The following is a 229318-nucleotide window of genomic DNA, read 5'->3' as shown; positions in this document are numbered from 1 at the left end:
GTCAGAGCTTTCAGGGTCTCCCGCGGCCTGGAAGACTTGGTGGTCTCGGCCCTTGGGGCGGGTGCTTGACCATGTGCTTTACCGCACCACGGTGCTGGGCCGGCAGAATATCCCGTCGAAAGGCCCGGTGATCTTCGCCGCGAATCACCTGAGCTACCTGGACGGTCCGGTGATGGTCGGTGCCAGTCCGCGCTATATGCACGTTATGGTGCGCCACGATATGTTCAGGGGTTTCCTGGGCTGGGTCTTGCATGCTTCCGGGCAGATCCCGGTCGACCGTTCGGGAGACCGGGCGGCCTTGCAAGCCGCGAAGGGAGTGCTGGAGCGCGGTGAGTGCGTCGGCATCCTGCCGGAAGGCACCCGGGGTAGCGGAGACGCCGCCTCGATGAACAGCGGAGTGGCCTGGCTGGCTCTCAATTCAGGGGCAGTGGTGGTGCCGGTGGCAGTGCTGGGCACCAGGATTACCGGTGAGCACAAGGACAAGATCCCGCCGCTGCGGCGTCGCTTTCACGTTTCCTTCGGTGAGGCCCTGAAGATCGAACGGCAGCCCGGGATGTCCGGGCGTGCTTCAATGGATGCGGCAGTGGAACAGATTCGCGAGGCGCTTTCGAGCCATATTGCTGAAGCTGTGAAGATTTCCGGGCAGGAATTGCCTGACGACCCGACCCCGCCTAGAACAGAGCAGAGTGGAAATGACTGAAGATTTCGAGGACTTTGAGCCCAAGGGTGAAGACCAGGTGCTGGAGAAAATCTCCGCGCTGGACGACGCCGAGGCTGAGCTGCGCGCCGAATCGCTGCGTGCTGGACTGTCCGACTACGAGCTAGATGAGGACGACGCCGCCCTGCTGGCTGGCCTCGATGGTGACTATCTCGATGACGACGAGGGCGGGCTGGACCCGGTGCTCGCCATTGTCGGTCGGCCCAACGTCGGCAAATCCACCCTGGTCAACCGCATTCTGGGCCGTCGTGAAGCGGTAGTGGAAGACACCCCCGGGGTGACCCGAGACCGCGTGATGTACCCGGCGGAATGGAACGGACGTTCCTTCACCCTGGTGGATACCGGTGGCTGGGAGTTCGACGCTAAGGGAATCCACCAGCGGGTGGCTGAGCAAGCCGAAATGGCCGTCGAACTTGCGGATGCCGTGCTTTTCGTGGTGGATGCCACGGTCGGCGTCACCGCGATGGACGAATCCATGATGAAGATGCTGCGGCGCACCAAGAAGCCGATCATCCTGGTCGGCAATAAGGCTGACGATCAGCGCACGGATTCCGACGTCGCCAGTCTGTGGGGGCTCGGCCTGGGCGAGCCCTGGGCGGTCTCCGCCCAGCACGGCCGCGGCGTCGCCGATCTGCTGGACCGAATCATGGAAGTACTGCCGGAGTTCTCCGAGGTGGAGACCACCGACCGCCGCGGCGGTCCGCGCCGAGTCGCACTGATCGGCCGACCGAACGTCGGAAAGTCCTCGCTGCTCAATAAGCTGGCCGGTTCGGAGCGCGTCGTGGTTGACCCGCTGGCCGGAACGACGCGTGATCCGGTCGACGAATTCATCGAGCTCGGCGGACGCACCTGGCGCTTTGTGGATACCGCTGGCATCCGGCGTCGTCAGCATATGGCGCAGGGCGCGGATTTCTACGCCTCGCTGCGCACCCAATCCGCCCTGGAGAAAGCCGAGGTGGCCGTGGTGCTGCTCGCGGTGGACGAGGTGCTCTCCGAGCAGGATGTGCGGATTTTGCAGCTCGCGATTGAGTCAGGCCGGGCGCTGGTGCTGGCCTTCAATAAATGGGATCTGCTGGACGACGAACGTCGCCGCTACCTGGAACGCGAGATCGAACAGGATCTGGCGCATGTCGAATGGGCGCCGCGGGTGAATATCTCGGCTAAGACCGGCTGGCACAAGGATCGTTTGGTGCCGGCACTGGACACTGCGCTGGAATCCTGGGACAAGCGGATCCCCACCGGGCGGCTCAATGCCTTCCTGGGCGAACTGGTAGCGGCGCACCCGCACCCGCTGCGCGGCGGTAAGCAGCCGAGGATCCTGTTCGGCACTCAAGCCTCTTCCCGTCCGCCTAAATTCGTCTTGTTCACCACCGGCTTCCTGGATCCGGGCTACCGGCGTTTCATCACGCGGCGCTTGCGGGAGACCTTCGGCTTCGAGGGCAGCCCGATCGAGGTTGCTATGCGGGTGCGGGAGAAGCGTAAGCGGACTCGCTAGTTCTCTTGTGGCCAGGGCCATGGATATCTCGGTACGAGTGAAGGCCGGTAGCCGCAAGGGTTCGCTCATGGAGCCGCTGGACGGTGATCCAGCGGCGTCCTGGGTGGTCTTTGTGCCGGAACGAGCCGTTGACGGTGCCGCGAATCGTGGAGTGGAACGGGTGATCGCCGAGTACTTCGGGGTCGCTGCTTCGAAAGTGACCATTCTGCGTGGGCACAGCGCCAAACTGAAGCGGGTCCGGGTGGACGACGCCGGATCGGTATGAGTTTCTTAGCCAATCGCTAGGATTTTCACGTTTTCTGCTCCTATTCTGAGGTCATGGAAGAAAACCCCGTGGTTCCAGAAGCCGTCGAGGAAGCCCCGAAGAAGTTCGGAGCATTGCCCGAGCGAGTGAGTCCCGATCAGTATGTTCAAGTGGTGGACGTCGAGCAGGTCAATTTCGCGCAGCCCGCCCAGGATGATTGGCTGAAGAACAGCGCTGGTTAGGGTTTCTTTAGCTTGCTCTGCGGTGTGCCGGGCAAAGCATTTGTTTCTTTGCCCCGCACACCGAGCTTTGAATGCTCAGGCTTGATGCGCCGTCCTTCTCTACTCTTTGACCATCTTGCCGACCACGTTGATGGTCAGAGTGCGGGGTGAAACCCGGCCGAAGAAGGCTAATAGCTTATTGCCGAAGCCATCCACCGCGGTGTGCTTGTTCTTCGTGAGGCCCTTGAGTGCGGTCTCCACGACATGGGCCGGGGTGCGCATCTTGCCCACCGAGAAATCGTGCCCGCCAGCGGCATCGAAGAAATTGGTTTTGGTCGGTCCGGGGCAGACCGCCAGAGCGGTGACGCCGGTGCCTTGCAGTTCACCCCAGATGGACTGGGTAAAAGAAAGCACGAAGGCCTTGGTGGCGGAGTAGACGGCCAGGTAGGGGGAAGGCTGGAAGGAGGCGACCGAGGCGAGGTTGATCACGAAGCCCTCTTTGCGTTCCACCATGCCGGGCAAGTACGTGCGGGTGAGATCGACCAGAGCGCCGCAGTTGAGCTGCACTTCCTGGTTGACCTTATCGGCGTCCTGTTCATACAGCGGTCCGTAGGTGCCAAAGCCTGCGTTATTCACCAGTCCGTCAATGGCCGGTACCTGCTCGTAGAGCTTTGCGGCGGCACCGGGGGCGGCGAGATCCAGGCCGATCACCTGGGTTTCAGTGCCGTGCTTCTCCTTGAACTTGCTGGCCAGGGCGTTGAGCACGTCCTCGCGACGGGCGACCAGCACGAGCTTGGCGCCGAGGCTGGCAAACTTTTCTGCAAAGGATTCGCCGATGCCGGAGGACGCTCCGGTGATCAAGATGGTTTTGCCGTAGTAGTTCATGACTTCCTTCAGTGGGGTTGATATCGATTCGAGGCGCTCCTAAAGCGGGCCTCGAATGCCGCCGCTTCTGGTGTCTGGGCGTCATTGCCTGCCTACCTGTTTACCGTATAGCAAATTCCTGGGTAGAAGCTGGTGTCAGAGCTGGCTGGAAGCGATGTGCGGGGTGCCTCCTGCGGCGTCCTGCGGTGCCCGCGGAGAGTTGTCTGCGGGCACCGGGACCAGCTACTTAGTTACTTGGACATCATCCGGCTGACGGCCGACATCACGAGCTTGCGCGGTGCGATCCGGCCGAAGAAGGCCGTGGCGCCATTCATGGCGCCGTCCACCACGGTATGCGCGTTTTTGTCGAGACCCTTGAAAGTTGTCTTGATGACGTCGTCCACGCTGCGCATGGTGCCAACCGCCGCTCCTTCGCCCGCGACTTCGAAGAAGTTCGTCGAGGTCGCACCGGGGCAGACGGCCAGGGCGCGGACCCCGGTGCCCTGGAGTTCGGCCCAGAGCGCTTGAGTGAAAGAGAGCACGAAGGCTTTGGTTGCGCCGTAGACGGCCAGTTTCGGAATCGGCTGGAAGGCGGCGGTGGAGGCGATGTTGATCACCAGGCCGTCCTTCTTGGCCAGCATGCCGGGCAGGTATTTCTGAGTCAGGTCTACCAGGGCTCCGCAGTTGAGCTGGATCTCCTGATTGACTTTGTCCTGATCCAGATCCTGCACTAGACCGTGCGTGCCGAAACCCGCATTGTTGACCAGGCCGTCGACGGCGGGGATCTGCTTGAGCAGTTCGGCCGCCGCGCCGGGAACGGAGAGGTCGAGGCTGATCACACGGGCTTCGGTGCCATGCTTTTGCTTCAGGGTAGCGGCTAGGGCGTTCATGGTGTCCTCGCTGCGGGCGACCAGCACCAGCTTGGCGCCGAGGCTAGCGAACTTCTCGGCGAAGGCTTGGCCGATGCCGGAGGAAGCGCCAGTGATCAGAATGGTTTTGCCGGAGTAGTTCATCAGTGGTCCTTTGTGGTTTGTTCGAGATCGCTTTAGCTGGATCGCTCTCGGGCGAGCGGATCCTGCTCTGATATACACCGTATATCAATTCCTATACATGGTAAAGTTGGCTCGTGAATAAACCTGCTTTAAGTCGAGAATCCGTGCTGAAGATTGCGTTGTCCCTCGCCGAGGCCGAGGGCCTGGGGGCGGTGACGATTCGCCGGTTAGCGGGCGAATTTGGGGTCACTCCGATGGCGATGTACTGGCATTTCGCCAATAAGGAGGAGCTGCTGGCCGCCATGGGGCAGGCGGTGATCGCCGAGCTTGAGCTGCCGGCGGATGATTCCATGGGCGGGCAGCTGACCGCGCTGATTGCGGTGCTACGCAGGCATCCGGCGGTGGCTTCACTGGTGCCGGCTCAGTTGTTCACTGAGCAGAAGGGGTTGGAACTGACCGAGCGAGCGCTAGTGCTGCTGACCCGATTGGGGTTCCCGGTACGGGAGGCGGCGAATATTGCGCGGACCGCGATGGACCTGTGCGTCATGCTGGTGGTGGGGGAGCCGGGGCGTGAGATCGGCATGGATGACTGCGCTCGTGAAGAGCACCTGGCCGGGAAGCTGGAGGCCATCCGAGCCTTGCCCGCGGAACAATATCCGGGCATTATCGCGGCCGCTGAACCATTGACGCAGGTGGCGGACGCCGAGGAGTTCTACCACGGTTCGATCGAGTTGTTCGTGGCCGGAGTAGAGGCTCGGGCGAAGGCCTTCTCGCCCAGTTAGAGTCCCGGGCGGCTGTACTGTATGATTTTCAAGTTGGCTTTCGCCGGGTTTACTCGGCAGAAAACCGATGTTCGGGCTGTAGCGCAGCTTGGTAGCGCACCTGACTGGGGGTCAGGGGGTCGCAGGTTCAAATCCTGTCAGCCCGACCGAAAACCTTGATATATCAAGGAAAATAAGGTCGTTGAGTCAATCAGTTTGACCACGAAAATAGCGATGTGACCGCTAATGTGACCGCTAGATTTGGGAACTTCTTCGTGCTCTATTGTTGTGATTCGGCAGACTCGTCCAGCAAGTCTGCAAGCAACGCGAGCTTCTGCGCGACGTCGATGAAGTTCTGAATAACATCTGCCATTAGCTATCGAGTGAAACTCAGCCGACCTCGGGCTCGTCGTCGCCCCATACCGGCACTTCGCCGTCGAAAGTGATGACTTCCGCGTCCTCGTCCATGATGAGCGGCGTGAATCCTCCGAGGGCAGCAGGCGACAGGCATGTCACGCAACCGGGGAGTCCGTAATGCACCGTCTCCAGCAGGGTGTCCCGGTTGTGGCCTGTATGCCAGTCGCCGGTGACCGGATCTGGACCTGGAATCACCCCGCAATACGGCAAAAGGTCGCCGGAATTGACGTATAGGTGATGCACGACATCGCGGGCGGTAGCTGGGGATGAGGGCGAAGAAGGCTGATTTGCTGGCATCTCATTATCGTGTCACTTTCGTGAGTTTTGCACTCGAATCCGAATCGAATAGCCATTGCCACGATTCAAGGTAGCGTATCGACAGAAAAATTGCAGCTGTGTTTGAATGGACGTAGAAACACATAAAATGCACGCCAAACAGCAGGTCAAATCCTAGGGAGATACAGATCATGACCACCACGACCAAGCGAGGCGGAACGCCCGCCCTGGCCATAGGTGCTATCGCTCTGATGCTCACAATGGCTGGCTGCAGTGGGACTCCGAGCGGCAATGGCGAGTACATCGGCGCGACCAGTGGCCCCCTCGGTGTCGTAAAGATCGACGGCGACACGGTGACCTTCACATCCATCGAATGCCCCGGAAAATCCAATTACTCCTCAGACACCAGTGTTGGCCAGCTGAACAAGGACCGCACACGGATCACCTGGACACAGTCCGGCAAATATCACGGCAGCGACGAGATCACCATCAACGATGACTCGGTCAAGGTGGGAGATCGCGACTTCGTCCCTCGAAACGGATCGCAGGGTAAGACGATGTATGACGAGGGCATGAAGACTTGCGGAAGCTGACGATACAGCACTGCACCAACGAAGAACCCCCGGTGGATCTCCATCGGGGGTTCTTCTGAAGCCGCTATCGGACTCAGCGCTTGCTGTCATCCTTCACGGACGAGACAGATCGACGTTGCTCACGCTGCGCCCTTGTCATTTCTTTGCCCTTGACCTGCTGTACCACCGTCGGTTTGCTGGTCGACACCCTGTCAGGAACCGTGAGCAGATTCTGCTGCGGCTTCGCGGGAATAGGTTTCCCCTGTCGAGGGGTCTGACTCTGTCGAATACCGGTGTTGCGAGCTTGGAGCGAACGCTGGGGAGAGGGAGTCAGAGCCTTCTGCCCAACGGTACTCGACCGCGGGTCAGTCAGCTGGCTCTTCTGGTCGTTGGTCTGGCCTACGGTCAGCACACGGCCTTCACGACGGCTGTCCCGATTCTGCTGACCATTCGGCTGATCGGTACTAACCCTGCCGCCGGTGGTCTTGCCACCGGTCCCGACGCTACCAATGCCGAGCTGTGTGAGACCACCCTGTTGCCTTACCCGCTGAGCGACCTGGCGATCGTCCAGAGAACGAGAGCCTTGCCCCGCGCGGTCCGAGGCGTTGATCGTCGAGCCCTGGTCGGCTGTGCTTCCACGACCGTCGCCGCTGGCAGGACCAGCATCAGGACCGACTGGTGCGGAGCCGTCAGCACCATCCACGCCGTCGGCACCACCGGAGCCTGAGCCCCCGGGGAGGGCCTTCGCCTTGCCATTTGCTCCCGGGCCGCCCGGAAGACCAGGACCCCCAGGGCCGCCGTTGAGGCCACCGGCGTTCCCGCCGTCGTCGGGATTGCCGCTGGTCGTACCGGCCTCCAGCTCACCCTTCTGCTGACCACCTTCGATCGACGACCTGCCGTTCGTGCCACCGACGTTCGTCGACTGCACACCAGTTTTAGACGACTGATCGCCAGCCTTGCCCATGTTGTTCATGGACGAAGACCCCTTACTGCCGCCCAAGCGGCTCGCCATTGCACTGCCTGCACCTGCACCCAGACCGCTGGCCATTGCAGGCATAAGCCCGCTGCTGGCCTTCGGCGGTGTATTTGTCTCGAGGAACCGGTCCACGAGCTTGGTCGCGGCCTCATCCATCGCCTTCAGTGCCGAGCCACGCACCCGCATCAGCGTGATCGTGACGCCCAAGATAAGCAAGATCGACACGAGGGTCATGACAACGACCAGCACTGGACCCAGTGTTGAGCTCGCAAGCACGTTGACGAAATTGCCGTTCGACGGCTTCAGCAGGTTTGCGATCGGACTTTCGATGAGCTGCGGCAGCGAGATCAGCAACTTTGAGGCGAACTGGTATAGGAAGACTGTCACCAGCACCTCGAGAATCATCGCTGTCGCGTAGATGATGACCTTGGCGATGCTCGCGATCGAACCTAGGGTCGCAAACGGCACTGCAACGATGGTACTGAAGCCACGCTTTAGCGACGCGGTGAGCATGCCCAGGCCATAGGTAATACCGAGCAGGGCCATACACAACAGCAGCACGAAGGCGTTGGCCCAGTACATGAACGCCGACGCGCCGGTGCCGACCTGAGCTACCGAGGAATGGAACGTCCGAGTGAAACCGGAGGCCGACTTATTCGCCGAGTAGACCGTCATGGAATCCGCGTTGAACTCCGTGTTCTGATAGTTATACGCCGCCATCGGAGCCAGGTTGCAATCAAGTGGATACTTGGTCCCGTCTTTCACGACCCGGAAATCACACTGCGTCGTGCCACTCGATGAGAACGACACTCCCTTGGTTCCATCGGCTGCTGACGAGGTCAGACCCGCATGGTTCGTCGAGAACAGCGGGTGCTGCTCAGGGTTGACACCCGACTGGCCTGCAGCCTCTTCACCGAATCCGGAAGCATCCTCGTACTTGCTCTTAGTGAAGAGCTGCTGCTTGTATGTCTGAGCCATCGTCGAGTTTGCTTGGATCTCACCCTGGATCTTCGACTCAAAGTCTGACGCATTCACTGTCTGATGGCTCATGTACCGCCAGAGCATGTCGATCACCATGCCGGCACCGGATGCATCAGATTGCTGGACCTTGTCGCCGTTGATGTTCGATGTGTTCGCCCAGACCGATGAGGCGTTGCTGTTCTTGTCCACCGCCGCAACACTGAGATTTGCCAGCTCACCGGAGTGGACCTGCTTGTTGATCGCTAGGGCTGTATTCCTGACTGAAAACGTCGAGATGGGCAGCGAGTGGCCGGTGCTCGGGTCCCAGGTGATCGAAGCGTTGTCCGGCACGTGGAGCCGGTCCTTGTTCATCCACCCTTCGAAGTCAACGTACGTCGAAGCGACGACCTGCGTGGGTCCGCTGTTCTGCGTGCCGAGGTCCTCGCTGAACTGACTCAGGATCGAGGTGTACATGCCACCAAAAAGGGGAAGTCCGAAGGCCAGGAAGAGCACACGCACCACAATCTTCTTGAACGCCGAGCCACGGTCCATCTTTTTGAAGAAGACCAAGCCGATCAACAGGAACCCAATGAACAAGGGAACAAGCACGCCCCAGGACATCGAGACCAGCGCGCCGTACCATTCGGCAATGAAACCCTCTAGCCCCGAAAGCCCCGATGGCGCAGCGTGCACCGTCTCCTGACCGTTCACATTCGAGGTGACCATGCCGTCGGCGAAGTTTTTGTACGCCGGCGACACTGCCGCCAGTCCCTTGTGGAACCACAGGAACGGATTCATGAACTGTAGGATCTGGATGAACCCCCAAAACAACAGACCCACACCGATCGCCAGGATGTACACCAGCCACATTAGCGCGCCACCCACACCTCGGATGATCGGGTCGAAGCCCGCGGCCGAGTACATTTTGTCCAGACCGAGGTCAGCGTTTGCCGCACCGAACTGTGCATAGCTCTTCATGCCCTGATACCCGTCGGGGAACACGTCAAGCTTGACGGTGTGGGATGCGCCGGTCACGGTCGAGAAAAGCCAGTTGACCCAGTTCCCGTCGTCGGCGTACCCCATCATCGAGCCCGCCTCGGCTGGGTTCTGGTAGATGCCTGCCCACTTGCTGTCGGGGGCCGGGTTGCTGCTCTTCGGTGACAACCGATCTGCAAAGTAGACGTTAGCGTTCGAACTAAGCTTGTAAAGAGAGTAGTCTTCCTTCTCTTGGTCATCGGCGGCATGCGCCGTCGAGGTGACCATGAGGAACATCAGCGGCACGAGAAGCGCCAGCAGCAGCGTGCCAGTTAGCGTGCGCACCCAGGTCGGCTGCGCGATCATACCCACCGGGATCATCGCCAGTCCCGTCTTCTGCGTCATCGAGCACTCCCGTCGTTTCGTTGCTTGGTCCTCGTCATCTGCGACCCGTTGCTGAACCTGTCCGCTGTCGAGAGCGTCTTCTTCTCGATTGCCTTGTGCTTGTGAACCGGTAGCATGCCCCTCTTCGCTTCTGCTTGCTTGCGGTCCTCATTGCTACCGCCACCGCCAGTCGTATTCGCACCTGGGACCGGCTTCTCAGTCATCACTGTGCTCAGCCGCTTGCTCTCCTCAAGCTGCTGCGCCTTGCGTCGCATATCCCGGCGCTGCTTCTCGCGGTTGGGGTTGATGCCTAGGGCAAGGTCCAAGTGGAAAACGACGTTGGAGTGCCCGCGGCGCAGGTACGAGAGGTTTTCACCCTTGCGCGTGATTAGCTTGGCCAGATCTTTAGGTATCTCCTGATGCAGCAGCTTCTGGTAGTCCTCCACTGTCTTGTCGCGCATCGTGCCGAAGATCGTGAAGTCCGCGGCGTCGAACTTGTTGAACGCCGCGTCCTCGAGCATCTTGTCTGTGTCGTTGTAACTGAACACGACCCGGCCACCACGGTGGAACAGGTGCTCAAACTGGCTCTGGATGTACTCCTTGACCTGTTCATCGATGTGCTCGGCACCGTGGATGATCACTGTGTCGCCATGTTGGAGCTTTCCGATTGCGAAGCCCACAATATTCACCAGCTGAGCCATCGCCACACCCTTGCCTCGGCGCATGAGCCGCGAGAAGTCGTAGACGACGCGCTTGGCGTCACGAATGCCATCGACGGCCTCAGCTGTGAAGTTGTTAAAGAGGTCGCCATTGGTGTTAAGCAGATTACGAGCAACACCGGTCAGCACCGTTAGTGCATCCAGCGTGGACTGATTATTCTTTGAAGAGTTCTCGCGCTCCTTCAGGGCTGTGTCCAGGTAGGACATGAACATCTGCAGACGCGGCACCTGGTCGTGGGGGATACCCACGACTCTCAGGCGGGACCGGTTCTCCTTCGCATTGCGCACCCACATCCGCTGGTCGACGTAGAACTGCTCCGCGATCGTCTCGAGGTTGTCGCGGATGATCGAATTCATCGCCGCATCCCGCGCCTGGTAGAGTTGCTCGAACATGAGCGTGAGCTTCTTCATCTGCGACGAGAAGATCGACAGCTCATCATCTTCGTCGCCGAACATCTCGAACATGTTTACGTCGCCGCTGTTGAGATCGACGTGAGCTGTGAGGTCATCGAACTTCGGTCCAAGCTTGTCGAGGTTCGCACCGTCGAGAACCAAATGCACGACCGATCCATTGGCGAGCAAACACGACTGCGAGAGCTTCGAGCCCCACATATTCGCAACCCGCTCCCGCCCCAGGTAATCCGAGACTGCATTGTCGGCGACGACCACATGGTGGCTATACCCGTTGGTGTCCATGAGCACGGCACTGTTGTTCACGTCGCCGATCATGAAGCCCACGTATTCGCCCGAGTAATCGTTGAGACCGTTGGTCACCAGCGAGTAGGAACCGGCCAGCTCGGTCGAAGTGAAGTGGAACCCGGACCCACGTTTCTTGTCGTTCTTCTTGAATAGACCCGAGAGCTCCTGACGCTGCTCGCCAACGTATGGTGCAACCTTGATCGTTCCGAAGCGATCGATGTAGAGCCGTGAGATCCGCTCGATCGTCTCCTCCAGTGTGATCAGATCCGGAGCCTTGAGCAGTAGCCGATTCTGCACCGAGAGGTACGCCCCGCCATCCTGCAGCTCACCTATCACTGTCTCCATGTCACCAGCGACCTTCTTGGCCTTGCGACGCGAGGATGTCGTGCCGCTCTCGGCCTGCTCGCCTCTCTCCAGCTTGTCCAGATTCTCGGACTGTCTGGTGTACTGGTCGATCCACTTCTGGTCCCGTCGGACTATCTGCTCGAGCACAACTGCCGTCACGCGATCATCGAGTCCATCCGGGATCCGGCCGATGCCCCAGAACGCCGCGAAGCCATCCTGAGCCGCAGAGTCGTGAAAGAACGAAAGTACGCAGCCGACCGAGGAGTCAACCTCGAAGTAGTCCGAGCGGAAGGCATACCGCTCCTTCGGTTTCAGAACCAGAAGGTGTGGATAACTCTCGAACTTGCCCTCGAGCTTCTTCATCTCCTGGTGGCGCTGCCACCAATTCTGCTTCAGCTCTGGCTGCTCGTCGTCGGCTGATCCGTTTGCGGTATTGTCCATGCCTTCCAGGGGCGTAACCTCCGCCTCAGAGATCTGGCTTTGGCTGTTACCCGCCAAACTCGTGCTCTCATCGAGCACCACATGTTCCGACACTGGCTTACTGAGCCCTGGGCGGTGTCGGATCCTCGTCATCAGTGCCATCTGCATCTCCGGCTCGTCGTCTTCATGAATCTGTCGGTTTTCTTGGGCTCTCCGGCATGCCTGAGGGATGATGTTCCTGTGCTGCCCTCGGCTCATGTTGCATCTATGCCCTGGTAGAAAATCCGCAGCATCTGGTAACTCTCATCGCGGTCGAGTACTGTGGCCTCCTTGATCATCAGCGAGGACTGCTCGACCTCGGCCTGCAGGATCAGGCGCGCTTGACGCAGTGCCTCGGAGCTATTGCCCTTGAGCAACACGTACTGATGGATGGAGCTGAAGTTCCCGCCGACATGCTCGGTGAGGATGTCGTGCTGCTCGTTCTGCAGCTCCAGCAGATCCGGATCACGGATCTCGAGCGCCTGGTTGCGGTGCTCCAGGTTCGCGAGCTGGTGATAGATGCGCTGCGGCTCCTTAGTCGTGATGAAGGCGTACTCGCAAGTCGTCTGCACCTTGCGCCAGAACGAGTCGACGCGATCCAGGATCGCGATGCGGTCCTCATCGAAAAGCAAGTAACTCGCCGAGCCAACAACCAGATAGATCTGTCCAACGCCACCATCGGCATAATGGATCTCTCCGTCCTTGGTCACATCGTCAATGCCGACGATCGAGTAGAAATCGCTCGGGTCCGCGTTGCGACGAGTCACCACGTGCCTGGCCCGCTTCGGCGCATACGCCAGAAAGGCAGGCACCGTCCTAAAGCGCAGCTCGCGGGTCCTCGTTAGGCCACCAAGGTAGAACACGGTGATGAAACCCCAGATCACGAACAGGGCGATGAGCCCAGGGTTTGCATCTTTGATAAATGTCATCAGTGCCGCCCAGACCACGACCAGCAGGCCGCCGAGGAGGAAGACCAGCTGCTTCAGCGGTGTCGCCGGAATCTGCCAGCCGAAGATCTGGAACGAGATCTCGTGGTCGAGGTAGCCGCGATTGAGTGGCGTTGTGATGCGATACGAACTTTTCGCCATTGGGATCGTCCTTACTTCTTGGTCCTGTCGCGTGCTCCTATGTGAATGATCTGAAAGACGAGTCAATCACGACTCTAGCTTATCTTATATATACCATTGGAAACACCTATCAAATGGTGTCTTGAATGACTCCCCCATTCCTGGATCGCTCCAGGCATTGCGAGTTCTCGTCGGCAGTGCGACTCTTGCTACTCCGGCACATCCACCAGCTAAGGTGTGTCGCCTGTTGGATCAAGCACCACGAGGCTCCTTGGTGTCCGTTCGCGATTGAGAATTTCCTGTCGGATCGAGAGTGAAACGATTTCGCCATCACTTAGTCGTTCCAGGGTGGCTCGCTCCGAAACCAGCAGCGTCTCTTTCGTCGGGTCCGGGACGGAAAGTACGCGTGCGGTGTGCTCTTGCTGAGCCAGGCGGGCGTATGTCGAATCCTTCGGGTCCCAACCGAAGCCGTCACCGAGCATTGCGATCAACCCTGGCGTAGCCAGGGCTTCATGAGCCAGAATCATGTCGGGGCTAATCGGCAACGTGACTAATCCCTTTGCCTGCTCGTCGGTGGGGAGCTCGGCTGCCCACCAGCTTTATCCCGGCGTGCGCACGCCACTATCACTGTTCGCGGCTCCGGCGGGCCAGCCGACCACATGCGTCGTACCGTCATCGCCATCGCCAGCCGAAACGGCGGTTGCTCCGGAACGGAGAAGAAGTCCGATGTGGGAGAAGATGCACACGACACCATGCCCCCGCCAGATGATCCTGAAGTCGCCGAGCTGAACCGGCGAGGTGCGGCACTTAGCGGCCAAGAGTGTCGCCGTGCGGCGCAGACATGCTGCATCGCCATGGATGTCACCGATTAGACCGACGCACCCTCCTAGTGTAGGAGGTATGTTCGAAGTGTGCGGTCGTGTCATAGCGGTTGCAGTGGATGTCTTTGCCCTGAGTCGCACCCTTTCACTTGATAATCGAACAGAAATCAGATCATCGTCTACGCGCTATTGGAATGCGATTCTTAAATGTAATACGAATGGCATTTGAATGCGACAAGGCCCGGACGCAGAGCACATCGCTCCACGAACGGGCCTCGCCAGGGCACCATCAGCCGAATGATGGCACGAGCTTCTTCGCCCCTTTCTCTTCCTTCCAGGTGAGCTTCGCATCGAATGTCTTGCCGGTCTTTTTTGACAGAAAGCCCTTCCCTTCGATCGTCTTGCCGTCGGCAAGATCCTTGCGCTGCGCATCGGTAAACTTCACGCCGCACCAGGACATCGGTGGCTCGTCGCCGCTCGTGCCAAAGTCAGGGACGATCTTCTGCGTCTTGGTGTCCCAGCGCACCTTGCAGCTGAAGTTGTTGCCCGTCTTGCTACTGACAAAGTCGCCAGCCTCAATTGACTGACCTGCCATGAGCACCTGAATCTCGGTCTGCGTGAAGACATGCTTACACCACTCCTTCGGCGGCAGAACAGCACCGCTCGTGTCCCGGCGACCGAAGCCGAGCTTCTGGAAACCCATGAATTTCTTACCCTTGTAGGTGCCCTCGCCCAGCTTGCCGAAGACGTCGTAGGTCTTGCCCTGCTGGCTTGTTGCCTGGAAGTCGATCATCTCGCCGGACAGCAGCTTCTCGACCTCCTCGTCGCTGAAATGATATCCACCCCATTCACGGGCGAAAGCCACCTCCCGGGTGCCCCAAGTACCCTTCGCGCGTTCCTTCTGGGCAAGGACCTCCTCCTTCAAACGCAACGTGGAGCGCATGGAGACCGCGTTCTTGGTCATCGTGGTGATGTCCTCGCGCACCCAGTCGGCGACGATAGCAAGCCGCTCCTGGGCGGTAGCGGTACCCGCGGCGATATCCTTCATGTCCACGTAGACCTTCTCCGTCAGTGCAAGATCGCCGATGTGTGTGCCAGGCAGCAGCAGCCAGCTCATCTCGCCTGCCCCGGCCAGAATGAGCTTGCGTCCCTTCTCGATGAGCAGCGGGTACTTCGTGTTCGTACTCGTTACCTCCGAGTAAGTCGAGGTGCGGGTCGCACCGGTGCCCACATCGCGCTTCTCGAGCTCCTTCATGAGCCACTTCATGCTCGGGTGCTCGGGCCGCTTGTTCGCACCTTCAAAGATGAACGGCTCGGCGTTCTGACCCAGACCCCTGGTCGACTCGCTGGCATCGCCATCGTTCGTGCTGTCTTTATCGGTGGGATCGTCGCCGGCGTTGGGGTCGAAGACGACTTTCCACCCGACGCTCTGCGGCACGTTCGCGATGCCGACGAACTCGGGGTAGCGCTGGACATGACCCTTCTGCTGCTCATAGACATAGTCCTCAGCAATCATCGCCAGATAGTTCTTACCCAACGTCTCGTAGATCAATCGCCCGGTCGTACCGAACCGCTGCTCAACCTCGGCCAGCGAGACCGGCACCTTCGGTCCGGGGCGGTTCGCGCCGTGTGCCCCTTGCGATTTCACATGTGTCTTGCGCGGCGTACGGTGCGTGAGCTGCGCCGCATCAACACCGACCACTGCGGCGATCTTGTCGACCAGCGGCGCAAGCTCGTTGAACTGCTCCGGAGTGATGGTCTTATCCTCGGTGCGTGGGTAGCTCACGACCTGGGCCTCGTACATCTTTTGGTACGTCTCCAGGACGAACTTCGCCTTCACGCCCTTGCCAACGAGCATCGAGGACAACGCTGCCAGATCCAGCAGCTTTGGGGGAGCGGTCTGCTTCATCGTCTTGCTGTCGAGGACGACGGCGGAGGCCACATATTGTTGGGGTACCTGACTTTTCTGGTCGAACCGCGGCTCCTCTGGGCTCGTGTACATCACATCGTTCTCGTCGCGGAACCGGTTCTGGAAGAAAGGCTTCTTGACGTAGGCGTTGTAAGCCTTCAGTTGGTCGCCGACCAGCTGCGTCATTGCGGATTTCAATCGGCCCTGCCGCAGCACAGTGTCCTTGCCGGACGAGCGCGCCATATTGGTCGCAGCCCGGCTCCACTGCATCGACAGAAAGTCGAACTGTGCGCGGTACATTGCCTTACGGTAGTTACTCTCGTCCTGCATCGACTTCACAGGCCGGCGCGAAGTGAACGCCTTCTGGATCGAGGCCGCGGCCTCGTCCATGAACTCCATGCGTGAGAAGCGCTTGCCATGGAAACTGAGCTCGTCGATCGCTTCCCAGAAAAGCAGATCACCCTCACCGGAGGGATCTAAATCCGTGGCGATGACGATTTCATCACCGCGCTGCAGCGCGGCCCGCAGGTTTTTGATCACGTCGCCGACGTTCTGCTGAGGCGCACGCTTCCATGTCAGGTCCTCCAGATCCCAGGGGAGGTTCCCGAGGTCCCACTTCTGATACTTATCCGCAAGCGACGGATCTACCATCTTGTCTGGAGCCATGAACTCGTAGAGGTGGCCCCGCAGATTCGTGATTTCGTAATCGACGCCCTGGTACTGGCCAATCTGGCCTCCCAGTGCCGCCGCCATGGCCCGTGCTGCACTCGGCTTCTCTGCAACGATGGTCGCGACCATCATGCACTCCTTTCAATTGACGACTCATACATGAGTACAAGTCTATCTGAAAAGCATTTAGAATGATCTATCAGAATGGTTTTGGAGGAAGTTTTGGCGTTTAGATGACAATAGCTTCAGTGCTTTGGTATGCCTCCATTACCGGTCTCGAAAGCTCACCTTGGACCTCCCCACCTTCGATCAAGGGTGACACCCGTGACTATGACACGCCGGCGAACGCGGCGATGATGGGACCGAAATGGCTGGAGCCCTCCGCGATCCAGGTTCAGGAACTTGCTGCAGCGAACTGGTTCGACAGTTCCGGCTCTGTCAACATCCGTCTCGCCGATGCCCTGAAGGTGGCTGTCCGTAGCAAGCACCGTGCTCGTTTCTGATCCGCAGAGCTGGCTACAACAAAACTATGACCCCGGGAAGCGGAGTCTCCCGGGGTCATCCGCCTACACGCGATGCACGTCCCACCAAACGGTTGGAATGCGCGGCCGGTGGAAGGTCTCAACTGCTCGGTGCGCCACGTATGGGATCTACGACCAGGCATGGACCGTGGATATAGTGGGGCCATGAGCTGCAGCAGGGCGAAGAAAGAGCGCCAATCCAAGCGTGAGCGTCCTGATTTCCGGGTAATGGCCGATTACACCCTTCGCGCCGCGAACTCCGTCCTCGCGGTCGACCTCGGTGAGGTACCTGTAACCAGAGTCAGTCAAGTCGCTGTCGGCTGGTTGCGTGCAGCTTTCGAACAGAGCCGGGTCATTGCGATGCTCACAGCTGCGGAGGTAGGGCACGCGGCTGCTCCAAACCGGCGCGCGTTCTGGGAATTGATCATACGGATGCTTTGGCTTGGAGGTATGCCACAGTCAGATCGCGCGAGAGCCGTTGACACGATTCTCGACCACGATCGAGCAAATGAAGCTAAGACCGACCAATACATGCGGGAAAACGGCCTCCCATCAAACATCGACGTCGCCGAAATGGGGGCGTTCTTCTTGGATGTCTCGGAGGATAAGCTGATCAGAGAAGAGGCGAAACTCTTGACCAAAGCCGTCAAGAGTAGCAAGGGTACTAACCTCTGGATGGTGTACCGCCTATGGAGGGAAGAATCTACTTGGACTCACGCCACGGGGTTCTTAGCTGGTCGCTACGCACCGACTAACGATGACGACACGATGGGTTCGGGCAAGCCTCCATACATTGACCTGGATTTGGAAGCGCACCGATTGGCGGCAATGGTCCTTGTGGCCACCACTGGCGACATTCTCCAAGCGGAAGGGACCGCCAGGGAGTTAGCTGCTGCCCCCATGGTGGCCTACTTAGAAGCGAACTGAGTCTTATACCGAGTCTTCGCCCTCAGGCGACCCCTCATCCTCGGACGAGTCCGAGCCGCCTTTGTAACTGACCCAGATCTCGTTCAGAGCACCTTGATTCCTTAGGAACATGGCCTTGATCCGCTTCTTTTGGGGCTGGATCTTTTTGGGTACTTCATCCATAAACTCGCCCGTAGTTAGATCGATGCGCAGCTTCTCACCTGGTTCTCCTTTGACCAAGACGTGACAATGGGGAGGATTATGATCGTCCGTGTGCACGGTCAAAGTGATCCCGTCATGCTTGATGCCAGCCGCAACCAAGGAGATGAAGAAACCTTCTTCATCAAAGGCGGCATTTGGATTTTCGTTTCCCAATGCGTGTTCGAGCATTCTCCCCAAACGATCCAGGACATGCTCGGCCGTGATGAATCCGCCGACCTCGGCCTTATCCCAATCTATCTGTGAGAATAGGGTAACGGGTACGTCTTGTTTATCATCCCAAAAGGGGTTGTCCGGGTGCTTGCTCATTCAAACATCTTAAGTGTGACCCACCTACGCTCAACTCCGAGACGAACAGAGTTGCCCTGCGCGCAAACGAACTCCAGGCGCTAGAGTTTCGGTGTGCGCAATTACTCTCATGAAGCAGGATCGACTCAGCCAATAACTCCTTGGCTGGAACCGCTAGGATCGTCGTGGCTTCGCCCCCGCTGACCAGCCAGCCGGTACTGGAGATCATCTGGACGAAAGTCCCCCCAGATCGCGCACCGAGTGCTCACAAAGAGCGCGCCAATTCTCTGGTAGTCCTGCTTGCCATGCTCCGGAAGTACGTCGTTTCGGAGCGATTCAGCCGGCACTGGTTAACCATGGTGATTCCTTGGAAGCTGCCGGATCTTCGGTGGCATCCGGTCAACGTCGATCAAAAATTGATTTCTGGTAGTCTGCCCTTGTATCAATCGCTTATACCGATTGATACACCTATATCGGCGGGCTGTCTACCAGATCATTATTCGAGAGGAACTCCGTGAGTACGTGGAAGCATCTGCCCATTTCCGGCGAACAGATGGAGGTTCTCGCGCATCTCTCTCTGAAGAGGGAAGCAGACGTTGCTGCACGGGTTCGTGACATTTGGCCCGAACTTGATGAGGAAGACGGACTTAAGCGCTTTGCGGATGCTGTTGATGCAATAAATGACATGGCATCAGGGCTGACGGGAAAGCCTGGGAGAGTGATAGGACCTAAGGACTCTTTCAATCTGCCTGCCCCTGAGATGTTTATCCATGTTATGGCTGAAGAGCCATACGTTGAAGTCCGTTGATCCAGATCAATCAAGTCGTCCCCGATCTAATTTTCTCTCAGTAATAAGTGTTCTTCTCAAAAATAGATGACGCCCTGAGATGCTGAACCTCTCCTGAGGTCATTTGCTTGCATCGGAAGGGGCAGGCTCAGCGGATGGGCTTTCCGCCTCGATCCTTCTCGAGCTTCGCGCGCTTCTTCGTCTCGTCGCGGACTTTGTCGCGGACATAGATCGCATCCTTGTGTGTGATCGGGGCTTCGTGAATGTTGTGAGAGCCTCGAAGGAAATTCTCGGTCTTGTCCGCGATGGAGTATGCGACCGCCTGTTCGATCGCCGCGTTGGTCTCGTTTACGAACTGCAGGGCCTCCTGAAGTCGCTGCAGCTGTGTGCTGTGCTCGTTCTCCCGGTACTCAAGTGCATCCATCCGCTCGACTACCGAGCCCAGGAGTGGATCCTGCGATCGGAACAGCTCTGCGGCCGTTCGTGTCGCCTGATCCGTATCGATCCGCACATCGAGATGCGCCAGTAGGAACGCCGTCACGAGAGCCGGCTGGCTTAGGCGCTTGCTAAACCCCCTTGCCGTGCTGTCGCTGACGCCTCGCTCTCGGACGGCAGCCGCCCTGAGCTGCTCACGCAGTGCCTCCATCAGAGGGAAGGGCAGATTGCGCACCATCAGCAGACTCTCGGACCCCGGGAGCCTGAAGCCCGACTCCGGAAGTGAGTCGCTGGTGCCGTTTGAGGCACCACCTTTCACCCCTGATGCGGCACCTTGAATTGCGTCACGTTGATCGCTCTTCCGGCTTGCCGAGATGTCGCGTACTCGATCATGATCCCTGTGCTGCGCATCTTCATCGTCGAGCGCCTCATCCAGCTGCGCAGCCAAATTGGCGTCGCCATCGCTGTGCGCTGGCGGTGGGGGAGGAGGTGCAGTCACTGGAGTCAAAGCCTGGTCCTGGGCAGGATGCACTGCACTGTCAGTTGGCGCTGTGGCTGAGCTCCCCGAACCTCCGCGGCTGCTGCCGCCGCCGCTCGAAAGCTTCGACTCATCCGGCCAAAGCGCATTGACGTTGCGCTCAAGCTCGTCGTCCCGACCGAGCCTGTCAGCCTCAGACTCCTGGACGAGCAACTCCTTGCCAGAGATCTCGGCTTTGCTCTCTTCTACCGCCTCCCGCAAGCGTTTGGCAGTGACCTCTGACTCAGCTGCGTCCCACTTAGGCGAAGGTTCTTCCGCCTGCCGGTGCGGATCTGCGCCGTCCTGTTGCCTCTTCGGGACGGTGCCCGTCCTGCGGTACTTGTCGAGGAAGGAGGTGTCGACTTCAGCGGGCTCGCTCGTCTTCGCATCCTCGAGCATGGCACGGAAGCTGGTGCCTTGCATCGCCATCAGAGCTCACCGTCCTCGGCATCGAGCAGGTAGTTGTCCCCACGCGTCAGGCCGATGAGCGAGTCGAAACCGCTCGTCACCACGCGTTCGAGGTTCGCCTGATTCGTCGACAGCGCCTTCAGCTCGTCGACAACCTGGTTGAGTCTGGCAATCTCCAGCGTCGGCAGGTCGTAATCGAGATTCTCGCGGCGGATCTTCTCATCCACCGCATCGGCCATGTACTCATTGACCGAGGTATAGCCGTGCTTCTGCGCCCAGTATTCCGCGCGCTGCTTCATATCACGACCCAGTCGCAACACCGCGCGTTCGCGCTTGTCGGCGTTGACCGTGGTCGTCGAGGATTCAGTCACGTCTAACCTCGCTCTCCATCTCTCACTTCGCATTCGATTGGTATATGAGTCCATTCTACTCATCAGTCAACACGATTGAATGAGTGATTCTTGTATCCTATCGAATTGCGATACTGTCGTGCTCGATTTGCGGATCACTGTGTCGCCTTCCTCGTCGCACGGGAGTTGCCCAGCTGTATTCAGCTGAGGTGTTCTTCATTTCGCAGCGGGTCACGCGCTTTGCAGGCAGCTTGACATCGTGCCCGTGAATGCTGGGGAGGTCCACAGCAGCTTGTCCTTGTAGGTTGTGAGATGTTCAACCACCGATCCGGAGTTGAGGGGCGCGCCACCGACGAAGAAGTGCAGTGATCCCGCTGAGAAGCCTGCACGGAGCCCCGCGTTGCCTAGGCAGGGTCCGGCGTTTATGATCTTCGCCTTCTGCTCAGGAGTCTTCACGAATGACGACAACATCGAGACCAGTCCCGGCTGGACCTGCGAGACCGAGGTGATCTCCTCCTTTGGCTTGCTGTCGTAGACCGCCGTGAGATTCGGTGCAGACGCCGGGGGATCGGACGCTGGCTGCATGAGCTTTATGGTCACTGGGGAACCTGGTGTCTTCACTGTGCTCGTGCCCAGTATCGTAGCCACGCACGCATCAACCTTCTCTCGGAGTTCGAAGCCCAGGAAGCGCGCGGCGTCCTCGTCGCTAACCTTGGTGCGACATCACGGTGGTCGTGTGGCCCAAGTCGTTGCTGGCCTGTGTGACAACCAGTACCGTTGTCACTGCTGGTCATCGCACTAAGTGCCAGGGTGATCATCGCCGACGTCAGGATCAGGCGAGTTAAGCTCTTCATTCTTGTCGTTCGATGCCCTCTCGTGATCGTTATTTGATAGATCATTCTTGTCTTCGAGGATATTCTATCGTCGTGGCATTCGATAGGGGAGGAGTCTGGGATCGACAAAGTCGATCCGGGGCCTTCGAAGAGACGCTGTGTCATTCGCTACCGCTGTTCGCCTGGCGTACTTGCTCGCCCTCCGGCGGGCCGCGTGGTGGAACAGACACAGCGCTGTCTCTCGTCACCGACAACTGACCTGAGGAGCACCTCCGATGTCACACAGATAAAACACCCCAAGCGCTTTTTGTCTGATGGCGCTCCGTTAAACAGTGCAGCCTCGGATCCGGACTTTGTCACCATGACCCGGCCGATGAGCTTCGACGGCTAAGCGTGGCACGACATCGAGTTCGAAGGTGAGACGACACGATACGTCGACCAGCAGGCAGCCGCCTACGTCATCGTCTATCGCGACCGGATGCACTTCGGCGTCTGCGGGAGCGTCCGCTGGGCGGACTTTCCAGCGACCTATCGCGCGATCTTCCTCGACGCGTACGACCCTGCCCACGAACACTTGTTCATCTGCGACAGAAAGCCACCACATTATGACCCATTACCTTTCAAGCGCACGCCTTATCTCCGGTCTCGCAATCCTCATCGGCCTAACGATCATCCTGGCTCTCACCAGCTGCCAGGACGTACGGAGCCAGTCCGTTTCGATGAACCAGACCACTACCAGTCCGGTTGGTCTAGCACCGCCGGAGGCAACGCCCAGCCATTCTGCGGCCGCGTCGCTGCCCAAGGCTGTGAACACCAAGATCGTCCGCGTGATCGACGGCGACACGATAGTGGTTCAAGCAAACAGCGACCTGCAGCCCACCAACGATGCAGGAACCCAGCACACAGTGCGGCTCCTGGGCATCGACGCACCGGAGATGAACTTCGGAAAGGGCGCACCGCCGGAATGCGGCGCGCAGGCCGCGACTGATCATCTGGTCGAGCTGCTACCTAAGGGTACTGAGGTGATAATTACCTACGATCAGAGTCCTGGCGTGGATCGCACCGACCGTTACGGTCGATCGCTTGCCTACATGTCCGCATCCGCCATTGCTGACGTGAACCTGGCTCAGTTGAAGAGCGGCTACGCCGAAGCCTGGATACCCAAGAGTGCAGCCCAGCCCGGGCGATGGAACGACTACCTCACCGCCGCCGAGTTGCCCAAATACGCCAAGACCGGCGCATACGGGGCACCAGAGCGTTGCCAGAGCCTCGGCCGTAGGTAGACCAGCCAAAGGTGAGCCTACGGGTCGGCGGCATACAGCCACACAAGATTACTCCCTACGACTGGAGCTATGCCATGACAATCCTCTAAAGCGACGAAGATCTGCTGAACATGTTGTGCAGACTCGCTCAGGGCGAGCCTACCCTTGGCCGCCGTACCTATGAACAGCGCTGCCACGACAACGACCCATCGGTGCATTTGTACACGCACCGCTTCGGATCCTGGGGCGAGGCTCTGGCAGCCGCTGGCCTCACCAGCACGACGCAGCCCCTGCAGTTGCAGGATGCGACCACGAAAATGGCCAAGCCTCAGATGGTCGCAGCCCTGTGCATCCGCGGACCAACGTGCCGCCGGCAACCAGCATCCGTGCCCCGTTCGATCAATGGAGCGCAGCCGCCGCACAAACCGCGTAATCTACCCAGCGACATCGCAAGCTGGACTGCGGCTTGCACCAGTCCGCTGCGCTCAGTATGAAGCTGAAAAACAGAGTCGGCACAGCCGACTCGGGAACATCATTGACAGAGTTCGAGGCTCGAGAAGATGAGCGAAAACTTCCGTCCCGGACCGGCATTCACCGGGCGAGGGATTGAGCTGTCAGCAGCCGGGAACAGGCACGCAGCACAATCCACGTAGCAAGAGAGCCTCGCACCCATAGTCGTTGGAGGGCCGCTCGTCCAACCTCGCATCTCGCGAGCGTACGGCGACAAGAACCCGCACGGGATGCGAAGAAACGACGAGCGCAAAACGAGGAAAGACCTCTGAGCGCAGATCCGAATGCTACGGGAATCGGGATAGCTCCCCGACGCCGCGAGGCGGCTTACGAACTGGGAAACCGGACGGGCTGCGCTTGCTCTCTGCCCCTTCTTTCCGACCTTCGTCCCCATGCGCCCTCTGGCGAGTCTGCAGACTGAACACGTACGGCCGGTAATCACTTCCTGATGCCCGCAACTGTGACTATCACGTTGCGAGCATCAGGATCAGCTGGGGGTAGTACCTCAGCGCAAAGGATTGCATATGACCTATGACCAGGTTCCCCGAAAGAGGCTGTACTGAGGTTCAGGTTCGATTCCTGACAATCCACGAGACGCGAACAATTCGATTCCATACTGCAAGAACTCCGAGGAGAAGCACCGACGCCAATTGGCATCGGGGCTTCTCTTTCGTGTGACGGCTCCGGCATCGCCCTCCCGCCAAAGAGAGTATCCCGGGCCAGCAGAGCTGGCTCGGGATACTCACCGACTAAGAAAATTCATGGTTCCGGAACACCTCCATCTTCAGCAGCCAATGGAGCCCGTTATGACCCAGCTCACTGAGCTCCACGACGCCGACGGGCGCACGCGTGATCCCCGGATCCGCGAGCTCGCGGCGAAGAACACGATCCGGCACCTGCTGAACAACATCCAGTACGCCGACGGTATCTCCCGCTGCCGCCATTCGAAGAAGCACCAGTCCTTCAACTCTACTAAAAACGGTCCGGTCGACCCCAACGAAAGGTTCGAACCTCATGAGCACTGCCATCAGTGGGTCTTCTTCGTTCATTGACAAGCTCGGTGTCATCGGCAAGGTCGGTGACCAGGTCGTCGTTCCCGTCGTCGACGAAGACACCATGCCTCAACTTGCGATCGCGACTGTCGTCGAAATTATCCGCCGGCTGCCGAGTCCTTTCGTCTCAGAGCTGAGCATCCGCACGCGCAGCGACGACGACGAGAGCTGCATCTACGAGCCCGAAGAGATTGTCGTACTCGTGTGGGCTGTGCCTGCGCTGGATCACCGCACCGCGGCCCCCTCGACCACATCCACCCATTCCCTCCGCCCTCAGGCAAGACTGCGGGCAGAGCAGTAAGGAGCAAACACGCTATGTTTCCGATGACCCCCGTCCAAAGCTGGGCAACTTTCCTCCTCCTCATACTCCTGTCGATCGCGCTCACCAAGATTATCGTCAACCTTGATGCGGCTCTTGACCGTCGACTGGCTGCGAAGCGCGCCATCAAGGGCACCACTCCGATGCCGACGACGGAGCTGTCCGTGACTGCGAATCCGATCCAGCCCGTCTCCCGCACCAGTTTCGACGGCCTCCCGATCCCATCGCGAGACGAGATCTACGACTACACCATCCACGGGATCTAAAGCACTCCCATCCCCATCCTTTGCCAGGCCACTCGTCGACGGCTTCCACAGAGTCATCGACTGACCTCACACTCCCCCTTCACCATTACTCCATATTGAAAGCGAGGGCACTACTGTGAGCATCCTGCGCACCGGAAGTCCCGGGTTACCCCTCGTCACGAAGCGCGAGTCTCACACCCACTTGATCAAGATGAGCTTGAGCATCCCCTCGTAAGGAGCGTCTTCGTGCCACCGACAACCAAGTCCAGGCGTATGTTGTCAGAACCTACGGTCTACTGCAGCACCTCAGCGTCAAAGGCTCAACCTCGCTGATGCTTTCCGAGTGCACCTGTGCAACCACAGCCCGGTCCTCATTGTGCCGAACAATCCCTCGAAGAACCTCGAGGAAGCGCTGCGCTTATGAAAAAGAGCTACTGAATCGAACTGATCCGACATCGCGTGCACATGCACGGCTGACCATTTCCCGCCCGGATACCGTCACCAGGCTCGCTGGAGGGCGAGCCTGGTGAGGGGCACGATATTACTCAAGAAAGAAGCACATCATGTTCAGCACCGCATCCCGCCTCGTCGCCATCGCTGAGAACGTCGCTGTCCGTTTCGCAAGTGGTTCGCTCACGCTGACAGGTACGCTGCTATTCGACCCCCGGACTTCGTCGCTCGTCCTGGACACCCAGGATGGCGAGCCGGAGGAGACGCTCACAGTGAACCTCGCCGTGTACGGACTGTTTCCTGAGACCGCTGGCGAAATCCTCGTCAAGGACTGGTCCGAAGGAGAGGGGACGGCCCAGAGCCTCATCGACGCCGGCGTCGCTGAGTTCGAGAACGAGCACTTCCTCGGCCCGTTCTCGTCCCGGGCCGTCCGACTGCGTCTCATCAAGAAGAGGGAAATGTGGCACAACCCTTAGTGGGCTCCTCAGTAAAACTTGGGGGCGGTGCCCGCTAAAGTCAAGTTCTAGAAATCTGTCGATATATCACAGGACCTCTGCGGTAGGTGAATTCCTACTCGCGTCTATCTGAGGGACGTGTTTATGATTTTGGCGAATTGACTTGCTGAGATTTCGCAGTCAACGGCTTTCATGAGCCGGTTATTGAGAACAGCGATAAATTTTCGAGGTTATTGGACCAAGGAATAATCAGATCGTTTTCTTACGGAAAGTAATAGCCCGTTGTGGTGTTCTCATCTGTGCAGCGCTGCCAAGACGATCAATGATTGAAAATATATGGAATTAAAACCATGCGGATAAATTAATACGTCCGGCTTTCAAGTTTATTTTGGAGCTTCTATGCAAGTGTCAACTTCACAATCAGTTCCACGTTACGAACAAGCTGTCTAAAAAATGCATTTTTTCAAGACGTTACCAGGCGGATCATGTCATAGAAATCAGCACCAAACACCTTCAGAGTCATTTTCGCGGACCGGTTGACTGTGGCGTGTCCCAGATACCTACATAAAACGCCAGAAGCGCCATTCAAAGGGCAGGTTTTTGATTATTGATGAAGATCTGCTAATTGGAAGGACCCAAGGCCTAATGTAACAGTTAGGTAACGTATTTCATTGGGTCGTGAAGATGGCATTTTTGTCGTGTGAGTCTTAGGTGTGTCACCCGAAGCCTTGGTTGTCTCACTGCTGGTTATGGTGGCAAATAGATACTATTCAAGAGGAGTTATAGCATGAAAGTTAGATCCATTGTTGCTACGACAGTCGCAGCATTATCATTGATGCTTGCGGGTGCTACTGGAGCTTCTGCAACGTCCGCTTCTGGCACTGCTTATTTTGATAACGGACAACCAATTACCGCTAATTTCTGGATTCAACCCATTGCTGATAATGCTTGTGGTAATTTTTCGTCCTCAGCTGTCATGAACGTTGCTCCGAACTACATCACGAACGACACCAAATTTTACCAAGTTGGAGTTGGAAGCGTGACTGTTGCTGGTGTTACTGCATCTGTAGTTGGCGGTGATCCGGCACACTTGCAGTGGACTAATAGTGGCGGAGCGAGAGGTTCGTACATGAGCGGGCGCGTCTGTGGTACGTTTGGTACGTTTTATCTCGGTGCAGATGTCACTGCGAGTGCTTTTTACTACGGTAATTATCGCCAAGCTGCGGCCCACGTCTAAGGAACTTTACTAATTTCCATGAGAGTTCACCAGTACACAAGGTTCATTAACACTGTCGTCTGTAGTGCGTTAGTGGTAGCAGTTTGTCTTACCGGCTGCACTGGAGAAGCCGGTAATCCCGCGCCTCCGAGCACTTCTGAAATGATCCAAGATATCTTGGCTCTCCGAGATGTTAACGGTCTTTTTAGAATGCCAGAATCTGATCAGCCACCTGCGGGTGACCTCTATGCGACTGCCTTGTATGCTGGCGTGGACTCTAGCAAAAAGATAGTAACGGATATCAATCCGTTGGCGGTTGACCAGAAGCTGAAAACAACCGACTTATCGGAAGCTCCTAGCTTCTGGTCAACCGTGATGCTTGAAAAGTCAGTTCCCAAATTATCGAAAAAACCCATAGTTGCGGCAGCTGCAAAACTTCGGATGCCTGCGATTCAGAATAATACTGGCGCTGAAGTAGCCGCGATCTGGACCTTTGCGAGTTCCGTTAAGACGTTGAAGGAACTTTCGATCCAGGTAGATGTGACAGAAGTATCTAAGCGGCTCGCAAGCATAAATTTGATGGGTATCAAGCCTTATCCATATCTCTTATGGCGAGTTTGGGATTCCTATCAGTCTTTAGATATTAAGCAACCTGAAGAATTAACTGCATTACTTAAGGCTTCTTCGATTCTAACGCTTCCATCGAGCCCAGAGTCGGTATTCGATGTTCAGGCTGTAGCGGAGGCTTCTCGTGTATTCGGGGAGAAGCCAGTATTGCCTGAGGGAATTATAGAGCATTTAAAATCTCTTTTATTTGATGGTAAAGTCAATGAAGATATTGTGCGGGTTTCTATATTGCGGACGCTAATTTTGTTAGATCATGACGCTGACGCACAAAATTATCTCCGTGAAAATGTCTTTAGCGGCCGAATTGAATTCGGTTCTGGTCTCGTCCAACCTATTATACAAAGACCGGGAATTGTTGAAGCAACGTACTTAGCATCACGCCTACTTGATAAAGAGTTCCCCAGGGTAGTCAGTTCAGAGACTGCAAACTCTCTGATAACGGCGATTACCAGCAACGAATCAGATTCTCTTACCAAGCTAAAAGCAGTTGTTGCACTTAAACGCGAAGGTGACTCTAGATGGAAAGATCATATTAACGTCGTTGACGCGGTCAAAAGGGATCTTCCTAAAGTTGTGACGCTAGATCAATTAGCCGAGTACTTGGCACGAGTCGATGCGCTTGTACAAGTGGATGACAAAGTCGATTTTGCCAAGCTGAAAAATTTCGATGCACCATTATCAGATAAAAGTCTCACAATGTTGGCCTTTATGGCACTCAAAAATTTTAGTTACTTCTCTAACTCTTCAGAAATTGGAAGCTGGTTCCCAAACCAACAAAAAATGCTGAAATCACTCGTGAGCAAACCAACTGAGCCAGTCAGTCTCTACGTTGCAGGGCTGTCGGCAATGACAAGTGCCTCTGCATCGGGCTTAAGATCCCCTGATTTTACAGACGCTGTGAGTAAATTGAGGGATTTACGAGGCTGCGAAAAGTACAAAAGTCTTTATCGTTCTGGCATCAACAAGGTAAGCCCATGTAGCTTGACTCTATCTGTACAGTTGATGTCTGTACCCAATGCTTATCAGTTTGAAGGAAGCAAATGAGCATATTGTCTCTGAAAGAGATCAGCAAGCGATACAAAGATGAGACAAGGCGTTCTGAGAGAGTCCTCTCTCACTTCAACCTTGAAGTCGAACGCGGAGAAATTGTCTGGCTCCGGGGCTCTTCAGGTTCCGGGAAATCTACCGTACTCAATATTGCAGGCCTACTGTCCACCCCAGACGGGGGCAGCCGGAAGATTGATGGTGTTGATGTCACCACACCGAGTCAAAGCTTGGCTGCGCAGACACGCAGAACGAAAATCGGCATGGTATTTCAGCACAGTAACCTGCTACCAGAACTCACCGCTGTTGAGAACATCATGGTAGCTAGCGTCTCAGTTTTAACTGAGTCAGAGGTAATAGACCGCTTAGCTGAGTTTGACTTGACTTCGATTGCTCGTCACAAGGCAAAGCAGCTTTCAGGCGGGCAACAGCAACGAGTGGCTTTCTGTCGTGCACTGGTCAATGAGCCACTTCTCCTGCTCGCGGATGAGCCAAATTCTGGCCTGGACGATAATAATACCAACAATGTTAGAGAAGCCTTGGTTGCTGCTGCAGCCCGAGGATGTGCAGTGCTCCTTGCCTCGCATAGCGACGCCTTTGAACAGATCGTCTCCCGAACTTTGGATATGGAAAGAGGACGAATTGGCTAGCACCGGCATCCTGATACGCCGCAACACTGCACTGACTCTTAAGAAGCTCCGCCCTCTGGCAATTATGATGACACTAGCTATCGCGTTGCTGTTGATTGCGGATAGTGTGGTCGCTGCTGGAATTGCCAAATATTCTCAATCGGTAACTGATGATTCTGCCCTCAACATGGTGCAAGTAAGCTCCGTCACTCCTGGAGCATCGAAGCCAATTACTGGGGCCTCTCTCACTGACTTCAAGTCCATTCCGCATGTTGCGGGCGTCTATGGGTGGATGCAGGTTGATCTCACCATTGAAGATGAAAAAAAATGGCCGACCAAAGATAATCCTGGCCCGATCTGGGGTACGCCTTATATTCCAGAGGTGAGTCCGAAAGTAGTTGAGGGTACTGTTCCTGAAAATGGACCTGGATCGACTGATATTATTTTGCCAAAATCGAGTGCAGCCGGGGATTTCTCAACGCTGCTAGGACAGACCGTCAGTTTTCAGTACACCACGATGACTGCACCAGGCAGGGGAGCACCATCCAGTATTCTCCTCCATGTCGTAGGACTATACGATAACAGCACACCAGGATCAGACGGCGTCCAAGCCTCCTACATCTCCTATGACCTGCTGCTAAAAATCGCGGCCAGCCGCCAATTCGGTAAACCTGATATGAGTAATTCCAAGGCTTTGTCATTCGACGCTGCATATATTAAACCAGATCGCCCAGATGCCCTTACTAGCATTCAGACCGAGGTCTCCAACCGCGGGTACGGAGTCTTCAGTATTGCAAACCAGATCGATTCGCTACCTGGGTTGTTCAAGCTCCTCTCCTTGCTTACTTGGGTCATTGGAGTATTTTTGGTGCTCTTTTGCGTGGGGGTCGGTGTTTCCGTTGGTGGCTCTTGGGTTCAGCAGCGAGTTCGAGAGGTTGGTATTCTTAAAGCTATTGGTTGGTCGGGGGGCGCAATTGCCCGCGCGTTCTGTTTGGAACTCGCGATTGTCGGGTTCATAGTTGGTCTGGCAGGTGTCATCTTCGGTGTCGTTGCTTCTTTAGTTGTAACCACTATCGTGAGTGGATTGAATCTCCAGTTCTTGTTGGTGTCAGCATGGGCAATTCCTAATCCTCTGTGGATCTTGGCTGGTGTGCTTATTGTGCCGATCTGTCTCTGCCTGGGAGCACTTCGAAGTGCTATTCGTCTAGCAAAGATTGATGCAGACTCAGCGCTCCGTGACTTATAGGTAGCGTGTGAACTAAGTGAAATGATTTGCATGAAGATTTCACGACGCACCAGTTCGGCAGCTTTGTATTTCCTTCATTCATTTTTGAAAACTGCAAAATATTCATCCAAATCAGTGTTACACCAGTTCAAGATCTAGGTATTCGACGTTCAAAGATTTGCTGTCATCTATGAGGCAGGGATCTTCACTTATCGGTTGCAATTTTCATTCAAATCAGGTTTGATTTCTATACCCGATGCAGAGTTTGGGATGTAAAAGTGTGGTACCTTATATGGGCAAAATCGCGCTATTTCAATTCGAAAACGCTATTAATCAACCGGTACGAGCTCGGGTAGAAATGACTACCGTGCTTTCATGAGGTCAGTGGGAGTGATGACTATGAGTAGCAATCTGCCTCGTTTGGTGAGGTCGCCTTGGGGGTATATCACGCGTGAAGAGGCGCTCAGCAAATTTAAGGACAAAGTCCCATATCCTCCAGAAACAACTAGTTACGACACTAAGAAGCGCCAATATACTAAAATTGATTGGACGGTGGCCGGTACACTCGAAAACCATCTAGGTATCGATCAAAATGAGCAGGGTGAGTCTGAGAAATGAGAAATCTGAAAAATTTGAACACAGCGTGCAAGGATATTGATTCGATGCCATCAGCAAATTCACATAGTTAATAGCGAAATCGGTGAGGGACAGTTCAATGCCGACGCTAAATCCCCAAAGCTTCCATGTTTCTCCTTTTCAAAAATTGGGTAGAATGTAATGGTTCATTGAGTACACGTAAAACTTCACAACAGTTGCCTGGAGTTTTCCATCTATTACTTGCCCACCAAGCTGACGCAGCTGCTCCGGATATCTGCATTGATAAATCTGTCATTTCTCCGGGAACCAGCCCCTTACCTTGAAGGTAAGCATTTGCAGCGAACGAACCCATACATTGTAACTCTGAAATGGCGATTTCCCTGTCAAGCATGGACAACTTGCCATGACGTTTTTGTGCAATATAGCTAACATGATCACGTATCTCTCTCAGGTCCGGGATCAGTTCAGACCAATATTGGATTGACTGCTTACCCAGGAAAATCATTCGATGAGAGAACCAATCCGATTCTGATGGAAGGCCAGCAGCCCTAAGCAAAACTTCAGGGGCATGTCTAAGCATCCAATCAGACCAGTGAAACAGAGAACGGCGATCAAGCAAGGGTTGACTCTTGGATAATTGTGACATCGTTTATTTCCCTATAAAGCAATCAGCACAGATTGCGCTGCAATAAAGGTGAATGGGTTTGAATGGTGAAGTTTTAGTCGTGGATTCCTCAAGGCGGATCAAAGGTGAGCTTGGGTTACTGGGGTGGGTGGCTGACTGGGGATACGTAAAGTCTGTTGGTACCACTGTCACCATAGGTGTTGGATAGATCCTGGCTCCACCTATCGTCAGCACCAACCCGATGGCTGCTGCCGCTATGGCTATTCCTAAGATAGCTATCGCGATGACACGCCAAACTGGTAACAATCGACTGTGCTGCGGTCCACGGTCAGACTTTGACTTTGACATTGAAATTGACTCAGTCATTTTGCCAGTAATAGAGCAATAGATACTTTGATCTGGTCGGACAGTGATACGCCCGTATAGGTTTGGCGTGGCCTTAGCTGTATGAGACCTGAATTACTGATCATTGCTACGGCCTGCCCTCGTGCCTGCTTCATAACCCTCCCAGTACCAGCAGAATAACTACTTCTATGGGCAGACTACAGCTATGGGTTGCACATGTCCAATACATGTTGGCTACATGACCGCAAGGTAAGATTGACTAGACTCTAAACTTTTGCTCAAACGGCTATTTGAAAGTGGGACCCATCTGTGAGAAGACGGCTGATGTTGGCCTGTGTCTTGATCCTCGTGCCGGTTGGTTCCGTGATACTTGCCGCCATGGTTCTTGCTCGAAAAATTGTCAAAAGAGGCCCACGGGACTTTCGGCGCGTCGAACTGATCGAAGATGGGCAAAAGATTCGTATTGGCTTGGACGAATTTACGAGCGCCACGGGCAAATTTGGTATCATCGATAGATTTTCGAGTGGTCACGCGAGAATCGGCAAAGTAACTCTGATCGATGAAGACGAGAAGCTTGTCGAGCGTCAAGTAGAGGAACTAGAGCCGGGGTCGATTCAAACTGGTGCTGAGGTCGAGTGGACTCCGGACATATTTTTTAGTCCTAAATCAATCAGCGCGGAGTACAAGGATGTTTTTGTGCCGACGGCTTACGGTGAAGCTCCAGCTTGGCTTCTCGAAGGAGATCCCAGAGGTACGTGGGTTATACATATCCACGGCAGCTGGACTGATCGCTCAATCATGTTGCGAGACGTCGATGCGTTTCGTGGATGGGGCTTCTCGTCATTGGTCCCAACCTTTCGGAGTGATCCAGAGGTGATACCGCGTCAAGGTAGTTCAAGTCATCTTGGTCAGACGGAGTGGCGCGATATAGAAAGCGCAATCAACTACGCGTTGAGTGAGGGGGCCAAGAATATTGTTCTTTCAGGCTGGTCTCTAGGCGGAACAATGGCGCTATTAGCGGCAGAAAATAGTGTGCATCGCGACAAAATAGTTGGAGTAGTGCTCGTTGGTCCTGTAACTAGTTGGCGGCAAACCATCATTGCGGGGGCTGCTCGTGCCGGTGTGCCCGAATTCGCTGCGCGTCTTCTAATAAAGCTTCTCGGGTTCTCAACGTTCTCAAAGTTACTCGCGTTAGAAGAACCGATTGACTTCCGATTGCTTGAATGGTCTGACACGCCTGGCCGCCTCCAGACCCCTACTCTAATTTTGCACTCAAAAGCTGACAAAGAGGTTCCCTGGGAACTCTCCGATAGGTTTCAGAAGGGGAACCCGGTGTATGCGACGCTTGTAACTTTGCCAGACTCATTACACACACAAGAGTGGAACACCGCGCCCGAGCAATTTGTGAGAGTTCTCAACGAGTGGATAGGTAAGAATATCCTTAGTGCCGATACTAGGCAGCAAGACTAAATTTCTGCTCAATACGAAGAATACGTTCTTCGATGCTCGGAGAAAAAGGTGAGTTGTTAGCTCGTTCGTAATTGCGCAAGCTAATAAGGCTCATATAGATGCTGCTCTCTAAGGTATCGTTTAGCAACTCCCCGATAGGACGCCATCTCGGTTGGTCTGATCCAGCGCGTAATCTCAATACGGTCAGAAACAGTGCGTCGACCATCCAATACTGGACTTGAGGCAACCGCTTCGATAGAAACAAGATCAGCCAGCCCAGGGCCGTAACTGAGAGGCCCACATAGAAAAGATTGTCAAACCATGCTCCGATAGCCAGACCGATCTCTGCCAACGGAGTGAAATGATAAAGAATCACATAAGTTATGTGGCAGAGGCACGCAGCGGCAACGACAGTCAGTCCAAGTAAAAATGTTGTGTAGACACCTCTAGTTCTACTTCGGAGCATGTAAATTATTCTCAGGTCAGTAAAAAGCAACGCTAACATGTATATTCCGCTGTAAAGAACAGTTGCAAGTTGATCCATCCGCGGAACTATGAAGCCAGCGGCAGACGGGCCTTTATCTTGTATACAAGCGAAACAAATCACCATAATTGGTATGCCGAAGAGTGGAGCATAATAGGTCCACTTCACAACTTTGATCTGTGCGAGATTTCTGACACTATCGTTGAAGAAGAAGAAAGCTAACAAGGCAAACACGCTTTGGAGTAAATTAGTAACATTGATCCCCCCCAAGGCTTTGTCCATAACATCCAGTGGGGTCACAATTCCTAAGACGTACAAAGCGATAAGGCCAAAGACGGAAGCGAGCCAGGATGCTCGCGATTCTTTCACTTTTATAGCTGCTGGGATCCGCAAAATGCATAAAATGCTTAAAAGTATGAAGAGTATCAGAGGCATTGTCAGCAGAGGAAGGGGTTGGGGTCGCTTATACGCTTGGTTGCCCGTGTTTTCTTGGACATCTCGAAGGCGAAATTTTCCACCCAATTCTCTATAGGACTATTAGGAAGAAATCTGCAACTGACACTTATAGCTCCTTTTAGTTCCCGTAAAACCTCTATAGAAATATCGGGAATGGAGCCGGAAGCTTGGAGGCTATCAAGATAGATATGTCCCAATTCATGATATATGCAATGTAACTTGTATTGGGTTGAATTTTGTGGTGGATAATAAATGTTTATTCGATCATCGAACTCAGCTTTGAAAGAAGTTAGAGTGCCCCAGGACTCGTATTCCACTTCCATAATATTGATCGGCTTATCGCTGATGCTGGACAGTTTCTCTAGAACCTCCGACATCGAAGTTGTGCCAGCTCCACACAAATCATGAATCATATCCTGAACTGAAGGAAGGTTCATTTACTCACTGCTATTCATTGAGGAATCGATAATTTTCGTAATTGTCTTTAGTGTCTCTGGGGAGAGAGCGCCAAGATTGCGAGTGGCGAAGTTCTTGACCTTCAGTTTTCGCATATCGCTGATGAACTCCATTTTTTTCTCGAGTTCGACTGGAGGATTACTATTTAGATCACATAAATATGTGCTGGAAACTCCGAAAAAATCCGAAACTCCCTTCAGCAGGACTTGATCTGTGACCAAGCTGCCAGTGCCGTTAATCAGATAGGACCAACGTGTCCTTGAGAGTTGGATTCCTTTGCTGGCTAGAGCACTCTCCATCTGCGGGTACGTAAGGGAAGAGTTGTTCTCAAAGTCCCAAATATCGATCAGAATTCCCATTCGATCAGCTAGCTTTTCTTTTTTCTCTTGCTGTGTAGTGAAAACTGCACGCCCGCTACTTACCATAGTTAGATTCCTCCTTCTACCAAGCTGTCGTTTATGGTCACCTGCATCCCGGCTTCTATGACTTTTATTGTATAGCGGTTGGTGTAGCACCTGCACAGACCGTAATTTTTCGGAGCCACAAGCCGCTGACCGCCAGCTTTAGGAGACACACTCTAGTCGGCATTCGGTAAGTACCACCTATGCTCGCGTCGCCTGGCTCTCGTGGCTCTGGGTTCACGCGGGCGTGTGCCCCGATTGCGGCGCACCATCTCCTTGTCATGGCGGGGCAACTCGTTGTGGAGGTGGGCTTCGCCGGAGACGTAACCCAATCTAAGCTCCTCGCGCTTTTCTTCGAGTTCCTCGTCTGACAGCGTGCGGGGCCACCAAAAGAGTGTGAACTGCCGTCAAAATACCCATGCATTGATGCTGTCATACCCGGTGGATTACTGACACATTATTATTGGCCAACACCCTTGCCAAGGCACAGGAATTTTTTCGATACCAGGATATGGCGATGATCGCCACGCTATTAGATTCGCACTTTCAAATAGGCCAAACAATAGTCCGCGCGAGCTACCAGATACGGCCAGCTCGCCATCGTCGGTCGGGAAGCTGACGTCCTGTCACCATCAAACTCTGACTCAAACAGCTAGGAGATAAGCCCCGAAGGCCCGGCTCGGGCCTTCGGAACCTGAGAGCAGAGAAGAATACCGCCTTCGGCATTAAGAGCAAAAATACCGACCAGCACAGCTGATTCGGGAGCAGCAGTAGCAGTGCAAGAGCCTCCGATCGGCAGAGCCGATTCGGGGTGTGTCTTGTCAGAAAAGTCCGTATTGACCTCCGACAAGTCTACGGGTTGGAAAAAGCATCTTCCGGCGTCGATGCGGCGCAATAACCATTGAACAATCCAAGGAGAACACCATGTCGAACCTCGCCAACTCCGGTATCCTCACCGGCCGTCTTGCCCGTGACCCCAAGGTTTTCGTGAACCAGGACGGTTCCGCTAAGGTCGTCTTCACCGTCTTCGCAAACCGTAACTACAAGAACCGTTCCGGTGAGCGCCTTTCGGATGCCATCCCGATGGAGGCCTTCATCAATAAGGACACCAACTTCGAGGCAACCCCGTACGCGAACATCCACAGGGGCGACCTTGTGACCGTTGGGACGGAACTGCGCATGAACGAGTACGAGCGCGGTGGCGAGACAGTCCGCGACCTGAAGGTCATTGCCATCGGCATCACCTTCCTCGAGTCCCGCCAGACTGTGCAGAATCGCCTGGCCCAGCGCGTGAACGCTGCCGAGCAGACCAACCGCGAGGTCCAGGTTGTATCGGCTGCCGTGGCTGCTCCGGCTCCGGTCCACGCCGGCGTCGCCGCAAGCGATAACTCCGTGGTGCAGGATGAGCTGCCCTTCGGCAACTGAGCCTGACAATCGAATAGCTGATCCCTGGTGGCTGCGCTTGTGGCGCAGCCACCAGGGATCAGGCTTTGGCAGCATTGGTCCTTCGCCTTATGCGCGTCGTTGCCACCGCACCTGCCCCTCCGTGCTGGCGCGTTGCAGGGAGGCTTCCTTTTCAGCTTTGTCGGGCTCTAGCGCAGGCGCGCCACCGGCGAGCCGGCGCGGCAGTTTGTAGATCAGCGGAGCTGATCCGGAGGAGTCATTGAACATTCGATGACTCAGTGAAGGAGAACGCCATGAGCGCCGTCGCTTCCGTGCAGGAGACCCTGCCGTTCGACTTCGAGGCTGACAGTCATGTCAACAGCAACGAAATTTCCCACCTTCCACGAATTTACACCGAGGAAGCCCGCCAGGCGGACGTGGAACTGTGCAAGAACTACTTCTTCCGCTGGGCCGGCGCTTATGGCTCCGTCCGGCAGACAAGGCGACCGCTCACCTTCAGGGAGTTCCAGACTGCCACTAAACGGTTAGCTCCGTAACGCTCACCACCGTTGTCATCGACAGCACACCCTTAGACCATCACGTTATGCCACTAACAGGAGAACTCCATCGTGGCCAAAAAACTTATCGACAACGCGAACACTGTCGTCATCGGGAATGGCAAATACGCGGTCACAGGAATCGAGACTGGTCGTCTTGAGGCGCTTCGCCACGGCGAACCCTGGCGCGAACTCACCGGCGACAAACTGGTTCTGTGCCTCACTCAGGAAATCCAGGAGTTGCGCGAGAAGCTAGTTGCCAAGGACAAGCTCATGCGCGATCTTAGGCTCTCGTAGGAGAACTTCGTGTTTACAACTGGGTCAGCTGCAGGAGCAGCCAAGAGGCAACCCGAATAATGAATCTTCGGTCGAATTTCCCAATCCCGGTTCTGGGGCGTATCCGTCAACACGCCATGCAGGTTGGATTCCTGCTCCTGGGGTCGCTCTGGTGAGCCGAGCACAGCCTTGTGCTGTCAGAAACGAGGTTCGATTCCTCGACGTTGGGCCTGACCACAGTTTTCCATCCAAAGTAAGGAGCCACCATGCCCACCGCAACTGAAATTACGCCATTAACTGATCTCGCCGTCGGCGACAAAATTGTGTTGAAACGCAACCTCAACCACCCCGTCCATATGAAGCAGGTCGCTTGCGACCCGAGGAACGGATCCAGCACGATGTTCGTCCGCGATCCAGATGTCGAAGAGTTGCTGGGCACCACGACGATCATCGAACGCCGGTCCATTCCTGCGATTCCCGGGGTCGGACTCTGGGGCAGCCGTGAGGAGAAGACTCTCGTACGCCTGGCCAATGGCTTCTGGTACGACTGCGCCACAGGCCTGCAGTACGGATCCGGGGCTACGCTGATCGAACGGGTCTGAACTGCTCTGCTACCTGATGAGCGCTACCATCCGAGCCAGCCCAACAGCGGTGATCATCGATCACAGGTTGGGTCTGAGACCACGAACGAGGGAGCATAAGCCCATGAACGGCGACGAGATCTACTACGAGGACCAGACTTCGTGGTCGCCGGGTGACTTTTACGCCCTTTGGCGCTACCTCAACCGTCTGTTCCTCAACAATCGAGACCGAAGGGTCGCAGAGATCGACGGTCTCGATTTGAGTCGGATGTCTGAGGAAACGCGCTACCTGATGAAGCATCTGCTCATCCTGCAGGGCCGATTCGAGTTGGTCCTCGTGCGATTCCCCAATCTCCGCGGCCTTGAGGAGGTCAAAGAGCTGAACCATCCGCTCTACCTCTCCGAAAAGCCGCTGCTCGCGCATCCATACTTCACCGAGGTGGGCATCTACCTCTAGCTGTAACTCTCTAACCACACCGCTCAGACGGCCAGGCGCGCTCCATCACAGGAGCAGCATCTGGCCGTTTTTGCATGCCCTAAAGCAGGCAGAGCCAGAAAGGCCCACCGCAATGAACAATGATATCCAGTCCCGTTCAACCCTTTCCAGCAAGTCTGCGGCGGTCAAGAAGTCTGGCGACGAGCTTGATGTGGCTCTGCTATTGCTCGACCAGGAGCTGGAGAAGCTCTGCCTCGAGAAGCCGATCCAGGTCCGCGCAATTGGAGGCTACGCCCTCATGAAGCATGGCGTGCGCACCGGCGAACGCGCCTACACTGTCGATATTGACACGCTCACGCGTGACTATTCGAGCGCTGTCCAGCGTGCGATCGAGATCGTCGCCGAGAAGGCCGGCCTGGAGCCCGATTGGTTGAACAACGACAACCTCGGTGACGCCGAGGATCCTGAACTGGTTGAGGCGCAGTACGACGCCAAGTGGATCCCCCAGGGGACCGGACTGCGCAATATCGCGCTGTCGATCGCTACCGTACCTACACTGACCCGGGCGAAGATCATCGCCGCAGACACCGCAGAGTTCTCCGGGCGTACACAGGACTTGCCTGATTTGCTCGACTTGCTGCGGCACCAGGGCATCACGAGCACTGCACAGTTCGCGACGAAGTACCCTGACTCGTTCGATGAGTACCCCGCTGCCCAGGACTCTGTGCAGCGTTACTTCGCTTTACAATCATCGGCGCGCATCGAGAGGCTGAAGGTCGGTACTAGCCAGTGGACTGCAGACCTCGACTACTGTGATACTGACAATGAGTTCGATTATTGTGCTTTCTGGCCAAATAGCATAGCGCCGAACTTCCGTCTTACAAGAATATGAAAGCAGCGTCAAAGAAAGAAAACACGGAGTGAAGCTCTACCACTACACATCAGTCGAACATCTTCAGCGAATTCTCGCAGACGGTGTGCTAAAAACGACAGAATCCAACGTGTCACTGAAAAGGACTCATGCTGGACCCCAGGTCGTATGGCTCACAACCCATGAAACCGCAGACGCCGGCCATGGGCTGCGTGGATCCGCTGTAGACAAGACCGCAGTCAGATTTACCGTGGACTTGGACAAGCGTTCCGTTCATCGGTGGCGTGATTGGGCGAAGGCGCATGGCAGCAGCCACGACACGGTTGAGATCCTTTCCCGAACCTCCGGAGGGGGATCGTCTTCCTGGCGCGTGACAGAAAATCCGATCCTTGCAACACGATGGTTGGAAGTCAGGCGTGGTTCACGCCGACACGGTTCTCGATCCCGCCAATTGGAGTATTGACCCCATAGACTCATCCACGGAAAAGGTGTCTAACCATGTCTGAGACCACCACGGAATACATTCTTGAGAATTTTGGGCATCTGCTGACCAACGCCGGGGGCAACGAACCGGCAGAACTGCTGCGTCGGCTCAACACGGACGACAACCTGGTCACGACCAACCTTCCGGTGTTCACCATGGCCGTCGCTGTCCAGGCCCAGGTCCATCTGCTGAAGGAACTCATCGAAACAGGCAGGCTCTCTTCCGAACCGTAATTGAGATGCACTCGCTTCACAACCAGAGACGCCACCGCACGGGCCCTGCTCCTGTGATGGCGTTTTTCTCACTGAGGTGCACGCGCTGCAGGGCAGTGTCGGGGGAGCCGTTACAACTACGACCACCCAGGACGCTACCCATCACATTCCGCGCTGCAGCTCGATCTAGATACGCTGGCCGACGAGCACGACGTCGCTTGATGAGCCCTCGCCGCCAGGACACGCCTGGCGGCGACCGTTGCGGAATATTGCGTCCAATGATCAACTGAAAGCGTGCCCGCTCATCCCGCTCCGGAGAAGACGACCATGAACAACTAGCTGAGGAGTACTCAATCACCCACCGTCAACCCTGCTGAGAAGCCGTTGATCTGGATCAGCTGGTTTGGGGGAGTGGTCGCGCTCATTACTGCATTGTTTGCGCCGCAGGGATCTATCGCCCTCACGGTGTTCGGCATTGGTGTCACGGTGCTCCTCATCGTGACAACGCAACGTAGGCAGCGTCTTCGAACTCCCGCTGTGTAGTCCAGCAGATACCAACCACTAGATTGCCCTCCCGGCGCAGCATCATGCTGCGCCGGGAGGGCTCCTTTTTGCTCAACGGGACCGATGCCGCTGCTGCTTCGGCCCGGTGCGGAGAGACCGGGCGCAGTCGGCTATGTCTTGGCTGGCCGGCAGAATACCCTCCAACACCTTTCACATTCGACGAAGCAGATTGCCGTGCCGCAGGCGACTATCCCAGGAACCGAGAACGTGGGCGGGTGTGCGCCAGGTGTCGTAGAGCTCCTGAGTGAGCGTGTTGCGCCTATGCACCAGTGCTGGAATGTGCAACAGCGACAGATGAATGTAGGCCATATGCACGGCTGCCGGGGCGAGATCCTCGGCGGTGACGTGCAGCTGTCTCTGCGGGTTGTTCCCGGCGTGGCGCAGCGCCTGGGACGCGGCGATGGCGAATCCGGCTGCTCCGCAGGCCGGCTCGTAGAGCGTTGCCCAACCGGTCTCATTTATCTGTGCGGTCAGACCGCCGAGCTGAAGTTCGGCCATGAACTTGGCGACGTCATATGGCGTGAAGAACTGACCCATTCGCTTGTTGCCAAGGCCCAGGTCCATATAGAGATGGCCCAGAACATCACAGGGCTCGCGTTCCATTTCCAGCGTGACGAGCGCCAGTGCGTGGCCGAAGCGATCAAGCTCTGACCTGTCGTACTGGTCGGCAATGCGCAGGTACTGGAACTCACGCTCGTCGTGGTCGAGCCGGTCGACAGCATTGCGGATCGACAGTGCCGACATCTCGACGAAGTCGTCGAAGACCTGACTGAGTCTCTTCTCTCGTGCGTTTGCCTCGAGAAGCTTCATGATCCCTGGATAGTCGCTCATCAGCTGTGCGCAGCCAAGGTCTTGTGCTCAGGGTTAGTCATCGTTCTTCAGCCCTTCGTCGTCTCATTGCTTCCGGGGGAGAGCGTTAGGCTCTCTCGCTCCTTATAGATCTCGTAGAGCGTCCAGCCGGTACCATCGACCTGCAAGAACGCCAGAAGTGCTTGGTCGATGTCGATCATTTCGGCGGACACCAGTGCCAGCTGTGCTTCGAGCCAGGTCTTCATGACCCGCCAGGCCACCCGCTCGGCCTGAGTACGGCTCGTGCGCTCGGCCTTGCTACCGGACTTCAGGAGGCCTGCTGCGTCTTCGGCGGCCAAGAGACGCTGCATGTGATCGACACTGGCCGGAAGCGAGAAAGCCCTCAGTCCGTGCGGTGTTCCCAGTGCGAAGTCAAGTGAGCTGGGAACACCAGAGGAGTCGTGGTCGACGCTGATCCGGCGTGCCCCGTGCCCGGCCAGGAGTGCCTGCATTTCGGCGACGGTCTGTGCAGCCGAGATCTTCGTCGTGTAGTTGACCGGCGCTGCCATCAGGAGTCATCCGACTTTGTGCTGCGTCGATCAAACAGCACCAAATCGAGAAACCCTTCGGTGACAGGATCTTGCTCAATCCCTGAAGACAAACTGGTGGTCCAGGATTCGACCAAATCAAGTTCATGATCTATGTCGACCTCTCGAAAACTACGCTCTATTTCGTCAGCATTCTCGCCGAATCCGTTGTCTGTACTCATTTCATTCCCTTCTTCTGCTTCTGTGAGTCCGCGACGCGCTACTCGACGTAGCGATCGAGCAGCTCGGGTTCGACATGATCGACGCTGTCCAGCAGGTCGTACACCTCTTTTGCCGGGAACGTGGTCGAGTACGTGGTGATGCGTTTGTCCAGCAGGCGCTTTACGCGGCTCAGTGGAAGGTTGTCCATTAGCCCTAGAATGGCCTGCAGTAGCTCCCGGCGGTCATCAGCGGCCGTGCTCATTGTGTTCGCTCTTCGTCATCGACCGGGAGTAACTCGCTGAAGCCGCGCATCGTCCAGTCGCCGGTCAGGACGTCGACCACCATAGAGTTGGCATCCGCCGGTGCATCAGAGTCGTATGCCTCGAAGACATAGACGCGCGGCGGCACGCCGTCGTCCTCACGCAGGTGTATCTGGAACCCGGGCTTGATGCCCTGATTCACGGAGTCTTCTGAGGCAATGCTGACTGCCTCGTTCGCCGCACCAGCATCTCCGGATCGTGCCGAGAGCCAGCGCTTGAAGGAGTGACGAATCGCCTCATCCCAGATCTCTACGGCCGTTTCATCGAGACGGATCATCCCGCCCAGGCGCAAGGATTCAGACCGGAGGTGCACAGTCTTGATTCCCTCTCGGACGAAGTCGAGCACGATCTCATCCGACAACTCCATACTGCGGCTGATCGCTTCAACTTCAGACTGTGCGGCTGCATCAGACATTGTGCCCATCACGCCATCACCTTCATGCTCTTGTCTACTGACGCAGCCACTTTGTCGGCTCTTTGCTGGGCGGCATTCGCCGCAAGATACAGGCCCTCCCGGTTGAGGTGGCGCGAGTAGCTCGCGTCGAGGTAGAGCACCGGGATCGACCCCGCAACCTTCTGCAGGATCGGACGCAGCTGCTCCTTGATAGGACCAGAGCCGCCGCCATAGACGAAGATGACCTCAGTCGTGCCGCCGACCTGAACGAGCACGTCCTCAAAGCGTGCGCCGATCTCGTCGCAGAGATAGCCTGCCTCCTCGTCGACGTAGCTCGAAGCGCTGTCATGACGGACTCGGGTGAGCGCGTTCGGTTCCTGCTGCAAAAAGTCCGCCAGTGCCTTGCGATTCTGCCAGTTCAAGTTCTTGTCCCCGCTGGAGCTCATGCGATCCAGGGCGTTAGTCAACGCGGTACCATAGCCTGAATCCAAGGTCACAGCGGCTTCCGGGTTGAACGCGCCGTCGGTGAAGACGGGGAAGTTCACGGTTCCCTCACCGACATCGACGCCGATGGTGTTGCGAACACCGACCAGCAGATCAGCCGTGACGCCCTCTAGGCGCGCAGCCTCCGCCGGATCTGAGGTACACAAGTCATCGAGCAGGGCCTGTGCCAGGAGTGCGCCCTTGTCGGTGATCGCAAACTGAGCAGATGCACCTTCCGGGAGCACCTGCACGTCCTCGAACGTCAGCCTGACCGTCACCGGTGTGTTGAAGTTCTTGATCGTCACCAGGTGCACGGTGGGATCTGCACTGCCGAGCGCACCGAGGAACCGCGCAGCAAAAGAGCTCCTGCGCTGGACGTACTCTGCGATCGGTAGCGCCAGGCCGGCACGTACGGAGACTCGAAGCTCCCCGTTGGGAATTGCGCCGTGCTCTCGGACGTGATCGCGCAGTGCCTTCGCGGCGAAGACGCCGAGCACCAGCACGAAGGCGAGCTCCTGATCGGTTTTCGAGCGCGTGCCGATAACTTCGAACTGCGTGAACTTCGAACCAGGAGCACTGAGTGCGCCGCGGCCGAAGGTGCGCAGATCCGAGCGACTCACCAGTGGCGTCGCGAATGAACACGCAAGATGGTTGAAGAAATCGCCCTCAACGACCAGCCTCGTGGCATCTGCGTCCGCGTCGGGTACCAAAGGAGTAGCGCGGGAGTTGCTGACGACCGCAGAGGGCAGATCGATCGTGTCGAACACTGCTTCGCCGCAGACGGAGCCGCGGATGATGCCCTTGACGTAGCCGTTGCCGACGTCGATGCCGCCAGTGAGCCGGATGGGAGTGTCGTTCTTGCTCATGGTCTCGTTGAACCTCTCAGTAGGTGAAGTAGATGGAATCGGTGGGGGCGATCGCATTGTCACATGGTCAGGAAGGCCTCCAGACCCTCAGGGATACCTTTGGTCTGCGAGGTCCTCGGAGCCAGAGCTCCCTCTTCGATCTGCGCTTCGACGTCGGGGAGCGGAGCCTCGGTGCCGTCGTCGAAAGCCTCGGGCTCCGCGATCCGAGCGGGACTCGCAGCGCGCTGGGCCGGAGTCCTGTGGACTTGCTCTTCCATCGCCTGGGCTTCTGGTGGCGGAGTGTTACTCTGCTCGTCTGCCTCGCCCTGCGGGGGTCGTCCGCGTCGGGGCAGCTGCTCGACGGGTTTGTTGATCACGTCGATATAGCCGTCTCGCGCGATCGACTCACGAACAAGCATCCGCATTGAGGCGGAGGCGTTGTCCTGCAGATCGAGCCACGCCAGCACTGATTCATCGACTGCGGGGACCGTCAGCCGCACGCGCCGTGGCTCGGGCTTACGCTTTGCTGCCATGAGCGGCACTCCTGTCGCACATCGTGTTCATCTCTCTCCTCGAAGTCCTCTGGGAAGCAGTCGATTCACCAGTCGATCACTTTAAACGTTTATTGCACACCCATTCTAATTATCATTCATAACTATTAGCAAGATCATTTGAATCATAATTCTGGTTCATTGTGGCCGGATTAGATACGAGACCAGATCGGTGCCGGCAGTGAGGTCAGGTACACGTCCTGGATGATCTGCACCCATAAAGAAGCCATAGCCGGGTCTACCGCAGCCATCGATGCACCCGGACGATGAAGGGGGCATCTCCGGTTGATTATTGGACGCATCCGGCAGCTATTTGCCGCCTACTTCGCCCGGTGGTGGGCTGACTCGAAAATGCTGGTCATTCGCGGCGCTGTGCTGGGCAGACCCCGGCCGCGAATGCGCCAACTCGTAGCTGGAATGGAGCCTTGGGCTGCGAATCGATGCCTACGGCGAGCTGAAGGCTTAGAAACGGCAACGTCGCACCCGGGTGTGAGCTATCCTGTGCCGGATAAGACCGGCAGTTTCCCATGGATGGCTCGACTCGTCGCTATGACTAATCAGCTTCGTTACGTGAAAACAGCCTCGATCACATACCGCCGGCGGCGCTGATACGAGTTCTTGAGGGCTCAAGCGAGGGGTCTAGGGCAGGATGCGATCCGATCGGCCGGAGACCTGCACACAGAGGTTGATCGGGCTAAGCTCGACGCATGTAGTCCGCTGCGCCAAGGCGGAAACAAGGAAGCGATGACGCGTAGGAGCGCACTGCTTCCTCCCTGGCGCAGCTGGAAGACGCCCCTGTGGCCGTTCAGATTGGCATGCCGTTGCATGGAGGAACCGAGGACAGAGCAGAGGCGCTTGAGAGTGGGCAGCTCTCTCTTTCTGATGCGCCAACGACTGCTGTACGGACGGGTCGCATGCTGTACAGGTCGTCCTATCGGACGGCGCGACCCCACCTCTGGCGCAGTGCTACAAGCGCTGCCTCATAGTGGGCGAAGCAGCGCAGACGAACCACGGAGACAGAGGACGGTACCTAAGCGCAGACTCCCCGGCGACACGGCTCGCACAGCTCGCCAGGCAAAGGGATCAGATGCCGGGGAACCACGATGGCACCCAGGCGGAACAGATGGTCCAGCGGCGCTGGAACGAGGTGAAGTACCAGCCGCTTCGCGGCGCAGCGAGAGGTCGTTTCGCAGCGTTGTCCACAGCCGCAATGAAGGGCGGAGCCGCGAGCGGCACGGCTGTGACGGCACGCCCGCTGGGCCTCGGCACTGCGTGCCAGCGGGTGCTGCAGCGCCCAGGGGAACAGACCCGTTCCGAGGGGGAGAAGGATCGTCGCTTGTTCCTCACGACGCCACGAACGGGCATTCGTACGGCGGTGCCAAGAGGCACCAGAAGAGCGAACAACCAAAATGGCCAGATAGCAGGGGAGAAGCACCGGTTCGTACACTCGCTCCGCGAAATGTGTGACGATCTCCGAACCGGTACGTACCAACGAGTTCCCCTGATAAACATACGTTCCAGACCTCCGCTAACGCTCCGGCCGTGGAACAGCGGCTGAAAAGGAAAAGGGCATAAGCAAACCTGGCAACACGTGTCCTGCGGACCCTCGCTACGCTCGGCCTCTCCGCTACGCTTCGTGGACGTGTTGGTCGGCATAGCCGACGGGTTTGTCCCGGTCGCTGGCGCTCCCTGACCTCGCTTCGCTCGGCATGCCCACTCGCTTCGCTCAGAGAAGAGGAGCCGCTGCGCTCGTCGCCCGGTATCCACAGGTAGACGCCCTGACTGGCGCACCAATGAAGCGTGGGGGCGACGACCGCTGAACCTGCGGTGGACGGCTCAGAGCCAGCAGAGCTGGCACGGGAGGAAACAGGAGTCAGGGAAGTCCTCTGGCCCCTGTGCATTTCATGCGGCTTCGAAGCGCGACAACGCGCACGAGTCCCGGCAACGCACGGTGCATCACCTTCCATCCGTTTCGCCCAACCCACAGCCAAGGAGCACTCATGTCTGAGACCTCCACCGACCAGACCCCCGTCGCGGCATCCGAGGAGTTCATCCGCGGTGTCAAAGCTGCAGCCGAGCCGATGCGCCTCTACTTCCTGGACGAGAACGAAGGCCCGATCTACGACGTCTCCTCTAAGGAGCTTCAGTACCACGCCGATGGTGCGGTCGCCGATGCGCTCAGCGACGAAAGGCTGAGACTCGAACACGCCCAGGCGAGTGGCGACCACACAGCTGCGTTGCACTCCGCGATACAGCTCGAGCGCACCATCGATCAGCCTCAGCTTGACCGTCCCGACTGCGCACCCACGCTCATTCAGCGAATCATTCCTGAAATCATTCCCATCAAGAGGTAGGACTATCCGCATGACCGCCCACCAGAGCACCACCCAGCCTTCGCTGAGCCCCTACGACACCGGAGTCCGCCTCGAACCGCGCAATTGGTTGCCCTATGGCACGACCGTCGCTGACACCACACCGGTCGAGAACTTCGGCAAGGTCGACTTCAACGATGACGCGGGGGAGACCACAGCGGTCGCCTACATCGAGCGCGAAGACGGGAAATACACGATGCACGTCACGCCGCTATGCGAGGGGCGGGACCTGCGCGTTGTGCTGCATGCCGAAGACGGCGAGTTCGTCCTCACCCGTGACGGCGCTGCTGATGCACGAACGGCTCGCTAAGATGACGGACACATTAACCGAACTCAAAGAAGGCGTCATCGTCGACGTCGACGGCACGCTCTGCGATGTCTCAGGAATCCGGCACTACCTGCTCAATGACCCAAAGCGCCGGAACTTCGAGAAGTTCCACAAAGCCTCCGCGCTCTGTCCTCCGATCCCGGACACCTTGAACTGGGTGCACGAACATCTTGCTGCCGGAAAGGTAGTGTTCGTAGTGACGGCCCGCAAGCGGCGTTGGGAATACCTGACCAGGCAGTGGCTTCGTAAATGGGAGATATCATACGATTTCCTGCTGATGCGAGCAGACGCCGATGACCGACGGGATGACCTGGTCAAAGCCGACATCCTCGCGGCCATCAGGGCCGCTGGATTCATCGTGACCGCTGCTATCGATGACAACCCCGGTGTGATCGCGCTCTGGGAGGCCGAAGGTATTCCCGTCACTGTTGTCCCCGGGTGGTCCGAGCCGGACACCGAGACCGCTACCGACACATCAACTAAGAAGAAGATCTTCTAACGTCCAGCAAGTTTCTATATAGACGAAGCTCCAAGACTTGCCGGTGTAGAGCGCCGACGAGAACAACCAGCAGTGGCTCGTCGCTCTCTGCACAGCGCAGCTATTGACGCAATCTGATCAGAACGGAGCCCCCAGACCGACCTGACGGCCAAGTATTCACACGTCCTCCTCATGACTGGAGCTCGCAGTTGGGTCGACGAGCATGACCAAGCCGCTACTAAGCTAGGGGGCTGCTCGCAACGGTGCTGATGCCATGGTAGAGCGCCTCTTCAGGAGTGAACGCTTCGACGTACTGACCGTCCCCGCCGACTGGACCATGCACGGCAAAATGGCCGACATTCTGCTCAAACAGCAGATTGTCGATCTAGCTGTTGACCTTCTGTGTTGGGGAAGTGAAGTGCTCTGCATGACGTTCCTCGATCTGTGTCGAGATTCCAAGTGCACGTGGTCCCGCCACGAACAGCTCATGCCGCACATCCCGGGACACTTCTCGCATGGCACCATTCACTGCCGAACGCAGGTCATTCGAGCCGGACTTGAAACCGTGAATGTGATCCAATCATCGCTCTCACGCTTCTGACACCCCAAGCACAACAAAAAGAGCTCCGCTGCTAAACCGGCATTGGGGCTCTTGAAATGAGAATTAGGCGAGCCGCCGATGACTATATGGTGCGTGTAATGCCATGTGCCTTGTCGTAAGCGGCCTGAAGCTCATTGGGAATGCGACCGTACGGAGAGAAGTGGAAACCATTCTCAAGACCCCATGCGCGGATCGCTACACGTTCCGCCGGAGTCATTGTAGGAACCGTCTTCCGTGGCTGCCGTGGCTCCGGTATCGTCTCCCGACTGACAGCGACATACGATTCCAATGCCGCCTCGAGCGCCTGTCGCTCGTCATCTGTCAGATCGACTTCGTACCACTTATCACCGAATCCAAAGGTGACTCGCTCGGCATCCCGTCGACCACTAAGGTCCGATTCGATTACTTTTTTTGTTGCCATACCACTGAGGTTAACTCATCGAATAGTCCATTGGAAAGCCCATTCGACTGCAAAGCCTCACAAATGACTATAAGATCTGCTGTGTCAGCATATTTGACTACTAAATGCTGTGAAAAACGCAGCGTTGTACCACTGTGACCAGCTAAGGACACCATGAACACGAAAACCACTCTGCCCAACGCTGCGCGCCAGTGGCGAGCCGATGAAACTGAAACCGCGGCGGACCTGTTCGACTTACTCTGCCAGCGCCGGGGTTGGAGTGAGGAGTACCTTATCGCGATCGACTCCAGCGAGCACGCGGTGCTCAAAGACCTCGACACGATGGTGGCAGCACTCGAGGAGATCCTCCGCAGTGAGGGCACAATCACGATCGCCCCAGACTTCGACATGGACGGCATCTCCTCAGGGGTGCTCGGCTACGCAGGTCTCAAGGAGCTCGGCTTCAACGTCAACCTCCATATCCCCGACTACAGGCGGGGTCATGACTTGACGCCTGAAGACATCACCGAGATCAATACACGCTTCCCAGACACCACCGCACTGCTCACCTGCGACGGAGGTGTGAACTCTCACTCCGGCATTGGTGCGGCACGGATGCTCGGCTGGCAGACCCTCGTCACTGACCATCATCAAGAGCTCGAACCAGGAAGCCAGGCCGATATCACCGTCGACCCCTGTCGGCTAGACGAGACCTACGCGCTGCGCGGGATATGTGGAGCGCACGTGCTTTATCAAATCCTCGAGGCCTACGCTGCGACCCATCAACCCTTCAAGCTCTGGGCGATCCGATTGCTGCGTCTGTTTGCAGGCCTCGGAACCGTCTCCGATGTCATGCCGGTGCTCTTTGAGAACCGGCGGCTTGTGCGCGACTCGCTTTCGATCGCACGGCTGCTGCACGTCTCCGCGCCAAAGACGATCCCGAACCTCTGGGGAGGACTGGACTCAGACCCCGATGCTATCGACATTCCTCGGGCGATGCTCTTGCAACTACTTGCCACCGAGGACCACGACCCAGCTTACGTCGCTGCACTCGAGGGTTTCGCCGTGCTCCTGAAAGCATTCGCCCAGACAGGTAAAATCCGCGACATCGACAGTGTGAACGAAGGGTTCTATGGCTTCTATCTCGCGCCGGCAATGAACAGCCCGCGGCGTACTGGATACCCGATCGACGACTGCTTTGCAGTGTTCACCGCACCGAACATTACTGAGCGGCTTGCGGCTATGCATCGGATCATTGAGAACAATGAACGCCGCAAGGAGCTCACCACCCTGTACCTGGCGGAGCTTGTTAATGGCGACCAGCCATTGGCACCTTGGGTGTACTTCTCGGCAGCCCCAGGTGGCATGTACGGTCTGCTCGCCAACCAGATGATGGAGCAGCTCGGTCACCCGGTCGTGGTGGTGAACCGGCCAACGACTCCGGAGGAGCCTGTCAGCGGCTCCGGTCGTGCTCCCGGATGGTTCGACATCATCACCACACTCGACGGCTACGACGAACTGTACGCAATCGGTCACCAGCAGGCCTGTGGAGTAAAGCTGCGTTCGGCGCAGGCTCTCGAGCAGCTTGTCTCAATTCTCGAGGAGAGCACTCGAGTCGCGATGCTTACCGCCGGTGATACGATGCGCCCGACCGGTGACCTTGTGCTCGGCGCTGCATCTGATTGCGATGCTCCGCTCGACGACACGGAACCGCTGGTCGAGCTCGTGCGCCGGGTCGAGACTCTCCGACCTTTCGGACACGAGTTCACCGAACCTGTCGTCGAGATCGTGCTTGACGGGTTCGCAGTAAAGGCGATCGGCTCCCAGAAACAGCACCTGAGACTCACCACGGCAACTGGTCTCGCATGCCTGTGGTGGAATGCCGCCGAAGCACAGTTCAAGCGGCTCACCAAGATTGCAGAGGACACGACGGCCCAGCCGACACGCTTCCTCGCAAAACTGCAACTCAACGTGTTCCTGGGGGAGACACGCCTCCAGGCCATTATCGAAAGGTCAATCTGATGTCGAACACGATACGTTCCCAGGAGGATGGCTGGGGAGCAGTGCTGCGCCGGGGGATGGTGGGCACCAGATGGTGCCTACTCGTCCCGGTCGTGGTGCTCGGTGGCTACCTCGTTCTCGTGTTGCTCTGCTCAACCTGGGTTACCAGCCCGGTCCTCGCGGGCACGATCGCGGGCGTGGTCGTCATGATCATATTCGGCAGCGCGCGTCTGCTCCGGTCCACGTGGCTAAGCTTCAAACACGAGGTCCTACCGGCGACTGCCACACCTCTGTTCTGGCCTTGGACGGTATTCACTGCGGTGCTGATGTTCCTGGCCGGACAGGCAGCCGCAGCATGGATCTACGCGCATCTCGGTTCAACGGGATTTGACCAGCATGTCCAAACTCAGCAGTCATCAGGCTTCGTGCTGAGTCTGTTGGTTTCTCTGCTCGTCGCCCCGGTCGTCGAGGAAACACTATTCCGCGGCATCCTGTACCCGATACTGCGCAAGAAGGTGGGGGTTGTGGTTGCCGCAATGTTCAGCTCATTGCTATTTGCCGCCATGCACGGCAATGCTGTTCAGGCTGTGGCCGTGATTCCCCTAGGGCTCTTGCTCGCGCTGGTCGCAGAACGGACACACAGGATCTGGCCCTGTGCAGTATTACACCTGGCCTATAACTTTGCCGCCATGATGTTTCCGCAGCCGGCAATCCAGACGATGTCGACACCACCGTGCATCGGACTCTTCAGCGCAGCCTGGGCGGCCCTCTTTGTGCTATTGACCCGTCAGGTCCTGTTCGCCGAGTTCGCCGATTTGCCCGGTGAACCGCCAGCAGGGGTTGAGGCGGAGTAGCTCGACGGAAGAGCAGGAGTAAACCCGGACGTTGCCCAGCACAGCCTGGGGCGACGTCCGGGTTACTTGTGCCCGGGTGACCGGGGTATACCGGTCACCGGGAGTGGCTGAAAGAGGTGCTCAAGGGGGCCCCTGGAAACACAGACAACAGTAAAGGAGTTGATCATCATGGCCGTCATCGAACGCATCACATACACCGACAACGGTCAGATCAAGACCCCTGACTTACTGGCGACCCTCCGGGCGAAATCCCGGCTGGCCTTCCCGAGTGCAAAGTTCTTCCCGACCTTCGACATCGGCTACGCCCACGTCTTCCGTATCTCTGCCCACGGCCTGACCTTTGACGAAGCCCAGCGCAACGCCAAGCATAAGCTGGACCGCTTCCAGAATAAGATGCGCATAGTCGAGGGCTTTTGCGAGACCAATGTCAATAAAATCGAGGACTACATTCGCACCAACCAGAACTTCAAGGTCATCTACACCATCATGTACATGATCTTGCAGACTGGCTCTGGTACTCAGAATCCCGATTCCCCGTATCCGGAATACCAGCTGGACCTCACGAAGCTGCAGTTCTCGCCCGAGACAGCCGCTGTGCTATCCGTACAGTGAACCGCATCGCATTCAGCACCCACAGAGGATACGCAGAAGGACCAGAGCTTTCCCTTCCCACGGGGAGTGTCGCTCTGGTCCTTCTGTTTTTACGTTTCCATTCGGCAAACACCGGGACGACTACTAAAATCGCCTATCACACACATGAAACACTAGCAGAGTGAAAGGTCACTTCACAAGCTGAAACCACCATTGAAACTTCCTATCGAAAGCGACTTTGAATCATGAGTACCAACGACTCCGACCAACCCCAGTCCGAGCAGATCCATGACGCTGGCAACCAGATGCACCGGGTATCCAAGCAGCTCGTCGATGAGTCCAGCAATTTCGCCACAGGTGCCAAGGACTACCTCAATGCCCACATAGCACCGGCCGTCAAGAATACCGCGCGCTCGGCACGGAAGCGGATCGACGCACAGACCCGCGAGGTTGGCGGCCCACTGGCCCTGATCAAGCGTTATGCGCCCAAGACCATCCCGATCGCCGCACTGGTCGCGATTATGGGGCTCTACCTCCCAATCGCCTCGTTCCACGGCTACGGGCTCAGCTACATAGATGCTGGTTCGGACGGAAAAATCCTGCTCGTCCTCTCGATCCTCACAGGCCTGCTGAACTACTTAGTAAAGCCCAGCAACACGTGTCTGCGGTTGGCTGCTGGTATTAGTGCAGGATGCGTCGGCCTCAGCGCACTACTCGATGGCTTAGGAAACTTCGTTGCGATCGGCCCGTCGTTCGGCTCGGTCTTCCTCAGCCTTGCGGGCTTAGCGCTCGTGACTGCCGGTATGCTAACTCTGATCAACAAGCCGGGAGAACGCGCGGACGCCTCCGAATAACACCCATCAGCCCCAACTAGACCAGATCCGATGATTCGTTGGATACTTTGCCCGTCCGCGTCTGATGCTTGTGTATCAGGGTCTGTATCAAAACAGTGCACCCGCTGTGATACACGTGGTTTCCCAAGTCGCGACTAAGAGTCGGACCAGAGAGTACAAATACCTGCATCAAGGCCTTGATGCAGGTATTTCCCCAGGTTAGCCAAAGAAAAACGCCCCTTGTATCAAACGTATCAAGAATCAGCGGTTTAATTTCCATGCGTGCACGGGTGTGCGGTATACCACAACCGATCCAAAATGGGCAAGCCACAGGGAGAATCAAGGAGGGATCTCATATGTATAACCTCATTTATTTTGATACCAATGATACAAGCCCCTAAAAACCCTGTCTGACTAGGTAAAACAGGTGTATCAAACCTTCACATCGGTTTGTTACAGACTCGCTTCATGACCCAGCAAAAACCCTGTCTGACCAGGCAAAACAGTATGTATCAGGCGTTTTGATACATACTTCGATCCAAACGGGCAACAGAGGGCCCGCCACCATCGCAGCCCACCTCTCCTGCGACAACGGCTCATTCGAATTGAAACATTCGCTTCGGGCGGCTCACGCCGCCCACGGGTGAACCTCTGTGCTGTCCATTGCTGCTTCGCCACTCCGCTACAGAGGTCTCGATGTAAACAAGCTTCTGCAGCTGTTCCGCCGGATAGGCAGTTCACCCTATGCATCATTCTATTGATACAGGTCGATCTATCGACTCGTAAGTAGATTCATTCTGAATGATTTGTAATAAATGATTGAATTGCCATAGGCTTGCATCACACATTCCATTCAAATACGAGTCCCCTCGGCTTCCCACAACCGCCGCCGGTGCGACTCTCCGCAAGACGGAAAGAGACACGCATGAGCATTCCTGGCATGACTGACGGCTCTCGGGCCCCGGCGAAAGTTGTGCGGTCCTTTGCCGACCTCCAGGTTGATCTTCTCGATTTCTTTGACAACCGCCCCGGCGGAGGCGCTGTTGCAGCCCCGCAGAATCTTATCGTCACCCATGTAACCGACGAATACCTTGCGAGTTTGGATCTTTCTGCACCGCCGGCACCTCGACAGCTCGAGCAGGAGCTTCTTGCCTCTTGCTACGGGATCGTGACAAACGAGAACCTCAAGATCCCCAAGGCCGACGGTGCATACCCAATCCCGAGGCACCTCTCGACCTGGCAGGTCTCGCAGGTTCTCTTACGCCTGCACCACGTCGTGCGTATCGCTCCTACTGATGCCAACACTGACCGCGAATACGACATGCTCGCCATGTACATCAATCAAGGTCCGAGCCGCGGCATCTATACCGCCAGCGAAGACGATTTGCGGACCACAGCCCGGCGTTACAACACCCAGCTCACGACCAATGACTTCAGGGAGGTCGTCGCCGTGCTGCGCGAGGACGCTCCGCGGGTGTACCTGAACTCCCACCGCGATCTCATCGCAGCCAACAACGGCATCGTCTACTATGGCGCAGAGCCCTTAGACACCACAATCGGCGGTAAGCGGTTCCACTTCGAACCGAAAAAGGTCCACCCGTTCGATGCTGCGCTGGTCTTTACCGTCAAAAGTGCTGTCGACTATGTAGAGAACGCACCGAAGGTCAGAATCCCGTATCCCGACTCCGCCGACGGTGAATGGGAAGTAGGCGAGTGGATCCAAAACCTCTTCTACACGGAGGGCGATACAGAATTCAATGCCAGGAACGCCGGCCTGGCAGCCCTCACCTGGGAAGTCCTGGGTGCGCTCGTGCGGCCGCATGTCAACTGGAACAAAACTGCATGGTTCCACTCCGAGCAGGGCAACAATGGCAAGGGCACACTGTGCTCGCTGGGCCGGAACCTACTTGGGTCCGGCGCGCACACTTCGATCCCGATCAAGGACTTCGGCAAGGAGTTCGCGCTCGAGCCTCTCATCAAGTCCAACGCGATTATTGTCGACGAGAACCCGGTGGGGATTTTCGTCGAAGAGGCTGGCAACTACAAGACCGTCGTCACCAACGACACCTTGCAGATCAACCGGAAGCACAGGGTCCCCATAGCCTTCGAGTTCCACGGCTTCATGATCCAGTGCGTCAACGACCTGCCGAAGTTCAAAGACAAGTCTGAATCTTTGTATCGCCGGCAACTGATCCTGCCGTTCACGAAGAGCTTCACGGGAACTGAGAAGCGCTACATCAAGAACGACTTCCTCAAGCGCCGCGAGGTTCTCGAGTATGTACTCTGGTATGTCATCAATTGTGCCGGAGCCGCATTGCCTGGGAGCTATTACGAGCTTTCCGAGCCGCCTGGCACACAGGTCCTGCTCGCCGAATACAAGGAGACGAACGACCCCGTCCGCGCTTTCTGGAACGAGTTCCGTGAACTATTCGTTTGGGACCTGCTACCGTTCTTCTTCCTCTACGACCTGTACCGGGTGTGGTTCACGCGCGTTTCACCCTCAGGCAAGCTCGTCGGCCGCCAGCAGTTCATCACCGACCTGTTCGGCATTGTGCAGAACGACCCGTTGTGGCATTGCAATGACAAGTCCCGCACGCTTCGCCCTGGCACCAAGATGGCTGTCTCCGAGCCGCTCATCGCCGAGTACGAATTGAAGGATTGGTATACACCCGGCTATACCGGAACGGAACCGGCAAAACTCGGCATCCCTCTGCTCAAGCCGAATTATCGAGGCTTGCTGCGCATTGTCCCGCTCGGTGGCACCACGGTACCTGCGGCGTCTTGTCTCAACGGATGACTAACGAACCTCTGGCATGCCAGACTCACCCATCCGCATCACCGACCAGGAGGTCGTTTCCGCCATGTCCCGATTGATTACAGCCATCCAGTCCGTCGCTACAGCCCTGCTTCGTCTCGCTGAGGAGCAGGGCCAGATGGTCGACAGCCAAGCCGAGACCGCGAAGCAGCAGCGGGTGACTAACCTGATCGTCCGATCGCAGGTTGAGCCGGATCAAACCGAGAAGTCCCGCCTGCTCGCCGAAGCACGTTATCGCATGGACGCCCCAAATCGGCGCGGCCTGCGAGACCACAACCCATAATGCACAGGTATTCACCAGCGCACCCGACCCCTTGAAACGAAACGAGAGACCTATGCCTGCTATCACCGCCGCCGGCACCAAACCAAAGCCTCGTGTGCTCAGACCCATCACTGCTGACTCATCGCTCTTCAGCTTCTACGACATTGAGTCACTGTCGAATGTGTTCAGCGTCGTCGCCTACACGCCTCACCCCGGCGAGACCGTAGATAAGCTCGAAGTGTTCTATCTTGTCGATGACGCAGCGCTGATCCAGACTCTCGATCCCCATGCACTCGTCGCCGCGATCCGCGCCGGCAATCCGGGCCTACCGCCGGTTGACGTCTCGTTGCATGATCTGCACACCATCCAGGGCAACCTCCGACTTGCCCAGCTCATCGGACTCTCAGACGCCGAACAGGTCTGCGACCATAATCAGGAGTCCTCATTCCCCCGGGATCTCCGTCCCGTCTGTGACACAGATTCAGACTTCGACCCGGTAACACAGCATCCGTTCCTAGCCGGTTACAACTCGCTCAATTACGACACCACGATGCTTGCTCTATATCTCGCCGAAGTCTTCTCCGACATCGTCGGACACCGCCAGCGCCTAACCGAGGCACAGCAGGTCCGGAGTTTCGCTCGGACTTCGCAGCAAATTGTTGACGCCGAGGCGCTTCTGGCGCAGGTCCTCGCTCAGCGTCTGGTATTCCAGCCGGTCACAGCGAAAACGCTGCGGGCTCACAACGACATGCTTTTCGACGAAAAGAACATCGACTACATGCCGCGCTACATCGGCTGGGAGAGTTCCGCTGCGAAGATTCGGCGTGCCATGCTCCACTCAGGTCGCCACCTCGACGTCAGTCGGCTCAACGAACTGCAATCGAAAGTCGCACTCAAGCGCCTCCTCGGTATGCTCGGACGCCAGATCAAGGAATCCGAGAAGCTGGGCCACGATGCAGTGATTACCACCGTTGAGGAGCTCTATGAGCTGTTGGCCTATAACGTCGCCGACTGCCTTGGTCTTGCCCAGCTTTTCCGGCACCCGACATACTCAAGCGCCTTCGATCTAAAGGCTGGTTTGCTGGCGCAGTACTCCGAGACCGTCTTTACGAGGAGACAGACCGTGCGCCGCGACCGCCTCGCCATCGACTCGTCCTCGGCGAAGTTCGTGGGTAGAATCCTTGCCCCGTTCACGGCACTGAACGACATCAAGACTGTTTCATTCAACTATCCGCATCCCGAAGTCGCCAAAGAACTGAATATTGAGCCGGTCAACGTTCTCGACGAGTGCGTGAGCTTCTTCGAAGAGCAGGTCGCACCCGAACGGGCGACCAACACCGCCCAGGCCAAGGCATACGCCGACTTCATGCAGATCGTTGCGTACTACCGCTTGATCGAGGGTCAGAACTTCAACAACTCCGAAGAATATGCTGAACGATACGGCCAACCTGCTCAGGTGCTTGAAGAGATTCCGAAGGCACCGAACAACTTGCCGTACTTTCATTTGGATGGCAGGCCTTCTTCGTGCTTCGTGACATTCTCCACCGGCGGCATTCACGGTGCTGAAGCAGATATCGCGACCTTCGATCGGGACTCCGCAGCGCACCTTGAGGGTGCCTCCGTGCTCGAGATAGCCAAACTGTTCTACCCCGATGCCAAAGACTTCGTCGCCGAGGCAAAGCGCCAGCACAACCTACTTACTCTGCCCGACAGTACCTTTGTCGATAAGCGCCTGGTGCTGTTGGGGTCCGACCCGGAGAAGGTGAAATACCGCAAAGCCAAGAAGGACAATCAAGAACAGGTCGAGCAACTTGCACGGGCTCAAGCCCAGGTGCCGGATGCTGCAATTCTTCTGGCAACGCAGCGCCCCGACGCCCAAGCACTCGACGTGGTGTTCGCCGACAGTAGGAGCCCCGGCGGTGTGCGAGTGATCTCCGGCAAGCACGTGCTGGCCAGGAGCACTGTCACCGCGGCCGAGTATCGGACGGAACCAGCGAAACCAGCACCTGAACTATTCCCCGCCAAGAAGACTGATGCGTCCACGAAACTCCACCCGAGGTATTCACACACTTCGGCTGGGTTGGTTACGCACGAGGACTTCACCAGCTACTACCCGAACTTGCTACGCAACATGCGTGCATTCTGGAACCCGGAACTGGGGGAGGACCGCTATGCGACGATCTTCTTCAGCAAGGAGCACTACGGAAAGGAAATGAAGCAACCCGGTATCTCCGCTGAGCGCAAGACCCGGCTCAACACCCTCCGGAACGGTACGAAGCTCATCCTCAACGCGGCATCAGGTGCTGGTGATGCCTCGCACAAAACGCCTATTCGGATGAACAACGTGATCATCTCGATGCGGATCATCGGACAGCTTTTCTCCTGGCGAATCGGCCAAGCCCAGACGCTGGCCGGCGCTCGAATCATCAGCACGAACACGGACGGTCTTTACTCGATTCTCGACCCAAAGATCAACAATCGTGTTCTGGCCGAGCAGGCCGAGCTCATCAGAGTCGACATTGAGCCTGAGACGATGTTCCTGATCAGCAAGGACTCGAACAACCGTCTCGAGCTGCTGCCGCCGCGCGGCGCATCCGAGGATCTGCCCGTTGCACAGTGGGAGATTCACAGTGCCGGTGGCGGCACGCTCGCCTGTCATGCCGGCCCCCGGCCCGACAAGGCCCTGGCCCACCCCGCGGTCATCGATCACGCTCTGGCCAGATACCTGCAGGCCGTCACGGCAGCCAGGGGGGAAAGTGCACTGTCTGAGCCTTTCGATGCAGTACTGGGACGCAAGCTCATCGAAGAGGCCAGCGATCCGGAGAACCCCGTGCGCACCGCGTTGATGTTTCAGACCATGGTCACAGCCTCCCAGGGTTCGATCACCTACCCATTCGCCGCCGATCCTATGCCGCTCGGCGATCAGGAAAGCAGCAACGAGTCTGCAGCGATCGTCAATCCTCGACCGTTGCAGATGGTCAACAGAGCCTTCGTTGTACAGACTGGCGCGAAGGAGGCCGTGAGCCTGCACAACGCTGGTGCGTGGAAGGTCGCACCGGCCGTCCAGGCAAAGCGGCGCGAGAACGCCGAGTCGCCTGTAAGAGATGAGATCGCCAAATCGATCTTGGCTCACCACGGCTGGGCATCTGACAGCTGGGCATATGCGCAAAACCAGAAGATGCGTCTCATTCCCGAGGACCAAGACGTGACGACGCGTCGAATCAACGGCGTTGACCCCTCGTGGTCGATGGTCATCTGTAACGAAGATCTGCACTCCATGGATATCTCGAGGCTAGTCGGGCTTATCCGCTCGTTCGACCTCGAGGTGTACACGCGAATACTCAGCGAGACATTCACCAAAAACTGGATGAACGTCGCCTGATCTGCAGATCAGCAACATGTCGCCCCAGGGGTGGGCACCAAAAGGTCGGTCGGAGTATTCCGACCGACCTTTTGCACGCCTCCACCACATATCACTGCCATTCAATAAACAATCAAATTGCTTATGGAATGGCAGCGAAAAAACAATTCAACTGCGACTCGGAATAATCACTTATTGAAATCACAAAGGAGCACTGACCATGTCTACTGTAACAATCGAAAGCCCCACATCCCTCGCCGTACGCGCTGACGACCCCGACACCTCATATGAGGCGGCGATGAAGGCCGCGCTCGGCGCGTCCAAGGTCCGCCCCGTGGTTCTAAAGCTCGTCCGCGAACACGGCCCACTCACGCACGACGAGCTGATCAACAGGTACCGCTGCCTGCTCGCCTTCGAAGAGGGCACCCCGCGCGCCTCCGACTCCGGCATCCGCACCCGGCTGCGTGAGCTCGTCAAGGCCGGGCTCATCGTCGAAGACGCCGAGGAAGGTGAGTCCCTGTTTGGCAACCGCGCAAAGCGCTGGGTCTCCATCGACATGCTCGAAGGCCTCATCAGTGACGACGGCTACGACGAAAACGAAACCGGCGTTGACGACGCCTGAGCCCAAACGATAAGGAGAGTTAGACGCGACCTGAGCTCATCCCCGTGTGAACCTGGACCGAGTGGACGTCGCAGCTGAATGCCGGATGGCTGTCCAGCTCGGCCACGGCGACCTCCAAGCCCAGATGATCGTGGAGTACGCCCTGATGCGTCATCGCCGCGGCGCAGAGGCTGGGGCCGAACGCACCTGGCTTGCCCAATTCCCTCGCGACCTCGCCAGCTGGTGGGTAATTCTCGCCTACGCGGTCGCGAAGGCGGCTGAGTCATCGGCCTCCGGAGACCCGGCAACACGCCTGTCGCGCCAATATTGCGAGGCGATCTGGGACGAAGAACAGAATGACGACATGGGCTGCCGCTTGAGTGCCGATCATGAGAATGGTCGTCTCTGGTGCCGATACAAAGAGCTGGACTCCGGGCATCCTCGCCGAAATCAAGAAGAAAGCGACGCTGCAGATGGCTGATATCCGCGAAAACCCCGTTGAGTGCGACCTGCTCACCCGATGTCGTGACAACGATTGCCGACTTCAAGGTGCTGAACCAGCGATTGGTCGAGGAGATCAAGCAACTTCGTTCCTGGACAACAGCCGCTGAAGCGAAGATCTCGCTGCCCAAGGCAGACCCTCAATGTCTGACGGTGCTGAGTCTGTCCCGTACCTACAACCGAAGGAGCACAGGCGACATGTCCTGGCCCAAGAAGAACTCTACACAGATCAGATCACCGCATGAAGACCAGCAGAAGAAGCCGCTTTCTACCGCAGTGATCGTTGAGATCATACTCGCCGCAGTCGTTATGATCGGCGTCGGCTTGTGGCTGATGGCGGGCTGACACAGCGCCTCCGTCACCACCTCTGCACTGTCGCGTCCTTGAGCACTCAACAACATCACAACGCTGCGCATCCGATTATCACGAAAGGAGAGGGCGGCGCAGCATTGCTGCGTTGCTCACATCGCTTATGACTGTCACAACCACAACTGGTGCACCTCCTGTACCGCCGACCCCTCCGCCGGCTAGACCGGCTGTAGCCCCAGTCCCAGCGACTCCAGCTGGGACTCCGTCTCCGCTCGCCTTCTCATTGATGCCGCACCAGCAACAGGCCATTGACTTCATTGCAAGCCGTCCGGCCTCTGGCGTCTGGCTGGGTGTCGGTGCCGGCAAGACGATCACGGCACTCTCCGCGCTCCAGCTCATCCGTCCCCTCGGCCATATCTTGGTCATCGCTCCTGTCGCGATTGCACGGTCCACCTGGCTCGACGAGATCGAGGAACGGGGCTTCACCATCCGCACCCGTTCGCTGATTGTCGACGACCGCGACCGCAAGCTCAACAAGCAGGCCCGGCGCGAGCGCATCCTGCAGGTCTTTACCGATCCGCCGACGATGTACTTCATCAATCAGGAGCTGATCGCCAGGTCCCCGGACAAGCGCTGCAAAGTCTGCCACGGCGACGGGTTGAAGGACCGCACTTGCACTGCCTGCCAAACAGGACTCGTCGACCAAATGCCCATACAGAAGCTCAGGGGTGCTGACGGAAAGATCCGCGACACGATCATCTGGCCATTCCAGACAGTCATCATCGACGAATCACAAGAGTTCAAGTCGCACGCCTCGAATCGCTTCAAAGGGCTCAAGAAGGTCCGTCCGGCGATTAGCAGGTTTATCGAGCTCACCGGAACCCCTGCTCCAAACGGCCTTGAGGACCTGTGGAGCCAGATTTATCTGCTCGATCAGGGCCAGGCGCTTGGTGAGACAATCACCGAGTTTCGTCGTCGGTGGTTCACGCCGAAGATGATTCCGGGCACCACCACGCCCGCTGCATGGCTTCCGAACACCGGTGCCGAGCAGCAGATCCATCGGGTGATCTCACACCTCGTGATGAGCGCTCAGAACACTGCGGTCGTACTGCCACCGCTCACGATCGAGAACATTCACGTCAAGCTGCCCGTGCACCTGATGGATGCCTACAAAGCATTCAAGCGGGAGCTGGTTATCGACGTCATCAACGAAGCAGCACGGCGCAAGGCTGAATTGGCCTACGAACAGTGGATGCAACATTCGCCGCAGCCTGAGGCGCAGGTGATCCGCGACCATCTCGCGACGCTCACTGGCACTGCACTGTCGGATGCCTACGAAAAGTTCAAGGCCAGCAAGATCCAGGACTTCCTCCATGATCCCGACGCGCAGCTTATCAAGACTGTGATCGCCGAGAACCAGGCCGTGCTCACGAGCAAACTTATGCAATTCGCCTCGGGCACGCTCTACACCGCAGACCCCGACGATCCGTCGACCAAGGGTCAGTACGAGATCCTCCACGACGAGAAGGTCCAGATGACCGAGTATCTGATCCGCAACAACGGGGGAGACCCTGTGCTGGTCGCGTACCACTTCAAGTCAGATCGCGAGCAACTGATGCTCAAGCTCAACCGGGCTGGCATCAAGGCTGAAATCTTCGACGGTTCCCGTGAAATGAAACAGCGATGGAGCTCCAAGCAAATCCAAGTGATGCTGATCCACCCTGCTTCTGCTGGCGCAGGGTTGAATCTGCAGCACGGCGGTTCCACGATGATCTGGTACACGTTGCCGTTCTCGCTGAAGCACTACCTGCAGACGAACGGTAGGCTCTTCCGGACTGGTCAGACCAAACCAGTGCGGATCTACCAGCTGATCACCAAAGGTACGCAGGACGAGCGGATGCCGGTAGCGCTCCAGACCAAGGAGCTAACCCAGGATCGACTCATTCAGGCTGTCGACGTCGAGGCGAACCTCAAGATCGCCTTGATGGAGGAGATCGGCGATGACCTGAACGACCTCTGGACGACCATGCAAGTGTAAGCCTCACTCCGACGACGGCGGGACTGCGTTTCCATAGTCCAGCCGTCGTCTTACCTGATCCGCTAAAGGTAATCGGCAAAGCCGATTCGTGTGGTACACCAGAACAAATATCCAGGCGCAGCCTCACGCTGCATCAACCCAAAGTCAGGAGTACCATCATGGCTCGCACCCAGCACACTGTCCATCTCACCGACCTCGCCCGCATCGTCGATGATCCCGAACACGGAATCATCAGTATGGTCGGCGACCACGGCGGGCTGTCGCTCATCACCGACGGCATCGATTTGTCAGCGATCGTCCTCGGCACCCTCGTCGTCGAGACCGAGCACGGCTCGGTCTACCTCAACCACGACGCGGAGATCACCATCAGCGAGGATGACGGTGCCGACCTCGACCAGCACGCCACCGGTTCGCTCTTCGCTGTGAACGACTTGCTCACGGCTTTCCTGGCTGAGCGATTCGACTGGTACTCCACCGACAACATCAGTGACGAAGCGTTGAACGATGCCACTCATAGCGTCGCCGAAGTGCTTAGCGACCTTCTCTCGATTCTCCCTGTCAACCGAGACACAGCCACCACCAGCCACCGGGCGGCCTGATGATGCTCCCAAAACCTTCATTGCTGCCCTGGCCACCCTCGTGGCAGACGAGACGGCGCTAGTCTCGAATCGCCATGACAACTGCCGAGTTTCTGATCGAGACGCCGCCCTGACATCGGGGAATTAGCTGAACTACCCGGAAACGAATTCCACCCTGTCGATCGCACCTTCCCATGCGTCGGTGGGGCGGCCTTTTTGTGGCCACAATGCCGAAACACAGGCTCGGCAAAGCCGAGCCGGGTGTGACTCTGCAGTTGTTTCCCAGACGACTGCCTGGAACGAACTAAAGTCCTGAGCTTCACCATCAATATCACCACAGGAAGAAAGCAAGGAACTGACTATGCCTCCGCGCCTCGCCAAAACCTCTGCCGCGGACATCGCGCGCGTTTTCGATGATCTGCAGCAGATCGTCAGTCTCGTTTCACGCGTCGTGGCGAAATACCCATACGAAACGCTGCCCGAAAGGCTCAAGCCTTTCGTCGGGTTCCGTCAGATCAGTGTCGTCCGCCCGTCGTCTGACCCTCGATCCAACGAGCTCGTGATCCGTGCCGCAGCACCCTTTAGCGACAAGCAGCTTCGCATCCCCGGCGACTGGCTCACTATGCACCAGTCACAAATCATCGCCACTGTGCGAAAGATCTATTGGGACAGCAAAGAGGAGACGCTTCGTCGCAAGAGTGACTCGCTGACAAGGTCGATCCGATCGCGGAACGAGCAGATTGAGCGCCTGCAGCGCGCTCTCACTAAAGATCGTGTAGAACGCGACCGAATCAACCGCGCTGTTCGACACGCCAAACCCTGTCGAACGCTGCCAACGAGCGCTCACTAAGGAGACCTCATGAAAGTCTGGCAGAACCTTCTGCGCAGCTTTGCTGGGATCGGAATGTTGTTCCTCAGTTTCCAGCTCACCCCAGTGTTCGACGGCATAGAAATCACAGCCCCTGGACTCGTTATCGCAGTGGCCATCCTGCTGTCCTTCCGACTGTTTTTCAAAGGAATCTTCGGGCTAATCATGCCGGACGCACGAACCGTCACGACCATGCGCCCATCGCTCGACAGGATCTACAAAGGACACCAAAAGCGAGCTCAGCATGAAGCGGCACATGCCGTCGTTGCCTACGCACTCGGACATAGGGTACTGAGCGCGTCGATCGTCTCGCAAGGCATGATCGGCGGTCGGGTCGCTTGGCGGCACCACAGTGATGTTCTTGCTTCCGTGGACCACATCGCTGTGACCTTTGCAGGACCACTCGCTGAGGGCACCGGGGACGTGATCGAGCAGGGCATCCAGTACACCGACGATTACTCGGCGCTGCTTCGCACCGCGATCGCTGCCAGCATCACCGACCAGGCTCAGCGTACGCCGACACAGATCATCGACGACGGCACTAGGCTTGCTCGCTGTTTGGTCGAAGACCATGCTGGTGCGATTGAAGCTGTTGCCGCTGCGCTGCTTTCCACCGAGGCGAAGCACGACCTCGAGGAGGGCGAGCTCCGAGAACTGATGGAACGCCACAGCGTCAGACCCGACATCACCAGAGAAAGCCGGTAACCGCCACGGCTGTGGCCAGCATCATCGGCTAGCCCACCGATATGGCTGCTGGCTCGTGACTACCCAGCGTTGACTTCGGTAAAAACACAGACGCAAGGCTGAAGCGGTCGGCGCAGCCGACCCGGGTTCGCCATGGATCGTACGGGTTTCGCCCGCCCGGTCACCTGCAGAGCGGGTTCTTTGCCATGGACTAGTCTCTGCTGGCTCGCCGTCGTAGCTCAATTGGCAGAGCGCCCCCGTGAAGTGGGGGAGGCCCAGGGGTCGAACCTTCACGACTGTACCAGTCCCCGAGAGTACATCCGCTCTCGGCGACTGGTTATTCATCACTCACCCATTCCATCACAAAACCGACCTGAGCCTGGAGGGCTGATCCATGACCATTCGTGCACTGCACATCCCCGTCGACACCGAACAACCGCTCCGCATCGTGGAGATCCCCGAGAGCAAATCCCTTGCACAGCTGCAAGCTCTCGTAGAGGGTTATGTCGAGTGCATCGACCTACAGCTCGACATCACCAGCTGGCTGAACGAGGAAGGAAAAATTACCGGCCTGCAGTACAACCCCCGCGCCCAGCGGCTCTATCTCAAGACATACGGCCCGACAGACATCCTCGTCGGCCCCGCCGTGCTCACCGGTGGTACTGATGACCGGGGCTACACTCTCGGTCTCTCCGATGCCCAGCTCGACCACGTGGATCAGCTGCTCGGCCCGTACGCCCGCATTCGGATCGAGAACACCTACTGCGGCAGCCATGAATCCACCACTGAGGTCTGGGTTATACCTCCTGCCGACAACTCCACCAAGGATCTCGAGGAGTGGTGGCAGGACGAAGTCTTCAAGCACACCGGCGACGGCCACGGTACTGACGGCTCCCTTGGCTCGCTCCTGACCGCCACTGTGCTTTCTGGCCCTGCGCACTTGCTGGGGCAGTCCTTCGAGTGGAGCGATTGAGCTACTCATACGACCCAGAAAGGCACCACAGCCATGAAGACCCCTGAACAGATAGGCCGCGAAGTGATCGATTCCCACTACGGTATCGGCACCGACTGGGAGGAACCCAACGATCGCGGAGAAGAAGGCTTTACTCGAGCGCAGGCCGAGTCAGACATCGATGCCCACGACATTTGTGAGTTGATCGAAGAGGGCATCGCCAAGGATCACGCTCAACTGCGCGAGGCACTCCATAGCTCCGACGCGGTACCCGGCATCCGTCTGTTCTCCAGAACCTCCGTCAGTGCGCTCATCGACGCCTACGTCGAGTGGGACGGTGAAGTCGACACTTTCGTCCTCGCCTGGGAAAACTATACTGCCGGCCTCGACTTCCCATGTCCCCAGAACCCTGCCGGTATCCACAGCACGTACCTCACCTATGACGGGTCCTGCGACTTCTGCGGCGACAAGAACAGGAGCTGATCAAGCAGCAGTACAAAGCCGTCGGCGGCTTGGGGGGCGGATGCCTACAGGGACCTGGACAAGCAGATCGAGACCGCTCAAGAAGGGCTGTCCGGGACTCCGCGGCGGCCGTTCTGCCTGCCCGGAATCGACCCTCTCATCTGAGTATTGGACCGATAAGATGACCACGGAGAAGGTACAGCACAGCCATGCTAGAACAAACCAAGCAGAACAGGAACAGCTATCGCTCGTCCGATGAGCACTGTTCGTGCGAAAGATGCGACGCCAAGACCCGCGGGCACTCCTGTGGTCGTATAAAGTCCAATTGGTTCTTCCTGAAGGACGACCAGCAATTCTATCCTGAGCACACCCACGAATGAGTTGCCGGTTGGAGCGCCCGATAAGATCAAGAGCCCACCTAGAAAGCAGAAGAGCACTATGCCCAATCACATAACCACTAGGGTTAGCGGCCCAGCCGGCATTGTCGACGCCCTGACCCGCCGCCATACCGAGGCTGAGAGTGTCGCCCATGACGAGGCCGAAGCCGACCGCAAGCAGTTCCTGGTCGAAAACGAAAGAGCCGACACTTATGTCTACAGCCCACTCGACATGGACAAACTATTCATAGACTTCTCTATGCTCGTTCAACAGCCTGAGAACATCGAGACTGGCAGCTGCAGCGACTCGCACGAGCAGGGGGTCATCTGTTGGTACAGCTGGAACATCGCGAACTGGGGCACCAAGTGGAACGGCTACAAGTTTGACATTGAGCAGGTAGACGACGACGTCGCGCAGTTGCGCTTCGACACAGCCTGGTCGCACCCATTCCCTATCGTCAAAGCTTTGTCCGAGAAATTCTCTGACGTGCTGATCGAAGTCTCCTTCGCCGACGAAAACCTTGGATATAACCTCGGTCAATACATGATCAAGGCCGGCGAGACCATTCAGGAGACCAGCTTCATTCCTGGCAGCGACGACGCCTGCGAATTCGCGTCACAGCTAAAGTACGGCCAGTCCTATGCTCAGCTGAAATCTGAGTGGGGCGAGGACTGATTTGAGAAAAGCAGCCAGATCCACAGAGAGAAGGTCACTAGTGTCTACCACCCATCAGCCAGAGTAAGCGTTCTCACTGTACCCACTCGCTGTTTTCGTCCGCAACTGGGACGAGGGCCAGGCGCTCCGCAACAGGCAAACGAACCAGGAGTACTGATGAAGAACACGGCACAACTCGCTGAAGAAGCCGCGGCGAAAATTCTCGCCAAGAACGTCTTTCAGCACGAAGAGGGCGAAGCCGCCATCCAAGCTGTCGCGCTGGTTATAAACGGCAGATTGCTCGGTTATGAAGACGGTTTCGTTGCACTCGTCGACCAGGCGATTCAACTCGACCGTGCACAACGCCCGAGCACTCTCGTGAACGACGAGCGCGATCTCGAGGTCGGCATCTGGACAGCCCATCCCGACATGGCTGCCGACGGCGGTCCGGAAGCAATCGTCGTCCAAATCGACACCGACCACAGCACTAACCGGCTCCGCATCAATGTCAACGACGCTCCGGTCTGGGACGGCAACCCCCAAACTGATGAAGCACCCGGTCGATATTTCGACATCGAATAACGCCGGCTGCCTGGCGACAGAGAAAGAGACCATCGTGAAAGCACTCAACAAAAAAGTACGAGCCACCGTCATCGCAGCGGTGGCTTTCCTGTCTCTGGGCGCAACCCTCACGGCCTGCGCTCCACCATCGACAGATCAGACCAAGGCCTCGCTTGCGTCCATCTCGTTCCCGCTCAGTTGGGCGAAAGTCGCCGAAAGCACTAACGACGACCATGTGATCCGCACTTATCTTGTCCCGCCGGGCGAGGCAGACACGGAGCTAAAGAAGTCTCTGGTTGGCTTCGAAGTCATCGGCGAACGACCGGTCGACAACCAAAGCCAAGGTCAACTGATCCTCAGTAACGATGCTCACGACAACTTCTTTGCGAAGAAGATCGGTGACAGGCCGCTGACGATCACTGTCGGTGCAGTGCTCTCTCTCGCTCAGAGTCACCCCTACGACGGCGGCGAGTTGTGTGCTCGTACACCTCGTGGAAACGCAATGTGCGCCGAGTACGGACCAAACAAGACCTTCGCCGTCGACATCGACATCGTCACTACCTAAGGCCCACTACGCAAAAGCAATCGAACCATGTCCCGCTCCTAGCGCGACCAACGAGGCGGAAACACTAAGCATCATCTGCTCAGCTGCAAATGCTGCGTCGCCACCACAAAGCGCGATGCCTTCGGTTAACGCCGAGCTGAGCACCACCGGGCCATCGCAGAACAGCAAAGTGCACCTCGGTGGATTGGCGTCGTCGACGACCCTGTCGACCCCGACTACGAGAACGATCAGCACATCTACATCGATGGGCGCTGCGTTCGCTGCAACGCCTAAAGGCTCGACGTCGGGATCTATCCAAGTCTCGACCTCTGCCCAGGTAAGAGGCATGACGAGCCGATCACCTACTCCACCGAGACCGGTCAAAACCCGGTCTCTTCGCACGACGTCGACAACTGACGCATCCGTGCTTCACCCGCATTTTTGCTCAACCAGAAGGAAACCCAACCATGGGCTACAGCACCGACTTTTCAGGCACCTTGAACGTGACTCCACCACTCAACCAAGCCGAACGCGATTTCCTCGCAGACTTCGCCAACACTCGGCATACCAGCCCTGAGGGTTTGCTCTTTGTCACTCAGCCCGAAGGGTTCTATGTTAGCGGGAATGAGCCGCAAGGCGGCAAGCCCGGCATCTGGTGTCATTGGGTGGCTGGTGAAGATGGCAATCTCACCTGGGACGAGGAGGAAAAGACTTACAACCACGCTGAGTGGCTCGACTGGATCATCACCGATCTCTTCGGACCCGACTCGCGCGACTTTGTGCAGCAACGTTTGAGCGAAGACCCTCGGCTACAGCACTTCACCCACGATCACATCGTCAACGGCATCATCGAGGCCTCTGGCGAAGACTCTGGGGATCTGTGGCGCATCAAGGTCACCAACAACAACGTCCAGATCCAAAACGCTGAAATCACGTACCCCGAGACCTCCAGCATCCGCCAGGCTTCCAATAGATTGTCCAACCTGTTGGAGACATGAACAGGAACTGATCATGAACGTACCTGTTCCGGACTGGTGGATCGCCGCGACGGTCGATGGCATGCGGGCCGCACATCCTGGCGGGCCTCAGACTTACGTTACGGCCAGTAGAGTACTGACGGGACCGCGGGCATCGGCTGCAGCTGGCAAACCAGAGTGCCCCTGGGTGATGGGCAGAAGCTTGCTGGAATCTACCAGCGCCTAGCCGACGCAGGCTGTGCTCTGCTTAATTCTGGCAGGCGGGAGCCTCGAGCTTCACTCAGCAAAAAGGGCTTAACGATCATCATGAAGCCAAGAAAATAATTCTCGCTTCTTCCCTTTGCGACATTCCTTCGCCAAGGTGTGAATCATGTGAAGATCTTCAAGCCGTGTAGATCTTGGCGGCAGTGCCTGGGAGATGGTTGGAGCAAGACGATCATCTGTGGTCTCGCCATGGATGAGGAGCACGGCCACTTCTTGGACAGTTAACTGATGTTTCGTATCGACCCGCAAAGTTGACAGGGCATCTGAAATTTCAATGTAGGCTCTTTGCATGCGGGCTGAAGCGGGTAGCTGCATCCGGAGCTGGAGTTCAGAGGATGACAGATGACCTGAAACTTCCCACAGCTTGCCGAGTTGCCAAAGTCGATATCTCGTGACGATGGCAGCCCAAGCTCGCTCGCCAAATCCCAGTAGTGCCGCTCCGCCGACACACAGACTGAGGAATATGCCTGTTGGGTCACGAATAATGGCGACGTTTTGGTGAATCCCGATCAATACGGAACCCCCGAGGACGCTGTTCACCCAGATGAAACCTGCACACCCAAAGCCAACCATCACCAGGGCAACTGCACTGATGGGACGACGGCCGAACTCTCTCGGTACTCGCGAAAAGGACAACCTCAGCAACTGAAATAGACCCCAGATGATGTAGAGATGAAAAACAGCGATGTGGAGCACCACCGCCGGATTGAGTGGGTCGATCTTGGTCAGATCGCTGATCGGGGGAGCCCAGGCAAACCCTAAGGGCCACGTGGCAAACAAAACAAGGGTGACCAGCCCTGAACGTACCAGAGCTAACCGCAAGGTTAGCCGCGGAATCTGTTCAAACCGTAAAGTCAGGACAATCACCTCGAGGGCCCCGATGAGAATACCCAGCAGACCGTGCCACATAGCTAACCCGAAATTGTAAAAGGACGCGGTCAACGTCATAGTCCCATAGGCCGAGGCTGCGACCCCTATAGTCAGCAGCGTGACACTCATCGCCTGATGATTTACAGTCTCTCGCTGATCCTTGAGACGAACTGTCCTTTCGACGGCAAGAAATAGTGACACGACGGCCAAAGCGATGAAGATCCAGTTGACTTTATCGAGCATCAACAGGCCCCTTACTGCCAGCGCTCATCAAAGAACGTATGTCCGCCTCGAAGAACGCGTTCTCTCAGAAGGAACGAGAGATGCGTCCCCAACAACTCGGCATCCGATTCGGACCCTTTTTCATAAGTATCCCGAGCAGCGACAACTGATCGCACCAAATCCTCATCAAGTCCGGTCACCAGACCAGAATCCATGAGGGAATCAGCTAGGTCCGCGGTATGTGCATGCCCCAGTAAGGCGTGAGCCACTTCATGACAGACAATGGCGGCCGTCCTCTCCGGGGAGGTCGAAGAGGACACTACGATATAGTCTGCAGCTTCAGTTGAGATCAACAATCCGGACCGGGCTGAACCCAGATCCTCGGTCAGAAGTGTCAGCGGCCTCCCGCGATTCAGGGAAAGATTCTCCAAAAGATCAGCCACTTCACCGCTTGCCGGAAGTAGTTCCTCGGCAGCTTTCAGCGCCGGTCGCAGATGTGGTTCCCAAATGTTCCGCATTAGTTCCGAGCTGTCTACTTATGGTGCAGGTGTCTACCTATGGTATAGGAATAGCTAGAATCGCCTGAACAATCTGACGCCGCGCCTGCTTACCCTCGGGAATCGGTAGAAGCGGATAGACGTGAATATGGCCAGCCTCCTCATGGTACTCAACCTCAACCCCTGCCTCCCGGGCCATTTCGACAAAAAGTTGAGTATCCGGATTGAGAATGTCATGAGTTCCACTAAAGACCAGAAGCTTGGAGAGCCCCCGTAGCTTTCCGAGGAATGGATTGAGAACCGGATCATTAACATCGTCTCCGGCCCACATCTCAACCAACTCCAACTGGCCACGTTTCACAAGCCAGGGATCCAGAGTTTGAACAGCATCGATCTTAGGGTTAGTCATCCGCAAGTCAAATGCTGCGGAAATTAACACTGTGAGCGCCGCCGGAGAGCCCTGATCCCTCAGTAAAAGGCTGGCTGACATGGCGATAGACCCGCCAGCGGAGTCTCCCATCAGCGTCAGAGGTCCCGGGTGCTGCTGTGACAGCTTCGTAACGAAAGGAACAACTTCTGCTGCGGTTCCACCCTCATGTGCCAATGGGTACACGGGCATGATCACGGTAGAAGATGCCTCTTCCGCCAGCTGTTCGATCAACTTCCAATGATACGAGGTGGCCTCGTGAATCCACCCACCGCCGTGGAGATACATGATCGTACCTCGGGACGGACCCTTAGCAGGAGAGATAGTAAAGACACGCCATCCGCTAGCCATGTCCGCGGATACACGGACTCCAGGCCGATGCCGTTTAGGAGCACCGACCGATCGTGGATGAAGCGTCAGATAATCCAAGTGAAGCCGGACAGCCTCGCGCGTCAGGTAGTTCTTGTTCGCTTTCCGCCAGCGCATGATCGAGGGCATCAACTTGCCCAGAACACTCATCTTTCCTGAAGTCACGATCTACTGCTCTTTCTTTTCTTTATCGATTCCTTCGATCTTACGAATCTGATCAAGAACTGCCAACACAGAACCCAGACCCTCTTGCGACACCCCATGAGCCCGAGTCAGGAGTCTCTGGACCCCGGCGTCACGCATAGCAGTGATGACTTCGAGCGATTCCTGAATCTCTGTCGCAGCAGTGTCATCTGCGAAGTATGAAAGCGGGACATGGAATAACTCTGCCAACCCTGCCAGGAGTACAAACGACGGATTCCGGCGGCGACCAGACCGCAATGCTCTGATGTGGTTGGCCGTCACCATGATCCCTTGCGCCTGAAGCTCCTTTGCCACTGATTGCGAAGTATGGAAAGTGCGGTCTTCCAAACTCTTTGGCACTGTCCTAAATAGCTGATCTAGCCGCTCAGCGAGATGCGGCAACTCATCTGATCGGTGCTGGCCGGGATCAATCTCTGGATTCATAGGTATTCCTCATGGGGTCAACTCACACCAGCCTCTCCGATAGGAGTTGCAATTGCACCTCTATGGTACCGCGAAAGTGAGTCATATGCGTCTAGAGACGCGTTTAAATGTACAGACAGACTTTGGGGCGCGTCTGTAGATGCTACACTGATCTAAATTGTGTCTACAGAAACGATTAGGTCCAGTTGATGATCTGGACTTGAACCTAGTTATGGATTGGATTGAGCTGATGGTCAACAGCGACTCGATTGCAGATGAGTTCAAAGGCTTCAATGAAGCGCGACGAATCATGTGGTGCCACGAGATGCGCGCTCGCGTGATCGATCGCCTCGAGTTGACGAGCTTCCTCACCGATTTTTCCATCGCCGCTGTGCACGTTGACAACACCAGTCGAGCCGATCGGATCTACCTCACCGCGTTTGACTCTGGTGGTCGACAGCTGCGCGGCGACATGCTCTACATCGACGAACCCAGTGAGCATCTCGACATTGCACCCGAGTTTGACCATGATTTCACCAACTTGGCCGTCACGCTTGGATCCGATCTCGAAGCCGTAATCAACCGTGAGTACGGCTGGGTTATCAACATGCGGACGCTGCGTGCCTACGATCTCACCGCTGATCGCCACGCCACGCAGCGCGCAGTGCTGCTTGCGCACCTCCCCGATCTGATGAATCGAGGTGAGGCCCGAGGCTTCCTCTTTGGGCCAAGCGATTCAGGCAACGCTGACGCGGCCTGATCTCATATTCGTCATCTGCTAACCGCTAACCAGAACGCCCGTCAAAGATCCACTTCCAGCGGGGCATTCTGGTTCTCGTAGAGACCGTGCAGGTGGTGCAGGTGTTGCAAGGGTCGGGGACCGACTCACGTCGGTCCCGGGGAGAAGAGGTATGACGTGTTCTGAATCCGGCCAAAAACCGCATTCCCCAGCGCCACGAGCACATATTCGAACAACCTAAAGAGGCTTCAATGGCCAGCACCTTCGATCTGGCGTTCACAGAGTCGACCCATCTGACCAATGCCCATCCCGTCTACATCTACAAGGTTGGAGGGGACACTATTGGTCAGCGTGACGAGGGTGACCGGGTGAATCGCATCAAGCAGAACGGCAGGGTTGCCACATTTGGTGAAGACCTTCATGCCGACATGCCCAAGACATATGACCAGGTCGCAGCTCTCGCACTCCGGGTTTTACCGATACCAGCCGGAGCCGGACAATGACAACGGAAACGTCGATCCCGGAACTTGCAGCCGAAGTAATCGTTGACGCACATGCTCTCGACCGTCACGACGATGAGTCCGCGCTGCAGGCTTTCGCCTGGGCGCTCGGCTCCGACATCGACCATGAACAGGGTCTGCGCGAATTCGCAGACGTCATTCAGGGACAGCTCACCGTGATTGCAAGATCACTTGACCGTAAATCAATAATCGATCTGATCAACGCCAAGATTGAGTTAATCTCCAAGTACAAGCTCCAGCGCCCCCAGGATTACACGCCTGATGACATCACTGAGATGCGCGCGGAGATTGCGCGCCTGGGTGGACTTCGCGATCGACTCACCGCCAAAACCTAGAACATCACAGGACCCCCGACATTCTCGGCCGGGGGTCTTGATAAGCAGCTGACTTCAGCGACATCACACCGGAGGAATCAGCAGCGATGCCCCGGCATAAATCAGGTTCGGGTTTTCGATACCGTTTGCCGTGACCAGCTTGTTGATCGGAACGCCCTTCTGGGCCGAGACCGCAGCCAGGGTGTCGTTGACCTTAATCAGGTAGACCTCAGGCTCGGGTGGCGGGGGGCGTCTCTGTCAGTTTCGCGGGCATCGGTTTGCCCGTCGCTGGATCGATTCTTGTCACCAGACCGTCCTCGAAGGCGTCCGGGATGCCGTTGTGATTCACATCCGACAGCGTGACGGTGATCATGCCGTTCTGAACTGAATCCTTCTTCGGCGTCTGGGCTGCCGAAACTGCGATTCCAACCCGGTCTTTTCCGAGCGCCTGAAGGAGCTCACCGTTATCGTGCGTCACCGAACCAAAAGCCCAACCAGCGAAAAGTAGCCCACTAGCAGCCATCAGCCCCGCAACTAGCACCGGACCATTACTCAGATTTGCCTGCCCCGAACGTCCCTCACCACCGGGGTCACGCCCGGCCCTTATCTGATCGACCATGTCCACCTCTGCGAGGGTCGGGTCCGGCCGAGTCATAGCTCCTATCATCGCCGTGCGCCTCCTTTCGGCAATGGTGCTTCTGTCCATTGCGCATCCTTTCACCCATCTATTCTAATACGAATCTAACTTGATAGAATAATGAGTAAATAGACTATTCAACTAACCAATCACTCAAGACCTGTAAGACACTCACTCCAAAAGAAAGGGCCTCCATCATGGCCAACTACTCCGTTAACGCCGAGCAGCTCACCGAGGGGGCTCTCGTCCTCGTCCGTGGCAAACTGGGCTTCGCCCGCCTCACCCGCCTCATCGAAGGCGCTGAACTGCAGGCCTCCGACGCCCGCCGCGCACAGAACGGCATGAACCCTATTGGTGTACCCCACACGACCGCGACCATCACTGCTGCCGAGGTCATCTACAAGGACCCCACCAACCCGACGCTCGAGGAGCGCTTCGTCGCCGAGCGCCGCTACACCTCCAAGAAGAGGCCCGAAACCGGTGCGAACTACTCGATCGACTCCAAGGGTCGGAACCTCCCAGTTATCGCGATCCCGAACGGAGATGGTCAGGTCATCCAAGACACCTCCGGCCAGGAGCTCACCCAGGGTCTCGACGTCACGCTCGCGCTACGCGTCTACAAGCCGAAGACCTACAACAAACGCGGCCTTTCGCTCGACCAGGTCATCGTCAACGAAGAGGTGAAATACTACGGCGGCAGCACCAGCACCAGCACCAGCACCAGCGAGCTTGCTGCCCGTGGCATCATCTTCGCCGCTCCGCCGCAGGCCGTGCAAGCTGGCCAGAATGCTCCCATCGGCGAGGCAGCACCCATCGACACAACCAACGTCGCCGATATAGGTTCAGGCACAGTGATCGACGAGAATGGCTTCGCCTTCCCATCTCCCGCTGTGACCCCAGCGCAGACTACCCAGCCGGTTCAGGTTCGTGCACAACCCGTCGCCACCGCGGCTCCCGTCACGATTCAGTCGGTCGCACAGGCTCCTGTACAACCTGCTGAGACCACTGAGGAGCAGATCGCCCGTCTGATGAGCGAGAACGCGACCCTCAAGGACGCCGGCTCCGCCATCGGCGTACCCGTACCGGGCAACCCCTGGGCCAACGACAGCCACGACGCCCAGCCCGCCGGCATCACCTACCGCGCCTGACATAAGCGCCACGCCATGACCCCGACCGGACATTTGACTACGCAGACATCGCGCTTCATGCGACCCGCAACAGAATTCCGGTCGGGGCCATCCTCTTTCCCGCTCGCTCCCGACCATAAAGGCCACCGATGACCATCGCTGACCCCCGGGTGTATTTCCCCGACTTCTATAACAACCCTGCGATCTGTTCATTGGCCACGACAGCCCGCTGGACAGTATCGGGCCAGATAGGTGAACCCCACTCCGACGACCCTGAGATAGAGCCGACGCGGAAGGCTCCAATCGACATCCGTCACCTCCTCGAGGGATGCAGCCCCGGCTGCCGCCACGTCGGACCGCTTCGTGGCGCATGGGCGATCGACGAACGGTGCCTCCTCACGCTGCCGGAACTCAGCACACGACTTCCGGCAGCGGCGAACTGCGCGTTCTACCTACGCGCTGCGACCAACGGCCTCTTCGTCATAGACATCGAGAAGACGTGTCCACAGGAAATCGTGCAGCAGCTGCTTGCCTTGCCAGAAATCCTCTATACCGAGGAGTCTATGTCCGGGTTGGGTTACCACCTCGTCGCGCCATTGCCCGCCAACTTCAACGCCTTCCCGATCGGAGTCGGCAAGCGGAAACTCCAGGAAGAACACGGCTGGTACGAAATCCTGATCGACCATTGGTGCACGTTCACGCGTCACCCGGTCGCGACCAACGTCCTCAAACATGCGCGAAGCACCGCCGTGGTCGAACCCGAGTTCGCGACGGTAGCCGACCTTTACGCCTCAGTGGCGGAAAAGGCGAAGGCCAGTGCCGAGGCGGCCGCCGTTCGCACCTCAGTTGAGATCCCTGAGATCCCGCACGCCGGCACCATCGTCGCCAAGGCCCGGCTCAGGGCCCAGAGCCGCCTCAAAACACTCGACGATTTCCACGGAGACTATTCGCGATGGGAGTTCTCCGTTCTCGGCACGCTGTACCGCGAGATGCTCCCCCCGCTCATCCAGTTCTCTGGACAGATCGGTTATTCGCAGAATGATCGCGCCTGGCTGCTCTACCAGGCTGCTGTCGAAGAACTACCCCATCGCCCTAAACACAATGAGCGCCGGAACAGCCGTCCCTTCCTGCTCGACCGCGCCGCAGCGATGGTCGCCAGCCAACACGCGAAGTGACGCTTCTTCCTGCCTCACAGATTCTCGAAAACCGCACTACCTTTGCTTTCCATTCGCATTCTCGCCCGAACACAAGGACCCAACCATGCGTTTCAATGACACCCTGTCCGAAATCGTCCGCCAGGACCTCGAGATGAGCATCGTACCCGCCCTCATGGGCGAGCCCGGCATCGGCAAGTCCTCCTGGGTCGAATCGCTCGCCTACTCGATGAACACCAAGGCTTTTACCCTCGCGGTGAACCAGATGGCCGCGAAGGAAGACCTCACCGGCGCGCGCTTGGTGCCCTACATCAAGCCCGACGGCACCGAGAGCCACAAGCAGGTCTTCTACCCACACGACGTCGTCCAGCAGGCGATCGACTACGCGAAGCAAAACCCGCGCGAGTGGCCGATTCTCTTCTGCGACGAGATCAACCGCACGACCGCCGACGTCACCTCGGGCATCCTGACGATGATCACCATGCGCCGACTCGGCCGCGAGGAGCTACCCAACAACCTCCGCATCATCGTCGCCGGAAACGACAAAGGCAACGTCACCACTTTGGATGAGGCAAGCCTCTCGCGGTTCTCGATCTACCGGGTCGAGCCCGAAGCGGCCACGCTCATTTCCATCCTGGGTGACAACATGAACCCGTGGGTGAAGAAGGTCCTCACCCAGTTCCCGGCGATGGTCTTCCAGAAGTCGATCTCCGGCATCGTCGCCGCCGATGGTGCGGACGCTGACGACGAGAAAGCCACCGCCTCGTTCGCCGAGCTGTTTGATTCCGGCGAGGAGATGAACCAGCTCACTACACCTCGAACGATCGACAACCTCTCGCGCTGGCTCAACCGCGCCGAGCGCGACCAATTGGCCCGCTACCTTGCGATGCCGACCACGATCGGTGAACGCGAGACCACGGTGTTGAACGAGGTTGTAGAGTCGCATGTTGGTAACACCCCGTTCGCCATGCAGATCGTCGCGGCCATCGCCGAAGATCTGGCGTCCGGCTCCAGCCAGCACACGCTCAACCAGATTGTTGTGCCGAAACCAAACTGCTTCGCCGACCTCAAAGGGGCGCAGTCGATAACTGATCTCGCCGCTATGATCGACGAGCTGACCGACACCGAGAAATCCGGGTCGCTGCTCTACGCGCTCAAGGAGCATGAGGACAACACCCGCCTCATTGAGCAGCTCGCCGCGCACACACACCAGATCGAGGCTGCGCACACGCGCACACTCTTTGAGATGGTCTCCACTCAGCAGGTCGACACGCAAAACGTCGAGGTCTTCTTGAACAGCGGTACCCCCGTCGCGGACGCCGTGAAGCCGATGCTCTCGGCCTTCCTCTGATCCGCAACCCGCACTCTGACCTCTGAAAGGAGAGGACCGCCATCATGACGATCACCGTCACCAACCAAAAGCCGGCAGTGCTCGACCCGGTCCACACGATCACCTGCACGGGCACCTACGATCCAATGCCGGCGATCACGAGCACGATCGCAGATCAGCTGCGTACGCCGCTGACCACTGGGGCTCCGGCAAACATCACCGACGCCAAAGGGTGCGACCTCAGCGGCGGGATCGAGCAGGCGCTGCTGGCGTGTCTCGGTGACACCTTGGTGTACGGGGCCGAAGACTTCATGAAAGAGTTGCTCGGGCAGACGATGGTCAATTACGACCAGACGACACCGTTGCCCGTGGGGGAGCTCTTCGCCGCGCAGGCCGGCCGGAAGCATAAGCTTCCGGCCCCTGTGCCGGGCAAGGTCGTTTACACCGCGCGAGAGGATGTGATCCCCAGTGCCAAAGGGCTACTGTCGGGCTCCACCGACGCCGACCTGTTCTTCGCCTCGCTCGCCTACGCCTACCACCCCGACACCCTCGGGTTCTGGTTCCAGTCTGAGGTCGCGTTCGATGACTTCAAGGTCTGGCTGACACAGCAGGTGCAGGCGATCGGTTCGGCTCTGCCCGCTGGGACGATCAAGTTGCTCGGCGACTTCGCAGCTCTCGAACTCAAGAGTCTCACCGAGTCGCTGCTGCTGCGCCAGGGCGACACTGACAATAACGAGGAGCTCTCGTTCGCCCGCCTCATCGTGCATCTGCTCATGCAGTACATCGAGCAGCAGCATGTGCAGCAGGCCCAGCCCGGAGGTGCACCGGTTACCTCCGGCGTTCTGCCGTTCACCGTGGGCGAGCTGTTCTGCCCGAAGTCGCTGGTGTTCGTGAACGCCGAGGCCCATGCCCGCGCACGCCCCGGTAAGGTGACCGCCGAGTGGGGGATTATCATCAAGTCCCTATCGTCTCCGGTGAAGGTGGTCTCGAACAAGAACCTGTCGAAGCTCACCGCGATGCACCGTGCGACCGCCCGTGCCCAGGCACAGGCAGCCACCCAGCAGGCCGGCTCGCCGACGACGCGCTCGGCCCAGGTGGTGTTCCGCAAGCAGGCTCCGACAAAGCTTGATCTGTTCGCAGCGCTCACCCGGGTACTGAAGCGGATGGGCAAGGTCAATCGTTCGCAGAACATCTTCCGGAAGTCGAAGACCACGTTCCTGAAGGCGAATCGCCGTGACCCGGGCGACTATAACAAGCCTGGCCGGATCACCTCGGTGAGCTACATGCCGGACATCCACATCTACGTGGATACCTCCGGCTCTATCACGGAAGCGAACTATCAGGAGGCGGTTCTGATGCTCATCAAGATCGCCAAGAGGCTCAACGTGAATCTCTACTTCAACTCGTTCAGCCATGTGCTCTCCCAGGAGACGCTGCTGAAGGTGGAGAACAAGTCGGTCACGCAGATCTGGCAGGAGTTCCGCAAGGTCCCCAAGGTGGACGGTGGGACGGACTACAAACAGATCTGGGGTTACATCAATGCCAGCGCAATTCGAAAACGCCGGCTAAGCCTAGTCATCACCGACTTCGAATGGTGCGTCCCGAGCACTCGCGAAGACCACCCGAAGAATCTCTATTACGCCCCGTGCGGGGCCATGGACTGGGATTCGATGGTCCGCTCTGCGAAACACTTCGCCAAGGCGATGAAACACATCGACCCGACCGTCCCGCAGCGGCTGCTCGGGATGATCAGCTGATCAGCCATCTCTGAACAGCGGTGTTATTCATTCCGACAACGCCGCCGTTCCTACTCCATCACCGACGAATCTTTCACTTGACGCTCTGAACCGAGCGTCCAACTTCTCAAGGAGAATCCCGTGGGCTTGTCTAACTTCACCGGTCGTACTGACGACGACGCATCCTCGTCCAACGGCTCCGGCGGCGGGCCTGCGTTCCCTCCAGGTTTCTCGATTCCTGGCATGACCATGGGTGGGGGGCAGTCTGACGACGATGCCGAAGAGATGCTCGTCAACTACAACGCGCGCTACGTCAATGCCGAGCCAACGCTCTTCCGGGACCGGCTCATCGAACAGCTATTGTCCGTGCTTATAGGCAAGACGAAACGAAACGCGCTGCTTGTCGGCCCGGCCGGCGTCGGCAAGACCAAGATCGTGGAGGACATCGCCCGGCGCATCGCCCTCGGCGACACACTCATTCCGGACCAGCTGAAGCACCACACGGTCTATGAGCTGCCGCTCTCGCACCTCGTCGCAGGCTCCTCGCTCGTCGGCGCGCTCGAGCAGAAGGTGAAGTCAATCGTCGACTACACCTCGGATCCGAAGAACAAGGTCATCCTGTTCATGGACGAGGTGCATCAGCTCACCAGCGGCTCCGAGAGCGGCACCTATGGAAAGATCGCACAGATCCTCAAGCCCCCCATGGCACGCGGAGACATACAGGTCATCGGCGCGACGACCACACAGGAAGCCCGCACCCTGGACGACGATCCGGCGTTCAAGCGGCGCTTCTCACGACTGGTCGTCGACGAAATCACACCCGAGCAGACCATTGAGGTCCTGGGTAAAGTCCGCCCCGGCCTGCTGGCGCACTATACACATCAGATCAGCATCTCTGATGACGTGCTCATGACCATCGTCCGGGTCGCCGACGAGAACGTGAACTCAGGCTCCGGCTCACACCGTCCTGACAACGCCATCACGCTGCTGGACCGGGCGATGGCTGATCGCGTTCTCGAACAGAAGCGGCTCATAACCACGGCGCATGCTGCCGGCGATACTACCACTGTGCAGGCCCTGCAGGCGATCCCGTGCGTACCCCTCACTGAAGCCCGTGTCACCGACGTCGCCCGACGCATGCTCACCGGCAACACCATGAAGCACAGCTTCGATGTCTCGGTTCTCGCAACGACACTGTCCCTGCGATTGAAAGGTCAGGACTCGATCCTTGACGCTCTGGTTGACCGCGTCGCGCGCGAAGAGCTGAACGTCTTCCCGCGCACAGTGCCGATCGCCTGGCTGTTCGCCGGCGCTTCTGGTGTCGGTAAAACCGAGACCGCGAAGATCATCGCCGAGCAGATGACCGGGCAGGAGCCAATCATCCTGAACATGACCGAGTTCCACCACGAGTCGTCGATGTCCCGGATCGTCGGCGCTCCTCCTGGCTACATTGGCTCAAACTCGAACGCCGAGCTGCCGTTCGACTCGCTCGAGTCCAATCCGCACCGCGTGATCCTGCTCGATGAGTTCGAGAAGGCCGACCGCGCGGTCCAACGCCTGTTCCTGCAGGCGTTGGACGAGGGCTTCATCACCACGGCCCGCGGGAAGAGGATCGACTTCTCCAAGGCGCTCGTCGTCGCGACGACCAACGCCGCGCGCGAGTCGCTCGACGGCAAGCCGACGGGCTTCAGTGTCGGTCCGAAGACTGTCTCGCGCAGGAGCCTCAACACGGCGCTGGCGCAGTTCTTCGATGCCGAGCTGCTGGGCCGCTTCTCGCTGGTGGTCGGTTTCAACCCAATCGACGAGCAGATCTACGGTCAGATCCTCGCTTCACACTACGCACAGCAGCGCGAGCGGATCATCGATGCCCGGCCCCGGCTCACCCAAGCACTGCCGGCGAGCATTCCGGTGGATGAGCTCGTATCGTTGGTCGAGCAGACCTTCGTCCGTGAGCACGGTGCACGCTCAGCCGGGCGTGCGATCCGCACCTGGATTGAGGATCAGCTGCTCTCAGCCCAGGCCGCATCACGAAATTCGAACACGCTGCAGGCGACTATCACAGCCGCAGCCAACGGCACAGTCGACCGCCAAGGGGAGTAGCCCGCAGAATCCGGGAGTGGATCACCGCGCGCTGCCTCCGGCGCGCGGTGATCGGGGCCTGAAGGCCCCGACGGGTGATACCTGGAAAGCACAGAGGAGGCAGCGCCACCGACTATCTGATCGACATTCGGTGGCGTTCTTCGTCTTAGTCGACAGCTCCTTTTGTGGACTCTTCAAAGTCCTGTCAGATACACATTGCCCTCTCGTATCCGAGTGGGGTGGATGGGTATTCAATCGCCTTTCGCATCTCCTGTCCGGATAATGCGACATTTCATTCAGGCTCTACTTACCCCGATCCAGAAAGCGCGCACCATGCCTATCCTGCTCGACGACATCGATCTCACCACGACTCAGGCCACGACCAAGACCGTAGATCCCAAGTTCTTCTCCTCGAAGCTCACTGGCAACGGCAAACACAAGACCGGGCTGCTCCACAACGAGCTGCGCCCCGCTGACAAAGCCGGCAAGACCGCTTACAGCGCTTTGGCCATCGACCACATCACCAAGAAGACCAGCACAACCCAGCACGGGATCACCGTCGTGTCCCTGCCGTTTGCGCCGCTGCTGCGCAGCGCGCTGACCGAGGCAGGCGGCTCCTTCACAATTGCGACCCCGCAGACTGGCGACCGCTGCGTCATCGAGACTGGCTCGAATGATTGGGATGTGTTCTTCGACATGACCCCGCAGGGAGCGAAGCTCTTCGAGGACGCCAACGGCAAGTCCAGCGCCGGTGGAACTGCCATCTCCCGCGACTTCATCATCCAGTATCGGATGGAGCTGTTCTTCGTGAAGAAGGGCATCGTAGAGCCAGTGCGTATGCCGATCATCTCGGCCACCACGGGCCCCCGCAACCACGACGCGGCTGTGTTTCTCAATTGGGACACCGACCCCATGGGTCACGCACAGACCTACATCATCGAGGTGCTCCGTACCGCGGGGCTGACCCACCAGAACCCCGATGCTCTGGCTGACTGGCTGACGAACTGCTTCAACGTCCACGACCGCATCGCCTGGCAGGCTGAAATCTGGGACTCCGAAGGCATCGCCGATGAGGTGAACGCCTACATCGCCGGACTCCCGTCGAACCCGGCCGACCAACAGCTCAACGCCCTCGCGCTACAGCTGCGGTACCTGGAGACCTACAACGTCCCGCTCGAGGCATACCGTTCGATCCACAAGAAGATCGAGGCGGTGTTCTCCGAGGGCATCGCTGCGGCACTCTCCAAGCAGAACCTGAATCTGCTGATGAGCCACACGCTCTCGCACCTCGAGAGCATGAAGCCTCAGCTCAACACGCCGGCCCAGCCTCTGACGCCTCCGGCGCTGCGTCCGGAACTCTCGCACCAGCAGCTCTCCGGCGTCACTACGCATGAGCCCCTGGTGATGATGCAGGCCGGTGCCGGCACCGGCAAGAGCTCGGTGATCCTGGAGCGCATCAAATACCTCGAGGCCTGCGGTGTGCCCGCTGCGGACGTCACGGTCCTGTCGTTCACCAACGCGGCGGCGGACAACATCACTGCGAAGAACCCGAACGTCGGCTCGATGACCATCGCCCGGATGATCAACGACATCTACAAGCTGAATCACCCGACACACGAACTGTCGAGCATTGACACGATCATCAACTCGATCGACATCTTCTACCCAACGAACAACTTCGCTGCCGGGTTGCGCATGCGCCTGGTGGAGGTGGCCCAGAACAAGACTGGCGCATTTACCTCGCTGAACACCTATATCGAGAACCACTTCGACGAGATGATGTCACTGCTCGACACGATCAAGCAGACGTCCCTCGAGCTGGAAATTATCATTACCTACCAGCGGATCGACTCGATGCAGGAGCCGGCTCACGTGCAGAGCAAGTACCTGATCATCGACGAGGTGCAGGACAACTCGATCTTCGAGTTCATCTATGTGCTGAAGTACATTACCAAGCACGCACAGTCCCTGTTCATCGTCGGTGATGCAAGCCAGACCCTGTACGAGTTCCGTTCGGCGAACCCGCGCGCACTCAACACGCTGGAGGGCTCAGGGGTTTTCTCGACCTTCAAGCTCACGACGAACTACCGGTCGAACCAGGAGATCCTGGACTTCGCCAATGTCGTGCTCGGCGACCTGGAGACTAACCAGATCGCGGGTATCCAGCTGCAAGCGAATTCGCTCGTCGTACCGACGGCGAAGACCTTCCAGGAAAAGGTTACGCTCGACTACCGTGCGGTGCCCAAGCTGCGCGGATTCGTCACCGAGGAACTGTCGGGCATCGTGATGCATACGGTCTCCAAATACGTCGACGACTGCCTGGCCTGCGGTGAACAGGTCTGCTTCCTGGCCTACTCCCGCATCGAGGTCGCTCTCATCCAGCAGGCGCTTCAGCAGAAGTACCCGCAGCGGCACATCGCCTCGCTCGTGAGTGAGAAGGTCTTCTCGACCGACATCTTCTCAAAGTACATCAAGACCTTCTGGAATGATGTCCTCCAGGTCCAGCCGACCAACGCGGCCTTCGTGGTGGTCCAAGGTATCAAGGATAATCTGGACAAACTCACGCGCAACGCCGGAAACAAGAAGGTCGAACAGGCTGTGCTTCGCATGGTCTCTAAGTGGTGGACCAAGAACGCTCCGGCCATCCGTGGCTGGGAGCAGCTCTGCATGCAGGGTTCGTTGTCCTACAAGGAGTTCTTCGAGCGTCTGCGGGACAACCTGCTTTCGTTCGAGATCCGCCACAACGCGGTGCGGCAGAGCCTGACAAATCAGGCAAACCGTGAGCGCAAGGAGAATAATGCCGAGTCGGGTGCTGATCTGCTCGTCTCGACTATCCATGGTGCCAAGGGTATGGAATTCGATAACGTCGTGATCCTGCACAAGGATGATACCAAGATGTCACAGGCATCGCGACGTGAGTTCTACGTCGCTTTCACTCGCGCGAAGAAGACGGAGTACATCCTCTCCTACGGCACAGTGAAGAGCCCCCCGATCGAGTCGAGCTACGAGCAGATCGTCAACCTGCTCACCAAGCGCGACATCCAGAACGCCGCTCGCGCCGCTGGCATCGACCCTGACCTCCTCGACGAGGAGCCCGAGGACAGCCTCAAGAAGGACGCGGCGGCGCTCGTCACTGCCTGATCCGCGAACAGGGCCCGCCCGGGAGTGGCGACGAATTCACTTCGGATTCCGTCGCCACTCTCTGTTTGGACCATCTCTCCCTGACCCCTCACTCGAATCGAGTCCGAGCACGACTACCTCTTCTACTACATCCCTTTGGTTTCGCCCCAGAATTCCTCAAGTGCCGGGATAATTGATTCGATCTGAACAAGATCGTCCGGATTTTCCACCGTCGGGTATCTGCTGACCCACTCCACTTCTAGATTGCCGGACTTCCAGCCGCCGGGCTGTTCAATCCAGCTATTCGTGACGATGCCGACACCGCCACGGTGACGGTGAGTTACTGCTGATCCGATTGAAAAAGATTCCCCTTCTGCTTCCTGTTCCTGGTCGTTGGTCAGAGTCTGGGCTTCATTGTCATGCATGGGTCAATTATTCCAGTTATCCTGGTATAGTTCTTGTAAACCCCGCCAGGTCTTTAGAGACTTTGGTTCGACGGCTCCCATAGAGATGGGGGCCGTTTTTGTTTAGCTAGTGAACCCAGCTACGCTTTGCCGCTTCTCCCAGACCCTGTATGCAAGATCCCAGAGTGGATCATCGTCGCCTCCCTCCCGAACCTCGGAATCAAAGTATTCATCCAACTCCGTGATTGTGGCAGTTTGGCTGGAAACCACTTCTGCAGAGTAGATGCCACCAAAAACCGGTCTCAAATCAAATTGACATTCCCAACGAGCCCTACGCCATGGTCGAGTTCCATGACGAGACCTGGGGGATTTACCTTTCCTACGGTGCCGAGGTCCGACGTCTCACCGATGACGGCGATGCCAGAGGTTGGAGTGGTGTTCTTCCCATCGCGGGCGAGTTGATTAGAGTTAGCAACGATCTGCACTAGCCGACCTACCGACAGTCAGCACCCCTGTTTTGCCCCGGTGCGGCAGGGATGCCGACTGGAGCCGACCAACGCTCGTACACGATATCGCCTTCCTCGGCGAAGACCAGAAAGAGCCGATGTCATGTCCAGTTTCAGCACCGACCAAATCACTACCGCACTGAATCGCGCAGCCGACGAGGTGCTCAATGTTGTCCACGACGACGGCGACGAGTTTCTGAGTGACGCGATCAACTTTGTCGTGAACGCCGGACTCCACTTCTTGGAGCGCCCAGATGCTTCGATCGAAGATGTCGTCCATGAGAACTACGACGACGACTTCGCAGAAGAACTCCTGGATTCGCTGCGATGACCGCGCCGACTGGATCATCTGCCCGAACTTTGGGGAGACTGACAAACCATTTCTGCAACGCAGAGCCTCGAATCGACCATTCGTATGGCCAATTCGGGGCTTTCTGTTCATCTATGATCCTCTCTCGTAGACTAGTCAGTAAGACGATTCAATAGATAGCGATCCTGATTTGGATTCCGGGCAGACAAGAGGTTCTCATGTTTCACACCATTCGCCGCGGAGTCTCCACGGTAAACACCACGCGCCGGATCGTCGCGCTCTGCACCCTCGGCGGCATGAGTGTTGGCACGCTCGTCGGTTGGGTGACCGGCTTCTTTACTTGGATCACAGCCACCGTCACGCGGCTGTGGGCTGAGGTTATGACGTGGCTGCAGTCATCCTGGGGGATTGAGCACATCCTGGTGACGACGGCTGCCGTCGTGCTCGGGCCGCTGGTGCTCATCTTCATCCTGATTATCGTCATCTCCGATGACTGACCAACACCCTTCCTCCGAACACACAGAAACCCCGAGTGCAAATGCACTCGGGGATCTCTTTTTAGTTCCGCCAGGATCGTCACACTTCGACGAGCCGTCGTTCATCCCGCGGATAATTCGAATTCTGAAATTCATCGTTCATAATCAGCTCGGCATCGACGTCGTCACCATCGAGATGTCGATTCACGCTGGGCGACGCGGAGAACTTCAGTACCGAATAATCGTCGATGTCCTGCTTGCCAAAGCGAACTTTGTGCCCTTTGTGGGCCTGTCGATAGAAGCGGCCGAATCGCGTCAGCACGACCGTCTCTCCCTGAGAAACTGCCTCGGTCAATTCGCTGAAAATCCCTTCGTAGATCGAGCTGACTGTCTTGATCGGCCACCCGCTGTGAGCCGACACGCGGGCTATAAACTCCCGCTTCGAGATGCGTCGCTGTTGTGCGGTCATCAACATGCTCATACGTCCTGCCCCACTCTCCATCCTGTGTTGCTCAACCCTTGTAACCCAGTCTATCTGAATGATCTCTGGAATCGTCTAGTTGATAATTCAAGAGATCATTCATTTTAAGTCCGAGCTTAGTTCAGAACTCAAAGCCTGGATCCAGTTGATCCCTCAGGTCACGTTGCTCAATGTCGACCGTCTCGGCATCCTTGATCGTACGCCGGATGGTCTTTGCCGACGTCGCCTCGTGCTCCTCTTTGACCGCTTGCTGCTGCTCAGCCCGAAGGCGGGCATCGTTGAGCTTGCTCCGATACTCCGTGACCCCCGACGAGAATCCCTTCACGAAAGCCTTCGCTGCCGACTCTGGTCGGTGCTGAAGTTGCCGAGCTTGCTCCCACTTCTGTCGGTCCTCGACCGTCACGAAGCCAAAGCCACCGGCAACCTGGGGTTCCTTCGGAAGTCCATTCTTCTGGTGACCGCTCATGATACTCAGCCCTCCCTCTCGTAGGCGTTGTCCTCAATCGGTTGCTCGATAGGGATCGACGGCGCGCAGACGCTGGCCTTTGCTACGGCTTGATGTCGAGCCTTTACAGACTGGGCGGCATCGCTCGCCGACATCAAGCTCTTCACCCTAGTGAGTTGCTTGCCATCCTTCGGAACAACCCCCTGAACTTTCGCCCGTGCAGCTGTGGTGGCGAGTTGTTTCCGTGCTCGTGACTCAATCATGACTTCGTCCCTCTTTCGTTATTGGTGTCGTCCGACTCAGGGCTGATATTCGTGATCGACCGCCGGCTCCGGGGCCGGCTCACCCGCCTGGCGGCTCTGCTGCTGGCTGGCTGCGTCCCGCTCGCGCGATGCCCACTCGTTGTAGGCACCGACCGGATCAGCGGCTACCCTCGTCGAGAAGTGCCCGAACTTCTCGCCGTATTGTGTATTCCACGCCTGTGCGAACTCCGGATAGGACTCGTTGACCACATCCAGCGCATCCATGTAGGCGAACGAATACTGCTGACGCTGCTTCTCCTCACCCATCCCATCTGCAGTCATGCTCGCCTGCATCGTGCGAGCCTGGAACAACCGTTCCGGCATCACGCCAGGTAGCCCCTCGCCCTCGACCTCCTGAACGCGAGCCATGCAGCCGAGCATGTAGCCAGCCAGATCCTGGTTGAAGGCGTTCATGTCACCACGGGCCGCGGCCTCCGACATGGTCATCGCCATAACCTCACCCATGCGGTCCTTGTGCTCCTCGGAACCCATCTGCGACCGGAGCGTGAACGCGCCGACCACGCGCGGTCCGTTCGGCGTGTCCTGATACCTGGTCGGATCCACGGGCCTGCCGGTGTAGTCCTGGTAGTTACCTCGCCAGACGCGCTGCACTCGATCCGTCCCGGCAATCCGCTCCTTGTGCGGAGGGGACATTCGCTGGGCACCATGACTGAAGCCATCGACCATCACCTGAATGCGAGGGTCTTGTTGCATTCGCTCGCCTAACACCACTCTGGAGGACTCTGCAACTTCCTCGCGAGTCAGGCCGTCCTCTTCGCACTGCCGATACAAACGATTGATCATGGTGTTGTAGCTCTCCATGATCTCCTCTGCCTGCGCGCCAGGCTGCCGGAGTGTCGCGAACGCGTTTTCGGTGAGTGCGACCTCTGTCATACCCGCTGAGCGCGGCGTAAACATTTCACGATGCCCGCGTTCTCGAAACTTCAGGTCATTGTAGCGCTTTCGCCACCGCCTCGACACGTAATCTTGGGCCCGAACCTCCTTACGCGGTGTCTTACCCTGTGCGGCCCGTAGTTCGTTCTGTTCCTGAATGCCCTTGTTTCGCCAGTTGGCCCGACCCTCGGCCCAGTCATACGTTTTCTGAGCCTTCTGGTCGATCCGTTCCTGGATCGCGCCCTTCACTGGTGCAGCCTTGTCCTTCACGACCTGCCGGAACGTCGGGGACATGAGGTACATCGCTGAAAGCGTCGACATTACTCGGACTACGGACGCCGTATCAACACCCTCCTGCAACGGGCGCATCGCACTCGTGACCATCATTTGGCCATAAATTCGGTGCATCGAGCTGAGCTTCTCGGTGCGCTCAGCGTCGTTGAAACCCGGCACAAGAATGTTCGACCTTCGTAGCGACTCCATGTACTGTCCGCCGGCGGCCTGAATGTTCTCACGGAGCAACTTCAGTTCATCCTGCTTGCTTAGATCTTTTCGATCGTTCATCGCCTTGCGCGCCGCCGCGCGCCGCCGCAACTGTTCATCGCGCAGCCGCTGTGTACGAGTGTTGAAGAACCCCCACGCTTGCTCACCCCAGCCGTGGTCGGAGGACTGGGGCTGATCGCCCTCCCACCACTCGGCATCGATCGGCGGTTCAGTCCGTGCCGAGTCAGAATACTGTGGATACACCGGCTGGCGAACGAGTTCGCTCGTCACCTGGAGTGACTTGCGCCCACGTCCGGTACCCTGGTTGTGCTCATCCACCATGCAGCTCAACTCCCCATCTCGTAGTCAATGTCCGAATCCGTGTTTACGGGCTCGATGTCGATCGACGGCCGGTACGTCTGTGCCGTCATGCGTGCCTGTCGCGTGGATCCCACGGCAACTGCGTGCTGAGACCGGCGGCTGTCGCCGCGGGCCTGTGCGCCAGTGTGGCTCTCCGCCATGACGTCCCGCTTGATGAGGGTGTCAGCAATGGCCTGCTCGGCGTTGTGCTCCTGGTTCAATTCCTGCAGCGCCTTTGCCGAGAGCGCTCGCGCACGTCGAGTTGGAGTCGAACAGAATTGCTCGTTCTTCTCACCGTCGTAGAGATTCTCATGGTTGTCTGCCGCGGCAATCAGATCCCTCAGCGTGCCGCCGTAGGCCATGCGGTCCATCAACGATCCTTGCAACGACGTGTCGACTTCTAGGTTGCACACGCGTCCCGACTTAGGATCGGTGAGAGCCAGAGCCACCCGCTCGACGTACTCGGGATTGACTGTGACATTGAAGCCATCCTTCGCTTTATAGAATTCGATGAACTGCGCCACCCATTGCTCCTTGGTGGCCTGCACTGCCTCACCATTCTCGAAGACCGGACGCCACTGACCTGGACCAAGGTGTTCGAGCAGACGCCCGCGCCACAGATCCCGACCCGGACCTTGGAGCATTTCGTACTTGTGCTTGGCCTCGCTCGCGTCATGTTTGGCCTGGAGAATGCTCTGAGTAACCGGATAGGTCACCTCCAGCACAGCCTTGAGGTCCACATTCCTCAGCGCACGGACCGCTCGCTGCGAATAGGAACCGCCGAGACCGGTGCCATGGGACTTGATCGCGGTGGCAAACATCGACGCTTCCTGATCCTGCTGGTTGATACCGGAACAGCCATTGCGTCCACCCAGGTAGCGGGCGTAGTCCGTGAGCTTGGACATACTGCCTTTGGCCCCAGTGGTAACGCACACGTCGCGCACGCTGTTCAGATGGGACTGGAGATCCGAGAACGACAAAGCGGTGCCGAACTCTCCACGTTGTGCGCTCCGGTAAAAGTCGCTCAGCTGCTCAGTCACGTCTTCCTGCCGTGCACAGGTCGTCTCTGCTGGCTCTGAGCCTGCACCCCAGACAATAAGATTCGTCTCTCCGCTGAGGCTGTCCAGTTCTTGCCGCAGCTCGTCGCTCTTGGAGAGGGCGACCTGTGTATCCAGGGAGACCTGCATCGCGAACGGGTGCGTGCCACGGTCACTCCGCACGCCGGTGTCCAGGAGGTTCGCCGGTACGGAGAGCTTCTCCATCGCCTCCTGCTTGGCTGCCTCGCTGTGCAGTTTAACGACCGCAACCGCGTCGCCGTCGAAGTCGCCGTCGAAGCACTGGTCCATGACCGGATTGATCGCGACGCCCGTGAGGCGGTCGTCGATTGCCACGCGCATGTAGCGCAGGCCCGCGTCGCGTAGTACAGGATCGCGCCAGATCAGTGCGTGGTCACCTTCGGCGAGCCCCAGCTGCTCGGCCATGACCGGCGATAGTGCCACCTGATCAATGTCCAGACGTGGGTCCGCAGTCCACACGGCCGTGGCCGAGTCGGAAAGGCGCGAACTCATGAGCCCGGACTTGAAGGCGTTGTGTTTACCGGAGAACACGCGCTGCTCGAGGTCGGTCGTGATCGACTCGAACTTCCGCTGCGCGTGCGACGCCGCCTTGCTCATCTCCTCGGTCAGTTCCTGGCGCATACGCTGCGTCACCTGTCCGGCCGCGAGTTTCTCCTGCGCGGCACGGTACCGGCAGGCCTGCTCGTGGATGTCGAGGTAGCGGTTCGTGTAGTCGTGCGTGACTGAGCTGCCGTCCTCGAACTCCTGGCCGGAGCGAAGGTGCGAGGAGAGCACCGGCATCTTCCACGATGACGCCGTGACCTGTTCGGTCTGCTTGCCAGTGGGGTACTTCAGCGGGAACGGGATCTCTAGGTCGCCGCCCTTGTCTCCGATGAGCTGGCCGAAAGTCTTGCGCATCGTCGAGATGAGCACCACGCCTTTCTCGGTGCGCGCGAGCTCGGGCATCGGGAAGAACCGGCGCTCGGGCCGTTCGTCGATGGCTTCATGGCTCATGCCCGTGTGGTCCTCATCGCGGCCGACCACGTGTAGGGTGCCGTCCGACTCCATGTCGAGGCCGACGCTGAGCATGAACTCGCGCAGGTTCGCCTCGGCTCCGCTGTTGTGATCGTAGAACTCGCGCATGATCGCCGGGCAGTCTTGTGCGCCCAGCGCCCAGGCTAGTTGCGAGGAGGCTTTCCGACCTTTGCCGGAGAGCACCGCCTCGTCGTCGTAGACCTTCGTCTTCTCGTCGACGGCCATGTGCGTAACGATGAACTGCATCTGACCCAGCGAACCGGCCTGCGCCGCACCATCGGGTGCAACGAGATCTGAGACCGCGCCGTTCATTAGTTCCCGTCCCGATCCGGCGTTGCGGCGCGAGATCAGCGAGAACGGGCTCATCACTACGTCCATGTCAGGGTTGGCCTTGAACCATGCCACCTCCTTCTCTAGATCCAGCGCTTCGGCTTCCGTGAGCGGCATCTCCCGCTCAACGACTAGTGACACGACGCCTTTGTTGCCGTGCAGGTCCGAGAGCTTGTCGCCGACCACGAGGGAACGCAGTTCGCCGCTGACACCGCGGATCTGGTTCGCCTCCGCGAACTTGCGGCTGATGACGATTGGATCGTCGGCAGTCCACCCGCCGAAGGTCATCATCGCCGTACCAGTAGGTGTCGTGATCTTGGAGGACTGCATAAGCGTCGAGGCCGTCATCTGCTGGCGGTCGAACGGATCGAAACGCAGCGTCTCCAGCTCCGGCCGGTTCATTAGGGGAGCACGCGCGCCGGACAGTACGGTCGGGTCGCCCGGGACGATCCGGCCCTCGGGGGAGACCTGGGCGTCCTGGGTGAGGTAGCGCACAATGCCCTGGTTGGTCGCTCCGCCGGTCATCACCGGATCGAAGTAGCCGGCGGGCGCGGCGATGCCGTTCTGGTCGGTGCCCGTGAGTACGGCCATGTTGCGGCCGCCGGTCAGCTTCCATGCATCGAAGTGGTTGTCGTCAGCGGGGTCTGCCCTGCTCTTGGTCGACTGGTGCTCGGCGTACACGGTCGAACCTTGCTTGATGCCGTTGCTGTACCGTACCCGCTTCGCCTCGGTCGCCAGGATCGACGCCGTCCACGAATCGAGCTGCCCCCGGACATCCAGAGAACGCTCGATGAAGTCTAGGGGGTGCTTCGTACCATACAGCTGCGAGTACACGCGGTTCAGGCTCGAGCCCTCACCAGCCTCGCTGCGGTTCGTCAACAGATCGTTGGCGATTTGGTACTCAATGCGCTCGGTCATTGCCTGCTCGTAGCCACGCAAAAGCGTGCGCTCCTCTACAGTTTTCGTCTCGCCGGGCAGCTGGGCCGCGATGCGGGCCTCGTAGCCGGGCACGATGAGTCCGTTGTCGCCGCCGACGAAGCGCGTCACGATCTCGCCGTGCTCTCCGACGCCGAAGATCTGACCGATCTGGCCGGCTACTTCTGAGGTCGAGCCGTTGCGGCGCATCTTCTCTGCGGTCCAGCGGATGACACCTTGATCGTCGATGAGCACCTCCGTAGGCTCCGTGGCGTTGCGTGCCAGGCTGGCCCACACGGTCTCGCCGATCCGGCGGATGAACGGGGACTCATGTGCGTCGATTGGCGTCGCCGTCTGCTCGTCGAAGCGAACCAGGCGGTCCTTGAAGCGGTAGGTCTGGAAGCCGACGCCCATCATCTCGGTCGGATCGATCTCGGCGCGGCGTAAAGCCGCTGCGAGATCGTCGAGGTTCGACCATTGCCCCTTGGCGCTGGTCATGAAGCGGGCAACCCTCATCGGATCGAAGCGCTGGTTCAACATCTCGTCACCGACAACACGGATCTCCGGCTCCCAGGTGCCCACCAATTCATCGAGCACCTCATCCGCGTGCTCACGCACCGTCTCTTCCGGTGTGCCGCCGTAGACGAGATTGCCGGCATCGAGCGACTCGCTGCCATCACCGACTTGGAGCTCGCCGATCATACCTAGGCGCTCCTCGTACATCTCCTGGGTCGCGCCGGGACGCAGCAGGTGAGTGCGCTGTCCGACCAGAACGTCCCAGTAGGATCGCTGGATCGCAGCCACCTCGGGATCGCTGGAGAGCACCGGGATCTCAAATTCGACGATGTTCAGTCCTTCGGCACGCTGCTCCTCGAATGAAGCGATGAGCCCGTCGACATTGAGTGAAGACGCGAGATTCTCACGCGACGTCCGCACAGCCGAGGCCATATACTCCTCAGCTGCCGCCCGACCGCCCTCTGTCGGGTTGTAGAATTCCGCAAGCGTGCGCTCCTTACCTTCGCGCCGGAGCATCACCAGCGAACCTTCGCGCGGGCGCTCACCCGGCATGTGATATTCCTTCACGGCAAACATTGAGTCCTTTGCGCCGTGGTAGTTGTCTTCGACCTCCGCGGGCTCCAGTGGACTCTTCGCAGTTGCACGGATCATCTCCGTGTGCGTCGGGCCGAGCGTTCCAGCAAGCAATCCTGGCCGATCTTGCCGCGCAACGGCCTGACCCTGTGCGAAGCGTAGGAGGTCTACGGCCTCGGCAGGCGTGGGGGAGTAGACCGCTGCGTCCTTGCCGACCCTGCGATTCGTGGAATATCGAATGATCGCACCGTTGTCGTAGATCATCGCACCGGCGTAGTCTTCGCGTTCGCGCGGCTCAGTGAGGCGGATCTCCATGCCGGTGCTAGCAATCCGGGCTTTGAGCTGGCCCGGGTTCCGGTCGCGCAGCACTTCGTAGTCGAGGCCTTGAGCCTGCAGCTCACGCAGCATCGCCGTGGAACGCTCGAGTGCTGCCGTGGACATGAAGCGATTCCGGTCGATCCGATTGGTGCGCGGGTCACGTCCTCCATCAACTGCCCATTGGCGAACCTGCTCGTACTCCCTGATGCTCATCAAATCTCGCAACGCGGTGAGGCCAGAGGCGTCCTCGTCGGTCATCGCAGGTCCCACCTCGACCATTTGACCATCAGCGTTGACTGCCCACAGCATCATCTGTCCGTGCTCACCATCTGTAGCCCGGCTTGCCTCGCCGTCGAGGATCTTGGTGATCGTCTGATCTGGGAGGTACGCCAGCGAGGTGCCGACGTTCTTGACCGTCGCTCGCTGCGACCACTCTGGATCGTAGGGACTGATAGGTAGTGCCGCAGCAGCCTTAGCCTTTTCACCCAAGCCGACCTCACGCATAAATTGTGACTGCAGTCGCTGGAAGTACGGGTCAGCAACAGTGTGCTGATGAAACGTAGCCTCGGCGCTAGGCAACGTCTCCCTAATCGAATCATTCAGCGCCGACAGCAGAGCTGTAACGCCGAGCCGGTGGTCAGTCACCGACGTACCATGCTCAGAAAGACGCTCGTCCATTCGTTGACGGATTCGCTTGGCGTGGGAGATCGGGATGACCTGCCCTGTTTGCCCCCGCACCTGTCGAATAGCCTCGTATGTGACGTACTCGTATAAGTACCGTCGCAGGCCGTGTCCTTTTTTCATCTTCTATCGCCTCCATTGGAGTGATCGGATCATAATTGTCCTATAGATCTTATCTGATCATTCCGAATGATTCTAGCAATGGTATATGAATGCGAGCATAAAGGCTTTCGAATGGTAGTTAATCCCGCTCTGGTACAACAGCACCCCGTGACCGGCTCGGTCACGGGGTGCTGTTGTACCTGTTCGATCAGGCGTTGTTTAGCATCTCCTGGGCCATCGCGCGGTCGAAAGCGCCGTCAGCCAGATGTTCCCATGTCGGCAGCGAGGCCAGGAACTTGTAGAGGTGTGCCGAGATCTCCACTGTCGCCAGAGCCTGCAGGTCTTCGGCGTGCAGCTCATCATCGGCGTATACCCGCGAAACGTCATCCTCAGCTGCGTCGTTCAGTTTCGCCGCGGCTTCTGTGAACGAGACGGACCGCGTGGGTGTGATGTACACATACGCTCCGTCCGCGCTGCGCAGCGAGCCGTCGCCACCTACCGAGAAGTTGTCCCGGTCCTGCTGCAACTCCGTCAATGTTGCTTTATACGCCTCGGTGATCTGAAAGTCCAAGCTCTTGATCTTCGCCGCACCCGTCAGCGAGATAAGCATATCCTGGCTGACCGTACCCTCGGCATAGATCTTCTGTGCCTGTTGGGCAGCTAGCGCACCCATTTCGGAGACCGCCGCGGCGACCTCTACGTTCTCCACGACCTGGTCCTCATCGAACATCATTGCCGAGGCGAAGTCGTCGGAGTCCACCTCGATCGGTGCATGTGGGTCCCTGCCCTCCTTCACATTGGCCAGCATGTGCACGATCTCCATGACCGCGTCCGCGTAGGTGTCGGGGTCCAGACGCGCGATGTCGACCTCCTTGTAGCCGTAGCTCTCCTGGTAGATCGTCTTGGCGTTGGCTGCGTGCACCGACTGCCCCAGCCGCTTGTAGAACATCTTCTGGAAGTCCGGCTGGTTCATTCGTACGTCGAACTCCATTGCCGAGCTCAATGTCGGGATCGTCTGCAGCGAGTAGTCGTTGCCGGGATGGATCATCTTGGCATCGGTGCGCAGTAGCTTGTACGACATCGGCAGGATGGTCTCGTTCCTGTTCCAGACCGGCGCGTCGCCGGCACGGAAGACGATGCTGTTGCGCTCGGGGATGAACGCCATGTTGTTGTACTTGATCAGGGGCTCTTCCACGGTGCTCTTCGTGTACGAGACCCGGCCTTCGGTCCGGCCTCCAATCATCTTGTCGAGGTCCTGACTGATCTGCTTCGAGTCGATGTAGGAGACGTGAGTCTTGCCCGACATCTTCTCCAGCGTCTCGATCATCGAATCGTCGGTGCTCTTCAGGAACACGATGTTCGAGGTGTTGCCCTGCACGATCTTGTCGACCGATTCACCGTAGACGTCGCGCAGCTGCTGGAGCGTCTGCAGGATGAGTGTGAACTGCTGCTCCTGGCCGAGGCCGATTGAGAGCATCGTCTCGAAGCCCGAGATGCCTTTACCCTCCGACTGCAGGTTGCCCAGCTCGTCGAGCATGTACCGGGTCCTGTACAGCGGCTTCTGGTTGCTCTTCGTCATGTAGGACTGGTCGAACGAGACGTCGACGAGCTGCTTGACGAGGATCAGCACCAGCTTGGCGTACTGCATCAAGTGCGGCGGCGTCACCAGGAACACGGCCTTGGGTGACTCGCTGTAGCGCACCATAGTCTGCGTGATCGCACGCAGCTCGCTCGTGACGCGCTCCGGCGCACCGCCGGCAGAGAGGTCGAGGCGCTCTTCCTTGTAGGTCGTGTCGCCGGGCTTGTATCCGGTGATCGCACCGTCCCGCTTGCCGCTCTCTCGCACCGGACGCAGCTCTCGCAGCACGCCGTTCTTCACGATCTTCTTGCCGGTGACCGGCTCGATGACGTAGTGCCGACCGTTGAGGGAGAGCTGGTAGCTCTTCTGGAAGTGGAAGTAGAACGTACGCACAAGCATCTTCGTCTGCGGGTTGACCAGTTCCAGCTTGAGCCAAGCCTCGTCCGTGGGGAACTTCCCCTTGAAGTTATAGCGTGCCCAGCCCTCTCGGCCCACGATCTCTTCGTGGTCGAAGTCCTCGCCCAGGTTCTCCTGGAACATCGGGTCCGCGTATGCCGACCACATGGCCTGCTTGCCGATGAGGTGGTCACGTTTGACGTAGTTGTTCGCCAGATGCACACCTAGGCGACGCGGGAAAGACAGACCAGCAAGGTCCGTGTTCTGCGAGGGCTTGCCCGAAGTGAGCGTCGAGATCGTCGGGTCAGTGAAGAAGCTCATACCTGTGATGGCGATGCCGTAGACGCTCGCCAGCATCTTCTCGGCTCCGGCCATCGACCGAAGGGCGTTGTGCGCGTTGCCGATGAGCGTGCGCATGCTGTTCATCGGCAGGGCCTCGGTCGCGTTGAAGTAGAGCGTCAGCATGTCCTGCTCGGCCTTGCCCTCCCACAGGAATGCGTGGCGCTGCGCCTCCGCCTGAGCTTCCTCTAGCTCATCCTCGCGGTCTTCGAACTCGCCGGCCTTGACCTTCTTCTCCAGCTCGGCCTCGGGGTTCTTGATCTTTTTAGAGCTCAGCTGAACGAACATCTGGTAGGAGTTGTAGAGAGTGACCTTGCCCCACATGTCGTCGAGCTTCTGCTCGAGCGTCGCGGGGTCCATCTTGGTCTCCGCCGCATGCTTGCGAAGCTCGCGTTCTTCCTCCATGTAGAAGTCGATGAGGCCGTAGAGGATGCGCTTGAACGCGTTCGATGCCGCATTGGGCCACACCGGGTCCTCGCCGCCGTCGGTCGGGAAGAAGACCTCCGCAATGTTGCCGACGTACAGTGCTGCCTTGGTCATATCGCCTTCGCGCGCCTTGTCGGCAGCGAGGCCCAAGGGGTTGTAGATGTCGGTCTTCATGCTGTTGATGAGGTTGAACTGGACTGGCTCGAATCCGCGCATGACCAGCGGAACGTAGTTGTTGACGAGCAGTTCACCCTTGGGGTCGTTGATGACCATGTTGGAGGGTTTCTTCTCGCGCGACCAGATGTCGATCATCGGCTCGATGTATGTCTGGCCCTTTCCGCCTCGCGTGATCGCCAAGACCATCGTGTTCACCGGCGCGGTGTCCACGATGTACGCACCTCCCGGACGCTGAATCTCATACTCCGGGAACGTCCAGTCGTTCTTGATGAGGTCGGCCACCGTGCCGTAGCCCTTGCCCGGGGCCTTGAGCTTGTCGCGGTTCGCGTTCCCCAGGTTGTAAGGGATCTGCGTCGTGTCCCAGCATTTGCGTAGGGTCTTGTCATCGGGAATACCTGATGCCTCGAACAGCGCATCGCCGAAGGCCTCGTCGATGATCGGCTTCAGATTCGAGAGGATCTTGCCATCGTCGTCGACCATTACCTCACCCTTGTAGTAGAGGATATTGCCGTCCCGGTCGACGATGTCCGCTTCTGCCCGGCGGGACACCTCGACATTCTGAAGCCCCTTCCGTTTCAACATCATGTGGCTAATCATTGAACTGACCTGCACGTCCGAGTGCGCGCCGGAGTCCGGGAACCAGTCGAACTTACGCTGGATCTCCTCGGGCAGAGCGATATGCTGATCGTCATCGTGAAAGTTGATATCAGAGTCGTCGTGCATAAGATTCGCAGTATCAACCCGCTTCGCCGACCATGCACTGATCACGACACCGATCAGAAGACCCAAACCCGCCGTGAGGAACAGTTTGAAAAATGTGACGTCGGCCAGTTGTGCGCCAAAACTTGTGATGTTCGCAGCAGAAGCAACCTTCGAGCCAGACTTTCCGGTCTGACTCTGCGAAGTCTGCTTTGCCTTGTACCAGTCGGGGACCGGCACATTCGCGATTTCCGGATAGCACGTCCCCACGGGTTGTCCGTTAGAGGCGAGCTGCTGGTAGCACTTCTCTACTGCGCCACCCTCGACCGTCCGAGTCGACTCTAAGTAGTACTGCTTCGGACCGGCGTTCCCACCTGCGCCAACGCCGTCGATCGCCCCGGTCAGTCCTAGCAGCGCCATGGCGATCACCGAGTACAGGACCCAGGCCAGGAGCGTGATGAGCACACCCACGATGATGCCTACAACCAGACCCGGTGTCTTGGATTTCTTCATCTGACGGACACCGCGGTCCAGCTGCTGTGAACCGTGCACGTCCCGGTTTGTCAACGTCTGCCCGGCATCCCGAGCCAAGATCTTGTCCCAGCCGCTTGCCGACGGTCGCTGTGCCTTCCGCTTCTCTCGCGCCATAATGCGCTCCTTCGTCGCTGTGTGCTGTGTGTTCACCCGCCGCCGTGATGTCGGGTCGTTGATTAGAGGAGGGCCGCTCCGGCGATAAAGCCGGCACCGAGCATGACCAACCCGATCGCGATCATGAGCGTAGTCAGCAACTTGTTCTGCCGACCTTGCATCTGGTTCGACCGCTCCAAGTCGTTGATGTATACTTTTCGGTCGGCTTGCAGGTCGTTGACCCGGTCGTCGTATTGTTTTTTGAACGACTTGCCCATGTGATCCATCTGTGCGAGCAAATCGGTCACGCGGCTGGTCTGCGACGCCGTCTTCTCCTTCTCCAGGTTCAAGTTGTGCTGCCACTCCTCGTCACGGCCCCGCATCTGCTCGATAGTGGCCTGACGAGCTTTCTCGAACTCGTCCTCGGTGCGGCGTAGACGGTCGGCATGCTCGATGCGCAGACGCTCGACGATCTTCGTGTGCTCCTGTTCGAGAGCCGCGACCCGGTCGAAGCGCGACTGCTCCTCAGCCAGGGCATCGGCACGACTGATGTCGCTCTTACGGTTCTCATCGATGATGCGCTGGATCTCGCTCGTTAGCTCCACCAGCAATGCCCGCTCGGCCGCGAGATTCTCTTGCTGATGTTCTGCGAGTACCGTAAAGATGCGGGTCGTGCCGATCGTCATGCGGCGCTCGGCATCCTTGCGTCGCAGCCCGAGAATCTCCTGCTGAGTGTGGGCGTAGTCGTTCTCGATCTTCGCATCGATTGCGGCAACAGCTTCGAGCTGCTCGCGCTGGATTTTGGCTTTGTTCCGCTCGCGGTACTGGATCTCGGCCTGGCTTGCAGCCTGCTGCCCAATCTGGGTAATCGCCGCCTCGAACGCCTTGGCAATTTCTGTCTGAGCCTGTCGAGCGGTTTCGTCCTTTCCGGTCAGTGCCTCGCGGTACTCGGCCTTCGCTCCGTTGGTCAGCTCTTTGTAGACGCTGCCCTCACGGTCAATCGCCACGTCCCGCATGACCTGCTCGGCATGCAGGCTCATGAGGTTGACGAATTCCGTCTGTAGTTCTGCTTCACCGTCCGTGTGCAGCTTCGCCAACTGTGCGTTTGCTTGGCGGGTAAGCTGGGCGATTTGATCGCCCAGCCAAGAACTCGCACCATCCGGGACCGCGATCTGTACCGTCGGCGCGGCCACCCCGAACGAGGTGGCGAACTCGTCGAGACGTACCTCCAGGTCGAGATCCTCGGTGAGGAAGCGCCGGGCGATGGTGCTGCGCACCTGCTCCTGATCGGCCACAGGTTGGCCGTCGACTGGTATGGTCTCCGCAGAATCCGGACCAGTGTATCCATCGTCTTCGTCGCCGAAGATCACCGCGTGCTCGTGCTGAGTGTTCTCGTCCTCACTATCCTCCTCGGTGTATTCCTCGAACGCCGAAGTTTCAACCGACGCGTCTGTAGTCTCGGCGAACGCCGGATCCTCGTCAAAGTCGACTTCCCCATCAGAGGAACCCTCGAAGAGAGGGTCACCTTCGTCTTCTGCATTCGGTGCAACCTTGGTCTTCGTGGGTTCCACATCCCCCTCGGCTGTCAGCTCGTCTTCGGTCTCACCGCTGTGTGCTGCCCAAGCCTCGCGGCCGACAGCCTCCTTCAGCGGGATTGAGCCGGTGGAGACACCGAGTGCCATCACGAACGTGGCGTCCGCGACCAGATCGACCTGCAGGCCTTTTTGATCCTGATAGACAACTGCCCAGCTATAGAGCGGGGTTTTACCGTCCGCGGTCGTTGGTGCGGTCAGCAATGAGTACTCCTCCATACGTGTAAGAGACTCGATCGTTGGGATGATTCCGAAGACCTCCTCAGAGAGCATGTCCGCAGTTGCCAGCGTGCAGATCGAGTCTGCCTCGATGAGCTCGATGAGCGAGCCCTTGACCTCGTCGCGACCCTGTTTGCGGCTCAGCCCACCGATACGTTCAGCGGCAAGAACCAGGATGGCCCAAGCGGTGCCACTGGGGAAGGCGAACGGTGTGTTGCTACGCAACAGCTCAACGGCCGCGGGAACCGCGGTTTCACGCACGACTGATGCCAGGAGTTCATCTGGCTTCTTCTGCCGCTCCTTCTTCTCAGTCTTCTTCGGTGCTGTCAGAATGCTCATGCCTGTCGATCCCTTCAATTGTGAGTCACGATTCAGATCGTTTATTAGAATAGTGCGTAACACCTATCAAATGCAACAATTGAATGGTCTATCGAATTAGAGGAGGGCCCCAGTCGAATTAATCGACTGGGGCCCTCCTCGGCTTGACTTGACTCACAAACGTCACTGCATCGCGAAGACTACGACATGTGCGTTGGAAGTCCGCAAATCCTTCCGATCGCTGACCATCTCGCCCTCTATGTCTATTCCGATCCGACGTTCTGCCGGAAACTGATTGATAAAGGTTGCAACCTCCGTGGTGACCTCACTGGTCAGCCGAGCTACAGCCGCACGTGCACCGCCGGCATCGGAGTCTGTGTCACCACGATCCTCGATAAGATACTGCAGCACACGGGGGTTGATCGTTACGCGCACATTGTGCTTCACATGCACTTCCTGCACCAATTCACGCAACTTGTTCTTCACAATTTGCTGCTGCGTTGCCAGTGAGAGCGGCTGAAAAGGCACGATCGCGTCGATACGGCCCAGGAGCTCGGGCGGAAAACGATTGTCCGCCTGTGTCGTCGTGATCGAGCGCCGGATTAGCTTCTCGTACTCAATAAGCTCCTTACCCGAGCCGGTATCATCGGGGGCATAGTCTGCGATCGTCTTATAGACCTCGGAGGCTGCGTTCGTGGTGAGCACAATGTACGTATTGAGAAAGCTCACCTGCTGGTTGTTGTCGTCCGTCAGGCGACCGTCGTCGAGCACCTGCAGCAAGAGCCTTGTCACCATCGCCGACGCCTTCTCGACCTCGTCAATAAGCACTACAGCATGCGACCTGTCCCACACCCTCTTAGTCAGCTCCGAGCGGAACAGCTGCAACGAAGAGTCCTCAGCGAACTCAGACATGTCGAAACGGATCAGGTGGCGCTGGTCGTCGCCGAAGAGTAGTTTAGCCAGCTGCTTAGTCAGTTCGGACTTACCGACACCCGTGCTGCCTGTGAACAGCAGGCTGGCCATTGGTCGACCCGGGTTCTGCAGATCAGCCACCGAAAGCTGCAGACGGCGAGCCACTGCTCTCGTAGCCAAATCCTGGCTGAGCACCTTCGCATCAAGCTGCTTCTTAATCTTCGCACCATCGACCTTGAAGGAGACGTTGACATTGAGCGACTCCTGAAGCACATCGGCGAGAAGACCGCGATTCATCGACCGCCCACGGCGGTGCCAGCCCACCATCGCGTTCAACACCAGGATCGACTTTCGTGGCTGCGAGCTCGCAGGCATATAGCGCTCGGTGTACTCATAGATCTGACGGAAGAGGTGATCGTCGACGAACTGTTTGGCCACGCCGTAGCGGTCAGCCACACCCTGAAGAATCGTGATCGTCGTCTCCCGTCCTGGCTGGGCGAGACTGATGCGCTGAAGGCGCTCGACCAAAGGCTGGTTTGGTGCGATATGCAGGTGGAATTCGTTGTAGGTCGTCGCTGCAATTACGCGGATTCCTCTTGTGCCAGATGCTGCCAGTACCGGTTTGATCGCCTCGACCGCAGCGCCTGAGAGTTGCACGATCTGGTGGAACTCGTCGATGAACAAAACCAGCTCGTGATCTTCGTGCTTGACATACTGCTCTGCCTCGTCGAAGAAGCTCTTGAGCGTCGCGGCCATGAGATTGCTGTCGCCAGCCTCGGAGATCATACGAGCAGGGTCAACCTCAAGATAAAGCCTCTTCTGGTCCGCGATCATAGTGGCCTGGACCAAGGCTGTCTTACCCGAACCGGCTTCCGCAAGCAGAAGAATATTTGACAGCTCGGGTCGCTCCATGCCCGCCAATACCTGCTGGACCTCATGCTCGCGGCCGATGATCTCACGTTCCGCCGACTTCAGCGGTTCGGATAGTCTCCCCAGCAAGGGATAGTTCTCATTCAGTCGGGTATCTGCGAACATCCGCGATCACTCCTTAGTCTCATCAATTCCCATTCAAAGATCAGTCAAATACTATCATTATAGACCTATCGTTATTTGGTAAATAAGCATCTGATAGAACGATGTAGTAATCTAAGGAGCCTATATAATCATCACTCGTCTTATTCAAATTGTGGAGAATCGCTACTTTTCTCTTCCTCCTCACACTGATAGGGATGTGCGGTCGTTATGAGCGACTTTGGGGGAGTGGAACGCCCTACCGTTGCGGTGCCGAACCGTGCTCCAGCTGCCGCAAACGGGTTCGGGGGAGACTTGTCCTCGACAATCTCTGTTCCGATGACGTCTGTATCCTCAGCGATCTTCGCATCTGCTTCGTTGCCTGATGGTGAAAGGGAAGCGGAAAGGCCCCCGGATCGCGATCCAGGGGCCTTTCATGAGGAGTGCTTTGCTCTGGTTCAGTCCTATGCGGACTAGCCGACGCCGAGCTCCTGATCCTCGAACAGCGGTACGTCGGTGTTCAGCGCGGGAGCCTCCGCCTGAGTCTCGGCGGCAGGAGCTTCCTTAGTAGCATCGGCGGCCTCCTTGGCTTGTTTCATTGACGAAAATTGATTGTCCATTGTCAGGCCGTCGACCTTGAAGTCGGACTGTTCGAGTGACTTGGTGTTGAGTACTAGGCCGTTGCCCTTGGTCGATGGCATCACGTTAGCCTTGACGGCATAGATGCGGCCGATCTCCGCACCATCCTTGTTAGTGATGGGCTCGAAATTTGGGCCCGCGACCTTGACGATCTCCTCGAACTGACCAGTGCTATAGGCCGCACCGTTGTTGTAGCGGTTGTTGCCGTCCTTGTCGGTTACCCGCTGGGAGGTCAGGTGCAGGTTGGTCTGCGCCGGACCGCGCTGGTCGCGGGCATCGATCTGTGCATCGACGAAACGGAACTTGCCGTCCTTGGTCACACCGTTGTCGTAAACCTTCGCGAGAAGGTTTACGCCGGTCATCGATCCAGGACCCCGAAGCTGTGCCATGATCTGTCTCCTTAATTTCGTTGCCCGACTCGAGTAACGAGTCAGTAATGATCTGTCACATCCGCTTCTGCATCATTCGACTCATCCACGAATGATCTAAAGACTAATACTGAATGGAGTGAAATGCAATTCACAATGACGAATAGAATAGTTGGTCAATTGCCAGCAGGACTCGACTCGACTCCGTCTAGTTCGCGGTCCGCCTCGTAATCTGACGAATTCGTTACCTCGATCGCCGCCTGGTCGATCTGCCCCTGCAATCGAACCGCAAGTCCGGCATCTAGCGAAGTCACGGCGTGTCGTTGGGTCTTCTCGATCTCCTGTTGAGCACGAAGTTCTGCGAACCGACTCGGAAGAAGGCTGGTACCTGTCTCGGTTGCATCACGAGTCAGCTTTGCTGCCAGCTTCGTCATGCTCGCCACGTCGTCCACCGGAAGTCCAGCAATGGCCTCGGCTTGCCCAGATTCGTCCAAATAGGCCATCGCCCCGATGAGCAGCCGTCGACGGTATTGCGCCTCAAGAGCAAACGTCCGACGTGCCTTGCCCCCGATCTCGGTGTTCGAGAAGAAGTCGTAGCCCAAATGATGCAGATCCAGAGCCTTCACCTGGTCGAAGTCGTACGCCGCGCCCTTCTCAATCCGGGTCGCAAGAAATGAAAGTGCCTCAGCAGCGGTTGCCCGCACATTCTGCCCCTGTTTTCCGGTCTCGAGCGCCACGGGCCGCAACACCAGTCCCGAAGCGGCCAGATCCGCACGCAACTCATCCAACTGCGCATCATACGAGCGCCGCATCGCCGCAATGCGAAGATCGAGCACAGCCCGGCCACCTGCGCCCTCCGTGAGCAGCCGTCCACCCGGTTGACCATACATATCCCGGCCCAGACGCTCAGCATCCTCACCCTCCTTCATACGTTGGAGTGAGACATCCTGACGCAGGCTCATTAGCGACAATAGGCGCTGTCCATACTCCGAGACCTGCTTATGCTGCTCATACCAGGCATGCCCGTCACCGACGAATGGCAGGAAGTGCTGGTACTTAGCCATCAGTCGGCGCTGGTACTCCTCCTCGAAGCGATAAAAATCGTAGAGAGATCGTGAGTCCTCCACAGCCACGCCAGCGGCATCAGCCTTCTCCCACTGCCGGAGGAGATCCCGGTATGCCGCTGCACGCTCCCGATGATGATCCAATCGGGAGGCGTAACTACGCAGCCGGAATCCGAACGACACCAGATCGTTGTCCGTCTCCTGGCTGACAGCATCCTGCCGCTTACGCGCCAGCGCCGCCATCTGCTCATAGTCCATCCCCATGACCTCGAGTATGGGTGTGCGGATCCTCAGCTCATCCGGTGGCAGTGCGCGCACCAGCTGATAGACGCCGTTGACGGCACGCTCGATGATCCGAGTTCGTCCGGCATCAACCAATCGCTGCCAGGCATCCGTGGTCAGTGACTCCACCTTACGTCGCTCGTTCGCGTAGTCAACGATCTTCACCATCGCCGCAGGCATAGGAGACCCTGCGCGCCCGAGCTGCTCGGTGACCATCTCGGTGACAATCTCATTGGCCTTGCGCATCCGCATGTCATTCGTGCCGGCACGCCAGAGCCTGCGGTCCGCAGGCAGGCAGGCGAGTAAGAACTGGGGGAGAGACTCTGCGCGCATCCGCTCATGAGCCCAGCGCTTTATGAAGGTCGTAACGTTTCGCCGCTCGTAGCCGACGGCACTGGAGAGATGGGCCACCATCTGCTTCTCGTCGAGCCAGGCGTCGATACCCCGACGCAACCGGGACTTGTGCCTGTCAAAGAGCTTGCCCTTCTGCTGTCCATTGGGCATGAGACGACCGGGTCCCGCATCGACCATTGCGAGATGGCAGTGCACGTGCTCTGTGTCGACCTGGATCACTCCGACGTACCGCAGATCGTCGAACCCTCCGCTTCCCGAACTCATCCGATCGAGGCCATGCATGATCGCCATGCGCAGCTTCATCTGGTCGATGTGGCCGCGGTAGTCACCGCGGTTCTCGCAATGAAAGTCCGCATCGACGATGCCCTGCTTTTTCAAATAAACTTCGTCGAACGAGAGTACTGTCTTGAACACCGTGTGACCCTTGTCGAAGTGTTTCTGAAGATCCCGGCTCGCTGCCCGCAGCTGCTCATCCGACAGCGACACCGAGCCGTAGCCGAATGCGACACCACCGTCTCCTTGAGCCTGACGCATCTTGTCCTTCGCCACGCGCCGTGACGGCGCACGCTCAACCGCACTTTCGCGCGCCATGTAGCGAAGGATGAAATCGTCGGTGCGTAGTCGTTGTACCGGTGCCAGTGACTCCACAGCCTGCTCTCGAGCCATGTACCGCGTAACGTAGCTTCCAGGCGTCGCACCTCTCGACCCCGAGCCGTCAGGTTTCTTGACGCTGAATTCGTTGACGACGATCACGTCTCGCTTAAGACCCATATCCACTTCTCCTGTCCAACTGGTCCTATGAAGACCGCGACCCCGACGCTGGATTCATCCATGCGCCGGGGTCGCTTTTCTCGTGTGCTTCTGCTGGTTTTATTCAGGCTCAACGTTGGTGCGCGAGCTCGGTGTCAGCGTGCTCCAGGTCAGTAGCACGCTGCTCGACCTTGCGCTTCAGTTCGTCGTACGTCGGACGCGCCGACAAGCGGTCGTTCACGGCTGCGTTATCGTCGAAGAACAAATTCTCCGAGGCGTAAGCTTCCGCGACCGGCTCGCCGACAGCCTCCAAGACGCTGGAGACTCGCTCACGATAAACGTTCTCCGGAGTACCCTCCTGCGCAGCACGCTCCAGTCGAAGCTGCTCCTCTTCGGAGGCGAGCTCGGCAGCGACGGCCTGCAAGCGCACACTCATATTGTCCTGAGCTTCCAGCTCACTCTGCTCGGATGAAGAGATAAACGTAGCTTCCTGAACATGCTCGAAGTCGGCGTCGTCGAACAGTGTGGCCATCTCACCCGCATGCTGACGCAGGCTTTGTCCCTCGACCACACGGTGCTCCACATGCGGCGCGCGGTCGGTCGAGAAATCAGCGAAGTATTCGGCCAGGTCATAACCGGAAGACTCCATATCGACGTCGAGACTTCCGAGATCGTGAACCTTGACGAACACCACAGGAACATCCGGGGCGCTCTCGGTGCTGCGCGCCGGATCACCTGCCGGAGCCAGTACGATCGCATCTATCGTGGCAGGCAGCTCCCATTCGATCCCGATCACTTGTTCGGGCACCGTGAAGCCGGGGGAGAAGTACCCCCGCTTCGCCAGCAGCGCCAGCTGCTTGTTGTCGAACTCGTAGAACACATCCACAGTCTCCCCGCCCCCGGTGGGGAAGATTACCGCGTTGACGCCGTAGGGCAGTTGCTGATGCGGTCGCACGCCGCGCAGTTCGCCGTTCAGGTGCAGATAAGGTCTGAAGTTCTGTTCGGGTCCATGGTGTGCGAGCTCCATAGTCTCGACAAACACGTCAATGTCCGCCTGCTCGTTCTCGATGCGCATAGTTTCGACCCCTCGCTCGCGCAGTACACGGTGTGCCCAAACATCTGTCATCGCCAATCCTGCGATTCGCATATCTGACTCGCTTTCTCTTTTCTCGGTTGGTTACTTACCGGTGGTCTTCCGGGTTGCGTAGTGCCCGCGGATCGAGGCGATCCCACGGCTGCCAACGCGCCACAGCCAGCGCATAAGAGCGATCTCGGCGACGGCGAGCAACGTCACGACGAACAAGAGCGGGACAATCCACAGCGCCACAGTGCCGCTGGTCGTCAGCTCGTTCTGTGCTGCACCCGAAGCCTGATGCAGGTAGAGTCCAATCATTGGGATAACTCCGAGGGCGGTCACAGCGATCAACAGGTAGTCGGCGACTAAAATTGCTGCCCTGATCACGGTTGCCCAAACCGCTACCGGCAAGCCGGTCTTGACCCCCTTCCTCACAACAGTGAAAGGTCGTTTCTTCACCGGGGACTTCGCTGCGGTCGTGGCTGCTTTGGTCTTCCCTTGTTTTTCGCTGATCTTGGTCGTCTTGTTCGGACTGATAATCGTCGTCATGGGTCTGCTTCCTTCGTGTGGAGTCGTGAATGTGGTCACTTGGCGAATGCGTCTCGCGCGGCGTTCGAGGCCCGAAAGGCTTCGAGAGACAGGACCGCGCCGTCGCCAATCCAAAGCTCCGGTTCGGATACGTCTGCTGCGTCATACTAGGCCTCTTTCCGCCTTATCGGTGTTCAACTCAAATACGATGATAATCGTATCAATAGATGATTCTGAAAGGCGGTTGAATGACTAATTAATCATCCGGACTGACGGGTCGCGCCTGATGCCGGTAAACCGATCATCTGCTTCAGCTTGCCCTCGACATCGGTCGTCACGAAGATCAGCACACGTCGCGTCGCAGTCGGCTTCGGCATCGGATTGCCCTGTGTATCGATCGCCGAGGGACCGTTCGAACCCACCACGGTGTCAGCCATGACCGCATAGCGGTAGTTTGTCGCTGACACCTCGACCACCTCGATGTCGACATTGCTGCTGAGCTTCGAGTTCAAGCCGATCGCGTCCAGGTAGTAGTAGCGCTTGCCTGACTGGTCCTGGTTGAACTGTGCCGGTGGCATGAAGGACTGCAGGAATGCGTCCTTCTCGGTGAGATCGAAGCGGCTCTTAAGCGTCGCTCGGGCCGTCTCATAGGCGTCTCCGGAATTCCAGGTGAACGCCGTGGACAACAACTGCTGGATTTCGGCTGTGTCCTTCTCAATACGAGAGTCACTCACACCCAACGCCTGAGAAGCGTTCTGCTCATTCGACTGGTCAATCTGTGCCTGCCGGCTGGCGGCGTCCTGTTGAAGCTGCGTGATCTGCACAGTCTGTGCTGAGACCGCCTGAGACTGGCCCGCTACACTGATCCCTGTTAGACAGCCGCTGACGACTACTATCGCACCGAGCACCAGCACCCAGCGATTCCTTGACCAAAAGCCCTGCTTCTGGGCTTGTTCCTGTGTTTCAATCGTCTCAGTCATCGTCACTTCCCCTTCTCTGTTCCGGTCAACTCCGGCAGAAGCTCCGCCTTCGCCGCATCAGTCATCGACAAATGCTCTGCACCCTTGGCTGTGGTCACGACGTTGAGCTGGCTGAACGTGCCGACCTTGTCGGTGTAGTCGGTATAAATGGCGCTGGCCCAGGCAAGCACCGTGCTGTCCTGCTGCGCACACGCCCACACAACGCGCACGGTGCCAGGTGCGTCAAGCTTGGGCATCACTGACTTAACGTTCCAGGCGTATGTCTTCGGATCTGATGCCTTGAGCCCATCGAAGCGGACATACCAGGGAAACCGCGGATCGATCTGATCTCGCAAAAAGTATGGGACCGTGGTCCAGGCATAGGCGAGCTTGGGATCGACGACGAAAGATGCTGTATCCCAAGCCGCAGCCAGATCCTTGCGGTGTTTGGCTATCGCCAATGCCTCAACACTCGGTGTGCCGTTGCCTTTGCTCTTCACATTGTTCATCGCAGCGTACAGAACGGCATAAGCCTGCTGACCTTCGGCGACCTTGGTCGCTGCCTTCGAAGCGCGCGTAGTGAGCGCAGCGATCGCCGCTGCTTCGATCGGCTTCGCGCTCTGCTGTTCTTGGGCTTCCCCAGCGGTGGACTGCAATTGGGAGATTTCGGCGGCGTTCTTTACGCTCTGCTGATCTAAAGCACTGGTCGCGAGGCTGGTGAGCGCCGCCATGCCAGCCAGCACACAACCGAGACCCACTCCTATAACCCGACGTGCCGATCGGCTTTTCATCTCGGATGTACGAGCAGCTTTTTTCTCGGACCTTGCCTTGATCCAGCCGTCGAACTTCGCCTCGAGGATCGCGCCTTCGACAGGAGCCTTCTGCTCAGGCTTCTGGAAGTTCCATCGCTTCTTCGCAGGCTCCAAGGCACTATTAGTCCCATCCGTGCCGGCACCTGCACGGATTGTGCTCTTCTCGAGTTCAGTCGTTTCTTTTGTCATGATCTTCCTCGTTCAGTCTGTCGTGTCTTTGAAATCACACGTGTTTGGAGACGCAGAGGCGACGACCCAATATGACACCGGGCCGTCGCCTGGTCGCTATGTCCCAGGTTTTGGTGGATTTACCTGTCCGTGGGGTAACATCGCGTCGGACATATCCACGAACTGCCAGCCCTCCGCGGTCATCGCCGCCGCACTGTCTGTGCGCACGCGACCCATGTACATGCAGTAGCCCGCCTCGCCGAAGATGACCTTGTCACCCTGCACGCCGAGTACGACAAGAGTGTGGCCGGAAGAGTCCACTCCGGGTCCGGATCCGACTGAATACGGCGTCGGTGTCGAGCTGAGCTTTTTCCCCGTGGTTTTTGCCACGTATCCGGCGGTGCTGATGCCATCACCCACCGCGTATTGCGTGAATGTTGTGTACTTGTTCAGGAAATAGTTTGAGAACGACACGCAGTTCTCTGCGTGGTTATCACCACATGGGCCTGGGCCGCCTGTAGGACCGTACTTTTCATCGAGCCACTTATCGCCCTGCTGGTTATAGAGGTCGACGAGCTTCTGGGCCTCATCCTGCGTCATGCCCCCGTTCTCCGGGGTGATGCTGCCAACGCTGGATGTGGCGTTTGGCTGGCAAGCGTTGCCGCCTAGGAAGGTGCTGATGATCCGCGTCGCGTCCTTGATGAAGTCGCCACCCTTGTCGATAGAGACGACCAAACTCTGATCCACGGTCCATCCGCTGATGAGGCCGAACCACTGGTCGGCATTCGCTTCACGCTGCGAAGTAGAGCTGTCAGCCGAGCGCTCCCACTTGTCGTGGTAGTATTTCGCAGCTTCCCCTGGCGTCGACTCCGGCGTCGAGATCATGCCCTGAACCACTTCAACATCACTGGCGTTGTCACCGTTCTTGTCGAACATGAACGTCAGCTGCAGTTTGATGTCCCACCAGTCCGTACTCTTCGCCGTGGCGTACTTGCGCAGCAGAGTGTTTCGGCCGAAAGTCCACTGACCCAGACCTATACCGTTGTCGGTGTTGGTCGCGGCAGACTTCTTCTCGGAGGTCATCGTGTAGGTGCGCGTCGGAAAGTTCTGCACACTGGTCGGGTCGATTCCCGACTCCTGATCCCAGTTGCCGAGGATGCCCGCGATGTTCACATCCGACATCCCCGCGGACTTTAGCGTCGAGTAGACCGTCTTTGACATCTTCTCTGCGTTCGCGTCAGTCGGACCGGGATTTCCGATCGGGATGGTGTTACCAATCGATGCCGGGCGGCAATCTGCGGCCTGATATGCGTCATACCCTGCTACATTGACGCTGAATATACCGATGATGCCCGCCAGGAGCCCGAGGATCGTGAGACCCGAGACGGCCGCGACACCTGCTGCGGCAACCGACGTCGAAATCGCCGCTCCGCCAGTGACAAAAGCGATCGCGTTCGCCACCGCAGCGCCAGCTGCCTGGAAGGGGGCCGTAATAAAGTTCCAGACCGCTCCGCCGATACTCGCGACCCAGGCCAGGAACATCTGCAGGAGCGTCAGTGCCTTCGCTAGCAGCGCGAAGAAGAATGACTTCAGCCAGTTTAAAAAAAGCAACAGCATGGCGAAGAACGCGGCATTCGGTGCCATTGCAGCAGCACCTGCACCTGCTGCCGTCTTCCCGACACCCCCCTTCTTGTGATCGGTCTCGTCAGCCACACTTTTGTCCCGGTCTCTCGCATAGCTGGTACCGCCCGCCCCGAGCCGCTTCTCGTCGGGCTTCTGATCCTGCTCATTCGCAGACTTGGCGTTACCCGTCGACTTATCATCGTCAGACTTTCTGTCGTTCTTCTTCTCCTGCGCTTGCGTAGCGGTTTCCTTGGCCGCACCGAGGCCTGCGCCGACCGCTGCACCTGTCGCACCACCCTGAGTCACACCTTCAGCCGCACCCCGTGAGGCTGCGACCACGAAGCGCTTTTGATTACTATTCATCCGGTCACCGATGAGCTTGTTCGCAGCCACCTCGGCGGCAGCACCCGCGACCTGACTCTTCACGTCACCGGTCTTACCTGTCATACCGCCAGCCGCACCGGGGTTCGTACCAGCTGGCCCCGGCGAAGCGGAGGCCCGTGACGCATCCGCGTCTGGATCACGTTTCGAAAGCTTCGGCTTCTCGTCCATGTCCCCTTCTTTCTTCTCGTAGATGGGATTGTCGCCGCGCTCATCGCGTAATGACGGGATTCCCCGCTTTCGGCGGTCGCTTCAGATCAGCGATAGGTGGTGAGGAAGCCCTCGTCGGTATTGGTCGTGCTGTTCGAACGCACGTCCTTCAGATCGATATCGAGCTTGAGTAGTTCGAGCAGGAGCGTCCCCTGGTACTGCGCCTTGTTCGTGGCGTAGTCCTGATAAGCCTGTGAGAGGTTGTTCATCGCGGTCGTCAGCGGGCGCATGGTCACATCGGAAGTCCGGTAATCCTGCGTTAGACTCTTGCCGTTTGAGAGCGTCCACTGGATGTCATTGATCCCATTCGAATCGCTAGCGTTCGTACCCTGAGTCTCCGTGGCCTTGGACTGCAGGAACTCGATATAGCTCTGACCTTTCGGCACGATCCCATCCAGGTAGCCGTCGTAGACGTTTCCCGAGCGCCAGCCGAAGTTGAACCCGCCGCGCACAACACGCTTGGCGTTCAGCTCCAGGGTCGACATCTTTTCCTTGGTCTCCGAGGCGCTGTGCCCGGAGATCTCATCGCCGGCGATGATCATCGGGACGGTCGGCGGGCGCAAGAACAAACCATCGACCTTAGTCGTGGCCAGATCGTCCGTGTATGAGGAAATCTGCGTCAGATTCGCACGCATCTCGGCGAGCTTGGCGTCCAGCGCAGCACGGGCGGCGTCCTCCTTGGTTTTGAGCGCAACCTCGTAGAAGGCTTGGGTCGGATCAAAATTGGCAGCGTCCAGTGTGGCCAGCGACTTCGTCCCGGTTGCACCTGGGTTGATGAAGACCCGCCATTGGTCGAACTTGGCGAACGACGAGTCACCAACCACGTCTTCGTTGTTCGCGCCGGAGGCCTGCTGCTGGCTAAACGTGAGCTCAGCCTTCGCCCTTAGCGTGAGATTTAGCACCTGCTGCTCGAACGGCTGCTTCGCCTCTAGCAGCACCCCCACGTATCCGGTCGATCCGAAAACGTAAAACGAGCCGGAGACCCCTGATGTCGTTAGCTTCTCCGACCTGAGCTGCTCGTTCGAGCCCAGCAGAAATGCCTGATAGTCGGAAGCGCTGTAACTGATCTTCGCCTGATCATCGAAATGCATCATTACCAATGACTTGTTCTTCAGCTGGTTTGTGTAAACTCCATCAACGCTGCCCTTGAGCTGCGTCTTGGAGGTTGTGAAGCTCGGCGTCCACAGAGCCGTGTCGGCCAGCTGAGCGCGGCCAGCCACGAACGCCGAAGCACCCGAGGCCGTCAGCACGAGCAGCCCGGCGAGCGAGAGTACACCGAAGAAGAGGCCAAAACGTTCGATCGCATGATGCGAGTCGAGCTTGAACTTCTTTGTGAATTTGGTGAGTCGGTCCTTGATGCTCATGTCCTGTCGTCGCGTTCTACAGTCAGCGTGCGAGGGAGCCGAGAAACTCCGGGACCGCGCTGGTAGTTGTAGCGTTGCTCCATGGCTGGACGATGATGGTGCCGCCGTTGCCAAGATCTTCGATCGTGGTCTGGCCACCTGAACCAACCGAGCTGATTAGCGTCCAGCCGCCGGTGCCAAGTGCGCCGCCGACAATGATGAGCAGCAGAATCTGACCCCAGCCATGTCCTTGTCCACTCTGCTGGTTGCCCATGAGTTTCTTGATCAGAAGTACGCCGCCCCAAATCAGGCCTACCACGCCGAGCAACATCAGAAGCAGGCCACCCACGGTCTGGGCCCAGGTCTTGGAGTTGGTCAGAAGGTTCTTGATGTCCCAGGCTGCTGTCACACTACCCGGGAGGGTGGATTCTATGTGCACCAACGCCATGGTCGCGGTCTCGTAGATACGATTCATTGCTTATCCCCTAGTCTTTCAGTCTACGATCCGGCGAGTTCCCGGACTCGTTGACGGATCTTATATGAATAGTCTAGCGAGTCGTTACACAATCATCCATTCCAATCGCTATCGAATGGTGGCGAATTAGTGCTCATCCTTTCCTGGCGTTGATATTTAGGTGGCCCAACGCAATGCCAGACATGTTAGATCAGCTAGTTCCTGATACATGCATAGATTCATGTGTGTTCTCTATCGCGCCGCAATACGCAACGATTCACTAACGTTTGAGACAGGATTATGCTTGCCATTCGTATGCGAAGCGACGATATTCCGTCAAAAATGAGTCAGATCGAGCGCATACGATCACTGTGGATACCGCAGATCCGTGCCAGTAACGTATGTAGTGCGCAGATGCACAACTGCGTCACCCCTTAGACCGAACCACGAGGACCCGATATGAACCCACTGCCGGCCGACATCTTTGCCCGCCGCCTACGCGCAGAGCGTGAACGACAGGGTATGAGCCAGGTCGAACTGGCGCGCCGGATGGCTACCATCCTCGGTGCGAACGTCGATCCGACGGCGATCACGCGGATCGAGCAACAGACCCGGGCCGTCAGACTCGACGAGGCCGTAGCCATGGCCACGATCCTGGAGGTGCCTCTTTCCTCATTGATCATCGACCACGACGCTGAACAGAGCGAGGCGCTCCTGCAGCGGTATCTGGCCGATCTTGCGGCCGCCCATCATCAGTGGGAGCAGACGCGTCAAGAGATTGGACGGCTCACCCGAATTGTGCAGTCTCTCACCGGCGGATACAAGCTGCTGCACCCTGAAACCAATGTCGACCCGCAGAGTGACGAAACCTGACGCCGCGGAGTTGTGTTCTTCTGGGTCTCAGAGCCCGAGTCGCATGACGCTGTTTCGTGCTGCGGGATTGAACTCGCGGTCGTAGACGTTCACTGCTGCGTCTCGTAACAGGATATCCGCCACTGCGCAGTCCGATCGAGCTACAGCCTTCGGGCCCCGTACGGCATGTATCTCACGAAGAGGAGCTCCAGATCCTGGCTCGTGCCGACGAGCTGAACACCCGTGTCACCCGCATCATCGCAGAGTTCGGCTGAACTTTGGCATGATGCCACAGCCATCCGAGGAAGCCCTGATGGATTGGGAGCAGATTCTCGTCGACGACGGCAATGACCTCGACGCGGCTTACCAGAGGGCTGCCGCAGACGCCCTCTATCAAGATCGCCCGCGAGAAGTCCCGAGTCACCCTGTAGACCCAGGCAGCGAGGCGATGCGGCTACCGTTCGACGAAGCCTGAGACGCACCCGGCCGGCACAGGTAAAAACACCAATCCATCGCTGATAGCATTCACTAGCGTTGTTTGGTAGCACACCTCACTGGGTGTGAGGGGGTCGCAGTTTCAAATCCTGTCAACCCGATGCGGGGCGGCGGAAGATGTCAATCCGTCGCTCTTCTTGTGTCATGGTTGGATCAGTTCGCTGTGACGATGCGATTCTTCTGCATGTATGCCTGTAGATCTGCCAGAAGATAAGCCACTCGGCCGCGAGTCCCATAGCGCACATAGGACGGACCGACTCCATCCGTGCGCCAATTCGCCATGGTCTTGACTGCGACGCCCAAGAACTCCGCCGCCTGAGCGGGCGGAAGCGCTCCGCTCGGGGTAGTTGAACGGGGCAATGATGAGGTGATGGTCATGATGTCTTCCGGTGTCGTGTATGCAACGGTGCTTGCCCGACCCGGCGATGGCCTGACTAGTAGCGAACGCACAGCACTCGCTCGCATGCTGCGGAGAACATCGCATCGTCCTCGCCGGAGCGTCGAAGAAATTCATGCCTGACCGCCCGGCCACCCGTCCGCACCTTCAGTCCTGATGCGTCATAGATCATTCGAATTATCTATGATAGAGACTTGATAGGAGAATAGACCCCTATGAATCATCAGTCAACTCGCAGGGGCTGGAAGGTACTTGCAAACAGCGAATAGTCGCACGTACGCTATCGAAAGACCTGAGGAAAGAGCCAGCATGACCCGCGCCGCCACCACCCGACTCGAGATCGGGCAACATTCGATCGATCGCGTACACCCGTTCCCTTACCGTGGGGGCTGGGGGCTGCGTTGGAGAATACGAGTGCAATCAGGCAAGGTCATCGCCAAGACAACGCAGGCTAAGACCAAGGGTGAGCTCCGAGCACGAGCCAAGCGTGAAGCGAACGAAATTATGACTGGGCCCGGCAACACGATCTGGTCAGGAACATCCCTTGTGCTGGACTACCTCGAGAATGTCACCCTTCCCGCCCTCGAGAGTGAACGCCTGGCCGAGGCCACCCGTCGCCGCTACGCTCTGGCTTATCGATTGCTGCGAGGGGAGTGCCGGGTGGCACACAAGCACGCCCACTCCCTGGCCGGATTGTCGTTGCGCGATGCAATGCGACCGAGAAACCTCAAACTCTGCCTCGAAGAGATCGCCGAACTGCACGGCGCGGTGAACATGAAGCATGCCAAGATCGTTGCCAAACGATATCTTGCCGAGCCGCTGCGTGTTGACGAGATCATCGAGCACAACCCACTCACCGATCTCGCGCTGGACGCCACCAAAGCGAAGAAGCCCGACTACCGGCGCGGCGGACGGTCACTGACACTCACCGAGTACCAGGACGTGATCGAGTACCTCCTGGCAGCCGACCCCGAGGACGTCCTCGATCCGAAACGCGGTCGTTGGACACGCCAGGATCGGATCGTGGAGCGCGCCGGCGTCATCGACATCGTCCTCGCTCAAGCCTCCACTGGTATGCGAATCTCAGAGTTGTGCCTGCGTCCCGTCGAAGACTGTGTGATGGATGAGAGCGGTGTGTTTATCTTCTTCCTGGATCCCTCTGCGACCAAGAATCGCCGCGGACGCAGTGTCGCTGTCACCGACCCGCGAGTAAGCGAGCGGATGGAACGACGCAAGAACAGCGGCAGTCCGTGGATGTTCCCCATGCCCACCGACTCCAGCGGGCTCTGGCACCCTCGCAACCGTGACCGCAAGCTCGCGAAACTGTACAACGAGCTCGCCGAGAACCTGAAGATCGACATGCTCGAAAATGAACGTGGACATTCCTGGCGCACGACGTGGAACACGCTGCTGTACGACGCCCTCCCGGAGAGTGTGCGGATCTACCACCTTGGACACACAAAGGACGTCAACCGGCTCTACTACACCGGTGCCATGGACTCCCGCATCCTCGTCGAAGCCGCAGGTATCCTGCGGCGGAACCCGAAGTAAATGTGACCGCTGATGTGACCGCTAGATTCAGGATTTTACGGGTTCTGCCGGGATACTGAGGGGGCATAGCATCAGCCAGATACCCTTGCAATACAAGGGAAAAAGACCGGAACGACGCTGGTTCTCGGACTTGAGTCTGAAACTCAGGGGGTCGCAGGTTCAAATCCTGTCAGCCCGACCGAACAAAACCCGCGTCTTCCCTTTGTTTTCAAGGGGAATCGCGGGTTTTTTGATGCCGGAATCATCTGCGGGGACCACCTTAGTAGGGCCTCATAGGGCCTGATATGACCCCCAAACCGCCCCCAAACCTCCCCCGATTCTGGAGCACCCCGATGAAAAGAAAACTCATCGATGAGACCAGTCCGGGCTGTCGTGAGTACTGTGCTCGCTGCTGAGATTGGTTTCCTTGAAGGTGTAGCTGTGGCGACCTTCTGCCCGACCACAGAGACTTCCTGCCTGTGCGACTGGCTTGATTCGCTTTAATCCCGTCTTGTCGAACAACGTGTCAGTTGCTTTGGGTGCGATCCCTTCACTTGCTTGGTAGGTCGGTACAGTGAGCTGGCTCGACTGCACGACTAGGGGTTGCTTTTGCTGTAGGAGTCGGGGACCTGACGATGCTCTCTCGAACAGCGCCGAGGGATGGGAGCTCCGTACCTACCGTAAGGCCCGCTTTGAGAACTGCGTAGGCTGGGTCAGTTTCACAACCATGCAGCAGACCCTTGTGCCTTCGGTCGTCGGGTACGTACGTTTCGAGGGCCATTTTAGGCTGCCACCGGTCAGGGCAGCGGCTGTACGGTCGTGCCTTGACGAAGATCCTAGAAAGAAAACCGGGATTGCTAACCATCTGTGGGTAAAGGTGAGAGGAATTTTTGACGTCCATCTAAAACATCCGGTGTTAAATTCAGAACATTAAAGGATGAATTATCAGACGATCATCTGAAGATTTTAATTGACTACCGATGGGTAACTTCTGAGTGCTCAACGCGCTGTATAGTTTTTGCTTAACTAAGGCAACTTAAATCCGCTGGTCCAAATTTCTCATTACTTCTTATGGTATTTGAATCACGACAATTAATTTTTCTTTAAATGGGGAGACTATGGTCGCTTCGAGGGGGTGGCGTAGCTGGTTTTGGGCCAAGAATCCCTGAGGTGACGGCGTTTAGGGCTGATCCTGGCAAGTAGATCCGGGCGGCTTGCCCTCCTTGATGCCTGCGAGCCTGGAAAACACAACCGACTCAAAAAAGCCATCGAAAGAGACTCTTAATCTCCCCAGAGAAACCTGAAAATATCCTCAAAAAAGGAAGTCTTGAGCTTTTAGAATAAATAAAACGTAAGATACTGAAATTTTCAGTTGACTCTTCAACTCAGCTATTTGTACACTCTAGCTGGTGGATCAATCAGGCCTAGATGTCATGAAAAAGTTTCACTGTTGTTTTAGTGTATACATACATAATAAAATTCCTCGGAGGAAATTCATCATGACGTTTGAGTTCAAGAAAATTGCTCGTAAGGCGCTGGTTGCGTCGGTTGTGGCTGGTGCCGTGCTGGCGGTCGTTCCGGCAGTCGGTGCTTCGACTGCTTCGGCCAATGAGATCGGTTGTACTGACCCGAACTTCGTGCACTTCTACTGGCACACTTCCACTGGCGTTTACGGCACTTCCTGCTACGCCAATAAGAGCTACAACCGGGTGAATAATGTCTGGGCAGACCGGGTTGACACCGGCAACAATAACATCAACATCGTTGATGTCAACGGAACTTTTGAGTACATCCCACAGCACACCTTCCGGACCTGGAACGCCGGCCAGGAAATGCACGTCCAGGCTATTGATATCCTCTAAATAATTCTTTGGGGAGGGTAGCAGCCTGACGGTCCTGTCAGCTATCCCAGTCTCAAACAGTGTTTTCCCGAAGGGCGATCGAAGCCCGCAGAGTATGTCAATGATTAAAACGGTAAATGGTCCCCGACACCCAGAGGTGTCGGGGACCATACCAATTCAGCTGCTTTGGCTCTGCGCCGAGACCGATCCTTGTCGAGGAAGTCAATAGCACCGGGGGGAGTACTCGGCGGAATCGCGCTGCAAGATCTGAGCCTCCTGATGCTTCTCGCGGCGCCTGTTCTCCCGGCGGATCCGGTCAATGGCCTTGCGATTGGCCGTGCTGGTCAGCCAGGCACCCGGGTTGACTGGCACGCTGTCGTTCGGCCAGCGTTCGACGGCGGTCGCGAACGACTCAGCAGCAGCTTCCTAGGCTATCTCGAGGTCACCGAAACGCTTGGTCAGCGGGGCGATCATCCGAGCCCATTCTTCGCGGTGCGCTCGGATGATCGCCTCTTCAATCTGGAGTGCGCTGATAGGCCAGCTGGCTTAGAGGAAGGGCCGGACTTCGGTCTTCCGTTGACACGCTTGCGAGGCTTCGATGGCGAGCTGGAGCACCGTGTCGAAATCGGGGACCTCCATGATCCAGAAGCCGTTGACGAACTCCTTGGTCTCGGCGAACGGCCCGTCGGTGACCAGCGAGTTGCCGTCGCGGTTGTCGATCGTGGTGGCCGCATCGGGGTTGCTGAGGCCGCCCGCGAAGACCCAATAACCCTTGGCTTGGAGCTTCTCGTTGAACACATCGATTTCTGCTCCGCGGTCGTCGATCACGGGGTTGAGAGTGTCGTTGATGACTGAAACGAGGGACTGCATCGGGATCATCTCCTGTGGTTCGGGAAGCCCCTCTTAGGCATCCACTTACCCTTACTAGGAACGGCGTTGTTCCAATCCGACACCTTGGCGGGGAAAGTTTCAAGAAAATCTTAGGGAGAGCTTTGAGGCGGTGTGAGGGCAGTGATGAGACGACCGTGATTAAACACGACAGGACTTCGAGGCAACAGTCACTGCATCACCGCCTCAGTCCCCAACCCCGCCAACACACTCGCCGCCGGAGCGAAGAACGTCGTCCCGGTCTGTGGAGCCGAGAAGTCGAGGATCCTGTCGTGCAGCCCGGGAGGCTCTCCGATGAACATGCGTTCCAGCATCTTCTCCAGCACCCACAGCTTTCGTGTGTAGCCGATGAAGTAGGTGCCGAACTCGGAACTCCCGGGTCGGCCAAAGGGCATATTGTCGCGCAGGATGTCGTGTTCGCCCTGTTCGTCCTCAATGGTCGCCAGGGTTTTGTGCGATCGCTGCCCGCTCTCCGCGTCGTCGAGCTCCACGCCGTCGGCTTTGGTGCGGCCAATGATCGCCTCTTGCTCCTCCGTACTCAGCTTCTGCCAAGTCTCCAGGCTGTGCAGATACTTTTGCACCACCACGTAGCTGCCGCCCGTGAAGGCCGGGTCCTCTTCGCCTACCAAGGTGGACGCCGGAAGATCCGGTCCCACCGGATTGGCGGTCCCATCCACGAAGCCCAGCAGATCACGCGAGTCGAAATATCTGAAGCCGGAAACCTCGTCCACCACGGTCACCGCCGTTCCCAGCGCGTCCAGCAGGAGCCGCTCGAACTCGAAGCAGAAATCTTCCCGCTCGGCGCGAATGTGGAAAAGCAGGTCGCCAGGGGTCGCGACGGCGGTGTGCTTCTGTCCCACGATCTCCTGGAAGGGGTGCAGCTCGGCGGGGGAGGACGCCCCGACGACGTCGTGCCAGACTCTGCTGCCAATGCCCACGGTGCAGGAGAGCTGAGCCTCATGGTCTCGGAAGCTCACCGTTTTCACCAGGTCTTCGATGCCGGAGAGCACCTCGCGCACCGTGCCGAGCGCTGCTTCGCCGTCGTTGATCACGACCACGAGGAAGGTCGCCGATTTGGTCAGTAGGGCATCGATACTCTGCGGGCTGAGCGGGGCATGGTGCTGCCCGCCGCTCGCCGAAGCTGCCGACTCCTGCAAGGTCATCGAACCGATTCCTTCCTGAAACTCTCATCCAGGCCCCGCGGTGAACCAGGCACCCGATCTGAACTAACCGAAGAGCTGAATTAACCTGAGCGCTGGCCAAAATACGCTGGCCAAGATACTCAGAACATGGTCCTCAGAGCTAACGCTATGCCCAGATTAGAGTGCGAGTGATCGGCAGCACAAACGAGGTTTGCCCCCACGGATCGATCCGCAGACCCACCCGACAGGCTCACCTCACAGAGCAATCTCCCAGACCAACCCCGCAGGCCACCGAGAACTTTCACAAACTACCGCGTGATTAGCCCCCAATGGATACTCAGAGAGCACGGTTTAAAAAAATGGTGGGTGCTATCGATTGGATAGCACCCACCAAGAATCAACTAAGCAGCAGGATTAGACCCCTGCGACATTTTTGATCCACTGACGCACGGACGTCAGATTCGAGTATCTGGTAACCCCGTGGATATTAGTGGTCGGAGGAGTCGATGTATCTGCGCTTGAGCACACCCCGACGATTTTTCCGCCGATGAACAAAGGCCCACCGGAGTCTCCTGGGGCAGCTGCACCGTTATCTCCGCGGACCCGGTCAGCCGGACCGTTGTACACATCGGTGCTGGTGCCGATGACCACGACATTGGCCTGGTAAAGGCCGTCGGTGGCAACCGAGTTGTATCGTGCCCCATAACCGAGGATGGTGCCTTGATCATTGACCTTATTGACGTAGCTCTGCGCTACCGTGGGGTATGCGCTGAGCGGCTTTGCCGTGGAGAGATGAATCAGCGCGACATCGCCCTTGGTGGGAGTGTAGATCTTGTCCACGGCAATGCCCGGGCCACGGTTAGCTGTGCTGTTCGAGTAGTAAACCGTTATCCCGGTGACGCCGGAAACACAGTGGCTAGCGGTCAGCACCCAGGAAGCTGTGATAGCGCTGCCGGTGCAGGTATTAGTCGTGGATCCTACCTTGTACAGGATCTGGACAGCCCAGGGAGTAGCCGGCGATTTGGTGCCGCCGATGATTTCCGGAGCAGCCTTGCTGCTGCTGACAGGGGACGCCGTGGCGGCTCCGGTGCCGATCAGAGCCAGGCCCGCCGCCGCGACACCTACCAGAATTGATTTGAAGATTCTGTTCACAAAGATTCCTCCATCTTTGATGATGTCTTAGACATTGAAAACGGTCTTTGAGTAGAGATGGTTCTGGAAGATTGACCCGGTAGGATCAGGCGCCTGAGGTGTTCTTGATCCAGGGGCGAACCTCGGGGGTCGTTGCATTCGCGTACCTGCTGATGGCGTGGATATCGGCACCCGGGTTACCTACCTCTGAGATGGAGCCGATACCTGCGATGGTGCCACCGATGAACAAGGGGCCACCGGAGTCTCCCACATTCGAGGATCCGTTATCGCCCTTAATCCGGAAGGCCGGGCCGTTGAACCCATCGAAACTGGCCTCGACAACGGTGACATTAGCTTGGTAAAGACCGTCAGAGGCTACGGAATTTGCCCGATTGCCGAAGCCGAAGATCACGCCTTTGGTGTTGGCGGTTGGGGTACGGCCGGTGGCGACGACCGGGTAGCCATTGGCGAGCGGCTTGGGGGTGGCCAGGTGGATCAGCGCGATATCGCCCTTAGGCGAGGGGACAAGCCGGTCGGCTTTGATTGCGGTTCCCCGGTTAGCCGTGCTGTTCGAGTAGTACACCGACATATCGGTAACTCTGTCGATGCAGTGCTTGGCCGTGATGACCCAAGAAGCCGCGATCGCGGTGCCTGTGCACTTATATGATTTGCCGTCTTGCGTGAAGACCAGTTGAACAGCCGAGGGAGTAGGAGCGGATTTGGTGCCGCCGATGATCTCTGGAGCGGCGCCGCCGACTGGTGCCGCGGTAGCGGCTCCGGTGCCGACCAGGGCCAGGGTGGCCGCGGCGACGCCGACTAAAGCTGACTTGAAGATTTTGTTCACGAGAGTTCCTTGATCTTTGATTGATGTTTGATAAATGAGGTGGGAAAACGATCTAGATATAGCTGATTTTGAGGAGCTGGCTTTCAGAATCAGGCGCCTGAGGTGTTCTTGATCCAGTTACGCACCACAGGAGTTGTGGGATTCCCGTATCTGCTGGTGGCATGGATATCAGCGTTGGCATTTGCGGTGTCTCCCATGGAGCTGACGCCGGTGATGGTGCCGCCGATGAACAGGGCGCCGCCGGAGTCTCCGATGGTCGAAATTCCGTTATCTCCTCTGACCCGGAAAGCAGGACCGTTGTAGGCGTCAGTGGTGGCGCTGGTAACAGTCACATTGGCCTGATAAAGGCTGTCGGAGGGTACCGAGTTTCCTCGTTGGCCGTAGCCGAAGATTATGCCTTTGGTGTTGGCCACCGGGGTACGGCCGCTTGCTACGACCGGGTAGCCATTGGCGAGCGGCTTAGGGGTGGCCAGGTGGATCAGCGAAATATCTCCTTGAGGCGCAGGGTAGGACCGATCACCTTTAATTCCAGGACCAGGATTTCCCGAGCTGGTCGGGTAGTACACTCCCATATCGCTGGCTCCCTCGGTGCAGTGCCGAGCGGTGAGCACCCAGGAAGCCGCAATGGCGGTACCTGAGCAGCTTCTGATCTCGCCGCCCTGCTTGAAAATCAGCTGAACAGCTGAGGGAGTGACGGCGGATTTGGTGCCGCCGATGATCTCTGGAGCAGCTTTACTGCTGACCGGGGACGCCGTAGCGGCTCCGGTGCCGACCAGGGCCAGGGCCGCCGCAGCGACGCCGACCAAAGCCGAGGTGAAGATTTTATTCACGTGAGTTCCTTGATCTTTGGATGAGGTTTCAGAGATAAAAGAGATGAAGTCGAAAGTGCTCGCGGGTTAAATCGCGGGTTAAGCTGACTCCGGAAGAGTTAGACGCCTGAGGTGTTCTTGATCCACTGACGCGCAGGGGTGAGGTTCGAGTATTTAGTGCCGGTATGGATATCAGAGCCCGGATTGGCAACATCCGCGCTTGAACCCACTCCGACGACTTTCCCGCCGATGAACAGGGGTCCACCGGAGTCTCCGGAGTTCGCCCCGCCGTTATCGCCCTTGACGTGAATAGCCGGGCCGTTGAAAGCATCGGAATCCACGCCGGTCACCGTCACATTGGCCTGGTAAAGACCATCGGATAAGACTGCGTTGGCCCGTAAACCGTAGCCGTAGATGGTGCCTTTGTCGCCGGCTTTGGTGACGTAGCTCTGGGCTACTACCGGGTAGGAGCTGAGCGGTTTCGGCTTGGAGAGATGGATCAGAGCGACGTCGCCCTGCGGGGAGTTGTAGAGCTTGTCAGCGGTGATGCCGGTGCCGCGATTGGTGGTGCTGTTTGAGTAGTACGCCGTCATCCCGGTAGAACCGCTCACACAGTGATCCGCGGTCAGTACCCACGACGCCGCAATGGCGATACCCGTGCAAACGAAGGTATCTCCGTGTTGCGTGTACAGCAGTTGCACGGCCCAGGGGGTAGCTGGAGATTTGGTGCCGCCGATGATTTCCGGGGCAGCTTTACCGCTGCTCACCGGGGACGCGATAGCGGCTCCGGTGCCGGTCAGGGCCAGGGTCGCCGCGGCTACGCTGATCAACACTGACTTGAAGATTTTGTTCACAAGATTTCCTTGCTCTTTGAGGGGGTTTCAGGGATGAAGATGGAAACGATCCGATCTTCCGATATCGGAAGATCTGCCGACAGGTTCTAGGCGCCTGAGGTGGTCTTGATCCAGTTGCGTATTACCGTGGTTGTCGCATTCGTGTATCTGCTCTTGGCATGGATATCAGCACCGGGGTTCGAGACATCTCCTACGGAGAGCACACCGGCGATGGTGCCGCCGATGAACAGGGGACCGCCTGAGTCACCGACGTTGGACGCTCCGTTGTCACCCTTGATGCTGAAGGCAGGGGCGTTGTACCCATCGACCCCCGGGCCGGTAACGGTGACATTGGCCTGGTACAGGCCGTCGGATGCCACCGAATTCGCCCGCAGGCCGAACCCGTAGATGATGCCTTTGGTGTTAGCGGTTGGCGTGCGGCCGCTGGCGACCACCGGGTAACCATCCGCGAGAGGCTTGGGCGTGGCCAAGTGAAGCAGCGCGACATCGCCCTGAGGTGCGGGGTAAAGCCGATCGGCCTTGATCGCCGGGCCGCGATTTGTGCTGCTGGTGGAGTAGTAGACCGTCATATCGCTCACCGAGTCGATGCAGTGCTTAGCCGTCAGTACCCAGGAAGCCGCAATGGCGGTACCCGTGCAGCCCCGGTATGCACCACCCTGCTTGAAAACTAGCTGAACGGCCGAAGGCCTGTCTGCCGACTTGGTGCCGCCGATGATCTCGGGTGCAGCTTTACCGCTGCTGACCTGGGACGCCGTAGCGGCTCCAGTACCGATCAGCGCCATGCTCGCGGCGGCGACGCCGACCAATACTGATTTGAAAATTCTGTTCACGAGGAATCCTTAATCTTTGATGAGGTTTTGAGAGCCGAGCTGTGGCAGCGCCGCCCAGCGGGATCAGACGCCTGAGGTGTTCTTGATCCACTGACGTATCGGCGTGACATTTGTATATTCGGCACCGGCATGGATGTCTGCACCCGGATTCGCGACGTCTCCGAGGGAGAGGATGCCGACGATTTTTCCGCCGATGAACAGGGGTCCACCGGAGTCTCCGGCGTTCGCTGCGCCGTTATCGCCCTTGACGTGAATAGCCGGGGCGCTGAAGAGATCGATGCCGACGCCGGTAACGGTGTTGTTCGCTTGGTACAGGCCGTCCGAGGCGGCTCCGTTTGCTCGCTTACCGTAGCCGTAGATGGTGCCTTTGTCGCCGGCTTTGGTGACGTAGCTCTGGGCTACTACCGGGTAGGAGCTGAGCGGTTTCGGCTTGGAGAGGTGGACCAAGGCGACGTCGCCCTGCGGGGAGTTGTAGAGCTTGTCGGCGGTGATTCCGGTGCCGAGGTTACTGGTGCTGTTTGAGTAGTACGCCGTCATCCCGACTGAGTCACTCACGCAATGATCTGCCGTCAGCACCCATGAGGCTGCGATGGCGATACCCGTACAGCTGTAAGTTTTCCCATCGGCCTGCTTATATACCAACTGGACCGCCCAGGGGGTGGCTGGAGATTTGGTGCCGCCGATGATTTCCGGGGCGGCGCTTTGGCTGACGAGTGGTGCGGCCGGGGCGCTGCTCGCGCCGATCAGCGCCACTGACGCTGTGATGACTCCGGCCAGCACGGACGTGAAGATCTTGTGCATTTTTGGTCCTTTGTAATTTATTGGACATTTTTTGCTTTAATGAATGATTCGCAATGTCGAATTTTGCGCAGCGCGCAACTTTTTCGAATTCGATTAGAACACTACCTCAGGATTTTTAACAAAAAACTTAATTCAGGATTTTCCAGGGAAAGAGGAAGCCTTCTCCCAGGAATCCTTATTTAGGCGTGTTTCAGGTAAGTATTTCCGCTTATATAAGCGAGTTTCCTCCAGGGTGAGCCCGAAGATGGCCTATTTTGCGCGGTTTCGAAGAGGGTGATACGCTTCGCTCGCTTCTGTGAAATCTTGCAGAGATAAACCAAGAAGTCACGATACTTCGCTTATTCAATAGAAATTAATTACCGCATGAAACGGTTCATTTAAATCTGACTTCTGACCCACCCGTAAATATTTAGTAATGATTTCGTAAAGATTTCACACAAAGGGAGGAATCGGGGTGGTGAGGTCCTCTGGAGAATTTACCGAGAAGGTCCTGGCAGCGGCTGGCTGAGGCTTGCTGGCTTATTCCCAGCGCCGGTCCAGCTGGCGGAGTGCCGCCTCAGCTGGCTGAGGTTCTGGGTGTCCCACTGAAGGGACCACCCTCAGCGAAAGCGTATTCGGCGAATCGCTCACCGATCCGCCGATGAGCCCGGGTATCCGGATGCAGGTTGTCCGGCAGCGGAAGGTCAACGGCGTCCTGTTCTCCGTACAACGCCGTGCCATCGAGGTAATGCAGATTCGGATCCGCACGCTTTTCAACGATCGACTCAAGCTCTCTGCGGATTACCTTGAGATTGAGTTTCCCCCGGCTCACGTCGGAGGGATCGCCGGTGGCGATGAACTTCAGCGCGTTCGTGCCCAGACTGGCGATGTCAATGCTCCCTGGTCCGGGGACGTCTTCGTGAATGGGGCAGAGAATCGGTGAGATGAGCAGCAGAGGGGTCTGCGGGTGCCCTTCTCGGATGGTATCCAGAAAGCCGTGCACGGCGGGCACGAAGGCGCGCAGTCTCATCGAGTCGAGGTTGACGATGTTGATTCCGATTTTGAGGCTAATGAGATCGGCTGCGCTATCACGGATCACCCGAGCTACGAAAGGATCCAGTAGCGCGCTGCCGCCGAAGCCGAGATTTTGCAGTGCGAGCCGGGCGTGCTGCGCAGCTATCGCGGGCCAGATCTCGCTCGGACCGCTCGCATTCGAACCGTGGCTGATCGAACTGCCGTGGTGCAGCCATCGAGGGCGTTCGTCCCTGATGGCGTGCACCGGAGCATCAGTGCGTAGCTCAACCAACTCGATCGATTCGTTGTGTGGCAGCCAGAGCTCAAGGTCTTTATCGCCCGCGGGCAAGCCTTCAAAGCGGCAGAGATGGTTTTCGCCCGAGTGGAACTTCGTGCTGCCATCGATCACATCAGCTTCTATTAGATCGCCGCCGTCGAGAATGTCGCGTGCTTTGAATTCTCCATCGACGAAGAGATCGATGGCACCACGTGGCCGTGCTGCGCCGCGATAGCCGACCCGAGTCGGCTGCAGGACCAGCTCAATGCTGTTTGCCTCGCTGCGGAAGCGCAGCCTGACGCCGGAGGGCTGTGCTTCCACCATGAGCAGTTGCGGGTCGGGGAATCGCTTGCGGACTTCAAGGGGGAGCCTATGCGGGCGAAGTCCTCGGGCGGTGGTTTCCAGTTCGCTCGTGCCGTGGATGAGTTCTGTGAGATCAGAGATCACGTGCATCATCGGGAGTTCCTCTCTGCGCTGTAGCGAGGCCCCGCCGCCCGGTCAGCAATTACGCTCCGGCGCTTGAGCGGTGTGCTATTCACAGACTCAAGACTATAGCGTTGTGGCCCCAGCCGAAGGGGGGGCTGGTTGGGGCCACAACGAGGTTCAATTCGCTATCAGCTCGAAATCGTCGAGGTAGATCCGACTCCCGGCTGCACCGTCGATCCAGATCGCTAGTTTGACGGTGTCCCCTGAACTGACGTTGATGCTGCTGAGCACGGTGTTCGACCAATTCGTAGTGGGTTTCAGATCTGTCTGCGTCAGCAGAGTCGACCCTCGATAGGCCTGTAGAACAGCAGAATTCCAACTGCCCACTCCCTGGTGCCAGACCTTGGCGGTGTAACTTCCGGTCTTCGGGGCGGTCACCGAATTTTCCACCCATGTGGTGAAAGGGGTACTCGCACTGGCTTTCAGGGACACGCTCCCTGAGTGGGTGTTTCCGTCGCTGACAGCTGTTCCCGGGGCTGTGCCACTGGTGTACCAGCTCGTCAAACCGTTCTCAAAGCCAGGGTTAGTCAAAAGGTTTGCCGTTGAAACGAGGCGGATGAAATCGGTGGTGAGCGCATAGCCCGAACTCGAGATGTTCTTCCCGGTCGAGACGAACTGCACCTTATGCCTGCCCGAGCTCAGGCTGACCCGGCCGAGAAATGATTCCCCCGCGGTCTCAGCCGAAGAGTAAAGATCCTGCGGTGACCCGAGGTTCTGATCATCCAGCTTCGCTTGGAAAACGCCACTGCTGTTGTTCAGCTTCGCCGCCGCCCGCAGATCGTAGGTTCCGCTTTGCGGCACATCGATCGTGTAGCTGATCTGCTGACCGACCGCGGTGGCGTTGAAACGATCTCCCATACCCGAGCTGAGCGAGTTGTCGCGCACTTTGAGGTCGTGCTTTCCCTCGCTGAAGCTAGCCGGAGCGAATTCCGTCTCATAGATAGGGGAGGGGGTGCTGTAGCTGCCGGTACCGCCAACCGCCACTGAGTTGAGCAGCGGATACCAGCCGTTCGGAGTTTTGCCGGTGATCGCCAGGTTGTAAGCCGGATGGGCGGTCGTGCTATTGATATCGCCAGGAGTGCCCAGCTTGCTGAACAGCTCATTCGAGTTGAAGATCCCGATGGCCAGCTTGTAGTTCCCGGGTGCGACGTTGTTGAACATCAGATTGGTGGTCTCGTTAGTCACTCCTGGTGCCAGCCTGCCGGGGTTGGTTCCGGTCTCCGGGAAGTACTGGGCCTTCACTTCGTTGCTGGTGGGGTCCAAGAGGGCGAAGGCGGTGCGCATCGGTTCGTAGGAGTAATCGACGCCCTTATTGTTCCAACTCAGTGACACCGGGTAGCTGGTTCCGGTGGAGATGTTATTGGGCAAGCTCGCCGAACTCAGCACGAAGTGGTAGCCGATCTTGTTCTGCCACTGGTCGATCTGGCTCTGCTTGTCCGTCAGGAACTCCTGGGCGTCACCGTCCCACTGCCCCATTCCCACATAGCTGGGTTTGCCGAGGGCCACTTCGTCGTTGAACTGAGAGTCGCTCCAGTGCGATTTCAGTTCGTGGTAGCTGTGGATGAACTCGTAGACGCCGAGGGATTTTCCGTAGGCGCGGGTCACCTCGGAGCCGTCTGAGCCGCCGTCGTTCGGCCCGCCCATCATGCCGTCCCGCCGGATACCTATGCCGTTATTCACCGCCCAGTCGTAGCTGGCGTTGTAATCCTCGGTTCCCCAGGGCGTGATCACCGGGATTTTGTTGAAGGAGTCCAGGAACATCTGCAGGTGCTTGCTCCGCAGATCTGCATCGGAGATTTTCATCGAATTCTTGAGATTTCCGAGGTGCCCTTCACCCCAGTCCCCATAGGACCGTACATCGATGAAGGCAATCGCCGGATTGTTATCGAACTTCGCAGCCAGGGCTTTCAACATAGCCTGATAGCTCGCCAGGAAAATCGGATCGTTCCAGACCGGGGTGTGCCGCTGAGACACTGTGTTCTTTCCATCGCAGCTCGTGACGTTGCCAACCGTGGAGGCTGCTCCGGCGTCGAAAACCCATTTCGGGGTGAGATAGCTGCCCACTGAGCAGCTGTCTTCGGCCATGATCCCGAAGGCTATTTTCTTACCTTTCGCAGCCCATTCATCGATGTAGTTTGTCAGGGCCGTCCAGTTATAGACGCCCGAGGTCGGCTCGAAATCGCCCCAGACGAAGCGCTTATAAGCCACCGAAGCCCGAGCCATCGTCTCGGCCGTCTGGTTCGAAGGATCGCCGTAGACGACCCAGCCTTTGCCTGGATTGAGCAGCACTCCGGTCTGTTCGGTAGGCGTCACGGTCTGAGTGGCGGCACTGGCGGTGGTGACGAACGCCGGGCTCACCAAAGCGGCACTGAACAGCGCTGTCAGAACAGCGGAAGCTGAAATTTTTCTGATCAGGCCGTATGTGTACTTGGCCGACTTCAATCTCAGACGAGAGACCATCAGAGTTTTCCCCAATCCTCCAGATCACCGGATGCCCACCGCGATAGTTCTCGGTGATGATCCATCCGGTGATTCGTACATTTGGTGGAAGCATAACAGGAACGACCGACGGAAAAAGCCGCGGATCTTTCGGCTGACCGCGGTTGGCTCGGGGAAGCCCGGCGCCCACACAGCCAGCGGCAGCCTCGGCTGAAAGAACTCCAGTCAGCCGACGGTGCGCGGCAGAATCACCGTCAGCCGAAAGCCTGGCACCGCATGTTCGGCTTGCACATCACCGCCGTGAGCCTCCACGATTCCACGCACGATGGCTAAGCCCAGCCCTGCCCCCGAAGATCCGGGCTGCTGAACGGCGGACGGCTCCGGCCCCGGCGTCGTACGCTGTGGCCCCTGGGAATCAGGGGTGCGCGAAGCACTCGCGCGCCAGCCCACCTCGAACATCCGGCCGAGGTCCTCGCTCGCTACGCCATGACCCTGGTCGAGCACGCTCAGGGTGAGCCGATCGTCGTTCTGAGCCTGAGCTGAGACCAAGACTTCAGATCCCTCCGGAGCGTACTTGATGCTGTTCGTCAGCAGATTGACGATCACTCGCGTCAGCTCGTGTGGATCCGCCCAGAGCATATGCCCAGCCACTCCGGACTGGGTGATCCGGATATTCCGGGAGACCGCCAGTCCCTGCACATCGGAGACCGCATCGGAGACGACGTCGAGCAATTCCACCTCTTCACGGCGCAATTGCAAGGTCCCACTGTGCAGCTTCGAGAGCTCGAATAAATCATCAACCAGCCGACTCATGGTCTCGGTCCGGGCCCGAATCTGCCGGATATACTCGAGAGGATCTTCCACGATGCCCTCTTCGAGTGCCTCGGCGAGCGCGCTCACCCCGGTGAGCGGGGTCCGCAGATCGTGCGAGATCCAAGCGAAAAACTGGCGGCGGGAGGCATCGAGTTGCTCGAGCTCGCCACGCGCTGCCGCCAGACGTTCGGATGCTTCGGCCAGCTGAGTCGAGACCTCGGCGAACTCTTTCCAGCTCGCTGAATCGGCGTCGATCACTTCGCCTTGGCCGATTCGCTTAGCCGATTCCCGTAGTGCGATCACCGCATTGCGGGCTGGCCGGGCGGTGAGCAGGGCAGCGATCAGGCTCATCACCGCGGAGATACCGATAACCCACAGCAGGACCTGCAGATCGTGCTGAGAGAGGTACATCTCAGCGGCGATGGCCACCGTTGAGCAGATGATGGAGAGGATCGCGGCGATCACCACGATGGCGAACTGGGAGAAAATAGCTCCTCGGCGGTTCAGCCGCAGTATCAGGAAGGTCAAGAGCGCGACCACCGCAGTGCAGCCGGCCGCCGTCCCGACGATCAGCAACAGGTCAGCAGCGCTCAACATCTCGCCTCCTCACTGACCGTGAACCGGTACCCCTCGCCCCACTCAGTGAGCAGAAAACGAGGGAACCGCGGTTCGGATTCGATCTTCTCGCGCAATCGCCGGACGTGCACGGTGACAGTAGAGGCTTCGCCGAAACTCCAGCCCCAGACCTCGCGCAGAATATCGTCCCGGCTGAGTGTGCGGTCCGGGTTCTGCAACAGGAACAGGAACAGCTCATACTCCCGGGTGGTCAGCGAGATCTCCTGCTGCTCCAGCCAGATCCGGCGATGCGCAGGGTCCACCCGGAAAGGCCCGACCGTGAAGGGAGCTGAGGAGAGATGGGCGGTGCGGCTACGACGCAGCATCGCCTCGATCCGCAGCTGCAGTTCACGCAATGCGAAGGGCTTGGCGATGTAGTCGTCGGCGCCGTGCTCCAGCCCGTCGATCCGCTCTTCCACGGCGTCCAAGGCGGTGAGCATAATGATCGGCAACTGCGGTGACTCCGCCCGTACCTGGCGGCACAGTTCGTCTCCGCTGACTCCCGGTAACATCCGGTCGAGCAAGAGGACCTCTGGTAGTTCGGTGCGGAGCGCCTGTTGCGCGCTCAGTCCATCCGAGAACTGCGTCACCGTGTAGCCCCGCGCTCGCAGATAGTCGGAGACCACTCGGAGCACGGTCTGATCGTCTTCCACGATCATCACCTGAGCGCTCTTCACCATGTTTTCAGAATAGCCCCGGTGCCTCCCGCCGTTGCCGGAAAAGTTCTTACGGTCTTGAAATCTCTGGTTTTCGGGCAGCTGTCCGCTGTTACGTTTAGCGACGTCGAAGGCAGCTCATGCACTCGACTGAACCACACCTCCAGAGAAGGAATTCAGATGCGAAAGATAGCAATTACCGGTGCCGCAGTGTTCGCCGCAGCCCTCACCCTGAGCGCTTGCGGCGGCGGAACGAGCAATCAAGCCTCCAGCCAAGGCCCAACTACCACTACCTCGCAGAGCTCCTCCTCGGCTCAGCCGCAGGCCGCTGACCGGATGGGCATGTTCAACGGACTCAATGGCAAGAAGGTCTCCGGTACCGTCAAAGTAACGGGCAGCGAGATCACTCTCACCGGGTTCTCCTCTGACGAGGGCCCGGACCTGCACGTCTATCTGACCAATGGCAGCGATGAAGCGGCGGTGACCGCTGGGAAGGAGATCTCCTCGGTCGCCTTCGATAAAGCGTCGCAGAATTTCACGGTGAGTGGCATCGACGCAGGTTCTTACACCACGGTGGTCATCCATTGCGATAAGGCCAAAGCCGTCTTTGGCGCCGCCAGCTTGTCATGATGACCTCCCGCCAGGTCCTCACCCTCGCCGCCCCCGTTTTGACGGGAGCGGCGAGGGTTGCGCTCGGCATCCTCTGGCTCAATGAGGGGCTGCTGAAATATCGAGCGCACTTCGGTGCCGCAGACATTCTGCTGGTGGCCGAGAGTGCCGCTTCCAATGCCAGGGTGCCGGATTTCTTCAAGGCATTCACCGGGTCGGCTTTGCAGGGATTTCCCGATTTCTTCGGCTTTGCCATGCCGCTCATTGAGACGGCTCTTGGTGTGCTGCTCATTCTCGGAGTATTCACCCTGCCGGCAGCCTTAGCGAGTGTGTTCACCCTGATGAGCTATTGGCTGGCGGATCAGTTGATCGGACAGTACCCGATCATGGTGCTGCTCGGTGTGCTGATCGTCCTGTGGCCGATGGCCGCCTCGCGACTCTCGCTCAGTACCCTGGTCGAAAGAGCCGTTCGACGACGGCGTCCAGCCTCGGTTTGGGGGCGGCAGCCGATCCGCCGCTGGCTGTGATCTCAGCGGCCGTGGTTCTGATGGGATCATATCGACGCGCACGCGTTGCGGAATCGGGCGGGTGGCGCAGACGCGAAGCAGCGCGCTTTCGGTGGCCAGCACGCCCAAGCCGGCACCGGCCACCAGGGTTCCTCCGGCTTTTTCGGCTACCGGTCCGAGGTTGAGCACCTGCTGGAGGGAGGCGTATTCGTTTGAGACATCGACATAGTGAGCACCCGCGGGGGAGGCGGCGATCACCTGTGAAGCCGTGTGGCTGAACGGCCCAACAGTGTTGACCACGACGCCAGCAGTGCTGTTCGAGAGCTCTCGCAGCACTGCCTCCAAGTCCCCGACGACGCAGCGGACATCGCTACCCAGCCCAGCGGCGAGAGCGGTGAGGCGCTCAGCCGAACGACCCGTGAGCACGAGGCGCTGCCCCCGTTCGTGCAGGCTTGTCGCCACCGCTGTTCCGACGCGCCCGGTTGCGCCCAGAATCCAGATTTCCCTTGTCATAGCGCCTCGTTCTGTAGGTGACTTCATCCCTGATGACATTTGATGACATCCCTCTAAGACTCAATGTCAGTAACTGTTGTTGCTGAGCTGAAAATCGGAGCGGGCCAGCCAGCTGTCTGCCCGCGAGCCCATGGGTAAGTCTCGCAATCGCTTGTCATACCCCCGCGAATCTGAGGCTAAACCACGAACTCTCAGTAGGAGGGCTGAATGAGACTGTTAGTAACAGCGTGGTTCAGCTTGTGACGGTATCTTGTTGCCCTAGATCTAAACGAGATACCTGAGGAAGGTTATGACTGGTTTCGGAGTGCTTCCAGGAAGGTCTGTATGAGCTGAGCGAGCTCTGGTTCATCTACTGGAATAGCAACTACATCGCCAGCAGTCCCCTTGCGTTGGAATTTAGCCTCTGAGGCAGAGACCAACTGCTCACCAGGATCAAGTCGTCGCCATGGCTGGGCATTAGTGCTGATTCGATCAAATACAGCGCTATAAATCACACTGAGATAGTTTTCAGGTGTGGAAGCTTCGATGTCTCGCCGTAGAACGAGCATTCGGACTTCGTCCAGGGAAGGAGCCACGGCGAAAGCTTCTTTGACCGTGACGAGGACTGTAGAGCCAAGGGCTTTCACATAGAGGGCATTGCGCTCAGTTTTAGTTCGCTTCCTTGTGGTCGCTTTACCGCTAGGTGTCGTTGATGGGGTACGTTCTGGAATGACTGAAGCTGGGCCAAAGATAACTACAACGGTCGCATAGCGTTTGTTTTCTTCAACACCCGCATCAATGCAAGTAGCCTCGGAAGAATTGTCTGAGAAGGCTTGATCAAGCACAGAGACTACGGTTTGAGGTTCGTGTGCCAGCAGAAGTTGCCATTGATGATTTGCTGCTGCTAGTTGGCGCTCGTACTCCTGTTGATTCGCGGTGTCCACGCGATGTGCTTCAATTCGAGCAGCTTGATCTGCTTCGAAGCGGGCAGTCTTACGAGCGCTACGTTTAAAGAAACTGATCTTCTTAGCTGCTGTATTTTGCCATTGCCGTGACAGCAACTCTGCATCGGTGAGTAGCGGAGGAGTTACCTGATGGGGTGCTGCACTAGGGAACTCCTCAAAATGCAGGGTAACTAGTCCGTGTTCAATAGCAGCAAGTTTGTTGATCTGCGCTTCGAGCGTCGCTGCCCTCTGGGCCTTTTCAAGCTGGGCGATACTTGCGCGCGAATTCCCACCACGAGTGACCTTGCCACTGCTCGAATGATACTGAGATATCCGAATACCTCCCACTTTCGCCGAGGTGTAGGTGGCCCCGGCGCCGAAAGAAACTCGACCGGAGTTGTTCCCGATACTTGTCCGAAGCCCGCGACTGGATGCGCTAATCCGGATCCCTGGGGCTACCTTAAAGCTGATGCGTCGACGGGCCATTATAGATTCTTTCTCTTCGTTTGTGGCTCTTATCATCTCCTATGGGGCGCCTGTTGAAAACCTATCGAGTTTCGCTTGTTGACATGACGGTTTTAACACCCCGGGTCTTTATCTAAAGTCACAGGATTTGTCTTCTTAACTTATTCATATTGCGCAGATCTATGATCCTGAACTCGCCGTGAAGCGCAGCGACGGTAGGAAAGCCGGTGCTAACGTTGGGGGCATGCCGGGGATTCACCACGTGGAGATTTGGGTTGCCGATATTGACGAGGCCCGCCAGGAGTGGGGCTGGCTGCTGATTCGGTTGGGCTTCAGTGCGGAGCCGGAGTGGCCAGGAGGCCAGTCCTGGGAAGCTGCGGGAGCGTATCTGACCTTGACGACTTCGCCGAACCTCTCTCAGCCAGATCACGATCGGCGACAGCCCGGGATGAACCACCTGGCTTTCCACGGCGGTTCCCGGGACGACGTCGACGCTGTGATGGCGGAGGCTCCCGGACACGGCTGGAGACCGCTGTACCACGAGCGCTACCCCTACGCTGGGGGAGAGTTGCACTATGCGGGGTGGCTGGAGAACAGTGCGGGATTCAAGGCCGAGATCGTCGCTGAGCAGTCGGTAGACCAGGCGGATTGAGCGCCTCCTCCGCGGAGTTCAAACACCGTTCGCTGCCAAGTCTGCATCCTGCCCGCTGCGCCGCAGCGATTCCGCAATGAATCCGCTCGTTTTCAGTTCCTCAACAAAATCAGCGAGGAAGCGAACTGTCTCTGCTGCGGCGTGCCGGGAGATCCCTACCGCCTGCCTGATTTGCATAAATCGCTCCTCAATCACCCGGTACTCAGGGTGTCTGGTGGCGAACTCAACTACCGGCTGGCGAATTCCTGCGGCAACCTCCAAACCTGCCTGATGGAAGACCGAAACGCCGTCCGTCCCTCTCACCACGGTGGCGTGCTGCAGAGTGCGGGAAAGGAAAAGATCGTAGGCGGAGCCTTCCTTCACACCGATTCGGAAGCCCTCGCGATCGACGTCGCCCGGGGCATCGAGCGGAGAACTCGCCGGGACCAGATACACTCCTTCGATTACCAGATAAGGCGGGCTGAAAGCGATTTCAGCCTCCCGCGCGGGTTCGATGGCCAGGAACGCCAGGCTGGTTTCTCCTGAGGCGAGCGCCTCAAAGGACTTCCGGGCGGCGTCGAAGCAGTGCAGTTCCACCGGGACGCCCAGTCGTCTGCCGAGCTCCTCGGTGATATCCACGGTGACGCCGGCCGGGGCTTCGGGTGTTCCCTGAGCGAGCACCGGATTGCCGAGATTGATCGAGGCATGCAGACTTCCAGTGGCTGCCAGGTCTGGGAGCACGGTCGTAGGGCTGAGGCTCATAGCGTCATTCTAGGCAGGCCGGGGCAGCCTCCGAGTTACAGATGCTCCTCAGCGTAATTGCGAGAGAAGCGAATGGCTGTAGTCCAGCAGCTGCAGCACCGGCATCGCGATGCAACCGTACATCAGGCCGAAAAACACCGAATGAGTGAGGACGAAGACCACGGTGTTCCCTGCTGTCCCGGGCTGCCGGAAGTGCGCGATGGCCTTTCGCAGCATGCCCAACGGATGCTTGATGTCCCAGCTGTTGAAGCGCAGATATCTGCCCAGATACACCCCGAAACTGACTAACACGATGAGTGCACCGACGAATACCGCGGTCAGCGGTGTATAGAGCCCGGAGAAGTCGTTGAAGACGAGGGCCACGAAGAGCAAAGTGACGAGGAACAAATTGGCGATCATGTTCACCACGCCCGACATGGCCAGGGTGAGCACACTGACGATGTCGTACCACAGCGGAGTGGTGTCGTTTTCCACCCGGTGGTTCAGGTTGAGCTCAGTGATCAGGTACGCCGAATTAGGCAGCAGCAGAAGCCAGGCCAAAACCCCGCAAATGATCACTATCGCACTGACCACCTTGCCCGTCGTCCCAAGGTCATGGGTCAGCGCGACCGTGATGATCGCAGCCAGTGCAGAGAAGATCAGCACGAAGACCGGAAGTACGGAGAGCCAGATGTTCCACAGCATAGGTCGGTACACCGGCTGTTTGTAGAGCACAGCGCGAATCAGTACCAGGATCAAGGCATAGACGTTGAGCCCGATGGTGGAGAAGATGAGTGCTGAGAACCCCAAATGATTCCTCCTACTCAGCTTGACTCTAGCTGGGATCGATATGCAGTGAGCGGTCGCCTTTTCTCGGGTGCCCGCTCAGGCCTTCCACTATAGCCCTAGCTCAGTGGCCCGGGGTTTCAGGGCTGAGCGATATTGGCCACCAGCTGCTCGATAAAAGCGTCACGCCCTGCTCGGCTCGAAGGCCGGCCGGGTATTCCCGGACGCTGCTGCCAGGGCAGAGGTCCGGCGGCGTGCCGATACTCCACTCCCACGGCATCCAGCCGGGCCAGATGATCGGCTAAGCGAGGTTCGAATTCGCTGAAATCCCGTTCCACGGGGCTCCACAAGGCTTCGGCGATGGCGGACAACCTCGGGAAGGCGAAGTAGTCGATGGTGCGGGGCGAGTCCATGTACTCGGTCCAGATATTGGCCTGACCGCCCAGCACATGCTGCGCCTCCTGCGCGGTGAGCTCAGCTGGCACCGGTTCGAAGGAATAAGCGTCCTCCACCGTGACCGCAATCGCCACCGGGATCGGTTCCTCGGCCAACTCGGATTGCCGGTAGTCCAGGTACACCACATCGTCGGGGCAGGAAATCACATCATGGCCGCGCTTCGCCGCAGTGACCGCGCCGGTCATGCCACGCCAGGAGGCGACAAGCGCCGTCTTCGGAACCTCGCCTTCGAGGATTTCGTCCCAGCCGAAAATCCGTCGTCCCCGGGCTGTCACATGCTCGGCGAGTCGCCCGATGAACCAGGCCTGCAGGCCTTCGCCGTCCTCGACGCCGAGTTCAGCCATCCGCTCTCGGGTGTGCGGATCGGCGAGCCATTGCTCCTTGGGGCATTCATCTCCGCCGATGCCGATGAAGGGCGAGGGAAAAAGCTCAATCACCTCGTCAAGCACGTTTTTGAAGAACTCAACCGTGGAATCCTCGACATTGAGCACATTGGGGTTGACGCCCCAGCGGGTGAAAACGGGTAGCTGCTGGCCGCTCACACCGAGTTCAGGATAAGCGGCCAGCGCTGCCTGAACATGGCCGGGTGATTCGATCTCCGGCACCACGGTGATATGCCGTTGCTGGGCGTAGCGGACGATCTCCCGAATATCGTCTTGGGTGTAGAAACCGCCGTGCGGTCGGCCATCCGAAGGAGCGTCCTCACCCGCGCCCAGCTGGGTTTCGCGGCGCCAGGCGCCGACTTCGGTGAGTCTGGGGTAGCGCAGGATCTCGATCCGCCAGCCCTGATCCTCGGTGAGGTGGAAGTGCAGCACGTTGAGTCGGTGCATAGCCATCAGATCGATGAAGCGCAGCACATCGTGCTTGGGCTGGAAGTGCCGAGCGGTGTCCAGCATGGCGCCGCGCCAGCCGAAGCGCGGGGCGTCTTCCACCAGACAGGCAGCTATCGACCAATCAGCCTCTGGAACCAGCGACTTGCGATAGACCGCTGCAGGCAAGAGCTGCAGTAATGCGACGCAACCGTAGAAAACTCCCGCCGCATCACCCCCGGCCAGTTCTATTCGCTCCGGGGTGATGTCCAAGTGAAAAGCCTCCGGGCCGAGTTCCTCGGAAACCGTTAGGCGGATCGTGCCGGCATCCCGTTCGGGTAGCGGAAAACCTGTGGCCGGACGGAGCGCAGATTGCAACCAGGCGACTTCATTGAACAGCTCTTCGGGGGCTGAGACAGTGGTGTCTGGACCGAGCCTGAAATAACCGCTTCGAGGCAAAAAGGTCTTAGGGCGGGGGAGCAAGCTTGGCATCTTCCCAAGCTACCGGTTTCATTGCAGCGCCGGAACCTTTCCGGTCGGCAAAGTTCCGCAGGACCTCCAATGGCTTGAAATGTTACGCATTAGCAGCGCCTGATCGAGGGCGATAGCGGAAGCAGGCAGGCTCTCGAAGAAGGAGGAACTCAGGCTTTGCAGCTCAGCTGCTTCAACTTTCCATTGCCCGGTCTGCAACCTGACTCCTTCGACGCTGCGGCCATCCGAGGCGGGGGACCAGGCCACCGCAGCTCGCTGATAGAAATTCGAGGCCGCCGTCAGATCGTTGAAAAGCTTGCTGCGCCAGGGAACTGAACCGGAAGCGGTGACTTGAGCGCTCAAACGCGCCTGCGCTGAACTCATCGAGACGGCGACATGAGACCTTGTTTCATCCGCCGTCTCACGCACCGTGAAGCTAGCCTTGCGATGCACCGCGGGGAACAGCCGGCCACCGACGAGCACGGGTAACCAGGAAGAACTGTGCCGCAACGGGATGAAAACCCCGCGCTCCAGGCCGGAATTGCCGGGCCATTCCACGGCGATTCGGTGCGCCGCATTTTCGGCCCGCCATCCCCACCGAGCAAGGCCTGCGACATCGCTTTCCCGGCTAAACGGCCAGGCAGCTGGACGCAGCTGGCCGAGTCGGATCAGGCAGATGCCAGCCACCGCGCTACCCTCCACCAATTGCACTCGAAAGGGATCCGGCACCATGCGCTGCGCTAGCTCGGGGTCCATGCGGTAATTGATCAGCAGACGACGTTCGATAGTTGCGTTCAACGAGAGTTTTCTTAGGGTCAGGCTCATGCTTCCCAGCGAACACTATTCCGCCCCGCATTTTTGAACATCTCCGGCGCGGCACTCGGCGGTTCAACAGAGCCCTATCCAACGATTCATCGGGGGAGTTGGTCTCGCTCCGGCCCGGAGGTAGCCTGAGCCGGTGAGCGATGCTGATTTTGCTTCAATCGTAGCCAGGTTGCGTGCTGCCGGGTGCGTCTTTGCCGAAGAAGAGGCTGCGCTGCTGATTGAGGCAGTGGCCACGGGAACTGAGCTGGCAGAGTTGGTGCAACGGAGGGTCGGCGGGTTTCCACTGGAGTACCTGCTCGGCTGGGCTGAATTCTGCGGGCTGCGGATCTCAGTTGCTCCCGGCGTCTTCGTGCCTCGACGGCGCACCGAATTCTTAGTTCGGCAGGCACTCGAATTATTGTCATCCAGTCAGGGCTTGGCTGATAGATCACTGGACAGCGCGCCGGTGGTACTGGACCTGTGCTGTGGCAGTGGTGCAATAGCTGCCGCCATCGCTGCGGTGCGCGAGGACGTGGAACTGTATGCCACTGATCTTGACTCCGCAGCGGTGAACTGCGCCCGGCAGAACCTTGCACAATACGCCCCGGGCGCGCAGGTGTTTCAGGGAGATCTCTTTGCGGCCCTGCCCACTAGGCTGCTCGGCGAGATCGACGTCCTCATGGTCAATGCACCATATGTTCCGACCGCTGAAATCGCCTTGATGCCTCCGGAGGCGCGACTCTACGAAGCTCCGGCTGCGCTCGACGGCGGTCAGGACGGGCTCCGCTTGCAGCGCCGGATAGCCGCTGAGATACGGCGCTGGCTGAGGCCCGGCGGGCGGATGCTGATTGAGACGAGCCTGCCCCAGGCCGCGCTGACCGCTGAGATCTTCGCCGCCAACGGACTCAGCACGCGGGTTGCCAGTTGCCAGGAATCCGGTGCCACAGTAGTGCACGGGACTTTTGCGGCCTGAGCTGTCCATTCAACTGAGCTGTCCATTCAACCCGGCTGTCCGTCCAACCCGGCTGTCCATTCAATTGAGCGGGCCATCGGCCTTAACTGGCAGTCAGAATTGCTTCCACTGTGGCGTCAAGGTCCTCTCGCCAACGCACTGCCAGCCGGCAGCCGTCATCCATCGTTACTAGCTCCATCAGGCCTCTTCGGGTGAGGGAAGAAAAATAGTGTTCAGAGTGAGCATGCTCAGGTCGCTCGGTTCCAGGATAACTGTCTCCGGGAACTCGAGGTGCTTCACGGCATCGTTATACTCCGACACCACCGCACGAACCAGCGTTCGCAGGGGAGGCGGTTGGACATCGTCCGGAGCTTTGAATGGCACTCAGCAGCAAGGGCCCGACGTTTTCTCTGAAGTGCAGGCAGCATTCCGAAAGGGTCTATGGCTGCTGTGGCGTCACGCCATCCCAGGCAGGTGCGTTCAGGTCCTGCCCTTCGGCGGTCTCCTGGACGGAAGTCTTCTTCTCCTTGAAACCTACATCGGCCAGGGCTGTCGCTGATCCTAACCCCAGGATCAGGCAGCAAGCGGTAACTGCTGAGATCGTCGCTCGGGAAGTGGATTTTCTGAATGTCATATTTTCCTTTAAGAACCGATGGGGGGAGAGGGAGTTCACTCGGGAGCTCGGCGAGAAACAGAGCCAGTGCAGGAACTTCAGCGGAAGAGAGAAACTTGTGAATTGCTGTGAATGATTGGAAACCTTGTGAGTGGCCGGGTTTTGCGTATAGAGGTGAAAGAAAAAATTTCTTCGAGAGGGCGAAATAAGACATTCGAGAGAGTTGGTGGCTGGTGATTCGGGGGGTCTAGGACCGGACCGAAGTCGTCGGATAGCAGATCCTTAGTGAGTTCATAGCCTGGCGCGCTTCACCGCGGAATCTCGGCGTCGTGGTTTCACAGGGATCTGACCGGGCACCTTTGGCAGGCCGTTATCAATTTGTGATCTTGGAAAGTTCTGCGTAGTCTCGCTGGATGGCTTCGGGCAGTGCCCGGCCAAACTAGCTGTTCTCCGCCCATGCCGCCGAGGGGACAGCCTCAAAAAACCACCGATGAGGAGCGGTGGGCGGCGCAGGATTCGCCATTACTGTGGAGGATTCTTGCGGGCAGCCGAAGTTAAATACATGATGAACACCAAAATCACCCGAACCACCGGCCGAGTCTTAGCTATCGCCGCCATCGCGGGGGCCGGCCTGGCGCTCAGCTCCACCTCGGCGCAAGCCGCCGACGGCGCCACCTGGGACGCGCTGGCACAGTGCGAGTCCGGCGGCAACTGGGCCATCAATACCGGCAACGGCTACTCAGGCGGACTGCAGTTCACCCAGAGCACCTGGGCTGCCAACGGCGGAACCGGAAGCGCTCAGAGCGCCAGCCGCGAACAGCAGATCGCCGTCGCAGAACGTGTAGTTCACAGCCAAGGATGGGGTGCCTGGCCAGCCTGTTCGGCCAAGCTCGGCCTGAGCGGCACCGCTGGGGCCGCCCCGCAGAAGGCTAGTGTCCCGCAGTCGGCTGTTCAGTCCGTACCGCAGGTGCAGACTCAGCAATACGGTCAACAAGCCATGACTCAGCAGCCTGCCGTTCCGGCGGCTCCCAGCCATCTGGGGACCGTGAAGCTCTCCGGCGAAACCTACACGGTCAAAGCGGGAGACACTCTGAGCAAGATTGCTGAGGCGCTCAAGATCTCCGGAGGTTGGGAGAAGTTGGCTGATGCCAACGCCTCAAAGGTCTCCGACGTCAATTTGATCTTCCCCGGACAGGTTCTCGACCTTCCGGCCTGAGCCATCTCGAAAGTTCAGCATTGAGGTCCGCGGCGGATGAAGAGCAAAGCTTTTCATCCGCCGCAGCCGGTTTGAGCCGATTCTTGCGGCAATGTGAGATCCGGGCTGTTTCCGCTGAAATCAGCCTTTCAAAGCCTGATACCCGGGGGAGGGGTAGTAGTCATCCCAGCGGATGGAATCAACTGTCCCACCGGATTCCACCGCGAGCAGACGATCTAAGTAGTACTCCCAGCCCGGCCCGATCTCGGCGAGTTCAATGCCTTCCCCAAGCCGCTGTGCGAACCGCAGCAAGCTGCCATCAGCTGATTCATCCAGGGTGAGCGCCAGGTGCCAGACGGAGCCCATGAAATCCGATTCAACGACCAGTTTGCCCGGCGCAGTGCACTCGATAATGCGGTAACTCGAAGCTTCGGTTGACCCTTCCGCCGTCATGAAGAAGCTCACCTCTCCACTGCTCGGATCACCCTCCCAGCGCCCGATGAACCGGTCCAACAGAGTTGACTCGGTCAGCGCCTGCCAGCTCCTCCGCTGGTCGCCCGGCAGCCGACGTTCCAGGACCAGCCAATCGGCTCCACCTTCAGCCTCGACTCTTCCGCTGAGCTTCGCTGTCATCTGCATACTCCTTTGTTTGCACCTTGCGATGAATTCTCTGTTTCGCTACTTGCCTGATTGGCACGCTCACTGTTGACTGGGTGAAGCACCATGATGACACCGAAAAGACTCAGAAAGGCCTCCGATGAGCAATATCCCCGCAGATTTTTCGTATACCGCCGAACATGAGTGGGTTTCCCAACCCGATCAAGACGGCGTGGTCCGGGTGGGCATCACTGATTTCGCCCAAGATGCGCTCGGCGATGTGGTGTATGTGCAGGTTCCGGAATCCGGTAGCTCAGTGACCGCCAATGACGTCATCGGTGAGGTGGAATCAACGAAGAGCGTCAGTGATATCTACGCCCCCTTGAGCGGTGAAGTGGTCTCCCGCAATGAAGCTCTTGACGACGACCCGGCCTTGATCAATTCGGATCCTTATGGCGAAGGCTGGCTCGTGGAGATTAAATTGGCCGATACTTCGGCTCATGAGACTTTGCTCAGTGCGGCGGAGTACGAACAACAGGTAGGCTAGTCGAATACCCGCTGCAGCTTGGCGGGTTCCTAAATGCACAGAGCAGCTGAACGAAGCAGATCAATTGAATGGAGACAAGCGACATGGTTGGCAATGAGGACGACGCCGTGAACGCGACGCCGGAAGAGGGGCGAACGCCCAACGCCTCGGAGACCACGTCGATACATTTCCCCTCGGCGGCCGCTGAGCAGACCATCCCGGTGAATCTCAGTTCCGAGGAGCTCTCCGCGGTTGAGGCCCTGCCCTCCGGCTCCGCGCTGTTAATCGCTCATGCCGGGCCCAATCAGGGTGCTCGTTTCCTCCTGGACTCCGAGGTCACTCTCGCCGGTCGGCACCCCGATGCGGATGTCTTTTTGGATGACGTCACGGTTTCGCGCAGGCACGTGGAATTCCGACGTGAGGAGAAGGGTTTCCGCGTGGTCGACGCGGGGAGCCTGAATGGAACATATGTCAATGGAGATCGAGTCGACTCCCTCTTGTTGCGCAGCGGCAATGAGGTGCAAATCGGTAAATTCCGCTTGACCTATTACGCCAGCCCAGCCGCTTAGGAAGTGCCGATGAGTGTGCAAGGCGCAAGGAACTTCAGTAGTCACCGCGGGGTCACTTCCCGCCCGGTGATCTTCAATATCGGTGAGGTCTTGGCTCAGCTGAGTGAAGACTTTCCCTCGGTGACGGCGTCGAAAATTCGCTTCTACGAGGAGAAAGGCCTGGTCACCCCGCAACGGACTCCCGCGGGCTACCGGCAGTTCACCGAATCCCATATTGAGCGACTGCGCTTCGTGCTCGCGCTGCAACGCGATCATTATTTGCCCTTGAAGGTCATTCGTGACTATCTCGAGGCGATCGACCGGGGAGGGGGTCCGGAGAATGTGCCGCCCGGCGTGAGCGCCTCGATCGCTCCGCGGATGGTCAATCAGGAATTGGCTGCTGAACTGACTGGTCGTGCCCGAAAGCTGACCGTCGATCAGTTGCGCAGCGAATCCGGTGCCAGCAAAGAATTGGTCAACGCTTTGATCAGCTATGGCTTGATCGAAGGCCTCGACGGCTATTTCGACGACCATGCCCTGCGAGTGGCCAAGGCCTGCGCCGCCCTGGCGGCTCACGGTTTGGAGCCTCGCCATCTGAGGCCGTTCCAAGCGGCTGCTGAGCGAGAATTCGGCCTCGTGGAACGTGCGGTCTCGCCGCTCGTCTCTCGTCGGGATGCTGCTTCTCAAGCTCGCGCGGCGGAAGCAGCCAGGGAGATCAGCGATTTATGTCTCTCGCTGCATTCCGCCCTGGTGCAAGGGCATATTGCCAGGATGGACAGCTGAGGCGTCCGGTGAAAAGCCGCACAGCGAGTGAAACAACGGTTGAAGCGCTCAATGATTGAAATGGAATTGCTGGGCGTGCGGATCGAAATGCCCTCTAGCCAGCCTTTAGTGCTGCTCAAAGAACTCGGCAGCGATAGACATCTGCCGATTTGGATAGGCACGCCTGAGGCTTCCGCCATCGCGATTGCGCAGCAGGGTCTCAAACCGCCTCGCCCGCTGACTCACGATTTGCTCTGCGAGGTGATCGCCGCACTGGGTCGTAGCATCTCTCACGTCATGATCTCCTCGGTCGAGGACGCGGTCTTCTTCGCCAAACTGGTGCTGGACGACGGCACCTCGATCGATTCCAGGGCTTCAGATGCACTCGCCCTGGCCCTGCGGGCAGAATGCCGTATCTGGTGCAATGAGGAAGTGATGGAAGAAGCCGGCGTCGTGATCAGCGATGACGACGAAGAAGCTCCGCAGGACGCCGAGCAGGAAGTTCAGCGATTCCGCGCCTTTCTAGACGGCGTGGATCCTGAAGATTTCGCCAATTGAGCCAAAATCTCAGCTTCAAGCTGAACCTTAAACTTTCGACACGCCAGAAGAATTTTCCGCAGGTCTTTGACCAATCACTTTTGCGGTTCTAACGTCGAATAAGACAGTTCCCATTGCATGTCCGCAGATGTTTCGTCACACTGGAGTGAGAAGTTACACCGATGAGCTTTCATCACAGTAGCGACGAGACCCGGATATGCCTTCCCCGGGAGCTTTGAGCGAGCTTTAACAATGGAGGGTCCGATGAGTCCGAAAGGCGAGGCTGGCGAGCTGAAAGAAGCCGTCAACCCCAGTGCGGTCATACCGGCCGGTGCTCAGGGGCTACTTTTCACCGAGGATTTACCTGTTCTGGATGAAGATGCAGGTTATCGCGGTCCCACCGCTTGCAAAGCGGCGGGGATCACCTACCGCCAGCTCGATTACTGGGCTCGGACCGGACTGGTGGCTCCCACTGTTCGCGGCGCCGCTGGCTCCGGCTCTCAGAGACTCTATGGGTTCCGTGACATTCTGGTGCTCAAAGTAGTGAAGCGCCTTTTGGATACCGGGGTATCTCTTCAGCAGATCCGGGCCGCAGTGGATCACCTACGTGAGCGCGGTGTTGACGATTTGGCTCAGATCACTCTGATGAGCGATGGCGCCTCGGTGTATGAATGCACCTCCGCCGATGAGGTCATTGACCTCGTGCAAGGTGGTCAGGGTGTTTTTGGCATCGCCGTCGGCAAGGTCTGGCGCGAGGTCGAAGGAAGCCTCTCAGATCTCCCCAGCGAGCATGCAGAAGATCAGTCCTTCCCAGATGATGAACTGAGTAAACGCAGAGCGGCCCGGAAGATCTCCTAGTCCCCGCCGAAGACTCACGACATCGGGGAGTCCATCAGATCACCCCCGGACTCGGGATGGCTCACCGACCTTGCGATAGCCGGAAGGGTTATCTGGACGATCGCGAAATCTGGGCCCATGAGTCCGAGGGCCCCGACGCGAAGAATGAGCGTTGGGAGGACGTGGGGCCTATCGCGGATGGGGTTTCTTCTCGCTTTAAATAACTGATCAACCGCGTCTGCGGTGCTGCCCGCCGTCGAGGACCTTCTTCAGTAATTCGTCGAAGGATGCTGCCGCAGTCTTAGCCGCATCACCGGGCCAGTGATGGATCGCCCGGGCCGCCCCCTGAATCTGCTGCCAATTTGATTGCTCGGCGATAGTGGGACTCAACAGCAGCGAACCGAACATGGTGGACATCTCGTTGAGCCGGTAGGTGTGCTCCGCTGAGGCCGGACGGACCCGGTTCGCTACGATCCCCGCAGCTGATAGCCCGGGAGCGAATTCGTGACGGAACAATTCAATGGCGCGCAGCGTGCGTTCGGTTCCGGCCACCGAGAAGAGACCCGGTTCGGCCACTAGCAGAACCCTGCTGGAAGCCGTCCAGGCAATCCGGGTCAGGCCGTTGAGCGATGGCGGGCAGTCGATCAACACCAATTCATAGCGCGGTTTGCTGCTGATGGTCCGTTCTTGGCGTTCCAGCCCCGCTAAGACGGCGGAGAGCCGGCGTAGATCGCGACGGCTCAGATCCGGGCGGTCGTAGATCCCTGAATAAGCTGAGCCCGCGGCGACATCTAAAATTGCTGGCTGCGTACCTTTGCGGGCGGCCGAGAATTGTTCGATCCAGCCACTGGGCACCACCTGTGATGCCAGATCAGCCTTGCGCGGATAACGCAGCATCTGGCCGACGTCCTGCTGTCCGCTGGCATTGACGCTCAAACCGGTGGTGGCATCCGCGTGCGGGTCAAGATCGATCACCAGGGTCGGAATCTCCGCGGCGAGCGCCGCCGAGGCCAGCCCAAGGGTCACCGAGGTCTTGCCCACGCCGCCCTTGAGAGAGCTAATACTGACTACCTGCACACGAGATCCTGTCATCGAAATCAACTTCACACTGCGCATTGCGTGCCCGAGGACACTTCGGCTCCACATAGAATACTGTGGAAACTTCGCGCAGCCTCTTCTCATCATATGTTGAGCGCTTGCGGATGCCGGTATAGCGCTGAGGGGAAAGACATGTTTTCCAAGATTCTGGTCGCCAATCGCGGTGAAATCGCGATTCGTGCTTTTCGAGCGAGTTACGAACTCGGCGCTAAAACCGTGGCGGTGTTCCCCCATGAAGACCGGAATTCCATTCACCGGCAGAAAGCTGATGAGGCATATCTGATCGGTGAAGAGGGGCATCCGGTCCGGGCTTATCTCGATGTCGAGGAGATCGTCCGGGTTGCGCAGGAGGCCGGTGCCGACGCTATTTACCCCGGCTACGGCTTCCTCAGCGAGAACCCCGATCTGGCCCGGGCCGCCCAGGCGGCGGGGATCACCTTCGTCGGCCCTCCGGCCGAAGTGCTGGAGTTGGCCGGAAACAAAGTCTCCGCGCTCAAAGCCGCTAAGGCGGCAGGCGTTCCGACCTTGAAGTCCTCCGAGCCGTCGAAAGATCTTGATGAATTGATTGCGGCAGCGGATGAGATCGGCTTTCCCATCTTCGCCAAAGCAGTAGCGGGCGGCGGTGGTCGGGGGATGCGTCGGGTGGAGACCCGGGAGGAACTGCCCGAGGCGCTCAAAGCAGCGATGCGTGAGGCGGATGCAGCCTTCGGTGATCCCACGATGTTCCTGGAGCAGGCGGTGCTCCGTCCGCGTCACATCGAGGTTCAGATCCTGGCCGATGCGCAGGGCAATGTGATGCACCTCTTCGAGCGGGACTGCTCTTTGCAGCGCAGGCACCAGAAGGTCATCGAGATCGCTCCCGCTCCGCAACTCGACGATTCGATTCGCCAGGCCTTGTACCGGGATGCCGTCGCCTTCGCCAAAGCGCTCGGTTACGTCAACGCGGGCACCGTGGAATTCTTGGTCGACACCGCCGGAGATCGTGCCGGTCAGCATGTCTTCATCGAGATGAACCCGCGGATCCAGGTCGAGCATACGGTGACCGAGGAGATCACCGATGTGGACCTGGTGCAGGCGCAAATGCGGATCGCTTCGGGAGCCACCCTGGCGGAGCTGGGGCTGAGCCAGGACACCGTGTTCATCAAGGGTGCCGCCTTGCAATGCCGGATCACCACCGAAGATCCGGCGAACGGGTTCCGCCCCGACGTCGGGAAGATCACCGGTTACCGTTCCGCGGGCGGTGCCGGAGTGCGACTCGACGGCGGTACGGTCTACTCGGGAGCGGAGATCTCCCCGCATTTCGATTCCATGCTGGTGAAGCTGACCTGTCGCGGTCGTGACTATCCCTCCGCCGTCGCCCGAGCACGTCGGGCGCTGGCAGAGTTCAGAATCCGCGGTGTCTCCACGAACATCCCCTTCTTGCAGTCCGTGCTGGACGATCCGGACTTCATCGCCGGGAACGTGGCAACCTCCTTCATCGAAGAACGCCCGGAACTGCTCAAAACCCATGTCTCAGCGGATCGTGGCACCAAACTGCTGAGCTGGCTCGCCGACGTCACGGTCAATAAGCCTCACGGTGAACTCAAGGTCCACGCGGATCCCGCCTTGAAGTTGCCGAAGCTCGACGGTTCGGAACTGCCGGCCGGCTCTCGTCAGCGGCTCTTGGAACTGGGTCCTGAGAAATTCGCTGCTGAGTTGCGCGCTCAACAGGCCGTGGCTGTCACCGATACCACCTTCCGTGATGCTCACCAGTCGCTGCTGGCCACCAGGGTGCGCACTAGGGACCTGGTGGCTGCCGGTCCCGCGGTCTCCGCGCTCACTCCTCAACTGCTCTCAGTGGAGGCCTGGGGTGGTGCCACCTACGACGTCGCCCTGCGGTTCCTGGGCGAGGATCCTTGGGAGCGGCTCAGCGCGCTGCGCCAAGCGCTGCCGAACCTCTGCTTGCAGATGCTCTTGCGAGGCCGCAACACCGTGGGCTACACGCCCTACCCGGAGGACGTCACGGAAGCTTTCGTTCAGGAGGCCGCCGCGAGCGGCATCGATATCTTCCGGATCTTCGACGCGCTCAACGATGTGAGTCAGATGGCTCCGGCGATCAAAGCGGTCCGGGATACCGGCACAGCTGTTGCCGAAGTGGCTCTGTGCTACACCTCGGACATGCTCAACCCCGAGGAGAAGCTCTACACCCTCGACTACTACCTGGAATTGGCCGAGCGAATCGTTGACGCTGGCGCGCATATCCTGGCGATCAAGGACATGGCCGGGCTATTGCGCCCTGCGGCGGCAGCGAAGCTGGTCAGCGCGCTCCGAGAGCGCTTCGACCTTCCGGTGCACTTGCACACCCACGACACAGCAGGCGGTCAGCTAGCCACCCTGCTGGCTGCCGTTGAGGCGGGAGTGGACGCCGTGGATGTCGCCTCGGCTGCCTTGGCCGGCACCACGAGCCAGCCCTCCGCATCGGCGCTCGTCGCCGCGCTCGCCCATACCCCGCGGGACACCGGTATCTCGCTCGAAGCAGTGAGCGCACTGGAACCCTACTGGGAGGCGATTCGCCGGGTGTACGCGCCTTTTGAATCAGGGCTTCCGGGGCCGACCGGCCGGGTTTATCAGCACGAGATCCCGGGTGGGCAGCTCTCCAATTTGCGCCAGCAGGCCATCGCCCTGGGGCTGGGGGAGCGATTTGAGGCGATCGAAGATATGTACACCGCCGCCGATCGGATCCTCGGGCACCTGGTCAAAGTCACGCCGTCCTCCAAAGTGGTGGGCGATCTGGCGCTTCACCTGGTGGGCATCGGCGCCGATCCAGAAGATTTCGAGCAGAATCCGCAGAACTACGATATTCCGGATTCGGTGATCGGCTTCCTCTCCGGCGAGCTGGGGGACCCACCCGGAGGATGGCCTGAGCCTTTCCGCAGCAAAGCCCTGCAGGGCCGGGTGATCAAGCTGCGTGAGACGGAACTGACGGCGGAGGACCGGGCAGGTCTCGCCGCGGATTCGGCAACTCGCCGGGCTACCCTCAACCGACTGCTCTTTGCCGCCCCGACCAAGGAATTCCAAGCGGTGCGGAACAACTACGGCGATGTCTCAGTCCTGGATACCAGGGACTACCTCTTTGGCCTGCAGCGCGGCCAGGAGCACGTGATCCCGCTGGGCAAGGGCGTGCGGCTGATCGCCTCCCTTGAAGCGATCTCCGACCCCGATGAAAAGGGCATGCGCTTGGTGATGTGCACGCTGAACGGCCAATCCAGGCCGGTCAACGTCAGGGATAAGAGCATTGAGTCGAAGGTGAAATCCGCGGAGAAGGCCGATCCTCAGGTGCCGGGCCAGGTTTCCGCGCCCTTCGCCGGGGCGGTGACGCTGGCAGTAGCGGCGGGCGATACCGTAGCGGCGGGCGATACCGTAGCCACCATCGAAGCGATGAAGATGGAAGCCTCGATCACCACCCCGGTCGCCGGGAAGGTCAGCCGGATCGCCATCTCCCAGGTGGAGCAGGTGCACGGCGGAGATCTGCTCTTGGTGGTTGAATCCTGAGGATCAGCTGTTTTAGCGCTCAGCAGCCCTTGTGCGTTAGGGTGAATGCTGGTTTAAGCTGAGCGTTCTGCGCGGCTGATGAACCATTGAGCCCAGGGGGAAGATGAGCATGGCACTCGAAACAGAGAAAACCGAGCCTACGCACGGAGATCTGAGCAACGACAGCGTTGCCGATCCTTCCAGCACGGGCGTGTTGAATACTTTGACCGAGGTTGTGCTTCCCGCTTCGGAACAGCAACCCGAGGCAGCCACAGCCGACTCCGAGCAGTCCGCCTCTGATCAGCCGGATGAGCCCGCTCAGAGCCAAGCAACCCAGGATCAGTCAGTCACGATCGAGGCTGTTGAATCCGGTCGGGAAGAAGCCGGTTCGGAGGCGGCGCCGCAGTTCAGCGCTCAAGCTGTCGAAGCCATCGAGCCGGAGGCGCCGTCCTGGCAGCCCAGCGGAGGCAGCAGCAAGGAACAAGTCCCTGCCGCTCAGGAGACTGAGGCGAATAAGGCGAGCGCACGTCGTGGTCAGGACAACCAGGGCAAACCGGAACCGGCAGCTGCGCTGACCGCCGATCGATTGCTGCTCGGCCAGCAGACCCCGCCGGTCTCCGGCTGGCGCCGCTGGCTCTATCTGAGCTCTTTCGGCTATATCAACGTCGGAGATTCGGATAAGGTCCGACTGCAGCGGGTGATGAATCATCGAATCGCTGCCCGGCTGGGCCAGCGGACCCGCTATGTTCCGGTGCTTTCGCGCAAGGGCGGGGTGGGTAAAACCACGGTGACCACTCTGCTCGGCATGGTCCTCGCCGATATGCGGGAGGACCGGGTGATCGCAATGGATGCCAATCCGGATCGTGGCACGCTTTCAGACCGTTCCCCGGGCCGTGCCGATTACACAGCGCGGCAGCTGGTAAGAAACCGTTTTTCCGTCAATAGCTTCTCTGAACTGGCGAGCTATGTTGCCAGGGACGGCTCACGCCTGGACGTACTGGCTTCCGATACCGACCCAGCGATCGCCGAAGCATTTGACGACGCCGACTACCGGGCAGTGACCGACATCCTGAGCCGTTACTACTCGATCGTGCTCACCGATTCAGGCACCGGCATGGTGCATTCGGTGATGAAGGGCACCCTGGAAAAGGCCGATACCGTGGTGCTGGTTTCCGGCGGTAGCGTCGATGAGGCCCGGCTGGCCTCTGAGACCCTGTCCTGGCTGGAAGCCCATGGTCGTCACGACTTGGTGGCCAAGGCCATTGTGGTGATCAATATGTCCGCGGGGGAGGGGACCCTGGTCAACGTCGAAGAGATCGAAGATCACTTCCGCTCCCGGGTGAAGTCGGTGCTGCGGCTGCCTTACGACAAGCACTTGGCCGAAGGCAGCAGGGTCGATCTGGCCAGGCTGCGCCCCGCGACCCGGGCCGCAGTGATGGAACTCGCGGCACTCACCGTGGATGAATTGCAGGGCAGCTAATTCCTGCCGGGCAGTTCTGACAGCTTTTTCAGCAGCTACCTCGGCTGCGGACCCTTGAGCAGGCTTCCGACGTCACGGAAGCCTGCTTGTACCGCAGTTTGCTGCTCGGGTGAACTCGCCGCCTAGGCAGGCTTGGGGGCCGAGTAGATCTCTTCCACCACGGAATCGAAATCTTTGAGCACCTGGGCCCGTTTGATCTTCAACGAGGGCGTCAGATGACCGCTGGTCTCGGTGAAATCGGTCGGCACAATACGGAACGACTTAATGGCTTCCGCGTGGGATACCGAGCCATTGGCGCCGTCGATCACCTTTTGCACCGCAGCCAGTACGACGGGTTCCCGCGCGGCCGCTTCCACGCTGATATCGGCTGCCAGACCGTGATGGCTTGCCCATTGCGGAAGGGCCTCCTCGTCCAGCGTGACGAGTGCCGCGATGAAGGGTTTGCCTTCACCGATCACGAGGCACTGCGAAACCAGAGCATCGGCTCGGATCTGATCCTCCAGCTGGGCAGGCGCGACGTTCTTGCCGCCCGCGGTGATGATGATTTCCTTTTTGCGTCCCGTGATGCTGAGAAAGCCGTCCTCATCGAGCTGGCCGATGTCCCCGGTGCGGAACCAGCCGTCGACGAAGGCTTCAGCGCTCAGGTCCTCGCGCTGGAAGTAGCCTCGCATTACGCAGACGCCCTTGGTGAGGATTTCGCCGTCCTCGGCGATTCGGACCGCATTGCCCGGTAAAGGCCTGCCCACCGTGCCGATCTTGATCAAATCTGGACGGTTCACCGTGACCGGAGCAGTGGTTTCGGTCAGGCCATAGCCTTCCAGCACCGTGACACCGATGCCGTAGAAGAAATTCCCAAGGCGTTCGCCCAATGGACCGCCACCCGAAACGGCGTACTGCAACTGACCGCCCATTGCGGTGCGCAATTTGGAGTACACCAATTTGTCGAAGAGCCCGTGCTTGAGGTTGAGTACGAAGGGCACCTTGCCCTTTTGACGAGCCTTGGAATACTGGATCGCGGTCTCCGCCGCGATTCCGAAGATCTTTCCCTTGCCCTCGGACTCAGCCTTGAGGGCCGCTGAGTTGTAAACCTTCTCGAAAACGCGGGGAACGGCCAGGATGTAGGTGGGCTTGAAGCTCTGGAAGTCGGAGAGCAGATTCTTGATGTCTGGTGTGTGACCGGTGCGAGCGCCTGCGGCGACATTCAGAATCGAGATGAAGCGGCCGAAGACGTGCGCTAGCGGCAGGAACATGATCGTCTGAGCGCCATCGGTGGCCACCGCTTCGGAGAGCACGCCGAGCGCGTTCTCCGAGAGTTCGACGAAATTCCCGTGGGTGATCTCGGTGCCCTTGGGGCGGCCAGTGGTGCCCGAGGTGTAGATCAGGGTGGCGATATCGCGCAGTCCAGCCGCTGAACGGCGCTGCTCGAGTTCCTCATCGGAGACGCCCTGGCCTGCTTCGCGCAAGACGTCCAGACCGCCGTCGGACATCTTCCAGAACTGGGTAGTCGCCGTGAGATCCTCGGATTCCACCGCTTGATGGATGCTGCTCAGGTGAGAGTCAGCTTCACCGAAGACCGCGACAGCGCCAGAATCGGAAAGGTTCCAGGCAATTTGGCTAGGCGCGGAGGTTTCATAGATCGGCACCGAAATAGCACCCGCGTACCAGATGGCAAAGTCGACCAGGGTCCACTCATAACGGGTGCGGGACATGATGCCGATCCGGTCGCCGGGGTTGATGCCACTGGCAATCAGGCCCTTGGCGAGAGCCCGCACATCGGTACGGAATTCACTTGCTCTGATGTCTTGCCAAACGCCGGACTGGTTCAGCACAGCAAAGAGCGCACGATTCGCCGGATTATTCGCCTGTTTTTCCAAAAGATCAGTGCAATTGCTCTGCTCTGGAATGCTCACGACGGCCGGTACGGAAATTTCTTGCACGATAGCTCCCTCGATATCTACTGACCAGTAACTTTACTGTGCAAAACGGAGTTTCCCAACTACTCCTAGAATAATGCTGTGAACGCGCAAACACCTGATCCATCGAAGCCAGGCCTGGCGATCGGCATTGATATCGGTGGAACCAAGGTCGCCGCGGGGGTGGTGGACGAGCACGGTGCGGTGCTCGCCGAGCAACGACGGCGAACACCTGGCCGCGATCCCCGGGCCGTTGAGGCCACCATCGTCGAGCTGGTCTCCGAGCTGGGCAAGGACCATCAGATCGATTCAGTGGGCATCGGCGCCGCGGGCTGGATGGATCTCAGTGGCGGCACAGTGCTTTTCAGCCCGCATCTGGCATGGCGCAATGAGCCGCTTCGGGAGAATCTGGAAAGGCTGCTGCGGCGTCCCGTGATGCTCACCAACGATGCGGACGCCGCCGCCTGGGCTGAATGGAAATTCGGTAAAGCGCGTGGCGAAAGCCGCTTAGTCTGCATCACCCTGGGCACCGGAATCGGCGGAGCCATGGTGATGGACGGCAGGCTAGAACGGGGCCGCTTCGGAGTCGCGGGGGAGTTCGGCCATCAGGTGATCATGCCCGGTGGTCATCGCTGCGAATGCGGCAACCGGGGCTGTTGGGAACAGTATGCCTCCGGCAACGCGCTGGGCCGGGAAGCCCGGGAACTGGCGCGAGCGAATTCCCCGGTGGCACAGGAACTGCTTCGGGTGGTGGACGGCGAAATCGACTCGATCACCGGCACCGTCGTCACCGAGCTGGCCCAGCAAGGAGATCCGGCGTCGATCGAGCTGATCGAGGACATCGGCTCCTGGCTCGGCTTGGGCCTGGCTAATCTGGCCGCCGCCTTGGATCCCGGGATGTTCGTAGTGGGTGGTGGCCTGTGCGGTGCGGGAGAGCTTTTGCTGACGCCGACGCGACGCGCTTTCAAACGGAATCTGACCGGGCGTGGTTTTCGCCCCGCGGCTCGGATCGAGCTGGCCGAACTGGGCTCCTCTGCCGGGCTCATCGGGGCCGCCGACCTTTCTCGTTCACCAAGAACGAGCTGAGCTTCCCAGCGGAATCGCGCTAGACCTGGGCGCCGTCGTCGTCATCGCTGCGCTGGCCGGGCAGCCGGTACACCAGATAGCCCACCGAGACCAGGAAGATCAGGATGGCGGCAATAATGACCAGCAGCGGCGCATCACGCCAGAAGATCGCCGCGCAGAGCAGCGCTATCGGAACTCCTGCGGCACCGATCCAGGCCAGTGCGATGGAGGGCTCCACACCGGCCAGTGAGGCGGGCTCCTGCGGAACGAATTCTTCCTCGTCCTCCGGCGGGCTGTAGTCTCGTGGCCCTTGCGATGGCTCCGAGAGGCGCCTGACATTGAGTGGATCGAAGTCCCCGAAGCCACCGGAAGGCTGCGCGCTTTGAGGATCGTTCTGGCTCTTCCCGGAGCGACCGGGCTGATCCCCGAGCAGGGTCTGATCGCCCAATAAGGTCTGATCGGCGTCCTCTTCGAGGCGAGAGACCAGGTCCTGCCAGATCTCCTCCTCATTGGGCTGCGGGGACTCCTTCGAAGGTTCAGACACCGGCGATCTCCCGGAAGAATGCTGCGGACTCCGCGAAGATCGTGGGCGCATCATGGTCCAGGGTGGCCACATGGTAGCTATGGGAAAGCTGCACGAGCCGCAGGTCTTTACTGCTGACCCCGTTCTGAATGGCGGTCACTGAGGAATCCGGCACCACATGGTCAACGGTGGAGCGGAAGAGAATGGTCGGTGCTTTGACTCTGTCTAGGTGCTTTGTGGTGTCTTTGAAGAGTTGGTTCAGCTGATGAACCGCGGCGACCGGGGTTCGGGAATAGGCGTGCTCGTCCATTCCCGGTTTGATGATGTCATTGCCGATAGCGGGCACGCTTTTGACGAAATACCGCATGATTCCGGCTAATTTGGCCCGCGGGTCGGCGGCCGTCAGAGCTGGATTGACCAGGGCGAGTCCAGCCACCGGATGATGCTCCGCCAAGCGCAGGGCGAGCGCGCCACCCATTGAGAGCCCAGCGACGAAGACCTGTTCGCAACGACTGGAGAGTTCGAAATAGGCTGCCTCGGCACCCGCATACCACTGCTGCCAAGGAGTGCGGCTCAGCTGTTCCCAGCTAGTGCCATGCCCGGGAAGCAGCGGCATATTCACGGAGAATCCTTGTTTCGCCAGATTTTCTGCCCACGGGCGCATACTCTCCGGCGAACCGGTGAAGCCATGTGAGACCACAACGCCTATTTTTGCCAATTCACCGTGCCCGGTGCTGATGAATGGTTCGTGCATGCTGCGCCTCATCGTCTGCTGCTGTCGTTGCAAAAAGATCCCTTTTAGCAGGTTATCTCACTAGAGTAGTCTTGCAGAATGCCCGGCCATAGACCGGCAGAGTCGGCGAGTGCTCACCGGCTGAGGCGGAGAAAAGGCGAGACGTGTTTTATTGGGTATTGAAGAAGATCTTCTTGGGCCCTTTGCTCAAGTTGCTCTTCCGGCCATGGGTCAAGGGCCTCGACAATGTGCCCGAAACCGGGCCAGCGATCATTGCCAGTAACCACTTGTCCTTTTCGGACTCGATCTTCATGCCGCTGATGGTGCCCCGGCCCGTGGTGTTCCTGGCGAAATCCGAATATTTCACCGGCGCGGGGCTCAAAGGCAAGCTGACCGCGCTGTTCTTCAGACTGACCAATCAGCTACCGATGGACCGTTCCGGTGGGGCCGCCTCGGCGAATTCGCTCAGCACTGGAGCCGATGTGCTCGCCAAGGGAGGACTCCTGGGCATCTATCCCGAGGGCACTCGAAGCCCCGACGCGAAGCTGTATCGAGGCAAAGTGGGAGTGGCTAAATTAGTCCTCAGCTCGGGGGTTCCGGTGATTCCGGTGGCGATGATCGGTACCGATAAGGTGCAGCCGATCGGCCGGAAACTGCCCAATATCCGGCGGATTGGGATGATCTTCGGTGAACCGCTGGATTTCAGTCGTTATCAAGGGCTTGAAGACGACCGATTCGTGCAGCGCAGCGTGACCGACGAAATCATGTATGAGCTGATGAGGCTGTCAGGTCAGGAATACGTTGATGCCTACGCCAGCACCGTCAAAGAGCGGCAGTCATCTCGCAAGGAGGGCGAAGCGGCGCCCCCGGTCACCCCGGCTAGTGCGAAGAGCCCCTTGCGCGACGAAGAGACGGAAGTGCCGCCTCTGAACCCGGCGAGTGACGCCACAGCAGAGCCAATGGGCAGCGAAGAAGCCGCTAGCTGAAGCGCTCGGCGATGAATTGTTATCCGCCTGCAGCGTAGATTACGCCCCGAGGTCTCATTGAGCGTGCAGAACAACTAGGCTTATGGCGTGCAAGATCTGACTCATACCACGCCGCAAACCTTCGACGACTCTGCCGCCCGGCTCGGCCAGGCAGGCGCAGCGAACTACCCAGGCCTGGATGCCTGGCGCTCGCTGCCCATTTCGCAGCAGCCCAGCTGGCAGGATGAGAACGTCTATCAGGCTTCGATCCAAGAGCTTTCGAGTCTGCCTCCTCTGGTTTTCGCCGGCGAGGTCGATGTGCTGCGCGAGCGGCTGGCCCAGGCCGCTCAGGGCAAGGCCTTCTTGCTGCAGGGCGGCGATTGCGCTGAGACCTTCGAAGCTGCCACTGCGGATCGGATCAGCGCCCGAGTGCGCACCATCCTGCAGATGGCGGTAGTGCTCACCTACGGAGCTTCGCTTCCGGTGATCAAGATGGGCCGGATGGCCGGCCAGTTCGCCAAACCCCGCTCCTCGAACGATGAGACACGGGACGGCATCACATTGCCCGCGTACCGTGGCGATATGGTCAATGGCTACGACTTCACCCCGGAATCCCGGGGTCATGACGCTGCTCGCCTGGTCAAGGCCTACCACACCTCGGCTTCGACCTTGAACCTGATCCGTGCCTTTACGCAGGGCGGTTTCGCCGATCTGCGGCTGGTGCATCACTGGAACAAGGGCTTCACGCAGAACCCTGCGCATGCACGCTACGAATCGCTGGCCGGTGAAATCGACCGGGCGATCCGTTTCATGGAAGCCTGCGGCTCCGATTTCGAGGCGCTCAAGCGCACCGAGTTCTTCGCCAGTCACGAGGCTCTGCTGCTCGATTACGAGCGGGCGCTGACCCGGATCGACTCACGAACCGGCAACCCCTACGCGACCAGCGGGCATTTCCTGTGGATCGGTGAGCGCACTCGGCAGCTGGACGGCGCCCATGTGGATTTCCTCTCCAGGGTGCGGAACCCGATTGGCGTCAAGCTCGGGCCCAGCACGACGGGGGACGACGCGCTCCGCTTGATCGATACGCTGGATCCAAACCGGGAGCCGGGCCGGCTGACCTTCATCACGCGGATGGGGGCTGCCAACATTCGGGAGAAACTGCCGTCCCTGGTGCAGAAGGTCACGGAGTCCGGAGCTCAAGTGCTCTGGGTGACCGATCCGATGCACGGCAATACGGTGACCTCGCCCAATGGCTACAAGACCCGTCGCTTCGACGATGTGATCGATGAGGTACGCGGCTTCTTCGAGGTGCATCAGGGCCTGGGAACCTTCCCAGGTGGCATGCACGTGGAGATGACCGGTGACGACGTCGCAGAGTGCCTGGGTGGGGCCGATCCGATTGATGAAGAGGCCTTCCTGACCCGTTATGAATCGGTCTGCGATCCGCGGCTGAACCATATGCAGTCTCTTGAGATGGCGTTCCTGGTCTCCGGGGCACTTTCTCAGGCCTCTCGCTAGCCCCACTCGCGTCCTCCTGAAACCAGCTATCCCATCGAGTGTTGCGCAAGTTACGGATGATGCCGGATTATTGCCACATCTGCATCATCCGTAACATTCAGTGGGACGGGTGGTTTTGCGTAGCCGGTCTCCGTCTTGCCCTCGGAAGTGCGGCCTCTAGACCACGGTGAGTTCGATCACGGTGCCCTCTGGGACCGAGGTGTTGATCGGGTCCTGGGCTCGCACCGTGCCGAAGAATCCGCCGAGTATCTCGGTGACGTGGTATTTGAGCTTCAATTGCTTGAGCTGAGCGATGGCGTCGTTGACCTGCTTGCCCACGAAACTGGGGACCTGAACCATCTTCGGACCCTTGGAGATCACCAGAGTCACGGCGCCTCCCTTGGTCAGGGTCCCTGATTTCGGGGTCTGTGAGACCACCGACCCCGCCGGAATATCGGCGTCGAAGACTTGATCTGGAGACACCGTCACCTTGAGGCCGAGATCGCTGATCGCCTTAGTGGCGGCGTCCTGGCTCTGGCCCACCACCGAAGGTACCGGAATTGGCTTCGGACCTTGAGACACCACCAGGTCCACCGGGGTGGCTCCGCGTTTCTTCACCCCGGTGGCGGGATTCTGACTGAGCACCTGGCCAGCCGGTACTGTCTCGTCATACTGCTGGCTGACCTTGCCGAGCCCGAGATGGTTTTGATTCAGCAGGGATTTCGCATCGTTCAAGCTCTTCGCGGTCAGATCTGGTACATCGTAGAGAGTTGGCCCCAGCGAGACCTGCAGCACCACGATCTGAAACTTGCGTTGCTGAACATAGGCTGCCGGTTCGGTCGAAATCACGTGGTCGACGGACACCGTTTCATGATTGAGATTCTCAGTGGTTGAGTTGAAGCCCAGGCTCTGCAATTCAGCTTGAGCTTCGGTGACGGTTTTGTTCCGCAAATCCGGCACCGTGGCGAGTGCGCCCGGGCCCAGTCCGAAGAACCAACCGGCGGTAGCCCCGAGTAACGCCAGGATCAGTACCAGCACAAGCCAGATCAAGCCTCGACGGCGAGGGTTCCCGCGCCGCAAATTGGTAGTGGGAGTCGCGGCGGTACGGGCGGCTTCGCGTTGCGCGGCTTTGTCCGCTTTCTTAGCCGCAGCGCGGGCGGCCCGTGGGCTCAGCCTGGGCTCCTCCTCATCGACTTCCATGGCCAGCGGCGCATGACGATCCATCACCGTGGTGGGATTGACGCCGCGATTCAGGAATTCGGTGGGCCGGGAAATCGCCTGAGTTGGTTGCGCCGTCAGCGCTTCGGTGGGGTGTTCAGTTTCGCTGTCAGCCGGTGGCAGAACGGTGGTCGGGGGATGCAGAGGAGGGTTCGGAATTCCACCGGAGGGCGCGGAGTAGTCGAGTTGTTGATCGCTCAGCGTGGTGCGGATATGCCGTAATTCCCCGAGCAACGCATCGGCGTCGTGAGGACGGTCTTCAGGATCGGCCTCGGTGCACCAGCGAACCAGTTCATCGAGATCCGGGGCCAGCCCTGGCAAGACCACTGATGGCGGAGGCACGCTGGAATTCACATGCTGATAAGCCACCTGGATGGGCACTTCACCGCGGAACGGTTGCTCTCCGGTGAGCAGTTCATAGAGCATGATGCCGACCGCATAGATATCGCTTCGGGCATCGGCTGTCCTGCCCATCACCAATTCGGGGGAGAGGTAGGCCACGGTGCCGATCAGGGTGCCGGTGTTCGTCGAGGTGGTGACCGCGCGAGCCAGACCGAAATCGCCGACTTTGATCCGTCCGTCGTCGGCGATTAGTACGTTCTCCGGTTTCATATCGCGATGCACCAGGCCAGCGCGATGCGCCGCTGCCAGACCTTCGACGACGGCGTCAAGGTAAGCCAGTGCCAGACGCGGGCTCAGCGAACCGTGCTCGCGAAGTACATCGCGCAGGGTACGGCCGGGGATGTATTCCATCACCAGATAGGCGAGCTGGTGATTATCCAGTTGTTCTTCGCCCTGATCGAGAACGCCCACCACATGCGGATGTGACAGCTTGGCGGCGGCTTTGGCCTCACTGCCGAGTCGGCTCAGAAAGGAATCGTCCAGGCTCAGGTGAGGGTGCAGCACTTTGAGTGCCACTTGCCGGTCCAGGCGCAGGTCTATGGCAAGGTACACGGTGGCCATTCCGCCCCGCGCGACCTTGCTCAACACCTTGTACCGCTGATCGACTAGTGAGCCGATGAGCGGTTCCTGAACCCTGTCCTGCACTCTTCGATCCTAGGTGGTGTTCCTAAAACTCGTAGGATTCAACACCCATCAACCAGGGGTTTAGGCCCAAAATAACTCAGCGGAAACGACTTTGCAGGGCCAAGACCGAAGCGACGTACTGTTTGGTGTCATTGAACATGCCGTAGCGGGACACCGAGTACTGACCTTGGTAATAGCCAGCGATAGCCAGTTTGAGCGAGGGCGAGGTGCGGACCAGGGCCCGGATGATCGCAATGCCTGCCACCACATTGTCCTGAGGGTTGAGCAGATTGAGATGCCTGCCGACCAGCTGGGAAGCCCATTCCCCGGAAGAGGGAATGACCTGCATGGCACCGATCGCATTGGCGGGGGAGACCGCTTGAGCGTTGAAGCCCGATTCCTGCCAGGCGAAGGCCAAAGCCAAAGAAGGGTCCACTCCCATTTGCCGCGCTGTATTGGCGATGATCACCTTCATCTGAGCCGGGCTGGGAACCGGCGCGGCCATCAGCGCAGCCTTGTTCTTATTGGCTTGCGAGACAACGGCTTCGGGGTAGGTGTAATGCAAGAAACTGCTCGGTACCGAGGGCGTCGTTGCCGGGGTTCCAGCTCCCGGGATTTTGAGGGTCTTGCCGGGGTAGATAATGCTGTTCAGGCTGAGCTTATTGGCTTGGAGCAGGCTTTGCAGGCTGATCCGATAGCGGGCTGCGATACCGCTGAGGGTGTCTCCCGCCTTGATCTTGTAGCTGCCAGAGGCCGCCGGTGCGGCTGCAGGCGGGGCCGCCGCTGGTTTCTTCGCCGGAGTGGGTGAGGATGCACCTGCTCCCGGGATCTGGAGGGTCTTGCCGGGGTAGATGATGCTGTTCAGGCTGAGCTTATTGGCTTGGAGCAGGCTTTGCAGGCTGATCCGATAGTGCGCTGCGATGCCGCTGAGGGTGTCTCCGGCTTTGATCTTGTAACTGCCAGAAACTGCAGCGGCAGGCTTGGCTGCAGTGGGTTTCGCAGTCGTTGGCTGTGCTGCGGCGCTTGCAGAGGAACCACTGAGCTTGATCTTCTGTCCCGGATAGATCAAGGTGGCTGCGCCGAGTTTGTTGAGCTTCAATAGGCTGTTCACGTTCAGGCCATAGCGGGCCGCGATGCCACTGATGGTGTCACCGGAGCGAATGGTGTAGCTGCTGGGCAGAGCCGCAGGTTTGAGTGCGGGAACCCTGCTGATCAGCGCCGACATCGGAATGAATGAACCACTGAGCTGCGCGTCCAAGATGGCCTGCGCCTTCAGACCGAGACCCAGTTGATGAGCACTGCCGTTGAGCGGCTGCTGTGGTGCAGGGGCAGCGGTGGCGGGCTGGGCGAGGGCCAGCGAGGAAAGCGCGATGACCGGCAGCGCAGCGGTTCCGGCGAGCGCTAGCTGTTTACGCCTGCTGTTTTCGTTCTTGAACTGACGGGGCAAGGTCATATCCTCAGGTTTGTGGCTGAAGTTGCCAGAGTTATTTATGTTTCTTATGTGACTAATGTGAATTTACACTAAATTTCCCATAGCACAAGGTTTGGGCTTTATTCAGTATTGAAAATGCGGCGTGTCTTTTTGTGTGATATGCGGCCGTCGGGACGCGCAGAGAAAGCAGAAATATGGCAGGCTTGTACCGTGAGTACCACTGAAAGCACCCCGAACCAAAAAGATCAGCTGACCGAATCAGCTGATCAGAGCAGCGCTAATCACCTTTCGCCCCTGGAATCCTTGGTCACCGAGTGGTTGCCGCTGCCTGACGTCGCAGCGTTGCTGGATATCCCGGTCACCCGTGTCCACTCCCTGATCAGTGACCGCTCCCTGTTGGCCTTCCGGATCGGTGAGCGTAAGATCCGCTCGGTGCCGGCTGAATTCTTCGTCGAGAACGACGTCCTGGACAGCCTCAAAGGAACTTTAGTAGTGCTTTCGGACGCTGGGTTTAGCGATGAAGAGGCCATCTCCTGGCTTTTCACCGAGGATGAATCGCTGCCGGGCCGGCCGATTGACGCCTTGAAGGCCGGGCGGAAGACCGAGATACGACGTCGAGCTCAAGCCCTCGCTTGGTAACCCTCTTCGCTCAGTGATTTCAGGAGCGCTTCAGGCGCTTCGCTGCACCGCTGCCTGTGCCATGGTGTGCAGGGCCAAGCTGGTGAAATCGTCGATCTGAAGAGCTTCCAGAGCGGTGAAGGCCTGACTGCTGTAGCGCTCAATCAGATCCTCAGTGGCAGAAACAGCTCCGCACCCGGTCATGATGCGCCGGATCTGGGCGATATCGGTTTCAGAGAGATCAGGTATGCCCAGGCGCTGATCGACGAATTCGGCATCCTCGGCTTCAGCTAGGCGGAGCGTGTAACCGATCAGCACGGTGCGTTTGCCCTCGCGCAGGTCATCACCTGCGGGCTTTCCCGTACTCTGCGGATCGCCGAAAACGCCCAGCATATCGTCCCGCAATTGGAAGGCTTCGCCCAGCGGTAAGGCGAAAGCGGAGTACCCGTTCAGCAGTTCTTCCGAACCACCCGCCAGTGCGCCGCCTAAAACCAGCGGATGTTCTGTCGAGTACTTGGCCGATTTATAGCGGATGATCGATTGCGCCCGTTCAACTGCGCCAGCTGGTCCCCGAGAGGGGCCGGCTACTTCCTCGAGGATATCGAGGTATTGACCTGCCATCACTTCGGCGCGCATCGTGTTGAAGGTGCGGCGTGCTCGGTTGGCGGCCGAGGTCGTGACGAGGGAGGACATGCCAGCGAAAACCTCTTCGCTGAAGGAGAGACAGAGATCTCCGGCCAAAATGGCTGCAGCATGGCCGAAGCGTTCCGGGTCCAATGCCCAGCGCTGGCGCTGGTGGAGCTGGCTGAACTGCCGGTGCACGCTAGGCGCACCGCGGCGGATGTCGGAACGATCGATGATGTCGTCATGGATCAGCGCTGCGGCTTGAAAGAGTTCAAGTGACGCCCCTGCCGTGGTGATGGGAGTGTTGGGGCTCGGGTCTCCGCCCGCTCCGCGCCATCCCCAGTAGCACAGTAGAGCCCGCATTCTCTTGCCACCGCTTGCCAGATCGGCAATCGTATCGATCAGGGCTGGGGTATCGGCAGAGATTTCGCCTAACTCGGCTCGCTTCAGGGCAAGGAAATCTTGGAGTTCAGCCCCCAGAGTCCGAATGAATTCTGCCTGGGTTCTGCCGAGCAGAGGAGCAGATTCTTTGGGCTGCATCACTTCAGTGAAGCCGCCTCAACGCTGGCACCCAGGGTGAAGGTATTGGTTCCGTTGTCAGAGCTAATCGACAGATTGATGTTCTCTTTGCCGTCCTTACGAACGAAGTCCTTGCTCACGACCGAGCCGACATTGCCGCCGGGCAAGAGGGTGAAGCCCTGGGCTTGCAGAGCCTTGGTGTAGAAATCAACGATGTCTTTGCTGCTTGAGCTAGTGCTCCCGACGAGTGAGGCAGTCGCCGGGTTGGTTGATTTATCTACCACGCTGAGCTTGACCTCGGCGCCGGGCATTAAGGGCAGCAGGGTTTTGGGGAAATCCTGGATCAATGCGCCGACGGTGGACTTCGTATCTGAGGACGGGGCATCGCTCGCATCGGCTGAACTGGCGCTATCCGTCGCGGAAGCTGAGGCGGAACTGGTTCCGCTGCTGCTAGCAGGGCTGCTGCCGCTCGGTTGCGCGGTGGAATTTCCACAGCCAGTCAGGGCGATGCCGCAAAGCAGGATTCCAGTGGCGGTGAGGGTGGCGCGGGAGGCCTTGGAAAGTCGGATCACCCTTCTAGTCTAAGCGGATCAGGGGTAAAGCCTCACAGTATAGGACAGAGAACCGGTGTGAGCGGACGACCGAGCACTGGGCGGCCACCCGGTGTCCAGGCTGTCGGTGGCCGGAATTATGATGAAGAGGCGATGACCAATCAGGAAGCAGCTGCGGCGTCTGCGGCTCGGCAAGATTTCCGGGACTGCACGATCCTGCATGTCGACATGGACGCCTTCTTCGTAGCGGTCGAACAGCTGGAAAACCCGAAGTTGCTCAACATGCCGGTGATCGTGGGGTTTCCGCAAGGTCGATCTGTGGTGCTTTCTGCGTCCTATGAAGCCCGAGCCTTCGGGGTGCGTTCGGCGATGCCGATGGCCGCGGCGATGCGGCTATGCCCTCAGGCGATCATCGTAGAACCCAGACATCAGAGGTATTACGAAATGTCTCAGGTGCTGATGGAACTGCTCTCTTCGATCACCGACGCCGTTGAGCCGCTCAGCGTGGATGAGGCGTTTCTGGATATCGCCGGGGCGATGCGGCGGCTCGGCGGCCCCCTCGAAATAGCCCAGTTGATTCGACGGCGGGTGAAAGCCGAGTTAGGGGTGACGGCGTCAGTGGGGGTGGCTGCCAATAAATTCGTCGCCAAGATCGCCTCAGCGCGATGCAAGCCCGATGGACTGTTGCTGATTCCTCAAGAAGATACCGTGGCCTATTTGCATAGCTTGCCCGCACGAGCGCTGTGGGGAGTGGGGGCGAAGACCATGGAGGTTCTCTCCGGCTTGGGAATTCACAGCGTGGAACAGATCGCCAGGACGCCGGTGGCTGTTTTGCGCCGCGCTCTGGGGGCGACCGGGGAGCATGTGCATCGCCTGGCCTGGGGCATAGATCCCCGGCCGGTGACCCCGGTAAGGGTGGAGAAAAGCATCGGTGCGGAGGAAACTTTTGCCGTGGATACCGCCGATGAGGCTTCGCTTCGCCGAGAACTCCTCAGGCTCTCCCATCGCACCGGCGGGCGGCTGAGGACTAGCGGGTATGTCTCCAGGACCATTGCGATTAAGTTGCGTTATGCGGATTTTTCCACCATCAGCAGGTCCCGAACCCTGGCTGTTCCGGTGGACAGTGCTCAGTTGATTTACCAAACCGCGCTTCAGCTGTTGACCGGACTCGGAGAACGGCCCATGGCCGTGCGGTTGATTGGCTTGAGAGCTGAAAGCTTGGAGACAACTGCCCAAACTCCCGTGCAGCTCAGTTTGGAAAGACGAGACGACAACTGGCGATCAGCGGAAATAGTGATCGACCAAGTGGGCGAGAAATTCGGAGCCTCCCAGGTTTTACCTGCCCGACTTCTTAAAAAGAAGCCAACCGAAGAAGGCTGAGCGGCGATCTCGGGTGCAATAATTGCTGAGCCGCTCAGGGCTTTCTCGCTGCGGCTTTTAGTTCTGGCTCGGGAAGCCTATTCTTAAGGAATTAGAGCGATGATTTAATAATTTTCGCCAACGCTGGAACCAGAAGCATGCGGGTATTCGTTCATAAAGCGAGGCCAAGACATATGGCATGTCGATGGCGGGACCTGAAGGAGGTCGTGATGCCACTGTCGGAACACGAACAGAGGCTGCTCGATCAGCTAGAGCAGCAGTTGCATGACACTGACCCCAAATTTGCCAGTGCCCTGGGCACTGATGGAGCGCGCAGACTTTCGGCTCGGCATATTCTGCTGGGCGTAGTGATCGGGGTAGCGGGCCTCTCCGTGATGCTGCTCGGTATCGGTATCCAGCAGATCTGGCTCGGCGTCCTGGGATTCATTGTGATGGGGGCCGGCGTCTTCATCGCCACAATGCGAAGCCGCGTCACTAAAACTCCTGCCTCCGCGGATGGCGCCAAAGTTGCCGGTGCCAAGAGCAGCTTCATGAGTAATCTGGAGGATCGTTGGGACGAGCGCCGCAGAGGCGAATGACTCAGGAGTGTCCTTGATTCCCAGTCGGTCCGGATCCTGTCGAGGCAGAGCTGGCTGATCTTCCAGACCGCTCAACCAGAGCCCTTTGACCCGTTATCGTCATAGCTATTCGTGCTGTCCTGTCCCTTCTTGTTCTATACGTCGTTCACCTCACCCGTTCTGACCCCTGGCCCCTAGCCCAGGGGTTTTTCTATGCCCAATCCCAGCTTCTCTTACAACCAGCTGTCCCACTCAGTGGTGCAGAAGTTATGAATGAGTCGATAAAGCCGTAACTCTGGCCACTCCAGTAACACTCAGTGGGACAACTGGATCGTGAGGGAGGGGTCCTCCACATTCCTCCACCGCTCGGGTTGGGCGGCTCTAGCAGCTCGCGACGGGGCTTCTGGCGGGAATATCTAGCGCTTTTTGACCGCGAATAGGTGGCCGTCGTCTTAAAAAGCGAGCGGCTGGGCGGTTTGAGTCGGATTTTCCCTCCACTTCCATCCCCGCCGATTCACCCCTGAAATCACGCGGAAAACCGCGGAAAAATTCCTCCGACACACGGGAATAAAAGCGCCGAGCAGATTGACGGTGGGGGATTGTGGGGTAAAGTGGAGCGAGTAAGAGGGTAGTGGTGGAGGAGGTGGTGAGGTGTTCCTTGGAACTCATTCGCCGCGCCTCGATGAGAAAGGTCGTCTGATTCTTCCCGCCAAGTTCAGGGATGAACTGGGCAACGGTCTGGTCCTCACCAGAGGGCAGGAGCGTTGCATCTACGTTTTCAGTCAGCGCGAATTCGAACGCATTCACGAGCAGATGCGAGAAGCACCGATCTCCAGTCGGCAAGCCCGTGACTACATTCGAGTTTTCCTCTCTGGAGCCTCTGATGAAATGCCGGATAAGCAAGGCCGCGTCACCATTCCGGCGGCGCTTCGGGCTTATGCGGGTTTGGATCGGGAACTGGCTGTTATCGGAGCCGGTTCTCGGGCCGAGATCTGGGACGCCACAGCGTGGGCGGACTACTTGGAAGAGAAGGAGAACTCCTTCTCTGAAACTGATGACAACGCAATTCCAGGACTTCTCTAGAGCTTCTTGAATGAGATCTCCAGCCGCCCTACACCACCTGACTCACCTTCCCCGGAGCCAGGCGGAATGTACGGCGCGGATGGGGATCTGGTTCAAGGAACACATTGAAGGCAAAGCAGGCAGCGAATCGAGGGGGAGTGCAGTGGCAATACCACCATCCGCAGCGGCTTCCCGGCATACTCCGGTGCTGCGGGATCGCTGCGTCAACCTTTTAGCTCCCGCCTTCGAAGCCGCAAATGCTCGTGGTGAGCGGGCGGTAGCGATCGATGCCACGCTGGGAATGGGCGGTCACAGCGAAGCCATCCTGCAGCGCTTCCCGAACTTGCACCTGATCGGCATCGACCGAGATACTCAGGCTTTAACTCTGGCCGGCGAACGGCTTGAAGCCTATGCCGATCGCATTGACTTAGTGCACGCCGTCTATGACGAAATCGATGAGGTGCTCGAAGACCTCGGCCTTGAGCCTCAGGGCAGCGTGCACGGAGTGCTGATGGATCTGGGAGTTTCTTCCCTGCAACTTGATGAGGCAGAGCGCGGATTCGCCTATTCATATGATGCTCCGCTCGATATGCGGATGGACACCAGTCGCGGGCAGAGCGCTGCGGAGGTCGTCAATAACTATTCGGAAGCCGAGCTCGCATCGATTATCCGCCGTTGGGGAGAGGAGAAATTTTCAACTCGCATTGCCCGGCAGATCGTTGCGGCAAGGCAGCAGGCCCCGCTTCTGCGCACGGGCGAGTTGGTTGAGGTGATTCGACGCGCTGTTCCCGCCGCTGCCGCGCGCACCGGTGGGCATCCTGCCAAGCGGACGTTCCAGGCTCTGCGGATCGAAGTTAACGAAGAACTTGAGGTACTGCAACGCGCGGTGCCGGCCGCCGTCGACTCCCTCGCCATCGGCGGTCGAGCCGTGGTGATGTCCTATCACTCTTTGGAGGACAAGATCGTCAAAAAGGTCTTCAGCACTGGCGCCAACTCGAGTGCCCCGGTCGGCTTTCCGGTGGAACTCGAGGAGCACAAAGCCGAGCTGAAGATCCTCACCAAGGGCACCGAAGTGCCCACCGAAGCTGAGATCCAAGAGAACCCCCGGGCCGCATCAGCCCGCTTGCGAGCAGTGGAACGAATCAAAAAGAGGAGAACATCGTGACTCAGTCTCAGGCCACAGCAGCGCCACGCGCTGAGGCCTCTTCCTCCCGACGGACGCCCAGAGCTCCTTATATGAAAAGGACGGCTGCTCCCTCCGCTCGCGCCACGGCGGAACTCAGCAGTGCCACCCATGGCTCTGCCGCTCGTGTACTCAATCCGCTGAGCAGCCCAAAAGCCAGCACCGAATCAACGCCTGCGCGCACTCCGCTCTCACTCGTCGCGGCACTACCCGGCCGGCGTCGTGCGCCCTTTGTGGTTTTCTGCTTCCTCGCATTGGTCGCCGCCATGGCGACCGTCTTGGTGTTGAATATCTCAGTCTCCTCGGGCCAGTACGAACTGGTGCAGCTGAACAGCAAAAAGGACACCCTGGTCAAGCAGAACCAGGTTCTGACACAGCAACTGCAAGATGCTCAGGCTCCGCAGAATCTTGCGCAGAAGGCGCAACAATTAGGTATGGTCGCTGCAAACTCCACGGGACAGATCAACCTCGACAATCAGACGATCTCCGGATCGCCCAAGCCAGCGACGAAGCTCGCCAACCCTTTGCCGTTGATCGCCGCCCCAGAAACAGGGAACAGCCAGCCGGTGAGCAATAACATCCCGGTCGCGACGAGCCTGCCGAGCGGCCCGCTCGCCCCCGGCCAGCTGATCGGGGGCATTCCCTTCGCTGGGCAGCACTCGGACACTCCGGCTAGTCCGTCGGCCACTCCGGGACCGCAAGCCGATCTGCACGGTGGCAGCATCCCGTCACCGGACCAAAAGTCCCCGAGCGGAAACTGAGCAGGCTTCCACGAGCTAGTATCGTCGACAGCCGGAACGTAACGAGGCCATATTTTGAAAGCACAGCCAGTGAAAACGCCATCGACCAAACAAAGCAAGATCTCTCTGAAAGCCCGCAGACGACTGCGGGTGGGTGTGGGCTTACTGCTGGCTCTGCTGCTCATCGTCTCCGGCAAGCTCGTGCTGGTCCAGGGGCTCGACTTGGGCGGTTACGCGGAGGCCGCCGTCAACCAGCTCACCCAGACCCAGAAGCTGGCCTCCAGCAGAGGCGAGATCGTCGATGCCAATGGCAAGGTGCTAGCTCAGTCAATCGTCCGTTACGACATCGTGGTGGACCAGGTCAATAACACCAAGGGCCTGACCTATAAACGGGTCGGCGCAGACGGCAAAGTAGCCGAAGTCACCAGGGATACCGGCATCTCAGAATTGGCATCGGCACTCGGGATGGACGTCGAGCAGGTACGTAAACTGGTCACCGGCACGGCTCGCTATAACGTGGTTGCCAAGTCGGTCACTCCGGAGTTGGAGGATAAGATCGCCGCGCTCCGGGTGCCGGGCATCGCCTCCCAACCGATCTCCAAGCGGGTCTATCCGCTCGGTCAGGTGGCCGGAAACATCGTCGGTTTCATGGGCCCCGATGGCGGCGGATCCGGGCTCGAGCAGACCATGAACGATCAATTGAGCGGCAAGGACGGCAGCCGGACGTTCCAGATGGGCAGAGACGGCATCGTCATCCCAGGGGCTCCCACCACCGTGACTCCCGCGGTCAACGGGAAAACCATTAAGCTCACGATTAATGCGGATCTTCAGTATTACGCCCAACAGGCGATCGCCAACCAGGTGAAGCAGCAGCGCGCCGAATGGGGCAATATCGTTATCGTGCAAGTGAAAACAGGCAATATCATCGCGATGGCTGAGAACGCGACGGTAGATCCCAATAATCCCGGCGCAACCCCGGCCGCTGACCGTGGCTCCAGGATCGTCACCAATGCGATTGAACCTGGCTCCACTGAGAAGTCGGTCACCGCCGCAGCTGTCATTCAAGAAGGCAAAGCCACTCCGCAAACCCATCTGACCATCCCTCCCACCTACACCATCGATGGTCAGACCTTCTCAGACGCTGAGGACCACGGCACCATCAATATGACGCTCTCCGGGGTGCTCGCTGAGTCTTTGAACACCGGAACCGTGATGATCGGCTCCAAGCTGAGCCCTCAGCAGCGCTACGATTACCTGCAAAAATTTGGGGTCGGAAGCAAAACCGGCATTCCGCTTCCCGGCGAGAGCGCGGGCATCCTGGCCACTCCGGACAAATGGGACGGCCGCCAGCAGTACACTGTTCTCTTCGGTCAGGGCGTTGCTCAGACCCCGTTGCAAACCGCGATGGCATATCAGGCGATCGCGAATGACGGTGTGCGATTGCAGCCCAGGCTGATTGATTCCTACACCGATGCCAATGGTGTGGAGACCAAGACCCCGCAAGCTCCCGGCACTGAAGTTATTTCCCCCTCAACAGCCCAGCAGGTCAAAGGCATGCTCGAGGGCGTGGTGACGGCGGCGCATTACAATGACATCAGCGTGCCCGGGTATCGAGTGGGGGGTAAGACCGGCACCGCTGAATCTCCTTCAGCCGGTGGATTCAGCGGATACACCGCCTCCTTCGTGGGGATGGCACCGATGGAGAATCCGGAATATGTGGTGTTGGTGACCGTGCAGCACCCGCAAGGTAACATCTACGGTGTCACCCAGGGGCCGGTCTTCAACTCGGTGATGGGACAGGTTCTGCAGACCTATCAGGTTCCACCGTCGACCACTCCGCCCTTCAAACCGCAGACCACGTTCTAGACGGCACGGAGAGAATCAAACGTGAATGAAAGCCAAACTCCGGCTGCCGGTAGCTCGATCGGCCTGCGGCCACTGCACCCTGCTGGCCTGCTGCTCAGCGAATTAGCCGGGATAGTGAACCTGGAGCTGAGCGGGGCAGCCGCAGTCGCAGCGGGCACGAGATTGAGCGGGGTGAGCCTGGATTCCCGAGCGATTCGACCGGGGGATCTATATCTGGCCCTGACCGGTCTGACGAGTCATGGCGCCCACTATGCCGGGGCTGCCATCGCTGCCGGTGCGGCGGCGGTTCTGACCGACCCAGCGGGCGCCGAGCTATTGGCCGGAGCAGCCCTCGACGTTCCGGTCCTAGTGGTCGCAGAACCGCGCTCGGCAGTGGCCACCATCGCTGAACGAATCTACCGCTCGGAGCTGACTGACGGAGCATCCGAGATGAAGCTCTTCGGCATCACCGGAACCAACGGCAAGACCACTACGAGTTATCTGATCCGTTCCATTCTGGGTGCTCTAGGCCGCGGCAGCGGATTGATCGGAACCATCGAGACCCTGGTGGGGGAGCAGCGGGTCCCCTCGACCCTGACAACACCGGATACCACCGATTTACACGCGGTGTTCTCCACCATGCGTGAGCATGCCCTGGACGCCGCAGTGATGGAAGTCTCCTCGCACGCTCTGACCCTGGGCCGAGTGGATGGGGTGATCTTTGACGTCGCGGGATTCACCAATCTGACTCAAGATCACCTGGATCTGCACGGCGATATGGAAGAGTATTTTGCTGCCAAAGCCTCATTGTTCAGCCCGGAGCATGCCAAATCCGCGGTGGTCATCGTCGATGACGAGTGGGGGCTGAAAATGGCGAAGGCCGCGAGTGTGCCGATCATCACCTTGCGTACTACCACCGATGACTCCTCTTCCGAGGCTTCTGATTCTTCCGACGTCGCTCAGTGGAGGGTGCGCAGCGCGCTGCCCCGTGAACTGGGCTGGGATGTCGAGCTGAGCAGCGACCAGGGAGACCTGAGGTTCCACACCTCTCTGCCGGGCGGTTTCAATGTCTCCAATGCGGCCCTAGCGGTGCTGATGGTGCATGCCTCTGGTGTAGACCTTGAGACGCTGCAACGCGTTCTCGATGAATTCGATCCCCTCGACATCGAGGTGCCCGGGCGAATGCAGCTGATCTCGCGGGAACCGGTCGCTGTGGTGGATTTCGCACATAATCCTGATGCGCTGAGGCGAGCCATGGAAGCGGTTCACCCAGCGCGCGGTGAACTGAGGGGGCGACTGATCGTGGTCTTCGGCGCGACCGGACAACGAGATCAGGGCAAACGTCCGATCATGGGTGCGCTGGCATCCAGGCACGCCGACGTGGTGATCATCACTGATGACGATCCGCACGATGAGGACCCGGCTCAGATCCGCCAGCAGGTTTTCGACGGCGCGCAGCACAGCGCCTGGGATGACACGCAGGTGGAAAACATTGCGCCCCGAGCTGCCGCGATTGATCGTGCCGTTGAATTGGCCGGGCCTGCCGACACCATCCTGGTCGCGGGTCGCGGCCACGAAGTCTGGCAGGAAGTACAAGGAGTGAACCTGGCTCTGGACGACAGAGAAGAGCTTCGGGTGGCTCTGGTGAAATACGGATTCACCGTTGAACCGGTTCCCGAGATAGAGTCCTAAATCGAGATGATAGAACTTTCTGCTGCCGAAATAGCTTCGTTGACCCAAGGACACCTGAGCCGCAGTGCGCCTCACCAGCTGTCCGTCGATCTAGCGGCAATTCGCACCGATTCACGTGATTGCGCACCGGGTTCGCTCTATGTGGCAAAGCCCGGAGAGCACGCCGATGGGCACAGCTTCATCGCCGCAGCCATCAGGGCTGGTGCGGTTTTAGTGCTTGCCGAACGTGAAGTCCTCGATGATGACGGCACGCCTTATCCCGCGGTGATCGTGCCGGATGCCGTGCTGGCGATGGGTCAGCTTGCGGCAGAGGCGGTACGACGCATTCGTTCGCAGGGTGAATTGACAGTCATCGGCATCACCGGCTCGGCGGGCAAGACCACCACTAAGGACCTATTGGCTGGAGTGCTCGAAACTGCCGGGGCAACCGTGGCTCCGGAAGGTTCCTATAACGGCGAGATCGGCGTTCCGCTCACGGTGTTCCGGGCCGATCTGGACACCCGCTTCCTGGTGATCGAAATGGGCGCCACCGGCATCGGGCACATCAACTACCTGGCCTCCATGGTCGAACCGGATATCGGTGTAGTGCTCGGTGTCGGCACCGCCCATGCCGGTGAATTCGGCGGGGTGGAGAATATCGCGATCGCCAAAGGAGAGCTGGTCGAGGCGCTGAGCGCTGCCGGAACCGCAGTGCTCAATCTCTCAGACACTCGAGTGGCAGCGATGTCTTCGCGAAGCACAGCGCCTGTGCTGTGGTTCGGTGAAGCAGGTACCGGCAATGCAGCGGTGCCGGAAGCCGCTGACGCCGTCCTGGCCTGGAATGTGACTACCGATTCAGCCGCTCGCCCGATCTTCGATCTCGAGTTCCCCGCTCGGGGCGGCGCCCCCGCGCAGCGCTTCTCAGTGCACAGCGGGCTGATCGGCATTCATCATCTGAATAATTTACTGGCCGCCGCGGCGGCTGCCTGGGCGGCTGGACTGCCCGCTCAGCAAATCGCTCAGGGACTGGATGGCCAAGGTCCGAAGAGCCGATGGCGGATGGAGGTCACCGAGCGTCCCGACGGCGTCACGGTGATCAACGACGCTTACAATGCCAATCCGGAATCGATGCGGGCCGCGCTCCGCACCCTGGCTGAGCTCGGGCGTGGCGTCGGTGCGCCGGAACGACGTACCTGGGCGGTTCTCGGCGGGATGTACGAACTCGGTGAGGATTCCATCAGGGAACACAACGCACTCGGTCAAGTGGTGGTCCGGCTGAACATCTCACGGCTCGTCGTGGTCGGGATGGAAGCCAGAGCCATGCATATCGGTGCCATCAACGAAGGCTCGTGGGGAGACGAATCGGTGTTCGCCGCAGATATCGATGCCGCGTATGAGATTCTGGAGAAGGAATTGCGATCAGGAGACATCGTCCTCTTCAAGTCTTCACGCGATGCCGGGCTTCGCCTTTTAGGCGATCGGATAGCATTAGGCGCAGCGAAGAGCCATTCGAACGAGCGAGAAAGGCTGGGTGAACAGTGAATATGATTGCCATATTAATGGGCGCTGGCTTGGGTCTTGCTCTGGCCATGATCGGCACGCCGCTTTTCATCCGGCTGCTGGTCCGTAAAGGCTACGGACAGTTCGTCCGCGACGACGGACCCACCTCGCATCACACCAAGCGCGGTACTCCGACGATGGGCGGCGCCGTCGTCATCGGTTCGGTGATCCTGGCTTATCTGCTCACTCACCTGCTGATCTGGCTGATGAACCCGAGGTGGAGCGGCCCTACGGTTTCCGGCTGGCTATTGATCTTCCTGATGGCGGGTATGGGCCTGGTCGGCTTCCTCGATGACTTCATCAAGATCTCCAAGCAACGATCTCTCGGGCTCAACGCCAAGGCCAAATTGATCCTGCAAGCCGTCATCGGCATTGCTTTCGCGATCCTCGCGCTGAACTTCGCAGACAGTAAGGGGCGCACCCCGGCAAGTCTGAAGATTTCCTTCTCTCGTGATATCTCCGGTCTGGACTTGGCTTTTGCGGGGGCCGGGCTCGGCGTGGTGCTTTTCATCATCTGGGCCAATGCGATTATCACCGCCGCCACCAACGGGGTTAACCTGACCGATGGTCTGGACGGCTTGGCAGCGGGTGCTTCGGTGATGGTGTTCGGCGCATATACGCTGATCGGAATCTGGCAGTCCAACCAGAGTTGCGGCTCACTGCGCGGCAATGGCTCTCCGGCGTGTTACGAGGTGCGCGATCCGCTCGATCTGGCTCTGCTCTCGGTGATCATCTGCGCCGCCTTGATCGGTTTCCTGTGGTGGAATACCTCCCCGGCCAAGATCTTCATGGGTGATACCGGAGCCTTGGCTATCGGCGGTGCCATTGCAGGCTTCGCGATCCTCTCCCGCACCGAGCTGCTGTTGCCCATTATCGGCGGCCTCTTCGTGATCATCACGCTCTCGGTGATTCTGCAGGTGGGCTACTTCAAACTCAGCGGTGGTAAACGAATCTTCAAGATGGCCCCGCTGCAACATCATTTCGAGCTGAAGGGCTGGGCTGAGGTCACTGTGGTGGTCCGGTTCTGGATCCTCTGCGGGCTCTTTGTGGCCATTGGATTGGGAGCTTTCTATGCTGAGTGGGTCGTCCAGCTTTGAGTGAAGAAGAACTGACCGGAGCCTCATCGAATCTTGGTGAGGACCGGTTCTCCAAGCTGACCAGCTGGGATGCGGACTGGTCAGGATTGCGTGCGGTGGTCGCCGGGATTGGTAAAACCGGATTCTCCATTGCGGATACCTTGATCGAACTCGGTGCCCGGGTGATCGTGGTGGCGGAATCGGATGACGACGCCGCCCGGCAAGCCGCGGACACGCTGAAGATCGTGGGCGCAGAAGCCGTTTTGCTGGGCGCCGAAGCGGCTCAGCAGTTGCCGGATTTTCAAGGCTTGCCCGCCGAACTCGTGCTGACTTCTCCCGGGTTGCGGCCTAGTCATCCGCTGTTAGCTGAGGCGGCCGCTCGACGGCTTCCGATCTGGGGAGATATTGAACTCGCCTGGCGGGTCCGGGAACGAGCCGGCCGCAAGACCGCGGACTGGATCAGCATCACCGGGACGAATGGGAAGACCACCACGACCACGATGGTGGAATCAATTCTGCAGTCCGCCGGTTTGCGCGCCATCGCGGTGGGCAATATCGGCACACCCATTCTGGACGCGGTGCGCGAGCCCGAAGGCTACGACGTCTTTGCGCTGGAACTCTCTAGTTTCCAGCTGCACTGGACGGAATCGGCGTCCCCGGTGGCCAGTGTCTGCCTCAATCTTGCCGAAGACCATGTGGACTGGCACGGCAGCATGGAAGCCTATGCCGCCGATAAGGCGAAGGTCTACCAGCACACTCAAAGAGCCTGCATCTATAACGCCGAACAGTCCGAGACCGAGCGGATGGTGGAAGAGGCCGACGTCGTTGAAGGTTGCCGAGCGGTGGGTTTCACCACCGGAATGCCATCGATCAGCATGGTGGGCGTGGTGGAGGGACTCCTGGTGGACCGGGCTTTCATCGCGGAGCGTAAGGATTCCGCGGCCGAGCTGATGCAGCTTTCCGAGATCGGGAATCTGGTGCCGCAGCACCTGGTGGCCAATGCCGCTGCCGCGGCCGCCCTGGTCCGGGCCTACGGCGTCGCACCGACAGCGGTTCGAAACGGATTGCGGAACTATGATCAGGGAGTCCACCGGATTCAGCCGGTCGCTCAATCTGATGGCGTGCTCTGGATCAATGACTCCAAAGCGACCAACCCGCACGCTGCTGCTGCATCCCTGGGCTCCTTCAATTCGGTGGTCTGGATTGCCGGTGGTGACTCCAAGGGCGCCAATTATGAAGAACTCATCCAGCAGCATCAGGGAAAGCTCAAAACGGTCATCCTGATCGGCAAAGACAATCAGTCACTGCTTTCGGCCTTGGCACGACACGCACCGAATGTGCCAGTGATCGAGCCGGGTCCGGGCGAGACTGGAAGGGTGCAGCAGTCATCCGCGGCCACGATCGAACAGAATGAATCCGCTCAGCCGGTCTTCGAAGGACCGGCTGTGATGGCTCAAGCTGTCAGGGCAGCCGCGGAAGTGATCACCGACGGCGACACCGTGCTGATGGCTCCGGCTGCTGCCTCCATCGATCAGTTCTCTTCCTACGCTCAGCGTGGTGACGCATTTATCGCGGCCGTGCGAGAGCTCCTGGAAGGGCAGGCGGACAAGCGGATACGCGAAACCGAAGGGCAATAGGTAGCTGATGGTCAACGCGCCAACTCGCCCGACGTCGAAGAGCCCCAGACCAGTGGTTGAGGGGGCAAAACCGATGGTGAGCATTCGACAGCGACTGAAGAACTTCAACGAGCGCTTCTGGCCTCGGCTGGAGGGCAAAGGCGGTTCGCGCAACTCCAGTTATTACTTGATTCTCGGTTCCAGCCTGGCGCTGACCTGCATCGGCCTGATGATGGTCTTCTCCGCTTCCGCCGTGGAACAGGTCTCGCAGGAGACCAATCCCTTCACCCTGGGCATCAAACAGACTGTCTTTGCAGCCATAGGCTTTGTCGCCATCCTGGTGCTTTCCCGCTTCCCGGCCCGTTGGTTCAAGGTTCTCGCTTGGCCAGGGCTCGGAATCTCGCTGATTCTGCTGGTCCTGGTACTCGTGGTGGGCAGCACGATCGGCGGCAATAAGAACTGGATCGTGGTCAGCGACTCCTTCTCCTTCCAGCCCTCGGAGATCGCCAAGCTGATGATCATCCTCTGGATGGCTTCAGTGCTGGCGCAGAAAGAACCGCTGCTCGGCAAGATGCGGCACCTGTTCATCCCGGTGGTCCCGGTCGCCGCGCTCGTGGTGCTGCTGGTGCTGTTGGAAGGCGATCTGGGCACCGCGACCATCATGATGGCGATCGTCGCGGCCGGGCTCTACTTCGCCGGGGCTCCTGGCAAGCTCTTCCTCGGTGCCGGCGTCCTGGGTGTGGTCGCGGCACTCGCGATGGCACTGACCAATAGCAACAGGGTCGGTCGGCTGACCGCCTGGCTGTCCTGTGGAGACCCTAACTACAAGGACCCTTACGGGCTCTGCGACCAGGCCACCAACGGCATGTACGCACTGGCCTCGGGTGGCTGGTGGGGAGTCGGCCTCGGGCAGGGCAAGCAGAAATGGAATTGGATTCCTGAAGCGCATAATGACTTCATCTTCGCCATTATCGGCGAGGAGTTCGGCCTGCTCGGCACCATTGTCATCATCGTGCTCTACGCCGTACTGGCGATCGGCATCTTCCGGGTCATCGTCCGCTCCAACAGCCTCTTCGTCAGGATTGTCTGCGGCAGTGTGATGACCTGGATGATCGGCCAGGCCTTTGTGAATATCGCCATGGTCACCGGGATCCTGCCGGTGATCGGCGTGCCGCTCCCGCTGGTCTCCTACGGAGGCACCTCCCTGACCATCAGCCTTGCCGCTATCGGCATCGTGCTCTCCTTCGCCCGCAATCTGCCGGAGAAGACCCCTCAAAAGAGAAAAAACGTAGCTTCATGACCATAAAACAACCGCTTTCCGTGGTTTTGGCCGGTGGCGGTTCCGCTGGCCATGTCGCACCACTTCTCGCCATTGCCGCAGCGCTGAAAGAGCGGGATCCACAGGTCAAACTGCTGGCGGTGGGAACCGCAGAGGGTTTGGAGACCAGACTGGTTCCGGACGCCGGGGTCGAGCTGGTGCTGATCGACCGGGTTCCGATGCCGCGTAAGCCGAGCGCCGACGCCTTACGGTTCCCGGCCAGAATGCGAGCCGCGATCCGCAGCTCTCAGCGCATTCTGGAGGACGCAGAGGCCGATGTCCTGTTAGGGGTGGGCGGTTATGTCTGCACCCCGATGTACCAGGCAGCTCGAAAAGCCGGTATTCCGATAGTGATTCATGAAGCGAACCTGCGTCCCGGCCTGGCCAACCGCTGGGGAGCCCGCTACACCGAATGGATCGGTACCGCGTTTCAGGGCACCAAGCTCGCCAAGGCCCGCTGGGTGGGGATGCCGCTGCGCCGTCAGATCGCCCGCCTGCAGCGACCGCTGCAAGGTGGCAGAGTCCAGAACGGCCCGGCTAAAGAGGAATTGGGCTTTGACTCTGGCAAGCCTCTCGTGGTGGTCACCGGCGGTTCGCTCGGCGCACTCCGGATGAACCAAGCTCTGGCCGCTTCGCTTCCCGCTTTTGCCGAGGCCGGAGTTCAGATCCTGCACATCACCGGGACCGGAAAGGCCCTCCTTGATGACGCCGGAAGACCGGTGGAATCCCCAGGTTACCGGCAGGTCGAGTACTTCGACGGCATGGAACGTGCTTATGCCGCCGCCGATCTGCTGATTTGCCGTTCCGGGGCGGGAACGGTCAGTGAGGTGGCCGCTGTCGGAGTGCCAGCGATCTTCGTGCCGCTTCCGGTGGGCAACGGTGAACAAGCTCTCAACGCCGCCACCCTGGTCGATCAGTCTGCGGCTCTTATGGTGGCAGATCAGGATTTCACCCCTGAGTGGCTCAAGCACAACGCCTTACCGCTGCTAAAGGATCCCGCCCGACTCACAGAGCTGGGGCAACGTGCCGGGCAGGCCGGCATCCGGGACGCTGCGGAGAAGATGGCTGACATGATCGTGCAGGCGGCCCGATGAGCGGCCCATTAGATGACCTGGGAGCGGTCCATTTCATCGGTATCGGTGGTGCCGGGATGTCTGGAATCGCGCGCATCATGCTGGCCTCCGGCGTGCCGGTGAGCGGCAGCGATGCGAAGGATTCCGCCGCCGTGGCAGAGCTTCGCGGGCTCGGGGCACGAGTGTTCATCGGTCAGGCCGCTGAGAACTTAGCCGATGCCGCTACCGTTGTGGTCTCAACAGCCATTAAGGCTTCGAATCCCGAGCTCGCCGCGGCTCGGCAGCGCGGGCTGAAGATCTTGCACCGGTCCGAAGCGCTCGCGGCTACGATGGCCCAGGACGCCGTGGTGGCCGTTGCCGGAACCCACGGTAAGACGACGACCACCTCGATGATCACCGTGGTACTGCGCGAGGCAGGGCTCGATCCTTCCTTCGCGATCGGCGCCACTGTCCCCGCGCTGGGCGTAAACGCTGCGCACGGCACCGGGAAGATCTTCGTCGCCGAAGCCGATGAATCAGACGGCTCTTTTCTCAACTACCGGCCGCAGCTTGAGATCATCACCAATGCTGAACCTGATCATCTCGATCACTACGGCACCGCCGAGGCCGTGATGCAGGCGTTCACGGATTTCATCGCGTTACTGCCTGGCGATGGCACGTTGGTGGCGTGCGCGGATGATCCCGGCAGTGCCGGACTGGCAGCCGCTGCGGCCGCGCGGGGGACCAGGGTGCTGCGCTACGGTCGCGCTGCCTCGGCCGAAATCCGGTTGCTCGGAGACTTCCTGGAATTCAGTGGTCAGCGGCATGAGCTTCGACTCGCTGTTCCAGGCGAGCACAATAGGCTCAATGCCGCGGCTGCTTTTGCCGCCGCCGTGGAACTCGGAGTCGCCCCTTCGCTGGCGATCAGCTCGCTGGGGACCTTCACGGGAGCGGCACGGCGCTTTGAACTCAAGGGCGAGAGCTCCGGCGTCCGAGTCTTCGACGACTACGCACATCATCCCACCGAGCTGACCGCAGCGCTCACCGCTGCCCGGACGGTGGCCGCTGGGCACCGGGTTCTGGTGCTTTTCCAGCCGCATCTGTTCAGCCGCACCCGCGAGTTCGCCCAAGAGTTCGGCGCGGCGCTCGACCTGGCGGATCTCGCCGTCGTCCTCGACATTTACCCAGCCCGGGAAGAACCCCTTCCCGGGGTGACGAGCGAACTGATCACCGCGACTGCCGAACGAGCGGAATACACCGCTGATCCACAGCGTGCCATCGAGCGAATCGTCGAGCAGGCCGGACCGGGCGATATTGTGCTGACCATCGGCGCCGGCGATGTCACACAATACGGTGCCGTGCTGGTCGAGACCCTAGCCAGCAGAGCGGAAGGGGAGCAGCGCTATGCCGACGGGTCGTAAACCCCCGATGATCCCCAGCGGTGGAGCTCGGGCAGATCTCACCTCGCAGAGCGACACCGAGAACTCTACGAATTCGGACAGCACGGTCTCCAGTGCCGGCAGCGCCAAGGTCTCGGTGCTGCCGCTGACCGCCGGGGAACAAGAAGGCCCTGGCGCCACCGTACTGAAGTTCCCCGGCGCGAGGGAGACGAAACCCAGGCTGCGGCGCTGGCTGCCCTGGATCGCCGGCGTCGTAGTGCTGGCTGTGGTGGGGGTGATCATGCTGGTAGCGCTGTTCTCTCCGGCCTTGGCGCTCAAGACGATCACCGTCGACGGCGTGAAGCTGGCTAGCGATGCCTCGGTGCAGACAGCTCTTGCCGGGCTCAAGGGCAAACCGCTCACCCAGATCGATCAGTCAGAGGTGCAGCAGCTTTTAGCTAAACTGCCCCAGGTGCAATCGGTGAGCATCGAGGCCCGCCCGCCTTCGACTCTTCTGGTGCACGTGGTAGAGCGCGTTCCGGTGGCGGTCTTGAAGAGCGGGGATAAGTTCATTCTGGTCGATCCCAAGGGCACTCAGCTGGGCGTCACCGCTACCCCGGCTTCAGCCAAGCTGCCCTTGATAGACGGTGGCACGGCCGCCATCGGGCAGGCCACTTTTTCCGCGATGACCGCTGTGCTGGCTTCATTGCCACCGGCGGTCAGGGCGCAGTTGCAATCAGCATCGGCGAAGTCTCCCAATGCCGTGGAACTGCTCTTGCTCAACGGTAAGAAAGTTATCTGGGGAGACCCTTCTGAAATGGCTCTGAAATCTGAGGTGCTGCAGACTCTGCTGAAGAACCCACCCCAAGCGCAGCCTGGAAAACCGGCGCCCGCGCCGGTCAATGTCTACGATGTGAGCTCTCCGCGGCACCCGGTGACCAGATGATATTTTCAGCCGATTCCCACGACACGCGGCGATGGTTATTGAAAGAACACCCGATGACCCATAGCGTCGCAATCAGGAATTACTTGACATAACTATAACCCTCAAGTAGAGGGTTAGGGTCGAAAAGCTTCAAGCAGGCAACGAACAAGGGACAGCAACCGTGGCAGCACCGCAGAATTATTTGGCCGTCATCAAAGTCGTCGGCATCGGCGGCGGCGGCGTGAATGCCGTGAACCGGATGATCGAAGTGGGGTTGAGAGGCGTTGAATTCATCGCCATCAACACCGATGCGCAGGCGCTACTGATGTCTGACGCCGATGTGAAGCTCGACGTCGGGCGTGAACTCACTCGAGGGCTCGGCGCTGGTGCTGACCCCGAAGTGGGCCGCAAAGCGGCAGAAGATCACGCTGAGGAGATCGAAGAGGTGTTGCGCGGCGCGGACATGGTCTTCGTGACCGCGGGTGAGGGCGGCGGCACCGGAACCGGCGGCGCTCCCGTGGTGGCTCGGATCGCTCGCTCGCTGGGCGCCTTGACCATCGGCGTGGTGACCCGTCCCTTCACCTTCGAAGGCCGTCGTCGCTCCAACCAGGCCGAGACCGGCATCGAGGGGCTTCGCGATGAAGTCGATACCTTGATCGTGATTCCGAATGACCGTCTGTTGTCGATCAGCGATCGCAATGTCTCGATGCTCGACGCCTTCCGTTCCGCTGATCAGGTGCTGCTCTCCGGTGTGCAAGGCATCACCGATCTGATCACCACGCCTGGTTTGATCAACCTCGACTTCGCCGATGTGAAGTCGGTGATGCAGGGTGCGGGCTCTGCCTTGATGGGCATCGGCTCTGCGCGGGGCGAGGATCGTGCTGTGAAAGCCGCGGAACTCGCGATCGCCTCACCGCTGCTGGAAGCCTCGATCGACGGCGCACACGGCGTTCTGCTCTCCATTCAGGGTGGTTCAGATCTCGGCCTCTTCGAGATCAACGAAGCAGCCCGCCTGGTGCAGGAAGTCGCTCACCCCGAGGCGAATATCATTTTCGGTGCGGTGATCGACGACGCTTTGGGCGACGAAGCGCGCGTCACGGTGATCGCGGCGGGTTTCGACAACGTCGATGCCACCAGCGCTCCGGCAGGAGATCCGGTGGCTCGAGCTGCATCGAAACCGGCTGAGGAAGAGGCGACGAAGCCCGCGCCGAGCAATCTCTCCTCCTGGAGCCAGGGGAGCGGTTCCTCCACTCCGGAGAACGGCTTCGATCTGGAATTGCCGGCCGTGGTCGAACCCGATCTCAGTAGCGCCCGGCAGGACGACCTGGATGTCCCCGACTTCCTGAAATAGGCACCGTTGAGCTAATGATTTACCGGCACAGTGTTTTACTGGCGGAGTGAGGCCCGGCACGGCTGGCAGATCGCGTTTAGCGATCTGCCAGCCGGTTCGCTGAGCCAGAGCGTTCCAGAGGATTCCCGAGCGTTAGAGAACCGTGAGTCGCTACGTCTCGAATTGGGTTTGAACGCCGGTTTTCAGTTCATGAGCCAGGTGCACGGGCGAGACATCGTCGAACTGAATGAGCCGGTAGATCAGCCCGTTGCCGATGGCCTGATCTCCGCAGAACTGTCGCTCGCCGTGATGGTGGCCGATTGCCTGCCGGTGATCTTGCTCGCCGATACTCCGAAGGGAACCCTCGCTGCGGCGGTTCACGCCGGCAGACGGGGAGTGCTCAACGGTATTCTGCCGCGCGCCGTCGAACGCTTGAGAGCCAGAGAAGGCAGCAATATCGAGGCCTGGATTGGGCCGGCTATCTGCGGCTCCTGCTATGAGGTTCCGGCTGAAATGCGGGCCGAATCGACTGCGTTTCTCCCCGAGCTCTGGGCCGAGACGAGTTGGGGGACGCCGTCCCTCGATCTCAGGGCGGGGGCAACCGCCCAATTGCTCGACTGTGGGGCTCGGGTGAACCAGGTGGCTGTGTGTACCTTTGAAACCCCCGAGCTGTATTCGCATCGGGCCAGCGGCCACTCCGGACGAGCTGAGGGCCGCTTCGCAGGTCTGGTCTACCGCACACCAACCGAATCCACGACTCAAAGCGCAGAAGCGGGAAGTCGATGAATGAGATGGCTGAGATAGCTGAGCGTCGAGCGCAACTCACAAGCAGGCTCACGGAGCTCCGGAAGCGGATCGAGCGGGCTGTTTCGGCCGCGCACCGCTCCCAGGCTCCAGAGCTCATCGTGGTCACAAAATTCCATCCCGCCAGTGATGTTCTGCTGCTGGCTGAACTCGGAGTCACCCAGGTCGGGGAGAACCGAGATCAAGAGGCTGCGGCGAAGTCCGCCGAGGTCCGTGCGCACGGAATTTCCTTGTACTGGAATTTCATTGGCCAACTGCAAAGTAATAAAGCGAAATCTGTGGCTGCCTATGCTTCTGCGGTGCACTCCATCGACCGTCCGTCGTTGGTCGATGCACTGGCCAAGGCTGTGCAGGGAACGGAGCGGGAAGCGCTGAGATGCTTTGTGCAACTCGATCTGGCAGAAAACCCCGGCGGTCCGCGAGGCGGAGCGCAACCCGCGGACTTATTGCCGCTTGCGGAGCGCATCGCGTCCGCCCCCGGCCTCGAACTCGCCGGGGTGATGGCGGTCGCGCCACTCGGCGAAGCGGGGCGCAGTGCTGACCCTGAAGCAGCCTTCGCCAGGCTCGCTCAGCTCAGTTCTACGCTGCTGCGCGAGCACCCTGAAGCTCGTGCAATTTCAGCCGGGATGAGCGCCGATTTAGAACAGGCGATAGCTTACGGTGCGACACACCTGCGTGTCGGTTCGGATGTGCTCGGTGCGCGCGCCGCGGTGCGGTAGCGTCAAAAGTGCAGCAGAACTTTCAATCGAGGAGCAAAAAATGGCTGGCGCTCTGCGCAAGACAATGGTTTATCTTGGCCTCGCCGACGGCGAGGAGCACTACGAGGCGGAATTGGAATCCAAACAAGCCCGTAATGTCCCGAAAGAAACCCCTAAGAATGAGGATTACTCAGTGGAATACGACAACCGTCATTCTGAAGCAGAAGCACGCCCCGCAGAGGAGTACCGTGCTCCGGTGACTCCGATCAAACGGGCTGCCTCCAATCGTGACGAGTCCGCTGGCCTGCGCCAGATCACCACGGTTCACCCGCGTTCCTACAACGACGCCAAGCTGATCGGCGAGAGCTTCCGCGATGGCATTCCGGTGATCATGAATGTCACCGATATGGGTGAGGCCGACGCCAAGCGCCTGGTTGATTTCTCCGCCGGCCTGGTCTTCGGCCTGCACGGTTCGATCGAGCGGGTGACCAATAAAGTTTTCCTGCTTTCTCCCGCATTCGTCCAGGTGCTGGGTGCTGATTCTGAGGCCAGCGAAAACCAAGCCAGCTTCTTCAACCAGAGCTAGCGCATAAGCTTATCCTCGTGGGATTGATTTTTACGCTGCTTTCAGTGTTGCTGCTGCTGTTCTATCTGACGCTTGTGGTGCGCCTGATCTTCGATCTGGTGCAGCAGTTCGCGCGGGACTGGCGGCCCAAGGGTGCATCTTTAGTTGCTGCTACCGGGGTGTACTCGATCACGGATCCGCCGTTGAAGTTACTGCGCAGATTGCTGCCTCCGGTAAACCTGGGCGGAGTCTCCCTTGACCTGGCCTGGATCATCCTCTGGGTAGCCATTTGGATCGCCATGGTGATCGTGGGAAATTTCGCTGCTTGAGCCAGAGTTAGTTTTCGTGCACGAATAGTTATACTGTGTTTCACGAACGTAATTGAATGACCTGATTTACCAATAGAGAACCTATTAGGTATCGTAGTTGAGCTGGCCAGCAGTGGCCGGAACTCATTAACCCAACGAGGTGACTAGATGGCTCTGACGCCAGAAGACGTTGTCAACAAGAGATTTCAGCCGACGAAATTTCGCGAAGGCTACGACCAGGACGAAGTCGATGACTTTCTCGATGAGATCGTTGTTGAACTCCGCCGCTTGACCCAGGAGAACCAGGACCTCCGTAAGAAGGTCGCTGAACTGGAATCGGGTGCCCCTGCCTCCTCGGCACCTGTCGCGGTGAGCGCTCCCGTCGTCACGGAAGAGAAGCCTGCTGCAACCGAAGCCGTCAAGGAAGCCGAGCCGGTTGTTGAAGAGAAGCCTGCGGCCAGCTTCGCAGCTGTCACCCCGGCGGCTAGCGCCGCTCCGGTGACCTCCACGGTTCCCTCCGCCGCTGCGGCTCCTACCGCTGAATCGGCCGCCGGGGTTCTCGCGATGGCGCAGAAGCTTCATGATGAATACGTCAACGCCGGTGTTGAGCAGCGCGACAAGATCATTGCCGAAGCCCAGATCGAAGCTTCCAGCTTGGTCAACGACGCTCAGGAGAAGAGCCGTAAGACCCTCGGTGCTCTTGAGCAGCAGCGGTCCGTGCTGGAGCGTAAGGTCGAGCAGCTGCGCGGATTCGAGCGCGACTACCGCTCGCGGCTGAAGAGCTACATCGAAGGACAGCTGCGTGACCTGGAGTCCCGTGCTTCGGTCGCTGCCCCCGATGTCTCGGATAGCAATAGCAACGCTGATTCCTAAGTTTTAGATACATCACACCGAAGCCGGTGGCCGGGCCCGCCCAGCCACCGGCTTCGTCGTTCCCGGCGGACCCGAAGGCTCATGACTGAAATTCCCTCACACGCTGCTTCCGCAGTTGTTCGAAAGCGTTCCCGCTGGAGCTTGATCTGTTGGCTCGTGGGGCTCGCGCTGCTTGCCTATGGCCTCGACCAGCTGACCAAGTACTGGGTGAGCAGCACTATGACACTCGGGCAGGTTACCGAAGTACTGCCTCCCGTGCTGCGCTGGTACTACATCACAAATTCCGGGGCGGCTTTCTCCATCGGTGAGAACTTCACCTGGGTCTTCTCCATCGTGATGGCAGTGGTTTCGATCGGCATCATCGTGCTGGCGCGCAAAGTGGGTTCTACCTGGTGGGCTATCGCGATGGGACTGGTACTCGGCGGAGCACTGGGGAATCTCACCGATCGGCTTTTCCGGCCGCCCTCTTTCGGGATGGGCCATGTGGTCGATTTTATTTCGGTACCCAATTTCGCAATTTTCAATCTGGCGGATTCCGCGGTGGTCGGCGGCGTGATTCTGATCTGCGTGCTCACCTTAGTGGGCATTCCTTTCCGCGGAGGCCCCCGCAGGCTTCCGGAATCGAAAACCGAGCCGGCAGCGGCTGAATCACCGTCGTCGCCGTCGGAGCCACACGATGACTGAGGTCGACGGATCCTCGGCCGAGCGGCTGCGGGTACAGGTCCCAGAGGAACTAGCGGGCAGCAGATCGGATGCTGCCCTCTCAGTGATGCTCGGACGATCACGTTCAGCGGTTGCCAGCTTGCTTGCCTCAGGCCGGGTGAGCCACCGGGGAAAGCCGATCGGAAAGTCCTTCAAAGTGGATTCCGGGATGGCTCTCGAGGTGGAGTTGCCAGCGGAGCGAGACCCGCTTGCGGTGAACCCTGAGCCCGTCGAAGACCTGCAGATCCTGCTGGACGATGACGCTTTCGTGGTGATCGACAAACCCGTCGGAGTCGCCGCTCACCCTTCCCCGGGCTGGGTAGGACCCACCGTGGTGGGTGCCCTGGCCGCGGCAGGGTACCGGATCTCGACGTCGGGCGCGCCGGAGCGAGCGGGAATCGTGCACCGACTCGACGTCGGCACCTCAGGCGTGATGGTGGTGGCCAAAACCGAGCAGGCTTACACCGTGCTGAAGCGTGCCTTCAAGGAACGCACCGTGGAGAAGATTTATCACACCGTGGTGCAGGGCCTGCCGGACCCCTTGAAAGGAACCATCGATGCCCCGATCGGACGGCACCCCGGCCACGACTGGAGATTCGCGGTGATTGAAGGTGGCCGTCCTTCGGTGACGCATTACGAAATGCTGGAGGCCTTCGGGCGAGCCTCGCTGCTCGAAGTGCATTTGCAGACCGGCCGGACCCACCAGATCAGGGTGCATTTTTCGGCCCTGCATCACCCCTGCGTGGGGGATCTGACCTATGGAGCAGATCCCAGGCTCTCCGCAGAACTGGGACTGACCAGGCAGTGGCTGCACGCCCGGACCCTCGGTTTCACTCATCCGGTGAGCGGTGAATGGCTTGAAGTCAGCAGCGAATATCCAGCTGATCTGGACTATGCCTTGGACGTATTGCGAGGCTAGCCCTGACCGGTCCTGGTCGTCATGGGGTGCACTGAATACTTGAAGCCATCGGAATATCTGCTAATTTTTCTTTAGCAATAGTGATTCGCTTTTTAGCCTGGGGAAGTGCATGAGTTATCAGAGTGGAAACTTTTCAGCCGGATACCCGGGCGCCCAAGCTTCTTACAGCTACGGCCGATCCTTGGGCTTAGTGCTGTGGGCGGCCGTCGGAGCGGTCTTCTTCGGGGCGATCGTCACCGTGATCGGGCTGGCCTTTTTACCCACCATCAGCATTCCGATGCGGCAGAACCGCCCGTTGATCAGCACTTTGTCCTTCGGGGCCGGTGCCTTGGTCCTGCTGTTGGTGCTGCTGTTCGTGGTGTGGCGTAATCAGTTCAAAGTAATGCTCGACGGTTCTCAGGTGACCATCGTGAAAGCTTTTCGGCAGGTAGGCCGGTTCGATGCTCGTCAGGCTGTGGTGACCAGCCATGTGCTCAAGCAATCCACGAATGGCATTCCGACGTCCACCACTCGCACCCTGATCATTCAGCAGAACGGCCTGGAACAGCGTTTCGTCTGTAAGCAGTTCAGCCGGAAGACCTTCAGCGAAATGGTCGCCCGATTGCGCTCTTTCGCCCCCGTTTTCGCGGAAACAGGCTCACCAATGGCCAATCCGGAACCTGTTCAGCAGTTCGTGCCACAGGTGTTCAGACTCGATCCGGATGCGCTACGCGGCAGGATCCGGGCTCTGCTGATCGTCGCTTCCATCGCTCTGCTGGTCGCCGTGATCTCGGGCATCATGGTCTTCAACGGCGTTGGACTGGACTCCGATGCTTCACTGCCCCTCATGCTGGTTCTGGCAATAACCGGGGCATTGGCTCTGGGCCTTTTCATCGCGTTAATTCCCTTGGCACGGCTCCGGAGCTCCACTCCGCGTCAACTCGCCGTCGATCCCCACGGCATCGGTATCGACGATCAGTACTTCGCTTTTGCTGCCCTGAACCGGGTGCAGGCGACCCCGTCGAACTATGGCATCAATCAGCGCAATAAGCTGCGCTTGCAAGGCTCCGATGGAAGGAACCAGGAATACACCCTGGGCATCAATCAGCAGAGCGGCAGGCTGGTTTTTGCCGAGTACGGTGCTTTTATCGCGGCGCTGCAAGCCGCAACTGCAACCCGGCCCGGTTTGCTGATCATGGATCTGCAGTGATTTCCGGATTCTGAATTCCCCGCTTCACCGAGTGAGTGCCGCGTCGTCCCACCATCGGCTCCAAGCAGTCCTAGAATGGTTGGGTGGCTGGCACTGATTCTTTCGTTCATCTTCATAATCACACCGAATATTCCATGCTGGACGGTGCAGCCAGATTGACTGACCTCTTCTCGCATGCCGCAGAGCTCGGTATGGACTCCTTGGCGACGACGGACCACGGCTTCGTCTTCGGAGCTTTCGATTTCTGGTCGAAGGCCAAAGCGGCGGGTATCAAGCCGATCATCGGCGTGGAAGCCTATTTGACCCCGGGGACCGCGCGGCAAGACCGCACCCGTGTGAAATGGGGCGACGGCGGTCGCAACGACGTCTCGGGCGCTGGTGCCTACACCCATATGACCCTGTGGTCTGAGAGCACCCAGGGCATGCACAACCTGTTCAGGATGTCCTCGCTGGCCTCCCTGGAAGGCTATCTCTACAAGCCCAGAATGGACCGCGAGCTACTGCAGACCTACGGTAAAGGGCTGATCGCCACCACTGGCTGCCCCTCGGGTGAAGTGCAGACCAAGCTCCGGCTCGGGCTCTACCGGGAGGCCGTGCAGGCCGCGAGCGATTTCAGGGATATCTTCGGTGCGGAGAACTACTTCTGCGAACTGATGGATCACGGCCTGGATATTGAGCGCAATGTGCAGGCGGATCTGATCAAGCTCGCCAAAGAACTCGGCCTGCCCCTGGTGGCCACCAACGATCTGCACTACACCCACGCCGAGGACGCCGCGAGCCACGCAGCGCTGCTCTGCGTGCAGTCCGGCTCCACGATGGCCGATCCCAAGCGGTTCAAATTCGATGCCGATGAGTTCTACCTCAAATCGCCACAGGAAATGCGAGCGCTGTTCAGCGATTACCCGGATGCCTGCGACAACACGCTTTTGATCGCTGAGCGCTGTGAAGTCAATTTTGATACCTCGGCTAGCTATATGCCTCGATTCCCTGCCCCCGAGGGCGAGAACGAACAGTCCTGGTTCGTCAAGGAAGTGGAAAAGGGTCTGCACTACCGCTACCCGAAGGGAATTCCTACTCAGGTTCGTGAGCGGGCTGACTTCGAAGTTGGCATCATCACCCAGATGGGCTTTCCGGGCTACTTCCTGGTGGTTGCCGACTTCATTAACTGGGCGAAGAACAACGGCATTCGGGTAGGGCCGGGGCGTGGTTCCGGTGCAGGGTCCATGGTGGCCTACGCGATGCGGATCACCGACCTGGATCCGATCCAGCACGGTCTGCTCTTCGAGCGGTTTCTCAACCCAGATCGGGTCTCGATGCCCGACTTCGACGTGGACTTCGATGATCGTCGCCGCGGCGAAGTGATCAAGTATGTCACCGAGAAATACGGCGACGAGCGAGTCGCGATGATCGTCACCTACGGCACGATCAAGGCCAAGCAGGCGCTCAAGGACTCTTCACGAGTGCTCGGCTACCCTTACTCGACGGGGGAGCGGCTGACCAAGGCGATGCCGCCGGACGTGATGGGCAAGGGCATGCCGCTCACCGATGTGCACAATAAAGAAGCTAAGCGCTATTCGGAGGCCGAGGAACTGCGCGAGCTGCTGCGTAGCGACGCGGATTCGCAGAAGGTCTTCGATATGGCTCTCGGCCTGGAGGGCCTGAAACGGCAGTGGGGCGTGCATGCGGCCGGCGTCATCATGTCCTCCGACCCGCTGATCGACATTATCCCGATCATGCGCCGCGAGCAGGACGGCCAGGTGATCACCCAGTTCGATTACCCCACCTGCGAGGGCCTCGGCCTGATCAAGATGGACTTTCTCGGGCTGCGAAATTTGACGATCATCACTGATGCGCTGGAGAACATCAAGCTCAACCGAGATGTTGACCTTGAGCTGGAAACTCTCGCATTGGACGATAAAGAGACTTACGAGTTGCTCGCTCGAGGCGATTCCCTGGGAGTATTCCAGTTCGAAGGGGCTTCGTATCGTCAACTGCTTCGCCTGATGAAGCCCGATAACTTTGAAGACGTTTCAGCCTTGGGTGCTATTCACCGCCCTGGGCCGATGGGTGCTAATGCGCATATCGACTATGCGATGCGTAAGAACAAAGTCCAGGAAATAACGCCTATTCATCCGGAGCTTGCTGAGCCTCTGGAAGACATCCTGGGTACCACTTACGGTCTCATTGTCTACCAAGAGCAAGTGATGGCCATTGCGCAGAAGTTGGCCGGTTATTCGCTTGGCCAGGCAGATTTGTTGCGCCGTGCGATGGGTAAGAAGAAAAAATCCGAACTGGATAAGCAATACGAAGGCTTCGCGCAGGGTATGCGGGACAACGGCTACTCGCAGGAAGCCGTGCAGAAGCTCTGGGATATTCTGCTGCCTTTCTCCGACTATGCCTTCAATAAAGCGCATTCTGCCGCGTATGGATTGGTCAGTTACTGGACGGGCTACCTCAAGGCGCATTACCCCGCCGAGTATTTGGCAGCTTTGCTCACCTCAGTGGGTGACGATAAAGACAAGATGGCCATCTACCTCAATGAGTGCCGCCGAATGGGAATCACCGTGCTGCCGCCGGATGTCAACGAATCCGCCTTGAACTTCACTCCAGTCGGCGGTGACATCCGATTCGGCATGGGAGCTGTGCGCAATGTTGGAGCCAATGCGGTGGCTGCCATGGTCGAGGCCCGCGAGGAGAAAGGCAACTTCGAATCCTTCAGCGACTTCCTGCTCAAGGTGCCCGCAGTGGTCTGCAATAAGCGCACTGTTGAATCGCTCGTCAAAGCCGGTGCGTTCGATTCCCTCGGGCATCCCCGTCGGGCGCTCGCCATGGTTCACGAAGAGGCGATCGATTCAGTCGTGGTGCTCAAGCGCAATGAGGCAGCCAACCAATTCGACTTGTTCAGCGCCTTCGACGACCCCGCTGAGAACACCAGCCTCGCCGTCGAAATCCCTGATCTGCCGGAGTGGGAGAAGAAAGACAAGCTGGCCTTCGAACGGGACATGCTGGGCCTCTACGTCTCGGATCACCCGCTGCGCGGACTGGAAGGTGTGCTGAGCCAGCATGCCGAGCACACCGTGAGCTACCTGATGGGTGACGACGGCCCGCCCGACGGCGCCATCGTCACCATCGCGGGAATGATCACCTCGCTCTCCCGGCGGATCGCCAAAGCCAGCGGAAACGCTTATGCCCGAGCCGAGGTCGAGGACCTGGGCGGCTCAATGGAAGTGATGTTCTTCGGCCAGGTCTACGGTCCGATTGCGAGCGTGCTCGCCGAAGACCTCATCGTCACCGTCAAGGGACGTTTGCAGAAGCGCGATGACGGCTCCACCACGCTGAACGCCATGGAGCTCACGGTACCCGATATCACCGAGGACGGTTCCGGGCCGGTGGTGATCTCGCTCGTGGAACACAAGGCCACCGAGCCCGTGCTCAACGCCCTAGCGGATGTGTTGAGCATTCACCAAGGCAACTCCGAGGTGAGGCTGCACCTGACCGGCCACTCCTCGGTGAAGGTGATGAAGCTTCCCCTGCACCGCCGGGTCAATCCCAATCCTGCGCTCTTCGGTGACCTCAAGGTGTTGCTCGGCCCAGCCTGCCTGGAGGCCTGAAGATGGGTCGATTTGCCGCTGAGTCGTCCCACGAGCATCCGCCCTATGGCTCGCAGCAGCAAGTCTACGGACCGAGCGCCCCGGCCGGGCTGACCAGCGGCCCGCCGGCGTCGCTCTTCAGATGGTTCAGTTCTACCGCCGCCGCGGGGATCGTGGTGGGCTTGCTCTGGTGGCTGCTAGCACCCGGCGGCGCTTTCTATGGCAAGGGCACCGATACCTCAATCTGGTTACCGAGAGACCTGATGCTCGGCTTGCTGTGCCTGCTGGCAGGTATTGTGACCGGAGCCCTGCTCATTCCGCAGCGTAAGCACAGAGGGTCCTGGGTGAAGCTGGTGGCTGCCGTGCTCGGCGCAGCGCTCGGCGGGGTCGTGGCCTGGCTGCTCGGTACCTTCGCTGGAGTGCTGTGGGGGCCGAGTACCTCCGGGAGCGTCAGTGAGTCAGTGGCCTTCTCCCTGAGAAGCTACGCGGTTCTCGTGCTGTGGCCCTTTGCTTGCGCCCTGGTGTTCTTCGTTTTCACCCTTGGTTCCTTATTACGTTCCCCTCCGGCCGACAGCATCGCGGACGACTAAGCTGGACGACTAAGCTTGGGGGTGTGAGTCAGCAAGCTACAACCGAGGAACTGTTGCGCACCATCGATCTGCGCGGGCAACAACTGAGCCTTGCCCAATTACGCCGTGCGGTGCCCCGAGCGGCCGTCGAAGACACCGCCCAGGTGGAAGAGCGCGTGCGCGAAGTGCTGGAAAAGGTCCGTGATCAGGGCCGGAGCGCGCTGACCGAGTACGCGGCCGCTTTTGACGGCGTCGAGCAACCTGATCCGCGAGTGCCGGCCGAGGCATTGCAGCAGGCCTTGGACGCCTTGGACCCGCAGATTCGGCTCGCCCTCGAGGAGTCCATCGCGCGAGCTCAGCGCGTCGCCCAGGAACAACGGCCGCAGAATATCCCGGTCCAGGTCTCTCGGGGAGCCGAGGTGACGCTGCGCTGGCAGCCGATGCGCCGGGTGGGGCTTTACGCCCCCGGCGGACTCGCCGTCTATCCATCCTCAGTCGTGATGAACGTGGTGCCCGCCCTGACCGCGGGAGTCGAGTCAATAGCTCTGGCCTCTCCACCGCAGAAGGCCTTCAACGGGCTGCCGCACCCCACGATCCTGGCGGCAGCCGCCTTGCTGGGTGTTACCGAGGTCTATGCGATCGGCGGTGCCCAGGCCATTGCTGCGTTCGCCTATGGCGTCGAGGAGGTCGGGCTGGAACCCGTTGATCTGATCACCGGACCAGGAAACCTGTACGTGGCCACCGCGAAACGATTGGTCAAGGGCCTGGTCGGCATCGACTCCGAGGCCGGGCCGACCGAGATTGCCATTCTGGCCGATGACACTGCTCCGGCGAGTTTCGTCGCGGCAGATCTGATCAGCCAGGCGGAACACGATCCGGCGGCTGCCGCAGTGCTGGTGACGCCGTCGGTGGAGTTAGCTGCCGCGGTGCAGCGGGAACTGGAAGCTCAGCTCGGTCAGACTAAGCACCGGGAACGAGTGGCCGCCGGGCTGAGCGGCCAGCAGTCTGCCGTGGTACTGGTGGATTCTCTGGCCCAGGGCATCGACGTGGTGAATGCCTATGCCGCGGAACACCTTGAGGTGATCACCGCCGATGCGGCATCGGTTGCCTCGCAGGTTCGCAATGCGGGGGCGATCTTCGTCGGACCGTCCGCTCCAGTGAGCCTGGGGGACTACTGCGCCGGTTCGAACCACGTGCTGCCGACCAGTGGAACCGCGGCTTTCAGCTCTGGACTGAGTGTGCAAACCTTCCTGCGCGGCATCCAGGTCATCGACTATGACCGGGCGGCTCTGGCGCAGGTCTCAGAACACATCATCACGCTGGCTCGGGCAGAGGATCTGCCCGCCCACGGTGACGCGGTGTCGATCCGTTTCCGCGAAGAGTGAGCGGTTCAGCTGACCCATCGAGAATCCCTCTAAAACACTACATATGGTAATTACCTTCTTGTAATTCTGCTATATGTAGTTGTACAGTATCCATATGTATTGTCCGTTCTGTCGTCATCCAGATTCCCGGGTGGTTGACTCACGGGTTGCTGACGATGGTTCGGCGATCCGTCGTCGTCGCCAGTGCCCGGCGTGTGAACGCCGTTTCACCACGGTGGAGACGACGAGCCTGACGGTGATCAAGCGTTCTGGAATTGGTGAGCCGTTCAGCCGTGGCAAGGTGATCAACGGCGTTCGTAAGGCTTGCCAGGGGCGCCCGGTCACCGAGGACGATCTGGCTCTGCTCGCTCAGGAAGTCGAAGAGAGCATCAGGGCCGCGGGCAGCGCCGAGATCGAAGCCCATGAAGTCGGCTTGGCGATCCTCGGCCCCTTGCAGAAATTGGACAAAGTCGCCTATCTGCGATTCGCCAGCGTTTATCAAGCCTTTGAATCGCTCGATGATTTCGAGCACGCTATCGCCATCCTGCGGCACGAGGCCGATCTGAGCTCGGCCGCTGCCGAGAAACCGGCAGAAGCGCGCACCTAAGCTCCGGTGGTGGTCAGGGAGGGGAAGCCCGGGCCACCACCGGTACCACTTCAGGATCGCTGAAAAAGTTTTTAGCGTCCACCGCTCACCGGAAGAATGCTCCCGGTGATGTAAGAGGCCTGATCGGAGAGCAGCCACAGCACGGCGTGGGCCACCTCATCGGGGCTGGCTGCCCGGCCCAGCGGAATGCTCGGACTGAGCCGCTGCACCCGATCCGGCATTCCAGCCGCCGCGTGCAAACCCGTATCGGTCAGCCCCGGAGCCACCGCATTGACCCGGATGTTCTGGGCCGCTACCTCGCTTGCCAAACCGCGAGTGAGCACATCAATAGCTCCCTTGCTTGCCGCATAGTGCACCCATTCCCCGGGAGACCCGGCTATGGTTGCGGTGGAGGAGATGTTCACAATCCCCATCCGTCGGGCGGGAGAGCGTTGCCAGTGCCGTATCGCCGCCTGGCAAACTCTGATCGTGCCCAGCACGTTGGTGCTGAACGTCTGTTCCAGAACCTCGTCGGGCAACTCCGAGAGCCGACCGGGCGAATTGCCCGTGGTGGCCGCGTTATTGACCAGGGCGCTCGGTTCGCCCAGTGACTGCGCCGCCTCAAAGAGCCGCTCGATCTGGTCCGGCTCGCTGATATCCGCTTGGACCGCGAGGGCCCGGCCACCGTGGGAACTGATCTGCTCCGCCACCTGCTGGGCGCCAGCGGCATCCTGAGCGTAATTGACCACCACCGCATAACCGCTTGCCGCGGCCTGAAGCGCAATGCTGGCGCCGATCCCACGGCTTGCCCCGGTGACGATGATCACCGGGGAAACCATGGAGCCCGAATGCCTCACTTGGTCTTGAAGTGCCTAGAAGCCTGGAGCGCCGCACCGACGATGCCCGCGTTGTTCTTCAGCTCAGCCGGAATGATCTTGGTCCGCAGCTTCAACTGGGGGAGGAAATCTTCACTTCGCTTGGAGATGCCGCCTCCGACGATGAACAATTCGGGGGAGAACAAGAATTCAACGTGCGAGAAATAGCGTTGCAGCCGGACGGAGTACTCTTCCCAGCTCAGCTTGTCGCGTTCTCGAGCGGTGGCTGAGGCGCGGCTTTCGGCGTCGAAACCATCCAGTTCCAGGTGCCCGAGTTCGGCGTTCGGTACCAGCTTGCCGTCGAAGATAAAAGCAGAGCCGATGCCGGTGCCCAGGGTGATCACCAGCACGGTGCCTTTTTGATCCCGGCCAGCGCCGTACTTGGCTTCCGCGACTCCGGCGGCGTCGGCGTCGTTCATCACATGAACCGGGCGGGAAAGCACCTTAGTGAGCAGCGCGTCGGCATCGGTGCCGATCCAGCTCTTATCGACATTGGCCGCTGAGCGGGCCACTCCGTGAGAGATGATTGCCGGGAAATCGACTCCGATCTGGCTATCAGCATCTGGAGCCTCGGGGCGGCTCATCAGCTCGTCCACAATCTGCTTGACGACCTGCGCCACTGCTTCGGGGGTGGCCGGCTGAGGGGTGTCGATCCGGAATCGATCGCCGACCAATTCGCCCTTTTTCAAGTTGACGATGCCGCCCTTGATCCCGGTGCCGCCGATATCAATGCCAATGGCGTGTTGGGAATTGCTGCTGTTCTTCGACATTCGGGCTCCATAGCTGATCTGAGAGGATTATTTTAAGACTATTTGAGATTAGGGCAAGGTGAGGATTTCGGCACCGGTCTCGGTCACCAGCAGGGTGTGCTCGAACTGTGCGGTGCGCTTGCGATCGCGGGTGACCACTGTCCAATCGTCGTCCCACATCTCCCAGTCGATGCCGCCCAGGGTGAGCATCGGCTCGATGGTGAAGGTCATCCCTGCTTGGATCACCGTATTGTAGGCCGGGGCGGCGTCGTAGTGCGGAATGATCAGGCCGGTGTGGAAGGCTTCACCGACGCCGTGGCCAGTGAAATCACGGACCACACCGTAGCCGAAGCGCTTGGCGTAGGACTCGATGGCCCGGCCGATCACATTGATCTCGCGGCCCGGTGCCACCGCCTTGATCGCCCTGCGCAGCGATTCCTCGGTGCGTTCCACGAGCAGTCTGGAGTCCTCATCGACGTCGCCGACCAGGAAGGTGTAATTCGTGTCTCCGTGCACGCCGTCCTTGAAAGCGGTGATGTCGATATTGAGGATGTCGCCGTCCTGCACCACTGTCGAATCGGGGATGCCGTGGCAGATCACTTCGTTGAGCGAGGAGCAGAGGGACTTGGGAAAACCTCGATACCCCAGGGTGGAAGGGTAGGCGTCATGGGCGATCAGGAATTCGTGCCCGACCCGATCCAGCTCATCCGTGGTGACGCCCGGCACGATGTGCTTGCCTACTTCAACGATGGCCTGGGCCGCGATTTTCGAGGCCCGGCGGATCCGTTCAATGGTCTCCGGACTCTTCACCTCTGAACCGGTGAACTTGGCCGGGCCCGGCTTGCCGACATATTCGGGACGAGGGATTGAAGCGGGTACTTCGCGGCGCGGACTGAGCGTGCCGGGGACCAGGGTTCCGAGTGGTGCAGAGGACATGATCCCATCCTAATCAACAGTGGGCGGCCTTGACGCACTCAGCAGTTCCATGGTGCGGTTTATGGAGGTAACACCGGAGATAGGTTCGATCAAGACAAGGCTCACCGGCAAATTTCAACGTAAGTTTCAAGGAGCGAAGATGCCACAGTTCTGGTACAACGTGAAAACCCATGAGGTCGAAGAGGACGCACAATCTGACTGGACTCAACTGATTGGACCCTACGAGACCAGGGCTGAAGCCGAACAGGCTCTGGAAAGAGTCAGGGAGCGCAATGAAGCCTGGGACGCCGGCGACGAGGACTGAAGGGCTCGGCAACCAGGTGATCCTGGTTAATGGCATGAGCGCCGCCGGTAAAACCACATTGGCTCGCGCTCTGGCCAGCGAATTGCGGTTGCCTGTGTTCAGCAAAGACGACTTCAAAGAGGCTTTTTACGATTTTGGACCGCACCACCCCTGAATCCGCTTCCAGCTGTCCCATCCAATGGTACGGAAGAGACAAAAGTATAGCTCCGCAGCTCACTCCAGTAACTTTGTTAACACTCGGTGGGACGGGTGGAAAAATTGAAGGGTTTTGGGCCGGGATCTGGGGCTTAGAAAGAGTGTTCCGGCCCGGGGAAGACACCGGAGCGCACGTCCTCCGCGTAGCTTTTCGCCGCCTCGGAGAGCGTGCCTCGCAACTGGGCGTACTGCTTGACGAATTTAGCCACCCGGCCATCGCGCAGTCCTGCCATATCCTGCCAGACCAGCACCTGACCCGTGGTTCCATTGCCTGCACCGATGCCCACGGTGGGCACTGTCACCGCGGCGTCCACGGCTGCTGCGACACTGGCGGGCACCATTTCCATCAGGACGCAGAAGGCCCCGGCTTCAGCCAGCGCCACGGCGTCGTCGACAATCGCCTGGCCGCTATCGCCTCGGCCCTGCACCCGGTAACCGCCGAGGGCATGTTCACTCTGCGGAGTGAAACCGATATGCGCCATCACCGGAATACCGGCATCCACAATGGCCCGCAGGTGCGGCGCGAAACGGCGACTGCCTTCCATTTTGACGGCGGAGACCAGCCCTTCTTTCAGCAACCTCACCGAGGCCGCTACTGCCTGCTCGGGGCTGGCCTCGTAGCTGCCGAAGGGCAGATCTGCGACCACCAGTGCACGATGGGCGGAACGGGAGACCGCACGGCACAGCGGAAGCAACTCATCCAGGGTGATCGGGATGGTCGTCTGATAGCCGTAGACGTTATTCGCCGCGGAATCACCGATCAGCAATACCTCGATCCCCGCCTCATCGAAGATCTGGGCGGTGTACTGCTCGTAGGCGGTCAGCATGGCGAATTTCTCGCCGCGGTCCTTTGCCTCTTGCAGGTGATGAATACGAATTTTTCGCACTCCGGCGGTGGCAGGGGATGCCCCCGTTGTGGCGCCGGTTCCATAGGGTGCGGGGATTTCGGGCGTGCTCATGTCTTTGAGCCTACTGGAATTTGCCAGCCTGAGCCCGTCCAGCTCCAGCTCTCGGTAGAGTTATGACAACAGAGTAGTCATTGTCGAAGACCCCGAGGGTCAGCCACAGTAGAAGGAATCTCGATGGATCGCCAGCAGGAATTTGTTCTCCGCACCATTGAAGAACGCGATGTTCGTTTCGTTCGCCTCTGGTTCACCGATGTGGTCGGCTCTTTGAAATCCGTGGCACTGGCTCCGGCCGAAGTGGAAGGCGCTTTCGAAGAGGGTTTAGGCTTCGACGGTTCGGCCATTGAGGGGCTGGCCCGGGTCTTTGAATCGGATATGCTGCTGCAACCCGATCCCTCCAGCTTCCAGATCCTGCCCTGGCGAGGGGAGACCGAGCCGACGTCGAGGATGTTCTGCGATATCCTCACTCCGGATGGCAAGCCTTCGATGGCCGATCCGCGCAGCGTGCTCAAGCGCACGCTGGCCAAGGCAGCCGATATGGGCTTCACCTGCTACACCCACCCGGAGATCGAATTCTATCTGCTCAAATCCGAAGAGCTCGGGGCCGATGGCATTCCGGTGCCGGTCGACCGGGCCGGCTATTTCGACCACGTGCCAGGCGGAGTGGCCCAGGACTTCCGGCGCACCGCGGTGACCACCCTGGAAAATGTCGGGATATCGGTGGAATTCAGCCACCATGAGGGCGGCCCAGGGCAGAACGAAATCGATTTGCGCTACGCGGATGCCTTGCAGACCGCGGACAACATCATGACCTTCCGCACGGTGATCAAAGAGGTCGCCCTGCAGCAGGGCACCTACGCCACCTTTATGCCGAAACCTTTTTCGGACCACCCTGGGTCCGGCATGCATACTCATTTCTCGCTCTTCGAAGGGGATTCCAATGCCTTCTACGAGGCGGGTGCCGAATTCCAGCTCTCCACCACAGCCCGGCAATTCATCGCCGGAATCCTCAAGCACGCTCCCGAACTGACAGCGGTGACCAATCAGTTCGTGAATTCCTACAAGCGGCTCTGGGGCGGTGGGGAAGCACCGAGTTACCTCTCCTGGGGGCACAATAACCGTTCCGCTCTGGTGCGGGTACCGCTCTACAAGCCGGGCAAGGGCCAGTCAGCCCGGATCGAATACCGCGGCATCGACTCCGCCACCAACCCCTATCTGGCCTATGCGGTCTTGCTCGGCGCAGGGCTCAAAGGCATCGAGGAGGGCTACGAACTGCCGCCCGCAGCCGAAGACGATATCTGGGCGCTGAGCACCGCAGAACGCCGGGCTCTGGGTCACTATCCACTGCCCTCCAGCTTGCACGACGCGGTCAGGATCATGGAGGATTCTGAGGTGATGGCTGAGATCCTCGGCGAGCAAGTGTTTGAGCATTTCCTGCGCAATAAGCGCGCAGAATGGCAGGATTACCGCCTTCAGGTGACGCCCTACGAGTTGCAGCGCAACTTGGGAATTCTCTGATTCTGACGCCGTGAAAAGCCTGCAGCGCACCCTGATAGCCAATGGCTTCGCTGATCTGGAAAAGAGCACACGGTTCCTGGATGCCCCCGAGCTCAAAGACGTCGATCAGGATCTGCTGTTCGCCGGACTGAGTTTTTCCGCCGACCCGGACCTGGCATTGCAATCGCTGGTTCGGATGCTCGCCGCGAACGAGCCGCTTTGCGGCGCTGTGCGTGCGCTGTTGAGCGAGCCGGTGGAAGAAGCTGAGGCGTTGTTCAGGTTGCTAGGCGCTTCCGAGGCGCTGGCTGACTTCTTGATCCGCAATCCGCAGCATCACCAGGTGCTCCGCACCCCAGTGTCTGCGGAGCCGATAGGCACCGATCCGGAAGTGTTGCGCCGTTCGTTGCTCAACAGCGTGGCTGCGGATCCGGAGCATCGGAATCCGATCGCAGGTATGGCACCAGCCGAAGCCGTCTTGAACCTGCGCAGGCAATACCGCCGCCACCTGGCAGAGCTGACGATCCGGGATCTTTCGGCCGCTTCACCGACCGGGGTGATGCCGATCATCGCCGCTGAGCTGGCGGATCTGGCTGGTGCTGCACTGGATGCGGCTCTCGCGGTAGCGCGTGCTGAGCTGTCTGCGGAGAACTCAGGCTGGTCCGCGGAGGAGGTTGAAGCGGTCGAGCTCGCGGTGATCGGGATGGGAAAGTGCGGCGCCCGGGAACTGAACTATATCTCCGACGTCGACGTCGTCTACGTGATTGAATCCACCGAGCTCAACGAGCGCCTGGCGATGCGGATCGGGGAGTCCTTGGCTGCCGGTATCTCACGAGTCATCAACGCTCCGGGCCGGGAACCGGGGCTCTGGGAGGTGGATACCAATCTTCGCCCGGAGGGCAAGGACGGGCCTCTGGTGCGCACCCTGGAATCCCACCTGGAGTACTACCGCAGGTGGGCTTCCGGATGGGAATTCCAGGCCCTGCTCAAAGCGCGTACGGTGGCCGGCTGTCGAGAGCTCGGCGGACGCTATGAGACGGCGCTCGCTCCGATGATCTGGAGTTCCTCAGAGCGGGATGGCTTCGTCGAGTCAGTTCAGACCATGAGGCGCCGAGTGAGCGATCATATTCCGGCGGGGGAGCGGGACCGCCAACTCAAACTTGGGATCGGCGGGTTGCGGGACGTCGAATTCACCGTCCAATTGCTGCAATTGGTGCACGGAAAAGCCGATGAAACCCTTCATCTTCGGGGCACCACGGGTGCTATCGACGCGCTTTCCTCAGCCGGTTACATCGCCCGCAGCGATGCCGCTGAACTGAACGCCGCCTACCGTTATCTGCGGGTGCTCGAGCACCGGATTCAGCTCGTGCAATTGCGCCGGACTCACTTGATGCCGACGGCGGAACCGGCGCTGCGTGCCCTGGCTAGGTCCTCCAGGGGATCGATGGAACTCGGCAGGCCGAGCGCGGAGGCTCTGCTGACTGAATGGCAGACGGTGAAACGCAGTGTTCGGGCTCTGCACGAGCGGATCTTCTATCGGCCACTGTTGAACACCGCAGCTCATTTGAGTGCCGCAGAGGCTTCGCTCAGCCCGCAGGCGGCACAGGCTCGGCTGGCCGCCCTCGGTTATCGGGACGGCGCAGGAGCGATGCGGCATATCGAGGCGTTGACGGCCGGAGTGTCCCGGCGAGCCGCTTTGCAAAGACAGCTGCTTCCGGTGCTGTTGGGCTGGCTCGCAGACGGCGTCGATCCGGACGGCGGGCTCCTGGCCTTCCGCAGGCTGAGCGAATCGCTCGGCACAACGCATTGGTATCTCGCGATGCTTCGGGACTCTCAGGCGGCGGCGGAAAGGCTCTGTCACGTGCTTTCCAGCTCCCGGCTGATTGCTGATCTGCTAGAGGTCTCACCCGAGGAAACCGCTTGGCTCGGCTCCGATAAGGATTTGCAGCCGCTGAGCTTTGAAACGCAGTGGCAGGAGATCCAGTCCAAGATGTCCCGGCACCCGGTGGCCACGGAATCGATCCGGCTGATCAGGCTGATCCGGCGTCGGGAGATCCTGCGAATCGCGATCGCTGACGGTGCCGGACTGCTCGATCAGCAACAGGTCGGACAGGCCCTGGCAGATGTGGATCGGGCTGCCGTGCTCGGAGCCTTGCACGTTGCCGAGGACGCCATTGCTGAGGGTGCTGGCGGCGAACTGAAGACCGAGATTCTGGTGGTCGCGATGGGCAGGCAGGGCGGCAGAGAGATCGGCTATGGCTCCGATGCCGATGTGATGTACGTGTGTCGTGCGCTACCGGGTGTCAGCGAGCCGGAGGCCCAGGAACAGGCTCAGGCGATCGTCGCGCACATCTCAGCTCTGCTGACTCAACCGCTCAAACCAGCGGTCATGGCGGAACGGGTGCTGCAGATCGACGCTGATCTGCGACCCGAGGGCAAGAACGGTGCAATGGTCAGATCCCTGGAATCCTACCGGGAGTACTATCAGCGATGGTCCCTGATCTGGGAAGCCCAAGCATTACTGCGGGCCAGGCCGATGGCGGGCTCAGACCAGCTGGCCGAGGACTTCCTGGCACTGATCGATCCACTTCGTTACCCGAAAAGCCTCAGCGCGCACGATCTGCGAGAGGTGCGCCGGATCAAAGCACGAGTGGAATCCGAGCGGCTGCCCAGGGGAGCGGACCCGGCCCGTCATCTGAAGCTGGGTCGTGGCGGGCTGAGTGACGTCGAATGGCTCGTTCAGCTGCTGCAATTGGAACACGCTCATCATCACCCTGAATTGCGGACCACCTCAACCCTGCCTGCCCTGGCGGCGCTCGCCGAGCTGGACCTGATCGCGCCTGAGGACGCCGAACTGCTGGCCAAAGCCTGGCGGCTGGCCAGCAGGATTCGCTCCGCGAATGTGCTGTGGAGCGGTAAAGCCTCGGACCTCCTGCCCTCTTCCAGGCGGGATCTGGAAGCCGTGGCCCGATGGTGTGGATATCGCCCCGGGCACGGCGGGGACCTGGAAGAAGATTATCTCCGGCTGACTCGTAAGGCCCGGGTGGTCTTTGAAAGATACTTCTACGGGGAGTGAGCGGATTCTGCCGGCCGGGGTGCGTCAACCATGGTTGACACACCTCCATTCGTCAACTATGGTTGACGGATGGAGGTAGAGCGAATGAAAACCCTGGTTGGCGATATGGATGCGGAGAATCCCACCGAGGCGCTTTTTGCGCTGGCTGAATTGCAGCGGGAAGTGAGTCGTACTGAGGCCGCTTTGGTGCGCCGGGCGCGTCAGTCTGGTTTCTCCTGGGAGATGATCGCGGTCTGCTTGGGAGTCAGTAAACAGGCGGTGCACAAAAAATTCGGCAAGGCCTAGCTCTTCTGGGGCAGGCTTGCTAGCTTGGGGGAATGTCACGCAAATTATTCGTCAACATTCCGGTCTCCAATCTCGATGCTTCCGTTGAATTCTTCACCGGGCTCGGGTTCAGCTTCAATCCGCAGTTCACCGATGAAAACGCCACCTGCATGCTGGTGGGCGAAGACGCCTACTTTATGCTGCTGGTCAAGGACTACTTCCAGGGATTCACCTCGAAGCCCGTCGCTGACGCGAAAGTTGCCGATCAGGCGATTTTCGCGATCGGCACCGACAGCCGGGAAGAGGTCGATACCCTGGTGGATCAGGCTCTCTCCAGCGGAGCCAGCCCGACCGGTGAGACCATGGATCAGGGCTTCATGTATCAGCGGAGCTTCCTGGATCTCGATGGTCATCACTGGGAGATCTTCTTCATGGATATGAGTCAAATGCCTGAGGGCTAAGCGCCCACCAAGAACTTATTTCTCTCCTCGATCAGCTTTCTCAGATAGCTCTTGAGGAAGATTTTTTCAGCGAGCCAGCCCAGTGGGCCGAGCGGTGCGGTGACCGTGAGCGTATCAGTCATCACGGTCATCGCACCCTGGCTTTCGAAGCGATGCAGATGGCGGAACTGTTTAAAGGGCCCGCGTTGCTGCTCGTCGATGAAGTAATGTGGAGCCTCCAGCTCGACGACCTTCGACGTCATGGTCCACCAGATGCCGAAGTGTCGTGCCCGCCAGCGAACCGTCTCGCCCAGGCCGATCTGCCCGCGGGTAATACCGCCGATAGCGGTTTCCTCACTCGCAGACATTGATTCAAGATGTGCATCAATACTGAGTGAAGCCTTGAAGAGTTCTTCGACGCTGCGCGCAGAACTGGTGTTGAGGACGAACTGGAAGGTCACGGTCCCAGCATAGTTGGCGGGGTGGCGGCCGATGGGGCTAGAGCGAGGAGTGGTCGGCTGGTACTCTTAGCTCTTATTAGAGATAGTAAATTTCAAATTAGTTGAGCGGGTCTGGGATCGCTCCGATGTGCAGCCGAGCGGCTTGAGCCGCAGTGGCCTTTCAAGCTCTCATCCCCGTGATCCAGCCCCTCGAACCCAGAGTGAAGAAGGTATCACGTGCCACAGAATCCAGCGCTCACCGCTCAGCTAGACACCGTTGAAGGCAATAAAACGCTCTTCGGCGGAGGACTCTTCGGCGGCCGCGCTAAGAAAGCTCAGGCGCTGTTCGCCCAGGCCACTTCGAAAGGAGTGGCCCCTGCGGCGCTGCTCGCGGAACGCGACTACGGCGATAACAATCTTTACTACGCACTCGCCTTCTCCACTGGAGAGGACATCGATCTGCCGACCCTTGAGAAGCTGCGCGGCGAAGCAGAAGCCATCGCTGACGGGCTGCGTGACCACGGATACCTCTACGACGTGCCGGTGGCCTGGGACGGCGGCGGCAAGATCTGGATCAAGGACCGGCCAGCTTTTCGCAATTTGAGCGATCCGAGTCGTGGAATCTACGTGATTCCCTTGCAACTGCTCGCAGGGGAGAGCTGGCCTCGTCACATCGCCTGGGGCATCGTCGGCGGCGGACTCCAGGTGGCAGCGGTTTATCACAGCTGAGCGGAGCGGAGCCGAGCCTCCGGGTTTGAAGACTTAAAGAAGCCTTAAAGTAGGACGGCGGGAGACACCGTGAGGTGCTCCCGCCGTCCTACTTTAAGCGAAGGCTCAGACGCCGTAGTAGAGCTCGAACTCATAGGGGTTCGGGCGCAAGCTCAGCGGCTTGATCTCGTTTTCACGCTTGTACTCGATCCAGGTATCGATCAGGTCTTGCGGGAAGACCCCACCGGCCTGCAGGAACTCATTATCGGCCTCCAGTGCGGCCAGGGCCTCTTCGAGGGACCCCGGAGCCTTCGGGATGTCCTTGGCTTCTTCCGGCGGCAGTTCGTAGAGATCCTTGTCGATCGGGGCGGGCGGCTCGATCCGGTTGCGAATGCCGTCCAGACCGGCCATCAACTGAGCGGCGAAAGCCAGATAAGGATTGGAGGAGGGGTCCGGCGCGCGGAATTCAATGCGCTTGGCCTTCGGGTTGGAACCGGTGATCGGGATTCGGATACCTGCCGAGCGGTTGCCCTGCGAGTAAACCATGTTGACCGGAGCTTCGAAGCCCTTGACCAAACGTCGGTAGGAGTTGACCGTCGGATTGGTGAAGGCCAGAATCGCGGAAGCGTGCTTCAGCACGCCGCCGATGTACCAGCGGGCGATGTCCGAGAGGCCGCCGTAGCCCTTTTCGTCGTAGAACAGCGGCTCGCCGCCATTCCACAGGGACTGGTGGCAGTGCATGCCCGAGCCGTTATCACCGAAGATCGGCTTGGGCATGAAGGTCACCGTCTTGCCCCATTCGGCGGCGGTGTTCTTCACGATGTACTTGAACTTCTGCAGATCGTCTGCGGCGTGCACCAAGGTGGAGAACCTGTAGTTGATCTCAGCCTGACCGGCGGCACCCACTTCGTGGTGGGAGCGCTCTACTTCCAGACCGGCGTCACCGAGCGCGAGGCAGATGGCGTCGCGCAGATCGGCCTGATGGTCCTGCGGGGCCACTGGGAAGTAGCCGCCTTTGAAAGGAGTCTTATTGGCGAGGTTTCCGCCCTCTTCTTCGCGGCCGCTGTTCCACGGTGCCTCAATGGAATCGACCTTGTAGAAGGAGCCCTGCGGGGAGGATTCGAACTGCACATTGTCGAAGACGTAGAACTCGGCCTCTGGAGCGAAGAAAGCGGTATCCGCGATGCCGGTGGAGGCAAGATAGGCTTCGGCGCGCTCGGCGACGCTGCGGGGGTCGCGGTGGTAAGGATCGCCGGTGCGCGGGTTGACGATCGAGAAGTTCAACGCCAGGGTCTTCTCCACCCGGAAGGGGTCGATGAAAGCGGTGGTGACATCCGGGATGAGCTGCATATCTGATTCGTGAATGCCCTGGAAACCACGGATCGACGAACCATCGAAGAGCTGCCCGTTGACAAAGAAATCAGCGTCGACGCTTTGCGCTGGCACGTTGAAGTGCTGCTGGACCCCTGGAAGGTCGGTAAAGCGAATATCGACGAACTTCACGTCTTCGTCTTTGATGAACTTGAGGACTTCGTCCGCATTCTTGAACATCTATGCTCCTTTTGGCACGTAGGCAAGGCAGGGGCGACTGCTAACTGTGGAACCCCAACTGTTAACAGCATAGTCAGGGAGGGTTTCTCGACGGTATCGTGATTGTTTCCGGCAGGTTACGGTCAGCACCGCGAACCTGCCGGAAACCCGCTGGAAATCTGATTGATCCTGCTGAAACAGCACCGAAATGCTGCCGAAGCAGGGGCCGCTGCCTTCGGAGTGGGCTGTGAGTAAGCGCCTTGAGCCCGGTAGCCTTGAGGAGTGGTAGATCGCAAAGACCTTGGCTCCTGGATGTCCGGACCGGACACCTCTCATATCTCCAAATATCCCGGTGAGCGGCTTGGCCTGCCGGAGACCGGGCCTGGGTCTATCGCTCGTGCCGGACGGCGGATTCTCGCCCTGGTGATCGACTGGGGTCTATCGATGCTGATCAGCTACTTCCTGTTCCAGGGAGCTGCCTTGGCCACACTGGGTATTTTCCTTGTGGAGCAGATCGTGCTGGTCGGCACTCTCGGTTACAGCATCGGGCATCGGATCGCGAAGATCCACGTGGTACGCCAAAGGGGAGCTGGGAACGCGGAGTTCGCGCCGGCCGGATTGTTGGCCGGCGTCGTACGCGGCCTACTGCTCTGCCTGCTGATCCCAGCGGTTATCACTGACCCCGACCATCGTGGTCTACACGATAAGGCGATGAACACCGTTTTGGTCCGACGAGCTTAGACAAATCGACGGTTATCGAGGAGGCATTCAACCTCCGGGAGCCATCTCAGGGAGCTCCCGATAGCGAGCCTGGCGCCGTCGTGACGAATTTAGCCGTCACTCGGGTTCACCTGCAGCCGACCCACTGCACCGCTGATTGAGCGGGTGGAAACGTCTCTGCCCACCGAATCAGTAGATTCGGTGGGCAGAGGAATAACGATTCGTGAACTGCGGCTTAGCGTCCGCGAGCGGCCTTGCGGTCCGGGCGAGCCTTATAAGGATCGATGCCCTTCGGGATCGGCAGCTTGGAACCCAGCGAAGCGATCCGCTTGCTCACCGCGCTGACTTCGGCCTTGGTCAGCTCGTTCTTCAGCTTGCGCACCTGCTTGGCCACTTTACCCAGCTCGACTTGGCCCTCTTCACGGCCGGATTGGATCACGTGCACTGAAACATTGGGCAGGATCCGGTTGAGCTTCTTGCGCTCAGCATCCACCAGGCTACGCACTCGATGGGGGGCGCCTTCGGTGACCAGAACCACACCGGGACGGCCAACCGCCCGGAAGACCGCATCCTGGCTGCGCGGATTGACGGCCACCGGCTGCTCTTCGACCACCCAGCCGCGGCGCAGCGTGTTCAGTGCGGCTCCGGAAGCTCCTGGCTTTCCCTCGATCTGAGCGAAAGCTGCCTTCTCCGCCCGGCGCGAGAGAATCAACAGCGCACCCAGCAAGCCCAATGGAATGCCCAGGATCAGCGCGGTGATCCAATTGTTGTTGAAGAAGAAGTAGGAGATCACCAGAGCCAGGGCGATCACACCCAAGAAGACCAGCAGCATCAGCCAGACCACGCTGGGATCGTAGCGCCGGGTCATCTTGAAGACGTCGAGCATCTGCTTCATCCGGCCGGGCTGCTTATTCGGCTTCGGAGCTTTGGGCTTGCGGGAGAACAGCGAGCGGCGCTCCTGAGGAGGATTGCCTGCGGAATCAGAGGTTTTGGCCATAATGCCAATATTCTATCTGTTCCTTCGGCCCTTCTGCACCGGAGGGAAGCCCTCTCTCCGAGAGCGAAATCCCTCCCGAGCCGTACCGAGTGACGCGAAAATGGCTGATCAGCCGACCAGCGAAGCGGCTTCCTGCCGGGTATTGCCGGAATCCTCGATGCCTTCGGCGATATGAGCCAGTTCAGCGGGGATCTCGCGGCCCTTCTTGCGCATTGCGGTGGCCCACAAGCGCCCCGCCCGGTAGGAGGAACGCACCAAGGGGCCGCTCATCACGCCCAGGAAGCCAATTTCCTCGGCCTCATCGCGCAATTCCAGGAACTCCTGGGGCTTGACCCAGCGATCCACCGGCAGATGCCGTTCGCTCGGCCGTAGGTACTGGGTGATGGTGATCAGATCACACTTCGCCTCGTGCAGATCGCGCAGCGCTTCGGAGATCTCCTCGCGGGTTTCGCCCATGCCGAGGATCAGATTCGACTTGGTCACCATGCCCAAATCGTGTCCCTGAGTGATCACATCGAGGGAGCGCTCGTAGCGGAAAGCGGGGCGAATCCGCTTGAAGATCCGCGGTACGGTCTCCACGTTGTGCGCAAAGACTTCGGGCTTGGCCTCGCAGATCGCCTGGATGTTCTCCGGCTTTCCGGAGAAGTCGGGGATCAGAATCTCGACGCCGGTGCCCGGGTTGAGTTCGTGGATCTTGCGGATCGTCTCGGCGTAGAGCCAGACCCCTTCGTCCTCCAGGTCGTCGCGGGCGACGCCGGTGACGGTGGCGTAGCGCAGGTTCATCTTGACCACGCTGCGAGCGACTTTGGTCGGTTCGAAGCGATCCAGCGGAGAGGGTTTGCCGGAGTCGATCTGGCAGAAGTCACAGCGCCTGGTGCACTGCGCCCCGCCGATCAGGAAGGTGGCTTCACGGTCTTCCCAGCATTCGAAGATATTCGGGCAACCCGCTTCTTCGCAGACGGTGTGCAGGCCTTCCTTCTTCACCAGGTTCTTCATCCCGATGTATTCCGGGCCCATCGTGACCTTGGCCTTGATCCATTCGGGCTTGCGTTCGACCGGGGTTTGCGCGTTGCGGGCCTCGATGCGCAGCATCTTGCGGCCCTCGGGTGCCAGGGTCACTGGTGCACTCCTTCTCTTTCGGCTGAAACAGCGGTGCCGATGAGTTCGGCTTCTCGGGCAATCAGTTCACGCCGGATCTTCGGTGCGAGCTCGGTGGGGCTGATATCTCTTGCGATCTCTTGGCTTATCGTAGTGGTTCCGGCGTCGCTAATCCCGCAGGCGATGATCTGCTGATAGGGAGCCAGGTCATTATTGGCGTTGATCGCGAAGCCGTGCATGGTCACGCCATTGTGCACTCTGATGCCGATCGCGGCGATTTTCCGATCGGGGCCCTTGCTATCGGCTGGCAACCAGATACCTGCCCGGCCTTCGACTCTCTGGCCTTGGATCCCGTAGTCGGCCAGCACCGCGATCAGCACGTCCTCGATCAGGTGCACGTACTCCTTGATGGCATGCGGGTCGCGTAGCGCCAGGATGGGGTAGCCCACCAGCTGACCCGGACCGTGCCAGGTGAGCTTGCCGCCGCGGTCCACCGGAATCACCGGAGTGCCGTCAAAGGGGCGTTCGTGATCTTCGGTGCGCTTGCCCGCGGTGTAAACCGGCGAGTGCTCAAGCAACAGGACAGTGCTAGGGGCTTCTCCAGCTACCACGTCAGCGTGCACCTTCTGCTGGAGATCCCAGGCCTGCCGGTAATCCACGAAGTGTGGTGCGAACCCGACTTCGGAGAACTCAAGGGTCATGCATCTAGCGTAGACCCGATGCCGGAGCGGGCTAAATTTGTGACCTGTGGAAAACTTCTGCACGGATTCAGTAAATCGGGTATCACTAAGAGATGGAGAGGCTTTTCCCGATCACCCCGCCCACCGTCGAGGGCCTTCAGTTCAGAGGACTCCTCGGCAGCAGTGGTGCCGCTCAGGTCTGGCTGGTCAGTGCGGCTAAAGGAGAGCTCTACGCTCTCAAGTGCTTTCGGACGTCGTCCACGGCTCCTCAGGAGGGCGTCGCTGAAGGCAGGCAGCTCGGGCTGCGGAGGGAGTTGCGGGCGCTCAAGGCGCTTCGGCACGATCACTTAATAGCGCTTCATGATGTGGTGAAACTCACAGCTGAGTGGCTGGGGGTCACCGGTGTGTTGATGGATTATGCCGCTGGCGGGTCACTCGCGCAGCTCCTCAGGCATCGTGGTCGGCTCAGCCCGGGGGAGACCGTCACGATTCTGACTCCGATTTTCCAGGCTCTGGGTTATCTGCACGCTCAGGGGATGCCGCACGGCGCGCTTTCCGCTGGAAATATTCTTTTCTCAGCCGAAGGGCTGCCGAGGCTCGCTGATCTGGGCCTGGCAGCGCTGTACCGCGAGTCCTCACCACAGCCGGCCGCTCACCCGGTGGACGGCGCCGCCGGTGCCCGGCTCACCGGTATCACGAGTGCTGCCTCAGTTCGGTCTCCGGTGCCGAGGCAGCGCAGTCAGTCTTTCGGTGACGATGTCTATGCCTTATCCCTGCTGGGCTGGTGGTGCCTCAGCGGGGTGCCGCCAATGCCATCCCGCCGGATGGCCGCCTTGCCCGATGGCGTTCCGCAGGCTTTAGAGTCGGCACTTCAAGCGGGCCTTCACCCGATTCCGGAGTTGCGTCCTCAGGCCGCCGGGCTGGCCAAGGAGATCTTCAAAAGCGCACAGGCTCTGCCGGTGGCATTGAGCACTGTCGAAAAACACGCAGAAGGGATCGCCGGAACAAAACACACAGCAACGGCGGCGGAGTGCTCTGCCGCGCCCGTGCGGGCAACCGGTGGGTTGAGCCGAGGGGTTCGTGAGGTCTTGAAGATCTCGCAGTGGCGGGGGAGCGCGCCGCTGCGCAGGCTCTGGCCGGTGGCCCTTGTTGTTGCGCTCGGGCTAGGAGTGGCGTTCTACGCAGATCCTATGATGCAGCTGCCGCTCGGGCGAACCCTGAGCGAAGCTCGGCCAGGTCAGGAGATACCCGCCGCGATGAGCCAGGCAACCTCCTCCGATGACCCATTGTTGGTGCTCAGGGCTCTCAGCTGGTGGCGCGCCGAGGCCTTTCGCAGTGGCCGGGCTGAACTGTTGGAGAAGGTCAATCTACCCGGCTCGACGGCGATGCTCAACGATCAGCGGTTGCTCCAGGAGCTAAAAAACCGCAAGCATCTGCTGCGGGGGTTCGACATCGTCGTGCAGGGGCTGAGCCGCGAGCAGGGCAGTCAGGCCGGGTGGCTCGTGGTCCGGGCTAGTTTCCGCTTCAGCGCCTTCCAGGAGCGTGGCATCGACGGAAGCCTGTTTTCCAGTCAGTCGATGCCGACCCAGCAAGATCTTCGGCTGGTCCTGAAACTGCATCAGGGTCACTGGCTCATTGCCCAGGTTTTCAGGATCTGAGACCTAGCTGAGACCCAGTCTGCCATTTCGGTGGTCCGCGGTGCTCCAGGCCAGAGCTCACTTTTCCTTGAGCTGGCTGGCAATCCAGTCAGCTGCGCCGGCGACCTCGGGGTGAACAAAACTGAAGCCGCTGCCCAGCAGGGCGGCAGGCCGGGTCCGGGTGCTGGTGAGCAGGACTTCATCGGCGGCTTTTTTGCCCAGGCCCAGCTCAAGTAAGAAAGCCGGTACCGGAAAAGCATGCGGGCGATGCAGGGCACGAGCGAGTTCGGTGACGATCTGGTTGAGGCTGGCATTCTCAGGGGCCACCAGATTCACCGGCCCGCTCAGTGGATTCTCCAGCAGATGGATCATCGCTGCGGTCAGATCGAGCTGAGAGATCCACGGCCATATTTGCTCTCCGTTGCCCAATCGTCCGCCCAGTCCCAGTCTGAGCGGCAGCAGCAGCTTGGCCAGAGCTCCTCCGCCGATTCCAAAAACCACCCCGGTACGCATTCGGACTACTCGTGCGGTTTCTTCGGCCGCTGCAGTGGCCTCTTCCCAGTGAGCGCATAAATCAGCCAGGATTCCCTGACCGAGCGGTCCGGATTCATCGAGCTCACCCTGCGGGTGCTCGCCGTAATAACCGGCGCCCGACTGATTCAGCAGCACCTTGGGCGGCTCGTCGGCCGAGGCGATAGCGGTCGCCAGGGTGCGGGTAGGGCCGATCCTCGAAGCGTAGAGTTCCTCGATGAAGCTGCGAGTCCAGCGTCGCGGCAGCTGAATGAGCGGTGCGCCGGAGAGGTTCACCACGGCGTCAAAACCCTTGAGGGCAGTGGGATCGAGCACACCTCGCGCTGGATCCCAGGATATTTCTGCGGGGCTGTCTGCTGCCCGGCGTACTAAGCGGACTACGTGGTGACCTTGACTGCGCAGCGTCGTCGACAAACCGCTGCCCAGCATTCCTGAGGCTCCGGAGATTAAAACTTTCATCCTTTATTTCACCACTCATTGGTCATTGTGGCGCTGTCGGTGGCTGTGACTAAGATCAATTCATGAGTGCTGAGAACTCCCAATACCTCCGTTTCCCACATCTGCACGGTGATTTACTGACCTTCGTCGCTGAGGACGATGTCTGGCTTGCGCCGCTCTCGGGAGGGCGCGCCTGGCGGGTCTCCTCGTTGGGTTTACCGGCCAGGAATCCCAGATTCAGTCCTGACGGCTCCAGGCTGTTGTGGACAGTGGTGCAGGGCTCCGCGCCGGAGTTGGTCTCCGTTGCGGTGGACGGCGGAGATTTCCGGCAGCACACCTGGTTCGGTCATGCTTCGACGAAATTCCGCGGCTTCACCGCGGATGGCTCCGCCCTGGTGGCGAGTTCCTTCGAGCAGCCGCACAGGTCATACACCTTCGGCTATGCGGTTTCGTTGAGTGATAACACCAGAAGCCCGCTTCCCTATGGTCCGATTGACGCCGTGGCCTATGGCCCCGTGGTGGGGGATGAGAAGCCCGTGGTGCTCTCTTCGGTGTACTCCCGTGAACCCGCCTGGTGGAAACGCTACCGGGGCGGTACCACAGGCAAATTGTGGATCGACCGGGATGGTTCCGGGGATTTCTCCCGGCTGGTTCCGGATCTCGACGGGAATCTGGTCGACCCGATGTGGATCGGTGACCGGATAGCTTTCCTCTCGGACCACGAAGGCTACGGGAACCTCTACTCGGTCAAGCCCAGCGGCAAGAAACTTCGTAGGCACACTGACCATGAAGGTTTCTATGTCCGGCACGCTGCCACCGACGGGCAGCGAGTGGTCTATGAATCGGCCGGTCATCTGTTCCTATTGGAGAGCCTGGACGCCGAGCCGGTGCAATTAGCGATCACGCTGGGTTCCGCTTCCACTGGGCGGCGGAAGTATCCGCTCAAGGTGGCAAAGCACCTCAATGAGGTCAGACCCGATCAGAGCGGCCGGGCGAGCCTCGTCGAGGCGCACGGCACGATTCACCTGCTGACCCATCGGGACGGTCCAGCACGCAGTATCGAGACGACTCCGGGGGTGCGTGCCAGGCTGCCCCGGTTGCTCGGCTCGGATCGGGTGATTTATCTCGCGGACCACGAGGGTCAGGAAGCTATCTATTTGGCTCCGCTCAGCCCACTCGCCACAGCGCCGACGCACTCTGCTTCCTCCCCGAGTTCCTCCTCGGGGCCGTCGGAGGACGCCGCTGCGCAAGCATCTGCTCAGGACGGGCTGCCGCAGCCGGTTCCGGCGAGTTCCTCGGCAGCCGCGGCAAAGCGGTCTCAGCAGGCAATTCCTGCCGAGCAGGCGGCAGGCCGACTAGAGCAAGAATCAACACCTCAAGAATCAGTGCAGCAGACCGATGACGGCGGTTCGACGCCCCCGACGCAGGAAACCTCCCCGGTGCGCATCGATTTCTCGAAGCCGAGCAGGACCGCCGTGTTGGAGACCAGCCCGGATGGCCGGTACGCGGCATTGGGCACCGAATACGGTGAAGTACTGCTTCTGGACGTCGCAGCGGGCAGCCTGCGCGAGGTCTCCAGCAGCGACCTCTCCAACGTCGAGGAGCTCAGCTTCAGCCCCGATTCGAAATGGTTGATCTGGCCTGAATGCGTCGGCGCCGGGGGTGGTCGAAGCAAACTGAAGCTGCTCGCCGTGACCGAGCCGGAGCAACCGATTCTGGAGCTCACGGACGGGCGATTCAACGATTTCTCCCCCCGGTTCACCCCGGATGGGAAGTTCGTCGCCTTTCTTTCGCGGCGCAGTTTTGACCCGGTTTATGACACTCAGCGTTTCGATCTGGCCTTCCCCAGTGCGGTGAAACCCTATCTGCTGGCCCTGGATGCCAAGACACCTTCTCCTTTCGGCCCCTCGGTGGACGGTTCGCCGGTCGCTGGAAGTGCGCAGACTGAACAGGACGCTGCGAAAGACCCGGAGATCCAGCTGGTGGTTGACGCCGAGGGCATCGCGGATCGGCTGATTGCAGTTCCCGTGGCACAGGGGAACTACCATGCGCTGCACGCGGTGGACGGCGGCCTGCTCTGGCTCAACCAGGAGCTGGAAGGCGAAACCGGGGAAGGTCGAGCTACCACCTCGGACCAGCCCGCTGCCCGGCGCTTGGAGCGCTTCGACTTCGAGAGCAAGGAAATCGCCGTCCTGGTCGACGAAGTGCAGCGTTATGCGCTCAGCGGCGATGGTAAGCGTCTCGTGGTGATCAATGACGGCAAAGTCAGCGTCGTGCCGAGCGATAAGAAAGTCGAGGCCAAGTCCGCGGATGCTATTTCGGTGGATCTCAGCCGGATCAGAGTTGAGCTCGACCCGGTTAAGGTCTGGGGACAGGCTTTCGATGAGGCATGGAGACTGCAACGGGACTTCTTCTGGACCGAGGATCTAGCGGGCTTGGACTGGCAGGGCGTTTACGACAGCTATCGGCCGATCGTGGAGCGACTTGGCAGCTATGACGACCTGGTTGACCTGCTCTGGGAACTGCACGGAGAGCTCGGTACCTCGCACGCCTATGTGATGGCCGAACCGGTCACCGAGCCCGAGCGAGGTGCGCAGGGTAGACTGGGGGCCAGCCTGCGGAAGAACAGTCAGGGCTGGGAGGTGCTCAGCATCCTACCGGGCGAGTCCTCCGACCCCTATGCTCGCTCGCCGCTGAACGCCCCGGGGAGCGATGTGCAACCCGGCGATGTGCTCTTAGCGATCAACGGCAGCCCGCTCGCTGACTCGACTCCGGATCAGCTGCTCGCCGGAAGCGGGGATAAGGTCGTGGAGCTCACCGTGCTCAACGGCCCCGCACATCAGCACGACGTCGGGCAACGTCGCAGGGTCGCCGTCGTCCCGATCAAGGATGAGGGGAAGTTACGCTACCAGAACTGGGTGCGCGCTAATCGTCAGCTCGTCCGCGAGGCTTCCGAGGGGCGTTTCGGCTATCTGCACGTGCCCGATATGGTGGCCAATGGCTGGGCGCAATTGCACCGCGATCTGGACAGCGAAACCGGATTGGACGCGCTGATCGTCGACGTGCGGCACAATCGTGGAGGCCATACCTCTCAGCTCGTCGCTGAACTGATCGGGCGCAAGGTGACGGCCTGGACCAGGTCCCGCGGCGGTGAAGACCTGCCCTATCCGGCGAACTCCCCGCGTGGCCCGGTGGTCATCCTGAGTGATGAATTCGCCGGATCGGATGGCGATATCATCACTCAAGTCTCGAAACTGCGCGGCATCGGGCCGGTGATCGGTACCAGGACGTGGGGCGGGGTGGTCGGCATCGACGGCAGATTCGATCTGGCCGACGGCACTGCCGTGACACAGCCTCGCTATGCCTTCTGGTTCACTGGCGGCGTCGGCTGGGGAGTGGAGAACTACGGGGTGGACCCCGATATCGAAGTGACCTTCCCGCCGCACGCTTACGGGGCAGGGGAGGACCCGCAATTGGAGTACGGTCTCGGGGTGCTGCGTGAGATGCTCAGCGAAATCCCCACCGAGCGGCCGCCCGCTCACGAGGGCTACCGTTCTCTTCGCCCGGCAGCACTTCCGCCGAGGCCGCAAGGCGAAGAATAAGCCCAGATCAGTGGAATAAGCCCAGATCAGCAGCTGCGAACTGGCTCTCAGCGGCTGCTCAGTTACTGGCTTCCCGGCGCCGTGGCGGGCTCAGCCGAGTGGCGACGCCGATGCGGTTCCAGGCGTTGATCGCGATGATCATCTCCATTACATGAGACAGCCCGGTGTCACCGAAGGCCTCAGCCGCGCGTTGATAGACGCCGTCGGGAACCCCGGCCTCGGGGAGCAGCGTGATGGCCTCGGTGAGCGCCAGGGCCGCTTGCTCTTGCTCGGTGAAATAACTCGGGGATTCGTGCCAGCCTGCCAAGATGTCCAGGCGCTGCTGGCTCTCTCCGAGAGCCCGGGACTCTTGCAGATGGACATCCAGGCAGAAGGCGCAGCCGTTGATCTGAGAGGCTCGGATCTTGATCAGTTCGGCGAGCAGGGGGTCGAGCCCCGCCGCGGCGGCATCGGTCAGCTGGTTCATCGCCTGATAGAAGGCCGGATCAACTTTTGGAATGCGGATGCGTCGGGCCGGGGAATTATTGTTTGAATCCATCCTTCTAGCCTAGGACCTGAGAGCCTAGCTCAGGACCTGAGAGCCGATTTTTCTGTCTAGCCGTATGACTACTCCCTCAAGTCCTCCCAATAAGCCATCCTGCTGTCCCATCGAGTGTTACTAAAAGGTACAGATGTGCCTGTTTTCCTTTCACTTCCGTAACTTTTGTCACACTGAGTGGGATAGCTGAAACTGGAGAGGTGGTTGAGACGTGGGTGAGGGCCGCCCCACTGCTGGAAACGGCCCTCGGCTGGAAAGTTTTGGTCTGAACAGTTTTAGCTGGATACCCTGCCGGCAGCATTTTCACCGAATGGTCTGGCCAAAACGTTGCTGCCCAAGGTCACTGACTAAACTCAACCGGTCAAAACGTAGCCGCTGAGAAATAAACTAGTTCGGCAGAAAATTTTTGGCGTCACCTTTTAAGCTTCTAGCGTGGCTTCCAGAGTGATGGTGGTGCCGGTGAGAGCAGCGGACACCGGGCATCCGGTCTTGGCGCCTTCGGCGATTCTTTGGAAATCCTCCTCGCTCAGATCCGGAACACTGGCCAGCAGGGTGAGGTGAATGCCGGTGATCCCTTCGCCGGGCTGGAAGGTGACGTCGGCCTTGGTCTGCACCTTGCTGGGGGTCTTCCCCTCCGCTCCCAGGGCATGGCTGAAAGCCATAGAGAAACATGCGGAGTGGGCAGCGGCGATGAGTTCCTCCGGGCTGGTTTTCCCTTCGGCCTGCTCGGCGCGCGCCTTCCAGGTGACATCGTAGGTGCCGAGGCCAGAACTATCTAGGGTGACCTGGCCACTGCCGGTGGGCAGATCGCCTTGCCAGACGGTGTGTGCTGAACGGACTGTCGCCATGATTGATCTCCTTGACTAAGCGGATGTGTTTCCTCGACCATCCTAGGCAGATTAGCCCGGTTGCTACCATGTGGAGGTGCCTGAACTTTCTTCCGTGATGATCAATGCGCAATATCCGCAACGGCTCGCTCAGTTCTGGGCTGAGTTCCTACGCACCGAGGTGGCCTTCGAGCACGAGGGCTTCATCTGGCTCACACCGGGTCCGGGGCAGACCCGGCTGGCCTTTCAGCGCGTCGAGCAGCCGAGTGAGGGACGTCGCAGACTGCACCTGGACTTCACCGCTGAGGATCCGGAAGCAGAGCTGGCCCGCGCCCTGAGCCTGGGTGCGAGCCAGCTGGAGGACCATTGGTCCGGGTCATTCCACTGGGTGGTGCTGGCGGATCCGGAAGGCAATGAGTTCTGCCTCTCGCAAGCCGGTTGAGCCCAAACCCACTGAGCCAAACTCCCTGAATCAGCGTCGAGTAAGTCACAGCCGGTTGGGTAGCCTGACGCACAAGCACTGATGCCTTGTATCACTGAGTTCAGCGATACAAGGCATCAGTGACTTCTCTGCCTTAGCTCAGTGCCATAGCGTAGCGACGGCGATATTGATCAGCGCCATCCCGCCCACTGCATGAGCGAGTCCGGTGGAGACCGCCTCGCCGCTGCGTGCTTTGCGGTAGCCGATGATCGCTGGAATCACCACTGCGACGGCGATCACCAGTTTCACGGTGATCTTGAAGTAGTTCAGCGGGTCATGACTCGCCCCGGCCAAACCGACCAGGGCGAGACCTGTGACCAACTGAGCTATTGCACCCCAGAGCTGAATAGGCAGCACGGTGGGTTTCTTGAAGGTGGCGAACCAGCCTCCGACGATCGCGGCCGCACCGAGAATGTGCAAGAAAATCAACAGATATTTGAGGAAATCCATGCACTTATTCTACGCCAGGTAGAACAATTTACTGACATTTAGTCAGTAAATTGTTAAGGGATGAACACCGCCTTGGCAGGCCCCCAATGACCGTCGCTATCCTTCATGCGGACGAACAGGGTCTGCTGACCCGCGGGGAGGTTCGCAATCGTGCCGGTGAAGGATTCAGTGGTCGAATTGGCCACACCGTCCGCGAGGCTCAGCGCGGTACCTGTTCCCGGGGCGGCCGCTGTGCTGCCCAGAGAATACTCCGCTTGCTGCACGACCTGCGCAGCGGGCTTGCTCTGAGAGGGTTTGGTGCCGTAAGTGTTGTCATTCCCGGTGGCGTTGACCACGGCGCCACTTCCGCTCCGAGTCGCGGTCAGAGCGGTCGGGGTTGGCCCGGCCGGAGTCTGATAGGGAGCGGCAGCAGCTTCCGCGGCATAGTAGATGCCGCCGCGATATTTCTGCCACATGGAGTCCACTCGCGAGAAGGAGGGGAAGAACCCGCCTTCGCTGGAGGAGCCGACTTCCCAGGTATAAGCGGGAACTCCGGTCTTCTGATAGATCCAGTCGATGTCTCCGCCCGCGGCGTTGTAGAGAATGTCTCCGGCCGCTCCAGCGGTGAGGCCGTTGTAGAAGCTCTGCCGGAAGCCGAGATCTTTGATCCCACTGATATTCGGCGGGATCACGGTGTTGTCATAGGCGTAGGGGTAGATCACCAGGCCCGCGTAGCTGTGCAGCGTCAGCACCGTGCCCTGGGTGCTGAGCGGTGCCGGATTATTGTTGCTGACCGGATGGGAGCCGAAGAGCTTGGTGAAGAACGCGCTCTGCTGCTGGGTTTCGGGCTCGGACATCGCCGAGGGGCCACGGTACTCCTGGGCGGACGGCGTTCCGGAGGTGCCCTGACCACCGAAGCCGACGCCCCAGTTCCGGTTGAGGTCCACCCCGGGGTGGTTATTGCTATAGGAGGAGCTTCCACTGCTCTGATAGCCGGTGTTATCAGCGTTCTTGCGCTGCCAGGCCTTGCTGCTGGAGGCTGGCACGGCGTCTCCGCTGGAGTTGGTGCCCGCCGTGCTGAGCCCGGATTCGGCGATCGCAGTACCATCGGGATTGCTGTTGAAGATCACCCAGATCTCGGTGGAATCCAGCAGAGCGGTGACCTCGGCGTCGCTGCCGTAGCCATTGAGCAGCTCGGTGGTGAAGCGGGAGGTGAACTCGCTCGTCACGATCTCGCGAGCGTGAATCTGGCCATCCAGTACGAAGCGTGGTTTGTGGTTGGCATTGTTCTGCCAATCGCTGCTCTGCTGCGCCCCCGAGGTGATCCTCAGCGCGAAGAGATCATGGCCGCCGGGCTTTCCCTTGGTCTTCAGCCAGGAGTCGCCGTAGTCAACGTATTGGGCGAGTTCGGGGTAGGCCGCTGCGATATCGGTGGCGAACTGCTGGTAAGCAGCAACCGTCTTATAGCCGCCGAAATAGGTCTGATAGTTCTTTCCAGCGAGCCGGCTGGGCAGCGGGGAGCTGCCAGCGGCTTCCGGCCTGGGGGCGAGCGGAGTGAAATCGCTGCCGTAGGGGGTCTCCTTGGTGATCACAAGTCCTTTGGCGGCCAGCTCCTGAGCGGTCTGATGAGTGCCGAGCAGGGAACCCGAGGTCTTGCTGATCATATCGACGTCGTATCCGGAGAGGGCTGATCGCACTGTGGGGGAGGAGAGATCAGCTTTGAACTCGATGTTCTGAACGACATTTTCGGAGGGGACGGTGACGCCGGTGGCGGCCGCGGAGACCATTGCACTGGTGCATACTGTCAGGGTCGCTGCCGCTGCCAGGATGCGGAAAGGGAAACTTTTCATGGCTGAACTCTAAGCTTCCTGAAGGGAAGTTCTCAGCTTAAATTCCTGGGAGTTTGCCCTTAAATCAGTGCTTCGCGCCGCGGGAAAAATTGCGTGAAGCTTGCAGGGCAGAGCCGCCATTAAAGCCTGGGGGCCCGCAGACCATGGTCTGCGGGCCCCCAGAGCGTGCTGCTGGAGATGCTGGTTTAGAGACCCAGATCGGCTTCGAAAGCGCCCTCTTCCAAACGTGCCTTGAGCGTCTGCAGGAAGCGACCGGCGTCGGCTCCGTCCACCAGACGGTGGTCGTAAGTCATCGAGAGGTACATCATCTGGCGGATCGCGATGGTGTCATCACCGTTGGCGTCGGTGACCACTACCGGACGTTTCACGATGGAACCGACTCCGAGAATGGCGACCTGCGGTTGATTGATGATCGGAGTGTCGAAAAGCGCGCCGACCGAACCGAAATTGGTGATCGAGAAGGTGCCGCCGGAGAGCTCGTCGGGGCCGATCTTATTGTTCCGGGTGCGGGAGGCGACGTCGGTGATCTTCGAGGCCATACCTGCCAGGTTGAGATTGCCCGCGTCGGAGATCACCGGTACCAGCAGCCCGCGATCGGTGTCCACCGCGATCGCCAGGTGCTCGGCGTCGTGGTACGTGATCTCCTGCTTCTCTTCATCGTAGGAAGCGTTGACCTTCGGGTGCTGCTTGAGCGCCTCGGCGACGGCCTTGGCGATAAACGGCAGGAAGGTCAGCTTGACGCCGCCATTCTGAGCCTGGAAGGTGCCCTTAGCGGCGTTCCGCAGTTTGGCGATCTTGGTCATATCGACCTCGTGGACCTGAGTCAGCTGAGCCGAGGTCTCCAGGGACTCCCGCATCCGACGGGCGATTACCTGACGGATCCTCGGGGCCTTTGCCACTGTGCCGCGCAGGGCAGCGGCCTCAGCGGAAGGCGCAACCGAAGCCACGGGGGCCGCAGCCGACGCCGGAACGCTGCTGGTTACCGGAGCGCTGCTGGTTACCGGAGCGCCAGCAGCCGGGGTGCTAACGGCCTGAGCCTTCGCTGCCTCTGCTGCGGCCAGCACGTCTTGCTTGCGGATTCGGCCGCCAACGCCGGTTCCGGTGAGGCTAGCCAGATCGATGCCCTGCTGGTGCGCGAGCTTGCGAACCAAGGGAGTGACGTAATTGGAATCGCCTGTGCTGGCTGCCGGGGCAACAGCGGGTACCGGGGCGGAGGGCGCAGCTGCCGGCGTCGGTGTTGCGGGTGCTGGCGTCGGTGTTGCAGGAGCCGCCGGTGCCGGTGCAGCGGGGGCGGGTGCGGCGGGGGCCGGTGCAGCTGGTACCGCCGGGGTCTCAACCACCGGTGCCGGTGCAGCAGGAGCGGCTGGCGCGGAAGCTGCTGGTGCGCCCGAGCCGATCACGCCGAGTACCCAACCAACTTCAGCGGTTTCGTCCTCCGCGACCTTGATCTCCAGAAGCGTGCCGGCTACCGGGGAGGGGATCTCAGTGTCGACCTTGTCGGTGGAAACTTCCAGCAATGGCTCGTCCAATTCCACAGAATCTCCGACCGCCTTGAGCCAGCGGGTAACGGTACCTTCCGTGACGCTTTCGCCGAGGGCTGGCAGCAGCACATCATGGCCTTCAGCAGCTGCCGGAACCGTTTCAGCCGGAGCCGCTTCAGCCTGGGCTGGTTCCGCAACGGGAGCTGCGGGTTCCGCCGGAGCTTCCGCCGCCGGGGCTTCCACGGCGGCCGGAGCCGCTGCTGCGCCGTCGCCCGAACCGATTCGCACCAAAGGAGCGCCGACTTCGGCGGTTTCATCCTCGGCCACCAGGATCTCCTCGATCACCCCAGCGATCGGAGACGGGATCTCGGTATCGACTTTGTCGGTGGAGACTTCGAGCAGAGGCTCGTCGACTTCAACCCGGTCGCCCACCTGCTTGAGCCAGCGGGTAACCGTGCCCTCGGTGACACTTTCGCCGAGCGCCGGTAAATTCACGGATTCAGACATGTCGTTCCCGTTCTCCTTGTTTTTCAAGAACACCAATTGTGCTTTTCACGCTTCTCTAAAGCCTAGTGCTTAGTGGCGATTAACCGTGCAGCGGTTTACCGGCCAGGGCCAATGCGGTTTCGCCGAGTGACTCGTTCTGGGTCGGGTGAGCGTGCACCAGCTGTGCGACGTCCTCCGGATAGGCTTCCCAATTCACGATCAATTGTGCCTCACCGATCTGCTCGCCCATCCGGGCGCCGATCATGTGGACGCCGACGATGGGGCCGTCTTTTTGGCGAACCATCTTCACCAGGCCACTGGTGCCGAGGATCGAGCTCTTGCCGTTGCCAGCCAAGTTGTATTCCTGAATCTGCACATTCTCCGCGCCGAATTTCTCTTCGGCGCCCTTCTGCGTCAGACCAACGGAAGCGATCTCGGGATCGCAGTAAGTGACCTTGGGGATATTCACGTCCTCGACGACTACCGGGTTCAGCCCGGCGATCTCCTCGGCGACGAAGATGCCCTGCTGGTAGCCGCGGTGCGCGAGCTGTAGACCGGGTACGATATCGCCGATCGCGTAGATATTGCCGACGCCGGTGTGCAAGCGCTGATTGGCCAGCACGAAGCCGCGATCCATCGGGATGCCGACCTCTTCGTAGCCCAGGTTAGCGGTGCTCGGGCCACGGCCCACCGCGACCAGCAGCACCTCGGCTTCGAAGGTCTTACCGTCGACCAAGGTGACCTTGACGCCGTCGTCGTTCTGCTCAGCGCTCTGGAAGAAAGTGCCGGTGGAGAAGTTGATGCCACGCTTCCGGAAGGAGCGTTCCAGGGTCTTGATGATGGTGGCGTCCTCATTCGGGACCAGGGAGGGCAGACCTTCGACGATGGTGACGTCCACCCCAAATGACTTCCAGACCGAGGCAAATTCGCAGCCGATCACGCCGCCGCCCAAGATGATGGCGCTCTTCGGGATGAAGTCGAGGTTCAGAGCTGCTTCGGAGGTGATGATGCGGCCGCCGATTTCGAGCCCCGGCAGGGTCTTGGAGAAGGAGCCGGAGGCCAGCACGATGTTCTTGCCGGTGTAAACAACACCATTCACAGTGACGGTGTTCTGCGAGGAGAGCTTGCCTTCGCCCTCGATCACGGTGATGCCCTTCTTGGACTTGATCAGTCCCTGCAGGCCCTTGTACTTTCCAGCGATGATTCCGTCTTTATAGGATTTGACGGTATTGATGTCGATGCCTTGCAACTCGACATTGACGCCGTATTTGGCGGAATCCCGAGCGTGATCCGCAAGCTCCGCCGAGTGCAGCAGTGCCTTGGTCGGGATGCAGCCGGTGTGCAAGCAAGTGCCGCCCAGCTTGTCCTTCTCCACCAAACCGACGGTGAAGCCCAGCTGGACCGCGCGCAGCGCAGTGGCGTAGCCGGCGCTACCGGCGCCAAGGATCAGAATGTCGAACTCTTGCTGAGCCGACTGTGCCGCATTTTCACTCACGTGAGCGCTCCCTCGCGTAGCGACTGCTGTCGATATTTGACCTATTTTTGATCTGAAAATTGTCGAATGCAGTCTTACTGAATACCTTCAGCATTTACCTTAGCGTCCGGCGCACTCTGTCTCCAGCCAGGGAGGCCTTGGAGGGTGTGGTTGTGTTACGACTCACGTGGTGATGTGATCCCTTCGCGCTCCCGGGAGGCCTAGCTCACAGCTGAGCTGTTTAACGCCGTTTAACGGAGAGTCCGGGGCCTTGGCTTGCGGCCAGTGCCCCGGACCCTCGATTTGGTGCTCGGTGATCTAGTGCTGAGCGATCTAGTGCCCGAGGCTTTCGATGTAGCTCAGCAGGGTGCGCACCGACATGCCGGTGCCGTTCTTCGGGGTATAACCGTAAGGAGCTGATTCGTTGAAGGACGGCCCAGCGATATCCAGGTGGGCCCACGGGATCTGTTCGCCGTTCTTGCCTTCGCCGACGAACTCGCGCAGGAAGACCGCAGCCGTCATCATGCCGCCCATCCGCTCACCGATATTGGCGAGGTCCGCGACGGGGGAGTCCAGGCTCGGACGCAGTTCCTCGGGCAGCGGCATCCGCCAGAATAGCTCGCCCGTCGCTGCGGCGGCGGCGGCGATTGCGGTGCTGACCGCTTCATCGCCCATCACCCCGGCGTAGCGGTTGCCCAGCGCGATCATCTGAGCTCCCGTCAGGGTGGCCACGTCGAGGATGACGTCGGGCTGTTCCGCTGATCCTGCTGCCAGGCCGTCCGCCATCACGAGTCGGCCTTCGGCGTCGGTGTTCAGTACCTCAACGGTTTTGCCGCCGAAGATAGTGATCACATCCGAAGGGCGTCCGGCAGTTCCGGAGGGCATATTCTCCGCAATGCACAACCACGCGGTGAGTTTCGTCGGCACGCCTAATTCGGCGGCCGCTACGGTCGCCGTCAGAATAGCTGCGGCACCGGCCATATCGCACTTCATCGTCATCATGCCGGTCGCCGGCTTGAGCGAAAGACCGCCGGAATCGAAGGTGATGCCCTTGCCGACCAGGGCCAGGTGCTTCTTGGCTCGGACCGGGGAGTACTCCAGCTTGACCAGCCGGGGCTGCCGCGAAGAGCCCTTGCCAACTCCGATGATGCCGCCGTAGCCATCCTTTTCCAGCCGCTTCTCATCCAGCACTGTGACCTTGATCGGCAGGCCTTTGCTAAGTTCTTTGGCTGCCTGGGCGAAGGTCTCCGGGTAAAGAAGATTCGGCGGCTCATTGACCAAGGTCCGAGTGGTATTGACGGCTTTTCCGACGGCGGTGGCGCGGTCTAGCACGGTCTTTGCCGCTTTGGCATTCACCGACGTCAGGACGCTGACCTTTTGAACCGCTGGTTTCACGGCTGTGGGATCACTGCGCCGGGCTTGGTAGCTGTAGCTGCCGAGAGCTGCTCCTTCGGCGATCGCGGCGAGTTCGGCCACCCCGGAAGCAGGCAAGGCGAGGGCGACGTGCTCCAGGCCGGCCAATTGACGGACCGCCGAGCCCGCTGCACGGCGCAGAGCCTCCAGGGCGGGAGCGCCGTCATCGAGCTTCCCGAGCCCGATCAGGACCAGGACACTGGCTTTCATCTTGGAAAGAGCGGGCAGCCTGCGTACTTCGTCAGCGGCACCGCTGACCCCGAGGATCTGCAGCGAATCGCTCAGCGCCACGGCTTCCTGCTCAGCCAGCGGATGCTCCAGCAGAACCGGTCCATCACTTCCCTGGGCGACGCCGATCACCAGGGCATCGCTCTCAAGCGTCCCTACGATCCCGGCTCTGGCACTCACTGAGTTGAGCGAAACGACACTGTTGGCAACCATGGAAGAGTTCCTCACTG

Annotated in this window: 220 protein-coding genes, 1 tRNA gene and 1 pseudogene; 124 read left to right on the top strand and 98 right to left on the bottom strand. The window is 59.1% G+C overall.

Going from position 1 to position 229318, the window contains the following annotated elements; genetic code table 11:
- The first annotated feature begins 52 nt into the window (after positions 1–52).
- The 4 genes from ABDK06_RS11870 to ABDK06_RS11855 are packed head-to-tail and all read left to right on the top strand — an operon-like array spanning position 53 to position 2699.
- Positions 53–700 carry a lysophospholipid acyltransferase family protein gene (locus ABDK06_RS11870; RefSeq protein WP_394941328.1) on the top strand — a complete coding sequence of 216 codons (648 nt, stop codon included), beginning with the start codon at positions 53–55 and terminating at the stop codon, positions 698–700.
- Positions 693–2213: a ribosome biogenesis GTPase Der gene (gene der, locus ABDK06_RS11865; protein ID WP_394941233.1), complete on the top strand. Its 1521-nt coding sequence runs from the start codon at positions 693–695 to the stop codon at positions 2211–2213. The genes ABDK06_RS11870 and der overlap by 8 nt, the downstream gene beginning before the upstream one ends.
- Before the next feature lie 19 nt (positions 2214–2232).
- Complete coding sequence (locus ABDK06_RS11860) at positions 2233–2478, top strand: DUF167 domain-containing protein (protein ID WP_394941232.1); 246 nt, start codon at positions 2233–2235, stop codon at positions 2476–2478.
- A 53-nt stretch (positions 2479–2531) separates the two neighbouring features.
- Positions 2532–2699: a hypothetical protein gene (locus tag ABDK06_RS11855; RefSeq protein ID WP_394941231.1), complete on the top strand. Its 168-nt coding sequence runs from the start codon at positions 2532–2534 to the stop codon at positions 2697–2699.
- Between the two features lie 99 nt (positions 2700–2798).
- Here ABDK06_RS11855 and ABDK06_RS11850 read toward each other — a convergent pair whose 3' ends face one another.
- Positions 2799–3563, bottom strand: coding sequence for an SDR family NAD(P)-dependent oxidoreductase (locus ABDK06_RS11850; protein ID WP_394941230.1), 765 nt, complete (start codon positions 3561–3563; stop codon positions 2799–2801).
- 230 nt (positions 3564–3793) lie between these two features.
- Positions 3794–4555, bottom strand: coding sequence for an SDR family NAD(P)-dependent oxidoreductase (locus ABDK06_RS11845; protein WP_394941229.1), 762 nt, complete (start codon positions 4553–4555; stop codon positions 3794–3796).
- A gap of 113 nt (positions 4556–4668) precedes the next feature.
- Between ABDK06_RS11845 and ABDK06_RS11840 the strand changes: the two genes are divergently transcribed.
- Both ABDK06_RS11840 and ABDK06_RS11835 read left to right on the top strand, forming a co-directional pair.
- The gene (locus ABDK06_RS11840; RefSeq protein ID WP_394941228.1) at positions 4669–5316 is read left to right on the top strand and encodes a TetR/AcrR family transcriptional regulator; all 648 of its coding nucleotides are present in this window, start codon (positions 4669–4671) and stop codon (positions 5314–5316) included.
- A gap of 72 nt (positions 5317–5388) precedes the next feature.
- Positions 5389–5462 (top strand) — tRNA-Pro (locus ABDK06_RS11835).
- A gap of 223 nt (positions 5463–5685) precedes the next feature.
- Here ABDK06_RS11835 and ABDK06_RS11830 read toward each other — a convergent pair.
- Complete coding sequence (locus ABDK06_RS11830; protein WP_394941227.1) at positions 5686–6009, bottom strand: hypothetical protein; 324 nt, start codon at positions 6007–6009, stop codon at positions 5686–5688.
- 170 nt (positions 6010–6179) lie between these two features.
- Here ABDK06_RS11830 and ABDK06_RS11825 point away from each other — a divergent pair, with 170 nt between their 5' ends.
- Positions 6180–6581 carry a hypothetical protein gene (locus ABDK06_RS11825; protein ID WP_394941226.1) on the top strand — a complete coding sequence of 134 codons (402 nt, stop codon included), beginning with the start codon at positions 6180–6182 and terminating at the stop codon, positions 6579–6581.
- A 73-nt stretch (positions 6582–6654) separates the two neighbouring features.
- On the opposite strand, the gene ABDK06_RS11820 is transcribed toward ABDK06_RS11825, so the two are convergent.
- From ABDK06_RS11820 to ABDK06_RS11805, 4 genes are all read right to left on the bottom strand, one after another.
- Positions 6655–9876 carry a hypothetical protein gene (locus ABDK06_RS11820; protein ID WP_394941225.1) on the bottom strand — a complete coding sequence of 1074 codons (3222 nt, stop codon included), beginning with the start codon at positions 9874–9876 and terminating at the stop codon, positions 6655–6657.
- Positions 9873–12152: a hypothetical protein gene (locus tag ABDK06_RS11815; RefSeq protein ID WP_394941224.1), complete on the bottom strand. Its 2280-nt coding sequence runs from the start codon at positions 12150–12152 to the stop codon at positions 9873–9875. Before ABDK06_RS11815 ends, ABDK06_RS11820 begins: the two co-directional genes overlap by 4 nt.
- Before the next feature lie 140 nt (positions 12153–12292).
- Positions 12293–13165 carry a hypothetical protein gene (locus tag ABDK06_RS11810; protein ID WP_394941223.1) on the bottom strand — a complete coding sequence of 291 codons (873 nt, stop codon included), beginning with the start codon at positions 13163–13165 and terminating at the stop codon, positions 12293–12295.
- A gap of 209 nt (positions 13166–13374) precedes the next feature.
- Positions 13375–13689, bottom strand: coding sequence for a hypothetical protein (locus tag ABDK06_RS11805; protein ID WP_394941222.1), 315 nt, complete (start codon positions 13687–13689; stop codon positions 13375–13377).
- A gap of 114 nt (positions 13690–13803) precedes the next feature.
- Between ABDK06_RS11805 and ABDK06_RS11800 the strand changes: the two genes are divergently transcribed.
- Positions 13804–14016, top strand: coding sequence for a hypothetical protein (locus tag ABDK06_RS11800; protein WP_394941221.1), 213 nt, complete (start codon positions 13804–13806; stop codon positions 14014–14016).
- A gap of 238 nt (positions 14017–14254) precedes the next feature.
- Here the strand turns inward: ABDK06_RS11800 and ABDK06_RS11795 are convergent, their stop codons facing one another.
- A complete protein-coding gene (locus tag ABDK06_RS11795) occupies positions 14255–16675 on the bottom strand; it encodes a DNA topoisomerase (RefSeq protein ID WP_394941220.1) in 2421 nt (806 codons plus the stop codon).
- 101 nt (positions 16676–16776) lie between these two features.
- On the opposite strand from ABDK06_RS11795, the gene ABDK06_RS11790 reads away from it, so the two are divergent.
- Together ABDK06_RS11790 and ABDK06_RS11785 are read left to right on the top strand one after the other, a co-directional pair.
- A complete protein-coding gene (locus ABDK06_RS11790) occupies positions 16777–17046 on the top strand; it encodes a hypothetical protein (RefSeq protein WP_394941219.1) in 270 nt (89 codons plus the stop codon).
- 246 nt (positions 17047–17292) lie between these two features.
- Positions 17293–17991, top strand: a complete 699-nt coding sequence (locus ABDK06_RS11785) for a hypothetical protein (protein ID WP_394941218.1) — start codon at positions 17293–17295, stop codon at positions 17989–17991.
- A 3-nt stretch (positions 17992–17994) separates the two neighbouring features.
- On the opposite strand, the gene ABDK06_RS11780 is transcribed toward ABDK06_RS11785, so the two are convergent.
- The gene (locus tag ABDK06_RS11780; protein WP_394941217.1) at positions 17995–18498 is read right to left on the bottom strand and encodes a DUF4160 domain-containing protein; all 504 of its coding nucleotides are present in this window, start codon (positions 18496–18498) and stop codon (positions 17995–17997) included.
- 493 nt (positions 18499–18991) lie between these two features.
- Here ABDK06_RS11780 and ABDK06_RS11775 point away from each other — a divergent pair, with 493 nt between their 5' ends.
- Positions 18992–19285 carry a hypothetical protein gene (locus ABDK06_RS11775; protein WP_394941216.1) on the top strand — a complete coding sequence of 98 codons (294 nt, stop codon included), beginning with the start codon at positions 18992–18994 and terminating at the stop codon, positions 19283–19285.
- Between the two features lie 127 nt (positions 19286–19412).
- On the opposite strand, the gene ABDK06_RS11770 is transcribed toward ABDK06_RS11775, so the two are convergent.
- The 4 genes from ABDK06_RS11770 to ABDK06_RS11755 all read right to left on the bottom strand — a co-directional run bounded on the left by ABDK06_RS11770 (position 19413) and on the right by ABDK06_RS11755 (position 22411).
- A complete protein-coding gene (locus tag ABDK06_RS11770; RefSeq protein WP_394941215.1) occupies positions 19413–20645 on the bottom strand; it encodes a hypothetical protein in 1233 nt (410 codons plus the stop codon).
- Positions 20645–20995 (bottom strand): hypothetical protein, encoded by a 351-nt coding sequence (locus ABDK06_RS11765; protein ID WP_394941214.1) that lies wholly within the window; start codon positions 20993–20995, stop codon positions 20645–20647. The genes ABDK06_RS11770 and ABDK06_RS11765 overlap by 1 nt, the downstream gene beginning before the upstream one ends.
- Positions 20996–21205: 210 nt before the next feature.
- A complete protein-coding gene (locus ABDK06_RS11760) occupies positions 21206–21574 on the bottom strand; it encodes a hypothetical protein (RefSeq protein WP_394941213.1) in 369 nt (122 codons plus the stop codon).
- A gap of 558 nt (positions 21575–22132) precedes the next feature.
- Positions 22133–22411 carry a hypothetical protein gene (locus ABDK06_RS11755; RefSeq protein ID WP_394941212.1) on the bottom strand — a complete coding sequence of 93 codons (279 nt, stop codon included), beginning with the start codon at positions 22409–22411 and terminating at the stop codon, positions 22133–22135.
- A 1-nt stretch (position 22412) separates the two neighbouring features.
- Between ABDK06_RS11755 and ABDK06_RS11750 the strand changes: the two genes are divergently transcribed.
- The 11 genes from ABDK06_RS11750 to ABDK06_RS11700 all read left to right on the top strand — a co-directional run bounded on the left by ABDK06_RS11750 (position 22413) and on the right by ABDK06_RS11700 (position 31459).
- Positions 22413–23090 (top strand): thermonuclease family protein, encoded by a 678-nt coding sequence (locus ABDK06_RS11750; protein ID WP_394941211.1) that lies wholly within the window; start codon positions 22413–22415, stop codon positions 23088–23090.
- Between the two features lie 101 nt (positions 23091–23191).
- The gene (locus tag ABDK06_RS11745; RefSeq protein WP_394941326.1) at positions 23192–23563 is read left to right on the top strand and encodes a homing endonuclease associated repeat-containing protein; all 372 of its coding nucleotides are present in this window, start codon (positions 23192–23194) and stop codon (positions 23561–23563) included.
- 822 nt (positions 23564–24385) lie between these two features.
- The gene (locus tag ABDK06_RS11740) at positions 24386–24631 is read left to right on the top strand and encodes a hypothetical protein (protein ID WP_394941210.1); all 246 of its coding nucleotides are present in this window, start codon (positions 24386–24388) and stop codon (positions 24629–24631) included.
- Positions 24594–24932 (top strand): hypothetical protein, encoded by a 339-nt coding sequence (locus tag ABDK06_RS11735; RefSeq protein WP_394941209.1) that lies wholly within the window; start codon positions 24594–24596, stop codon positions 24930–24932. The genes ABDK06_RS11740 and ABDK06_RS11735 overlap by 38 nt, the downstream gene beginning before the upstream one ends.
- A gap of 14 nt (positions 24933–24946) precedes the next feature.
- Complete coding sequence (locus ABDK06_RS11730) at positions 24947–25216, top strand: hypothetical protein (RefSeq protein ID WP_394941208.1); 270 nt, start codon at positions 24947–24949, stop codon at positions 25214–25216.
- Between the two features lie 542 nt (positions 25217–25758).
- Positions 25759–26121 (top strand): hypothetical protein, encoded by a 363-nt coding sequence (locus ABDK06_RS11725; RefSeq protein ID WP_394941207.1) that lies wholly within the window; start codon positions 25759–25761, stop codon positions 26119–26121.
- Positions 26122–26887: 766 nt separating this feature from the next.
- Positions 26888–27337 (top strand): hypothetical protein, encoded by a 450-nt coding sequence (locus ABDK06_RS11720; protein WP_394941206.1) that lies wholly within the window; start codon positions 26888–26890, stop codon positions 27335–27337.
- 141 nt (positions 27338–27478) lie between these two features.
- Entirely contained in the window at positions 27479–28987 is a 1509-nt protein-coding gene (locus ABDK06_RS11715; protein WP_394941205.1) for a hypothetical protein, read from the top strand.
- Positions 28984–29637, top strand: a complete 654-nt coding sequence (locus ABDK06_RS11710) for an ABC transporter ATP-binding protein (RefSeq protein ID WP_394941204.1) — start codon at positions 28984–28986, stop codon at positions 29635–29637. Before ABDK06_RS11715 ends, ABDK06_RS11710 begins: the two co-directional genes overlap by 4 nt.
- Positions 29630–30862 (top strand): ABC transporter permease, encoded by a 1233-nt coding sequence (locus ABDK06_RS11705; RefSeq protein ID WP_394941203.1) that lies wholly within the window; start codon positions 29630–29632, stop codon positions 30860–30862. Before ABDK06_RS11710 ends, ABDK06_RS11705 begins: the two co-directional genes overlap by 8 nt.
- Before the next feature lie 378 nt (positions 30863–31240).
- Positions 31241–31459 (top strand): hypothetical protein, encoded by a 219-nt coding sequence (locus ABDK06_RS11700; RefSeq protein ID WP_394941202.1) that lies wholly within the window; start codon positions 31241–31243, stop codon positions 31457–31459.
- Between the two features lie 106 nt (positions 31460–31565).
- Here ABDK06_RS11700 and ABDK06_RS11695 read toward each other — a convergent pair whose 3' ends face one another.
- The gene (locus ABDK06_RS11695; RefSeq protein WP_394941201.1) at positions 31566–32084 is read right to left on the bottom strand and encodes a hypothetical protein; all 519 of its coding nucleotides are present in this window, start codon (positions 32082–32084) and stop codon (positions 31566–31568) included.
- 702 nt (positions 32085–32786) lie between these two features.
- On the opposite strand from ABDK06_RS11695, the gene ABDK06_RS11690 reads away from it, so the two are divergent.
- Positions 32787–33878 carry an alpha/beta hydrolase family protein gene (locus ABDK06_RS11690; protein WP_394941200.1) on the top strand — a complete coding sequence of 364 codons (1092 nt, stop codon included), beginning with the start codon at positions 32787–32789 and terminating at the stop codon, positions 33876–33878.
- On the opposite strand, the gene ABDK06_RS11685 is transcribed toward ABDK06_RS11690, so the two are convergent.
- From ABDK06_RS11685 to ABDK06_RS11675, 3 genes are all read right to left on the bottom strand, one after another.
- Positions 33862–34710 carry a hypothetical protein gene (locus tag ABDK06_RS11685; protein ID WP_394941199.1) on the bottom strand — a complete coding sequence of 283 codons (849 nt, stop codon included), beginning with the start codon at positions 34708–34710 and terminating at the stop codon, positions 33862–33864. The genes ABDK06_RS11690 and ABDK06_RS11685 overlap by 17 nt on opposite strands.
- 68 nt (positions 34711–34778) lie before the next feature.
- The gene (locus ABDK06_RS11680) at positions 34779–35234 is read right to left on the bottom strand and encodes a hypothetical protein (protein WP_394941198.1); all 456 of its coding nucleotides are present in this window, start codon (positions 35232–35234) and stop codon (positions 34779–34781) included.
- Positions 35235–35678: a hypothetical protein gene (locus ABDK06_RS11675; protein ID WP_394941197.1), complete on the bottom strand. Its 444-nt coding sequence runs from the start codon at positions 35676–35678 to the stop codon at positions 35235–35237.
- Between the two features lie 900 nt (positions 35679–36578).
- Here ABDK06_RS11675 and ABDK06_RS11670 point away from each other — a divergent pair.
- Entirely contained in the window at positions 36579–37079 is a 501-nt protein-coding gene (locus ABDK06_RS11670) for a single-stranded DNA-binding protein (RefSeq protein ID WP_394941196.1), read from the top strand.
- A gap of 87 nt (positions 37080–37166) precedes the next feature.
- Here the strand turns inward: ABDK06_RS11670 and ABDK06_RS11665 are convergent, their stop codons facing one another.
- Positions 37167–37325: a hypothetical protein gene (locus ABDK06_RS11665; protein ID WP_394941195.1), complete on the bottom strand. Its 159-nt coding sequence runs from the start codon at positions 37323–37325 to the stop codon at positions 37167–37169.
- Positions 37326–37351: 26 nt separating this feature from the next.
- On the opposite strand from ABDK06_RS11665, the gene ABDK06_RS11660 reads away from it, so the two are divergent.
- From ABDK06_RS11660 to ABDK06_RS11635, 6 genes are all read left to right on the top strand, one after another.
- Entirely contained in the window at positions 37352–37594 is a 243-nt protein-coding gene (locus ABDK06_RS11660) for a hypothetical protein (protein ID WP_394941194.1), read from the top strand.
- A 72-nt stretch (positions 37595–37666) separates the two neighbouring features.
- Positions 37667–37891, top strand: a complete 225-nt coding sequence (locus ABDK06_RS11655; protein WP_394941193.1) for a hypothetical protein — start codon at positions 37667–37669, stop codon at positions 37889–37891.
- Positions 37892–38136: 245 nt separating this feature from the next.
- On the top strand, positions 38137–38472 hold the full coding sequence (locus ABDK06_RS11650) for a hypothetical protein (protein ID WP_394941192.1): 336 nt from the start codon (positions 38137–38139) through the stop codon (positions 38470–38472).
- Positions 38473–38575: 103 nt separating this feature from the next.
- Positions 38576–38908 carry a hypothetical protein gene (locus ABDK06_RS11645; protein WP_394941191.1) on the top strand — a complete coding sequence of 111 codons (333 nt, stop codon included), beginning with the start codon at positions 38576–38578 and terminating at the stop codon, positions 38906–38908.
- A 112-nt stretch (positions 38909–39020) separates the two neighbouring features.
- Positions 39021–39779, top strand: coding sequence for a hypothetical protein (locus tag ABDK06_RS11640; RefSeq protein WP_394941190.1), 759 nt, complete (start codon positions 39021–39023; stop codon positions 39777–39779).
- 477 nt (positions 39780–40256) lie between these two features.
- On the top strand, positions 40257–40475 hold the full coding sequence (locus ABDK06_RS11635; protein ID WP_394941189.1) for a hypothetical protein: 219 nt from the start codon (positions 40257–40259) through the stop codon (positions 40473–40475).
- Positions 40476–41168: 693 nt separating this feature from the next.
- On the opposite strand, the gene ABDK06_RS11630 is transcribed toward ABDK06_RS11635, so the two are convergent.
- The 8 genes from ABDK06_RS11630 to ABDK06_RS11595 all read right to left on the bottom strand — a co-directional run bounded on the left by ABDK06_RS11630 (position 41169) and on the right by ABDK06_RS11595 (position 46538).
- Positions 41169–41828 (bottom strand): N-6 DNA methylase, encoded by a 660-nt coding sequence (locus ABDK06_RS11630; RefSeq protein ID WP_394941188.1) that lies wholly within the window; start codon positions 41826–41828, stop codon positions 41169–41171.
- 68 nt (positions 41829–41896) lie between these two features.
- Positions 41897–42376, bottom strand: a complete 480-nt coding sequence (locus ABDK06_RS11625) for a hypothetical protein (RefSeq protein ID WP_394941187.1) — start codon at positions 42374–42376, stop codon at positions 41897–41899.
- Positions 42376–42576, bottom strand: a complete 201-nt coding sequence (locus ABDK06_RS11620) for a hypothetical protein (RefSeq protein ID WP_394941186.1) — start codon at positions 42574–42576, stop codon at positions 42376–42378. The genes ABDK06_RS11625 and ABDK06_RS11620 overlap by 1 nt, the downstream gene beginning before the upstream one ends.
- A gap of 38 nt (positions 42577–42614) precedes the next feature.
- Positions 42615–42818 carry a hypothetical protein gene (locus ABDK06_RS11615; RefSeq protein ID WP_394941185.1) on the bottom strand — a complete coding sequence of 68 codons (204 nt, stop codon included), beginning with the start codon at positions 42816–42818 and terminating at the stop codon, positions 42615–42617.
- Positions 42815–43300, bottom strand: a complete 486-nt coding sequence (locus tag ABDK06_RS11610; protein ID WP_394941184.1) for a hypothetical protein — start codon at positions 43298–43300, stop codon at positions 42815–42817. The genes ABDK06_RS11615 and ABDK06_RS11610 overlap by 4 nt, the downstream gene beginning before the upstream one ends.
- Complete coding sequence (locus tag ABDK06_RS11605) at positions 43300–44619, bottom strand: hypothetical protein (protein WP_394941183.1); 1320 nt, start codon at positions 44617–44619, stop codon at positions 43300–43302. Before ABDK06_RS11605 ends, ABDK06_RS11610 begins: the two co-directional genes overlap by 1 nt.
- Before the next feature lie 59 nt (positions 44620–44678).
- Positions 44679–45131, bottom strand: a complete 453-nt coding sequence (locus tag ABDK06_RS11600; RefSeq protein WP_394941182.1) for a hypothetical protein — start codon at positions 45129–45131, stop codon at positions 44679–44681.
- Between the two features lie 1101 nt (positions 45132–46232).
- Positions 46233–46538: a hypothetical protein gene (locus tag ABDK06_RS11595; protein ID WP_394941181.1), complete on the bottom strand. Its 306-nt coding sequence runs from the start codon at positions 46536–46538 to the stop codon at positions 46233–46235.
- A gap of 611 nt (positions 46539–47149) precedes the next feature.
- On the opposite strand from ABDK06_RS11595, the gene ABDK06_RS11590 reads away from it, so the two are divergent.
- The 4 genes from ABDK06_RS11590 to ABDK06_RS11575 all read left to right on the top strand — a co-directional run bounded on the left by ABDK06_RS11590 (position 47150) and on the right by ABDK06_RS11575 (position 48928).
- Positions 47150–47503, top strand: a complete 354-nt coding sequence (locus ABDK06_RS11590; RefSeq protein WP_394941180.1) for a hypothetical protein — start codon at positions 47150–47152, stop codon at positions 47501–47503.
- A gap of 10 nt (positions 47504–47513) precedes the next feature.
- On the top strand, positions 47514–47831 hold the full coding sequence (locus ABDK06_RS11585) for a hypothetical protein (RefSeq protein ID WP_394941179.1): 318 nt from the start codon (positions 47514–47516) through the stop codon (positions 47829–47831).
- Position 47832: 1 nt separating this feature from the next.
- Positions 47833–48348 carry a phosphatase domain-containing protein gene (locus ABDK06_RS11580; RefSeq protein WP_394941178.1) on the top strand — a complete coding sequence of 172 codons (516 nt, stop codon included), beginning with the start codon at positions 47833–47835 and terminating at the stop codon, positions 48346–48348.
- A gap of 253 nt (positions 48349–48601) precedes the next feature.
- On the top strand, positions 48602–48928 hold the full coding sequence (locus ABDK06_RS11575; RefSeq protein WP_394941177.1) for a hypothetical protein: 327 nt from the start codon (positions 48602–48604) through the stop codon (positions 48926–48928).
- Positions 48929–49010: 82 nt separating this feature from the next.
- Here the strand turns inward: ABDK06_RS11575 and ABDK06_RS11570 are convergent, their stop codons facing one another.
- The gene (locus tag ABDK06_RS11570; RefSeq protein WP_394941176.1) at positions 49011–49349 is read right to left on the bottom strand and encodes an Lsr2 dimerization domain-containing protein; all 339 of its coding nucleotides are present in this window, start codon (positions 49347–49349) and stop codon (positions 49011–49013) included.
- A 153-nt stretch (positions 49350–49502) separates the two neighbouring features.
- Between ABDK06_RS11570 and ABDK06_RS11565 the strand changes: the two genes are divergently transcribed.
- The 19 genes from ABDK06_RS11565 (at position 49503) to ABDK06_RS11475 (ending at position 69196) form a co-directional block, all read left to right on the top strand.
- Complete coding sequence (locus tag ABDK06_RS11565) at positions 49503–51350, top strand: DHH family phosphoesterase (RefSeq protein ID WP_394941175.1); 1848 nt, start codon at positions 49503–49505, stop codon at positions 51348–51350.
- Positions 51350–52183 carry a CPBP family intramembrane glutamic endopeptidase gene (locus ABDK06_RS11560; protein WP_394941174.1) on the top strand — a complete coding sequence of 278 codons (834 nt, stop codon included), beginning with the start codon at positions 51350–51352 and terminating at the stop codon, positions 52181–52183. Before ABDK06_RS11565 ends, ABDK06_RS11560 begins: the two co-directional genes overlap by 1 nt.
- Positions 52184–52351: 168 nt before the next feature.
- Complete coding sequence (locus tag ABDK06_RS11555; RefSeq protein WP_394941173.1) at positions 52352–52795, top strand: hypothetical protein; 444 nt, start codon at positions 52352–52354, stop codon at positions 52793–52795.
- 224 nt (positions 52796–53019) lie between these two features.
- On the top strand, positions 53020–53628 hold the full coding sequence (locus ABDK06_RS11550) for a hypothetical protein (RefSeq protein ID WP_394941172.1): 609 nt from the start codon (positions 53020–53022) through the stop codon (positions 53626–53628).
- A 904-nt stretch (positions 53629–54532) separates the two neighbouring features.
- Positions 54533–56404, top strand: a complete 1872-nt coding sequence (locus tag ABDK06_RS11545; RefSeq protein WP_394941171.1) for a phage/plasmid primase, P4 family — start codon at positions 54533–54535, stop codon at positions 56402–56404.
- Positions 56405–56468: 64 nt separating this feature from the next.
- Positions 56469–56705, top strand: a complete 237-nt coding sequence (locus ABDK06_RS11540; RefSeq protein ID WP_394941170.1) for a hypothetical protein — start codon at positions 56469–56471, stop codon at positions 56703–56705.
- Positions 56706–56757: 52 nt separating this feature from the next.
- Complete coding sequence (locus tag ABDK06_RS11535; RefSeq protein WP_394941169.1) at positions 56758–60066, top strand: hypothetical protein; 3309 nt, start codon at positions 56758–56760, stop codon at positions 60064–60066.
- A gap of 199 nt (positions 60067–60265) precedes the next feature.
- Positions 60266–60667 carry a hypothetical protein gene (locus tag ABDK06_RS11530; RefSeq protein WP_394941168.1) on the top strand — a complete coding sequence of 134 codons (402 nt, stop codon included), beginning with the start codon at positions 60266–60268 and terminating at the stop codon, positions 60665–60667.
- Positions 60668–60728: 61 nt separating this feature from the next.
- Positions 60729–61127, top strand: a complete 399-nt coding sequence (locus ABDK06_RS11525; protein WP_394941167.1) for a hypothetical protein — start codon at positions 60729–60731, stop codon at positions 61125–61127.
- A gap of 44 nt (positions 61128–61171) precedes the next feature.
- Positions 61172–61492: a hypothetical protein gene (locus ABDK06_RS11520; RefSeq protein ID WP_394941166.1), complete on the top strand. Its 321-nt coding sequence runs from the start codon at positions 61172–61174 to the stop codon at positions 61490–61492.
- A gap of 250 nt (positions 61493–61742) precedes the next feature.
- Positions 61743–63494: an SNF2-related protein gene (locus ABDK06_RS11515; protein WP_394941165.1), complete on the top strand. Its 1752-nt coding sequence runs from the start codon at positions 61743–61745 to the stop codon at positions 63492–63494.
- A gap of 158 nt (positions 63495–63652) precedes the next feature.
- Positions 63653–64093 (top strand): hypothetical protein, encoded by a 441-nt coding sequence (locus ABDK06_RS11510; protein ID WP_394941164.1) that lies wholly within the window; start codon positions 63653–63655, stop codon positions 64091–64093.
- Between the two features lie 340 nt (positions 64094–64433).
- Complete coding sequence (locus tag ABDK06_RS11505; RefSeq protein WP_394941163.1) at positions 64434–64922, top strand: hypothetical protein; 489 nt, start codon at positions 64434–64436, stop codon at positions 64920–64922.
- Between the two features lie 9 nt (positions 64923–64931).
- A complete protein-coding gene (locus tag ABDK06_RS11500; RefSeq protein WP_394941162.1) occupies positions 64932–65645 on the top strand; it encodes a hypothetical protein in 714 nt (237 codons plus the stop codon).
- Between the two features lie 373 nt (positions 65646–66018).
- Positions 66019–66597, top strand: a complete 579-nt coding sequence (locus ABDK06_RS11495) for a DUF3846 domain-containing protein (protein ID WP_394941161.1) — start codon at positions 66019–66021, stop codon at positions 66595–66597.
- A 33-nt stretch (positions 66598–66630) separates the two neighbouring features.
- Entirely contained in the window at positions 66631–67059 is a 429-nt protein-coding gene (locus ABDK06_RS11490) for a hypothetical protein (RefSeq protein ID WP_394941160.1), read from the top strand.
- Between the two features lie 417 nt (positions 67060–67476).
- Positions 67477–68091 (top strand): DUF1281 family ferredoxin-like fold protein, encoded by a 615-nt coding sequence (locus tag ABDK06_RS11485; protein ID WP_394941159.1) that lies wholly within the window; start codon positions 67477–67479, stop codon positions 68089–68091.
- Positions 68092–68247: 156 nt separating this feature from the next.
- Positions 68248–68652, top strand: coding sequence for a hypothetical protein (locus tag ABDK06_RS11480; protein WP_394941158.1), 405 nt, complete (start codon positions 68248–68250; stop codon positions 68650–68652).
- Positions 68618–69196 carry a hypothetical protein gene (locus ABDK06_RS11475; protein ID WP_394941157.1) on the top strand — a complete coding sequence of 193 codons (579 nt, stop codon included), beginning with the start codon at positions 68618–68620 and terminating at the stop codon, positions 69194–69196. Before ABDK06_RS11480 ends, ABDK06_RS11475 begins: the two co-directional genes overlap by 35 nt.
- 6 nt (positions 69197–69202) lie before the next feature.
- On the opposite strand, the gene ABDK06_RS11470 is transcribed toward ABDK06_RS11475, so the two are convergent.
- Positions 69203–69523, bottom strand: coding sequence for a hypothetical protein (locus ABDK06_RS11470; protein WP_394941156.1), 321 nt, complete (start codon positions 69521–69523; stop codon positions 69203–69205).
- Between the two features lie 119 nt (positions 69524–69642).
- Between ABDK06_RS11470 and ABDK06_RS11465 the strand changes: the two genes are divergently transcribed.
- A complete protein-coding gene (locus ABDK06_RS11465) occupies positions 69643–70173 on the top strand; it encodes a hypothetical protein (RefSeq protein WP_394941155.1) in 531 nt (176 codons plus the stop codon).
- A 273-nt stretch (positions 70174–70446) separates the two neighbouring features.
- On the opposite strand, the gene ABDK06_RS11460 is transcribed toward ABDK06_RS11465, so the two are convergent.
- From ABDK06_RS11460 to ABDK06_RS11450, 3 genes are all read right to left on the bottom strand, one after another.
- Positions 70447–71529 carry a hypothetical protein gene (locus tag ABDK06_RS11460; RefSeq protein WP_394941154.1) on the bottom strand — a complete coding sequence of 361 codons (1083 nt, stop codon included), beginning with the start codon at positions 71527–71529 and terminating at the stop codon, positions 70447–70449.
- Between the two features lie 534 nt (positions 71530–72063).
- Positions 72064–72966, bottom strand: coding sequence for an alpha/beta hydrolase fold domain-containing protein (locus tag ABDK06_RS11455; protein WP_394941153.1), 903 nt, complete (start codon positions 72964–72966; stop codon positions 72064–72066).
- A 3-nt stretch (positions 72967–72969) separates the two neighbouring features.
- Positions 72970–73428, bottom strand: coding sequence for an XRE family transcriptional regulator (locus tag ABDK06_RS11450; RefSeq protein WP_394941152.1), 459 nt, complete (start codon positions 73426–73428; stop codon positions 72970–72972).
- A 211-nt stretch (positions 73429–73639) separates the two neighbouring features.
- Between ABDK06_RS11450 and ABDK06_RS11445 the strand changes: the two genes are divergently transcribed.
- The 3 genes from ABDK06_RS11445 to ABDK06_RS11435 all read left to right on the top strand — a co-directional run bounded on the left by ABDK06_RS11445 (position 73640) and on the right by ABDK06_RS11435 (position 75002).
- A complete protein-coding gene (locus ABDK06_RS11445) occupies positions 73640–74167 on the top strand; it encodes a hypothetical protein (protein ID WP_394941151.1) in 528 nt (175 codons plus the stop codon).
- A 230-nt stretch (positions 74168–74397) separates the two neighbouring features.
- Entirely contained in the window at positions 74398–74649 is a 252-nt protein-coding gene (locus tag ABDK06_RS11440; RefSeq protein WP_394941150.1) for a hypothetical protein, read from the top strand.
- Positions 74646–75002 carry a hypothetical protein gene (locus ABDK06_RS11435; RefSeq protein WP_394941149.1) on the top strand — a complete coding sequence of 119 codons (357 nt, stop codon included), beginning with the start codon at positions 74646–74648 and terminating at the stop codon, positions 75000–75002. Before ABDK06_RS11440 ends, ABDK06_RS11435 begins: the two co-directional genes overlap by 4 nt.
- A 208-nt stretch (positions 75003–75210) precedes the next feature.
- On the opposite strand, the gene ABDK06_RS11425 is transcribed toward ABDK06_RS11435, so the two are convergent.
- Entirely contained in the window at positions 75211–75636 is a 426-nt protein-coding gene (locus tag ABDK06_RS11425; RefSeq protein ID WP_394941148.1) for a hypothetical protein, read from the bottom strand.
- A gap of 179 nt (positions 75637–75815) precedes the next feature.
- Between ABDK06_RS11425 and ABDK06_RS11420 the strand changes: the two genes are divergently transcribed.
- The 6 genes from ABDK06_RS11420 to ABDK06_RS11395 all read left to right on the top strand — a co-directional run bounded on the left by ABDK06_RS11420 (position 75816) and on the right by ABDK06_RS11395 (position 86185).
- Positions 75816–76766 (top strand): hypothetical protein, encoded by a 951-nt coding sequence (locus ABDK06_RS11420; RefSeq protein ID WP_394941147.1) that lies wholly within the window; start codon positions 75816–75818, stop codon positions 76764–76766.
- A gap of 128 nt (positions 76767–76894) precedes the next feature.
- Complete coding sequence (locus tag ABDK06_RS11415; RefSeq protein ID WP_394941146.1) at positions 76895–77920, top strand: hypothetical protein; 1026 nt, start codon at positions 76895–76897, stop codon at positions 77918–77920.
- Positions 77921–78005: 85 nt separating this feature from the next.
- Entirely contained in the window at positions 78006–79250 is a 1245-nt protein-coding gene (locus ABDK06_RS11410; RefSeq protein ID WP_394941145.1) for an AAA family ATPase, read from the top strand.
- A 44-nt stretch (positions 79251–79294) separates the two neighbouring features.
- Positions 79295–80986, top strand: coding sequence for a vWA domain-containing protein (locus ABDK06_RS11405; protein ID WP_394941144.1), 1692 nt, complete (start codon positions 79295–79297; stop codon positions 80984–80986).
- Between the two features lie 120 nt (positions 80987–81106).
- Positions 81107–83065, top strand: a complete 1959-nt coding sequence (locus ABDK06_RS11400) for an AAA family ATPase (protein ID WP_394941143.1) — start codon at positions 81107–81109, stop codon at positions 83063–83065.
- A 312-nt stretch (positions 83066–83377) separates the two neighbouring features.
- Complete coding sequence (locus ABDK06_RS11395; protein WP_394941142.1) at positions 83378–86185, top strand: AAA family ATPase; 2808 nt, start codon at positions 83378–83380, stop codon at positions 86183–86185.
- Positions 86186–86310: 125 nt separating this feature from the next.
- Here ABDK06_RS11395 and ABDK06_RS11390 read toward each other — a convergent pair whose 3' ends face one another.
- Positions 86311–86589, bottom strand: a complete 279-nt coding sequence (locus ABDK06_RS11390; protein WP_394941141.1) for a hypothetical protein — start codon at positions 86587–86589, stop codon at positions 86311–86313.
- 317 nt (positions 86590–86906) lie between these two features.
- On the opposite strand from ABDK06_RS11390, the gene ABDK06_RS11385 reads away from it, so the two are divergent.
- From ABDK06_RS11385 to ABDK06_RS11375, 3 genes are all read left to right on the top strand, one after another.
- Entirely contained in the window at positions 86907–87056 is a 150-nt protein-coding gene (locus tag ABDK06_RS11385; RefSeq protein WP_394941140.1) for a hypothetical protein, read from the top strand.
- A gap of 121 nt (positions 87057–87177) precedes the next feature.
- Positions 87178–87405: a hypothetical protein gene (locus tag ABDK06_RS11380; RefSeq protein WP_394941139.1), complete on the top strand. Its 228-nt coding sequence runs from the start codon at positions 87178–87180 to the stop codon at positions 87403–87405.
- 197 nt (positions 87406–87602) lie between these two features.
- Positions 87603–87881, top strand: coding sequence for a hypothetical protein (locus tag ABDK06_RS11375; RefSeq protein ID WP_394941138.1), 279 nt, complete (start codon positions 87603–87605; stop codon positions 87879–87881).
- 79 nt (positions 87882–87960) lie between these two features.
- Here the strand turns inward: ABDK06_RS11375 and ABDK06_RS11370 are convergent, their stop codons facing one another.
- The 17 genes from ABDK06_RS11370 to ABDK06_RS11290 form a co-directional block, all read right to left on the bottom strand.
- Entirely contained in the window at positions 87961–88329 is a 369-nt protein-coding gene (locus ABDK06_RS11370) for an HU family DNA-binding protein (RefSeq protein ID WP_394941137.1), read from the bottom strand.
- 133 nt (positions 88330–88462) lie between these two features.
- On the bottom strand, positions 88463–88807 hold the full coding sequence (locus ABDK06_RS11365; protein WP_394941136.1) for a hypothetical protein: 345 nt from the start codon (positions 88805–88807) through the stop codon (positions 88463–88465).
- Positions 88808–88812: 5 nt separating this feature from the next.
- Positions 88813–89049 carry a hypothetical protein gene (locus ABDK06_RS11360; protein WP_394941135.1) on the bottom strand — a complete coding sequence of 79 codons (237 nt, stop codon included), beginning with the start codon at positions 89047–89049 and terminating at the stop codon, positions 88813–88815.
- Between the two features lie 36 nt (positions 89050–89085).
- On the bottom strand, positions 89086–90756 hold the full coding sequence (locus ABDK06_RS11355; protein WP_394941134.1) for a hypothetical protein: 1671 nt from the start codon (positions 90754–90756) through the stop codon (positions 89086–89088).
- Positions 90757–90812: 56 nt separating this feature from the next.
- A complete protein-coding gene (locus tag ABDK06_RS11350; protein WP_394941133.1) occupies positions 90813–96371 on the bottom strand; it encodes a hypothetical protein in 5559 nt (1852 codons plus the stop codon).
- 187 nt (positions 96372–96558) lie between these two features.
- The gene (locus ABDK06_RS11345; protein WP_394941132.1) at positions 96559–100614 is read right to left on the bottom strand and encodes a type IV secretory system conjugative DNA transfer family protein; all 4056 of its coding nucleotides are present in this window, start codon (positions 100612–100614) and stop codon (positions 96559–96561) included.
- 62 nt (positions 100615–100676) lie between these two features.
- On the bottom strand, positions 100677–102743 hold the full coding sequence (locus tag ABDK06_RS11340) for a coiled-coil domain-containing protein (protein WP_394941131.1): 2067 nt from the start codon (positions 102741–102743) through the stop codon (positions 100677–100679).
- Between the two features lie 162 nt (positions 102744–102905).
- On the bottom strand, positions 102906–104669 hold the full coding sequence (locus tag ABDK06_RS11335; protein WP_394941130.1) for an AAA family ATPase: 1764 nt from the start codon (positions 104667–104669) through the stop codon (positions 102906–102908).
- A gap of 449 nt (positions 104670–105118) precedes the next feature.
- Entirely contained in the window at positions 105119–105673 is a 555-nt protein-coding gene (locus ABDK06_RS11330; protein ID WP_394941129.1) for a hypothetical protein, read from the bottom strand.
- Between the two features lie 155 nt (positions 105674–105828).
- Positions 105829–108123, bottom strand: coding sequence for a relaxase MobL (gene mobL, locus ABDK06_RS11325; protein ID WP_394941128.1), 2295 nt, complete (start codon positions 108121–108123; stop codon positions 105829–105831).
- 109 nt (positions 108124–108232) lie between these two features.
- Positions 108233–109228, bottom strand: a complete 996-nt coding sequence (locus ABDK06_RS11320; RefSeq protein WP_394941127.1) for a hypothetical protein — start codon at positions 109226–109228, stop codon at positions 108233–108235.
- A 51-nt stretch (positions 109229–109279) separates the two neighbouring features.
- Positions 109280–109726 (bottom strand): hypothetical protein, encoded by a 447-nt coding sequence (locus ABDK06_RS11315; RefSeq protein WP_394941126.1) that lies wholly within the window; start codon positions 109724–109726, stop codon positions 109280–109282.
- 239 nt (positions 109727–109965) lie between these two features.
- Complete coding sequence (locus ABDK06_RS11310) at positions 109966–110685, bottom strand: hypothetical protein (protein WP_394941125.1); 720 nt, start codon at positions 110683–110685, stop codon at positions 109966–109968.
- Positions 110686–110687: 2 nt separating this feature from the next.
- Positions 110688–111665, bottom strand: a complete 978-nt coding sequence (locus ABDK06_RS11305) for a hypothetical protein (RefSeq protein WP_394941124.1) — start codon at positions 111663–111665, stop codon at positions 110688–110690.
- Positions 111666–111761: 96 nt separating this feature from the next.
- On the bottom strand, positions 111762–113819 hold the full coding sequence (locus ABDK06_RS11300) for a phage tail tip lysozyme (RefSeq protein ID WP_394941123.1): 2058 nt from the start codon (positions 113817–113819) through the stop codon (positions 111762–111764).
- Positions 113820–113905: 86 nt separating this feature from the next.
- Positions 113906–115222, bottom strand: coding sequence for a hypothetical protein (locus ABDK06_RS11295; protein WP_394941122.1), 1317 nt, complete (start codon positions 115220–115222; stop codon positions 113906–113908).
- A gap of 22 nt (positions 115223–115244) precedes the next feature.
- Positions 115245–115676, bottom strand: a complete 432-nt coding sequence (locus tag ABDK06_RS11290; protein WP_394941121.1) for a hypothetical protein — start codon at positions 115674–115676, stop codon at positions 115245–115247.
- Positions 115677–116114: 438 nt separating this feature from the next.
- Here ABDK06_RS11290 and ABDK06_RS11285 point away from each other — a divergent pair, with 438 nt between their 5' ends.
- Complete coding sequence (locus ABDK06_RS11285) at positions 116115–116528, top strand: helix-turn-helix domain-containing protein (protein ID WP_394941120.1); 414 nt, start codon at positions 116115–116117, stop codon at positions 116526–116528.
- Positions 116529–116790: 262 nt separating this feature from the next.
- The gene (locus ABDK06_RS11280) at positions 116791–116982 is read left to right on the top strand and encodes a hypothetical protein (RefSeq protein ID WP_394941119.1); all 192 of its coding nucleotides are present in this window, start codon (positions 116791–116793) and stop codon (positions 116980–116982) included.
- A 173-nt stretch (positions 116983–117155) separates the two neighbouring features.
- Here the strand turns inward: ABDK06_RS11280 and ABDK06_RS11275 are convergent, their stop codons facing one another.
- Entirely contained in the window at positions 117156–117380 is a 225-nt protein-coding gene (locus ABDK06_RS11275) for a helix-turn-helix transcriptional regulator (protein WP_394941118.1), read from the bottom strand.
- A gap of 56 nt (positions 117381–117436) precedes the next feature.
- A complete protein-coding gene (locus ABDK06_RS11270; RefSeq protein ID WP_394941117.1) occupies positions 117437–117571 on the bottom strand; it encodes a hypothetical protein in 135 nt (44 codons plus the stop codon).
- A gap of 242 nt (positions 117572–117813) precedes the next feature.
- Here ABDK06_RS11270 and ABDK06_RS11265 point away from each other — a divergent pair, with 242 nt between their 5' ends.
- Both ABDK06_RS11265 and ABDK06_RS11260 read left to right on the top strand, forming a co-directional pair.
- Positions 117814–118950, top strand: a complete 1137-nt coding sequence (locus tag ABDK06_RS11265) for a hypothetical protein (RefSeq protein ID WP_394941116.1) — start codon at positions 117814–117816, stop codon at positions 118948–118950.
- A 1478-nt stretch (positions 118951–120428) separates the two neighbouring features.
- Positions 120429–120791: a beta/gamma crystallin domain-containing protein gene (locus tag ABDK06_RS11260; RefSeq protein WP_394941115.1), complete on the top strand. Its 363-nt coding sequence runs from the start codon at positions 120429–120431 to the stop codon at positions 120789–120791.
- Positions 120792–120992: 201 nt separating this feature from the next.
- Here the strand turns inward: ABDK06_RS11260 and ABDK06_RS11255 are convergent, their stop codons facing one another.
- The 13 genes from ABDK06_RS11255 to ABDK06_RS11195 all read right to left on the bottom strand — a co-directional run bounded on the left by ABDK06_RS11255 (position 120993) and on the right by ABDK06_RS11195 (position 134372).
- Positions 120993–121142, bottom strand: a complete 150-nt coding sequence (locus ABDK06_RS11255) for a hypothetical protein (RefSeq protein ID WP_394941114.1) — start codon at positions 121140–121142, stop codon at positions 120993–120995.
- A gap of 174 nt (positions 121143–121316) precedes the next feature.
- Positions 121317–121640 carry a YciI family protein gene (locus ABDK06_RS11250; RefSeq protein ID WP_394941113.1) on the bottom strand — a complete coding sequence of 108 codons (324 nt, stop codon included), beginning with the start codon at positions 121638–121640 and terminating at the stop codon, positions 121317–121319.
- Positions 121641–121828: 188 nt separating this feature from the next.
- A complete protein-coding gene (locus ABDK06_RS11245; protein WP_394941112.1) occupies positions 121829–122821 on the bottom strand; it encodes a Dyp-type peroxidase in 993 nt (330 codons plus the stop codon).
- A 393-nt stretch (positions 122822–123214) separates the two neighbouring features.
- Positions 123215–123952, bottom strand: coding sequence for a S1 family peptidase (locus ABDK06_RS11240; RefSeq protein WP_394941111.1), 738 nt, complete (start codon positions 123950–123952; stop codon positions 123215–123217).
- An 85-nt stretch (positions 123953–124037) separates the two neighbouring features.
- The gene (locus ABDK06_RS11235; protein WP_394941110.1) at positions 124038–124775 is read right to left on the bottom strand and encodes a S1 family peptidase; all 738 of its coding nucleotides are present in this window, start codon (positions 124773–124775) and stop codon (positions 124038–124040) included.
- An 89-nt stretch (positions 124776–124864) separates the two neighbouring features.
- On the bottom strand, positions 124865–125605 hold the full coding sequence (locus ABDK06_RS11230; protein ID WP_394941109.1) for a S1 family peptidase: 741 nt from the start codon (positions 125603–125605) through the stop codon (positions 124865–124867).
- Between the two features lie 98 nt (positions 125606–125703).
- Entirely contained in the window at positions 125704–126438 is a 735-nt protein-coding gene (locus ABDK06_RS11225) for a S1 family peptidase (protein ID WP_394941108.1), read from the bottom strand.
- An 86-nt stretch (positions 126439–126524) separates the two neighbouring features.
- Positions 126525–127268 carry a S1 family peptidase gene (locus ABDK06_RS11220; protein WP_394941107.1) on the bottom strand — a complete coding sequence of 248 codons (744 nt, stop codon included), beginning with the start codon at positions 127266–127268 and terminating at the stop codon, positions 126525–126527.
- Between the two features lie 63 nt (positions 127269–127331).
- Positions 127332–128069, bottom strand: coding sequence for a S1 family peptidase (locus tag ABDK06_RS11215; protein ID WP_394941106.1), 738 nt, complete (start codon positions 128067–128069; stop codon positions 127332–127334).
- Between the two features lie 556 nt (positions 128070–128625).
- Positions 128626–129795, bottom strand: coding sequence for an SGNH/GDSL hydrolase family protein (locus ABDK06_RS11210; RefSeq protein ID WP_394941105.1), 1170 nt, complete (start codon positions 129793–129795; stop codon positions 128626–128628).
- A 147-nt stretch (positions 129796–129942) separates the two neighbouring features.
- Positions 129943–132285 (bottom strand): DUF4832 domain-containing protein, encoded by a 2343-nt coding sequence (locus ABDK06_RS11205; RefSeq protein ID WP_394941104.1) that lies wholly within the window; start codon positions 132283–132285, stop codon positions 129943–129945.
- 204 nt (positions 132286–132489) lie between these two features.
- Entirely contained in the window at positions 132490–133674 is a 1185-nt protein-coding gene (locus ABDK06_RS11200) for a sensor histidine kinase (protein WP_394941103.1), read from the bottom strand.
- The gene (locus ABDK06_RS11195) at positions 133668–134372 is read right to left on the bottom strand and encodes a response regulator transcription factor (protein ID WP_394941102.1); all 705 of its coding nucleotides are present in this window, start codon (positions 134370–134372) and stop codon (positions 133668–133670) included. Before ABDK06_RS11195 ends, ABDK06_RS11200 begins: the two co-directional genes overlap by 7 nt.
- 156 nt (positions 134373–134528) lie before the next feature.
- Here ABDK06_RS11195 and ABDK06_RS11190 point away from each other — a divergent pair, with 156 nt between their 5' ends.
- Complete coding sequence (locus ABDK06_RS11190) at positions 134529–134978, top strand: DM13 domain-containing protein (protein WP_394941101.1); 450 nt, start codon at positions 134529–134531, stop codon at positions 134976–134978.
- Entirely contained in the window at positions 134978–135484 is a 507-nt protein-coding gene (locus ABDK06_RS11185; RefSeq protein WP_394941100.1) for a DoxX family membrane protein, read from the top strand. The genes ABDK06_RS11190 and ABDK06_RS11185 overlap by 1 nt, the downstream gene beginning before the upstream one ends.
- A 132-nt stretch (positions 135485–135616) precedes the next feature.
- Here the strand turns inward: ABDK06_RS11185 and ABDK06_RS11180 are convergent.
- Together ABDK06_RS11180 and ABDK06_RS11175 are read right to left on the bottom strand one after the other, a co-directional pair.
- Positions 135617–135976, bottom strand: a pseudogene (locus ABDK06_RS11180) (saccharopine dehydrogenase NADP-binding domain-containing protein); the annotation flags it as partial.
- Between the two features lie 287 nt (positions 135977–136263).
- Complete coding sequence (locus ABDK06_RS11175; protein WP_394941099.1) at positions 136264–137385, bottom strand: DUF4236 domain-containing protein; 1122 nt, start codon at positions 137383–137385, stop codon at positions 136264–136266.
- Positions 137386–137608: 223 nt separating this feature from the next.
- On the opposite strand from ABDK06_RS11175, the gene ABDK06_RS11170 reads away from it, so the two are divergent.
- A complete protein-coding gene (locus ABDK06_RS11170) occupies positions 137609–138016 on the top strand; it encodes a VOC family protein (protein WP_394941098.1) in 408 nt (135 codons plus the stop codon).
- 18 nt (positions 138017–138034) lie between these two features.
- Here the strand turns inward: ABDK06_RS11170 and ABDK06_RS11165 are convergent, their stop codons facing one another.
- The 4 genes from ABDK06_RS11165 to ABDK06_RS11150 all read right to left on the bottom strand — a co-directional run bounded on the left by ABDK06_RS11165 (position 138035) and on the right by ABDK06_RS11150 (position 142056).
- Positions 138035–138757 carry a transporter substrate-binding domain-containing protein gene (locus ABDK06_RS11165; protein WP_394941097.1) on the bottom strand — a complete coding sequence of 241 codons (723 nt, stop codon included), beginning with the start codon at positions 138755–138757 and terminating at the stop codon, positions 138035–138037.
- Between the two features lie 48 nt (positions 138758–138805).
- Positions 138806–139546, bottom strand: coding sequence for a DUF1361 domain-containing protein (locus ABDK06_RS11160; protein WP_394941096.1), 741 nt, complete (start codon positions 139544–139546; stop codon positions 138806–138808).
- Positions 139547–139662: 116 nt separating this feature from the next.
- On the bottom strand, positions 139663–141279 hold the full coding sequence (locus tag ABDK06_RS11155) for a beta-N-acetylhexosaminidase (protein ID WP_394941095.1): 1617 nt from the start codon (positions 141277–141279) through the stop codon (positions 139663–139665).
- 18 nt (positions 141280–141297) lie between these two features.
- Positions 141298–142056, bottom strand: a complete 759-nt coding sequence (locus ABDK06_RS11150) for a DUF2071 domain-containing protein (RefSeq protein ID WP_394941094.1) — start codon at positions 142054–142056, stop codon at positions 141298–141300.
- A gap of 160 nt (positions 142057–142216) precedes the next feature.
- On the opposite strand from ABDK06_RS11150, the gene ABDK06_RS11145 reads away from it, so the two are divergent.
- Positions 142217–143035, top strand: coding sequence for a putative protein N(5)-glutamine methyltransferase (locus tag ABDK06_RS11145; RefSeq protein ID WP_394941093.1), 819 nt, complete (start codon positions 142217–142219; stop codon positions 143033–143035).
- Between the two features lie 418 nt (positions 143036–143453).
- Here the strand turns inward: ABDK06_RS11145 and ABDK06_RS11140 are convergent, their stop codons facing one another.
- Positions 143454–143648, bottom strand: a complete 195-nt coding sequence (locus tag ABDK06_RS11140) for a hypothetical protein (protein WP_394941092.1) — start codon at positions 143646–143648, stop codon at positions 143454–143456.
- 541 nt (positions 143649–144189) lie between these two features.
- On the opposite strand from ABDK06_RS11140, the gene ABDK06_RS11135 reads away from it, so the two are divergent.
- The gene (locus ABDK06_RS11135) at positions 144190–144843 is read left to right on the top strand and encodes a transglycosylase family protein (RefSeq protein ID WP_394941091.1); all 654 of its coding nucleotides are present in this window, start codon (positions 144190–144192) and stop codon (positions 144841–144843) included.
- A 120-nt stretch (positions 144844–144963) separates the two neighbouring features.
- Here ABDK06_RS11135 and ABDK06_RS11130 read toward each other — a convergent pair whose 3' ends face one another.
- On the bottom strand, positions 144964–145455 hold the full coding sequence (locus ABDK06_RS11130) for an SRPBCC domain-containing protein (RefSeq protein WP_394941090.1): 492 nt from the start codon (positions 145453–145455) through the stop codon (positions 144964–144966).
- A 124-nt stretch (positions 145456–145579) separates the two neighbouring features.
- Between ABDK06_RS11130 and gcvH the strand changes: the two genes are divergently transcribed.
- The 5 genes from gcvH to ABDK06_RS11105 all read left to right on the top strand — a co-directional run bounded on the left by gcvH (position 145580) and on the right by ABDK06_RS11105 (position 148650).
- A complete protein-coding gene (gene gcvH / locus ABDK06_RS11125) occupies positions 145580–145966 on the top strand; it encodes a glycine cleavage system protein GcvH (RefSeq protein ID WP_394941089.1) in 387 nt (128 codons plus the stop codon).
- 83 nt (positions 145967–146049) lie between these two features.
- Positions 146050–146514, top strand: a complete 465-nt coding sequence (locus ABDK06_RS11120; RefSeq protein ID WP_394941322.1) for an FHA domain-containing protein — start codon at positions 146050–146052, stop codon at positions 146512–146514.
- A gap of 9 nt (positions 146515–146523) precedes the next feature.
- Positions 146524–147276: a transcriptional regulator FtsR gene (gene ftsR, locus ABDK06_RS11115; protein WP_394941088.1), complete on the top strand. Its 753-nt coding sequence runs from the start codon at positions 146524–146526 to the stop codon at positions 147274–147276.
- A 51-nt stretch (positions 147277–147327) separates the two neighbouring features.
- Positions 147328–147813, top strand: coding sequence for a bifunctional nuclease family protein (locus ABDK06_RS11110; RefSeq protein WP_394941087.1), 486 nt, complete (start codon positions 147328–147330; stop codon positions 147811–147813).
- Between the two features lie 243 nt (positions 147814–148056).
- A complete protein-coding gene (locus tag ABDK06_RS11105) occupies positions 148057–148650 on the top strand; it encodes a MerR family transcriptional regulator (RefSeq protein ID WP_394941086.1) in 594 nt (197 codons plus the stop codon).
- 207 nt (positions 148651–148857) lie between these two features.
- Here the strand turns inward: ABDK06_RS11105 and ABDK06_RS11100 are convergent, their stop codons facing one another.
- The gene (locus ABDK06_RS11100) at positions 148858–149721 is read right to left on the bottom strand and encodes a ParA family protein (protein ID WP_394941085.1); all 864 of its coding nucleotides are present in this window, start codon (positions 149719–149721) and stop codon (positions 148858–148860) included.
- A gap of 138 nt (positions 149722–149859) precedes the next feature.
- On the opposite strand from ABDK06_RS11100, the gene ABDK06_RS11095 reads away from it, so the two are divergent.
- A complete protein-coding gene (locus ABDK06_RS11095) occupies positions 149860–153258 on the top strand; it encodes a pyruvate carboxylase (RefSeq protein ID WP_394941084.1) in 3399 nt (1132 codons plus the stop codon).
- A 109-nt stretch (positions 153259–153367) separates the two neighbouring features.
- Entirely contained in the window at positions 153368–154717 is a 1350-nt protein-coding gene (locus ABDK06_RS11090; RefSeq protein WP_394941083.1) for a nucleotide-binding protein, read from the top strand.
- Positions 154718–154839: 122 nt separating this feature from the next.
- Here the strand turns inward: ABDK06_RS11090 and ABDK06_RS11085 are convergent, their stop codons facing one another.
- Positions 154840–156654, bottom strand: coding sequence for an AMP-dependent synthetase/ligase (locus ABDK06_RS11085; protein WP_394941082.1), 1815 nt, complete (start codon positions 156652–156654; stop codon positions 154840–154842).
- A 78-nt stretch (positions 156655–156732) separates the two neighbouring features.
- Here ABDK06_RS11085 and ABDK06_RS11080 point away from each other — a divergent pair, with 78 nt between their 5' ends.
- The gene (locus tag ABDK06_RS11080) at positions 156733–157716 is read left to right on the top strand and encodes an ROK family glucokinase (RefSeq protein ID WP_394941081.1); all 984 of its coding nucleotides are present in this window, start codon (positions 156733–156735) and stop codon (positions 157714–157716) included.
- Between the two features lie 19 nt (positions 157717–157735).
- Here ABDK06_RS11080 and ABDK06_RS11075 read toward each other — a convergent pair whose 3' ends face one another.
- Both ABDK06_RS11075 and ABDK06_RS11070 read right to left on the bottom strand, forming a co-directional pair.
- Positions 157736–158239: a hypothetical protein gene (locus ABDK06_RS11075; RefSeq protein WP_394941080.1), complete on the bottom strand. Its 504-nt coding sequence runs from the start codon at positions 158237–158239 to the stop codon at positions 157736–157738.
- On the bottom strand, positions 158232–158972 hold the full coding sequence (locus ABDK06_RS11070; RefSeq protein ID WP_394941079.1) for an alpha/beta hydrolase: 741 nt from the start codon (positions 158970–158972) through the stop codon (positions 158232–158234). The genes ABDK06_RS11075 and ABDK06_RS11070 overlap by 8 nt, the downstream gene beginning before the upstream one ends.
- A gap of 143 nt (positions 158973–159115) precedes the next feature.
- On the opposite strand from ABDK06_RS11070, the gene ABDK06_RS11065 reads away from it, so the two are divergent.
- Both ABDK06_RS11065 and ABDK06_RS11060 read left to right on the top strand, forming a co-directional pair.
- A complete protein-coding gene (locus ABDK06_RS11065) occupies positions 159116–159937 on the top strand; it encodes a lysophospholipid acyltransferase family protein (protein ID WP_394941078.1) in 822 nt (273 codons plus the stop codon).
- Positions 159938–160033: 96 nt separating this feature from the next.
- Positions 160034–161434: a class II 3-deoxy-7-phosphoheptulonate synthase gene (locus ABDK06_RS11060; protein WP_394941320.1), complete on the top strand. Its 1401-nt coding sequence runs from the start codon at positions 160034–160036 to the stop codon at positions 161432–161434.
- A gap of 156 nt (positions 161435–161590) precedes the next feature.
- Here the strand turns inward: ABDK06_RS11060 and pknB are convergent, their stop codons facing one another.
- Together pknB and ABDK06_RS11050 are read right to left on the bottom strand one after the other, a co-directional pair.
- A complete protein-coding gene (gene pknB / locus ABDK06_RS11055; protein ID WP_394941077.1) occupies positions 161591–163678 on the bottom strand; it encodes a Stk1 family PASTA domain-containing Ser/Thr kinase in 2088 nt (695 codons plus the stop codon).
- 76 nt (positions 163679–163754) lie between these two features.
- On the bottom strand, positions 163755–165110 hold the full coding sequence (locus ABDK06_RS11050; protein ID WP_394941076.1) for a LysM peptidoglycan-binding domain-containing protein: 1356 nt from the start codon (positions 165108–165110) through the stop codon (positions 163755–163757).
- 273 nt (positions 165111–165383) lie between these two features.
- Here ABDK06_RS11050 and ABDK06_RS11045 point away from each other — a divergent pair, with 273 nt between their 5' ends.
- Positions 165384–165728, top strand: a complete 345-nt coding sequence (locus ABDK06_RS11045) for an Rv2175c family DNA-binding protein (protein WP_394941318.1) — start codon at positions 165384–165386, stop codon at positions 165726–165728.
- 30 nt (positions 165729–165758) lie between these two features.
- On the opposite strand, the gene ABDK06_RS11040 is transcribed toward ABDK06_RS11045, so the two are convergent.
- Together ABDK06_RS11040 and ABDK06_RS11035 are read right to left on the bottom strand one after the other, a co-directional pair.
- Positions 165759–166871 (bottom strand): polyprenyl synthetase family protein, encoded by a 1113-nt coding sequence (locus tag ABDK06_RS11040; RefSeq protein ID WP_394941075.1) that lies wholly within the window; start codon positions 166869–166871, stop codon positions 165759–165761.
- Positions 166871–167422 carry a hypothetical protein gene (locus ABDK06_RS11035; protein ID WP_394941074.1) on the bottom strand — a complete coding sequence of 184 codons (552 nt, stop codon included), beginning with the start codon at positions 167420–167422 and terminating at the stop codon, positions 166871–166873. Before ABDK06_RS11035 ends, ABDK06_RS11040 begins: the two co-directional genes overlap by 1 nt.
- 132 nt (positions 167423–167554) lie before the next feature.
- Between ABDK06_RS11035 and dinB the strand changes: the two genes are divergently transcribed.
- From dinB to nrdR, 27 genes are all read left to right on the top strand, one after another.
- Complete coding sequence (gene dinB, locus ABDK06_RS11030; RefSeq protein ID WP_394941316.1) at positions 167555–168781, top strand: DNA polymerase IV; 1227 nt, start codon at positions 167555–167557, stop codon at positions 168779–168781.
- 209 nt (positions 168782–168990) lie between these two features.
- A complete protein-coding gene (locus ABDK06_RS11025) occupies positions 168991–169359 on the top strand; it encodes a DUF3040 domain-containing protein (protein WP_394941073.1) in 369 nt (122 codons plus the stop codon).
- Between the two features lie 630 nt (positions 169360–169989).
- Positions 169990–170421, top strand: a complete 432-nt coding sequence (gene mraZ, locus ABDK06_RS11020) for a division/cell wall cluster transcriptional repressor MraZ (RefSeq protein ID WP_394941072.1) — start codon at positions 169990–169992, stop codon at positions 170419–170421.
- 142 nt (positions 170422–170563) lie between these two features.
- Complete coding sequence (rsmH, locus tag ABDK06_RS11015) at positions 170564–171565, top strand: 16S rRNA (cytosine(1402)-N(4))-methyltransferase RsmH (protein WP_394941071.1); 1002 nt, start codon at positions 170564–170566, stop codon at positions 171563–171565.
- Entirely contained in the window at positions 171562–172344 is a 783-nt protein-coding gene (ftsL, locus tag ABDK06_RS11010) for a cell division protein FtsL (RefSeq protein ID WP_394941070.1), read from the top strand. Before rsmH ends, ftsL begins: the two co-directional genes overlap by 4 nt.
- Positions 172345–172413: 69 nt before the next feature.
- A complete protein-coding gene (locus tag ABDK06_RS11005; protein ID WP_394941069.1) occupies positions 172414–174189 on the top strand; it encodes a peptidoglycan D,D-transpeptidase FtsI family protein in 1776 nt (591 codons plus the stop codon).
- A gap of 21 nt (positions 174190–174210) precedes the next feature.
- On the top strand, positions 174211–175860 hold the full coding sequence (locus ABDK06_RS11000) for a UDP-N-acetylmuramoyl-L-alanyl-D-glutamate--2,6-diaminopimelate ligase (RefSeq protein ID WP_394941068.1): 1650 nt from the start codon (positions 174211–174213) through the stop codon (positions 175858–175860).
- Between the two features lie 6 nt (positions 175861–175866).
- A complete protein-coding gene (locus ABDK06_RS10995; RefSeq protein ID WP_394941067.1) occupies positions 175867–177381 on the top strand; it encodes a UDP-N-acetylmuramoyl-tripeptide--D-alanyl-D-alanine ligase in 1515 nt (504 codons plus the stop codon).
- Positions 177382–177383: 2 nt separating this feature from the next.
- Complete coding sequence (gene mraY, locus ABDK06_RS10990) at positions 177384–178496, top strand: phospho-N-acetylmuramoyl-pentapeptide-transferase (protein WP_394941066.1); 1113 nt, start codon at positions 177384–177386, stop codon at positions 178494–178496.
- Positions 178478–180112, top strand: coding sequence for a UDP-N-acetylmuramoyl-L-alanine--D-glutamate ligase (murD, locus tag ABDK06_RS10985; RefSeq protein ID WP_394941065.1), 1635 nt, complete (start codon positions 178478–178480; stop codon positions 180110–180112). The genes mraY and murD overlap by 19 nt, the downstream gene beginning before the upstream one ends.
- 73 nt (positions 180113–180185) lie before the next feature.
- The gene (ftsW, locus tag ABDK06_RS10980) at positions 180186–181391 is read left to right on the top strand and encodes a putative lipid II flippase FtsW (protein WP_394941064.1); all 1206 of its coding nucleotides are present in this window, start codon (positions 180186–180188) and stop codon (positions 181389–181391) included.
- On the top strand, positions 181388–182503 hold the full coding sequence (gene murG, locus ABDK06_RS10975) for an undecaprenyldiphospho-muramoylpentapeptide beta-N-acetylglucosaminyltransferase (RefSeq protein WP_394941063.1): 1116 nt from the start codon (positions 181388–181390) through the stop codon (positions 182501–182503). The genes ftsW and murG overlap by 4 nt, the downstream gene beginning before the upstream one ends.
- Positions 182500–183882 (top strand): UDP-N-acetylmuramate--L-alanine ligase, encoded by a 1383-nt coding sequence (gene murC, locus ABDK06_RS10970; RefSeq protein ID WP_394941062.1) that lies wholly within the window; start codon positions 182500–182502, stop codon positions 183880–183882. Before murG ends, murC begins: the two co-directional genes overlap by 4 nt.
- Entirely contained in the window at positions 183866–184786 is a 921-nt protein-coding gene (locus ABDK06_RS10965; RefSeq protein ID WP_394941061.1) for a cell division protein FtsQ/DivIB, read from the top strand. Before murC ends, ABDK06_RS10965 begins: the two co-directional genes overlap by 17 nt.
- Positions 184787–184946: 160 nt before the next feature.
- On the top strand, positions 184947–186116 hold the full coding sequence (ftsZ, locus tag ABDK06_RS10960; RefSeq protein WP_394941060.1) for a cell division protein FtsZ: 1170 nt from the start codon (positions 184947–184949) through the stop codon (positions 186114–186116).
- A gap of 30 nt (positions 186117–186146) precedes the next feature.
- Positions 186147–186881 carry a purine nucleoside phosphorylase YfiH/LACC1 family protein gene (locus ABDK06_RS10955; RefSeq protein ID WP_394941059.1) on the top strand — a complete coding sequence of 245 codons (735 nt, stop codon included), beginning with the start codon at positions 186147–186149 and terminating at the stop codon, positions 186879–186881.
- Positions 186878–187618, top strand: a complete 741-nt coding sequence (locus ABDK06_RS10950) for a YggS family pyridoxal phosphate-dependent enzyme (protein ID WP_394941058.1) — start codon at positions 186878–186880, stop codon at positions 187616–187618. The genes ABDK06_RS10955 and ABDK06_RS10950 overlap by 4 nt, the downstream gene beginning before the upstream one ends.
- Before the next feature lie 40 nt (positions 187619–187658).
- Positions 187659–188183 (top strand): cell division protein SepF, encoded by a 525-nt coding sequence (locus tag ABDK06_RS10945; RefSeq protein ID WP_394941057.1) that lies wholly within the window; start codon positions 187659–187661, stop codon positions 188181–188183.
- Positions 188184–188200: 17 nt separating this feature from the next.
- Positions 188201–188491 carry a YggT family protein gene (locus ABDK06_RS10940; RefSeq protein ID WP_394941056.1) on the top strand — a complete coding sequence of 97 codons (291 nt, stop codon included), beginning with the start codon at positions 188201–188203 and terminating at the stop codon, positions 188489–188491.
- A gap of 147 nt (positions 188492–188638) precedes the next feature.
- Positions 188639–189343, top strand: coding sequence for a DivIVA domain-containing protein (locus ABDK06_RS10935; protein ID WP_394941055.1), 705 nt, complete (start codon positions 188639–188641; stop codon positions 189341–189343).
- Positions 189344–189424: 81 nt separating this feature from the next.
- Positions 189425–190027 (top strand): signal peptidase II, encoded by a 603-nt coding sequence (gene lspA, locus ABDK06_RS10930; RefSeq protein ID WP_394941054.1) that lies wholly within the window; start codon positions 189425–189427, stop codon positions 190025–190027.
- Positions 190020–190964 carry an RluA family pseudouridine synthase gene (locus ABDK06_RS10925; RefSeq protein ID WP_394941053.1) on the top strand — a complete coding sequence of 315 codons (945 nt, stop codon included), beginning with the start codon at positions 190020–190022 and terminating at the stop codon, positions 190962–190964. Before lspA ends, ABDK06_RS10925 begins: the two co-directional genes overlap by 8 nt.
- A 109-nt stretch (positions 190965–191073) precedes the next feature.
- Positions 191074–192153: a hypothetical protein gene (locus tag ABDK06_RS10920; protein WP_394941052.1), complete on the top strand. Its 1080-nt coding sequence runs from the start codon at positions 191074–191076 to the stop codon at positions 192151–192153.
- A gap of 83 nt (positions 192154–192236) precedes the next feature.
- Entirely contained in the window at positions 192237–195764 is a 3528-nt protein-coding gene (dnaE, locus tag ABDK06_RS10915) for a DNA polymerase III subunit alpha (RefSeq protein ID WP_394941051.1), read from the top strand.
- A 2-nt stretch (positions 195765–195766) separates the two neighbouring features.
- On the top strand, positions 195767–196333 hold the full coding sequence (locus ABDK06_RS10910; protein WP_394941050.1) for a hypothetical protein: 567 nt from the start codon (positions 195767–195769) through the stop codon (positions 196331–196333).
- Between the two features lie 23 nt (positions 196334–196356).
- Complete coding sequence (gene hisD, locus ABDK06_RS10905; RefSeq protein WP_394941049.1) at positions 196357–197697, top strand: histidinol dehydrogenase; 1341 nt, start codon at positions 196357–196359, stop codon at positions 197695–197697.
- 94 nt (positions 197698–197791) lie between these two features.
- Positions 197792–198283: a transcriptional regulator NrdR gene (gene nrdR / locus ABDK06_RS10900; RefSeq protein WP_394941048.1), complete on the top strand. Its 492-nt coding sequence runs from the start codon at positions 197792–197794 to the stop codon at positions 198281–198283.
- A gap of 71 nt (positions 198284–198354) precedes the next feature.
- Here nrdR and ABDK06_RS10895 read toward each other — a convergent pair whose 3' ends face one another.
- From ABDK06_RS10895 to map, 3 genes are read right to left on the bottom strand one after another with little or no spacing between them, the layout of a single operon-like run.
- Positions 198355–199101: an SDR family NAD(P)-dependent oxidoreductase gene (locus ABDK06_RS10895; protein ID WP_394941047.1), complete on the bottom strand. Its 747-nt coding sequence runs from the start codon at positions 199099–199101 to the stop codon at positions 198355–198357.
- 14 nt (positions 199102–199115) lie between these two features.
- Positions 199116–199907, bottom strand: coding sequence for a polyphosphate--glucose phosphotransferase (gene ppgK / locus ABDK06_RS10890; protein WP_394941046.1), 792 nt, complete (start codon positions 199905–199907; stop codon positions 199116–199118).
- A gap of 48 nt (positions 199908–199955) precedes the next feature.
- Complete coding sequence (gene map / locus ABDK06_RS10885) at positions 199956–200822, bottom strand: type I methionyl aminopeptidase (protein ID WP_394941045.1); 867 nt, start codon at positions 200820–200822, stop codon at positions 199956–199958.
- 139 nt (positions 200823–200961) lie between these two features.
- Between map and ABDK06_RS10880 the strand changes: the two genes are divergently transcribed.
- Positions 200962–201126 (top strand): SPOR domain-containing protein, encoded by a 165-nt coding sequence (locus ABDK06_RS10880; protein WP_394941044.1) that lies wholly within the window; start codon positions 200962–200964, stop codon positions 201124–201126.
- Positions 201095–201280: a P-loop nucleotide/nucleoside kinase family protein gene (locus ABDK06_RS10875; RefSeq protein WP_394941043.1), complete on the top strand. Its 186-nt coding sequence runs from the start codon at positions 201095–201097 to the stop codon at positions 201278–201280. Before ABDK06_RS10880 ends, ABDK06_RS10875 begins: the two co-directional genes overlap by 32 nt.
- Before the next feature lie 133 nt (positions 201281–201413).
- Here ABDK06_RS10875 and panB read toward each other — a convergent pair whose 3' ends face one another.
- Entirely contained in the window at positions 201414–202280 is an 867-nt protein-coding gene (gene panB / locus ABDK06_RS10870; RefSeq protein WP_394941042.1) for a 3-methyl-2-oxobutanoate hydroxymethyltransferase, read from the bottom strand.
- A 123-nt stretch (positions 202281–202403) separates the two neighbouring features.
- Here panB and ABDK06_RS10865 point away from each other — a divergent pair, with 123 nt between their 5' ends.
- The 4 genes from ABDK06_RS10865 to ABDK06_RS10850 all read left to right on the top strand — a co-directional run bounded on the left by ABDK06_RS10865 (position 202404) and on the right by ABDK06_RS10850 (position 207521).
- The gene (locus ABDK06_RS10865) at positions 202404–203744 is read left to right on the top strand and encodes a glutamine synthetase family protein (RefSeq protein ID WP_394941041.1); all 1341 of its coding nucleotides are present in this window, start codon (positions 202404–202406) and stop codon (positions 203742–203744) included.
- A gap of 10 nt (positions 203745–203754) precedes the next feature.
- Complete coding sequence (locus ABDK06_RS10860; protein WP_394941040.1) at positions 203755–206796, top strand: bifunctional [glutamine synthetase] adenylyltransferase/[glutamine synthetase]-adenylyl-L-tyrosine phosphorylase; 3042 nt, start codon at positions 203755–203757, stop codon at positions 206794–206796.
- Between the two features lie 69 nt (positions 206797–206865).
- Positions 206866–207081 (top strand): AsnC family protein, encoded by a 216-nt coding sequence (locus tag ABDK06_RS10855; RefSeq protein WP_394941039.1) that lies wholly within the window; start codon positions 206866–206868, stop codon positions 207079–207081.
- Positions 207082–207113: 32 nt separating this feature from the next.
- Positions 207114–207521: a VOC family protein gene (locus ABDK06_RS10850; protein WP_394941038.1), complete on the top strand. Its 408-nt coding sequence runs from the start codon at positions 207114–207116 to the stop codon at positions 207519–207521.
- Here ABDK06_RS10850 and ABDK06_RS10845 read toward each other — a convergent pair.
- The gene (locus ABDK06_RS10845) at positions 207518–207961 is read right to left on the bottom strand and encodes an SRPBCC family protein (RefSeq protein WP_394941037.1); all 444 of its coding nucleotides are present in this window, start codon (positions 207959–207961) and stop codon (positions 207518–207520) included. The genes ABDK06_RS10850 and ABDK06_RS10845 overlap by 4 nt on opposite strands.
- Before the next feature lie 216 nt (positions 207962–208177).
- On the opposite strand from ABDK06_RS10845, the gene ABDK06_RS10840 reads away from it, so the two are divergent.
- The gene (locus ABDK06_RS10840; RefSeq protein ID WP_394941036.1) at positions 208178–208669 is read left to right on the top strand and encodes a hypothetical protein; all 492 of its coding nucleotides are present in this window, start codon (positions 208178–208180) and stop codon (positions 208667–208669) included.
- 105 nt (positions 208670–208774) lie between these two features.
- Here the strand turns inward: ABDK06_RS10840 and glnA are convergent, their stop codons facing one another.
- The gene (gene glnA / locus ABDK06_RS10835) at positions 208775–210199 is read right to left on the bottom strand and encodes a type I glutamate--ammonia ligase (RefSeq protein ID WP_394941035.1); all 1425 of its coding nucleotides are present in this window, start codon (positions 210197–210199) and stop codon (positions 208775–208777) included.
- Positions 210200–210460: 261 nt separating this feature from the next.
- On the opposite strand from glnA, the gene ABDK06_RS10830 reads away from it, so the two are divergent.
- Positions 210461–210919 (top strand): RDD family protein, encoded by a 459-nt coding sequence (locus ABDK06_RS10830; protein ID WP_394941034.1) that lies wholly within the window; start codon positions 210461–210463, stop codon positions 210917–210919.
- A 214-nt stretch (positions 210920–211133) separates the two neighbouring features.
- Here the strand turns inward: ABDK06_RS10830 and ABDK06_RS10825 are convergent, their stop codons facing one another.
- The 3 genes from ABDK06_RS10825 to lipB all read right to left on the bottom strand — a co-directional run bounded on the left by ABDK06_RS10825 (position 211134) and on the right by lipB (position 213694).
- Positions 211134–211895, bottom strand: coding sequence for a DUF4191 domain-containing protein (locus ABDK06_RS10825; protein ID WP_394941033.1), 762 nt, complete (start codon positions 211893–211895; stop codon positions 211134–211136).
- A 108-nt stretch (positions 211896–212003) separates the two neighbouring features.
- A complete protein-coding gene (gene lipA / locus ABDK06_RS10820; protein ID WP_394941032.1) occupies positions 212004–213014 on the bottom strand; it encodes a lipoyl synthase in 1011 nt (336 codons plus the stop codon).
- Positions 213011–213694, bottom strand: coding sequence for a lipoyl(octanoyl) transferase LipB (lipB, locus tag ABDK06_RS10815; RefSeq protein ID WP_394941031.1), 684 nt, complete (start codon positions 213692–213694; stop codon positions 213011–213013). The genes lipA and lipB overlap by 4 nt, the downstream gene beginning before the upstream one ends.
- A gap of 92 nt (positions 213695–213786) precedes the next feature.
- Here lipB and ABDK06_RS10810 point away from each other — a divergent pair, with 92 nt between their 5' ends.
- Positions 213787–215331 carry a serine/threonine protein kinase gene (locus ABDK06_RS10810; RefSeq protein WP_394941030.1) on the top strand — a complete coding sequence of 515 codons (1545 nt, stop codon included), beginning with the start codon at positions 213787–213789 and terminating at the stop codon, positions 215329–215331.
- A 57-nt stretch (positions 215332–215388) separates the two neighbouring features.
- On the opposite strand, the gene ABDK06_RS10805 is transcribed toward ABDK06_RS10810, so the two are convergent.
- Entirely contained in the window at positions 215389–216300 is a 912-nt protein-coding gene (locus tag ABDK06_RS10805) for a TIGR01777 family oxidoreductase (RefSeq protein WP_394941029.1), read from the bottom strand.
- A gap of 62 nt (positions 216301–216362) precedes the next feature.
- Between ABDK06_RS10805 and ABDK06_RS10800 the strand changes: the two genes are divergently transcribed.
- Positions 216363–219881: a S41 family peptidase gene (locus ABDK06_RS10800; RefSeq protein ID WP_394941028.1), complete on the top strand. Its 3519-nt coding sequence runs from the start codon at positions 216363–216365 to the stop codon at positions 219879–219881.
- A 58-nt stretch (positions 219882–219939) separates the two neighbouring features.
- On the opposite strand, the gene ABDK06_RS10795 is transcribed toward ABDK06_RS10800, so the two are convergent.
- Positions 219940–220419 (bottom strand): carboxymuconolactone decarboxylase family protein, encoded by a 480-nt coding sequence (locus ABDK06_RS10795; protein WP_394941027.1) that lies wholly within the window; start codon positions 220417–220419, stop codon positions 219940–219942.
- A gap of 419 nt (positions 220420–220838) precedes the next feature.
- Positions 220839–221267, bottom strand: coding sequence for an OsmC family protein (locus ABDK06_RS10790; RefSeq protein ID WP_394941026.1), 429 nt, complete (start codon positions 221265–221267; stop codon positions 220839–220841).
- A gap of 76 nt (positions 221268–221343) precedes the next feature.
- Here ABDK06_RS10790 and ABDK06_RS10785 point away from each other — a divergent pair, with 76 nt between their 5' ends.
- Positions 221344–221688 carry a VOC family protein gene (locus ABDK06_RS10785; RefSeq protein WP_394941025.1) on the top strand — a complete coding sequence of 115 codons (345 nt, stop codon included), beginning with the start codon at positions 221344–221346 and terminating at the stop codon, positions 221686–221688.
- 138 nt (positions 221689–221826) lie between these two features.
- Here ABDK06_RS10785 and ABDK06_RS10780 read toward each other — a convergent pair whose 3' ends face one another.
- The 5 genes from ABDK06_RS10780 to ABDK06_RS10760 all read right to left on the bottom strand — a co-directional run bounded on the left by ABDK06_RS10780 (position 221827) and on the right by ABDK06_RS10760 (position 229301).
- Positions 221827–222177 carry a hypothetical protein gene (locus tag ABDK06_RS10780; protein WP_394941024.1) on the bottom strand — a complete coding sequence of 117 codons (351 nt, stop codon included), beginning with the start codon at positions 222175–222177 and terminating at the stop codon, positions 221827–221829.
- Between the two features lie 53 nt (positions 222178–222230).
- Positions 222231–224006 carry a M14 family zinc carboxypeptidase gene (locus tag ABDK06_RS10775; RefSeq protein WP_394941023.1) on the bottom strand — a complete coding sequence of 592 codons (1776 nt, stop codon included), beginning with the start codon at positions 224004–224006 and terminating at the stop codon, positions 222231–222233.
- Positions 224007–224191: 185 nt separating this feature from the next.
- Positions 224192–225994, bottom strand: a complete 1803-nt coding sequence (gene sucB / locus ABDK06_RS10770; RefSeq protein ID WP_394941022.1) for a 2-oxoglutarate dehydrogenase, E2 component, dihydrolipoamide succinyltransferase — start codon at positions 225992–225994, stop codon at positions 224192–224194.
- A gap of 79 nt (positions 225995–226073) precedes the next feature.
- Positions 226074–227468, bottom strand: a complete 1395-nt coding sequence (lpdA, locus tag ABDK06_RS10765; RefSeq protein ID WP_394941021.1) for a dihydrolipoyl dehydrogenase — start codon at positions 227466–227468, stop codon at positions 226074–226076.
- Positions 227469–227780: 312 nt separating this feature from the next.
- Positions 227781–229301: a leucyl aminopeptidase gene (locus ABDK06_RS10760; RefSeq protein WP_394941020.1), complete on the bottom strand. Its 1521-nt coding sequence runs from the start codon at positions 229299–229301 to the stop codon at positions 227781–227783.
- Between the last annotated feature and the right edge of the window lie 17 nt (positions 229302–229318).

This window comes from Psychromicrobium ferritrahens (assembly GCF_043789415.1).
Classification (GTDB): Bacteria; Actinomycetota; Actinomycetes; order Actinomycetales; family Micrococcaceae; genus Renibacterium.
The sequence above is the reverse complement of the archived record's forward strand: the minus strand, read 5'-3'. Positions and strand labels throughout refer to the sequence as shown.

What these genes read in the sequence shown, in the direction of transcription:
- der (WP_394941233.1), top strand. Translation starts at nt 693, where the DNA reads ATGACTGAAGATTTCGAGGACTTTGAGCCCAAGGGTGAAGACCAGGTG.
- ABDK06_RS11860 (WP_394941232.1), top strand. Translation starts at nt 2,233, where the DNA reads ATGGATATCTCGGTACGAGTGAAGGCCGGTAGCCGCAAGGGTTCGCTC.
- ABDK06_RS11855 (WP_394941231.1), top strand. Translation starts at nt 2,532, where the DNA reads ATGGAAGAAAACCCCGTGGTTCCAGAAGCCGTCGAGGAAGCCCCGAAG.
- ABDK06_RS11850 (WP_394941230.1), bottom strand. Translation starts at nt 3,563, where the DNA reads ATGAACTACTACGGCAAAACCATCTTGATCACCGGAGCGTCCTCCGGC.
- ABDK06_RS11845 (WP_394941229.1), bottom strand. Translation starts at nt 4,555, where the DNA reads ATGAACTACTCCGGCAAAACCATTCTGATCACTGGCGCTTCCTCCGGC.
- ABDK06_RS11830 (WP_394941227.1), bottom strand. Translation starts at nt 6,009, where the DNA reads ATGCCAGCAAATCAGCCTTCTTCGCCCTCATCCCCAGCTACCGCCCGC.
- ABDK06_RS11825 (WP_394941226.1), top strand. Translation starts at nt 6,180, where the DNA reads ATGACCACCACGACCAAGCGAGGCGGAACGCCCGCCCTGGCCATAGGT.
- ABDK06_RS11820 (WP_394941225.1), bottom strand. Translation starts at nt 9,876, where the DNA reads ATGACGCAGAAGACGGGACTGGCGATGATCCCGGTGGGTATGATCGCG.
- ABDK06_RS11810 (WP_394941223.1), bottom strand. Translation starts at nt 13,165, where the DNA reads ATGGCGAAAAGTTCGTATCGCATCACAACGCCACTCAATCGCGGCTAC.
- ABDK06_RS11800 (WP_394941221.1), top strand. Translation starts at nt 13,804, where the DNA reads ATGCGTCGTACCGTCATCGCCATCGCCAGCCGAAACGGCGGTTGCTCC.
- ABDK06_RS11795 (WP_394941220.1), bottom strand. Translation starts at nt 16,675, where the DNA reads ATGATGGTCGCGACCATCGTTGCAGAGAAGCCGAGTGCAGCACGGGCC.
- ABDK06_RS11790 (WP_394941219.1), top strand. Translation starts at nt 16,777, where the DNA reads ATGACAATAGCTTCAGTGCTTTGGTATGCCTCCATTACCGGTCTCGAA.
- ABDK06_RS11785 (WP_394941218.1), top strand. Translation starts at nt 17,293, where the DNA reads ATGGCCGATTACACCCTTCGCGCCGCGAACTCCGTCCTCGCGGTCGAC.
- ABDK06_RS11780 (WP_394941217.1), bottom strand. Translation starts at nt 18,498, where the DNA reads ATGAGCAAGCACCCGGACAACCCCTTTTGGGATGATAAACAAGACGTA.
- ABDK06_RS11770 (WP_394941215.1), bottom strand. Translation starts at nt 20,645, where the DNA reads ATGGCGATGCAAGGCACCAGCTTCCGTGCCATGCTCGAGGATGCGAAG.
- ABDK06_RS11755 (WP_394941212.1), bottom strand. Translation starts at nt 22,411, where the DNA reads ATGTGGTGGCTTTCTGTCGCAGATGAACAAGTGTTCGTGGGCAGGGTC.
- ABDK06_RS11750 (WP_394941211.1), top strand. Translation starts at nt 22,413, where the DNA reads ATGACCCATTACCTTTCAAGCGCACGCCTTATCTCCGGTCTCGCAATC.
- ABDK06_RS11740 (WP_394941210.1), top strand. Translation starts at nt 24,386, where the DNA reads ATGACCCAGCTCACTGAGCTCCACGACGCCGACGGGCGCACGCGTGAT.
- ABDK06_RS11735 (WP_394941209.1), top strand. Translation starts at nt 24,594, where the DNA reads ATGAGCACTGCCATCAGTGGGTCTTCTTCGTTCATTGACAAGCTCGGT.
- ABDK06_RS11730 (WP_394941208.1), top strand. Translation starts at nt 24,947, where the DNA reads ATGTTTCCGATGACCCCCGTCCAAAGCTGGGCAACTTTCCTCCTCCTC.
- ABDK06_RS11725 (WP_394941207.1), top strand. Translation starts at nt 25,759, where the DNA reads ATGTTCAGCACCGCATCCCGCCTCGTCGCCATCGCTGAGAACGTCGCT.
- ABDK06_RS11720 (WP_394941206.1), top strand. Translation starts at nt 26,888, where the DNA reads ATGAAAGTTAGATCCATTGTTGCTACGACAGTCGCAGCATTATCATTG.
- ABDK06_RS11715 (WP_394941205.1), top strand. Translation starts at nt 27,479, where the DNA reads ATGATCCAAGATATCTTGGCTCTCCGAGATGTTAACGGTCTTTTTAGA.
- ABDK06_RS11710 (WP_394941204.1), top strand. Translation starts at nt 28,984, where the DNA reads ATGAGCATATTGTCTCTGAAAGAGATCAGCAAGCGATACAAAGATGAG.
- ABDK06_RS11700 (WP_394941202.1), top strand. Translation starts at nt 31,241, where the DNA reads ATGAGTAGCAATCTGCCTCGTTTGGTGAGGTCGCCTTGGGGGTATATC.
- ABDK06_RS11695 (WP_394941201.1), bottom strand. Translation starts at nt 32,084, where the DNA reads ATGTCACAATTATCCAAGAGTCAACCCTTGCTTGATCGCCGTTCTCTG.
- ABDK06_RS11690 (WP_394941200.1), top strand. Translation starts at nt 32,787, where the DNA reads ATGGTTCTTGCTCGAAAAATTGTCAAAAGAGGCCCACGGGACTTTCGG.
- ABDK06_RS11680 (WP_394941198.1), bottom strand. Translation starts at nt 35,234, where the DNA reads ATGAACCTTCCTTCAGTTCAGGATATGATTCATGATTTGTGTGGAGCT.
- ABDK06_RS11675 (WP_394941197.1), bottom strand. Translation starts at nt 35,678, where the DNA reads ATGGTAAGTAGCGGGCGTGCAGTTTTCACTACACAGCAAGAGAAAAAA.
- ABDK06_RS11670 (WP_394941196.1), top strand. Translation starts at nt 36,579, where the DNA reads ATGTCGAACCTCGCCAACTCCGGTATCCTCACCGGCCGTCTTGCCCGT.
- ABDK06_RS11665 (WP_394941195.1), bottom strand. Translation starts at nt 37,325, where the DNA reads ATGTTCAATGACTCCTCCGGATCAGCTCCGCTGATCTACAAACTGCCG.
- ABDK06_RS11660 (WP_394941194.1), top strand. Translation starts at nt 37,352, where the DNA reads ATGAGCGCCGTCGCTTCCGTGCAGGAGACCCTGCCGTTCGACTTCGAG.
- ABDK06_RS11650 (WP_394941192.1), top strand. Translation starts at nt 38,137, where the DNA reads ATGCCCACCGCAACTGAAATTACGCCATTAACTGATCTCGCCGTCGGC.
- ABDK06_RS11645 (WP_394941191.1), top strand. Translation starts at nt 38,576, where the DNA reads ATGAACGGCGACGAGATCTACTACGAGGACCAGACTTCGTGGTCGCCG.
- ABDK06_RS11640 (WP_394941190.1), top strand. Translation starts at nt 39,021, where the DNA reads ATGAACAATGATATCCAGTCCCGTTCAACCCTTTCCAGCAAGTCTGCG.
- ABDK06_RS11635 (WP_394941189.1), top strand. Translation starts at nt 40,257, where the DNA reads ATGTCTGAGACCACCACGGAATACATTCTTGAGAATTTTGGGCATCTG.
- ABDK06_RS11630 (WP_394941188.1), bottom strand. Translation starts at nt 41,828, where the DNA reads ATGAAGCTTCTCGAGGCAAACGCACGAGAGAAGAGACTCAGTCAGGTC.
- ABDK06_RS11625 (WP_394941187.1), bottom strand. Translation starts at nt 42,376, where the DNA reads ATGGCAGCGCCGGTCAACTACACGACGAAGATCTCGGCTGCACAGACC.
- ABDK06_RS11620 (WP_394941186.1), bottom strand. Translation starts at nt 42,576, where the DNA reads ATGAGTACAGACAACGGATTCGGCGAGAATGCTGACGAAATAGAGCGT.
- ABDK06_RS11615 (WP_394941185.1), bottom strand. Translation starts at nt 42,818, where the DNA reads ATGAGCACGGCCGCTGATGACCGCCGGGAGCTACTGCAGGCCATTCTA.
- ABDK06_RS11610 (WP_394941184.1), bottom strand. Translation starts at nt 43,300, where the DNA reads ATGGGCACAATGTCTGATGCAGCCGCACAGTCTGAAGTTGAAGCGATC.
- ABDK06_RS11605 (WP_394941183.1), bottom strand. Translation starts at nt 44,619, where the DNA reads ATGAGCAAGAACGACACTCCCATCCGGCTCACTGGCGGCATCGACGTC.
- ABDK06_RS11600 (WP_394941182.1), bottom strand. Translation starts at nt 45,131, where the DNA reads ATGGCAGCAAAGCGTAAGCCCGAGCCACGGCGCGTGCGGCTGACGGTC.
- ABDK06_RS11590 (WP_394941180.1), top strand. Translation starts at nt 47,150, where the DNA reads ATGTCTGAGACCTCCACCGACCAGACCCCCGTCGCGGCATCCGAGGAG.
- ABDK06_RS11585 (WP_394941179.1), top strand. Translation starts at nt 47,514, where the DNA reads ATGACCGCCCACCAGAGCACCACCCAGCCTTCGCTGAGCCCCTACGAC.
- ABDK06_RS11580 (WP_394941178.1), top strand. Translation starts at nt 47,833, where the DNA reads ATGACGGACACATTAACCGAACTCAAAGAAGGCGTCATCGTCGACGTC.
- ABDK06_RS11575 (WP_394941177.1), top strand. Translation starts at nt 48,602, where the DNA reads ATGGTAGAGCGCCTCTTCAGGAGTGAACGCTTCGACGTACTGACCGTC.
- ABDK06_RS11570 (WP_394941176.1), bottom strand. Translation starts at nt 49,349, where the DNA reads ATGGCAACAAAAAAAGTAATCGAATCGGACCTTAGTGGTCGACGGGAT.
- ABDK06_RS11565 (WP_394941175.1), top strand. Translation starts at nt 49,503, where the DNA reads ATGAACACGAAAACCACTCTGCCCAACGCTGCGCGCCAGTGGCGAGCC.
- ABDK06_RS11560 (WP_394941174.1), top strand. Translation starts at nt 51,350, where the DNA reads ATGTCGAACACGATACGTTCCCAGGAGGATGGCTGGGGAGCAGTGCTG.
- ABDK06_RS11555 (WP_394941173.1), top strand. Translation starts at nt 52,352, where the DNA reads ATGGCCGTCATCGAACGCATCACATACACCGACAACGGTCAGATCAAG.
- ABDK06_RS11550 (WP_394941172.1), top strand. Translation starts at nt 53,020, where the DNA reads ATGAGTACCAACGACTCCGACCAACCCCAGTCCGAGCAGATCCATGAC.
- ABDK06_RS11545 (WP_394941171.1), top strand. Translation starts at nt 54,533, where the DNA reads ATGAGCATTCCTGGCATGACTGACGGCTCTCGGGCCCCGGCGAAAGTT.
- ABDK06_RS11540 (WP_394941170.1), top strand. Translation starts at nt 56,469, where the DNA reads ATGTCCCGATTGATTACAGCCATCCAGTCCGTCGCTACAGCCCTGCTT.
- ABDK06_RS11535 (WP_394941169.1), top strand. Translation starts at nt 56,758, where the DNA reads ATGCCTGCTATCACCGCCGCCGGCACCAAACCAAAGCCTCGTGTGCTC.
- ABDK06_RS11530 (WP_394941168.1), top strand. Translation starts at nt 60,266, where the DNA reads ATGTCTACTGTAACAATCGAAAGCCCCACATCCCTCGCCGTACGCGCT.
- ABDK06_RS11515 (WP_394941165.1), top strand. Translation starts at nt 61,743, where the DNA reads ATGCCGCACCAGCAACAGGCCATTGACTTCATTGCAAGCCGTCCGGCC.
- ABDK06_RS11510 (WP_394941164.1), top strand. Translation starts at nt 63,653, where the DNA reads ATGGCTCGCACCCAGCACACTGTCCATCTCACCGACCTCGCCCGCATC.
- ABDK06_RS11505 (WP_394941163.1), top strand. Translation starts at nt 64,434, where the DNA reads ATGCCTCCGCGCCTCGCCAAAACCTCTGCCGCGGACATCGCGCGCGTT.
- ABDK06_RS11500 (WP_394941162.1), top strand. Translation starts at nt 64,932, where the DNA reads ATGAAAGTCTGGCAGAACCTTCTGCGCAGCTTTGCTGGGATCGGAATG.
- ABDK06_RS11495 (WP_394941161.1), top strand. Translation starts at nt 66,019, where the DNA reads ATGACCATTCGTGCACTGCACATCCCCGTCGACACCGAACAACCGCTC.
- ABDK06_RS11490 (WP_394941160.1), top strand. Translation starts at nt 66,631, where the DNA reads ATGAAGACCCCTGAACAGATAGGCCGCGAAGTGATCGATTCCCACTAC.
- ABDK06_RS11485 (WP_394941159.1), top strand. Translation starts at nt 67,477, where the DNA reads ATGCCCAATCACATAACCACTAGGGTTAGCGGCCCAGCCGGCATTGTC.
- ABDK06_RS11480 (WP_394941158.1), top strand. Translation starts at nt 68,248, where the DNA reads ATGAAGAACACGGCACAACTCGCTGAAGAAGCCGCGGCGAAAATTCTC.
- ABDK06_RS11475 (WP_394941157.1), top strand. Translation starts at nt 68,618, where the DNA reads ATGAAGCACCCGGTCGATATTTCGACATCGAATAACGCCGGCTGCCTG.
- ABDK06_RS11470 (WP_394941156.1), bottom strand. Translation starts at nt 69,523, where the DNA reads ATGCCTCTTACCTGGGCAGAGGTCGAGACTTGGATAGATCCCGACGTC.
- ABDK06_RS11465 (WP_394941155.1), top strand. Translation starts at nt 69,643, where the DNA reads ATGGGCTACAGCACCGACTTTTCAGGCACCTTGAACGTGACTCCACCA.
- ABDK06_RS11460 (WP_394941154.1), bottom strand. Translation starts at nt 71,529, where the DNA reads ATGCTCGATAAAGTCAACTGGATCTTCATCGCTTTGGCCGTCGTGTCA.
- ABDK06_RS11450 (WP_394941152.1), bottom strand. Translation starts at nt 73,428, where the DNA reads ATGAATCCAGAGATTGATCCCGGCCAGCACCGATCAGATGAGTTGCCG.
- ABDK06_RS11445 (WP_394941151.1), top strand. Translation starts at nt 73,640, where the DNA reads ATGGATTGGATTGAGCTGATGGTCAACAGCGACTCGATTGCAGATGAG.
- ABDK06_RS11440 (WP_394941150.1), top strand. Translation starts at nt 74,398, where the DNA reads ATGGCCAGCACCTTCGATCTGGCGTTCACAGAGTCGACCCATCTGACC.
- ABDK06_RS11435 (WP_394941149.1), top strand. Translation starts at nt 74,646, where the DNA reads ATGACAACGGAAACGTCGATCCCGGAACTTGCAGCCGAAGTAATCGTT.
- ABDK06_RS11425 (WP_394941148.1), bottom strand. Translation starts at nt 75,636, where the DNA reads ATGACTCGGCCGGACCCGACCCTCGCAGAGGTGGACATGGTCGATCAG.
- ABDK06_RS11420 (WP_394941147.1), top strand. Translation starts at nt 75,816, where the DNA reads ATGGCCAACTACTCCGTTAACGCCGAGCAGCTCACCGAGGGGGCTCTC.
- ABDK06_RS11415 (WP_394941146.1), top strand. Translation starts at nt 76,895, where the DNA reads ATGACCATCGCTGACCCCCGGGTGTATTTCCCCGACTTCTATAACAAC.
- ABDK06_RS11410 (WP_394941145.1), top strand. Translation starts at nt 78,006, where the DNA reads ATGCGTTTCAATGACACCCTGTCCGAAATCGTCCGCCAGGACCTCGAG.
- ABDK06_RS11405 (WP_394941144.1), top strand. Translation starts at nt 79,295, where the DNA reads ATGACGATCACCGTCACCAACCAAAAGCCGGCAGTGCTCGACCCGGTC.
- ABDK06_RS11395 (WP_394941142.1), top strand. Translation starts at nt 83,378, where the DNA reads ATGCCTATCCTGCTCGACGACATCGATCTCACCACGACTCAGGCCACG.
- ABDK06_RS11390 (WP_394941141.1), bottom strand. Translation starts at nt 86,589, where the DNA reads ATGCATGACAATGAAGCCCAGACTCTGACCAACGACCAGGAACAGGAA.
- ABDK06_RS11385 (WP_394941140.1), top strand. Translation starts at nt 86,907, where the DNA reads ATGGTCGAGTTCCATGACGAGACCTGGGGGATTTACCTTTCCTACGGT.
- ABDK06_RS11380 (WP_394941139.1), top strand. Translation starts at nt 87,178, where the DNA reads ATGTCCAGTTTCAGCACCGACCAAATCACTACCGCACTGAATCGCGCA.
- ABDK06_RS11375 (WP_394941138.1), top strand. Translation starts at nt 87,603, where the DNA reads ATGTTTCACACCATTCGCCGCGGAGTCTCCACGGTAAACACCACGCGC.
- ABDK06_RS11370 (WP_394941137.1), bottom strand. Translation starts at nt 88,329, where the DNA reads ATGACCGCACAACAGCGACGCATCTCGAAGCGGGAGTTTATAGCCCGC.
- ABDK06_RS11365 (WP_394941136.1), bottom strand. Translation starts at nt 88,807, where the DNA reads ATGAGCGGTCACCAGAAGAATGGACTTCCGAAGGAACCCCAGGTTGCC.
- ABDK06_RS11360 (WP_394941135.1), bottom strand. Translation starts at nt 89,049, where the DNA reads ATGATTGAGTCACGAGCACGGAAACAACTCGCCACCACAGCTGCACGG.
- ABDK06_RS11350 (WP_394941133.1), bottom strand. Translation starts at nt 96,371, where the DNA reads ATGAAAAAAGGACACGGCCTGCGACGGTACTTATACGAGTACGTCACA.
- ABDK06_RS11345 (WP_394941132.1), bottom strand. Translation starts at nt 100,614, where the DNA reads ATGGCGCGAGAGAAGCGGAAGGCACAGCGACCGTCGGCAAGCGGCTGG.
- ABDK06_RS11340 (WP_394941131.1), bottom strand. Translation starts at nt 102,743, where the DNA reads ATGAGCATTCTGACAGCACCGAAGAAGACTGAGAAGAAGGAGCGGCAG.
- ABDK06_RS11335 (WP_394941130.1), bottom strand. Translation starts at nt 104,669, where the DNA reads ATGTTCGCAGATACCCGACTGAATGAGAACTATCCCTTGCTGGGGAGA.
- ABDK06_RS11330 (WP_394941129.1), bottom strand. Translation starts at nt 105,673, where the DNA reads ATGGCACAGCTTCGGGGTCCTGGATCGATGACCGGCGTAAACCTTCTC.
- mobL (WP_394941128.1), bottom strand. Translation starts at nt 108,123, where the DNA reads ATGGGTCTTAAGCGAGACGTGATCGTCGTCAACGAATTCAGCGTCAAG.
- ABDK06_RS11320 (WP_394941127.1), bottom strand. Translation starts at nt 109,228, where the DNA reads ATGACAGATGTTTGGGCACACCGTGTACTGCGCGAGCGAGGGGTCGAA.
- ABDK06_RS11315 (WP_394941126.1), bottom strand. Translation starts at nt 109,726, where the DNA reads ATGACGACGATTATCAGTCCGAACAAGACGACCAAGATCAGCGAAAAA.
- ABDK06_RS11310 (WP_394941125.1), bottom strand. Translation starts at nt 110,685, where the DNA reads ATGACTGAGACGATTGAAACACAGGAACAAGCCCAGAAGCAGGGCTTT.
- ABDK06_RS11305 (WP_394941124.1), bottom strand. Translation starts at nt 111,665, where the DNA reads ATGACAAAAGAAACGACTGAACTCGAGAAGAGCACAATCCGTGCAGGT.
- ABDK06_RS11300 (WP_394941123.1), bottom strand. Translation starts at nt 113,819, where the DNA reads ATGGACGAGAAGCCGAAGCTTTCGAAACGTGATCCAGACGCGGATGCG.
- ABDK06_RS11295 (WP_394941122.1), bottom strand. Translation starts at nt 115,222, where the DNA reads ATGAGCATCAAGGACCGACTCACCAAATTCACAAAGAAGTTCAAGCTC.
- ABDK06_RS11290 (WP_394941121.1), bottom strand. Translation starts at nt 115,676, where the DNA reads ATGAATCGTATCTACGAGACCGCGACCATGGCGTTGGTGCACATAGAA.
- ABDK06_RS11285 (WP_394941120.1), top strand. Translation starts at nt 116,115, where the DNA reads ATGAACCCACTGCCGGCCGACATCTTTGCCCGCCGCCTACGCGCAGAG.
- ABDK06_RS11280 (WP_394941119.1), top strand. Translation starts at nt 116,791, where the DNA reads ATGATGCCACAGCCATCCGAGGAAGCCCTGATGGATTGGGAGCAGATT.
- ABDK06_RS11275 (WP_394941118.1), bottom strand. Translation starts at nt 117,380, where the DNA reads ATGACCATCACCTCATCATTGCCCCGTTCAACTACCCCGAGCGGAGCG.
- ABDK06_RS11270 (WP_394941117.1), bottom strand. Translation starts at nt 117,571, where the DNA reads ATGATCTATGACGCATCAGGACTGAAGGTGCGGACGGGTGGCCGGGCG.
- ABDK06_RS11260 (WP_394941115.1), top strand. Translation starts at nt 120,429, where the DNA reads ATGACGTTTGAGTTCAAGAAAATTGCTCGTAAGGCGCTGGTTGCGTCG.
- ABDK06_RS11250 (WP_394941113.1), bottom strand. Translation starts at nt 121,640, where the DNA reads ATGCAGTCCCTCGTTTCAGTCATCAACGACACTCTCAACCCCGTGATC.
- ABDK06_RS11245 (WP_394941112.1), bottom strand. Translation starts at nt 122,821, where the DNA reads ATGACCTTGCAGGAGTCGGCAGCTTCGGCGAGCGGCGGGCAGCACCAT.
- ABDK06_RS11215 (WP_394941106.1), bottom strand. Translation starts at nt 128,069, where the DNA reads ATGCACAAGATCTTCACGTCCGTGCTGGCCGGAGTCATCACAGCGTCA.
- ABDK06_RS11210 (WP_394941105.1), bottom strand. Translation starts at nt 129,795, where the DNA reads ATGATGCACGTGATCTCTGATCTCACAGAACTCATCCACGGCACGAGC.
- ABDK06_RS11205 (WP_394941104.1), bottom strand. Translation starts at nt 132,285, where the DNA reads ATGGTCTCTCGTCTGAGATTGAAGTCGGCCAAGTACACATACGGCCTG.
- ABDK06_RS11200 (WP_394941103.1), bottom strand. Translation starts at nt 133,674, where the DNA reads ATGTTGAGCGCTGCTGACCTGTTGCTGATCGTCGGGACGGCGGCCGGC.
- ABDK06_RS11195 (WP_394941102.1), bottom strand. Translation starts at nt 134,372, where the DNA reads ATGGTGAAGAGCGCTCAGGTGATGATCGTGGAAGACGATCAGACCGTG.
- ABDK06_RS11190 (WP_394941101.1), top strand. Translation starts at nt 134,529, where the DNA reads ATGCGAAAGATAGCAATTACCGGTGCCGCAGTGTTCGCCGCAGCCCTC.
- ABDK06_RS11185 (WP_394941100.1), top strand. Translation starts at nt 134,978, where the DNA reads ATGACCTCCCGCCAGGTCCTCACCCTCGCCGCCCCCGTTTTGACGGGA.
- ABDK06_RS11175 (WP_394941099.1), bottom strand. Translation starts at nt 137,385, where the DNA reads ATGGCCCGTCGACGCATCAGCTTTAAGGTAGCCCCAGGGATCCGGATT.
- ABDK06_RS11170 (WP_394941098.1), top strand. Translation starts at nt 137,609, where the DNA reads ATGCCGGGGATTCACCACGTGGAGATTTGGGTTGCCGATATTGACGAG.
- ABDK06_RS11165 (WP_394941097.1), bottom strand. Translation starts at nt 138,757, where the DNA reads ATGAGCCTCAGCCCTACGACCGTGCTCCCAGACCTGGCAGCCACTGGA.
- ABDK06_RS11155 (WP_394941095.1), bottom strand. Translation starts at nt 141,279, where the DNA reads ATGCCAAGCTTGCTCCCCCGCCCTAAGACCTTTTTGCCTCGAAGCGGT.
- ABDK06_RS11140 (WP_394941092.1), bottom strand. Translation starts at nt 143,648, where the DNA reads ATGACATTCAGAAAATCCACTTCCCGAGCGACGATCTCAGCAGTTACC.
- ABDK06_RS11135 (WP_394941091.1), top strand. Translation starts at nt 144,190, where the DNA reads ATGATGAACACCAAAATCACCCGAACCACCGGCCGAGTCTTAGCTATC.
- ABDK06_RS11130 (WP_394941090.1), bottom strand. Translation starts at nt 145,455, where the DNA reads ATGACAGCGAAGCTCAGCGGAAGAGTCGAGGCTGAAGGTGGAGCCGAT.
- gcvH (WP_394941089.1), top strand. Translation starts at nt 145,580, where the DNA reads ATGAGCAATATCCCCGCAGATTTTTCGTATACCGCCGAACATGAGTGG.
- ABDK06_RS11120 (WP_394941322.1), top strand. Translation starts at nt 146,050, where the DNA reads ATGGTTGGCAATGAGGACGACGCCGTGAACGCGACGCCGGAAGAGGGG.
- ftsR (WP_394941088.1), top strand. Translation starts at nt 146,524, where the DNA reads ATGAGTGTGCAAGGCGCAAGGAACTTCAGTAGTCACCGCGGGGTCACT.
- ABDK06_RS11110 (WP_394941087.1), top strand. Translation starts at nt 147,328, where the DNA reads ATGATTGAAATGGAATTGCTGGGCGTGCGGATCGAAATGCCCTCTAGC.
- ABDK06_RS11105 (WP_394941086.1), top strand. Translation starts at nt 148,057, where the DNA reads ATGAGTCCGAAAGGCGAGGCTGGCGAGCTGAAAGAAGCCGTCAACCCC.
- ABDK06_RS11100 (WP_394941085.1), bottom strand. Translation starts at nt 149,721, where the DNA reads ATGACAGGATCTCGTGTGCAGGTAGTCAGTATTAGCTCTCTCAAGGGC.
- ABDK06_RS11095 (WP_394941084.1), top strand. Translation starts at nt 149,860, where the DNA reads ATGTTTTCCAAGATTCTGGTCGCCAATCGCGGTGAAATCGCGATTCGT.
- ABDK06_RS11090 (WP_394941083.1), top strand. Translation starts at nt 153,368, where the DNA reads ATGGCACTCGAAACAGAGAAAACCGAGCCTACGCACGGAGATCTGAGC.
- ABDK06_RS11070 (WP_394941079.1), bottom strand. Translation starts at nt 158,972, where the DNA reads ATGCACGAACCATTCATCAGCACCGGGCACGGTGAATTGGCAAAAATA.
- ABDK06_RS11050 (WP_394941076.1), bottom strand. Translation starts at nt 165,110, where the DNA reads ATGACCTTGCCCCGTCAGTTCAAGAACGAAAACAGCAGGCGTAAACAG.
- ABDK06_RS11040 (WP_394941075.1), bottom strand. Translation starts at nt 166,871, where the DNA reads ATGCAGCCCAAAGAATCTGCTCCTCTGCTCGGCAGAACCCAGGCAGAA.
- dinB (WP_394941316.1), top strand. Translation starts at nt 167,555, where the DNA reads ATGACCAATCAGGAAGCAGCTGCGGCGTCTGCGGCTCGGCAAGATTTC.
- ABDK06_RS11025 (WP_394941073.1), top strand. Translation starts at nt 168,991, where the DNA reads ATGCCACTGTCGGAACACGAACAGAGGCTGCTCGATCAGCTAGAGCAG.
- ABDK06_RS10995 (WP_394941067.1), top strand. Translation starts at nt 175,867, where the DNA reads ATGATAGAACTTTCTGCTGCCGAAATAGCTTCGTTGACCCAAGGACAC.
- mraY (WP_394941066.1), top strand. Translation starts at nt 177,384, where the DNA reads ATGATTGCCATATTAATGGGCGCTGGCTTGGGTCTTGCTCTGGCCATG.
- ftsW (WP_394941064.1), top strand. Translation starts at nt 180,186, where the DNA reads ATGGTGAGCATTCGACAGCGACTGAAGAACTTCAACGAGCGCTTCTGG.
- murG (WP_394941063.1), top strand. Translation starts at nt 181,388, where the DNA reads ATGACCATAAAACAACCGCTTTCCGTGGTTTTGGCCGGTGGCGGTTCC.
- murC (WP_394941062.1), top strand. Translation starts at nt 182,500, where the DNA reads ATGAGCGGCCCATTAGATGACCTGGGAGCGGTCCATTTCATCGGTATC.
- ABDK06_RS10965 (WP_394941061.1), top strand. Translation starts at nt 183,866, where the DNA reads ATGCCGACGGGTCGTAAACCCCCGATGATCCCCAGCGGTGGAGCTCGG.
- ABDK06_RS10950 (WP_394941058.1), top strand. Translation starts at nt 186,878, where the DNA reads ATGAATGAGATGGCTGAGATAGCTGAGCGTCGAGCGCAACTCACAAGC.
- ABDK06_RS10945 (WP_394941057.1), top strand. Translation starts at nt 187,659, where the DNA reads ATGGCTGGCGCTCTGCGCAAGACAATGGTTTATCTTGGCCTCGCCGAC.
- ABDK06_RS10935 (WP_394941055.1), top strand. Translation starts at nt 188,639, where the DNA reads ATGGCTCTGACGCCAGAAGACGTTGTCAACAAGAGATTTCAGCCGACG.
- lspA (WP_394941054.1), top strand. Translation starts at nt 189,425, where the DNA reads ATGACTGAAATTCCCTCACACGCTGCTTCCGCAGTTGTTCGAAAGCGT.
- ABDK06_RS10925 (WP_394941053.1), top strand. Translation starts at nt 190,020, where the DNA reads ATGACTGAGGTCGACGGATCCTCGGCCGAGCGGCTGCGGGTACAGGTC.
- ABDK06_RS10920 (WP_394941052.1), top strand. Translation starts at nt 191,074, where the DNA reads ATGAGTTATCAGAGTGGAAACTTTTCAGCCGGATACCCGGGCGCCCAA.
- ABDK06_RS10910 (WP_394941050.1), top strand. Translation starts at nt 195,767, where the DNA reads ATGGGTCGATTTGCCGCTGAGTCGTCCCACGAGCATCCGCCCTATGGC.
- nrdR (WP_394941048.1), top strand. Translation starts at nt 197,792, where the DNA reads ATGTATTGTCCGTTCTGTCGTCATCCAGATTCCCGGGTGGTTGACTCA.
- ABDK06_RS10895 (WP_394941047.1), bottom strand. Translation starts at nt 199,101, where the DNA reads ATGGTTTCCCCGGTGATCATCGTCACCGGGGCAAGCCGTGGGATCGGC.
- ppgK (WP_394941046.1), bottom strand. Translation starts at nt 199,907, where the DNA reads ATGTCGAAGAACAGCAGCAATTCCCAACACGCCATTGGCATTGATATC.
- map (WP_394941045.1), bottom strand. Translation starts at nt 200,822, where the DNA reads ATGTCCTCTGCACCACTCGGAACCCTGGTCCCCGGCACGCTCAGTCCG.
- ABDK06_RS10880 (WP_394941044.1), top strand. Translation starts at nt 200,962, where the DNA reads ATGCCACAGTTCTGGTACAACGTGAAAACCCATGAGGTCGAAGAGGAC.
- ABDK06_RS10875 (WP_394941043.1), top strand. Translation starts at nt 201,095, where the DNA reads ATGAAGCCTGGGACGCCGGCGACGAGGACTGAAGGGCTCGGCAACCAG.
- panB (WP_394941042.1), bottom strand. Translation starts at nt 202,280, where the DNA reads ATGAGCACGCCCGAAATCCCCGCACCCTATGGAACCGGCGCCACAACG.
- ABDK06_RS10865 (WP_394941041.1), top strand. Translation starts at nt 202,404, where the DNA reads ATGGATCGCCAGCAGGAATTTGTTCTCCGCACCATTGAAGAACGCGAT.
- ABDK06_RS10855 (WP_394941039.1), top strand. Translation starts at nt 206,866, where the DNA reads ATGGAGGTAGAGCGAATGAAAACCCTGGTTGGCGATATGGATGCGGAG.
- ABDK06_RS10850 (WP_394941038.1), top strand. Translation starts at nt 207,114, where the DNA reads ATGTCACGCAAATTATTCGTCAACATTCCGGTCTCCAATCTCGATGCT.
- glnA (WP_394941035.1), bottom strand. Translation starts at nt 210,199, where the DNA reads ATGTTCAAGAATGCGGACGAAGTCCTCAAGTTCATCAAAGACGAAGAC.
- ABDK06_RS10825 (WP_394941033.1), bottom strand. Translation starts at nt 211,895, where the DNA reads ATGGCCAAAACCTCTGATTCCGCAGGCAATCCTCCTCAGGAGCGCCGC.
- lipB (WP_394941031.1), bottom strand. Translation starts at nt 213,694, where the DNA reads ATGACCCTTGAGTTCTCCGAAGTCGGGTTCGCACCACACTTCGTGGAT.
- ABDK06_RS10810 (WP_394941030.1), top strand. Translation starts at nt 213,787, where the DNA reads ATGGAGAGGCTTTTCCCGATCACCCCGCCCACCGTCGAGGGCCTTCAG.
- ABDK06_RS10805 (WP_394941029.1), bottom strand. Translation starts at nt 216,300, where the DNA reads ATGAAAGTTTTAATCTCCGGAGCCTCAGGAATGCTGGGCAGCGGTTTG.
- ABDK06_RS10800 (WP_394941028.1), top strand. Translation starts at nt 216,363, where the DNA reads ATGAGTGCTGAGAACTCCCAATACCTCCGTTTCCCACATCTGCACGGT.
- ABDK06_RS10795 (WP_394941027.1), bottom strand. Translation starts at nt 220,419, where the DNA reads ATGGATTCAAACAATAATTCCCCGGCCCGACGCATCCGCATTCCAAAA.
- ABDK06_RS10790 (WP_394941026.1), bottom strand. Translation starts at nt 221,267, where the DNA reads ATGGCGACAGTCCGTTCAGCACACACCGTCTGGCAAGGCGATCTGCCC.
- ABDK06_RS10780 (WP_394941024.1), bottom strand. Translation starts at nt 222,177, where the DNA reads ATGGATTTCCTCAAATATCTGTTGATTTTCTTGCACATTCTCGGTGCG.
- ABDK06_RS10775 (WP_394941023.1), bottom strand. Translation starts at nt 224,006, where the DNA reads ATGAAAAGTTTCCCTTTCCGCATCCTGGCAGCGGCAGCGACCCTGACA.
- sucB (WP_394941022.1), bottom strand. Translation starts at nt 225,994, where the DNA reads ATGTCTGAATCCGTGAATTTACCGGCGCTCGGCGAAAGTGTCACCGAG.
- ABDK06_RS10760 (WP_394941020.1), bottom strand. Translation starts at nt 229,301, where the DNA reads ATGGTTGCCAACAGTGTCGTTTCGCTCAACTCAGTGAGTGCCAGAGCC.